We start from the raw sequence: 230,686 nt of genomic DNA, 5'->3' as shown, positions 1-230,686 counted from the left end.
CTCAAAAAGCCTCTAAAGTGTCACTTTTTTGTTACCTTAGTGTTACTTTTGTATCGGTCATTAGTTTCTCATTATAAATCGATTAAGCGAAAAAGGTATACAAAAAGTATACTTCTTTTGTGCGTTTTTTGCTGTGGTTACTTTTTCATTACTTAACCACGAAGGGCACTAAGTTTTTACACAGAGGACACAAAGAAGCAAACACGCTTGTCATGCCGAGTGAATACGAGGCATCTCGTCATATTACTGGTAAGAGACTTCTCACATCCGTTCGAAGTGACAAGAAAAAAGTAACAAAACCCTACTCATTCTTAGGCGTTTTTATCGAGTTACTTTTTCTTTTTAACCACAGAGTTTCACAGAGTTTTTCACGGAGTAATACAGAGGAAAAAGTAACATTTCTCTACTTACCCCCATCGCTTTGGTATGTTTTCTTGTAACTCGTAACTGTGCGAAGCACGAAGTAACTTGTAACTACTCCTTAAATAAACATAGATAAACTTATAACAAAATTCAACTGCTTATTTAAGGTTTTCGTAGTCGGGTATCTCGGGCAGATATTCGTAGGTTTGTTTGTCGTAGTCGATACGGCAGCAAAAATGCTGTAAACCATTGGAAACGATGAGGTATTTCACTCGCAGAACGATATTGTAGCGCGCTATCTGGTCGAATACCTCTTGCGTTATCTTCACGTCGGGAGATTTGTATTCGACAATGACGAGTGGATGCATCGCGCGGTCGTAGATAGCCGAATCGCATCTTTTTTTGCAGCTGTTGAGGGTTATCTGTATTTCGTTTGCTATCAGCGCTTCGGGATATCCTTTCCGGGTAATCAGGTAGTCGACGAAATGCTGGCGCACCCATTCTTCCGGCGTGAGGGCTACGAAGCGGCGACGCAAACGGTCGAAAATACACAGTTTCCCGTTTACCTTTTTGACATTCGCTTCGAATGGGGGCAGATTTAACTCCAACATTTACTATCTTTGTCTTGTTATACTAAAAAATCAGATAGTAAAATTAGCGTATATATGAAAACAAAACAAGAAATTGTTGATAATTGGCTTCCGCGATATACCAAACGCCCGTTAGACCAGTTTACAAAATATATCCTCCTGACGAATTTTTCGAAGTATGTCGAGCTATTCGCTAAGCATTTCAATGTACCCATTATGGGGCAGGATGCCAATATGCCCAATGCCTCGGCCGAAGGGATTACGATAATCAATTTCGGGATGGGTAGCGCTAATGCGGCTACTATCATGGACTTGCTTACGGCAATTAACCCCGAAGCCGTCCTTTTCCTCGGCAAATGTGGAGGAATTAAAAGGCATAATAATCTGGGCGATTATATACTGCCTATTGCCGCTATCCGTGGCGAAGGGACATCTAACGATTACATGCCTGCCGAAGTGCCTTCGTTGCCGGCATTTAACCTGTTGAGGTCGGTATCTTCCAATATCAGGAACTACAACCGCGACTACTGGACGGGTACGGTTTATACGACCAACAGGCGTGTATGGGAATACGATGATGTTTTTAAGGACTACCTCCGCAAAATCAGGGCTATGGCAGTCGATATGGAGACGGCAACCCTTTTCACATGCGGATTTGCCAATCATATACCTACGGGAGCATTGCTGCTCGTTTCGGATCAGCCGATGATTTCGGACGGTGTAAAGACTGAAAAGAGTGATAATATGGTGACGCAGAATTTTGTGGAAGAGCATGTTATGATCGGTATCAAGTCGCTCCGTACGCTAATCGAGAACGGGGAAACAGTAAAACACCTTCGCTTTGATTAACTATGACGTTTGAACAACTAAAATCGGATATTCTGGCGCGCAGATTCAAACCTGTCTACTTATTGATGGGGGAGGAGTCGTACTATATAGATGAACTGACGGACTTATTGATAAATACCATATTGCCGGAGGAAGAGCGCGATTTCAACCAGACGATCCTCTACGGGCGCGATACGGATGTGCGTACGCTGATAACTTCTGCCCGTGCTTTCCCGATGATGTCGGAATATCAGGTGATTGTAGTGAAGGAGGCGCAGGATATGAGCAAGTTGGACGATCTGTCTATTTATGTGCAAAATCCGCTGGCGAGTACGATTCTCGTGTTGAACTATAAAAATGGGACGTACGATAAACGTAAAAAACTCTCGGCAGAGATAAACAAGCACGGCGTTATCTTCGAATCGGCTAAAATACCGGACTATAAGATGGCGGGATTTATAGGCTCGTTCGTGCAGACGAAGGGGCTGACCATCGACGGCAAATCGGCACAGATGCTTGCCGATTATCTCGGAAACGACCTCAAAAAGATTGCAAACGAGCTGGATAAGTTGCTGTTGGCTATGCCGCAGGGTAGCAAACAGATTACAGCCGAACTGATAGAACAGAATATCGGAATCAGCAAGGATTATAACAATTTTGAATTGCTGAAATCGGTTGTCCAGAAAGACATCGTCAAGATGAATCAGATAGCCGATTACTTCGAAAAGAATCCGAAAAATAATCCTTATATACTCACCCTCACCGTCTTGTTCAACTTCTTCAGCAACCTGATGATTTGTTATTGGGCGAAAGATAAATCGGAACAGGGATTGGCAAACGAATTGGGGCTTCGCAGTTCCTTTCAGGCCAAAGATTATGTGATGGGCGTGAGAAACTACAACGCTTTCAAATGTATGGAGATTGTCAGCCTGTTGCGCAACTACGATGCCAAAGGCAAAGGGGTAGGGAATGTCTCGACACCCGACGGCGAACTATTGAAAGAATTGTTATATAAAATTACACACTAAAAACGAATAACATGGTTGTTTCCGGTTTACTGTTCTTTGCGCTTATCTTCGTTCTCGTAGTAGCTATAGCAGCTGTTGCTATATACTATTTTAACCGAAAAAACGATTGATTTAAAATATATAATTATATGAAAAAAGCACTGATTGTATTACTGTTTTTTGTTTCTGCTTGCTCTCTTTTTGCGCAATATACACCTGCACTAAAGGTAGAAACAGCGTTGTATGCCGTGAAAGGGCCGGATAGCTTGTATTTGGACAGGTATACATATCCCGCGTTCGATAAGCCGAAAGGCTGCATTATCTTTATGTTTGGCGGAGGATTTGTTTCGGGAGATCGAAATGCCGAAAGTTATCAGCATTATTTTTATTCTTTAGCGGGGTTGGGCTATACGGTTGTGTCTATCGACTATCGTTTGGGCTTCAAAGGTGCTTCTATGGATGGTTTTGCCAATCCGATGCAATTTGTACAGCATTTCCGCAAAACGATAGACATGGCAGTCGAAGACCTTTTCGATGCCACCAACTATATCCTTTTGCGCGAAGACTGGCATACAGATGCTTCCACGATTATCGCTTCCGGCTCCAGTGCCGGGGCTATCAGTGTTTTGCAGGCAGAATACTATATCGCAAACAAAACACATCACGGAGCAGCTAAGTTGCCACAGGATTTCAATTATGCCGGAGTGGTTTCTTTTGCCGGAGCAATCCTGAATCTGGGCGGGGATTTGGTGTGGACGAACGCTCCTTGCCCGATAATGCTTTTCCACGGCGATGCCGATGCCAATGTTCCGTTTGATAAGGTAGCCTTCTCGCAACTTGGATTTTATGGTTCGGAGTATATCGCCGGACAGCTGAAGGAGAACAACTATCCTTTCTATTTCTACAAAGTGAAAAACGCCGCACACGAAATATCGGGTACGCCGATGAATGAAAATATGCCCGAAATAGAGACTTTCATCGAAAAAATAGCCTTTGGCAAACAGCCGCTTATGATAGAGACAGAAGTAACACAGATAGGAAAGCCCGAAATGAAAAAAGATTTCACTATTATGGATTATGTGAAGTCTAATTTTGGCATGTAGTTTTTCTTTTTTTATGCTGATTATCTTTGTATAGTCAGAATATTTGTTTTTCTTTGCAGTAGGTTGTAATCATTGCAAATGCACACACACGTCAAAATAAAAGTATTTAGTATGTTTATTATCAATGTGATAATTGGTAATATTTTCACACACACACACACACACACACACGGGAATTTAAGGATTATTCCTTAGATTACCAAATTTTCAGTGTAGATTTTTTAAAAAATAGTTACTTCGCCCTTCGGGCAGTTACTTCGTGCTTCGCACAGTTACGAGTTACAAGAGATAACTTGCGAACTGGCGTGTGGTTTTTCCCCTACTCGTCACTCGTAACTTGTAACTCGTCTACTAAAAGATATGCTTGTGTTAATGTCAGGGGTATGTCCGGCTGCGATAGCCGTACCCACCTCCCCCCAGCCCCCTCCAACAGAGGGGGAGCGAGGGGCTGTCTTTCAGTTAACAGTGAGCAGTCAACAGTCAACAATAGGACTTTTGTAGGGGTGCACCTGCGTGTGCGCCCGCAAATCGATATATGCGGGGCAATATTTATTGCCCCCTACAAAGCTATAACGAGCTCCCTCGTATCCACTCGGGATGACAATGACCGACCCCCTTTATCCCCCAGAGGGGGAAATGGGTTTGTACCACCATTCAACAAAAAACGAGAATATATCCTTCCCTTAGCCTCCCCCACGGGGAGGTTTGGTGGGGCTCAAACAAACTTATTACTCACATCATCTTTTTCTGTTACCCCCTCTTGTGGAGAGGGCAGGGGGAGGTGGTTAATTTTTTTATAACATGAAAAGAACTTTAATGCAGGCTATTGCAATACTTATAGCCTTATTTGCGGCAAGCAATTTACAAGCACAAGTGACCATCGGAAGCGGAGAGAACCCGAATGCAGGCGCATTGCTCGACCTGAAAATGGATAATCAAGGGATGTCGACCAAAGGGTTAGTCCTCCCCAGAGTTACCCTTAATATGCTAAATCCCGGTACTCCGGCAGGACTGGCTGCCTCCATCGGAGGGAGCGGGGCGTGGGATATGGATGGACATATTGGGTTGGCGGTATACAATAGTGCGAGCAGAGAAACTGACCCGTCGATCGAGACATGCCCGGGTATTCATATCTGGGATGGTAGCGAATGGCAAGCTATAATCCCTTATCCACCTACGTCGGAAACGCGTGTATTGCAGTCCGTTACCCCCAAAGGTTTAACACATTTGAACCCTGCTAATGCCAGCGATCCTATGTGGGCGTTCTTGGGTAAGAGTCCGGGCAATTATCCATTGGGTTATATTGGTGCTTTTACAGATAGCCGCCCGGGAGATACTCCACAAACGTATCACTATACCCGTTTCTATGTAGGTTACACCAGTGTCGATAGTCTTTTCCAGATAACGCGCAACCGAAGCTGCGATCAGAATCCGGCAAAAGCTGTTGTTGCCACCGAAACCACTACAGGCGAATTCACCTTCGAAGATGGCGTATGGATGGGTGAGAACCTGCGGGCAACAAGAATGCCCGATGGAACGGCTCTGACCTTGACCAGCTATACGAGTGCTAATTCCCTCGACTTTTACTACTCGTACCCAGACAATCAGGCAGCTAACAAAAACCTCGGTGTATTTTACAACTACTATACCGCTTCTGGCGGGGGGATTACTGGCATAGAAGACTACAGCCGTTTTCAAGGAATTTGTCCGAATGGCTGGTTCTTGCCTACTGACCATCATTGGACCGATTTAGAAAATGGCATCATTATCAATACCAGTAAATTCAGTAGTACTCCTGACATCGGCATCGCCAATATAGTACCCTATGGCGCGAGCAGTAGCCCTGCCGGTATAGCAATGAAAGCTTCTTCCGTTATTAATGGAGTAGCATCGAATGGCACCAGCAAACCTGCTTTGCAGGGTGGTTTCAATGCTTATCTTTCGACAGGGACTGCAAATTCCTCAACGATACCTCCTCCTCCGAAATTTGGAGAAACCACCTATTTTTATTCGGCAGTGAATGGCAACCGTCTGGGCGCTAAGATGCGAGGGTTAAGCTATAATAGCACATCAATGAGTCATGTTAATTCGCGTTGGCAGGTACCAGTCCGCTGTATGAAAAACTAATACAGCAACATTGCTGAAATAATCGGAGAACCGGTAGATTTATGTCTATCGGTTTTTTGCATTAATAAAGAAATATTTTTTTTTTTCAACTAAAATATCTTTCTTTGTGGAAGACATAATGAGGGAATAATTTTTTTTGATAAGCAAATAGTAAATTAGAAAATCAATAATTGTATTAGTTAGATGATGGGGTGTGTCTCTTGACTGTCATTCTTGTCCTCACTTGCAAGCAAACTGAAAGGAGCTGTTTTAGTAATCAATAGTGAGGAAACTAATCGTAATAATAAATAATTAATATACATTTTATGAATCGTTTAATGCAGGCTGTGTCTGTAGTATCGTTGGCGTTATTATTGACGATCGATTTACATGGCCAAGTAACTATCGGTAGCGATAGTCCACCGATTATGGGTGCTATCCTCGAGTTGAAAATGGATGGAACAACTACTAAAGGTTTAGGCCTTCCCCGGGTAAAACTGGTAAAACAAGCAGATGCCGATATCTCCAATACCATAAATGGAGTGCCAGCCGGTAGCTACCCCGGCGATCATACGGGATTATTAGTCTATAATGTTAACCAATGCCTCGATGGTACATCGGGTGCTCAAGGTCTTTACGTGTGGGACGGAAGCAAATGGCTGCGGCTTGGTGAGAAATCTCTAAGTTCGGGCGTTTATAGAGTAAAAGATTATCGCGACGGCGAAGTATATCTGGTAGGTAATTTTGGAGCTGCAGGCGACTGGATGCTGGAGAATATGCGCTACATCGATGCCAGTTTTTCGCCGACTCTTTCGACTGATGAGGATATGTTTGCGGATGATCTTAAGAGGTTACGCCGTTATATCTATCCTCAGCCTACCGGAGGAACAGAGACAAATCCATCCCTCATCCCCACATGGAAGAAGCAATATGGAGTTCTTTATTCTTACGCTGCGGCAACAATGGGAGTGTATGATTATAACAGTACCGAAAGATATCAAAATTACGGTTCGGTTCCTACCGGTAACGAAGTGGAGTTGGATGCCGTGAATACGACCAAAATCGACAGCCGGGGATATTATGTGGTGCAAGGGCTATGTCCTGATGGTTGGCATGTGCCCAGCGATCGCGAATGGAATGATCTGGAAAGGGAAATATATAACAATCCTGGGAAATACAGTAGCTTCGCAAATGCTACCTTTTCTCCGGCATGGGATTCGGCATGGGAATATGGATTGACTTTATCCAGCCAGAATTGGCGAGGAACGAACTCCGGTAGCAGTGGGCACGGACCTGCCTCCATTTCGGCATGCAATACCTTGGTGCGGGGTTATAGTAAGCCCTCTTCCGGTGGCGGATTAGATGTTTATTATGTAGGAATTGGTCTTATGGGGACAACGGATAATTATGATATTAATGGCACCTTTTGGACAAGTAGTCCCAGCCTTACGGGGGTAGGGAGTGCTTGGATACGTCAATTTTCCGGAACTTCTACTAAGGTAATGCGAAACTATGTTGGAGGTTATTTTCTTCTTTCTGTTCGTTGCAAGAGAGATTAGGAAAAAGAACATGATATAGTCAAAATGAATATTTTAGCATAAAATTTTGGAAAACAAAGCAAAGTTTATTATCTTTGCATTCGAAATAAAGGGAGAGAGGAGGCTGGAGCTTCCTCTTTTTGCATCCAATAAGTATCGCATGATAGAGAAAAATCTTATACAGGACATAGTTGAAAAGGAGATTGAAGGCACTCCGATGTTTTTAGTCGATGTGCTTATCCGTCCGGGCAATGTCATTATTGTAGAGATAGACAGTGACGAAAGTATCGGTATCGACGACTGTATTGCGTTGAGTAAACAAATCGAATCGCACCTGAATCGCGACGAAGAAGATTTCGAGCTCGAAGTCGGTTCGGCAGGATTGACCTCCCCTTTCAAGATACCGCGCCAATACCAGAAATATCAGGGCGAAGAAGTGGAAGTCCTCACGCGTGACGGACGTAAACTGAAAGGCATACTGAAATCGAGCGACGACGCGGGATTCGTTCTGACCGTAACATCGAAAGTGAAACCCGAAGGCTCGAAAAAGAAAATCGAGGTGGAAGAGGATATCCCTTTCGAATACAACCAAGTGAAATATACTAAATATATAATAAGTTTTAAATAGCAACCATTATGGCTAAAAAAGAAACTATCAGCTTAATCGACACGTTCTCGGAGTTTAAAGAACTGAAAAATATAGACCGCATGACGATGATCAGCGTGTTGGAAGAATCATTCCGCAACGTCATCGCCAAAATGTTCGGCTCGAATGATAACTATGATGTCATCATCAACCCCGACAAGGGAGACCTCGAAATCTGGCGCAACCGCACAATCGTGGAAGATAAAGAGCTCGAAGATCCTAATACGCAAATCTCGCTTACAGAAGCGAAGAAAATAGACGAAGACTTCGAAGTGGGCGAAGATGTTACCGATGAAGTATTTTTCGAAGACTTCGGGCGCCGCGCTATCCTTACGCTTCGTCAGACATTGACATCCAAAATATTGGAACTTCAGAAAGAAGGTTTGTATCACCGCTACAATGAGAAAGTGGGCGAAATCGTTTCGGGTGAAGTGTATCAGATTTGGAAGAAAGAAATTCTGTTGCTCGACGACGAAAAAGAAGAATTGCTTTTGCCTAAGACAGAGCAGATTCCTACCGACTTCTTCCGCAAAGGCGAACACGTTCGCGCGGTGGTAGAGCGTGTAGAAAACAAGAATAACAATCCTAAGATTATCCTGTCACGTACATCCCCTGTCTTCCTCGAGAGACTGTTGGAACTGGAAGTGCCGGAAATAAACGACGGATTGATAACCATCAAGAAAATTGCCCGCATCCCGGGAGAAAGAGCAAAAGTTGCCGTAGAATCATACGACGACCGCATCGATCCGGTGGGAGCCTGTGTGGGTATGAAAGGTTCGCGTATTCACGGAATCGTTCGCGAATTGAGAAACGAAAACATCGATATCATCAACTATACACCCAATATCAACCTGTTTATACAGCGTGCGCTCAGCCCGGCCAAGATTACCTCGGTGAAAGTGAACGAAGAAGAAGGACGCGCCGAAGTATTGCTTCGTCCCGAAGAAGTTTCGCTCGCTATCGGTAAAGGCGGTTTGAACATCAAACTCGCAAGCATGCTTACCGGTTATGTAATTGATGTATACCGCGATATAGAGGACTTCGACGAGGAAGATATCTACTTAGACGAGTTCCGCGACGAAATAGACGGATGGGTAATCGACCAATTGAAAAAACTGGGCTGTGTTACAGCTAAAAACGTATTGGCAACGAGCCGCGACCGCCTGATAAACGAAGCCGACCTCGAAGAAGATACTGTAGACGAAGTATTAGCTATATTCAAAGCAGAATTTGAAGGTGAGGGAGAGAATTAGTCTATGATTTGGTAGTATTACTATTTCTTAATACTTTTGTGCTATTGTCGCACGGAAATTCATCTTTATTAGGATTCTGTTTGATTTTTTAGAATAACGAAAAGAAATATATGTCGATAAGATTAATAAAAATATCCAAAGATTTGAATGTAGGAATCAGCACTATTGTTGATTACCTGCATAGTAAAGGTATTCAAGTAGAATCGAATCCTAATACCAAAATTGAGAATGAACACTATGAGATGCTTGTTCGCGAATTTGGAAAAGATCAGGATGTGCAGGCTTTGCTGAAAAAGAAAGAAGCGAAAGAAGCAGAAAAGGCTGCTAAAGAAGAGGCTAAGGCAAAAGAAGCCGAGAGGAAAAAACAAGAAGAAGCCAAAGCAGCAGAAGTAATAAAAACCGAAATACCGGAAGATAAAAAACCGCATGTTCAGATTGTAGATAAGATAGACTTGGATGCACTGAACAAACCGAAAAAGAAAGCGGAAGAACCTACTCCTGCCAAAGAAGAGCCTGTTGTCGAAAAACAGCCGGTAGCCGAAAAAGAGGTTACTCCTGCTAAACCTGCTAAAGAGGAGGCACAGCCGGAAGTAATTCCGAGCGCTCCGGAAAAAGAGGAGACAGGCGAAGGAGAAGTATTCCGTCTCGATAGCCCTACAATCACCAATCAGATTGTCGTAAAAGGTACAATCGACCTGAGTGCGATAAACGATAAAACCCGTCCGGCTAAGAAATCAAAAGCCGAAAAGAAAAAGGAACGCATGGAGCGTGAAGCTCAGGACCAGAAAAAGGTCAAAGACGGGGCCGTTCGCTTGCTGAAAAAAGAAGCGGTAGATGAGCAAAAGAAAAAGGCCGACGAAGACGACGAGAATGCAAAAAAGAAACGTAACCGTATCAAGAAAGGAAAAGTCGATCTCGATAAGGGAATGGTACCTTCGGGCGCTACGTTGAATAAATCGGCGGACAGAAACAAAGCTCATGGTAACGGACGTAAGCCGATAATCAAGGCTGGCGTCAGCGAAGAAGAAGTACAAAAGCAAATTAAAGAAACCCTTGCCCGCCTGACAAGTAAAGGTGGTAAGAGCAAAGGTTCGAAATACCGTAAAGAGAAACGCGAAGCCGTATCGCAACGCTATCAGGAAGAACTGGCTCAACAAGAAGCAGAGAACAAAATCCTGAAAATTACGGAGTTTGTTACGGCGAATGACTTGGCCAACATGATGAACGTACCTGTCGTGAAAGTAATTTCGACATGTATGAGTATCGGTATCATGGTTTCGATCAACCAGCGCCTCGATGCGGAAACAATTAATATCGTAGCCGAAGAATTCGGCTTCAAAACCGAATATGTCAGTGCCGAAGTTGTCGAAGCCATCAGCGATGAGGAGGACAACGAGGAAGATTTGGAACCACGCGCGCCTATCGTTACGGTGATGGGACACGTCGACCACGGTAAGACTTCGTTACTCGACAATATCCGCCAGACCAATGTGATTGCCGGTGAAGCCGGAGGTATCACACAGCACATCGGTGCATACAACGTGAAATTGAAGTCGGGACGCCGTATCACATTCCTCGATACGCCCGGTCACGAAGCCTTTACGGCGATGCGTGCCCGTGGTGCTAAGGTGACGGATATTGCCATTATCATTGTAGCAGCCGACGACAATGTCATGCCGCAAACGATAGAAGCAATCAACCATGCTTCGGCAGCAGGTGTGCCGATTGTATTTGCAATCAATAAGATAGACAAGCAGGGAGCAAACCCTGATAAGATAAAAGAAACCCTTGCCGGAATGAATTATCTGGTAGAAGAGTGGGGTGGAAAATACCAATCGCAGGATATATCGGCCAAACAAGGCCTTGGAGTGGAAGAGCTGCTCGAAAAGGTATTGCTCGAAGCTGATATCCTCGAACTGAAAGCGAATCCTAAACGCCGTGCCTTAGGTTCGATTATCGAATCGTCTTTGGACAAAGGACGTGGATATGTATCTACGGTATTGGTACAGAATGGAACATTGAGAAAAGGCGATGTAGTGTTGGCGGGAACGCATTTCGGACGTGTGAAAGCAATGTTCAATGAGCGTAACATGCCAATCGAAGAAGCTACTCCGGCTGCTCCGGCGTTGATTCTCGGTTTGAGTGGAGCGCCACAGGCCGGTGACATCTTCAATGTGATTGAGACCGAACAGGAAGCCCGCGAGATTGCTAACAAGCGTGAGCAATTGCAACGCGAACAAGGCTTGCGTACGCAGAAATTGCTTACACTCGACGATATTGGCCGCCGTATTGCTATCGGTAACTTCCAGCAGTTGAATGTGATTGTGAAAGGTGACGTAGACGGTTCGGTGGAGGCTCTTGCCGACTCATTGATCCGCTTGTCTACCGAAGAAATACAGGTGAATGTTATTCACAAGGCAGTAGGTCAGATTTCGGAATCGGATGTGACGCTGGCTGCCGCTTCGGATGCCATTATTATCGGATTCCAGGTGCGCCCTTCGCAGGCTGCACGCCGTTCGGCAGAGAAAGAAGGAGTCGATATACGCTTGTATTCAATCATCTACGATGCGATAGACGAAGTGAAATCGGCTATGGAAGGTATGCTTTCGCCTGAAATCAAGGAAGTTTATGGTGGTACAGCCGAAGTACAAGAGGTGTTTAAAATCACCAAAGTGGGTACTATTGCCGGATGTATCGTTAAGGAAGGCAAAATCAAACGGTCGAATAAAGTACGTGTCATTCGCGATGGTATCGTAATCCACACGGGAGAACTCGGTTCGCTCAAACGTTTCAAAGACGATGTGAAAGAAGTTGTTGCCGGTCTCGAATGTGGTTTGGATATCCATAACTTCAACGACATCAAGGTTGGGGACATGATAGAATCCTTTGATGAAATAGAAGTGAAGAAAACTTTATAATATTGAAAAAGATTATATATCTTTGTATTGAAGAAAAACCTACCAATTGATAGTTGTTAACAAGGAAAAGCCTGATACTCTTGGTGGTATCTAACCCATACCACCAAAAACACAACTATCGGATTGGTGTTTTTCGGTTTAAAGAACAAGGTGTAGAAGCATATAAAAAACGTATTTATGACGAGAAAGATAATCTTTACACTCTTATTTTCCCTTTCATTCGTATTCTCTGGAATGCTTTCGGCTCAGACAGCCCAACAAATTGCATTTGTTAATTCCAACGAGATATTGAACGCCCTCCCGGAAAAAGTGAAGGCATCGGAGCAGCTTAATGAGTTGAATAACAACTATAAGTCTGAACTGAAAACGATGCAGGCCGATTATAATAAGAAATATTCCGATTTTATTTCTTATCAGACATCTATGGCCGATAATATCCGTCTTCGCCGTATGCAGGAGCTATACGAGTTGGAGAAGAATATCAACAACTTTATGAAAGTGGCGCAGGAGGATGTCGGAACACAGGAAAAAGAATTGTATATCCCTCTCCGTCAGAGAGTAAAAGATGCTATCTATCAGGTTGGGGTAGAACAAGGGTATATCTGTGTATACGATCTTGCCAACCCGACGATAATATTTGTGACACCTGATGCTGTGGATATTACGCCGCTGGTGAAGAAAAAGTTAGGTATAACGAAATAAAGCATACTGATATAGAGATAAATAATGCTTCTTTTATTAAGGAGCATTTTTTTGTATCTTTGATTTATCTTTATCTATGGAGTTGACAAGTAAACGAGTAAACAAGTAGACAAGTTTATTAGCAATGGGTTTACAAAAGAGAAAGAAAAGTAACTCGATAAAAACATCGAAAATGAATATACTTTTGTTACTTTTTTATTGTCATCCCGAGGGATCTCTTCTTGATTGCGTGACGAGATGCCTCGTATTCACTCGGCATGACAAACATGCTTGCTACTTAGTGAACTTTGTGTAGAATCTTGGTGTCCTCTGTGGTTAAGTAATAAAAAAGTAAACAAGTTGACAAGTAGACGAGTTTATTAGCAATGAGTTTACAAAAGAGAAAGAAAAGTAACTTGATAAAAACGTCGAAAATGAGTAGAGGAATGTTACTTTTCGCCTCTGTATTACTCCGTGAAAAACTCTGTGGTACTCTGTGGTTAAAAAGAAAAGTAACTCGATAAAAATATCAAAAATAAGTAGAGGAATGTTACTTTTTAATTAAAATCGTCTGATAATCAATTGAATAAGATATATGCTGAAGCCGGGAGCAATAGGAGTGTTTGACTCGGGATATGGAGGGTTGACCATCCTGTCTGAGATACAGAAAGTTATGCCTGAATATGATTATTACTATTTGGGTGATAATTCGCGGGCACCCTATGGTCCGCGTTCGTTCGAGGTAGTCTATGAATTTACCTTGCAAGCGGTAGAGGCTTTGTTCGGAATGGGTTGCAATCTGGTAATATTAGCTTGCAATACTGCTTCGGCAAAGGCTTTACGAACAATCCAGCAGAAGAATCTTCCACTCATCGATCCCGAAAAACGGGTGCTGGGGGTTATTCGCCCCACAGTCGAAATTGTTGGTAATATAACGAAAAGCCGCCATGTAGGGGTGGTAGGTACGGTAGGCACTATCCAATCCGAATCTTACCCGATAGAAATAAGTAAACTTTATCCTGATATTCAGGTTACAGGCGAAGCGTGCCCTATGTGGGTTCCGTTGGTCGAGAATGGAGAGTGCGACTCGAAAGGAGCACGCTATTTTGTCAAAGACAGTTTGTTTAAGCTTTTTATCAAAGATCCCCAGATAGATACCCTTATATTGGGTTGTACGCATTATCCTTTGCTTATGAATGCGATTAGGAGTTATATGCCCAACGGTACAAACCTTATTTCGCAGGGAGAATATGTCGCCCGAAGCCTGCGCGATTACCTTAACCGCCATACCGATATGGATGCAGCGTGTACCAAGGGAGGCGCAACCCGCTATTTTACGACTGAATCTCCCGAAAAGTTTGCCGAGGCAGCCAAAATCTTTATGAATAAAGAAATCGGCAAAGTAGAGAAAATAGAATTGGGTAATTGCTATTAACTAAGGGAATACATATTTCCCGGCAGGTTTTTTATCAGGTTTTTCATTTCCATTTCCAACAAGATAGAAAACATCTGATAGACTTGTATTTCCGCTTCACGGGCTAAGAGGTCGATATGAATACCTTCGGGATAGTTTTGGAGTGTATTGACGATCTTTTGTTCTTCCGACGATAAGTCCATAAATAGCTGCTGCTGCCGCGGAACTTTTTTCTTCTTCTGCGAAGCCTCGTCCCAGTTCATTTGTTCCAGAAAATATTGGGTAGACAATAATAAGTCGGCTTTGTGGTTGGCTATTAACTTGTTGCATCCACTCGAATGGGCATCCGTCATTTTGCCCGGAACGGCAAACACGTCGATGCAGTACGAATTGGCTATCTCAGCCGTGATGAGCGAACCGCCTTTATTCGCCGATTCCACAACTATAACCGCATCAGCCATCCCCGCAACGATTCGGTTGCGCCGTACGAAATTGAATCTATCGGGCTCTGTTCCACTTCGGAACTCGGTCAATAATCCCCCCGCGAGGAGCATCTCCTTGGCGGTTTGCCTGTGCGCATAGGGATATATTCTGTCCAAGCCATGCGCTAAGACACCGATAGTTGGCTGGTTGTATTTCAGAGCGGCACGATGTGCATTAATGTCGATTCCATAGGCTAAGCCGCTGACGATTAATACATCGGGGACAGCCGCTGATAGTTCGGAGATAAAGTTATCGCAAAATTGATTTCCGTACGGACTGGCATTGCGCGTGCCGACTATGCTGACGATTTTAGTTTTGTTCAGATCCGTATTTCCTTTGTAATAGAGTAGGATAGGGGCATCGGAACATTCGCGCAGGCGATGTGGATAGTCGCTGTCGTTGACAAAGAAGGTCTCTATCCCGTTGCGAAGGACAAAGTCGAGTTCCTTCTTGGCCCTTTCGAATACTTCGGGATTCTTTATTTCATCGACGGTCTTGTGCGCGATGCCGGGTATAGCTATCAATTCCTTTTGCGAAAGGCTGAATATGGCTTCGGGAGTACTAAAATGCAATAAGAGGTTGCGGGCGGTAATATCGCCTACACCATTTATCTGAGTCAGTGCTATCTGGTAAAGTAGTTGCTCTTCCGAAGTCATATCGGTTTATTTAGGCTTCTTCCGCAAAGGCGTTGAGTACGGGTGTATCGGTAATCAAGCCGTCTTTCATGTGGATGGTGCGGTCGGTTATTCCGGCCAGTTTTTCGTCGTGGGTGACGATGATAAATGTCTGCCCGAGCGTATCGCGCAGCTTGAAAAATAACTGGTGGAGTTCCATCTTATTCTCCGTATCGAGACTCCCGGATGGTTCATCGGCAAGCACAACTGCCGGATTGTTGATAAGCGCACGGGCTACGGCAACGCGCTGTTTCTCGCCTCCCGATAGCTCGTTCGGTTTATGATTGGCACGCGAAGACAGATTCAGCATCTCGAGCAGTTCTTTGGCTCTGGCTTTTGCCTGCGATTCGCTTGTTTTGCCTATCAGGGCAGGTATTATGATGTTTTCGATGGCTGTGAATTCCGGCAATAGCTGGTGGAACTGGAAAACGAATCCGATATTCTGGTTGCGGAAGTCCGACAGTTTGCTGTCCGACATTCTGCTCACGTCACGCCCGTTTATGGAGACGGTGCCTTTATTGGCGCGGTCGAGTGTCCCGATGATTTGAAGCAAAGTCGTTTTTCCGGCACCGCTGGCGCCTACGATGGATACGATTTCCCGTTCTCTGACGGATAAGTCTATACCTTTCAGAACTTCTAATGTTCCGTAATTTTTGGTTATGCCTCTTGCTTCAATCATACGAATATTGGATTTTAGAGCTACAAATATAGGAATAAAATCAGGTAATCGGCTATTTCTTCTTTACCGACCAGCCGAAATGCCCGATATTTTCGCCTAACTTATAGTATTCGCCATGAGAATAGGCGATCAGTTTGGTCTGTTCCAGATGAAATTTGCCGGTTTCGGTATCGATGTATGCCTCGTCGGCGCGTACATTTACCACATCGGCTATAAACATATCATGCGAACCGAGCGATAGTATCTCTTTCACCTTGCACTCTATATTTAAGGGCGATTCGGCTATGCAAGGAGCAGATACGACAGAAGACCGTTCGGGGGTAAGCTTCATTTCTTCGAATTTGTTGTATTCCCTTCCCGAGCGGACGCCGCACCAATCGGTAGCATGCGCCAGTTCTTCCGTAGTGAGGTTTATAACAAACTCCATTGTCCGCTTGATTATTTCATAGGAATGCCGTTCGGGGCGGATGGATACATAACACATCGGCGGATTGGTGCAAATAGTTCCTACCCAACTTGCAGTGAATATATTATAATCTTCTTCCGAACTTCCGCAGCTGATCATGGCTGCCGGAAGCGGATAAATCATGTTTCCCGGTTTCCAGTCTTGTTTCATTTCAGGTTGATATCGTCTTTGTCTATCTTCAGGTTGCAATAGTAGCACTTCAACGTTGTGTCCTGACTATCTATCACATCGAAGCGTGTAGGCATCGGCTCGTTGTTGGTAATACATTTCGGGTTGTTGCATTTCACAATATCCTTGATGATATTGGGCAATACTACCCGTTTCTTCTCTATCACTTCGTAATTGCGGATGACATTCAATACGATGTTTGGGGCGATAACTGCAATCTTGTTGATTTCCTCCTCCTCGAAAAAACGGTCGGTGATTTTGATAATCCCTTTTTTGCCCATCTTTTTACTTTCGAGATTGCAACCGATGGTGATGGGGTTGCTTATCTTATCCAATCCGAGGATGGAAACGACCTTGAATACTTCTTTTGTGGGAATATGGTCTATCACTGTGCCATTACACAGAGCGGCAACTTGTAATTCTTTTCTCTTTTCTGACATGGTGTGTTCTTTTTATTATTCGACCTTTATACCTAATGCGTCACAGATAACAGCTTCGCGGGTGAACATGCCGTTTTTGGCCTGCTCGAAGTAATACGCCTTCGGGCTGTCGTCTACATCCTGTTGTATCTCATTCACACGGGGAAGTGGATGGAGGATGCGCAGGTTGTCTTTTGTCCCTTCCAGCATATTTTTTTTCAGGATATAGACATTCTTTACCTTCTCATATTCCATCAGGTCGGTAAAGCGTTCGCGCTGTACACGTGTCATATACAATATATCGGAGCGCTTGATTACATCAGCCGAAAAATCGGTATACTCTTCGTATTTAATCTTATGGCTGTTACAAAAATCTTTGTAAGTATCAGGAAGCTTTAGCTCTTCCGGGGCTACGAAGATAAAGGTAGGATTGAAATGCGACATACCTATTAATAACGAGTGAACCGTTCGCCCGTATTTCAGGTCACCAACCATCGTGATAGTCAGGTTTTCGAGCGTTCCTTGTGTTTTGTAGATAGAGTATAAATCCAGCATAGTCTGTGTAGGATGCTGGTTGGCTCCGTCTCCGGCATTGATAATCGGCACATTCGATACTTCCGAGGCATAACGCGCAGCCCCTTCGAGGTGGTGGCGCATGATGATGATATCGGCATAATTGTTGACCATCTTGATGGTGTCTTTCAGGCTTTCCCCCTTCGACGAGCTGGTGGTGGCAGCATCCGAAAAGCCGATAATGCGTCCGCCGAGACGGTTGACAGCCGTTTCGAAGCTTAACCGTGTGCGTGTCGATGGTTCGAAAAAGAGTGTAGCACATACCTTCCCTTCCAGTAAGCGTCGGTTGGGGTTCGCATCGAATTTACTGGTCAGTTCGAGGATACGCAGGATATCATCCTTCGTGTAATCGGTAATTGAAACCAAGCTTTTGTTACTCATATCCGTTATGTCAAAAAAAATCCCCGAAAGAAATTAATTCCCGGGGATAAATATATTTATACTATCAAAAAAGTTCTCAAAAAAAGAAAAAGATAACCCAGACGGATAATGTTGCAATGGTGTATATACGTTGCGATTCGTCATGAATAATCTCTTTTAATTTTATCTGTGAACAAAGATACAAAGGTTTTTGAGTTTTTACTTAAAAATGGGGTGACTTTTTTTATTTGTTAAAATATTGGTATGTAGATTGTTGTTAGATTTGTTGATAAAAAAGCGCATTTTTTTGTTTTATGGATGCAGCGTATCGCCATTTTAACAGTCTTACTATTAAATCTAATTCATTTTTTATTTGCTAACAAAACTAAAATTATTAACATGAAAAAAGTATTATTATTTGCATTGAGCTTATCCTTAGCAGCAACAGTTTCATTTACATCATGTTCAGACGACGATCCTTCACTTCGAGAGCAATTTGATTACGCATCGGATAACTACACAGACCTTATGGGAAGCAATCTTAATGCTTATCCAATCTATGGAAAAGTAAAAAGCATTGAAACGAAGAAATATTATGCGACATGGAACTCAGCAACGAACAAACCGAGCGTTTTGGAAACTGATTTGTATGCAAAAGCCTTAACTGAATACAATAAAGATGGCTTCATTGTGAAAGAAACAACTTATGGATATCCTTCTGATGGTTGGAAAGTTGCTACTGTTGTTGATAGAACATTAGATTATAAAAACAGACCGGTATTGGATAAAACTACGACCTATACTTATGGGGCTACTCCAACTACGTATGTTTCGAGGGAAGAAAGAGTAACTTATGATGATGTAAATAAGAAAGCTACAGTAGTAAATGTTCCTTTTGACTCTGATGGAAATGAAGGAGTCGCGATTAAAAGAGTATATAATTTGCTTAAAAATGGCCGCGTTGATCCAAGCTCATATACAGAGTATACAAAAGCAGCCGGAGACGATATGAATAAACCATCATACTCAAAAGACTGGATAACAGATGGTCTTGATAGTCATAAAAACTGGACTATTTTATATCGTAAAGATGTATATCATACATCAAATCCTGTATATACATCTATATCTAACTATTCAACCAGAGATATCGTTTACTATTAATCAATAGTAATAGAATAAATACAGAGAGCAGGAGCGAAATTTTCGCTCCTGTTTTTTTTATGTGTCGGAAATCTATTTCGTCGTGGAATAATGGCTGTTTGTCGCGCAATTATCTACTGTTCGTCTATTAAAAAAATAATGCCTTTGGAATAAACCTACATTTGATGCGAATAAAGATTATTTATCAACTAAATTTTAAATTAAAAGTTTTAACATGAAGAAAGTATTATTATTTGCATTAGGCTTATCCTTAGCAGCAGTTTCGTTTACATCATGCAGCGACGACGATCCTTCACTTACTAAACAATTTGACCATGCATCAGAGAACTATACCGACCTTTTGGGTGGGGTAATCGACCCAAATCAAGGATGGTCTTACGATCCAATATATGGAAAAGTGAAAAGTGTTGAAGAAAAGGAATATAGCAGAACGACATGGAATTCTACAGCAAATAAGCCGGTTGCTTCTGAAGCGGATTTATCGAACAAAATTATAACAGAATATAATAAGTCCGGATTTGTCATTAAGACAACAGATTATGACCTTTATAATGACGGTTTGAAAATTGCATCTGTTGAAGAGTATACATTGGATAGTAAAAATAGACCAATTTTCAGCAAAAGAACGGTTTATACATATTCAGCTTCAACTACAGAATCGTATGTTGACCTTGAGTATACTATAACTTATAATGATAAGGAAAAGAAAGCTACGCGTACGGGAGTATATTATCTTACTGATGGTACGGTATATGGTACGTCTAAAACGGTATTTGATCTGTATAAAAACGGACGCATAAATTATTTATCGTATACGAATTATACAAGGGCTCTCGGCGATGATATGAATACTCCTAATTCATCTCATAACTTGATTAAGGAAGACCTTGATAACCACAAAAACTGGACTGTTGCTTATTACAGAGTTACAGATCACGTAAATAATACAGTAGCCGTTACTGATTATACTACACGAACTATTGTTTACTATTAATCGATAAAATTACTACAAACACGGGGAGCAGGAGCGAAATTTTCGCTCCTGCTTTTTTCGTAGATAAGCATCGAAATTTCGTTTTGAAATCAGACGAAAATAAAGTATCTTTGAGGGATTTTATTCGAATAATGACTATTCAATCAGAGAATTTGCATGTTTCCTGAAGATAAAGAAGAAGAATACAACAACCTGGAAGAGAATGAGACGCCCGAAACAGATGATGTGACGGAAGGTGAGGGGATTGACGCATCTCATTCGGAATATAAAATACCGTTGAAAGATACGGATACACAGACGCACTTGTCGGGCATGTTTCAGAACTGGTTTCTGGACTATGCTTCGTATGTGATTCTCGAACGTGCCGTACCCCATATACATGACGGTTTGAAGCCTGTTCAGCGACGCATCCTGCACTCTATGAAGCGCATGGATGACGGGCGTTACAACAAGGTAGCCAACATCATTGGGCACACGATGCAGTTTCACCCGCATGGCGATGCCTCCATTGGCGATGCTTTGGTGCAGCTCGGGCAAAAAGATTTGCTTGTCGACTGTCAGGGTAACTGGGGTAATGTGCTTACGGGCGACGGCGCTGCCGCTCCCCGTTATATCGAGGCGCGCCTTTCGAAGTTTGCTTTGGAAGTGCTTTTCAATCCTAAGACAACAGAATGGAAGCCGTCGTACGACGGGCGAAATAAGGAGCCGGTAGACCTTCCGGTGAAATTCCCGCTATTGCTGGCACAAGGTGCCGAAGGGATTGCCGTAGGACTTTCGTCCAAGATATTACCGCATAATTTCAATGAATTATGCGATGCCGCTATTGCCCATCTCAATGGGGAGGAGTTTTCGCTCTATCCTGATTTTCAGACAGGTGGTTATATAGACGTCAGCAAATACAATGATGGCGAACGTGGCGGCTCGGTAAAGGTGCGGGCTAAAATCTCGAAGCTCGATAACAAAACACTCGTCATTAACGATGTACCTTATGGGCGGACATCTTCGTCGGTGGTGGAATCTATCCTCAAAGCCAATGAAAAGGGTAAAATCAAAATCCGCAAAGTAGACGACATTACTGCCCAGAATATCGAAATACATATACATCTCGCTCCGGGCGTGTCTTCCGACAAGACGATAGATGCCCTGTATGCTTTCACGGATTGTGAGATAAGCATTTCGCCGAACTGCTGTGTAATCGAAGATAACAGGCCATACTTCCTCACAGTGAGCGATATTCTTCGCCATACGACAGAGAATACGCAGCGTTTGTTGCTGAAAGAACTCGAGATACAAAAGTCGGAGATAGAAGAATCGTTACATTTTGCCTCGTTAGAGAAAATCTTTATCGAAGAACGTATCTATAAAGACAAAGAGTTCGAAAACGCGGCTTCTATGGATATTGCCGTGGAGCATATCGACAAGCGTCTGGCTAAATATAAGAAGAACTTTATCCGTGAAGTTACCCGTGACGATATTCTCCGCCTGATGGAGATAAAGATGGGGCGTATCCTCAAATTCAATTCGGACAAGGCAGATGAGCTGATAGCCAAATACAAAGAAGAAATAGAAGAAATCAAGCATAACATCGAGCATATAGTAGACTATACTATTTCTTGGTTTGTGATGCTGAAAGACAAATACGGAAAGAACTTTCTGCGTAAGACGGAAATTCGCAGCTTCGATACAATCGAGGCGACAAAGGTGGTTGAAGCGAACGAAAAGCTCTATATCAACCGCGAAGAAGGCTTTATCGGTACAGCACTCAAAAAAGACGAGTTTGTAAGTAACTGTTCTGATATTGATGATGTTATCATCTTCTTCAAAGACGGTAAATACAAGGTTGTGAAGGTGAGCGATAAGCTCTTCGTCGGCAAAAACGTTTTGTATCTTGCCGTTTTCCGCCGGAACGACAACCGCACAATATACAATGTAGTGTATCGCAATGGCAAGGCCGGACCTTATTACATCAAGCGTTTTGCTGTGACAGGCGTTACGCGTGACAAGGATTATGATGTTACGCAAGGTGCGGATAATTCCAAAGTTGTTTATTTCAGTGCCAATCCGAATGGGGAGGCTGAAACAATACGTGTAATACTGAAACCGAAGCCGCGTCAGAAGATATTGGTCTTCGAAAAAGATTTCAGCGACATTGCTATCAAAGGCCGTCAGTCGATGGGTAACATCCTGACAAAAGGCGATGTGCATAAAATATCGCTCAAGCAAAAAGGCGGTTCGACCTTGGGAGGGCGAAAAGTCTGGTTCGACAAAGATGTACTCCGTCTCAATTATGATGAACGGGGAACTTATCTGGGCGAGTTTTTCAGCGACGACCAGATATTGGTTGTGACGGAGAACGGCGATTTCTATACGACCAATTTCGATGTCAGCAATCACTACGAGTCGGGTATCCTGCGTATTGAGAAATTCAGTGCCGATAAAGTATGGACGGCTGTCTTGTTCGATGCCGACCAGCATTATGTATATTTGAAACGCTTCACTTTCGAAGCATCCAATAAAAAGCAGAATTTTGTGGGCGAAAATCCCGAATCAAAACTTCATCTGCTTTCGGATGTGGTCTATCCGCGCGTCGAAGTCGTTTTCGGGGGAGGAGATAGCTTCCGTCAGCCGTTGGAGATAGATGCCGAAGAATTTATTGCGGCTAAAAGCTTCAAAGCGAGAGGAAAACGCATATCGACTTATAATGTTGCATCGGTCAAAGAATTGGAGCCGACACGTTTCCCTGAACCGGAAGCAGAGGAAGAGAATCAGTTCCAGGTGCAGATAGACGATGAAGATGATGTCGACAATCGCCCTGTAACAGATATAATAGATGAGATAACCGGCCAGAAATCCTTATTTAACGAAGATGAAGAAACAGAATAGATTTCTCTTTTTGCTGTTGACTTTGCTCTTTTTGCTTTGTGGTGTTGATGCAAGGGCGCAGGAAAATGATGTTCCGGTACTGCCCAATCCGGTCAATAGCGCCACTATGATAGCAATCGGAAATACTAATCTGTACGATACCTATCTTTCACCATTGAAGTATAAAGGTACCTCTATCCGTGTTATGAATGAACGGATGAATCGCCTTTCGTGGTTCGACGGAAAATTCGTTAAACAACAAGTCATAGATTTGGAATTGGCTATCGGAGATAATCCGGCCAAAACAGCATCGGAATACTGGCTGATGCTGAATTACAGGCTTGGCGGACATTACGATATATGGCAGGCAGGCGATTTCAAGTTGCGTGCCGGAGGCATCTGGGATGCTTCATTAGGAGTGCTTTATAACGAGCGCAACGGAAATAATCCGGCATCGGCGCGGGCATATACCAATCTCAATTTTTCAGTCATAGGCATTTATAGCTGGAAAGATTTTACCTTTCGTTGGCAAATGGATACGCCTTTTGCGGGAATTATGTTTTCGCCTCGTTTCGGGCAATCCTATTACGAAATATCGCTGGGCAATTCGGTTGGCAATGTCAACTTTGCATCGTTCCATAATCAGCGGGCGTTGCGGAATTATATTACAGTAGACTTTCCCGTGTGGAAATTCACTGTACGCGCCGGGTATTTAGGTTCGTTCTATCAGACAAAAGTGCATAGCATCAATACGCATACCTATTCCAACAGTTTTGTTATAGGGCTTGTGAAAGAATCTATCAATCTGAGCGGCGGAAAGGCGAAAGATAAGCGCTACATAAACAGTTGTTACTATTAATTTTGCACCGATGGAGGGTAATTTCAGGGAAGTCAGACGGCAAAACAGGATTCTCGATGACGATAAGCGCATCGAAGAATTGCTTGTGTCTGCTGAATATGGCTTTTTGAGCGTTGGCATCACCGAAAATGGTTATAGTTATGGTATCCCGTTCAGTTATGCTTACGATAAGGAATCGAATGTTCTCTATTTCCATTGCGCCCCCGAAGGGCAAAAGTTAGATATATTGCAACATAATAATAAAGTCTCGTTCTGCATTGTTGGTGTTACGAAGCCTGTAGCCAAGCAATTTACAACACTTTACGAGAGTGTAATTGTTTTTGGTAAAGCATCGGTCGGATTGAGCGATGAAGAGAAGCGCAAAGCGCTGCGTTTGCTGGTGAAGAAGTATTCGGCAGGGTATGAGGAACTGGGTGAAACATATATGGAGAAATCGTGGAACCGTACCGAAACATTTAAGATAGATATCGAGCATATTACGGCGAAAGCTAAATATCAATAATATAAATAAATAGGAGTTGTGACTGAGTCAAAAGTATATTTCGATAAAGTGATTCTGATGACCTTGTTGTCAGTGCTTATCTTTTTAGGCTTTAAAGCTATATTGCCGGACAAAATCTTTCCGGAAGTAGATACGACTAATAATAAGAACATTATTATAGACGATATGATGAAAGCGGCGATGGATGCCGAAAAAGAAGGTGGAGCTATAGCCGATACGACCGAAATAGAACCTGATCCGGTGGCCGTCAATCCTATACAGGGAACAGATTCAACAAAGACACAGACGCCAACGCCAACAGAAGTAAAAGAAGACTCATCCGTAAAAGATCCGACCCTGTCGTCGGGTGGATATCGTAACCTGAGCCGTTTCTATGCCAAGTTGCGCAAATTGGAAACAGCAAAATCGGGGACAGTCCGCATAGCTTACTTCGGCGACTCGATGACGGATGGCGATTTGATTGTACAGGATTTGCGTCGCGATTTGCAGGACGAATACGGAGGCGAAGGTGTGGGCTTTGTGGCTATCACATCCCTTTCGGCAAATGGTCGTTATTCTGTATCACACAAATATTTCAAGACATGGAAAACCCAGACGTTCCTCAATACCAAGAAAGAACCGCTATCGCCTTATGGTATATCGGGGCAGGTATTCTTCGGGAATGATTCTACCAAGAGTTATTGGGTGAAGTATAAAGCACAGGGAATCAAACATTCTACTTTGTTGAACAAGCCGACCTTGCTATATGGTAAAGCTAATAACGAAGCGGGCAGCATCGCAATCAAAACCGATGGGCAGGATGCTGTGACTAAAATGCTTACACCGAATAAGTTGCTGAATACGTTGAAGATATCGGATACTAATCCGAAGGATTTGCAGGTCGATTTCCATCATCTTGATTCAATACCTGTCTATGGATTCAATTTTGATAATGGCAAAGGAATCCATATCGATAACTACTCGTTGCGCGGAAACTCCGGCTTGCCGCTGTCAGTCCTCAATGTGCCGCTGATGAATGCTTTCGACAGGGCGTTGGGAGGTTACGACCTTGTTGTCTTACAATACGGAGCGAATGTCTTGAATGACGATGTAGAAGGATATGGCTGGTACACCCGTGGTATGCAGAAAGTGGTGGAGAATCTTCGCCAGTGCTTCCCGAATGCGGATATACTCATTATTTCGACAGCCGATAAATCGTCGAAGATAGAGGAGGAAATGAAGACTTCGCCTGCCGTAGCCCTTTTGCTTGCATCGCAGAAAAAGTGTGCCCTCAATACCGAATCGGGATTCATTAATTTGTATAGCCTGATGGGCGGAAACGGTTCGATGATTGACTGGGTTGCCGAAAACAATGCCGGTGCGGACTATACGCACTTCACGGCGTCGGGAGCTAAGAAAATTGCCAAACTGATACACAAGGATTTAATAAAAGGATATAATCTGTATAAGAAGAATGTGCCGGAAGAAACTGCCGATGAGGATAGCGGAGAGCCGGAAGCAATCGAACAAAAAGCAAATTCGACAACAACTACCAACTAACTGACTGATGAAGCTTGTTTACAAGATACTTATTCTATTGTCTCTTCTTTTGCCGGGTGCATCTCGCATCTGGGCTGTACCTATAAATGCAGATACAGTCGAAACTCCGGCGACAGATAAATATTTTACGAATGAAGAGCAGTTGAAAAGCTTCTTCCAAAAGCTTGCTAATCTCGAAGAACATCGGAGTGGCAAGATAAATATCGTACAGATAGGGGATTCGCATATTCAGGCGGGACATATCTCAGGTGCTATCCGTTCGTCATTGCAGGAGGTTTTTGGCAATGGAGGGCTGGGCTTTTCTTTTCCGTACGAACTGGTGCGGACGAATGGCCCGCGTCATGTGAAATATGTATCGAATGTCGCTTGGGAAAGCTGGCCGAATACACGTGCCATAGGCAATATAGAGATAGGGTTGGGCGGATTTGCCTTGTCGACGAATGTAAAGAATTTTGTCTTGCAGCTATCGACCGATACGGCTCAATTTACCCAAATAAAAATCTTATATCCTACCGAGAAACCGCAATATCGGCTTTCTGTTACGGCAGAACCGTTGAAAATAACTTCGATTGTATCCGCCGGAGGCAAAACGCATAAAATAAGAAGCGGCGAAAGTTTGTCGACCATTGCCCGCAAATACGGGGTGAGTGTGGCTAACCTGAAGAAAGCCAACGGGATGAAAAACAATACGATATATGCGGGGCGTACACTGAAAATACCGTCTAAGAATACGGTGCAGGTGGCCAATGTGAAAATGGACGAGAACATAACATATGTAGAAACCATAGACGAAAGATATTGCTCGGAATATAGCTGTGCAGAACCGGTAAACCGAATTACCGTCTTCCCTAAAGACGGGCACTCCAAATATACTATAAACGGGATTGTTCTTGAAAATGCTTCGCCGGGTATTGTTTATCATTCGATAGGTGTCAATGGCGCCCACATGAGCGACTACAGGAAATACCCGTTATTTTTCGAACAGATAGGGCTGCTCAATCCCGATTTGATAATCGTTTCGCTGGGGACGAACGAATCTTTTGCCCGTATGAATTGTAATGAGTTTATGCGGCAGATGGATGAATTTGTGTCCGAATTGAAGGCATACAGCCAACATGCTACGGTTCTGGTGACTACACCTCCGCCGTCGATGTTTCGCCGTAGCCGGGTTAATACGTATGTAAATGAATATGCAACGGCATTGACTTCGCAGAAAAACTATCCCGCATGGGATTTATATAACCACATGGATGGAGCAGACGGAATCAAGACCGGGCGTTTTGCCTCGATGATTGGGCGGGACAAAATCCATTATACGCAAAGCGGATACGAATTGCAGGGGTATATGCTTGCCACCGATTTTATAAATGCATACAACGAATATAGAGGACAATTGACGAAGTGAGTACATTATTAGACATAACGAACGTTTACCTGCCCGATTTGGTAAATAATTTTGGAGAAACACTTCACGAGTGGTTTACCTATAATCCGAAGAAGCCATTGCAGTTCAATAGTCCTTTGTTCCTGGGCTTGTTTATCGTGACATATATGATATATGTATGGGCACGTACGCCGAGAACGGGCATTCTGAGACAGGTACATCTCGTGCTGGCTGTCCTGCTGACGTTGCTGTCTGTTTATGTATCGGCTAATCTGATGACTGTCCTTTTCCAGACCGACCCTTGGAATGTTCATCTGCCCCGGGCTGTCTATGTTGCACTCTTCTTGGGGATTGCCTCCTGTATCTGCGTTTATATATTCTATCTTATTCGTAATAAGGTATATACGGCGTCTGATTTGTTCCGGTATATATACATCATCGTTTTTTCACTTTTCTTCTATTACAAAGGAGGGGGCAACTATTATGTGCTGCTGCTTATCTGTGCGGTGGTTACTCATTTCCTCTCCAAAAAGATGTACGAAGCCCAAGATACCAAAAAACGAAAGATGTGGCTGGCCTTTATTGTTATTGCCAATCTGGGTATGCTGTCTTACTATAAATACACCGGATTCCTGACGGAAAATATCAATGCTATCTTTAACGGAGATTTGTCATTCGGTACTATATTCCTGCCGATAGGAGTTTCTTTCTTTGTATTCGAGGCGGTCAGCTATGCTGTCGACCTCTATCGCAAGGAAATGGAACCTGCCCGTACGACGCTCGATTTCTGTTTCTACATCAGCTTTTTCCCGAAACTCGTGATGGGGCCTATTATCCGTGCCAAGGACTTCCTTCCGCAGATGTATCAGAAGTTGCAGCTGACGAAGCGCGAGGCCGGCTATGCTATTTTCCTTATCCTTATCGGGCTGATAAAGAAAGCCGTCATTTCGGACTATATATCCAGCAACTTCGTGAACAGGGTATTCGACCCCACTTATACCCTTTCGGCATTCGAAAACCTGATGGGCGTATATGGCTATGCCTTGCAAATATATTGCGACTTTTCGGGCTATTCTGATATAGCTATCGGTTTATCTCTGTTGATGGGATTCACCATACCTGCGAACTTCAATACACCGTATAAATCGCAGTCCATCACCGAATTCTGGCGCAGATGGCATATTTCGCTTTCTTCGTGGTTGCGGGATTATCTGTATATCTCGTTAGGCGGAAACCGAAAAGGTAATTTCCGTACCTACGTCAACCTTTTCCTTACCATGCTGCTGGGCGGGTTATGGCATGGAGCCTCGTGGACGTTTGTTGTCTGGGGAGGGCTGCATGGCATTATGCTTGCCGTCGAACGCTATATCAAAAAGTGGATTCCATTGTCGAGCGAGAAGCGTTTCCCGCGCCTTATACGGGTAGTGGTTACATTCCATTTGGTTGCTTTCTGTTGGATATTCTTCCGCGCCAAGGATTTCGAAACAGCCGGACAGGTTATCTCGAATATTGGTGATTTGACATTCAATCTGCAGGAATGGTGGGCGATTATTCAAATCTATCGCAATGTATTCCTGTTGATGCTTATCGGATTTATTATGGTATTCCTGCCGCAAAAGTTTGTGGACAATCTCCGCGAAGGCTTTATCAATTTGCCGCTTGTCGCTAAAGCAGCAATTATGGGCTTTGTTTTCTGGATTGTTTATGCTACGGCATTGGCTGCTCCTCAACCGTTTATATATACCCAATTTTAAATAAGTCTCTCTCTTATCATTTTGTAACAATAATTAAGTATTATTTTCTTGTGAAAATATTTTCCATTGGAAAATATATATTATCTTTGTAATAACAAATTAGAAAAGATAATGGAAATGATGATAAGATTGTTTAAACAGAACTGGCTCACCCTATTAGGTATTGTAATAGGTATAGTGAGCGGCTATCTCTACTGGTTTTATGTGGGCTGTGTGGATGGAACATGTCCTATTGATGCTTCGCCTATGCTGAATATATTGCGGGGCGGGCTTTTGGGTGGACTTCTATTTTCATTCATCAATGGCCTTGTAGTGAAAAGAAAGGAATAATAACAAAAATATGAACGAATGAAACACCTCTTTTTAGTGGCTCTCACAGGAGCTTTACTTCTTACCTCGTGCGGAGGAGGAGAAGCGAAAACAACAAATACAACGAATAACGAAATAACAAAAACAGCAAGTAATATGAAAACAATACATTTGACAAAAGCCGATTTTCTGGCAAAGGTTGCCAATTATGAAACAAACCCGAATGAATGGAAATATCTGGGTGATAAGCCTGCTTTAATTGATTTTTATGCTGATTGGTGCGGTCCGTGCAAGGCGATAGCGCCGGTATTGGACGAGCTGGCAAAAGAATATGGCGACGATATCTACATCTATAAGATAGATACCGAGCAAGAGCAAGAACTGGCTGCTGTATTCGGTATCCGCAGCATTCCGACATTGATATTCGTACCGATGGACGGGCAACCGCAGGTGGCACAAGGTGCATTGCCTAAGCCGGAATTGAAGAAGTTAATAGACAGCGTTTTGTTGAAGAAATAACGGGTCTGTTATGGAAATGCCTAATATCTGCATATTAAGGGATATTTATAAGCTTATCCGCGATTTCGAGGTGCAATTCCAGCAAAAGTACGGTTTGTGCCTGAACGAAGGGATGTTGCTGTGTACGTTGAAGGATAAGCAATATACTTCGGGCGAGATTGCCGAGTTGCTTGGCCTGACCTGCTCGAATACTTCGAAGATTATCAAGGCATGCGAAACAAAAGGGCTTATCCTCCGTGCTTTAGGCAAGGATGATAAACGGCAGATGTATTTTAAAATATCGGATGCCGGATTGACCAAATTGACCGAAATAAGATGCGAAAGTGATAGTATAAATGAGCTTCTTACAGAGATAAAAAAATGATGAAAGAGGGGAGAAGGAATTCTCCTCTTTTTATATATTGGTTGCCTCTATCAACCTTTGGTAAACACTATTCCACTGCATAATACTGTCGTTGCCGATGATAAATAGTTGCTCCCTTGCGCGGGTGAGCGCTACATTCAGTTTGCGGTCGACACGCCCCTCCCGATCCATGTTGCTGAAATATTGCAGTTGATAAGGCTTATTGAAGCAGCACGAAACGATGATAATATCCCGCTGACTTCCCTGATAACGCTCTACGGTATCAATCATAATATTATCAATGCTCGGGATATCAGACGCACGCAATTGCTGCTTTATAAGCGCTATCTGATTGCGGTATGGCGTGATGATGCCAATCGATTGCCTCATGTCTAACGTTTGTCCGTTTGCTTCATATACCTGCCGGATGGCTTCTACCAGTTGCTTTACGATATTGGCTTCGGCTATATTTACTTTGTCCGATAAACTTGTTGTGTCCGTTACATTGTTCGGGATGAAAGCGATACGCTTGGTAGCTGCGAGTTGCTGCCATGAATTATCGGCATCATATACGGTAAAAGGAAGCTTTTCCTTCTGCCTGTTGGTTGCTATTTGCAGCTGATTATCATAAAAATTGATATTCACAAAGGCGGCTATTTCCTCATGCATCCGTCCGTGGAAAGTGAGTGTATCATAAGCGTCTTCCCATCCATTTTTTTCGCAGATACGATACAAGCGTTCGAATAGCGACTCGCGGCAGTTGGTTAGCTCTATATCATTTAATAACGCGTTGTTTACAATTGATTTCTCTTTGTTTTGCAACGTGATGGTAGATAGCTGTTTGTGGTCGCCTATCATCACAAATTTGTCGAACTGTGGCAATAAGCCGATTATTTGGGGTTCGAGTATCTGCGATGCTTCGTCTATGAGGGCTATATCGAAATGCTTCATCTCGAATAATTCAGGGCGTCCGACAATAGAGGCCAATGTGCCGACAAAAATGCGGTTGTCGCCGATGCGTTTAGTCAGTTCCGCCCGGCTTTGTACATCCTGCGAAAGTATTTGTAGCAGCCGGTGGCGATAAGGTTCGGCACAAGAAAGTTCTGTCCCCACACGGATATATTTGTCGCAATCTTCGGCATTTTCGCCGAATACTGAGCAGATAGCGGCACACAACTCGTCAACAGCTCTGTTGGTATATGCTATGACCAATATCTGTGCGTCGGGATTTTTATACAATTCTTCGATTAACCGTCGGATATAAATAGACGTCTTTCCTGTTCCCGGAGGACCGACGAGCAGGAAATAATCCTTAGCAGCAAGGGCTTTATTAATAACGATTTGCTGTTTATCCTCTTTGACGGACTCATTCAGCGAAGAATCGGGTGTATAAGTTGTTTTTGGCTGCCGTTCACCTAACAATAGTTGTCTCTTATCCTTGGGCGAGGCAAGGAAAGCCGACAGGCTGCGATACATAGCATTGTAGCTGTGATCCAATTTGTCGTGCTCGACAACCCAATAGCGGTATTGGCTGAAAAAAGCTCTGTTCTTCTGCTTATAGCGGAAGCGGAGCAATACCGAATCTTCGGTTATCTCCATCACATTCCCTTTCAATATCTGGTTGCTAAGGATAGTATCGGCATTCTCCTGACGGGGGTAGAGGATGCAAATCTCACCTTCGCGGAAGTTGATGCAATCCTGTAATTCGGTGCGTCGGAAACGGATTTTCATATCCCTGCCGCTGTCGTCTATTTCTTCTATTTCGAGTCCCGAGATGAGTTCCAAAGCATCTTTTCGTTCGCTAAAGGCCGTGTTCCACAGCGTAGAAGTGCTCATCGACGAATCATAACCTTCGTCTCCCATTTTCTGGAGATACAGTTCGCGGGATATAAATGCGATGAAGCGGTAGAAATATTCCCGTTCCAATTCGCTGGTATTGTTGATAATATCGTGCAGGTCGGTTAGTTTTTGCACAAAGAAGTCGGGTACACGGTTGTAATTGGCTATATCGAATAACTCGTCGAACAGTTGGGCAGCCGTTTCGCTGTCGCCTGTATACAAATCGTGTTCGGTGGCAACAATCAGGTTGCGGGTGTTCACTATCTCTTTCTCCAACTGCTGATAAGTCGCCGCAAGACGGATATTTTCACCTTTATTTTCGGCGGAGGAATAGAGAATGGCGGCATATATGTCGCGCGCTTCCAAACCGAATACACTTTGAATCATCAGGCGGTAGACAACCGTCTGGGCTTCGTGATTCGGGGCAATCTTGGTCACATCTTCGCGGGGGTAGGGTGGCTTCCCCGATTTCAGTTCGAGAATGCGGGTTGTATCCGCACCGCCTGTATATTGCAATAGGTCTAACCTCCCCTGAAAACCATATTTCTCGGAGTAAAAACTTGGCTCTAACGTACAGGCCGAAATATCGAACCCGTTGGCGGGCATATCCTCCGTTACTACCCGTTTGATATTGTCGAACTGGATGCGTGCCCGAAGCATGAAATCTTTGAAGTCGCCTGTCGATTGAATATCCTTGCACGAAGCATATTCGAAAGGCATTTGCCTGAACGATTTGAGGAAAGTCTCTTCAAAAGTCAGTTCTTTGGCATTGTTGGCATATATCAGCTCGTCGAGAAAGAAGTTTGCCAGATTTCCCAGCAAAATATAATGGCTGTTGACGGGTTGTTCGAATTTCCGCCTGAAATAGTGCAGATACGAGCTTCCGTAGTTTTGGAAACATTCGGCAATAGCCGAAGCATCAATCAGGTAATCGGGTTCGAGGACAAAAGCTTTGGGGATATACTGTCCCTCCTCGTCCGTGCGAACGTCTATCAGGTTGAGTTGTGCGCCAATCCACAGACGGTCGATTGTGCTGTTGAATAACTCGTTGATAGGGGCGACGTTGTAGCGAACCCGCAATATATTATCCGAAAGATGTTCCGTCCGGCAGTGTAGTATTTCCTTTTCTCTGTCTATTTCCGTCACCTGTACCCGTATCCTGTCGAGTGGGATAGGGGCTGTCTGATGTGTGTTGCGGGATGCATCTTCCTGTATTGTCTCGCCTGATAAATGGCGGATGAGCTTGATAAAAGCCTGACGGGCAATCAGGTATTCGTCAGCGGAAATACTTGCTTCGCTGTCCTGCAATAGGTATGTAGCCCTTACGCGGAGGTTCTGCAATTGCCATTCGAGCGATTTGGGCAGATGGTACTTTTGAGCGATGAAGACAAGCCGCGAAAAAAGCGAAGGAAACTGCAACGATTCGTTCGCCGTAGTTTCCTTGCAATATCTTTCGAGTAAACGCTTTAGCTGTAAAAATCTTTCCTTAGCCGGCAATTCGGTTTTGTCGAGTTGCCCGATTTCAGTGTAGTAGCCGGATTGGAAATGATTGCAGGTCATCTATAGTCTACCACATAGAAATCGACATCGTTCAGGAAATCGAAATATAGCCTTTCGTTTCTTCCATACAAAGATGTTTCTCCGGATATAGTGACATTGATGTATCCTCTGTTATACATTTCTCTCATAGCATTTGCCATGAAGCTCTGGAAAGCAGAATTATTAATCTCGTATTCTTGCCCATCCATCGGAATGGATTCGCCATTCCTCCCGAATTCATAAGTTCCTACACCACTTATTGTTATACTAAAGTAATCTACACTTGCTCTTCCGTACGAATTTTGGCTGGCTATTATCAAGCTCGAATTCAAAACAGAATAATCATATACGTAACGGGGATCTATACTGTAACCACCGAGGTCTTTGTAACAATCATTGTATACTGTAAACTGTGCTCCAAAAGTTCCATCAGATGAATAGGTTGTTGGTGCTGTAGAAAAATCTGCAGCTCCTTCTATCCATCGTTTGTCATCCGAACTACAAGATGAAAAGGAAGCAAGTAATATTACGAATAGTCCTATAAAAGCGAATTTAATTGATTTCATGATAGTTAATTTGTGTTTGATCGTTGAAATAAATATCTTAATTTCTTATATATAAATCCAAATCATTGGTAAAGTAAACATCAAAAGGCTGACCTACTATAGGTCCATACCTGTCTACCATATCGACTACTATATATAGTCTGACACTACCATTATTATATAATCTGTTGAAGAATGCACGTACAAAATAATAATATTCCTCATCGCTATCGTCTATATACAGGTTATTTATACCCGGTCTGTCTATGATATAATTGATAGAAAGAGGCTCTCCGTTATCATTCTGTAACTGAATGATGATATCGTCACCAGTACGGAAATAAAGTCCTTCCTGTAACCACAATTCAAAAGAAGACTGGTAGATTTCGATGCCATATAGATCATCACCGGCATATAAATTACTGATATCATTCAGTGTAAAAGTTACATTGGCCTCCCAAGTTCCATCGGGTCTTGTTTCGGGAATTATGGGATAGCTTTCTGTTGAAAAATCAAGAGTTCCCCTTTTCACATAATCATGATTCGAATCTGAACAAGAAACGGATAAAAGAAGAGAAAGTGTTACGAATAATCCTATATAGGTAGATTTCAATAGTTTCATATTTTTTTTGATATTTAAGTTATAATTTATGTCTTCGATTAAATTAAAACAAAAGTAATATATTTATTGCAAATCTCCGTTGTTTCTACGCATATTCGGTTTGATTTATATTCTACATAATACAAAATGCACCCCGGCAATTTCAATTGCGCTTACATTTGCCATATTTGACTAAAATAATATAAAAAGGTTTAATCGCATTTCCTTCTTTTTTAATTTTTCTGTATCGGAATAAAATGTATCTTTGCTCCCGAAATCTTAGGGGTGCCTTAATAATACGGGCTGAGATCATACCCATCAAACCTGATCCGGATAATGCCGGCGTAGGGAAAGAGATATGCCAGTGCGCACGCATAACTTTTTACTTTTCGGGAACTTCTCTCAACAACAACCCCTTTTTTATGTTTAACAATATTGTACATGCCACAGCTGGCTGTCAATACAAAAAATGTTATCAATGAAAAAGGTACTATTTTCTATTGCTGCTTTTATGGCAGCAAATTTAGGGCTATATGCCGAACAACCGGAGCAACCGATCGATAGCCTCAAACAGGTAAAACTCAATGAGGTCGTTGTATCGTCGATACGCGTGGGGGCAAATGCGCCTGTGGCTTTCTCCAACCTCAACGAAAAACAAATCAAGCACGACAATGCTGCCAAAAACATTCCTTCGCTCCTGCAGACGCTTCCTTCTGTCGTGTCTTATACCGAAGGGGGTACGGGCATCGGAAACAGTTCGTTCCGTATTCGTGGGACGGATGCCAACCGAATCAATATTACACTGAATGGTATGCCCCTGAATAATCCTGAAAGTCAGGAGGTTTTCTGGGTAAATATCCCGGACTTGTCCAGCTCGCTGAAAAGTATGCAAATCCAGCGCGGGGTAGGGACGGCATCGAATGGTGCAGCCTCTTTCGGGGCAAGTATTTCGCTCGAAACGACAGGCTCGCGCTCGGAAGCATATGGCGAAGCTTCGACGGCTATCGGTTCATATAATGCTTTCACCTCCAGTATTGCTGCCGGAACGGGTATTATGAAAAGCGGCTTCTCGCTCGACGGGCGCTATTCCAAAACAACGGGTGACGGATATATCCGGAATGGTAAAGTCGACCACAAAACAGGTTACGTGAGCCTTGCACATTATACCGACGACCAGTTGATTCGCTTGGTCTATCTCAATGCCATTCAGCACACGGGCATCACATGGAACGGTGTCAGCCCCGATAAAATGAAGGAAGACCGACGCTACAATTCGGCAGGCGAATATTATGATGAGGCAAACAATGTACATTACTACGATAACGAAACGGATAACTATTATTCCAATATCGCACAACTCATCTATTCGCGTCATTTGGGCGATAACCTCACATTGAATGCGAATTTGAGTTATAACAATGGCTATGGATATTATGAGAATTACAAAGAAGATCAGAAATTCGGCAGTAAATTCGGCTTACCTGATCAGGTTGTCGGAGGCGTGACCTATACTAAATCGGATGTGATTCGTCGCAAGTTATTGTCTAATAACCTGCTTGCCGGGAATGCAAGCCTTACTTATAAAACGGGGAAGTTAAATGTCAGTGCCGGAGGGATGTATAGCTATTTCGATGGTTCGCATTATGGGCAGCTGCCTTGGGTGATGCATAACGAGAATATTTCGCCTGACTATAAATGGTATGTGGAAGAAGGTACAAAGCGTGATATGAACGGTTTCGTAAAGGCCGATTATGCTTTACTGGAAGGATTGGACGTATATGGCGAAATTCAGTATCGTTATGTCGATTACCGTTTGCGTGGCGACGATGATGAGATGATAGACATATCGCAGAATAATTATTATACTTTCTTCAATCCTAAAGCGGGAGCTTCGTATCGTTTTAAGGAGGGAAGCGAAGTATATGCTTCTTTTGGTATCTCCAATCGTGAGCCGTTGCGCGCCGACTTGAAAGATGCGCGTAAGAATGGCGCGGCAACTAAAGTCCGTTCCGAGCGGTTATATGATTACGAGTTGGGTTACCGCTATCGTCGGTCGGACTTATCCGTAGGGGTGAATCTCTATTATATGGATTACAAAGACCAATTGGTTCAAACCGGTAAATTGAGTGATTCGGGCTATAAGTTGCAACAAAACGTTCCCGACAGTTACCGTATGGGGATGGAAGTGGAGGCTGCATGGACACCCCTCAAATGGTTGCGGGTAGATGCTAATGCTACTATCAGCCGCAACAAAATAAAGAACTATACGGCTTATTATGATGTATACACGACTATTATCGATAAATACCCGTCGAGGCAAGAGGCTGTCACGATGAAATCGACTGATATATCTTATTCCCCCAAATTAGTAGGTGCTGGAATCCTGACTGTTATGCCGATGAAGGATTTGAGTTTCTCTTTGGTAAATAAGTATGTCGGTAAGATGTATTATGATAATACATCGAATAAAAATCAGCAATTGGACGATTATTTCCTTTCGGATTTTGTGGCGAGTTATACATTCGATACACATAAGATAGGGAAAATAGATCTTCAGATCTTTGTGTACAATGTCTGGGACAAAAAATATGTTGCTAATGCGATTACCTACGGAACGTATTTGTACGATGATGGGAATGCTCCTTATCATGACAACTATTTATTCCCGCAAGCACCTTGTAATATTATGGCACGTGTAGGAATACGGTTCTAAATATTTTTATATAAAAAAGTGTTCTTTTAAATTATACTGCCGCGCAACTGTTGTTGCTTGCCTTCAATACTTTTTGCTTGACCAAAAAGTATTCAAAAAGTCACGACTTAGCCGTCTAAGACGACCCACAGGCAACTTGTTCGCTGAGCAAAATAAAACTCGCTTCGCTCGGACAAGAATTTTGCTCTCACTGCTCACGGGCGTTGTGTGGGTACCCCGCTTATCCGGCAATGTCGGAGTCTTTGAAAAAAGACGTGCATCAGTTCCGTAGTTGGGGTACCCATCCGGTGCAGGCGGCGAGAGAATAAAATGCCAGAATGCGAAGCATTCCTTTATTTTATTCAGCCGGCAAACCGATTGATGGGTCAACGAGGAACGTAGCACTAGCCTTTTGGTTCGTTTTGGGCAATGCCAAAATGAACGAAGCAAGATGCCATAGGCATCGCGCAGATAAATGTATAAAATAAAGGAACTACAAAAATAGAGAGATGATTGATTATATAACCATGCATTGGATAAGTATAGTGGGCACAGTATTGGGCCTGCTATACTTGTATCTCGAATATAAGGCCAATATCTGGATGTGGCTGGTAGGTATCGGGATGGCGGCATTTTTTGTCGTTATCTATTACAATACACAGCTGTATGCGAGTATGGTCATATATGTTTATTTCTTATTAGGCTCTATTTATGGACTTATAAAATGGCAGAGAAGCCGTAAGAATGAAAATACCGATCAGGATATTATCCTCCGTGCTCCCCGAAAGGTTCTGATACCTACTATTACTGCAATCGTCGTCGTTGGAGGGATTATTTATATGCTTCTTATCACCTTGAGTAACAATCAGGGAGGAGTTACTATTGGAGATTCTGTCACAACCTCGCTCAATGTAGTCGCTTTGTGGCTGGCTTCGCGCCGATGGGCTGAACAATGGTTGCTTCTAATTCCCGCTAACGGTTTATCGGCTATATTGCTTTTCATTCAACAGGATGAGATTTCTGCTGCGATGTTTGCCGTTTATTTTGTGGTGTCTATATTCGGTTATTTCAATTGGAAAAGATTGGCTAAAGCATAGGTGATTGATATAAGTAGACAAGTAGACAAGTAAACGAGTAGACAAGTAAACAAGTAGACAAGTAAACGAGTAGACAAGTAAACGAGTAGACAAGTAAACGAGTAGACAAGTAAACGAGTAGACAAGTTTATTAGTTACGGGATATTTTATCTATACAAGGAAGCAATCCGCGAGGGATGTTTCGTTGTGTTCTTTATTTTGTGCCCTTACTGGTTAAGTAGTTATTGAGTATACAAGTTAACGAGAAAAAGGTGACACTGAGTTCCACGAAGAAGGCACTGGGGCACACTGAGAAAAAGTAACCCGATAAAAACATCGAAAATGAGTAGAGATATGTTACTTTTTTTGTCACTTCGAACGGATGTGAAAAGTCTCTTTCCGCGAAAGTGATGAGATACTTGACTCGCCTGCGCTCCTCGATTGTTGTTTGTGGTTAAGAAAAAATGACAAAACAAAAAACGCTGTATCGCGTCAAATATGTCAAGAGTGTCAAGTTTTAACTAAATTCCGATTGATAATCAGATTGTTAGTGTTTTGTAATATGTTCTTATTGACATTTCTAAGGAATTGGAGTACATTTGTACAACCAAATCACTGAAATATTAAGACTTATAATATGAAATACAAATCGATTATGGCATTGGCTCTTGGTGCAACAATGCTTGCATGTAATTCGCAGAAAGAATCGGTCGAAACCACTCCTGTCATCGGGAAATCGACTGTTAAGGTAGAAAACGGGATAATGACACCCGAAGTGCTGTATAGTTTCGGACGCCTTTCGGATGTTCAGGTGTCGCCGGACAAATCAAAGATACTGTATGGTGTCGGCTACGTGAGTGTAGAAGAGAATAAGACGAACAGGGAACTGTTTGTTATGAATGTTGACGGTTCTGACCGAAAACAGATAACCCTAACACCGAATAGCGAAAATAATGCCGTATGGATGGCAGGAGGCAGCAAGATTGCCTTTTTGAGTAGCGAGAGCGGTTCGCCCCAGATATGGACGATGAATCCGGATGGAACGGAACGTCAGCAAATCAGTGATATCGAAGGTGGTATCAGTGGCTTTACTTTCTCTCCTGACGAGAAGAAAGTACTTTATATTAAGAATGTAAAATTCGGAGAGCGGACGGTGGATATGTATCCGGATTTGCCAAAGGCTTCGGGACGTGTTATAGATGACTTGATGTATAAACATTGGTCTGAATGGGTAGAAGAAATTCCGCATAGCTTTGTGGCAGAGGTTACGGGTGATACCATCAAAACAGGAACAGACATTCTCGAGGGTGAACCGTATGAGTGCCCGATGTTGCCATTCGGAGGCACAGAGCAATTAGCATGGAACCCCGACGGAAAAACAATCGCCTATACCTGCCGCAAAAAAACAGGTTTGGAATATGCTGTTTCTACGAACTCGGATATATACCTATATGACATAGAAACAAAAGCAACTAAGAATATAACTGAGGGGATGATGGGGTATGATATCAATCCGCTATTTTCGCCCGATGGGAAATATATTGCCTGGCAAAGCATGGAGCATGACGGCTACGAGTCTGATAAGAACCGTTTGTTCGTAATGGATTTGAGTACAGGTGAAAAGAAATATATTACCGAAGACTTCGACTACAATGCCGATGCTATTATCTGGAACAGCGATAATCAGAGCCTTTATATGATTTCATGCGTCGAAGCCAGAACACATATTTATAAGGTATATATTCATACCAAAGAGATAAACGCCATTACAAGCGGCGATTACGATTACGAATCGTGTGCTTTGGCAGGGGAGGGGGCGCTGATTGCTGTGCGTCATTCCATGTCTCAGCCGAATGAGATTTATTCGGTCAATATAGCAGATGGAAAAGCGACAGAGCTAAGCTTTGAGAATAAAGATATATTAGAGCAACTGACAATGGGTAAGGTTGAAGCACGTTGGATTGAGACTACCGACAAAAAGAAAATGTTGGCGTGGGTCGTTTATCCGCCGAACTTTGACCCGAATAAGAAATATCCGGCTATATTATACTGTCAGGGAGGCCCGCAGAGTACAGTGAGCCAGTTCTGGTCGTATCGTTGGAATCTGCAGATGATGGCGGCTAACGGTTATATTATAGTCGCTCCCAACCGTCGCGGATTACCGGGATTTGGAACGGAATGGAATGAGCAAATCAGTGGGGACTACGGTGGCCAGAATATGAAAGATTATTTGTCGGCTATCGATGCCGTATCGAAAGAATCGTATGTGGATGAGACGAAATTGGGCTGTACAGGAGCCAGCTACGGAGGATTCTCTGTTTATTGGTTAGCCGGAAATCACAACAAGCGCTTCAAAGCATTCTTCTCTCATGCAGGCATCTTCAATCTGGAAGCTCAATACCTCGAGACGGAAGAGATGTGGTTTGCTAACTGGGACTTGGGTGGTTCGTATTGGGATAGGAATAACAATATCGCTCAACGGACTTATGCCAATTCGCCTCACCGCTTTGTCGACAAGTGGGATACACCTATTATGGTCAGCCACGGAGAGTTGGATTACCGCATTCTGGCATCTCAGGGAATGATGGCATTCAATGCTGCCAAATTGAGGGGTATACCGGCGCGTATGCTGATTTATCCGAATGAGAACCATTGGATTGCCCAGCCTCAGAATGGAATCCTATTCCAGAGGGAGTTTTTCCGTTGGTTTGATGAATATCTGAAATAATTATCTATATATAAACTCTTGATAAAAAGATAAGTATAAAATGCGGTGCAAAAAAAGAGCCATTTCGATAAAAAAATCTCTCAAAATATTTGGAGAATGAGGGAATGACGTCTATCTTTGCATCGCATTTCAAAGGAAATGATGTTCAAAAAAATGGTGTGGTAGTTCAGTTGGTTAGAATACCTGCCTGTCACGCAGGGGGTCGCGGGTTCGAGTCCCGTCCATACCGCGGAAAGCCTAAGTCAATAGGCGCCAAAAAAGAGACAAGTCCTTCATATTCAGTGAATATGAGGGACTTTTTTTATTTATGTTGTCTTAGGAAAAAGCCAAAATAAAGCCAAAAAAAGACATTTAGTGTGTCCCATTTCATACCCCAAACCAAAAAGGGACACAGGGGGTACGAGAAATCAAAGAAAAAGGGGTACGAATTGTCCAAAATTGGCAGTGTGTTGTCGGGAATTGGCAGTCTGCATAAAACTCATTAACAGATAGTTTACTTTAATTTTGTAACATTAAAAAATGAGTTTATGAAAAGTACATTTAAAGTTCTTTTCTTTTTGAAAAGAGACAAGCAAAAATCCGATGGCAGTGTTCCTATCATGTGCCGGATTACAATCGACGGACAAATAAGCCGTTTCAGTACCAAATTAAATGTGCATCCTAAATCATGGGATGTAAAGTCGTCAATGGCTCTGGGCAGAACAAAAGAAGCTGTCGAGATAAATACCTTTCTGGAAACAATTAAAACAGGCTTATACAACGTTTACCATGATTTACTCACCAAAGAGAACAATGTTAATCCTGATCGGGTTAAAAATATCTTTCTTGGTCTTGAAATTAAAAACCAAACCGTACTCGAATTATTCCAACGGCATGTTGATGATATCGCTAAATTGGTTGGTATAAGCAGGGCAAAAGGTACACTTCAAAAATATGACGTAGCCCGTAGGCACATGGCTAATTTTATTAAAGAGTATTATAATGTTGCTGATATTTCTTTGAAAGAGGTAAATCACTCCTTTTTGAGAAATTTTGAAGTGTACCTAATGACAAGCTGCAAATGTAAGGAAAATACTACTGCTAAATTCTTACAGCGATTCCGCACTATTATTCTTTTCGCCAAAAATAACGGTTGGATTCACATTGATCCTTTTGCCAACTATAAAATAAAGTTTAAGAAAGTCGATAGAGGCTATTTAATGCAAGAACAAATAGACGAAATCATGAAGAAACAATTCTCTTCTGAACGTTTGGAGCGAGTAAGAGATATCTTTATTTTTAGCTGTTATACCGGACTTTCCTATATAGACGTAAAAGGATTGGATGAAAGTAATATCCGCATTTCATTTGATAATAATTTGTGGATAATGGGGAAACGTGAAAAGACAGGTACAAGCTACAATATTCCATTACTCGACATTCCAAAGCAAATTATTGAGAAGTATAAAGGGACGATGCCCAATAAGAAAGTTCTCCCTGTTCCAAGCAATCAAAAAGTGAATGAATATCTCAAAGAAATCGGAGCTGTTTGCGGTATTGACAAAGATTTAACATTTCATCTTGCAAGACACACTTTCGCCACTCTTACGCTTACAAAAGGAGTTTCCATTGAAAGTGTATCAAAAATGTTAGGTCATACAAACATAAAAACTACCCAAATTTATGCAAGAATTACCGATGTTAAGGTAAGCAACGATATGGCTTCTTTTGCTGAAAAACTTGAAGAAAGGCGAATCAAATCTAAATCTAATTTAGATAAACTTTTTGAATGCCTTTCATTGCATGAAAAAATGGCTTTATTTAATCTTCCCGGCACTCTGTCTGATGATCCCGAAAGATTAAAGCGTATATCTGTCATGTGGCATAGCCTTTCAGAAGAAGAAAAATTATCTCTCTGGTCTAATACTTTTGAAAATGAAGGCAATCTCACTTTTAAATCGGAAAAAGCCAATACTCAATTAGCTGTTTAACCCACTAATTTTTAATAGTAATGAAAAAAAATGAATATTCAACAGTAATAGCTCTGTTCGACGAGTATAATAAGAATGTATATAAGGTTAAAGCCTTATCTACCTACCTGAAATATGAAGCGGTGAGAAACTATATCGCTGATTACATTAAACAACGATATGGGAAAGTTGATTACTTGCTGTCCGAAATCGACGTCAATTTCATAATAGGTTTTGAAAATTACCTGATGAAGTTTCGCAAATATAACGTAAACACAGCCGCCAAGAAAATAGAATTATTCCGTCGTATTGTAAATATAGCCTGTGAAAAACAGGCTATATCCAACAACCCTTTTAGCCATTACCGGATTAAAAGGCAAGAGGTAGTTCGTGCCTTCCTTTCGGAAAAGGAGTTACAGTCTATTTTGAGCAAAAAGTTTTCGACTAAAAGACTTGAACAAGTAAGGGATGTATTTATCTTTTCCTGTTTTACAGGTCTGAATTATTCAGACTTATCAATGCTAACAACCGAAAATTTTGAAACAGATAAAGACGGTAATCCTATTATCAAAATTATGCGGAGCATGACATATACACCTGTTATAATCCCTTTGCTTTCAGTTCCGCAGAAAATTTTGAATAAGTACAGTCAAAATTTACCGATAGCAAGTAATCAAAAGATGAATGATTATTTGAAAGAAATCGGTGATATTTGCGGTATTGGTAAAAATCTCACTTTCAGGGTTGCAAGAAACACATTTGCGACTACTATTACCTATATGAATGGGGTACCCATTGAAACAATATCCCGAATGTTAGGACATACCAATATAAATACAACCCAAACATTGGTACGAATGGATAACGGAAAGATTGGGCGGGATATGTTGAAATTATCAGAACACCTTACAGGTATGGATACTGCATTAAACCTCTAAAAATATTTATCATGGAATTACAAATTATTCAAAGCAAGATTTATGAAATCCGAGGTATGCGAGTTATGTTGGATTACGATTTGGCTGAATTATATCAGGTTGAAACCAAAAATCTGAAACGTTCTGTTCGTCGGAACATAGACCGTTTTCCTCCGGATTTTATGATTGAACTCTCAAAGGAAGAGTACGATTTTTTAAGGTGCAATTTTGGCACCTTAGAAAATCAAGGACAAGGGCAACACGTAAAATACTTACCTTTTGCATTTACTGAACAGGGTATAGCCCAACTGTCAAGCGTTCTTAACAGCACGTTGGCCATTCAGGTTAATATATCTATTATCAGAGCTTTTGTCGCTTTACGACAATATGCACTGGGTTATGCGGAATTAAATCGTAAATTGGAGGAATTTATGGTGGAAACAAATATGCAGTTTAGTGATATTTACCAAGCTCTTACCGAACTTGCATCACAAAAGGAACTGGAAAATAAACCCCGTAAGCGTATTGGTTATAATGTTCAACAGGATGAAGAATAATATATTATGGAACGAGGATATATAAATATTAAAGAAAATAGTGAAAATCAACTGATTGTTGAAGCAAAACTTGTAAATTGCACCCTGTGGGTAACGAAACATCAAATTGCCGACTTATTTAATGTATTTGTCAATACGATTGGTAACAATCTACGGAGTATATTCAAATCCGGCTTGCTCCGTGAAGAAGATGTTACCCGAATACATAAATTTGAGAGCAACGGGCACCCATGCGAAACGGTACTGTATAATCTGGAAGCACTGATATTTGTCAGCTACCGTGTAGCATCTTTTGAAGCAAAAGCATTTCGGGAATGGGTAATGAAAGCATTAACCGAATATACCCGGACTGATAATAAAAAATCAACAGAAGTTCTGATAGTATATAACCTACACTCAAAACTTCCGGCTATTTCGATGAATTAATAAACGTTTAATACATTTAGATATGAAACACGTATTTTATTTACTTATCGCTGTTTTTATGGTTTCCTGCGGTTCAAACTCATCAACGAGTAATTACGAAAAAACCATTACTGATAACCTGTTAAAAGGGAGCGACACAAAAGAAAATCTCAACTTCAAAATTATTGAGATTAGCGAAACCGGCAACGTTACGGTTGCCGACAGTATCGCCTATCTTACTGATGAATTTCAGAAAAATAATCAACCTAACATCAGTAAGATTGAGCTGGCTAAAAAAATGAGTGAAGATCTACTGGCAAGAGAAAAAAATCAAGCTAAAATTGATAAATACAATGCTGATATTGCACGGATGAGCAATACTATTGATTCTCTAAAAAATCTTACTCCGGATAATCTTAACGGATATGACAGTAAGAATCCGAATGATGTTCTTGCCGTAATTGTTAGATGCAAATACTCAATCGCTCCGGGTGGAACAGCCGTTGAAGAAACATTTGATTTCTACTTATCTCCTGACGGCAGCAAATGCTACGGAAAAACCAGAGCAAAATAAAAATACATATCACAATCCAAATGGAGCCTGTATCGTAAAAATCGGTACAGGCTTTTTTTGTATATAGCTTTCCTTTCTGTGAGGAAAGTTCTGCGTTTTATTATGATAAACGCAAAGCAGACAACCAAATTTCCTTTTTTCTGTACTTCCCTCGGTATAATTTCTTCCTCATTTAGTTATGACCATAAAAAAGGAGGGGTTCGGAGTGAACGAGTATCAGGCGCGAATTTATTTCATGTTTATTGGCTGCACAAGATCAGACGTGTTTTTAAAAAAATCTTCCTCGATTCAAAATCTCTTTTGTAATAGATTTTAAGAAATTATCCGGGCAATAATTATAGCCTCTTTTCTTAAAGAAATGTATCTGCACCCCAATCAGGTACAGGAAAGCGAGTGTATTTTTTTGAAAAATCTTGATGCTGCCAAAAAGCACTGCGTGAGTAAGGCACCTGAAACTCGATCACACCTCACCCTCTCCATACTGGCATAAAAAAAAAGTCAGAAATTATGAGAAGTACAGAAAAAAATAGGAAACAACGACCGACAGCCTACCATCCAATTAGCATAAAATTGGTTTTAAAAATCGTTTTGGCGGTTTTGGGCTTCTGTGTGTGGGGAACAGGGTTTATTTGGGCTTTAGTGGGCTTGTATCTCTTTCTTCCTGTTATACGGGGTATCCTCTCCTTTTTCGTGGGTATGGGTGCTATAATCCTCTTTATTCTCGCAATGCTGACCTTTTTATAATCCCTTAAAATTTAGAGTTATGAGCAAAGTATTTTTATTAGGAGCAAACAAGGAAATTGACAAGGCTATACAGGTTGTTCAAGTCAATCAGGTTATCCAAATGGAGGGTTATAGCTATGACAGATATGTAGTCTATGACATCGTTAAAAATAACTGGGGTATCACTTACAAGCTGATTAACCTACGGAAAAAAGTTTTTCAGACAGCAGACATAATCAGACCATTAAGCGAAAAATTCGGTATCGGTTATTATTACGACAGCGAAAATCCTGAATTTATGGATGGTTTTGAAGTGGCGTTACTTCTTCAGGAAGCGAAAGACATAGTTAAAGCGGAAACAGACGAAGCCGAAAAAGAGAAGATAAGAGTAGAAGAAGTTAAGGTAATAGGGCGTAAACGTTTTGCCGAGATATTTCCCGAAGATGCGCAAGCGGTAATCGTGGCACGTCTGAAACAAAACGAAAGCGATAGTCAAACCGACTATTACGGAAGTAGCACACAACGCACCGTCATTTTAGGCTTTTCCAAACATAAAAGGGATATTTTTTCCGAAATGCGTAAATACGCATCAAACTTCGAGGAAACCGCCTATTTAGCCGAGTTTAACGAGGATTACGAAAATAGGGAAAAATACTCTATGGGTGCAGGGTATTATTTAGGAGAATATAGGCATAGCGGTTGGATAATTAAAAAAGTGCCAGTATATAACCGTGAACGCACTATTGAAGATTTTGCATACACAGCAGGAAGCGAAGATAATATACATATCAGTAAGTCCAACACAACGCCACCAACCAACCAGACAGGGGAAAGTAAATGCGGTTGTACAATGGTTGAGTATTCAGCCAAAGCAGTAGCGGTATTCGGGGAAACCAAAGCAATTAAAGACGAACTAAGAGCAATGGGAGGACGCTTCAACAGTCGATTAACCTTTAATGGGAAAAAAATTAAAGGATGGATTTTCCCGAAATCACAAGAGCAAAGGTTAGCCTATTATTTCGGATTGGATTAAACAATGTAGAACACAGGGCAGAGCCTATCTGCCCTACTAAAAACAATCACCATGAGAGTAGATATAGATATGAAATTCATCCACAGGTATAATAAAAACCTATCCTGTATAATTCTCGCAGAAACTGCAAAAGGGTGGAAAGTCAGCCAAACGGAAACCTTTGCCAACCCAAGAAAGAAGCCAAAAGTAACCGTCCAATTCTATCATGCAATTTGGTTTGATGACCAAAAAGGAGAATGGGACGCAGTAAATAATTAACAATCAAAAAACAATATATCATGTATTACGGATTAAAGAACCCCAATAGAAAACAAGAGTTCATTAATAGAATGAACCAACAAATTAAAGTAAATGAGAACCTTATAAAAGGTTTGGAAACGTGTGAGCCGTTTATCAGAGCCTTTAATGGCAAGGTAGCCAATTCAAAGCTAATTAAAGCCATATACACCGCAGAGAACCCGAACAACCTTTCTTACAGCATCACCGAAAAAAGAGGATGTAAAGGCATTGCAATCGGTATATCTGACAATAATCACAGAATGTATGCAAGTGTGGAGGGCAAAACATGGAATTATCTGACATCATACAACTGCGTTTTTCTCCTGCCAACAACCAAGCCTGATGAAAATTCACAAGACAGGATAAATGCGGATGAAGCAATCAAGCAAATTGAAATAGAAAAAGAATACCTCACAATTCTAATACAAGAATGTAAAGCCGATTTACAGATGTATGATGAAGAAATAACCGCATGGGAAGAACTTGAAAGGCAGATTGAAGCCTATGAACAAAAGTTCTCACCCAATCTGCGAGGAACTATAACAATGAGTGCAAGATAAAAGAAGTCAAACACGGGGCAGTAACCCTGCCCCACAAAATAACAGTCATGAAATACAGAGAATTGTCAGCATACGAAAAATTGCAAAAGATACAGGACATCAATTTTTGCAGGGCAGAACGCCACAATGTAGCTATATATCTGAACGCATTAAGACGTAACGACAGGGCGATAATAGAGGAATACGAGAGTTTTGGAAATACCCCTCGCCAGTTATTAATGAATAAACGAGAGTACGAAAGACATTTAGTATTTGGCTTCATTAAAAAGGAATTTAACGAATACGGTTGGTTGGAAAGACCTGATTTTTTGGAACGTGAAGAAATACAATTCCCACATCGGGACGGTTGGGCGGTATCTAACCATATCACACTGGGTAAAGGCTTAAACGGAAAATGGACTTATGGAATGAGTTACTCTCACAGTACAGGCGGATCAGGCTATGGGCTTAATGTATGGGGTAAAATATTCGACAATAGAAAAGACTGCCTGAAAGCAGCATTAAATGAAATGCTTACAGGACTTGAAAAAGACAGCAGTAAGACCGACCGATATGCAATCAATGTATTAAAACAAGCGAAAGCCTTATTTGACGAGATTACAGGGCGTAAACCTGTACAATTAGAATTATCATTCTTTTAATAAATCCAATCAATATGAAACCGAATAAAATAGCAATTATGTATAAGGGAGTTGTACATTTCCTGAACAGGGTAACAGGCGAAAGCAAGCATTATCAAATAGCTTTTGAAACTGACCGTTGGAGCATCCGTTTTTATCTGTTACAGAACGGTCAAATCCGAATAATCATAAATAAGTCTATCAAAAAGAGCGAAACGGAATATCATACGCATTTCTGCTATGACTGTTATTGCACACTTGATAAGAATGGTTTATTTCTCGATGACGTTCACGATCCTGCCACTTGCCGAAAGATAACCAACCCTACTAAATGGTTTACCATTGAACCCATGTTAAGGGATATTCACAACCAGTTAAAAGAAGAACTGGAAGCCTTGCACCCTTTCGACCTGATACACGATATAAGAGATTTAGAACACTTCATATACAGGAAAATGGAAGAATACGGAAAGGTAGAATTTACCGTAAACAACTCCCTACGTTTCGGTATCGGTGAAAATGCCTATACCACAAGCGAAGAAGCATTGAAAGCCAAAGAAAAAGAACCTGTTGTTTTGCTAAATCTATTCAATGGCAATCATATAATATCTAAAGACACTATCATCTTTTTCCTGTACTGGCTTTTGGACAGGGATAAAGAATTAAGTGTATCAGACGGACAAAAATTGAAAACGGTTGTCAGATCATTTGAGGAAAGTCCCAAAAAGCCGAATGAATGGTCTTTGCAAACTCTTAATACGTGGTGGCAATGGCTTAGTTTTGATGAATTTGAAGATATTACAGGTATAGAGCAGGACAGAGACGGCAATAATGAAATAGATGCAAAATTCCTTGATGATGCCAACCAATTTTGGCAAAATAAAACCTTTCAAGAAAAAATCAAAATTTATCAATCCAATTCACACTTACATGAGATTGTAAAAGAAAGGATTGAAGCATATGAATAACCAAAGGGCGGAGTAATCCGCCCATAATCTCAAAAAGCATGAAATTGAAAGTAAATAAAACAAATAAGACCTGCACAATTAGCGGACTAACTTCAACCGAAGTTGATGTAATATTGGGAATCGTAGATACTGCTAACAGGCGATGTTTCCGAGAACAAGAAGATAGCGGAGAATGGTATAGCAACGATGATTTTGTACTATCACTTACCGATGAACAACGACAAGCGTTGTCAAAAATCGGAGAAGAAATACAGCAAATTTATAACAGTTAATTATCAATATCATGGCACAGGAAAAAATAGACGATTGGATGCAAGATGCCAAAGACCTTGCAAAAGCGGAACGGGAACTCAAAATAGAACATTGGGTATATATAACCTTTGAAGTAAGGGACGAGGACAGAAACCGTGAAATACTACATATAATCGACATCCCTCGTGCCATGTTAGACCGTTGGCGGTGGGTTATTGAGTGGCGCAGGGCAAAATTGGTATGTAAATACCCCCGTAAGAAAATTTGGGTATATCACTGTGCATACGACAAGCGGACGGGATTGCAAACAGGTTTTGACTTCCTTTTAGGCAAAGTAGCTTCGGCAAAAGCGCAGATAACTAAGGTAGAAAGGGCAATCGCCAAATATATCGACTATATGACACACAATGACCTGTTTTTCAATCTTGAAACGGATGAAAAGTTACTCAAAGCCAAAGCCAAATTGGAACAGAAAAAGAAAAATTATAATGAAGCGTATGCCATTTTACAGGCAGAAGTCATCAAGCATAAACAGAACAGCACCATGTATAAATTATTTATTGGATTCAAAAAGTTGGGCGAGTTCAGCTCTATAATGGAAGCCAAGAAATACGCAGATAATAGCGGACTATCAGGTACTTTTAACCTGATTGGAGACAAGTATCAAGATAATTGGTATGTTTCCTCAATGCAAGTACAAACCTCTAAATAACAAAGAATATGACAACAATAAAAGACATAGATGGAAACATAATTGAAGTAACAGATTTGAACGCCGCCATTGACGAATGTAAGCGTTGTAAAGACAGTCCGTATAAAATGGAAAGCGGACACACCGTAGGCGAAAATTATGCCTATATGTTGGAACAACTGCTCCCGCTTCAACAACAAAGCCGTCGTTCACGTTGGTTGGAAGGTACAGAAATGCGCTACAATCAGGGCAAGCGTTTTACAAAAATGGATATTGCCTATGAAATCGGTCGGCACGAACCGTATCACCCTGCCTCTCTCTATTGGGATAGCCTGCGTCGAGAGGAACTTGTAGCGTTCTTCAATGAAATGTTCGGTACAGATATTCGTTGAATTTTCCTCTTTATACACGAAAAAATCCCGACGGAACACCGTCGGGATAGCTATTATATCACTAAATATTTTTTAGATTATCCTAATACAGTGAGTATTAAAATCTTTTAGTTAAATTCACGCCGTAATAAAAGTTATACAATATGTCAGAATCAATTAAAACCAACAATATACCAGAACAATGGGTTGCTTATTTCAGCCACATCGAAGATCATCCCGCTAACGTCCTGATGAACCTCGCGCTGGTAGACTTAGCCCCAATAGATAACCTCAAAGAGTTGCTGCTATTTACTATTCAGATGCTCTCCGCAGATGAAAACGGATTATTCACGGCAGAAGAAGAATCCGAGGTACTACACAGCATCCAAGAAGAAATCATCGAGGCTACCGAAAAGAAAAATGTCATCGTCGCAGGAATCGTTAAGTCAAACGGTCTGATGAATATGTACCTTTATGTAAAACACGGAAAAGAATGCGAGGAACTCTTAAAGTCCGTCATGAATGTACATCCCGAATACTCGTACAACATTGAAGTGCAGAAAGACAAGGATTGGAATACCTACTTCGACTTGTTGTACCCATCCAAATACGAACTGCAAACCATAGAAAACCAGTCGGTCTTATTCCAACTGGATCAGGACGGCGACGACTTCAGCAAAGAAAGGGAAGTGGATCACTTTATCTATTTCCCGACCGAAGAAGGGCGAGAGCAGTTTATTCGGGAAGTCGAAACGCTCGGATATAAAGTGGCGCTAAAAGAAACCGTAGATCATGGCGATTCCTATCATTTCGCATTGCAAATCTCCCGGCTAAACAATGTCATGCCCTCAGAGATTAACGAATATACATGGGAGTTAGTAACATTGGGTAATGACTACGGTGCCAAATACGACGGTTGGGGATGCTGCCCACAAAACAGCAGATAAAATATAGCTGATATAAAATAAACAGACGCGCGGTTTCCGCCCGTTACTATTCTTATGAGATCTGCAAATTATTTGAGAGAAAATATACAAATAATTTGCAGATCAAATGACATTATTTAATTTTTAGCAAGTTTCAATATCCTAATTGCCCCTCTTATAACAATAAGGAATACAATACTACCGATAATAAGGTCGGGTATCTGATTATTCAACTGCCATACTAAGAATCCGGCAAGAATTACCCCTGCATTTATTATTACATCGTTGGATGAAAAGATGATACTTGCCTGAATATGGGCATCTTTGCTCTTCGTCCTTTGAAGTAAAAGCAAACATATAACATTAGCAATCAAAGCAAGTACGGATATACCTATCATTGTTTGAAAAACAGGCATTTCCTCTGTACCTGTAAACCGTCTGATTACCTCTATAAAACCAACGGCAGCCAAAAGTATCTGGAAATATCCGCAAATCATAGCAACACGCTTCTTACGGCTTACGGCTGCACCGACTGCAAACAAACTTAATCCATAAACAAAAGCATCAGCAAGCATATCAAGGCTATCAGCAACCAATCCCATAGATTTGGATATAATACCCGTTGACATTTCAATCAGGAAAAAGCCGAAGTTAATAGCCAGTACAATCCAAAGGACTTTACGCTGTTTGCTATTTTCCTCTGCCTGGACTTCTCCTGTTACTTCTTTACTTTCAATAAAGCGTGAACCGAGATTCAAGGTAGCAAGCTGCTTTTCGATTTCCTGATAGTCGCCTGTATGGTAAACAGTAAATATCCTGCCTTTCAGGTCAAATTCCTGCTTTGCAACACCCTCTATATTTTGGAGTTTCATCCGAATGAGGTTTTCCTCACTCGGACAATCCATTTGTTCAATTTTAAAAATTGATTTATTCATTTTACAATTTAATTATAATCCCGGTATTCAGGATGAAACCGTCCAACGGTGCATAAATGTCCCGAAATTCAGGATTAGTCATCGAACCCGTATGAATGGTATCAAACCTTGTCTGCCGTCTGTCGGTAAAGTTCTCAAAGTTAGCATATATTGAGAACTTTTCCCAAATTCGTTGCATCATTAATCCGAAGACAAGGTAATCCTTACCTGTTTTACCGTCATTCAAATTTTGTTTTCCGGTATAATAAGCTTCCAATCCGATTTTCCATTTATCTTCCACCTCATACATTAAAACAGAATTGATTTTATGTTTCGGGGTTAAGGTTTTTTGGTAGCTTCTGCCGTCTTCCTTTACATCAGCATCCGTATAGGTATATCCGAGAAATAAACCGAAATCCTTATACTTAATTTTCATATTGGTTTCAGCCCCTTTACTATCCACGTGACCGTTAATGTTATTAAACTGCCAACGATTATTTTCAGCAGCTTGCAGTTCAAGCGGATTTTTCAGGTAAGTATAAAAGAATAACTGGTTTATACTTAAAAATACTTGGTCGCCGAACAAACCCGTTTTATAAGTAAAATCCACATTTGCCCCATAACTCCTTTCCAGTTTGTTCCTGTTGTCATCTATCGGCAAGACATTCTGAAACTGGATGCGTTCGCTATCTTCCGAAAAAATGGTAGGTGCTTTATATCCGAACCCACCACCTACACGGGATGAAAATTTCTCCGTTATCTTGAAATGAGAAGATATACGGGGTAGAACTGCAAAACCGTAATCGTTAATATAATCGGTACGCAATCCGCTTTCAAGATTCATCCAGTCCGTTATTTTCGTATTGTTCTGTACAAATACGCCTACGGTAGTCATATTGTAATCACGTAAAGGAAAATCGGTCAGTTTTTCTTCGGTAAACTTATCCGTCCACACATTCGCACCCGCTACCCATTCCGTTTTTTCTTTTGTATGTATATAAGATACTTCTGAAAAAGACGATAACTGGTCGCCGTCAAATTTGAAATCGGGAATCTCAATCTTACGGCTGAAATAAGTAATGCTGTTCTTTACATTTAATCTGTTTTGTTTGTCGAAACGATGTTCAAATGTAAGTTGGCTTGAATGCCTTTGTGTCTTGTTTCTTTCAAAATAGGAATGTTCTTCGTTTCCCTTATCTTTTACATACTCCATATCACCACCCAGACGGTTTTCAATCATGGAGTTTATACCGAAATTAAAATCTGTGTTTTCAGACAGGTACAAGAATAGCTTAGGATTAAATACAAACCTGTCGAACTTTGGTATTGCCGTAAAGCCAACATCTGACGGATCATAAGCCCAGTTACGGTTATACGATGCAAAAACGGTAGTACCTACCTTGTTGAATTTCTGACCGAAAAAGCTGTTTACATCAAGCCCTTTACCTGTTGTCCCATTCAGGTGGATTGAGAAATCCCTTTCCTTTTCAGGCGTTTTCGATATAAGGTTTACCAGTCCCGCAATAGCACCGCCACCGTATAAAGTAGAAGAAGAACCTTTTATTATTTCAACCTGCTTTAAATCGAGCGGTGGTGTCTGTAATAAACCTAATCCGCTTGCTGCACCTGAAAATACGGGAAAACCGTCTTTTAGTATCTGTGTATATCTACCGTCCAAACCTTGAATGCGAATAGATGAATTACCCGATATGGCTGATGTTTGTTGTGTCATAATACCCGTGCTTTCATTCAGAAGCATACGTATATCTCCGGGTTTCATCACTCCTTTTTCGCCTAACTCTTCGGCATTTATAAATTCAATACGGGTAGGAATATCTTTAAAAGTACGTGTCCCCCTTGTTGAAGAAACAACTACTTCCTGCAATGTTTCTTCATCAGGCTCAACCCTGATAACGATAGGTTCATCCGAAGCCAACGGGAATGTAAATTCTTTTATGGTCTTTTCATATCCTACATAAGTAATTTCAAACCTCTGTTTACCGTCTGGAATATTGGAGAGTACCGCTAATCCTTCAGCATCAGAAGATGTTCCGTTCGTAGTATTTTGAAGTATAATATTAGCACCGATTAAAGGCTCTTTGTTATCACAGTCTATTAGTTTAACGTTAAGTGTATTTTGAGCGAAAATATTGGAAATGCTGAATACTAAGAATAGCATCAGTATAATTTTTGTTTTCATTTTATTTCTTGTTTTTAAATCTTCAACTATAAATGATATGAGGATTACGATATTACAAAGAATGTATTATCGTAAAAATTGCAGGGCATATTCACAACGACCTGTATAATAAAAATTAGTTTATGCTTTTGGCGGTTGCCAGATTGAAGATTTATAATCAGAGAGAGCGTTTTTTACTATATAATCTGATTTATAATCAGGTATAGAGCCTAAAATTATTATTATTGGATTATAAAAACGGGCTTCCGGAAATCCGGAACAGGTATTACAATGTAGAAAAGGGGAACAACAACTATCATCGGAACAGTCGTCACAACTATTGCCTATGTCATTGCTCGTTTCAACGGTATCTGTATATATAGCTAAACATTTATCCTCAAAACAACATGGCATTACTGATAACAGTAATACATATATGGATAATATGAGGGACAAATATTTCATGCTGCAAAGATAGCGATTATGTTTTGCAACTTAGTTGCAAGTTTCGTACTATTTTCACAGATTATCTACTGTTTAATTTACGATTCTATTTCGGCTATTGCTTTTTCAATTTCAGCAAAGGCTTCGCTCATTACTTCCTCTACCAGTCCGCCGATTTGTGCTGCCATAGCAACCGAATTCATGCGCGAAATACGGGTTATACCATCAGAAGTCTGATATATAGATATGCGACATGGAAGTAATGATGAATAAAGACGTTCCATATCATGCTCCAATATTCTGCCGGAATATTTGGGGTTGCACAATTCTATGACTTTTATCGGTAGCACTTCTTTCCCATTTTTGCGAAGCGTTTCCTGCATATCATGAATATGCTGTATTTTCCAGTTTCCGAGAGACTGGATTTTTTCGGATAGTTTATCGAAGGTTTCGTCATAACTGTAACGGCTTACGTTTTCTAAAAACATTGCGCTCTCAGGTTGTTCTGTTGATTTCATGATTCTTTTTTTATATTACTCTATGTTATTATTTAAACAATTTTCTTGCCAAAAAGGTTGCATAATACGTTTATTATCCGCTTTATTTTTACTATTTACATTGCATGAAGATACAAGCACCTTACATAATTTTATAAAGATTTTGATAGTCAATTTTTAACAGCTAAATATGCTAAAAGTCTGATTTTCTTTAAAAATGGATGTACATCATCATTAATTTAAAATAAAAAAGATTGATGAAAATCGAAGATTTTTAAAAGATCTGCAAATTATTCGTTTATTTTCTTCAGAATAATTTGCAGATCGTTCTAAATTACACTTTTTCCTTCCATTCAATAACGGCAAAGTTCCCGTCTGAAATCTCCTTCACTTTATTAATCCATTGCACTTCACTTAATGCTTTAGCTTTAAGGAATGGACTATTGGTTGAAGTCAGCAAAAGACTGGAATTAACCACCCACCATTTATTCTTAATTCTGGCACGTTGTAAGTCCTGTTGCAGTCTTTGTGCTTCAAACACAGGTGTTGTTTCCGGCAGGGTTACGATAACCACTTCCGTTTCCTTTTCGCTTCGCAAGCGAGGTAATAGGTTTTGAACCGCAGGGGTGATATTTCCCTGTGTCCGTTCTACTTCCTTATGATAACTTTGGGTTGAATCCAGCAGCAGCAACGTGTGTCCGGTTGGTGCAGTATCTATCACAACCACTTCATTATCCGCTTTGGCAACTATTTCGGCAAAGGAATTGAAAACGGCAATTTCCTGTGTGCATGGGGAACGCAGGTCTTCTTCGATATAACTTAAATCAGCATCACCCATTGTTTCCCTTGCTTTGTCAAGCACATTTTTCTGATAGGCAGCAAGCACCGCTTTTTCATCTATATGGCTTACTGTGATGCCGTCTATTTTCGTTTCGATATAAGCCAAATGGTTTGCAGGGTCAGTTGTAGTCAGATGCACTTTCACTCCTTTTTTAGCCAAACCACGAGCAATATTCCCGGCAATGGTAGTTTTGCCTACACCGCCTTTACCCATCGTGAAAATCACCCGTTTACCTGTTTTGTAGAGGTCTTCAATAACGCTGTCAATCGTATTGAAACTACGTTTCTCAATATCCGGACTTTCGTTCTTTATGGCTACATCCGCATTCAACATATTACGGATATTATCAATGCCTGTCATGTTATAAGAACGAAGCGGAACAATATAGGTGTTCAGTTTTAGCAAGGCTGCCGAACGGTTATTCAGCGCATTTTGCTGGTGTTCATAAATCTGTTTGGAAATACTATCGTCTGCATCGTAGTTTTCTAATACGCCATTTATGATTAAATGCTGTGTTTCGATACCTATATCCGACAACTCATTGGATGAACGTTCGACCTCTTTCAACGGGCTGTCTTCCGGTCGGCTGACAAGGAAGAGCGTTGTTTTAGACTTATCGGTTAGATTTTTTACCGCATGTTTATATACATCTTTGCGGTCTTCCAAACCTGATAATTGTCCTAAGCACGAAGCTCCGGTCGTATTTTCGTCAATAAAAGTATCCCACGCAGAAGGAAGTTGCAACATACGGAGTGTATGACCTGTTGGGGCTGTATCAAAAATGATATAATCATAGTTTTTGCTCTTATCTTCGTCAGTGATAAAATCAGAAAATTCATTGAACGCTGCGACCTCTACTGTGCATGAACCGGATAGTTGTTCTTCCATATTAGCAATTACACTTTCAGGTAATTTACCCCGATATGGAGCGATAACCGATTCCCTGTATTCGGCAGCCGCTTGTTCGGGGTCAAGGTTTACAACAGTCAAGCGGGGTACATCTTTAATGGGAGTACCTTTATTGTCTAACGGCATATCAAATACATCCTGTAAATTGGATGCCGGGTCGGTACTCAACAACAATACTTTTTTTCCACTATCTGCAAGACTTACAGCTGTAGCACAGGCGATAGATGTTTTGCCTACACCGCCTTTACCCGTGAAAAATATATACTGGGTAAGTTTTTCGTTTGAAGGATTATACTTTTTCATGTGGGTTATTTTTTTATTGTTAGTTCATCTTCTGAAATATCGAGCCATTCTGCAATCTGCTTATTTGATGGATACGCCTTTTTTATAGCAATTTCACCATCAACTGTGATTAGAGGAAATACGTCTGCTCCTTCTGCCATAAGGCAATCATTGACAACCTTCGTGGTTACATATACCTGAGGATGGTCTCGCAAGTTAAAACGTTCAACTATAATTCCTTTTTGTTTCAATGTTTCAACCACAACTGCTATACGCATCAACTCAGGGTCGATATTCACTCCGCACAATCCGGTAGGACAGCATAATGCAGGGTCATAAATTTTAATTGTTTTCATTTTTAATATTTTATTTGTTATTAATTCTATTTATTCAATGTTCGTAATGTAGCGAACTATTTGGTTAAAAAAATAGACGCTATCTGATTCAAAACAGCATCTATTCAATGCGTACAATTCTATCAATTACAGTAATCCATTGTTGCTGCATCACCAAAGTAACTGATTGCAGCAGTAGGGCAAAGAGGTTCGCAACCATGACAACCAGTTACACATCCATCAGGATATACAACTACTGGTTTCTCATTTTCTATCGCATAAACTCCTTTCTTGCATTTTTCAAAGCAAGCGGAACATCCTGTACATTTTTCCGAATCAATAATCGGATACCATGTGCTGCTCATAATGTGATGTTTTATAGATTCAGGGATTTCTTTATTTCTTCTTCACTCGGAACATACCCTTTCAACTTTACTTCTCCATCAACAACAACCGCAGGTAAAGACATAATGTTATACTTCATAATTTCAAGTATATTTTCTTCCTTCTTCAAATCGGCAGCAATGTTATTATCTGCCAACACTTTCCGGACAGATTCATAGGTTGTTTTACATTTGGCACAACCTGTACCTAATACAATAATCTCCATATTATTTATCTTATATTGTTATTTCTAATTAAATGCTTGTAATTATGTAGTAAATACCCACTATTATAAAAACGGCAGCGACAATCCATTTAAACCATTTCTGGAAGACACTCATCTTATTGTAGAATTTGCCTACGTTGCTAACACTGTATGCCAACAGCCATGCAATGATAATTACAGGCAACCCGGTAGCTATGGCAAATACAGGGGGAAGTAATAACCCTGACGGGCTGGCAATAGTCATCGGGATTAATCCACCAAAGTACAATACACCGCTATAAGGGCAAAAAGCCAATGCAAACAGCAAACCGAGCAGGAAAGCGTCGAGGTAGGTTTTCTTTCCTTTCTTGTTTTCTATTTTTGAGGTTAGCTTATTCATTCCCGGAACCTTTATTTTAATAATGTCCAACATGAATATCCCGATAATGACTAATGCTATCCCAAGCCACATTCCCCCAACATTCTGCAAAAGTTTAGCTACCTGAAACTGACTTGCTCCAAAATAGAAAATCAAACCAAGTGCCGTATAGGTAAACATTCTGCCGAGTGTATAGAATACGCCATTAAACATTACTCTTCGCTTATCGCCTATATCTTTACTAAGATAAGCGGTAGCTGTAATGTTGGTTGCCAATGGGCAAGGACTGATTGCAGTCATTAAGCCCAAAAGAAACGCCGTTAGTAATGGAAAGTTAGAGCCATCCACAAGATTCTGTAAAAACTCCATCATAATCTTTTATTGACTTCGGTTTTGATCAGGTCAGTGAGGTTTTCGGGAGTATTCAAAGCGTTGGCAAATGCCTTGTCGGTAATATCTATGGAATTATCCCCTTTGGCAATAATAAGGGCATTCCATGTTACTTCATATTTTTCTACGAGTGAAGCATTTTGTTTTTCATCGGTTTTTACTTCAATGAATTTCACGTGTGGATTGTCTGCATAAAGTTCTTTTATTGTCTTCTCTGTTACATCGCCTACCGCAATACAGGTTTTACAGCGTTGTTTACCGTGGAAATAGTAAACGTTCACCACAGAAGCATCCGCTACTTGCTCTTTAGCTTGCGTTTCAGTGGCTTGTCCGTTGTTTTTTTGTGCATTACCACCACAGGCTACCAGCAATATGGCAAAAAGCCCGATTAAAATACTTTTTTTCATACAATGTGTTTTTATTAGTTTGTACTATGTTTATTTATAATATTTCTTCCGAAGCCAAAAAGCCAAGTTCACTAACAGGATTAATACCGGGACTTCGACCAATGGCCCGACTACTCCGGCAAAGGCTTGTCCGCTATGTAATCCGAATACGCCGATTGCCACTGCGATAGCCAGTTCAAAGTTGTTTCCGGTTGCAGTGAAAGCAATAGAAGCATTTTTATCATAAGAAGCCCCCATAAACTTACCTGCGAAGAAACTAAGCAGGAACATCACGACAAAGTAGATAAGCAACGGTATGGCTATCCGAACCACATCCATTGGTATTTGTACAATCAATTCACCTTTCAGGCTGAACATAAGAACGATTGTAAATAACAGTGCAATTAAGGTTATCGGGGATATTTTCGGGATAAACTTTTCCTTATACCATTGTTCTCCTTTCAATTTCACTAATATAAGTCGGCTCAATATTCCCATTAAGAAAGGAATACCTAAATATATAGCAACCGTTTCGGCAATCGTACCGATGGAAATATCAACGATAGCCCCTTCAAACCCGAAAAGGGGAGGAAGTTTCGTAATAAACAACCAAGCATAGAAACTGTAAAAGAATACCTGAAAGATACTGTTCAGGGCTACTAAACCTGCACCGTATTCCGTATTTCCTTCCGCAAGGTCATTCCACACAAGCACCATTGCTATACATCTCGCTAATCCGATAAGGATTACACCTACCATGTATTCAGGGTAATCGTGTAAGAAGATGATGGCAAGTACAAACATTAATATCGGCCCGATAATCCAATTCAGGATTAACGAAACTGATAATATTTTTACGTCCTTAAAAACCTTCGGTAATTGTTTATAATCGACTTTTGCCAATGGCGGATACATCATTAAGATTAAACCGATGGCTAAAGGGATGTTTGTAGTTCCACTGGATAATGAATCTATTGTAGTGCTGAAAGATGGGAAAAAGTAACCCAGCCCAACCCCGATAGCCATTGCCAGGAATATCCAAAGAGTGAGATTCTTATCTAAAAAACTCATTTTCTTCTTACTCATTGCCTTTTATTTTTTCTATGTATAATTTATAAAATGCTTCTTTTATTTCATCCCGTACCCGGATATATTCCGAATGGATAAATTCTGGTGACCCTTTTGCTTCTGACGGATCTTCAAATCCTATGTGCAAACGGTTTTTCACTTTACCGAAAAAAGTAGGACAGTTTTCATTTGCCCCACCACAAACCGTAATGACATAATCCCATTCTTCATTCAGATACTTATCTACACTATCGGAAGTATGGCTGGATATATCTACTCCGGCTTCTTTCATTACTTCTATGGCTTTGGGATTAACCTTTCCGCTTGCATTTGTCCCTGCAGAGAATACTTTTAATGCAGGGTCGAAAGATTGCAGGAAGCCATGTGCCATTTGGCTACGGCAACTATTGCCTGTACAAAGAATTAAAACTTTTTGTGCATTCATATCAAAACATTATTAACAGCATCCGGAACTACAATCGCAAGCACTTTCAGGTTTTACACCTGTTACTGTAATAGAGAATATCTTTGAATTATTCTCCTTGTATTCATGGAATGATTTTTCATCAAGATGCTCTTTTAGGATATCATCAGGGACAACGATAGGTTTTTCCCTTTGTATTTTCACCTGTAAAAAACCTGCACTGAAAATCTTAACCATATATTGTTCTTTAGGAATTGCTCCTGCAATGCATCCGGCGTATAATTCTGCTACTTGTTTGATGGATTCAGGTAATTCACCTTCTAAAACCACATCCGAGATGCAGAAATGCCCACCGGGTTTTAAAACCCTGAAAATTTCATGGAAGATTTTATCTTTGGTTGGTAATAGGTTTAATACGCAGTTACTTATTACAACGTCAACGGAATTACCACCAATAGGCATATCTTCTATTTCACCTTTGCGGAAAGTGACATTTGTAAAACCTCTCTTTTGTGCGTTATTTCTTGCCTTTTCTATCATAGCATCTGTAAAATCAATACCGATGATTTTCCCTGTTTCTCCGACTTCAGCGCGGGCTACAAAACAATCATTTCCTGCCCCGGAACCTAAATCCACAACAAAATCGCCTTTTTTTAATCCGGCAAAAGCTGTAGGAAGTCCACATCCCAGACCTAAATCAGCATCTGCTTCATAGCCGTCAAGCTGACTGTAATCCTCATTCATAATGTTATACACATTATCAGAGGAACAGCATCCAGAGCCACAACAAGACGACTGGTTATCATTTTGTAAAGCAAGTGCGCTGTATTTTTGCTTTACCATTTCTTTAATTTCTTTATTTTCCATATATAATAATAAGTTTATCAAAAATTCAATTCGCTTTAAAGCGAATTGTCTGTAGGTTCGCAAACATACGAACTTTAAAGATAAAAAATTATGTATTACAACAATTGTCTGATATTTCTACTTCAGTCAATAAAGCTTCAAATAATCTTTTCGCTAAAGACCAGTTTTTCTGATTAATGCAATACTTAACAGATGGCAATGTAATTTCACCTTGTATCAAACCGGCATCTTTTAATTCATTCAAATGTTGCGATAAAGTGCTTTTCGCTACTGGTAACACTTCAGACATATCTCCATGATAACAACATTCTTGACTTGCTAACAATTGCAGAATAGCAATCCGTACAGGATGCGAAAGGGCTTTGGCGAAACGTGCCATTTGCACCTGCTCAACCGTATATCTTTTCTTCACTTTTTCCATCTTCTTCATTTTATAGTTCGCAAATATACGAATAGTTTTTTAATTCGCAAATATACGAACAGTTTTTTCAGACAACAAACTGATTAGTATAATTTGAGTTGTATAGTTCATTATTCTTTATTACGGCAAACATGCGGGCTACGAGTTTGGCTCTGATAGCATTTAGTACTGACATTTTATTTTTGCCCTCAGCAACTTTTCTATCGTAATATACCCTTAATCCACTATTCTTATTTTGAATAGCAGATAAGGCTGCTAAATGGAGTAAAGATTTTATACTTTTATTTGCTCTATGGGAAACCCGATTTTTAGAATGCTGACTACTTCCTGATGAATAACTGAATGGAGCAACACCCGCATGGCAACAGAATTTACGACTATCTGTAAATCGTGTAAAGCCTTGTGTTTCCAGTATCATTTTTAAAGAAGTTTTTTTACCTATTCCTTCAATGCTCAATAATAATTTCATCTGATGAGATAATAAAGCATCCTTTGCTACAATATCCTCAATCTCCGCTTCAATATTAGCTATTGCTTTATCTAATTCTTTAATAAGCAGAGATAATCTCTTTGACTTCAATTTATAGACTCTATCAGGCATATATTCTTTTTGATCTGATAATTGAGCTTGGTATTTAGCTCTATCAACACATAGCATATTTAATTCTGTTGTTAATAGCTTTATTGATTCAACACTTATAGTTGGGTGGTTATATATTTTAAGTTTATCTATATAACGATAGGCATATAAAGCAATACGCTTTGCATCTACGGGATCATTTTTTCCTCGTTGCAACCCTGAACTGTATTTTATTTGAGTAGGATCTTCTAACCAAAGTTTATAGTTTCCGGCTTGACAAGAGATTGTTAAAGGATAAATATATAATCCTGTAAATTCAGCACATACTACTATTTGTTCTGCATCTATATTTTGTTCTGCACAAATTACAGATAAGTAGTCCTCGATACTCTTTTGATGATTTGAAATAACATCTTGTTTCACCACCACACCATTACTCAGGAGGCAACAATCCAAGTTCTTTTTACTCACATCAATTCCAATAAAATAATAGTTTCCCATAATAAAGTGATTTAATGATTTATAATTTGGAAAGGCATTTGAATATATCCTAAAAACCTTAAATATCTTTCAGATAAAATTCTTATATAGGTCTAATCCAAGACAAATAACAAGTTCGTTATAGTAACATAAGTTATTCCTATTTTCCATGCTGATTTACTTGTTATTTTCCTTTCTTCTTAATTCATAACGTAAATCATTAAATATTCTTGAAATTAAATGAATAAAATGAGTCCCAAATAGTAACATAGACTTTACATTTCTCTTTTTCCATACGGTTCACTCATTATAGTTTATAAAATAATTACAATGCAAACCTAAGGTTTTCCATGAGTAAAAGTAATCTAACGGAAGAAAAAGTAACAAAAAGCCTTTTAAACCTATTTGTTTTCATACATTTGAACAAATAGGTATTTTTGTCTTGAAATCTCAATAATATGCCTGTAAAAATAGAAAAATGGGTAGTTGCCCAAAAAAAACATAAATTGTCAGATAAGCACGTCCAGATGGCTCGTGAGTTGGGACTAAATCCCGATAAATTAGGTAAAATAGATAACCATAAACAGGAAACATGGAAAGTTCCGTTACCCCAGTTTATCGAAGATATATATATCAAACGGTTTAAACGGGAAGAACCTGTTACTGTTCGCTCTCTGAATGACATTATCGCAGATGACAAAGCAAAAAAAGAAAAGAAGAAAAAAGAGAAAGCTAAAAAGCGTGCTTTACGAGAACAAACCGATAGTAGCGAAAATAAATACATAGAATAATCTACAAATTCCACTATGGAAAGTAAATTGTAGATTAACAGATATTTAAAAAGTTAAATGAAATCATCTATGATATATATAAATTCTCTACTTTTGCATAAAAAGCGATAAGCATGAAGGTTGAACATATAACATATAAAGGCTCTACACTTGTTAGAGATACTGATGATATTACAGAGGAAACAATAAATTTACTCAAACCCTTTGAGGACATTAATAAGGAAAAGAGCAAATTGAAATTTCCTTTAACTAATTTGGAAGTCGTTACTACCATAGCCAGCAACGTTGCTATTTTTAACTTTGAAAAAAATAATATCCCTTTGTATATGAACTTTTGCTGTTTTGAAGCAAAAGACGCATCTATGGTATTGGAACTGGTTGATAATTTTATAGAGAAAAGAGGATTTGAGAAATTGACTACTACCCCCAAAGAAAGCTCTTTTATATATACAGTTCCTTGCTATCCTTCCGCTTCGCTTACAAGCGGAGAAGAAGAAATGATAATGGGCGAAGTGGAACTATACATATATTATTCCTTATATCTCAACGATTACCGAAAAAAAACAAATAACACACATTCTGCTGACACTACATCAAAAGAAAAAATAAAATACGAGGTGGGTAAGAGATTCCCTGATGAAAGATATTTGAATCAAATAGAAACAACTGCTGCTATTATTAATACAGCATTTTTTGATGTTTTTTGCAGTTTCCATGAACCAACGACAGAAGAAATAAGACTATTCCGAAAGGGGAAATTAGATGTTTACTTATATGAAAACTCTAACATTCCATTTCTGATTTTTGACATGGGTTTTTCTTTTGAAGTGAGTATTGATGTAACTAAAATTCCAGAGGAAAAACAAGACGATTGGTTAAATTCAGAAGCAAATATAATAACAATGTTTCTTGTGGATGCCGGAACCGGAATCATGCAGGGAATAAGAACAATAAGTATTCCCCCCAATTTTGCAGAAAAAATTAGGGATATATCGGAAAAGCAGTTACAGGAGGACATAAATGTAGAACAAGCAATAGATCAGATAACGGAACAACTTTCAACAGAGCAAATGATGAAGAAATCAACTCTAAAATATACCGTGAAATAAAAAACAAAAGAAGCATTAAAGTTAAATTTAATGCTTCTTTTGTTTTATCGAGGTCTGTCAAAATCATTTTCCATTTCCCACCTGATCCAATCCTCCAGAGAATCAAATTCGTGAGGCATCTTGTCCAATGAATGCCTGTCAATCTTCAGTTCCTTTTGTTTCTCTCTGTAATGTCTGTCTAATTCCTGCACCTTCCTTTGGTATTCCTTTTCCATTTGCCGACTATCAATTATCCACCAAGTTGTAAAGCCTACCACGAACAGGATAAATACAGAAACGAAAAGTATCTCCCCTTTTGAAATGTAGCCCATAGCCCGCAAATCCTCAAACACAAATTTCTTATACTCAATATAGTCTTTTACTTTAGTATAGATTGTCTTTATTTCCATAAACGGGGTTTATTATGGGTAACTGAAAACATATTAAAATAGGTTCTCTCCGGCTTTTCCTTAGATAACAAATGAACAAAGCCCGTGCGGGTTACAATCTCCACATAAACCTCTGTTTCGTCCAGATGTACTATGTCTTCAAATCGAATACAATCCCGTGTACTGACTAATTCTTTTTTCCCTTTCATTGCTTCATAGACATACTCATAGTCAGGAAAAATAAATAGTGATTCTTTAATCGAAATTCTGTGTAATACCAGTATAGGACGGATTTTATCACAAACAGTAAACTTATTTACAGGTGATTGCCTTTTAAGGTAAAGTTTAGAAATGGCTTTTTGTGCAAAATTCATGATCTCTCTGTAATATTATGTTAGTACCAAAAAACAGGCGCAAGAATTACTAAATATCGGCTTTGAGGTACCGCCAAGCACCCACTCACTCAATAGATAATAACCTCACGCCCTTGCCGGTATATGCGAGTAACATATATACAGACTGACGGAAGCTAACATCCATTACCATGTGAGTGAGTTCTAAAATATTTGGCGGTTTTCAAAACCTCACTATAATGCTGCTATTTCCTATGTAAGAACCATCCGATGACTGGCATCGTTATAAATGATCCTGTGTGCAAAAATACACAAAAACAATGGAATATTACTGATTTTGAAAACATAAATCAATAGCACGCCACTGTAAACTATCCTATTTGCTTGTTGATTTCTCGCTTGAATGTAAACGGACGAGCGATAAAAGGATAGCTACTGATAGCACCGCCAGTCGTTACTGTAATAGTTCCAAAATTAAATATACGTCCCAACACGTTCTGGCTTACATGCAATCCTTCGCATTTAGCCAGGACAAGTTCGACCGTTCTGCGGCTTATTACACCCGTTTTCAAAATTACTCGTTTATTAGTAACGGCATAAATCGAACCAACCTTTATCAAAACACGCTGTACAAGGGAAACCAACCCCAAGAACAGCAATGTTACACCTAAATAGCGTGTCATCCGGGCATCATCAAGATAACACATATAGCCAATACCCAACAATATAGCGGGTTGGAGAAAAAGAAATATATGTATTTTTGCCCTGTATTTTATTTCTTCTCCGGGCTGTAAATATGTAGATAAAAAGTTCATATTTTTGTTTTTTAGATTTTCCGCCCTTTCCCTTTTCGGTCTGGCTTTTTATTGATTTGGATAGAGTTTTTTTGTTTTTCTGCGGTAGTTTGTTCCACAGATTTGACATTTAGGTTTTTGCTCTTTGCATCATACCTTAATTCTCCAATTTTCACAAAACCATTAGATGTTTGTATATCCTTAACTCTAATAGATTCTCCATTATATAGCTGCTTATGCTGATCGTATGATAAGGGCTTATTTATTATATTTTCCACTCTTTTGTGGAATGTATAAATGTTATCGCCCTTGCTAATCTCTTCTGGAATATTGATGTTATATCCCTCAATAGCTTTTTTAGTAAATAAAATCATATCAGCAGTCCTCATATTAGAAGGAACCCAACCTAATGAACTGGGATCACTCTTAACGGCTGTTTCAGCAACTTCGGGTGTCCAAGCCTTTTGCGGTATAACGTGAAAACTTCTACCGCTCTTTTGTAAAGCATCTTTTGCTATTTCCGGTGTGATTAAATCATGACTAACAATATGTAACAACAAATCCACTTTTTCGGGATTAGTATGAGCTTTAAATACTTCCAGCAACATTTGAGATGATGTAACAGAATTAACAACAGAGAAATCGTTTTTATCTTTCCCGAAAGTATTGTCCAAAGCAATCCGACACAATTCATCGGTTCGGTCTTCATAAGGAATACCTATTAAGTTTTTCGGATTATCTTTTACCATTTTTCGATATTGTTCTTCCCCTTTCATTTCATCCAAAATATACGGAATGGCATAAGGACTGCTTTTTATAGCTAACTCACATAATTCTTTTGTTTTTTGGCTTTCTGGAATATGTGCCAAGTATGATCCGTCACGTTTTACAGCAGCTTCGCATAATTGTTTATCCTTAAATTGGATGGGGATATTGTAAAACAACTCTGGTTGTTTCTCAAAAATTTTATATGCCAAATCCTGTTTTATATAATCAGGCTTCATATTCTCCAAAAATTCTTTCGTAGTGGAGTAATCTTTGCATTGTTCATTGAAAACCTTTAGATGAATATCCTCAAACGGTATAAATGACAATATACGGGGATGACTGGCTGTATTTACCGCTTCCAGACAAACTTCATGTGTTAGTTTATCCGCAGGGAAATACTGTATTGCAAAAGCGTCTTTCTTTAAAGCCTGATTACATAGTTCCGTAGTTTTCATTTCATCGGGAACATATCTCAGGCTATGAAAGGTCGAATTAATTGCAGCCTCGCATAATTCCATCGTTTTATCTTTGTCAGGAATATTATATAGCCGCATACCATCACCTTTAACAGCCTCCATTCTTAACTCATAAGAATGAAGATGTTCCGGAATAAAGCCTAATACTCCCGGTTCATCCTTAACACCATACATGGCCATCTCCGCAGTCATAATTTGCGGATTGATGAAGCCGTATATATCCATCATATTAACCATAGAATTTTCATATAGCTTTATCCCATGCATACAAACGTCTGGATAAGGGATGAAAGCTAACACTTCGATACCCTCTCCCGTAATATCATAAGCGGAATGAAGGGCTCTTCGGCACATTTGTTCTGTTTTCATTTCTTCAGGAACAAACTGTAATGCCCAGCCGCTATTCTCCACAGCAACATTACATAGATCGGATGTTTTCATATTATCAGGTATGTACTCCAATGTTAAACCATCACCTTGAAGTGCCTTTTTCATAAGTTTTTCATTCAGAATATTTTCAGGCACATACCTTATATTATCGGGATCAACTTCAATGGCAGCCAGAGAAACACTTTCAGTTCGTCTATCTCCGGGTAGTGTCATAAATCTGTCTTTATCCTTACTGACAAATTCAGCATCTTGTTTTTCTTGTGGATTCATTTTTATTTATTTTTCGTTGTTATAATTTCAAAAAGGCAATAACACCATTTTTGGGGATTCAGATAGCGCTTACCTTTTCTTACTTCGTAATGCAGATGGCTACCTGTCGATACTCCTGTATTGCCTACACAGGCAATCTGTTGGGTTATACTTACCGAATCCCCTGCATTTACCATCGTCTTACTCAAATGGGCATAAAATGAATGGAAACCGCCTGCGTGTTCAATCTCAATGTAGTTCCCATATCCCGAACAAAAACCCTTGCGAACTACTATCCCGTTACCAGTGGCATAGACTGGGGTACCTTTGATTTTAGGAATATCAATCCCGGTATGAAATTTTTGTATTTTATAAACAGGATGATAACGCCTACCAAAGCCCGATGAAATATATAGCGGTTTTTTTATTGGAAAAATCACAGGATAGTCGGATAACTCATCAATAGACATTTGCAAAGAATCCGCTATCTGTTGGAACTCATTTATAGAATAGGCAGATTTCGTACAGTCTTCTATTTCCGATTTTCTGTTTAGAGAATCAAACGGCTGCCCCCATAAAGGCAAATGCAGCAAAACGGTGACGAATATTAGTAGGTATTTCATAATCAATCTGTAAAAACAGTAAGTACCCGAAATAATCCGGGTACTTTACTTATTCAACTTCCTCACCCCACAGATCTACGTCTGTCGGTGCATTATTCAACGAATGGGCTATCCATAGCCAGCAGAGGACGTTTAACACGATATAGCTGCATATAATCATGGACTGATACTTTTAGTAAATCATCATCTTCTTCATCATCCCCCTTGTCATTCTGCCAACTAAATGTTTTTTGCACGACCTGACCGAATGAATCTTCGATATATACGTCGATAACCTGCTGATCCGTACTGTGTGATGTATAATAGAGCCGGAATGTCGTTTTATTCAACGGATATAGGTCATTCGGTAGAAATACCGTTCCGTCATCCATCCGCAGTTCTCCTTTTCCATCACTTTGAAAATACCTGATAAAGAACCGGGCGTTATCATAGTCACCTTCCTTTACCAGTTGGCATCGAATCTCCGCACTCTCGCCCTGAACGATTTTTTTCTGGACGGGCATAGTAACAAGATCAAATGAATAAGCCTGCTGAATATCCAAATCGTCACTACAGGCACAGACTATTGCCGATAGCAATAGCGTGTATAAAAAATATGCTAAAAACTTTTTCATGTTTTTTTATTTTATAAAATTATCTTTGGGAGATAACCTTTTGAATAAAAGGCTGTAAGCGGAATTTTTCAGCGGTAGAGGTAACGATTTGGCAACCGTGCTTATTTCTGCGTTTTGCGCTGTATTTCCTCAAATAACTCACTGCAAATCTACGAATTATTTCTCACAAACCAACACATATTTTTTCCCTTTTTTTATTTGATATACCTTTTCTTTCATTCAGGGAATAGATAAGGCAACACTTTTGCAGGAAATACTACCCGGAGCGTAGCGCAGGTGTGGAGATTTCCTGCAAAACCCGTAGGGCTTGGTGTTTCCGTTCTATTGCCTGTGTGTATTTTTGTATCTCAAATGAATAAAGGATTACTTTAACCCATTGAAAAAAGAAATAAGTTTTTCTACCGATACCGCATAATTAGAGCCGTCTATCGAATGAAAACCTAACTTCCGGGCAAAGGATGCGCTTTTCTCGTTGGTGGATTCTATTCCGATGTGCTTATAACCGTATTTTGAGGCTATTTCAGCCAAGAACCTGACGAAGTGGGAACCATGCCCTATCCGTTCTTTTTGAAAGCCTATTCGGGCTATAATTAGGCTATCGGGCGGAAACAAGCTTTCTACCTTTCGGATACGCAAATAGAGGTCTATCCGGCTGTTCCTTCGGGTGGTTAGGATATTGTCAGGAGTAAGATATACAAGTGAAAGACGATACTTAAACCGCTTCATCAGGTAGTTATCTATCGCTTTGCGTATTTCTTCGCACTCATTCATATTGCTAATTTTTAATCGTTTATCTTCTGATTCCCCGTTTGGGTTTTTGTTCTTTTTTAGGTGGGTTTACCGCCTGTTCCTTTTTTCTTTCATCGAGAAGCGTATTTTGCGGAGCGGGTTGTATTCGGGCGGCTTCTTGTTTAATTTCACACTCTTGCATTTCAAGCTGTTCGGAGATACTACCGTTCTTCATCGTGTTGTAGTACTCAAAGGATTCGGAAAGTTCCCGCTTGTAGCCGAATAGCTTGTCAAATCCCTGCTCCGCCTGTTGGAACAGGCTTTTTCTATCAAAACCACCCTTAACCGTTCCTTTCTTGGTGTTTTTGTGGTTGGTGAGCGGGGATAGCTTCTTTTTGTTGGACTGGTCTTTCCGGCTGACAATCAAATGGCAGTGCATATTTAGTTCGTTGTTTGACCTGTCCCGGCTGAAATGTATCTTACCGTAAAATTTTATATCTTCTGCCAATAGTCCTTTGTTGAAATTCTTGGCATATTCAGGAATGACGACTTCCCGGATATACTGTTTCATGGCTTCGGCTTGTTCCTGTTCAGTATTACCCATTGCCCGAAGCTCCTTTTCCGATGGACTGACATGGATAGCGTAAAATTTGGCATCCGTTTTTAATAACTGACCGATATTACTGTCTATATCCTTTATTACTTGTGATTTATAGATATTATCGTCCGTCAGGTTGAAAAATCCTTCGGTATAGATTCCCTGCTCCATGCGTTCCATATCTTCATGTTCACAATAATCCGCTAATCTCCGGCTACTGCCTGCATTATTGTATGTGCCTTTGGACGGTGGCGGGAAATCTATGTTCATGGGGTTTATATTTGCTTGTTACTGCTTTTCGTTTATCAGGTCGTTAATCTCGTTTTTTAGGTTCTCCTTCCGTTTGCCGTCCATTACTCCGCAAGTGGCAAGTTCAGAGTATAGGGAAATCAGTTTCAGGAGTTTATTGTTATTCCGCTCCTGCTTCTTTGATGATGCGTTCACGGCTTGGGAAAGGTCAGTTATCTGTTTGGCTTGATTATTTATTACGGTTGCGTGTTGGTTGAATGTTTCGCTTATCTTTTTTAGGACATTATCCTGTAATTCTCTTGTGGTGTTTATCTCCGAAGTTATCAACCCTGTCTGTTCTTTCACGGAAGCATCAAATTTGACGGCTATTGAATGGCTCGTCCGTATCATCGGGTTAAGTTCCTTTTCTTCATAGCTTCGGATAAAGCGGATAATATCGTCCTGCCGTTTGTTGATTTTGGCAAGTTCCGTTTTTACCGATTCGGGAGCATCGGCAGGGTTGATATGGGCTTTCTCCAGATACAGAAATGCCAGTTTCACAATTTCCCCTTTTTTCAGCGAATAGCGTTTGCAGATTCTCTCAACCAAAGCATTGGTTTCATTGTCTATCCCGATAGTGGTAAATATGGTTTTCCGGTGTTGATTACCCATGTGTTATAACTATTTTATGACTATTTTCAATACTAACCACCTGATAATAAGCGGTAAAAAAAGACCGCTTATAACAGGTATTATAACTGTGCTTTAGTATAAAGCACTAAAGCCGAAGGCTTTGCCCCGCAGGGCAAGAGGAAGAACAGGACGAAGTCCAGTTCCCTCTTGCTCAATTTAGCGAAACAAACAGAGCCGAGAGGCGAAGTTGTTTCTGCTAAATGCGGAGCTACTTTGAAGGCGTAAACTTAAAGCAAGCCTTCATCCGCTTGCGCTATTCTGCTTAGAACATAAAAAGCAGAATCATTCCTCATTTTCGTCATTATTTTCTTCTTTCGGGTGCTTCTTGTCAAACTCTTGGGATGCCCAGTAGTCCATATATTTATGGACGAATACCCGAACATCGTTTACACGGTAATAGGTCTTATGTCCTATCATAAAATAGGGTAGCTTTCCGTCCGACCGATAACGTTGCAGGGTGCGTTTAGACACTTTAAGTAGAAAGGCTAAATCTTGGTTGTCGAGTAGCTTCTCGTCCTTATCGAATACCTTATCGGTATTAATCAGGGATTTCAAATCCTGACCGATTTCACTTAGCTTTTTGGATAGCTTCTGCATCCATTTTTCAAAATCTTCATTGTTGATATACATTTCATTTCATTTTTGAGATTATTAATTCGTTATCTCAATGCATTGATGAAGCAAAGGACGGCAGAACGAAGCAAACAAAATAGGGGAATCCCTATGGACTCCCCTAAACATTTCTTTTAAGTTATTTATAATCAATGTATTGAAAAACGGTTATTTTTCATCTTGTTTACGGCTGGCTTTAATAATAAGGTTTTTCAGGTAATCCAACGCTTTGGTAAGGTTGAACGGCTTGCGCTTAAATACTCGTTCTTTTGATTTGTAGGCATCCCCGAAAGTAAAGTTAAAGGCTTGTTCCAGAGCATGGGCGATATGGATGTACGGTGCGGGATTGCCTTCGTCATTAAGGAACTGACCGGATAACTCAAAAGAAATGGCGAATTCTCCCATACTATCAATCCCCAATCCTTCTTTGGGCTTAGGGATAAAATAGACTTTGGAATTGTTGGGTTTTGTCTTGTCATAGATGCGGTTTGCTTGCAGGAATGTAAGTTTCAGTATATCAATTTCGGATTCAATGAGTAGAATTGCTCTTTGCAGATAGGCTAATTTAAGCGCATTTTTCCCCCTGCCCGTATCGATGATGCGTTCTTACAGATACTAATTCAATACGAGTAATGCTCAATATCCGGTAGATTTCAAAATAATCTGTTTCGGATTGGCTAACCGTTCTTAACTGTTCCATAAAGCACTCATAGGCCTTTTGCATTTCTTTGTTTGTAACTTGTGAAGTTTCAGATAATAGACTGAAAAACTTCGCTTTAACTAAATCATTCATAAGCATAATTTTAAAATTTGTAATATTGATTATATTCAAAGCAGGGCTTTGTATGCTGAATGATTCTAATTGTCACTACCTTTATATCTGCCCCAAAACTTATAATGAGTAAGTGATGTTAGAGATATTATTTTAGCAATAATTCGATTTTTTAATTCAAACTGTTGAATCCTATAAAATATCCACATATAACCAATCAGTATTATATTGAATAGGATAAATTTCACAATCCAGAATTGGGCAAACTCTGGTAATAAGCTATAAAATAAGCATGTACATACTATTGAGGTAAGATAAATGACAATTACCCATAAGCCGTGCGGTGTTTCTATGGCATCAACAGGGCAATTATTCATACATTTCATGCAACTTTCACATTTAAACGTCCAAAATGGTCGTTTATTGACTTCTCTAATTGCTTTGACTGGACATTGTTTTATACATAGATTGCAATTTGTGCATTTATATGAAGCATAGTACGATTTTGCTAAAAAGAATTTGCCTATCAGATAATAAGCAAATGATACAGGGGAAATTAAAACATCCTGTATAGTATCTTTTCGTGAAGCAAAATCATTTTTCCCTGCATAAATCTTTTCAAAATGCTTCTTTGCTCGGTGATAGTTTTTATCAAAAATGAATTGTGCTGATTTCTTTCTGATTACAGGATGTATAGAAATCCAGTTTGAAGGCATATCAAACGGAATTTGTCCGATAATTTTATATCCTTTTCTTTTCAATATAAGCGAAGACAAAAGGAATGCTACACCTGTTAGTCCGGGCGTAATCCGATTACCTATTTTCACAGAGCCTCTTGTATTCATCAATACTATACGGTTTTTCCCCTTAGGAAATGCACGGATAAAATTTAATGTAATCTTCGGAAAGTTAAATCCATGTATAGGGGAAATAATTACAATCAGACTGTCAGGGTTAATCTTTTGCAAAGAACTCCTATTTGCATTAGAAATATCAACTATTTCACATAATATGCCTCTTTCTTTCGCAAATTCATAAAACCATAAAGCAACTTTTTTCGAGTTCCCTGTCCCCGAAAAATAGAATATTGATATATTTTGAATAGTACTCATATTGCTACATCTCATGCATACTATGCAAAAATAAATCAAATTACACGCTAAGAACTTACATTTCTTGCTAACATGCACTTAGGAAATTTTTATGTATTTTTGCAGGCAATGAAAGTCAGGCAGGAAACAAGTGTAAATGATTACATATCAAGAATCAATTCGGTTATTATCTATATTGAAAAAAATATAGACAAACCTTTGAATCTTAATAAGATTGCCTGTCATGCAAGCTTCTCGCCTTTTCATTTCCATAGAGTATTTACTGCTTTAGAGGGTGAAACCCCTGCCGATTTTATTCTTAGATTGCGAGTTGAAAAGGTAGCAAGGCTACTTCAAGAGCAAAAACATACTTCAATAACAGAGATTGCATATAGCTGTGGTTTCAACAACTACACCTCTTTCAATCGTGCTTTTAGAAAACACTTTGGAATGACCGCGCAAGAGTTTCGGAAGTTTGAAAAGGCAGTCTTTGCAAAAGATAAGCACTTCTACAATGCCAAAGGAGAATTGCTTGAAAGAACTGATAAAGCCATTAGTTATGAGGAAACTAATGTTTCTACATTTGAAAATGATAACATTATTCAAAATGCAGATATTCAAGTTAGAAGAATGCCCGAATATCAGGTAGCTTATATTCGCTATGTTGGTAGCTTTTATCAAATTGGAGAAACCTACGATAAATTGTTAAACTGGGCTACTCAAAACAGTCTGTTAGACATTCCAGAAACCAAATTATTTACTGTTTATCACGATGACCCATCCGTAACGAAAATGGATAGGCATCGTCAAAGCGTATGCATAACGATTCCCAACAACTTTAGACCAAAAGGATGTGTTAGCAAAATGCTTATTGATAAAGGAAAATATTTGGTAGGTTATTTTGAACTATCAGATATAGAGTTTGAAAAAGCATGGAATACTATGTACTTAACTTTAATTGAGAAAGGATATAAATTCAGGAATGCAAATATTTATGAAATGTATGAAACTGTAAAGAATACGCCTTTTTCTCAATCGTACAAAGTTTATATGTGTATTCCAATAGAATAAAAAACAGGGAATTACCCCTGTTTTTCTGCTATATTCTCTCCGTAATTTGTTTTTCCAATCCTGCTAACTTATATGAAAGGGCTTCCATATCCTGCGAGATTTTCTCTTTCGTTATCTTGGCGTAAATTTGGGTGGTTTTGATATTGGTATGCCCCATCATCCGGCTAACCGTTTCTATCGGAACTCCCTGTGAGATAGTCAATAAAGTGCCGAATGTGTGCCGAGCAACATGGTAGGTGAGCCGTGTTTTAATCCCGCATTGCTTGCCTATCTTTTTCAGAATATTATTACAACTGCTATTACTTGGTACAGGGAAAATTCTGTTATCCCTTGTGTAACCTTTGTACTTCTCTATTATCCGTTTGGGAACTTCCAATAGGCGGATACTGGAATCGGTGTTTGTTTTCTGACGGCGGGTAATAATCCATAAATGACCGTCAAACGAGGTTTTAAGATTGTCTTTAGTTAGGTTCTTCACATCCGAGTAACTTAACCCACAAAAACAAGAAAACACAAATAAATCCCTTACCAGTTCATACTGGGCATTTTTCATCTTGGCATTGACAAGAGAATTAAGTTCCTCTTTGCTTAGGAATCCCCTGTCTTTGGGTTCGGGGCTTATCAGATAGCCTGCAAATGGATTAAAGGGTAATTGCCCTGAATTACGTGCAATGGCTACTATATGTTTAATGCCAATCATATAACACCATATTGTATTGGTAGAACACTTTCGCACTGTTCGCAAGTAATATTCAAAGCCATTGATAAAAGCCAGATTCAATTCTTTCAGGAATATATCTTCCCTGTTGTACTCAGAACGGATATAGTTCTCCATATGCTTATACAGAGTGCAATATTTTGAATATGTGCCTTCCGCACGGTTATATCCTACCTTTCGGGAAAACTCCTGATTGTGTTTTGCGAACAGGGTTAGAAATGTGTCTTGCTTTACTCCTAAGCCTAAATAGGCGTTCTTTACCTTGTCAGCCGTAACAAAACCGTCCGCCTGCATTACTTCCTGATAGTGGCGGTTAATATCCACACGGATTTTGTCTAATGCGAGGTTTGTTTTTACGGCTAAGGTGGTTTTACCTGTCAGCCTGCCTGCTTTGGTGTCCCAAAGGTGAGGCGGTACAGTCACCTTACAACTGAACTGGCTGATTGTTCCGTCAATCGTGATTCTTCCCATTACAGGAACTGTTCCGTCTGGTTTAGAAGCATGCCGCTTCAAATAGAATAAAATTTTAAAAGTGCTACGCATCTTACTCAAAGTTTTAATGGTTACAAAATTACTTTACTTTGAGTTACAAGGGGTTATGCGATGCAACGCAAGAGGCAGACAATTAGTGACTTATAGCCGATTTGCATTTTTGCCGTTGGTAATGATGTGGTAACCCAACTTTGTCTTACCTTTGTCTATCGGTGGCTTTTGCCGTCCAAAAGAAAAGCCAAACAAAGAACGTTTCCCGCACATTATCAGTCGGTTGTCCTCATTTGGCTGAAACTTGCTTTTTTATCAGACTTTTATTTTAAAATATTTATTGTTTTGTCATTTTATCAAAGACAGCATCAATACCTCTAACCTCTTCCTTGAAATCAGCAATAATATTATACTTGTCTATTTCCAGTTCTATTCTATCTTCTCCAATATTAAGGAGCATACGAGTTTTATCACTGTCATTAAAAACGTAGTTTACTTCCTTCGCTATTTTTTCAAAATCGTCTTTTGAAATAAACCATTTTAATGTGAAACCAACCCCCGCTGACAAAGCAGACATATTATACATATTCACAGGGACAGTATCATCCTGCGATAAATGTTCATTATTCCAGAATCTTAAAAATTCTAAGAGGTTATCTGATGTTGTTGCTATCATTTCTTCTCAAAGTTTAGTTTATTATAAATTTTAACCCTAATCCGTACTGGAAATGAAAATGCCCTGTTGATGTTCCCCACAATATCCGTTCACGGGCAGTCAGGAGCAATACAACACGGTCTGATAAATAGGTTTCCATTTCCAACGTAATAGCACCCCCATAAATGAACCGGTCTTTATTCCGGAGTGTGGAACCGTCAAAAAGTGTTTTTTCTCCCCAGTTGCTTGTTTCATATCCGGCAAGAGCAGATCCGCCCAAAGAAAAAAGGACTACTTTATTATGGTCGGAAAGAAATTTCAGGTAATAACCACCCTCTCCAGTGAACTGGCTGACAGGTATTCTGTCATCTTTATAAGGGTAATATTTATTCAGGAACTCGGCACCGAATACCCACTTATTTGCATGTTTGGTATAGGTGGCCATCGACAACCCGAAATAATAGCCCAGTTCATTCTTTTTGTCTGACAAATGGAATCCATCTACCATTCCACCAGTTACCTGTATGCCTTGCATACCGGGCAAACAACGCTGTGCGTGTGCTTGGTCTGCAAAGACCAGGCACAGCACAAACGTTAGTATAAGTAATAGCCGTTTCATGGTTATTTAACTTTCAATTCGTTGATAACTTTCGCCCTTATCAGGTCGGCATTTTCGACAACAAAACTTTGATGCCGTCCGCCCTCTTTTTCGTTCAGTTCGATGATAAGGTGCTTATCATCCGGTATCGTAAACTTCGGCAAAGTGAAAATCACACGTTCTGTCCGTTTTCCACCTATCAATGTCAGGTTATTATGCGCCCGGAGTGGTACAATTACCTGTTCCTGAATGGCTGTACGTTTCGCCAGTTTTTTATCTACAATCTTGAAAGTGATAAAATCTACATCAAACGGCACATTGGATGAGTTTTTGAGTTGCATGTGGAAATAAAGCAATCCGTTATGCGTGTAAATTCCTTTGAGTGTGTACTGAATACCGAAACGTTTGGAACCGATGTGCTTTATTTCCCTGTCATCATTTTTATAGATAGATTTCATTATCAGTTTAACCAGTAACGGCGATTCGCTACCCAATTCCCTCATGTAAATCTCCATAGCGTTATTTGGTCTGTTCACGGCTTCTCCATCATGGATAAAGTCGGTCATTTCGACACTCAATTTCACCGGTTCATCGGCATATTTAACATTAAAGGTATAGTATGCGCCATCGTCGGTAATGACCGCCAAATTGCTTTCACGAGAGAAGTCCCGGAGAGCAGCTTTTACACGCAATACGTTTTCCGCTCCAGCAGCTTTGGCTGCCAACAGGTCGGCAGAACCCAAATCGACATATCTTATAGCAGACGGGAAAATGATATGCACTGTCTTTGAGAATGTAACCTCCAGTGCGTACGGTGGTATCATCCGGTTAAAGGTTAGCGGTCTGGTCAGACCGTCAAAATAATCTCCGGTAGAGGGAGAAATATTTGCTGTTTGCTGTTTTTCTACGCTCTGTTTTTCAACATCCTGAGCGTTCGCTGTGAATACGCACCCGATAATAGCGAGTGCAAAAAGAATTTGTTTCATACGAAAAATTGTTTTAATTGTTAATTACTAAATACTATTGGATTTTTTTAGTGGTAGGCTTACGCCCTGTTTTATACCTTTGGAAGAAGTAATACCTGATGATTAGCTTTCAATGTTACTTCCACTTTACGCATTTTTTTACTGACGTATTGCGACAATCCCTGAATGGCGCTTCGCCCCAAATCGGCGGCAAGCTGTGAACCTGCGTCGTCTGTTATGGTAATGCTACTGCCCATCGACGTACCCATGTTGGCTGCAATTTCTTTAGCTGCGTTCATTTCATCCGAACCCGGAGCCGAAAATCCCCGCAATCCGTCTAAATCGTAAACATCCATTTCAACAGGTATCACATTATCTGCATACTGTATAGAAATGATTGTTACCTGAAGCCGCTCCCCGCTAATCTTCGCACTTCCTGTCAGAATAGTATTAGCAGGAATCAGAATATTTCCGGCTCTCATAGGCTCCAGTAAACGCAGTTGCATTTCTTTCCCATCGGAAAGTTTTATAGTCTGGCACACACAAGCCTTGATACCGTTTTTCTCCCTTACGCCTTCCTGTCCGGCAGCCGTGATAAATCCCATGTTACGGGGCTTGCTGTATTGCTCCAGAAACTCGTCATTATCCATTGGAGCTGCCAAAAGCGAAACAACACTGTGATGTACCTGTGACACAGGCTTCGGGGTTACTTTCTCACGCAGGTTGATTGTGTTATCCCCATTTTGTTGCTGCTGTCCGTCAGGCGTTACCTGTCCCTGTGCATTGGGCGTGTATTTGGCTGCAATCTGATAAGATTTTTCTATCAGTTCCAGTTGTTTATCCTCCGCACTTTTCGCAGCTTCGGCTTCTTCCAGTTTACGCTCCAATTCCTGCATACGCCGATCCAAAGCAAGCTGCTGTTCATCGGCTCCGCTTGCGGGTTGTTCATACCAACTGTTTAACTGGCGGTTTACATCCTGATAAGCATGGGCTGAAGATTGGATAGGAGAAGCCGCACTACGGGAGTTATCGGGAGAATCGGGAGTAACAGGAGCCGTGCGCACCTGTTTTTCGTAATCTTCCTGCGTTTTGCGGTCTTCATCTTCACCGAGCGAAAATGCAAAGTCTTGTAAACTACGCCTTTTATTTTCTTCTTTGTTACGCATGGCTTCCTGTTCGTAAGCTGTCCGCTTATCCCCTACAATACCTTCGTCTTTAGGGATGGGTAGTTCAGGGTTAAACCCGTCGGGTTGCTTTTCATCCTTTCCGCCGGAGGGCGCAAAGATGAGCCACATAGCCCCGATGAACAGCAAGACAAACAAGGGATAGACAAGCATCTTTTTCCGCTTCTGAATCTCCTGCGGCGTAAGCTCTTTTTTAGGCTTACTCTCTTTCTTTTTTTCAGTAACTTCCGGTTTCGGTTCGTTACCTTCGTTTTCCTTACTCATAATCAAATCTGTTTATTTGGTTGATACTATCTGCTTTCTGCTGATACTCCAGTTCCAGTTGCTTGATATGGTCTATCTGCATTTCCTGACCGCTTTTCTTTCCCATATTATATATGGAAGAAACCGTCATGTAGATGGAACCTGCGCCAAACACGAAAAGCATTACAAGGATTATAATAATCCGTCCGTCGGGCGTTATCTGCCCTAACAATGACCGCAGACCGTCTTCCATCCAGTCCCTTACGGCTGTAAGTTTTTTCTTTATCATGGCTTATCGGTCTATTGTTCTTAAATCCCTGTTTTCTATTATCTCAAAGCGTTCCATAGTGAACCCATGAGGATTATTGTCGCTTCTGACAGAGTTTATCAGGTCGCAGCGTGTAACAAGGCTTCGCTCCGTTACATTACTTGCCCTGATAATCATTTGCCGGGCGTAGGTCATTACCTTATAGGGATAAACATCGAGATTACATGCCACAGAATCAATCTGAATAATCTGATTGATATTACCCGACACAATGCGGTTGTAGTAACCTTTTTCCGACATATCCTGATAATAGCGGAAAGCACTTTTGTCCACCAGAAAGAGTGCCCTGTTGATGTTTGATTCAATGGCGCTTTTATCCGGTGATAAGGTAAAGAACAGTTCGTGAAATCGCTTGATATGCTCCCTTGCTTCAACAGGACGGTTTTGAGATAAGTCCTGTGAAAGAGCCAACATAAGCGATTTTCCTTCATCCAATACATAGATTTTCTGCCGTTGTGCTTCCGCAAAGCTGAATGAGTTCCAGACTGCATATCCGGTAATTCCTGCACACAGCACCACAAACACAATGGCGATAATCCTTATTTGCTTGAAACTTGTTTCAATATTTTTTAAACTTTTGAACTCCATGTTTTTAATTACATTTATTGGTTATTTACCAAGCAAACGACCGCCAACGTTTCCGGCTACTGATCCCGCAACGCCTCCGGCAATTCCACCTGCTTTACTTGCTGTTTTGTTTACTGCGCTTCCGTATGCACCCGCTCCACCTGATTGAATAATCCATCCGGCTACGGTCGGGATAGTGAAGTATCCGATAATTCCGATAATCAAGAATACGATATACACACCATTCGAGCCGTCGGGAATATAGTTCGGATCTTGCAACAAGGCTATATCCTGTTCAAGCATCAAAGTCTGTATGCGTGCCAGTACGGAAGAAAAAATGTCAGAAATAGGAAGCCACAGATATACGCTTATATAGCGTGTAAGCCACTGGGTGAGCGTTGCCTGAAACCCGTCATAAATGGAAAAGGCAAACGCAATAGGCCCCAGTATGGCTAACACGACAAGGAAAAATGTGCGTATCGTATCAATGACCAATGCGGAAGCATTGAACAGCAGTTCAAAGAAATCCCTGATTACCTGCCGGAACCATGCCTTGATATCATACCAAAGGCGTTCTCCCCACATACTGATAATTTCAGGCGTATCGGTAATACCGAGGTCTTTCATTTTTTGATCGTACACTTTATCATCGACAAGCCACGCTTTACCCTCACGGACACGGGCTTCGTACTCCAGATTATCTTTCTGTTGCTGATAGGCTTTCATATCCATTGTCTGCGATTCCAAAATGCTATGAGTACCTGTAACAATGGGACTCATAACCGCATTGATAGTTCCCAAAACCAGTGTAGGGAAAAACATTATACAAAGCCCTATCGCAAAAGGACGGAGAAGCGGAAACACATCAATAGGCTCCGCACGGCTTAACGCCTGCCATACCCTGTATGCTACATAAAAGAGTGCGCCCAATCCTGCCAACCCCTTTGCAACCCCAATCATGTTGCTGCAAAGAGGTATCATGTCTTGGTACAGATTCGCAAGAATCTGATGTAAGTTGTCAAAATTCATAACTGACTACATTTGTTTGATTACCAATATCTTTCGGCAGGACTACCGTAAAGAGATAATACCCTGTCCGTATCGCCTTTTTCTTTGGCACGGATATACGAAACCGATATACTCTTTTGGGTATAATACTTAGTCAGGTTACGATAGTCCAACATCTTAGTATAAATGTCATCTATCGCATCCATCCGTTCTTTATCGGACAGGGAAAGCCCGTTGCTTCCGGTAACTACGTTTTTCAAATCCGTTACCAACGCTCCCCCTTCCTCCAGTAGTTTGGCATAGCCTGTTGAGATTGCCGCCAGTTCATTCGGGGTAAAATTGGGATCACCCACCATTTTATTAAATCCGTTCACGTAGATGTCCGTAATTTCGCTGACCATTGAAATCGTCTTTTGTACCTTACGGGCATCTTTAATCAGATTGTGGACAGACTTCAAAGCGTCGTAGTATTCCTTTCCCTGATTGTAGATTTTGATACTTTCTTGCAGGTTTTTTATCATATTACCTGCCGTGGATGTACCTTGTATCGCACTTGTGATATTTTGCACAAGATTGGTCGGATCGGTTACAACCCACTGCGCTTTCGCCTGAAATGAGAACATAGAAAGTGCCACTATCAGGCACATAAATATTCGTTTCATACTTTTTATTTTTTAATGATTATTGATTTTGTGTACCTTAATCGTACACCCTTTTGTATTCGCCTTCGGTAGTAAGCAGAAGCATATCCCGCTCATCATCGTAGGCAATGCGAATCATACCGTAGAAATAGAAAAAGGTAATCCCCCAGCTCTGGCACAAAGGGACGGTAAACGCCGTGTTTTGTTTGTAAATAAACTTCAACCGGAACCGACTACCGTCATGGAATATTTTAAGTCCGGGGGAACCGCAAAGGCTTTCCCATGTCCCGCATATCTCTCTCATCGGGAAATGGGTATGAAGTTGCGGTGCCGCAAACGGCTTACTGTTTTTTCTTTTCATGGCATCTATCCTCCGTACTCCTGTCGCTTGCTTTCAGCAATCTGCTTAATCGCCAGTTCCATATTTCCATCCAGTTTTTCAGCCAGTTGCATCACTTCCATTTTCTCCGATTCTTCGGTTGTATAGGTGTAATATTCTTCCAGACTTACTTCTGTGGCATATACGGCACTTTGTACACCTCCTAACCCAAACCAGACTTCCTTGTATTTACGACTGGGTACATTGGACATATTGATAGAGAGTACCTGCGATTTTTCCTTTTCGGTCAATCCCAACAACGCCTGAATACTGTCAAATTTGTTCATGTATTTTCTTTGGTCGAGCAAAATTTTACAGTCGCTATTGTTGATAATACTCTCTTTCACAATAGGAGAAGCGATAATATCATCGACCTCCTGTGTAACGACAATCGCCTCTCCGAAGAATTTCCTCACAGTCTTAAAAAGATACTTAATGTACTCTGCCATACCCTCTTTAGCGATTGCCTTCCATGCTTCTTCAATCAATATCATCTTACGGATGCCCTGCAAACGGCGCATTTTGTTGATGAACACTTCCATGATTATGATCGTTACGACGGGAAATAGGATTTTATGGTCTTTTATCGCATCTATCTCAAAGACAATGAAGCGTTTAGATAATAAATCCAGTTGCTTATCCGAGTTCAACAGGAAGTCGTATTCACCCCCGCGATAGTACGGCTCCAGTACATTCAGGAAATTCGCTATATCGAAGTCCTTTTCACGTACTTTCTTTTCTTCCAGTACCTTTTTGTAGTCATCACGGACAAACTCATAGAATGTGTTGAAAGACGGTATCAGTTTTTTATCGGTTTTCAACTTTTCTATATACTGGCTGACTGCATTGGAGAGGGCAACTTCTTCCGCCCGTGAAGGCGGCTCATTATCCCTTTTCCACAGGGTAAGGATCAGCGTTTTTATACTCTCACGCTTTTCAATATCGAAAACATTATCATCCGTGTAAAAAGGATTGAAAGCAATCGGATTTTGTTCCGTGTAAGTAAAATATACTCCATCCTGACCACCTGTGCGCTTGTTGATTAGGTTGCATAATCCCTGATAAGAGTTTCCTGTGTCCACCAAAACGATATGCGTACCCTGTTCGTAGTATTGGCGCACCATGTGATTTGTAAAGAAAGATTTGCCACTTCCCGACGGCCCAAGAATGAATTTATTCCTATTTGTAATAATTCCTTTTTTCATGGGCAAGTCGGAAATATCCACATGGAGTGGCTTACCTGAAACCCTGTCCGCCATTTTGATACCGAACGGACTGGGTGAACTCCGGTAGTTTGTTTCTTCCGTGAAAAAGCACAAGGCAGGTTCGATAAATGTATAGAACGCTTCTTCCGCAGGAAAATCCCCACTATTACCCGGCATTCCTGCCCAGTACAAAGTAGCGGCATCCACAGTATTGTGTCTGGGCTTACATTCCATAAGAGCCAACTGGCTACCTACGTCATTGCGGATATGTTTTAGTTCTTCCACATCATCACTCCACGCTATCACGTTGAAATGCGCCCTGATGGAAGTCAGCCCGAAGCTATGCGCTTCGTTTAGATACTGGTCGATCCACTCCTTATTTATTTGATTTCCACGACTGTACTTTGAAAGCGACTGCATATTCCTTGCACTCTTTTCAAACTTCCGAAGATTCTCCGCACTATCCTCAATAAATAAATACTGGTTGTAGATATGGTCGCATGAGAGAAGTAATCCTACCGGAGAAGCGAACGACAAACGGCAATCACTTCTATCGGTCGATAGTTTTTCATACCGCATATCCGTTCCAATACGTCCGGGCAGATCTTCTGCATCCGAAAGCGTATGCAGGCAAATATGTTTACTACCTACCCGAAGTCCGTCGGCACCCAGTTCCATATCCTGCAAGCAGGTGGTATCATCGAGCGACAAGGCGAAATACTTTTCAATAAGCCCTGCCTTTTCATCCGTTCCTGTAATCTCATCCGAACTGATACGGGTAAGCGTAATAAATCCGCTATCATTCATTATCCGTTCAAATTGCCCGACAGCTTCCAGAAACTTCACACTCGTATCCTTATTGACTTCTTTAGGAATAATGTTCCCACGACAAAGCGATGAGAAGTTGCTTTGCATTCTCATTCGCTCTTTCGTTGTTTTAGTCAGGAACAGGAAACATGAGTGATTCAGGAAAGGACGTTCGTTGAAGTGCTTTTCAAAACTGCGGGATAAGAAACTCATATCATCCTTATCAGTCTGTGGTTTGTAGGTTTCACGCACAAACCAATCTTGTTTATGCACCACACTGTATTCAGGAAGGACTTTTACTGCTTTCGTCCAGGACGAGTGTATCGCTTCATATTCCGTATTGGTTACTGTAAACAATTCCGGCAGCTCCACATAATAAGCGACCGTAATATCCGCATCCTTTGAAATGATGCAGTCATGTTCGACAGCCAGTAACGGGAACTTGTTTTCAATGGTAGATGCCTTCATTATATTACGCATATCCTACCTCCTTTCTTTTCCGTTTGAACAGGCGGTGCGGAGTTTTCCTGTTTATCAAATAGCGGGGATGCTGTTTTACAGCCATGACTTTCATTAAGCCATGTTCCCCGTATTTTGTATTCAGGTTAAAGGTCATCCATACCAATACCGATGCAGCGATTACACCGAAGCCGATACACACCCACTGATCCACGCCTGCCATATACATAATGACAAAGACAATGAATACGGCAAGCAAGCCTGCGGCAAATATGAAAAGGTATTGTGATTTTAAACCTTTGAACTCCACGCTTTTGCCTATCCCTTTGTTAATATTAAACTCCATAACTCTTATCTGTATGAAGCTGATTAAAGGAAGAAGGAGCGCAGGATGGTAGCGGCAACTATAAGAAATATACAGGCACCGAACCACGACGCGGCCGTTTTCGATGTATCGGGATCGCCGGAACTGAATTTTCCGTACACCTTTACACCCCCAATCAAACCGACGACCGCACCTATGGCGTATATCAATTTTGTCCCCGGATCGAAATAGCTCGTTACCATGTTCGTGGCCTCGGTAATGCCGCCAATTCCGTTACCTTGTGCGAATGCACTTGAAACAGCAGCCAGAATAAAAGCTGCCGACATTAGAAATTTTTTCTTTGTCATAATGAGAAATTGTTTAAAAAATGGTATCGGGGTGGATAGTCCCGATACCGGGTTGATAAATCTTGTTACTATTGAATTTTTTAGTGGTTGATAGCGCGAAAGCTATCCGTAATCTCTTTCTTTCATCTTTCTTTGTTTTACATTATTATTAATACTTTTCGCACTATGCGAAATCTCTGATATTAAAATTGTCGGGAGCCTTTTTGCCGTTTCCGGCAGTTCCGGCTTCCTTGTCTTTCCGCTCATAAAAAGCCGAAAGGCTTTCAGCCATAAGGTCGGTAACGATTCGCTTTGCATCGGGCTTACCAGAAACCACCTGTTCAAACATATCAGTCTGCCGTATCTCCAGTAAAGTATCGCCCGCTTTTCGTTTTTGCTCCGGCGTTGCTTCATTCGTCCGGTTTACAGTGCGGACTGCATTACCCAGATCATCGAACTGAATACCTGAAGCGAGTACGGCTTGTGCCGTTCCTTCCACTTCTTCCGTTTCTTCTTCGTCTTCCGGCGCATCTTCGTTTTCGTCCGTCATTTCATATTCGAGCGGATAATCTATATCCATAGGCTCGTTTTCTTCATCCGGTGGAGTGTCGGAAAACGCTTCTTCCAATTCCTCCGGCGGCACTTCCGCTGATGGCTTTACCTCGTTAGGCGAAGCAAATATATCGGGATTTTCAGCCTGATTTTCAGATTTTAGCGAGGTGGCAGTGAGTGGCTCCGATTTGGCAGCGAGTGGCGTCGATGCGCTTAAATCAAATGTGCTTTTCCCGACAATATTTTCCTTCAAACGACCTGCTTCATGAATGGAGCTACCCTGACCGATAATGTTCTTTTTTCGTCTTTTTCCTGCTCTTGCCCACAAGAAATAAATTCCGACAAAAAGGGCATACAGGATAACTACGGTTATAAATATCTTTTCCATCCTTACTTTTTAGGGTTTAGGTAATCATCATTGTTATTCTTCTTATACTGTTCTGAAATCTCATCCTGAAAGGTTTCAAAATGATGCTTCAGGACATTGTCTATGTAACTGAATATGGTTACTTCATTTTTTCCTATAACCCCTACAATCTTTGAAATCCGGTTATGGTATTCCTTACGGATACTTACTAATTTTCCGTTTCTTGTCGGGATACCTGCATTGACAAGAAACTGTTTCTTATAGCCGGAAGATTCGGGTTTCGTTTTATCACCCGGAACGACTATCATTTCTATTTCAGGAGCCGTTTTTTCTTCGTATTCTTTCCGCATACGTTTCTTATAGCGAATAGCTTTCGGCAGAATAATTGCCGCCAGTATCACCAATCCCCAGAGGACAATTCCTATTATTGCCTTATCTCCGCTATCTATTAAAAATGGACTGACTATCATAATTTGATTGTTTTATTGTTAGAAAATTCCTTCGTTGTTTTTATTGTACAATTCCGTTATCTCATCCTGATAAGCAGCAAAATGTTGGGACAGTACATTATCTATATAGCTGAATAAAGACACCTGATTTTTACCGATGACCTGAACGATCTTCATAATCTTTTCATGGTGGTCTTTGCGTATGTAAACAGATTTTCCGGTACGTGCCGTAATGCCGACTTCCTGAATAAACAGGCTTTCGTAATCAGGAGATTTACTGCGTTTCCGTTTGGTTTCCTCACGGGGGGATTCTTCCTGAATAACTTCCGTTTTTTCAGGTTCCACGCTTTCCGCTTCCTGTTCCTGTTTCTTTTCGTGTTCAGGAACTAATGCTCTGGGTATGGAACTCGGATTATTCCGGCGTTCCTTATTCTTGAATGAGGATATGACAAAACTGGCATCAATCTCATTCAGGTTTACTTCTTCTTTCTTTTTCGCCATAATCGGTTATTTTAAAGTTTCCAACATTTCATCTATCAGGGCATCGAGGTTACTGCCTCTTACCAATGCTTTGTCCGCAGGGAACAGTGTAGAGCGGAACAGGGCTTTGTGGTTTACCGACTGCTCCCGGCGGAACCGCTTACTGTCGGGCAGGAATGTTTTGAAAAGCGGGAAACCCAGTTTATCAATCACATCTTCATACACTTCGTAGAGTTCGGTTTTCTCCCGACCATCAACGAGATTCCAAAGCAGGTACAGCCCTTTGATTTTTGCTTTGCCGGGCGTAATCAGGGCATCATTGACCGTAATCACATATTGCAGGGTGCTTTCCAGTACCAACCTGTCAGCACTGATCGGAGCAATAATGTAATCCATGAGTGAAAGCGTGTGTACAACTGCCGGATTGTTGATTGTTCCGGGCAGGTCGAAAAATACGAAGTCAGGCTGCAATACTTCAATAACTTCCTGTGCATCTTCCATAGCATTTTCTGGGCTGCTTTCGATAACTTCATAAGCCTTTTTACCCAATGCAGAAAACTGTTCGTAAGCCATGAGCTTGTAATGGTCATCATCCATCGACATTTTTATATCACGCTCACGCATTTCCGCAATCGAGTGTTGTGGAAAGTCGCAATCAATCACGGCTACGTTATAGCCTTTCACATAGTGCAAGTAAGAAGCAACCAACACCGTAAGAGTTGTTTTTCCGGCTCCCCCCTTTTGGGTACTGAAAGCCACGTTCAAAGTTTTCTTTTCCATTGTCTGAAATTTTTAATTATTATACATCGTTTGTATCTCTGTCCGGTTGAACAACCGTCTGTCTGTTCAGCCATACGTTTGATTAGTTATCCGTTCATCTGTCCGTCCGTTTGACCGTTTAGCCATTTGGCTGTTTGTCTGTCCGTCTGTTTAGCCGTTGGAACGTTTAGCCGTTTAGCCAGTCATTTGTTTGTTCAGCCATTTGTTTAGCTATTAATCCGGCTGTATCTCCATATAGCCGACTGTATGTTTTTATATCCGTACAGCTATTCATTTAGCTATCCGGCTGTCTGTTCATACAGTCATTTTCTCTGCAAATAAAAACCTATTTATTAGCAGAATCATCACTTTTTCACGAGGTGGCAGTGAGTGGCGTCGATTTGGCAGCGAGTGGCTTCGCTGCTTGGAATACAGCACGTTACTTTAGCCTATAACTTTGCTGCATGAAATGTCGGGAGATATCCGACCGCCATTTTCGCTCGTTTACTCGCATTCATATCTGTCCCTGTTCAGGACAGATTTTATTTGCGTCATGGCAAATAGCAAGCTGTGTTTTTTGCTGCACGAAACAAGTTCTGCTGCAAAAAACGCTTGCCCCTCCGGGGGGGCGCAACCTCCGAAGTCGGTTGCTTATAATGAATCATTCGGGCGATGATTGTTAAGGCGGCAAGGGTGCCTAACGACGGATTATACCACTAAAAAATCCGACGTATGAATGAAAAAGCAAAGAATCTCCCCAAAAGGGGAAAAGGGGGTAGAAACCCCAAGAATGATCCGGCGAATTACCGTTATTCGGTAAACTTCACCGCAGTAGAACATGCCCGGTTCCTCACCATGTTTGAGCAATCAGGGCTACAATCGAAGGCTCGTTTTATCGCTGCCCGTGTTTTCGGGGACGAGTTTCGAGTGGTAAAAATCGACCGTTCCGCTATGGAATACGTTACTAAACTCACATCTTTTTACGCACAATTCCGTTCCGTTGGGACGAATTACAATCAGGTTGTAAAGGAATTGCATACCAATTTTTCAGAAAAGAAAGCACTTGCTTTGCTCTATAAATTGGAAAAGGCAACGGTAGAACTGGCAGAAACGGGGAAAAAAATTCTGGAATTATCGGAAGAATTTAAGGAACAATGGTTGCAAAAATAAACATCGGTAGTAACCTGTACGGTGCATTGACGTACAATCAGGAAAAGGTTGATAAAGGTCTGGGAAAGATATTAGGTGCGAATCTTGTGTTTGAACCTGCCGATGGACACTTCAACGTTATTGATTGTATTGAGGACTTCATGCAGTTTATCCCGTCGCACTTCCGTACCGAACAACACGTTTTCCATGTATCCCTGAATCCACATGAGGATGATGTTTTGACAGATGACCAACTGGTAGATATCGGAAGGGAATACATGAAACGATTGGGGTATGGCGATCAACCTTATCTGATATTCAAGCATGAGGACATTGAGCGGGAGCATATGCACATTGTATCGCTTCGGGTAAAAAGCGACGGAAAAAAGGTTTATGATGGAAAAGAACATGAACGAAGTAAGGCTATAACAGAAGATTTGGAACGGGAATATAACTTGCATCCGGCAGAAGGACAAAAGCAGGGTGAACAATGGGAACTAACCCCTGTCGATTTTTCAAAGGGAAACCTTAAAAAGCAGATTGCATCCGTTATCAAACCGCTGGCTTCTATGTATCACTTTCAAAGCATGGGAGAATATAAAGCCGTCCTTTCCTTATATAATATAAATGTTGAGGAACTGAAAGGCGAGGCAAAAGGAAAGCCTTATCGGGGATTGCTTTATTCCGCTTTGGATAGTGAGGGCAACAAGGTCGGCAATCCGCTAAAGTCTTCCATATTCGGGAAGTCAGTCGGTTACGATGGACTGGAAAAGCGTATGGAGAAATCTGCCGAACGCATCAAAACTAAAAACCTGAAGACACATACATTAAAAGCGGTATCGGAAGCCAAGCAGGGCAGCCAAAGTGAGAGCGAGTTCCGAGCGAAGCTAAGGCAGCAGGGTATTGATGTTCTGTTTAGGCGGAATGATGAAGGACGGATATATGGCGCTACATTCATAGACCATACTACCCGCACCATACTGAACGGTTCCCGATTGGGTAAAGAGTATTCCGCTAATGTTTTCAATGACCTGTACGGTGGAAAACAGGAACAAGCACAAGAGCCAGTCAAAGACACACGCCTTTCTGATGTTTACAATAATATTCAGCCAGGCACGCACCATGATAACAGTTACACTTCGGATAGTGTAACCGGTGGGCTTTTCTCAATTCTTAATCCGGAGCCGGAGAACCATCCTAAAGAAGAAATGCCATTACCACGTCGTAAGAAAAAAAAGAAGCGCAGGTATGGCAGGCAGATGTAATAAAATATAGGTTTTGTTTGTCATTTCACCTATACGATAAAAGACGGAATCAGGTTATTGATTTCGTCTTTTATAATTAATAACTTGCCCATTAGGATGTTGAATCAACAAAGTTATTGTCTGTAATTAACTATATTTATTCTGGATCTGCCGTGTGTTGCTTTTTTTTATAGTCAATTAAATCTTTACCCGAACCTTTCATCAGATCAATAGCCCATTTTGTTATTACTACCGAGCTTATTATACCACTCAAACAATCTAACCAATATATCTGCCAAAACATTCCGATAGTTAGGGCAATAATAGCGGTTATACTTGTTAATCCGTCAGCCAATACATGTAGGTATGCCGAGTGGATATTATGGTCACGATGCTCATGATCGTGATGCAGGAATACTGCACTTAGAGCATTTACAATCAATCCAACAATGGCAACGATAATAGCTTCCTTGAAAAATATATCTACTGGATTCATTAACCTTTGTACGGATTCAACTGCCATCAATACAGCTACAATCAGCAATGCTACGGCACTCGTATAGCCGGATAAAGCCAATAGTTTCCCTTTATTGAATGAGTGATTTTCTGTTTGTGAATACTTACGGGCTGCATAGTAAGCAACCCATGTCAGACCTAAAGCAAGTACATGGGAAGCCATGTGCCAGCCGTCAGCTAATAATGCCATTGAGTTAGTCCAGTACCCGAAGCTAATTTCTACTACCATTGTTGCGGCTGTCAGCAAAACAACCCATTTGGTTTTCTGTTCGTTGGTATGTGTATGATTTTTAGTATGCGGATGATTATTCTCCGCATGATTATGTTTATCTCCCATGATGATTAATATTTTATTTGGATAATCGTCTTATTATTTAGCTAAGAAGTTATTTATAAAATATTATTCTTGGGTGGATGCCAGATTGAGTTAATAAGATTTTGAGGAATATAATATGTGTGATCCGGTATTTTAATATCGGATTTTATGGCAAATGGTTTTTCAGGATTGTCGAAAGAATGTTCCGCAAATATAAAAGGATTAATATGTACTGTATTAAGTGAGTTATGAAAAGGCAAAGATGCGTGATTGTGATTTGCCTTTTTTTTCGTTTTATGCTCATTTTCGGAATAATGCAGTTTAAAAAAATCTTTTAAGTCAATGGATGTTTCTTCAGTGTGTTCGCAATAATGTTGGATTAAAAAAGGCAAGCGATATATTTCCTGCAAAACAGTATTAGTGAATCCTATTTGCAGGGACAGTAAAGTAACGACTATGATGGTCAAAAATTTCACGCCTCAAATTTAGCAATATTCCTTAAAATAGTAAATCACTATTTTAAGGTATTTACTTATAAGGTACCTCTTATTCCATTTTAGCGCCACTCGCTGCCAAATCGAAGCCACAAGCGACCACATGACAGAAAATCAATCATTTACAAGAACAACCTCTCTAATTTCGCTTCTCAAACTTTTAATTTTTAAAGATTATGCAACAAGAAGATGATTTAAGAGGACTTGCCAAAGTGATGGAGTTCATGAGGGCAATCAGTATTATTTTTGTAGTGATAAACATTTATTGGTTTTGCTATTACGCTTTGCGTGAATGGGGAATCAATATTTCGGTAGTTGATAAGATACTACTGAACTTTGACCGGACTGCCGGACTATTCGGTAGTATTCTTTATACCAAATTATTTGCCGTTGTTTTCCTTGCCCTTTCGTGTCTGGGAACTAAGGGAGTTAAAGAGGAAAAAATCACTTGGCCGAAAATCTATGTTTTTCTGACAATAGGTTTTATCCTGTTCTTTATGAATTGGTGGATACTTGAATTGCCATTACCTGCATCGGCTACAACAGGTTTTTACATCCTGACAATGGCAGCAGGTTATCTGTTCCTTTTGGTCGGTGGATTATGGATGAGCCGTTTACTCAAAAACAATATGTTCGACGACGTATTCAACACGGAGAACGAGAGTTTTATGCAGGAAACACGGCTATTACAGAGTGAATATTCCGTGAACCTGCCTACGAAATTCTGGTATAAGAAAAAAGAATGGCGGGGTTGGATAAACGTTGTAAATCCTTTTCGTGCAAGTATTGTGTTAGGAACTCCGGGCAGTGGGAAGTCATACGCTGTTGTTAATCAATACATTAAGCAACAAATTGAGAAAGGATTTTCAATGTACGTGTATGATTTTAAGTTTCCTGACCTTTCTACAATCGCTTATAATCATTTACTGAACAATCAATTAGGCTACAAAAAAGTCCCCACGTTTTACGTGATAAACTTCGACGATCCGAGCCGTTCACACCGATGTAATCCAATCAACCCTTCTTTCATGGAAGATATTAGCGATGCTTACGAATCGAGTTATACAATTATGCTTAACCTTAATAAAACATGGGTGCAAAAACAAGGCGACTTCTTTGTGGAATCTCCGATAATTCTGTTTGCTGCTATTATATGGTATCTCCGAATTTATAAAGACGGAAAATATTGCACATTCCCTCATGCGATAGAGTTCCTGAATAAAAGGTATGAAGATATTTTCCCTATTTTGACAAGTTATCCCGAACTGGAAAACTACCTAAGTCCCTTTATGGACGCGTGGCTTGGGGGCGCAATGGAACAGTTGCAGGGACAGATAGCAAGTGCTAAAATACCGCTTTCAAGAATGATTAGCCCGCAATTATACTGGGTAATGAGCGGTGATGAGTTCACGCTTGATATAAACAACCCTGATGATCCGAAGGTATTAGTCGTAGGCAATAACCCCGATAGGCAAAATATATACGGCGCAGCTTTGGGACTTTACAATTCCAGAATAGTTAAATTGATAAACAAAAAAGGGCAATTAAAGAGTTCGGTCGTAATCGACGAATTACCGACAATTTATTTCAAAGGTCTTGACAATTTGATCGCAACAGCCCGTAGTAATAAGGTTGCTGTGCTTTTGGGCTTTCAGGATTTTTCGCAGCTAATAAGGGACTACGGGGATAAGGAAGCAAAAGTTGTGATGAACACCGTAGGAAATGTTTTTAGCGGTCAGGTTGTGGGAGAAACTGCAAAAACATTATCCGATAGATTTGGTAAAGTCTTACAGAAACGCCAGTCTATGACTATTAACCGCAATGATAAATCGACCTCTATAAGTACCCAGATGGATAGCTTGATACCACCGTCCAAAATCAGTAACTTGACACAAGGGATGTTTGTCGGAGCGATTGCCGACAACTTTGATGAACGTATCGAGCAGAAAATTTTCCATTGTGAAATAGTTGTAGATAATGCAAAGGTAGCTGCCGAAACTAAGGCTTATCAATCTATTCCTATTATTACCGACTTTAAAGACGAAAACGGAGTAGATAAGATGAAAGAGCAGATACAGCTCAACTATAACCGTATCAAAGAGGAAACCAAACAAATTGTTGCAGAAGAACTACAACGCATTAAGGATGATCCTTCATTGGCTCATTTATTACAGCAACAAGAATAAATATACATATATATATAATGTAGGAGAGCCGGATTTCCGGCTCTTTGTTTTTCCTATAACGCCACTCACTGCCAAATCGAAGCCACAAGCGACCACCTGCCGAAAAATCAACAGCTAACCTCTTGATTACCGCTACTTTTATTCTGCATTAATAGTGATGCAGAACAAAAACAGTTTTTATTATGGATGAAAAATTAAATCCGAAAGACAAAGTTCTCCTGATGCGAGATGAAGGAGAAGGCAACAAACTCAAAGTCGTGAAAGGCATCGACAAAAAAGGTAAAATTGATGCCATTGATCCCATGAAGGCGAAGCAAACCGATTTTATCAAAATTGACAAACACGCCGATCCCCTTGAAAACTTTTTCAAAAACTTCTTTAATCAAGCTAAAAACCCGTCGCATACAGGATTCTATGCGGTTACCGTCGATATGCTTGATAAAGTATTAAAACTAAGTGATGAAGATTTGGAGAAGTATCGTATCAATCCGAAAGATTATATGAATCAGCAGGAACAATCCACCAAAGAGAGTGAAAAGCAAGTTCAAACCGAAAAAAAAGAAGAAAAAATGGAAGCAACACCAGCAACCGAACAGAAGACCGAATTTAAGCAATTCGACACAAGCCGTATCCCTGAAAGTGAATATCAGAAATACGGTATCAAGCCCGAAAATCTGGAGGGCGAACTCAAAGCCATGAGTTACGGGTATAAATCTCCGCACCTTGTAGATATCAACCCCAAAATAGAGGGAGTAGAATATCCCATGAAAGCCCGTCTTTCACTGGAGGAACAGCCGGATGGCAGCCTGAAATTTACCCCGCATCCATACCAACAGCAGGTTGATTTGGAAAAACCGTTTCAGGGCATTATGCTCCCCAATGACGTAAAAGAAAACCTGTTAGCAACGGGTAACAGTGGTAGGGTGGTAGAACTGGAGCCAAGACCGGGCGAAAAAGTACCGTCGCTTATTTCTATCGACAAGCAGACTAACCGTTTGGAAGCCGTACCCCTTGATAAGCTCACAGTATCTCAAAACCTGAAAGGTGTTGAGTTATCTCCTGAACAACAACAGGCATTAAAAGAAGGGAAAAAGGTACTCGTAGAGGGTATGACCTCCAAAAAGACAATAGGTACCGATAATCCTAAAAAATTCGATGCTTATGTTCAGTTTAATGCAGCCAAAGGCGGTTACGATTTCAATTATGACGGATTAGACCGCAATAAGTATCAGCAGAACAATAGACAGGAACAAAGCCAGAACGGAGAACAGCAGAACCAAGTCCGTATTCCTAAAAAACTTTTAGGCGTTGATTTGGACGATAAACAACAAAGTTCTCTCCGGGAAGGAAAAGCCGTCTATGTTCAGGGTATGATGAAAGACGGAAAGGGCGAGCCTTTCAATGCCTATGTAAAGGTCAATCAGGAAAAAGGCAAACTGGATTTCTTTAAGTGGAACCCGGACAGAGCCAAAAAGCAAGGTGCGGATGTGAAAGTTGCCGAAGGCAATAAGACACAGGTAGCAGTCAATTCACAGGGTAAAACCAATGAAGCAACCAAACATTCAAATGAACCCCTGAAACAAGGTCAGCAAAACCCGACCGAAAAGCAGCAAGAGCAGAAGCAGATTAGGAAACCTGTGAAAAAGTCCACAGGACATAAAATGTAATACCAACCACTAAAAAATCCAATAGTAAATGAAAGTAATAATTGCAGAAAAGCCAAGCGTAGCCCGTGATATAGCGGCTATCGTTGGTGCGGATAACCGCAAGGACGGTTATTTAGAAGGGAACGGATATTGTGTAACGTGGGCATTTGGCCACCTCATAGGACTGGCAATGCCGCAGGACTATGGTATTACAGGATTTCAGGCTGAAAACCTACCGATACTTCCTGCCGAATTTAAGTTATTGCCTCGTCAGGTAAAGGACGGTAAAGAATACAAACCTGATCCGGGCACAATGAAACAACTTAAAGTTATCAAAGAGTTATTTAATAAATGTGAGCGTATAGTGGTTGCGACCGATGCAGGACGTGAAGGGGAGTTAATTTTCAGATATATATATAATTATCTGGAGTGTTCCCGCCCTTTCGACCGTCTTTGGATAAGCTCTCTCACGGATCAGGCTATCCGCAAAGGATTGGAGAACCTACGTCCGGGAAAAGAGTACGACAACCTGTATCGTTCGGCAAAAGCCCGGAGCCAAGCCGATTGGGTTGTCGGGATAAACGCTTCACAAGCCCTGTCAATATCAGCCGGGCACGGCGTATGGTCATTGGGACGGGTGCAAACACCTACACTCGCCATGATATGCAGCCGTTATCTGGAAAACAAAGATTTCAAACCGCAAACCTATTTTCAGGTAAAATTGCATACGGCAAAAGATGCAACCCAGTTCGCCGCTATTTCCACAGAACGGTACAACACAAAGCAGGAGGCAGACGACATCTTAAACCGTGTCCGATCCGCCGAATCCGTAAACGTGATAAGCGTAGAAAAGAAAGAAGCCAATCAGGAACCGCCATTGCTCTACGATTTGACTACTTTGCAGAAAGAAGCGAACAGCCGCCATAGTTTTTCAGCAGATAAAACCCTGTCGGTAGCCCAGTCGCTTTACGAAGCGAAACTTATTTCCTATCCAAGAACGGGCAGCCGTTATATTTCCGATGATGTTTTTGCCGAGATACCCGCCCTTATAGGTCAGTTATCCGGTTACGCTCCATTCGGCAACTATGCAAAAATAATGTCAGGGGCAAGCCTGAACAGGCGTTCTGTAAATGATAAGAAAGTAACAGACCACCATGCTCTGATTATCACCGAAAATATGCCGAAAGATATTTCAGCCGACCAACGTATCATATACGATATGATTGCTGCCCGAATGTTGGAAGCCTTTTCCGGCAAATGCACCAAAGAAAACACAAGCGTTTCTTTGGATGCTTCGGGCATTGCTTTTTCAGTCAAAGGTAGCATTATCCTTATTCCCGGTTGGCGTGCCGTATTGAACGCACCTGATGAAGAAAAAGGCGAAGACGATGCTCCGGCACTTCCATCCCTGTCCGATGGGGATGTACTTCCCATTAACGGAACGGACTTACTGGAGAAACAAACCAAGCCCCGCCCATTACATACGGAAAGTAGTTTATTATCTTCTATGGAAACCTGTGGTAAAGACCTTACCGACGAAACGGAACGGGAAGCGCTCAAAGAATCGGGTATCGGAACACCTGCCACCCGTGCCGCTATTATCGAAACGCTTTTCTCCCGTGAATATATTCAGCGTGAAAAAAAATCCCTTGTTCCTACCAATAAAGGATTGGTAGTCTATCTGGCTATCCGTGATAAAAAAATAGCGGACGTAGCTATGACCGGAGCATGGGAAAGCGCATTGAATAAAATAGCAACGGGAGAAATGGATGCCGATACCTTTCATAGAAGTATCGAAGTATATGCCGCACAGATTACCACCGAATTACTGGAGAAGAAAATCGAAGGCGGCAATACAAGAGAGAGCTGTCCATGTCCGAAATGTAAAAACGGTCAGGTAGTAATATTCCAAAAGGTTGCAAAATGTAACAATGAGGCTTGCGGACTGACAGTATTCCGGAATAAATCAGGAAAAGACCTGACGGACGGACAACTGAAAGACCTGCTTACCAAAGGCAAGACAGGTACTATCAAAGGCTTTAAGAGTAAAGAAAATAAGCCTTTTGATGCTGCCGTAGCTTTTGATGCAGAGTATAAAACGATATTCCAATTTGATAATTCCAAAAAGAGGAAAAAGTAATGAAAATAAGTTTGTTATTAAATTTAGGACAGGCATTGACGAGAAATGCAAATCTGGATAAGCCGACTAAAATGCTATATTCTTTTATTGATTATTGTAAAAGTCATGATTTTCCATATCCTACTATTCCAAGAATCGGAGAATTTATTTCATTGGAAGAGTTCTTTATAGAATGGGCGAAATCGCTTGATGACTGCGAATTAAATATGCTTGATAATATTAATTCGCTAACTACGTGTATCGGTAAGGAAATTAAGGTCATCAATGTTATTCACAATGTAAATCGCTCAGTCCTGTACTGTTCTGACTTGTATAAATTGGAATAAAACAGCTATCTTTGCCACTAAGAAGTTCATATGGCACAGGTTTTAATGAGAAATTATTAAATCTATCCTATTGAATTTTTTAGTGGTGGCACTGGGGAGGGATACCCCGGTGCCTTTTGCTTATCCGTATCAATAGTTTTCCACTAAAAAATTCATAGTTATGAAATACAATTCAAATTTAGAGCCTGCGGAAATGTCATACTTCCGGCTCAATCTACTTTCTTATTTACGTGATTCCCACCCCGACAAAGCAAATGACCTTTCATTTATTGCCGGACGTGGGGATATGGCAGCCGAAGCGTACAGCGAAGCCGTAAAAAGCGGTTTAGACCATATTCAAGCTGCCGAAATTGCAAACGAAGCCTTATTCAAAGGCTTACACTTTTCACCTTATAATATAGTAGTTGAAATACTTTGGAACGAGTTTTTCGACGAAGTTTCTCCGGGTGGTGCCCAGGCAAAGGCAAAAGAACTAATGCCCGAATGTCAGGCGGTATTTGCTAAATACAACCTTAGTGATGATTATGCCGAAACGACAGAGTACCAGTCGCTTTATACAGAGCTTGTCGGCACGATCCTGATACTGCTCGAAAATGAGTTACAATAAGCGAACTCATTTGCGTCAGAATATTGACGCAATAAAGTTAGCGTTAAGGCTCGACAAGGAACAAAAAAAGGCAACACCCGAAGAACGGGAAATACTCGCAAAATATTCAGGCTTTGGAGGGATTAAGGCAATCCTTAACCCTGCCGACAAACCCGAAGATATTGAGCGGTGGTCTAAATCCGAAGTCGAGCTTTTCCCGTTGGTGCAAGAACTCCACGAGGTACTCCGTGAAAGTTCTCCCACACCGGAAGTTTACAAACGCTATGTCAGTTCCCTGAAAAGTTCTATCCTTACGGCATTTTATACGCCGAAGCCTGTTATTGATGTGTTAGCGGATGCACTAAAGGATAGCGGTATAACTCCGACACGCTTTTTAGAACCCAGTGCCGGAACAGGTGCGTTTATTTCTTCTTTCAAAGATATTGCACCTGAAGCTAACGTAACCAGTTTTGAAAAAGACCTGCTAACAGGTAAAATTCTATCGCACCTTTATCCTGATGATAAGGTACGGATTGAAGGTTACGAAAAAATGGAAGGACGCTATTCACAGCATTTTGATGTGATTGCATCTAATATCCCTTTTGGAGATGTTTCGGTATTCGATCCGCTACTGTCCAACCATGAAATACCCGCCGTCAAACAATCGACACAGGCGATACACAACTACTTTTTTGTAAAAAGTGTCATGTCGGCCAGAGAAGGCGGGTTAATCGCCTTTATTACCAGTCAGGGCGTACTCAATTCGGAACAAAACAAACCGATACGGGAATACCTGATGAACTCTTGCGATGTTGTTTCAGCTATCCGTTTGCCGAACAACCTCTTTTCCGACCATGCCGGAACTGATGTCGGCAGCGACCTGATTGTATTACAACGGAATAATAAAAATATAGTTCCAAGCCAACGACAGCAGGATTTTATCGAATCCCGCAAATTATCTAACGGCATATCTATTAATAACCTGTTCCGTGATTTCAACAGAGTAGTACAAACCCGTTCCAAAATCGACACCGATCCATACGGCAAACCTGCTATTGTTTTTACCCATGAAGGCGGTATTGAGGGAATAGCCACAGATTTGCGGCAAATGCTGAAAGATGATTTTTCAAAACATTTGGATTTGCAGCGTTACCAAAACTATGCACAGGAAAACCCGGCACAGTCGGTAACACAACAATCTCAATCTGCAAAATTGGATAACAGCAATCAGATAACCGAACAGGATATTCAGGAATTAAGTGATTACGCTTCTGAAATGGACAGAAAACTGTATGCCGAACGTCCGCCACAACCCGAAGATTTTGGAATTAAAGAAAAAAAGCAGAATGAAACAGAAGAAAGACAACCGGCTGCTCCAAATACTTTTAGAGGTACTCTTTTCGATATGGATGATCCTGCCATTAAAAAAGCGCCGACTACGGAGGCGAAACCCCAGTCCGTAACGCAGGAACCATTAATAACGCTCTATGACCTTTTCGGCTTTACCCAAGAGGAACGCAGTCAGGTAAACAAACCCAAAAAGAGAGGTAGAAAATTCAAATTACAGGCAAGCAAGTCAAAGGAACTGCCGTTTATGGACTGGCGGGAAGAAATGGCGCATAATGCAGCGCAGCAACGGGAAAAGCTACAACAGGAAAGCGCCGAGGCCTATCCCGTATTCGATGCCCGTCGGGAGGAAGAACTGGAACGACTGAAAGAAGAAGCCGAACGGGAACAGCAGGAACGTATGAAGCCGATTCCCTACTATAATGCGGAAGATATGCCGTCCCATTACCGTGAAGGCTCTCTCATAACTGACGAAAATAATCGTATCGGTTATTTGCGCGATTTAGACGGATTTCAGCCGATGTTCCATCCGCTTCAGCTCACAGGGACACAGCAGGCGAAAGCATCCCTTTATATTGAAATACGGGATACTTACCACCACCTGTATAATAACGAAGCAACAAGGCTGGAAGCCAATCCCGCCTTGCGTGAAATGTTGAACAGGCTTTACGATGATTTTACCCGTCGTTTCGGAAATATAAACGATGCGAAAAATCTAAGCCTTATTAAAATGGATGCCGGAGGAACAGAAATTCTCTCCCTTGAACGCTATGTGAATGGCAAAGCGGTAAAAGCCGATATTTTCCAACAACCGGTTGCTTTCAATCCGAACGAGATTACCCATGCGGATAACGCACGGGAAGCCCTGACCGCTTCGCTTAATAAGTATGCCCAAGTAAACCTTGAATATATGGCAGGGCTTACAGGCAGTACTTCGGACGAAATACTGGAGGAGCTGAAAGGGCAGGTGTTTTTCAATCCGATGATAGGGGCTTATGAAATTAAAGACAAATTCATAAGCGGCAATGTTATTTCCAAAGCGGAACATGTTGAGCGGTATATAGAAAACCACCCAGACCACGAAACGACAAAAGAATCATTAAAGGCTCTCAAAGAAGCAATACCCCGCCCGATACCGTTCGAGGATTTGGATTTTAACTTTGGAGAGCGGTGGATTCCGTCTGGTATTTACAGCAAGTATGCTTCGCATTTGTTCGATACAAACGTATCGATACATTACGCACAAAGCCGTGATGAATATACTCTGAAAGCCGACAGCAAGAATATCAAGATATGGGATCAGTACGCTGTTAAATCAACAAACCGGACTTTCGACGGTATCGCCCTGATGAAACACGCCTTACATAATACCTCTCCCGATATTACGAAGAAAGTCAATAAGATGATTGACGGGGAAATCAAAGAGGTCAAAGTGCGTGATTCCGAATCAATCCAACTCGCCAACTCCAAGATTGACGAGATACGGAACGGTTTTGTAGAATGGCTGAATGAACAATCTGAGGAGTTCAAAGACCGACTGGCAGATAAATACAACCGCACGTTTAATTGTTTCGTCCGTCCGGAGTATGACGGAAGCCAGCAAGAGTTTCCGGGACTTGATTTGAAAGGCTTGGGTATTCCCGATTTGTACAAAAGTCAGAAGGATGCGATTTGGATGGATAAACTCAATGGCGGGGGTATAATCGACCATGAGGTGGGCGGCGGTAAAACCCTGATAATGTGTGTAAGCGCCTACGAGAAAAAACGTTTGGGATTGGTAAATAAACCGCTCATTATGGCTCTTAAAGCCAATGTGCATGAGATAGCCCAAACTTTCTGTACGGCTTACCCCAATGCCAAAGTGCTGTATCCGGGCAAAGAAGATTTTACCCCTGCAAAACGGGCAAAGATCTTCAACGAAATGAAGAACAACAACTGGGATGCTATCATTTTAACACACGAACAATTCGGTATGATACCCCAGTCGCCCGAAATACAGCAACGGATATTACAGGCGGAACTCGATTCGGTGGAAGAAAATCTGGAAGTATTACGGGCACAGGGCAAGGAGATTTCCCGTGCAATGGAGAAAGGCTTGGTCAAGCGACAACTGAATCTTGAAGCTAAGTTGAGTAATATCGCCTATCAGATTGAAAACCGGAAAGATGATACGGTCGATTTCCGTTTAATGGGTATCGACCATTTGTACGTTGATGAGAGCCACCGCTTCAAGAACCTGACCTTTACCACCCGGCACGACAGGGTTGCAGGTCTGGGAAATGCCGAAGGCTCGCAACGTGCCTTAAATATGCTTTTCGCCCTGCGTACCATTCAGGACAAGACGGGCAAGGATTTGGGGGCTACTTTCCTTTCGGGTACAACCATTTCCAACAGTTTGACAGAGTTATACTTGCTTTTTAAGTATCTTCGGCCAAACGAATTGGAACGACAAGGTATTAATACATTTGATGCGTGGGCGGCAATCTTCGCCAAGAAGTCGATAGACTATGAATTTTCAGTTACCAATGAAATTGTGCAAAAAGAACGCTTTCGGTATTTTATCAAAGTACCCGAATTGGCAGCTTTTTATGCCGAAATAACAGACTATCGTTCTGCGGAGGATATTGGTATCGACCGCCCTGTAAAGAATGAAATTCTGCATAATATTCCACCAACACCCGACCAACAGGAGTTTATACAAAAGTTGGTAGAGTTCGCCAAAACAGGTAAAGGTGAAATATTAGGACGTGCGCCATTATCGGAAAGCGAAGAAAAAGCAAAAATGCTTATCGCTACCGATTACGCGCGAAAGATGTCCCTCGATATGCGACTGATTGATCCAGTTAAATATGGCGACCATGTGGACAACAAGGCTTCCCATGTGGCTAAAATGGTATCAGACTACTACACAAAATTCAAAGACCACAAAGCAACCCAGTTCGTTTTCTCCGATTTAGGCACTTACAAACCCGGAGAATGGAACCCATGCTCCGAGATAAAGCGTAAACTGGTGGATGACTATGGAATCCCGGCTCACGAAATACGCTTTATTCAGGAAGCCAAAACGGATAAGGCTCGTAAAACCATGATTAAGGATATGAACGAGGGTAAAATCCGTGTATTGTTCGGCTCTACCGAAATGTTGGGAACCGGAGTAAACGCCCAGAAACGATGCGTTGCAATCCACCATTTAGATGCGCCTTGGCGACCGTCAGACTTGGAACAGCGGGACGGTCGGGGCATTCGCAAGGGCAATGAAATTGCGAAGCTATATGCGGATAATAAAGTAGATGTACTTATCTATGCTGTGGAAAAATCGTTAGATGCGTACAAGTTCGGTTTACTTCACAACAAGCAGCTTTTCATTCGCCAGTTGAAAAATAATTCACTGGGTAGCCGTACTATCGACGAGGGAAGTATGGACGAAAAAGGCGGTATGAACTTCTCTGAATATGTGGCAATTCTTTCCGGCAATACCGAATTACTGGAGAAAGCACGATTGGAAAAGAAAATCGCTTCTTTGGAATCCGAACGACAGGCATTCATGCGTGGCAAGTCATCATCACGTTACAAATTGGAGGATATTATATCCAATGTAGAGCAAAACAACGGGTTTATTAGCCGTATATCCAAAGATATTGAAGCGTTTAACACCCGTGTTCAGCATCAGCCGGACGGTATTACCCGCCTGAATCCTGTTCAGTTAGACGGATTACAGGGCAGTAACCCAAAAGAAGTCGGGCTGAAGCTAAATGAAATAGCCGACAAAGCCCGCACACATGGAGCGCATGAGAAAATTGGTACACTTTACGGTTTTGATTTAATGGTAAAATCTGAAACCACTAATAAAGATGGCTTCGATGTTATACAAAATCGTTTCTTTATTAAGGGAGAGGGCAATATTCTCTACAATTATAATCACGGGGTAATGGCTACTGATCCGAAGACCGCAGCACAAAATTTCCTGAATGCACTCGATACCATGCCTAAACTTTTGGAGAAGTATCAAGCGGATAATGAGAAGTTGCAAAAGGATATACCTGTACTGAAAGAAGTAGTCGAAGGTACTTGGCGTAAGGAACCGGAACTGAAAACCCTGAAAGACGAGTTAATAAAGTTGGATAGGGAAATTCAGCTCTCACTTACTCCAATCAGTGAAACTGAAGGACAAGCGGAAACTGTACCTGATAAGACTGTTTCTACTACCAATCAGAACCAGTCGCAAGGCAAGACCGAAACATCGACTGTTCGGGATGCACCATTGCCAAATACTTTGCAGGGAGTTAAAGAAATAATGGGCGATAGGCTTGTTATTGCATCGGTGGGTGGTAGTCCGCCGAAAGTGGATAAAAAGGATTCTTCTAAAAATTTCAAACTGTAAAAATAAAGCCCGTGCCTGTCATCACGACGGTACGGGCTTTTGAATATAAATTCATAAAAACTATAAATATGGAAATAGTAATGCCCTCACGGGTTTTTCTTATTGTTGCCCCTTTTCTTGTTAAAGTTTTCCCTGATGAAAATATGAACATCACTTTCTTTGTAGTATGTCTTATGATAAACTGTCTGAAAAGGCAGTTCTCCGGTACTACGATAGCGTTGCAGGGTGCGTTTACTTACATTAAGCAACATGCACAAATCCTGATTATCAAGCAAAATTTCTCCATCTAACATATTCCTACGTTTACTCATTTTATCAAGTATTTTATCTATTTTGTCGAAGCGATCCATGATACGCTCCATCCATGCTTCAAAATTTTCTCTATCTATATACATAGTATTTCGTTTTTAGATGATATGCCCTATCATAAAGTAGTTTTGATTGGACGGATCTTTTATAATTATATCTTTCTCTCGCATATATTTAATATAGCTTTTGGCGGTACGTTCCTTTACATCCATTATCTGCTGTATGCGGTCGCATAGGTCTATATAGGTCAGATGCCTTTGTGAATCGAATATCTCACGGGCAACTGTCGCCAGTTCTTTCTCTTTCCTTTTTTCTTTTTCCTCTCGTGGTTTTTCTCCGATATATATGTGCATACCTAATTCTTTATCCCACGAAAACTGCATTAAAGGAACGTCGAGAGGACTGCCGTCCCTTACTTTGAGCGCCTTCACCACTGATATTGACGGATCGCTGTCAAGTTCTATACTAAGGATTGCAGCAGCTTTGCGTTGTAATTCCGAACCAAGATGCCCACGCAATTTCAAGCCATTGGGTACATAATGAAGCACACATATAATACAGGTACGGTATATTCCTGCCAACCTGTATAGTTCATCCATAATCCTGATGCTTTCAACTTCGTCATTTGCCGATGACACTAAATCTGCTATCCCGTCAATGACAACTAAGCGAATGCCCTCATATTCGTAATGGTACTTATCCATACTCTGAACAATAGCTTGTAACCGTTCTTTTCGGGACATTCCCGTAAGAGAAAAAGCCCGTAGTTCTTCCGGTTTTTCTTCCAGTTTAGCACGCTTTAAAAGATTTGATACATTTTTGAAAAGCTGTACTTCCGATTGTTCCGTATCATAGAGCAAAACCGCTTTATGGTCGGAATTATCCCGTACATCAACGCCTAACGTATCAATGGGACGATTGTCGTTTCTTATCGAACCTGCAATCAGGGCAGCAACATAGTTGCTTTTTCCTGTGCCTTCACCGCCAGTAATACAAAGTATGTTACCCTGTGTGCCCAGTGGTACGTCGCCGGCAGATATAACTTCTTCTGCTTTTGCCGGAGGATTGTTAAAATCAATTTCGCATGATTTCAGCATGGTCATTGTTTCATTATATAGGTTATCAAGAAAATCGAGAAATAATTGTCGGAACTCTTTCCGGCTATTACCCTTACTGAAATAGTCGGTAATATCTTTGTCCTTTTTTTCTCCCGAAAGTGGGAGTACAAGACGTTTAACACCATATTCGGACAATGCCTTTTCATGCTTCACCGCACTATCTGTTCCTGTTTTATCTGCATCATAGAGCAGTACAATATGTTTAAACCGGAATGTCAGTTTGTAGATGATCCCTGTCGGGATTATAGAGGTTTCACTATTAAAGCAGATAGCGTGGAATCCATGAGCGGCAAGTGTCATCACGTCTTTTTCTCCGCCGGTGATAAACAGCGTATCTCCTTTGGCGGGTAATTGCTCCAGTCCGAAACAGTAATTCTCCCCGATATTACCACCATATAAAAAACGGACTTCCGAAAACGGACGGTAAATCTTCACATACCGTTTACTCATATATCCGAAAATAGGCTCATTTTCTGATGAAGTATAGTAGAATGGTTTATTGTCTTTATTTTCGCTTCTAAATTCTTTCAGGGAAACTGTTTTGTAGTATTTCAATATTTCGGGCGTAATACCTGATTGCTTCCAAAAATCCAGTTCTTTTTGAGTGAATTTTTGTTGAATGATATTATACGGTTTGTTTTTGGGTAGTTCAGGCGTAGGCTGTTGTTTGTTCGATGTGATTGGCTGCGGAGTATGAGAGTAATCGGAATCACCCAGTCCTAATGCCATATCCCTGTTTATTGTCTTTAATATTTCGACAAAATCAGCTCCATTGCTACAATCCAAACCGTTCAATCTTCCAACGAAGAAAAAGCAATCGCCACTGTAATCGTCATTGCCGAAATCCTTAATTTTATAAACGCCATTACGACGGTCAAAATATACATTGCACGATGCTTTACGGTCTTCATACAAAGGATTAAGGAAATTACGTCCTGTTTTCCATTGGACTGGGATATAGTGTTTGAATACGTCCAAACCGTTATTCGTCCGTCTTAATAATTCGTCTTTGTTGAGCATGGAGTTTATGATTATTTATAAGGTCATTCATACATTCATCGGTGCTGCGGATTCTTTTCTCAGTAAGCATCCGTTTTATTTCAGCAATGGTATAATATGATTTGCCGGAGATAATGGAATAAGAAATCATCCGGTTACTTCGCAAACGTTGAAGTGTTCGTTCGCTGATTTTGAGAAAGGTGCAAACTTCGTAACTGTCCACCCACATTTCGTCCGGGTTGGTAGTATCATCATCCTGATGATCTATCACGAATTTCGCTATGGCATTAATTTTGGAAACTAATTCTTTGTATGCCTGTGATTCTATTGTAATGACATCCATAATTGCTACTTATTGAATTGATGCAAAGTTCGGAAGTTGCAAAAACGTAGAATGACAAGTTGCTATAACTATTTTTGAAATTTCATTCTAAATATCTAATAATCAGAATGTTTTAGTTTTGTTTTTTTAGGAATGTAAAGTGAGAATCTTTACATTGGGTATTTTTGGAAGAAAAAGACGTAAAAAAGCCCTGAAAATGATAGTTTTTCAGGGCTAAAAGAGGGAAAATCCGTTAAGATAAACTTTATATCATCTTTATATTGATTTTCTCATAACTTATTGATAATGAATTGATTTTTATAATTACTTCTGCTGTTTTTTTATTGACCACCTGACATTTTACCTGTTATCGTCATCATCCATTTTTTTGTTAAGGCTATCTCGCAATGAATCAAGATATAAAGTCCGGCTTTCTTTCCGGTTTCTGATATTCAAATAGATGCGGTAAAACTCTCCGGCATCGGTATTGAAAACATTACAGAAATAATCTATCAACTCTTTAATATCAATGTTTCCATAATTTATGCTTCCTTTTGCATATATAGCATAAATCAGTTCGACAAGTTCTGTTTTAGTTCCTGTCCAAGTATGTTTTATACGGGGAAATTTAGAGTTATCCATTTCGTTTTCAGGATGTTTTTCCAGTTTATTTAATTCAGCATTGAGATAAATACGGAGCATCTCATTGGCTAATATTTTAGAAACTTTGTAATCAAAACTGGTAGAAAAATTATTATCCCTTTCAAAGTAGAAGCAATCTACATTAAGTTCAATATTCGGCTCTACCCGAAGAAAATAATAACGGTCAAGATGAGTCTTCTCTGTCCTGTAATACTGGTAGAAATCTAAGTTTTTATCAAAATAATCTTTTATCCTGTCTAATTCCCTTATTATATAATTTTTCTGTGCCGTATCACTTCCAGTCGGTCGATTAGTTTCTATCTTATAAATCTCCGAGTAATAGATTAATTTGCTGAAAAGTTGGGGTTTGTACTCTTTAAAAAAACATATTTCTTCATCATCACTTTTGAACTTATAATCGTTCAGTTTCATCTTTAGCTGTTGCATAATTCCTTTTAGCAACAAAACTGCTTTTTTAGCTTTTCTTAAAGAGGCTTCTTCTTCCAGTTCAATAGCTTCAAGCTGATCATTCACTTTTTCGATTATAGTATTGACGTGTTTATTCATAAGGCTATATTTTAGGTACAAACCCCAACAGGGCATAATTAAAATTTCATTTTCAAAATCCTAATAGCGTTCAATATCGCCAATAACGATACCCCAACATCAGCAAATACCGCTTCCCATAAGGTTGCAACACCTCCTGCACCCAAAATCAACACAATGAGCTTTACACCAAAAGCCAGACTTATATTCTGTATAACAATTCGGCGTGTAGCTTTGCCTATTGTTATAGCCGTTGCTATCCGGCTCGGTTGGTCTGTCTGAATAATAACGTCTGCCGTTTCTATGGCAACGTCGCTACCCAGTCCACCCATTGCAATGCCTACGTCGCTCATGGCAAGAACAGGCGCATCGTTTATCCCATCGCCTACAAAAGCAATGTTATTACCCGGATCGGACTTCAACTGCTCTACATACTCAACCTTTCCTTCGGGCAGCAGATCGCCATGCGCTTGCGTAACGTTCAACTCTGTGGCAAGCTGCGAAACGATGGCCTGTTTATCTCCTGACAGCATTACAATATTCTTAATTCCTAACTCACGCAAAGCGTTCACGGCTGTAGCTGCATCCTCTTTCGGAGCATCGGCTACCAGAATATATCCGGAATAGATGCCATTGATAGCGCAAACAACAATCGTTTCGGGTATAGTCGCTATTTCCGGCGGGAACTCTACATTGTTTTTTATCAATAATTTAGGATTACCCACAAGAACTATTTTACCATTGATAGAAGCCTGTAAGCCGTGCCCTGCGATTTCATTCACAATCTCCGGCTTAATTACTTCGATATTCTGCTCTTTTGCATATTCCACAATAGCTTTCGCTATGGGATGCGTACTTTGCGTTTCAACCGAAGCCACTAAATTCACAAGGTCTGTTTCGAGCAGAAAATCTGCCGGAACAATCTTTTGTACCTTGAAAACTCCCTGTGTCAGTGTTCCGGTTTTATCCATCACCACCGTATTTACTTTGGTAATGGCTTCCAAATAGTTGCTTCCTTTAAATAGTATTCCTTTACGGCTTGCCGCCCCGATACCACCAAAGTAGCCCAACGGTATGCTGATAACCAAAGCACACGGGCAGGAAATAACGAGGAATACCAATCCACGATAAACCCAGTCGTACAACACAAAATTGAATGCCGGATTAATAGCAGAGTATGCCAGTGGTAATAACACTATAAGCGCAGCCAGTGCCACCACTATCGGAGTATAGATGCGGGCAAATTTGCGTATGAACTGTTCTGCGGGTGCCTTTTTTTCTGTGGCGTTCTGAACAAGGTCAAGAATACGAGCCAAAGCACTCATACCAAATGGTTTCGTTACTTCAATTCTTGAAACATTGTCGGTAAGTATCATACCTGCAAATACGTCCTCATTTTTCCGTATCGTTCTGGGAACACTCTCTCCAGTTAATGCCGAAGTATTAAAAGATGCCGATTCATTCAGTAAAATTCCGTCAAGAGGCACTCTTTCGCCTACCTTGACTTCCACAATATCACCTACATTTACATTCTCCGGCGACATTATTTCAGTTTTATCCATCTTAATAACTGTCGCTGTTTCTGGTCGGACATCAAGTAATGCACTAATGCTCCTTTTTGCACGGTTTACCGCTGCATCCTGAAAGAGTTCGCCTACGGCATAGAACAGCATTACTGCAACGCCTTCGGGGTATTCTCCGATAAAGAACGCCCCGATGGTAGCTATACTCATCAATGTAAACTCGCTGAATACGTCTTTCTGGCGAATGGCTTCCCATGCTTCTTTTATCACCGGTAAGCCTACCGGAATATAAGCGATGATATACCATGCGAGTTGTACCCACTTATCGGCAAAGAACGAAAGCCCGACAGCGGAAAAGATGATGCCTGCAATCAGCATCACAAAGGAGATAGCCGCCCGGATGTAACCTCTTTTCTGTGAGGTATCCATTTCCTGTTTGGTCTTGTCTATAACACAAGCCCCATCATTGCAATTTCCCATAATTATTTTAATTTATCGTTTATACTTCTTTTTATACAATTCCTCATTCAAAAACACAAATGGTAATAGTGTAAACAAAGTCCCAAAGAATAAGACTTCCTTTAACGGCCATCTATGAAAGAAACAATGATGATGGGGACATCTGGTTACATAATACCATAACAAAAAACCTAATGTAATCCCAATGGTTATACTTAACGCTACAATCCATTTTTTTGCTCTTGAACTAATCATTTTTTTCTTTGCAATGACCTTACTCTTTTTTTTCTTTTGCTGTCTTTTCATGACATCATTTTTTAGAGTTCTACGGCTGCAAGTTCGGCAAATGCCAGTTGATAATCCCTTTCGGCTGCAAGCGTCTGGTTTACGTTGTCGTAGTACAATCCCATTTCAACCATGTAATCAAGCAAGGATATTTCACCCGCATCAAGTGCTTTTTTCAACAGGATGGTATTATTTACGTTTGCCAGCGATTTACGATATTTGTCGGCAGTAGTTTTCAGTCCCATTGCTTTGGAATACTGTATTTGCAGTTGGCTGAAAAACTGTTGCTTGGTATCGGCTTCGCGGCTTTGGGCAGCAGCAACAGATGCCTTTGCCTGTTTCACCTGATTTTTATTCGACCATAGCGGTATGGATATACCAAGCGACACACCCTGATACCGTTGTCCGACTACTTTTTCACTCATGTATCCGGCGGTAAACTTAGGCAGGTTCATCGCTTTGCTTAGTGATACCTGTTTCTGGCTTACTTCGATTTCGTTACGCACGTATGCCAACACCGGGTTTTTATCTTCGGCTTGTACATACCAGTCGTTAAAGTTCAACGGAAGCTCACGGCTGCCGTAGTCTGCATCATTAAAGACTACGTCGATACCGCCGTTCAGCCTTTTCAACTGGGCAAGGAGTGCATCACGTTCTACTTCCATGCGCGATATTTCTCCTTGTATGGTAGAAAGGTTCAGGTTTACTTTGTTGTACTCCAAGATACTTACGTCGCCCCTGTCCATACGGTCTTTATAACCTTTGGCAATGGTTTCTGCATGTTCCAGACGCAAATAAAGTTCTTTAAGCAGGGAATTGTAATATATCAGTTCAATGCAGTATTGTTTTGCTTCGAGCAATATATTCATACGGTCGGCTTTGTACTGCCATTCCACAAGGTTGTTTCTACCGTTTGCTAACCGACTTTTCATTCCCGTAATGGTGGGAATGTCGAATGTCTGCGATACGCTAAAATCGGTACGATTACCTATATTTGAAGGGTTACCCCAGAGATAATTGAAGCCCACTTCCGGATCATCAAGGAAGATGCCCGTTTTGTTTTGCAGCTTATCCGCTTCAACTTGTTCGCGGAGGGCTTTCAGGGTTGTATTGTTCTCTTCTATCGAAGACAATACAGGGTTGATATTATTCTGCGCATTGAGCGTTATGCCTGCGAAGAGTACCAACATGGTTATTATGATTGTTCTCATTCTAATTCTAATTTAGTGTTGTTTACTTCAGGTTCCTCGTTGTCCAGAATTTCGGTTTCAACTACTTTCCTGTTTGTAATTAAGTACATGATAGGAATAATAAAGCCGTTGAGCAAAGTCGATGTGAGCAATCCGCCCAGGATAACCTTTGCCATCGGACTTTGTATTTCGTTACCCGGCAAATCACCACCCAATGCAAGCGGTATCAGTGCAAGACCGGAGGTTAATGCGGTCATCAAGATGGGGTTTAGACGGTCTAACGAGCCGGTCATTACCGCATCAAGTTTGCTATACCCCTCTGCCACAAGGTCGTTGTATCGTGAGATAAGCAACATACCGTTACGTGTAGCGATACCGAACAGGGAGATAAACCCGATAATAGCCGGTATGCTCAGAACGCCGTTAGTAAAGAAAATGGCAAACACTCCGCCGATAAGGGCAAGCGGCAGGTTAAGCAGGATAACAACGGACTGGTTTATGCTCTTAAACTGCGCAAACAGAAGCATGAAAATAGCAAGAATGGAGAAGATTGAGGTAATAAGCAGGGTGCGTGATGCTGCCTGTTCGCTCTCAAACTGTCCGCCGTACTCAATATGATAACCTTCGGGCAGTTCTATCTTTTCGTTTACGATGTCCTGAATGTCATTTACTACTCCGCGCAGGTCACGTCCGGCAACGTTAGCCGATATTACAATCTTACGGGCAACGTTTTCCCTATTGATGGTGTTGGGGCCTGTGGACGATGTTATTTCGGCTATATTACTCAATGGAATTTTACGTCCGTTGGCATCAACAATAAGGTTCTTTATCCTTTCGGCTGTTTCACGGCTATCGTCGTTTACTTTTAGGGTAAGGTCGAACGAGCGGTTTTCTTCGTACACCTGTGAAACGACTTCACCTGCGAGCATGACGTTTACAATCTTCGCAAAGTCGGGTAAGGTTATGCCGTATTTCGCCATTACTTCCCTTTTGGGTTCTATCTTCAACTGCGGACGTTCCACTTGTTGTTCTACGTTCAGATCGGCAATACCTTCAATGTCCTGAATGTTTGCTTTTATTTGGTTACCGATGGAGAACATTTTATTGAGGTCTGTTCCGAACAACTTGATAGCGATGTTGGCACGTGTACCGGATAACATAGCGTCGATACGGTGCGAAATGGGTGCGCCTATTTCTATATTCACTCCCGGCAACACTTTTATCTTTTCGCGTATTTCGGCAAGCACTTCATCTTTGGAACGTTTATCGAGGATGAACGGTGCTTCGATTTCCGATACGTTTACACCGAGTGCGTGTTCATCGAGTTCGGCACGTCCTGTTTTCCGTCCTACGGTTTGAACTTCGGGTATGGAAAGCAAGATATCTTCTGCTATACGCCCCATCTTGTCGGATTCTTCAAGCGATATACCGGGCATACTACTGATGCTTACGGTAAATGAACCCTCATTGAATGGCGGCAGGAAGCTACGACCTAATGAGAAGAAAATGATAACGGCAATCACTAAAACAACACCTGTTCCGCCAAGTACCCATTTCTTGTATTTGAGTGTCCATTTAAGGGCTACCTCGTAAACGATTTTCAGTTTCCTTACTATATACGGTTCACGTTCCGGTTTATCATCTTTTCGTGGTTTACCCAACAGGTAGCTACACAATACTGGAGTAAGGGTTAAGGCTACTACGGTAGAAGCTATCAATGCCATAATAAAGGCTACTCCTAACGGTGCAAGCATACGACCTTCCATTCCAGAAAGGAAGAACAAGGGAACGAAGCTGGCGATGATGATAAATGTGGAGTATAGAATTGGCATACGCACTTCTTTGGAAGCATCGAACACGACGTTGAGTACGGTTTTTTGCAGTTCCTTTGGTTTCTGCCTGTTCTCCCGCAATCGCTTGAACACATTTTCTACATCGACAATGGCATCATCCACAAGCGAGCCAATAGCAATAGCCATACCTCCGAGGCTCATGGTATTAATAGTAAGCCCCATGAATTTTAAGGAGAGTATTGCAAAGACTAATGACAACGGTATCGTTACAAGTGATATAATGGTTGTACGTGCGTTCATCAGGAAGATAACGAAAACGATAACCACGAAGATACCCCCTTCGTACAATGATTTCTGTACGTTATTGATGGAGTTGTCTATAAAACGTGCCTGACGAAAGATGTCGGTTGTTATCTTCACATCTGCCGGAAGCTGTTTCTGTAAATCGGCAAGCGAAGCGTCAAGTTTGTCTGTCAATTCGAGCGTACTTGTAGCCGGTTGCTTGGTAACAGTTATCAATACGGCAGCTTTGCCGTCGTTGGATGCCATACCCAGTTTAGGTGCTTTATCTCCTATTTTTACTTCAGCAATGTTTTCTATCAGGATAGGAACATTGTTTACTGTTTTGATAACAGCTTTTCCCAATGATGGTATTTTATTTGTTGAAAGCACGCCACGGATGATAAATTCGTTTCCGTATTCATACAATACACCACCTGCGGCGTTCTGGTTCATTTCGGTAACGACGTCGATTACTTCATTGAGTCCGATGTTGTAATGTTTCATCTTTCCGGGATCGAGCAATATCTGGTATTCCTTGATTTCACCACCGAGAACGGTTACCTGTGCCACTCCACCTGTTGATAATAAACGGGGGCGGATAGTCCAGTCAGATAATGTCCGCAAATCCTGTAATGAGGTTGAATCGGCGGTTACTCCGATAATCATAAGCTCACCCAGTATGGACGATTGCGGCCCCAACGTCGGATTACCAACGTTAGACGGCAACTGGTCATTGACAACGGCTAACTTTTCGGATACAATCTGACGGGCACGGTAGATGTCCGTTCCCCAGTTAAATTCTACCCATACGATAGAAAAGCCTGTGGTAGAGGATGAACGCACACGGCGTACATCAGTAGCACCGTTCAGGGCGGTTTCGACAGGGAAAGTAACGAGCCGTTCGACTTCTTCGGGAGCCATACCTCGTGCCTCTGTCATCACCACAACGGTGGGTGCATTGAGGTCGGGAAATACATCGACTTCCATATTGACGGCTGTATAGGTTCCTGCCAGCATAAGCAGCAGGGATGCCACTAAAACAACGACACGGTTGTTCAGCGAGAATTTTATTATCTTGTTCAACATACTGATTCGTGTTTTAATGGTTAGTGACTATGTCCTTCGGGCATTACTGAAGAAGTTGCTGCCAGTTTCACCTGATATACTCCTTTGGTAACTACTTTGGCTCCGCGTTGAAGACCTGAAAGGATCTGCACTCTTTCGCCGTTATTCTGTCCGAGGGTTACTTCCTGTTTCTTATATTCTTCGTCGCCTATTTGCAGATACACGAAGTTAAGTCCCTGTTCTTCGGTAATAGCAGAAACGGGAACGGATATTACATTATCCTGTAAGGTCGAAAGCAGATATACTTCGGTATATGCTCCGGGAATAATATCGCCCACGTTATCAAACTCGAATGTAACAGGAATATAGAAAGATTGGTCAGTGGATGCTTTACCGAAAGATAAAAGCCGGCCGTTAAGTTCCGAAAGTTTATATACCTGATTGTCATAGGCAGGCTTAAAGTTAGCACTACTGATGCTTTTAAGTATCTTGAAATTGTTCTCTGATACTTCGGCTCGTAGCTGCAAACGCCTATTCTGCGATACAGTTGCAATGGGCTGACCTACTGAAACGTATTCCCCCTGTGCAACAAGCCTGTTCTTAATATATCCGGCAATGGGAGCTGTAACGCTTACCCCGGTGGCTGTCATATTGCCTGCCTGTGCCTGATATACTGTTTTCGCTGTTTCATAACGCAAACGAGCCTGTTCAAAGTCCTTAGCGGAAATAATCTGGTCTTTTACCAATGATTCGGCACGTTGGAACTCTTTCTGTGCAGTTTCGTATTCAATCCGCGCTTTTACGGACGGATCGCCTTCCAACAGTTTCTTTGCTGAAATAGTTACAATGGATTGTCCGGCTTGTACGGCTGTACCGTCTGTTATGGACGGATTGGTGAAAGATACAATACCGTTGGAAGTAGCTGCAATAACAGCTTCATCACCCTGCGAGGCTTGTATCTGTCCACTGGTTTTAATGGAATTGTAGAAACTACCAAGAGCAACGGTTTCTGTCTTCAATCCAACAAGTTGCGCTTGCTGTTTGGTGAAAAGTATTTCATCCGAATGGCTGTCTTCCATTGCTTCTGCTCCGTGGTCATGTCCGTCGCCCTCGGAGTGCTTATGATCTTTCTCGTTAGCGTGGTCATGCCCATCGCCGTCAGTATGTTTATGTTCTTTATCGTTTGAATGGTCATGTCCATCACCTTCGGAGTGTTCATGCTCTTTCTCATTAGAATGGTCATGTCCATCACCATCAACATGCTCATGTTTATCACTTGATTTTTGATTGTTTTTTCCCTGACCGGAATTGCATCCGGTTAATAATATTGCGATAACAACGAATAATCCTATTATGTACGTTTTCATTTTATTTTTTAATTATTGGGGGAAGTAAAGCATATCCTGATATTTGCTTTGCTTCTCGTGAGAAATATTGATTTTTATGGGTTGATATGTATATACCAATACCCTATGCCTTGAACATATCCAAATGCACAAAGCAGCATGACTTACAGCCTGTAAGTCAAAACATCAGGAAATTATGGAAGGAGGGGCGCGTAAACCGTGAAATTGGTTTGCTTCTGCGGATTTATAGAATGAAATAAATTCTCCGTACTCAAAGTCGGAGGTTGATTCTCCCGAATCGTAGATTAAGAAATCCGCAGCTAAAAAGAATATCGGGAATAAATGTGTAAGATCATGGTTTTGACAAGAAGAAACCTTGCACTTAGTTTCATTTGTCGTTTTGGGTGAAGTATATTTAGATTCAGCAATACAAGATTGTTCATGGTCACTGTCATTAGGTAACTCACGATGGTCTGTATGTTCATCGTTTACCTGATTATCCTGTTCGCATATCTCCATAACAATACACACCAATCCCTCATGATGATGATGTGGTACTATTGCAAGTATCAGTAATACTAAACTTGACAATGCAACAAACGATATGGAAATAATTCGTTTCACTAAATCTTTTTTTACCTGTGCAAAGATAAAATAAAAAGTCATGCAACTAAGTTGCAATCTTATCACATTTTCCGCAATAGCCTTTAATTACGAAATTAACGCTCTCCAATTCCATATTTCCCGGTAGTTCTATTTGAGGAACAGGCACGTTTTCCAAACAAAATGCCTTTTTACAGTAGTTACAGTAAAAGTGTAAATGATAATCACCTTCACTACAACCGCAATCCTCCTGACAAACCGAATATTTAACCGAACCTGATCCGTCGTCAAATTTATGAATCAGCCCATTATCATTAAAGAGGTGAATTATACGAGAAATAGTCGATTTATCAATGCTCAATAATTTTTTCTCTAAGTCCCCTAAACTGAATGCTTCGGTGAACTTTAGCATTGTATCCCATACTAAAATCCGTGTAGATGTGGGCTTTATGCCTTTTCCTTCTAATAATTTTATGATAAAATCGTCCACGTATTTCAAAGATTATTTATGTTATTTATTCTATAACAAAAAGGATGTGTCAAATGATGCTGATTTTAAAATCACTGCACATCCTTTTTGCATATAATATCTTAATTATGATGGTTGCCCTTATTATGAGAGCCATCGGCACTTCCATTGTGATTGTGGCTCTTATCAGTACAGGTATTCACATCATGATTTTGTTCCCCATTGTGATTATGACTTGCATCAGTGCAAGTGTTCACATCATGGTTTTGTTCTCCATTGTGATTATGGCTTGTATCTGTACAAGTATTCACATCATGGTTTTGTCCGTTATTGTGATTATGGTTTGCATCAGTACAAGTATTCACATCGTGGTTTTGTGTGTTGTTATGATTGTGGCTTACATCCATGCAGGTATTGGAATCATGGTTATTTCCTCCATGTCCTGTGCCTGTGCCATTGTGATGGGTACCGTCATGTTTAATTCCTGAATGTTGGGAATTTGTACAAACCTGATGTGTTCCGTCTGCAAGTATATCGCAGTTTTCGTGATTTCCGGCAGCACACTGATTCAGCACGCTGCTTTTGTAGATATCGCCATTTGAAAAACCGAGTGTAGATGCACGAAGCTCCAAACTTTGATCTATATCTCCAAAGTTGCTATCATCATCCTGGCTACAAGAAACGAATGTGATAACCGATGCGAGAACCGCTAATGAATAAAATACTCTTTTCATATTCCTTTATTGTTAAAATGTTATATGTTAATATACCGCATAAGAGTAATTATACCCTACCAAAAAATAAAATAATTTTTAACTTGAACGGAGAAAGACACTTCTCATAATTTTACCACAAGATTATCTCCTATTTTTGTAGAGGGCTTTTTCTCAATATACTCCCGTAATGAAAAATCTTTTCTCAATGCTCTATCAGAAATAAAAAGTATTGAACCGCCATAAATATCGGACATAATATCATCCTTTTCAGCTATGATAACACTCTCTCCTAAATATACTTTCATATTCTCTGGACGGCGGATTCCATAAACAATGTATTGTTTTGAATTTTCTGATAACTCAATCCCACTCTTACACATATTTTCATAACCGACATAGCTGTTCAGAAAAGGCATTTCAAAGGATACAATAAATATCACGGTTAAAATCCCTATTGATATGCTGTTAATCGAACGAATTATATTCTTTCGGAAAATCAGAAAATATAAAGAAAGGAATCCAAATAGAGCAAGTGAAATTAATCCCCATATTATGGAAGTGTGAATTTCATTCAACCAAGAAAATGTAATATCATTTTTACTCAATAAAAACAACGGCAAAGCCATTATTGCTATGAGAGATAACGCTATCATAAAATATACAATCCATTTCTTATTCTTTAATCTCATCAATATAATAACTGACAGATAAGCCACAAAAGGAAATACAGGCAACATATAAATTTCAATCTTTGCACTTACAATAGATAAGACAAGAAATGACGTTAAAACAACAGTCAAAAACAATTTATCTATATCTGTTTTTATCAGCTTATTTTTAATCCCTAACAGGATAAGGGCAAAGAATAAAATTGACCAAGGAGCGAAGGAATACCAAAATACCTGAAAATAATAATAGAACGGCTCCTTATGATGGAATGAGCTAACAGCACGGTTGAATGTCTGATTAAAGAGTAAATCGTTCAAATAACTATTTCCCGCTTCAACCCACACTAAGCTGAACCAAACAGAACAAAGCAATAAGAGTATTCCCCAAGTTCTAAACCCTAAATATTTTCCACTATCCTTAATTTTCCCTTTTATAGTTAGAAATGTCAGTATAGAGACTACCGGAATAATTATTCCGATTGGCCCTTTACTGAATATTGCGAGGAAAATACAAAGAGGAAGCAAATACTTATCATATTTTCTCTCTCTGCCTGAATACATTCTATAAAAAACATATAATGCCAATGTTATAAACATAGACATTAACATATCCATTCTTAGAATAATGGCTCCACCCATAAATAGAGCGCTTGTGAACAATAATAGTTTTGCACTGGATTGATATTCGTTTGGAAGTTCAGCTCGTGTCCACCTGTCCATCGTAAACTGAATGACAAAAGCGGGTAGTAATGAGAATAGCGACAAGAACCATATTTGATGACTTCCGAATATCTTTTTTCCGAGCATTATAATCCAGAAATATAAAGGCGGTTTATCGGCATATATTTCACCATGATTATAAAATGAGAAAAAATTCCCTGTTTTTAAGGCATCATCAACTATATTCAAATATCTAAGTTCGTTTGCAGGCGTATAATCCCGGAGTAGGATTAATGGGAACATTAATGCAAAAACAAGAATATAGTAGATGTGGTCAATCGTAAATAATCGTTTTAATGTCATAGTTAATAATTAAGGATTAACACCTATTGATTTTCCATTGAGTTAAACCACTCAATAAATGATTTTATTCCTTCCGGTAATACTGTTTTGGGCTTATAATGAATGTATCTGGTCAATTTGCTTATATCAGCATAGGTTTCCTTTACATCACCGGATTGAAAAGGGTACATTTCCAAATGAGCGTCTTTTTGCATTTCATATTCAATCGCTTCTATAAACTGGAGTAAATTAACTGGCTTTGAATTGCCGATATTAAAAATCTGATAGAAAGCGGAATCTGAATTTTTATCCGGAGTTTTATCCAAGAGTAAGACGATGCTTTTTATAACATCATCTATATAGGTGAAATCTCTAAGCATATCCCCATTATTAAAAACCTTGATTGTTCTGCCCTCCCGAATAGATCTTGCGAAAATCATCGGAGCCATATCAGGTCTTCCCCATGCTCCATATACAGTAAAAAGTCTTATTCCTGTGGAGGGCAAATTGAACAAATGACTATAAGAATGAGCCATCAGTTCATTACTTTTTTTTGTTGCAGCATAAAAACTGGCAGGATTATCAACTGTGGCAGATTCCTTAAAAGGAATTTTATTGTTCAATCCATAAACCGAAGAACTGGAAGCATATATAAGATGCTTGATATTATTATGCCTGCAACACTCTAAGATATTTACAAAGCCAAGAATGTTAGAGTTGATATAAGCATGGGGATTTTCTAAAGAATACCGAACCCCCGCTTGTGCTGCCAGATTGATAACATAATCAAATTGATACTTCTTAAAAAGAACACCTAATTGTATAAAGTCCGTAAGATCAATCTTTCCAAAATCATAATTGCAATAAAATGAACTATGGACTACTTCATTTTCTGTTATATCCTCTTTTCCTATTCCACATTCAGACAACCTGCCATATTTTAGGTTTACATCGTAATAGTCATTTATATTATCTATTCCCACAACGAAATTCTCTTTATTTTCAACCAATGCTTTTACCAAGTGAAATCCGATAAATCCTGCACTGCCTGTAACTAATATTTTCATTTAATCTCTTTTTTAGATTCATCCTCATTACAGTTTTTTATAATCAACCACACATTTCTGGAATATGTGATAAAACCAAAACTTTGACCAATAAGCAATACCGGATCTTCTCTGAATATTGCGTATGCAATAGTTATCAGAGAACCTATTATACTCAACAGCCAAAAGTTTAAGGGAAGGACAGATTCACCTCTCAATCTTGAATGCCACCATTGATAAACAAAGCGGAAAGTGAAAATTATCTGACCTGCGGAACCAAATAGAAGTAACCATAACGATATATTTGAAAATAACCTGTCAATGCTTACTTCATTGTTATATAGCACATAGCAAAGTGCGGCAGCAGGTATTAAGAGAATTACTGTTCTTATAGCTAAATGGATTTTTTTCCAGTTGTTTTTACTATTCAAATTCCATATATAGATATAATAGGAGAATAGTTGTCCGAGAATTATTACAAAATCTCCCCTTAGCCACCCATATATAGAAAATAATATAGAAGCTAATAAACTTAACTGCCAATAGATAGTCGGAGATACAACTTTTTTAGCCTTTTCCGATAAAATCCACTGAATAAGCATTCTGGCAGAAAATAACCCCTGTGCTAAAAAACCTAAAACAAAATACCAAATGTCGTTATTCACTTTTTGCTATGGCTTAATTAATACCTTCTTTTTCAATAGTATAGTTTATGTACCGTTTCTTCATCCATCGGAAAGCAAAGCAATCCATAAAAGGACTAACCAACCTGTTCCATAAATGAAATTTTGATTGACCTGCGGTACGTTCAAAATGCCTAACAGGAACCTGCTTTACCCTGCCATGTTGTAACTGAAGGAGAGCAGGTAGGAAACGGTGCATCCCCGTAAACATCGGAATGCGTTTAGCGTATTCGGTATGAATAATTTTTAGTGGACACCCCGTATCTTCTATGCCGTCATTAGTCATCATGCGGCGAAAACTATTGGCTATTTTCGACGATAGTTTTTTTCCTAAACTATCTTTGCGTCCTGTACGGATACCCATTACCATTTCATATTCATTTCTATATGGCAATAAAAGTTCAAAATCTTTAGGCGCTGTTTGTAAATCAGCATCTATATATCCGACAAATGACGACTGGGCTATATCTATCCCTGCTTTTATAGCTGCGCTTAATCCGCAATTTCGAGCAAAACTTATATAAAAAAGATGACGGTTTCGCTGACACACTTCCTGTATCAATGTTTTGCTTTGGTCTTTCGATCCATCATCAACGAATAGTATGCAGGTTTTTACTGATGAAGAACATACATATTCAGATAGTTCCTTTTCAAGTTTGTTTATATTTTCTTCTTCATTATAAACAGGAACTATTATGGTTAAATCATAATCTTTTGTAGAGTTCATATCATTTATATTTTAAAATTGCATTGAAAGCGATAAACCACCCTGCTGACCTGTGTAATAGGGGTAAAAAGCAAGATTTCGTTTGTTCTTTTTCTCCTGACCACCTTTAAATATTTTCTTTTCAACAGTAGGATAGAGCCAATAGGCAAGTTTTGTACTTAATATGCCAAGCCCGGCACCGAATGCGACGTCGCCTACCCAGTGCTTATTATTGTATATGCGGAATGCTCCGGTTCCCGCAGCGATAGTATATCCCGCTATTCCATACCAGATTGAAACATCTTTATATTCTTGCCAAAGAAATTCAGCACCCATAAAAGCGATTGCCGTATGCCCTGACGGAAAAGAATTTTTTGCGGATTTATCTGGTCTTTCAACTCGTGCCGTATATTTTAAACCATTCACTGAAGCCGCCGTGAACAGGCTTGCCATTCCTAAAATAATCGTCCTGTCTTTGAAATTGTGTTTGCCTTTTATCCCGACTAAGTTTAAAGCATATACACTCGCCGCAGGTACATATTGCGTTATATCATCAATCTGAAACTTTTCAGGTTTGTGTGTTATTACTTCATGCCCTATGGCATAGTTTAATAGGCGATTTTTGGGCGCTAATGTTGCTTCTATTGTTCCGTACAACATCAGGGATGCAGGTATTATTAATTGTTTATATGAGAATTTATAGTCATTTACCTGAATACTATCGCTTTCAGAAAGCGTGTTATTATTTGTTTGGGTATAAGCATTTGGGAGTGAAACCGAAAGTAATAACACAATGGTACACAATGCTTTTGTCAATTTTAAAAACATCTTATTTATATTATTTTTTTGGGATTGTTCGGAAAATTAGATATAGCGGTGGCTTAGTATCTACCGGAAGATAGATTACAAGCACAAAGGATAAAGACTATAATTTAGTCTTTCTGTTATGAAAAGGTGAAAGGAGGTGCCCGCAAACCATGAAATTGATTTGCTGCTGCGGATTTATAGCTTAGTATATACTCACCGTAATCAGATTCGATAAATGAACTATCTAAACTATAATTAAATAAATTTCCAACAAGGAAAAAGATAGGAAATAAAACAGTATCATTTTGATTATCTGATACTTTTAGTTTTGTTTCATCAACAGATGTAGGAATGATGAATTTTGATTTAGCAATACAGGTTTCATCGTGATTTTGCTCACTATCCGTATCGCTGTGATGTGTATGTTCATCGTTTATTGCATTATCCAACTCACACAACTCGATAACAATGCAGGCTTTCCCACCATGATGATGATGTGGAATAACTGCAAAAACCAAAAATAGTATGGTTGAGAGTACAATAGCGGATATGGAACATTTATTTTTCAAACTTAATATCTTAACTGTGGTTAGATAATTTTATTATAGGCAATGTGTTTTAAAAAAGGGATTCAATAAAGAAATTGTTTCCCCTTTATTGAATCCCATCGTACATAAAGGTTATTAATGGTGTTTACCATCATGCGAACCGTGTGAATGACCATCTTTGTCATGTGTTCCATGATCGGTTCCATTGTGATGGGTGCCGTCATGGTTTTTCCCTGAATGGTCGGAATATGCGCAGGCTTCGTGAGTGCCATCGTTATAAATATCACAATTTTCATGATTTCCCGCTGAACATTGCTCTGCTACACTTGCTTGGTAAGCTGCAACATCATCAAATCCTAAAGCCGCAGCTCTGGCTTCAATATCTTGTTTTGCTGATGTCCCAAAATCTTCATGGTCGTCATTACTGCAAGCAACGAATGTTACTGCAAATAAAACTACTGCCAACGAATAAAATAACTTTTTCATTTGATCTACTAATTTACGAATTTGTACTTTGTTTTTTTCTGAAGCGCTTTCGTAATAGTAACCGCATAAAGCAGGGTTTACCCTACCATAAATCAAAAAATAATTTCAAGAAATACCGTTGGAGTAAATGGAGTTGCTTTTGTGAAGATATTTGTTGCAGTATTTTGACCGGAAATCTGATAGTTGTATTTTATATTCTTAGTACCAAACACATTCAATAGCGATACGCCTGCTTGCAGCCTTACTTTCTTTATTTGTGCCCTGTATGTAGCACCTATATCAAAGCGGCTGTATGGCTCATCGGAATAATCCGTATGTTCGTGTTCGGAGCCATGCTGTCCTTCCTCATTGCCTTGTCCATGTCCGTGCCCTCCAGTGGAAATATAAGAAAAGCCTGTACCATAAACATAACTCAACGAAAAATAGAAAGGATCGAATGCCCCGATACCTCCGACTTTTATTTCATGCGAAAGTTCGTTTTGCGGTTTACTAAGGCGGTTGATGGAATACGAGCCATATAAAGTATGATTTCTGATTAGCTTTTTGGCAAACAAGTCTGCTCCTAAAATCGTATTATCTATTTTATAGACTGTATTATCCAAAAAATACTGACTGTTTTTTGTAGTCTTATAATATCCTTCCATACTGACCAAGAAGCCGTTTTTACTGTATGCAATACCTGCGGTAGTGTGCATTGCCTTTGTAAAGGTACTGTCTGCCATAGTCCATACGGTTTGAAATCCCGATTCATCATATTGGTATGCGGTACGGGTAAGAAACTGATTGTATAGTCCCCACGAAGCAGTTGCAGTTAGTTCTTCCGATATTTTATATGTGCCGGATAAACGGGGCTGTACATAGACTTTTTTATTCAATGGCATATCCACCCGTACACCTGCACTTAAAGTCAAATTATCCAATAATATATTATCTGTAATATAGACTGTCGGCTTATCCAGTTCTCCGCATAGCTCGTTCAGACTTACCCTGTATTGTTGCCACTCCCCGCCAACTTGTACTTTGTTACGGCTTCCGATATTAAAGTCATGGTTAAGTCTTACCGAAAACTCCTGTACCTCATTATCCAGATGACTAACATCGTCTGTTGTCGGCTTTTTATCTCCCAGTATTGTGAGATTATCCAACAAAGAGGTAAGCCGTGAGAATGTAGCCACAACTTTTGTAGTTGAGCCGTTTTCCCATACCCGTTTATAAGAAGCCGCCCCACCATATTGCCTGTTCTTTTCAGAAGCATTGACATCATACTCGTTTGGTTGATTTACCGAGTATTTAAAGCGGTCATTAGCTCCATACAGGCTGATGTAATAGGAATCATCCTTAAATGCTTTTCCTGATAGCTTTAAATTGGCATCATTGAAATGGTAATCAGGCTTTATATATATGCTTGAATAAATCGTTTGTGGATTATTTTCACTATTGGATAAATCCACATTCTCATTGTTATACAGGTTATAGAAAGTCTGCCTGTAAGCAGCAGAGATATTCAATTTCTTTGTCAAGGGTACCGAAGCAAAAAGGTTCATTGTATAATTGCTGACAGTTGCTTTTACAGACGGAGCATTAAAATTACCGTCTATACCTGTTATCTCCGTAATGGCACCGATACGTCCGCCCTGATTGGAGCCGTACCCGCCTTTCAAGATGCGTATGTCTTTTACCATATAGGGATTGACCGAACCTATATGGTCGTTATAGTTCTTTATACCGAATAGCGTATATCCGTCGTATGTTATCTTGCTTTCACCCATATTACTGCCCCACACAATCAGGTCTTCCGATGGCTCGCCCGATGCTCTTACTCCGGGCATCATCCGCATAAGGTTAAATACGGAATTATCATTGCTTCCGGGAATATATTTTGAAATTTGATGATTGATGCGGATTTCGCCGGGACTATTGCCGGATTGGATAAGCATTGTGGCGGGAGCAGGACTGACGATTACTTCATCCATAGTAAAAACAGCAGATTGTAGCCGGATTTCGTTTAGTCCGGGAGAAAGAATAGTATCTTGTGCCTGATAGCCCAAATACTGCACTTGTACACGCTGATTTCCTTTTTTCTCGGTTTTGAAAGAAAAATAACCTGCTTCATCAGTTGAAACGGTCTTTTCGGGAGTAGTGATATAAGCGTAAGGTAAACCTTCTTCGCTATCTGCATCCCTTATTGTCCCTGAAAACGTATAGTACCGCTTAACTTCAACAACAGGCGGTTGCTCTATCTTTTCAGTATAGGAAGCGATAACATAAACTCCGTTTATATTTTCGTGGCGAAACGGTTTATCTTTCAGCAAAAAATCAAGTGCGCTTTGAGGATTATTAAATTTTCGATTGACCGTTACCTTATATTGGGAAAGGGCATTATCATCAAAAGAAATTTCTACGGGTAATCCCCGCAGAACATCGTTAAGGGGCTTGTCATTAACGACCAAATGCAGCTCTTGTGAAAAAGCTGCAATTGTGCCTGTAAGGGTTATTATAAGTATAACTATAAATTTCTTCAATTACTTTATCTTAAATTCTATTCCGAACGGTTTACCTACTATTTTAAGCACATCATTCGGATCTTTAGCTTTCGTAAAATTACCTGAATATGAATAATTCAGATTTGAATTAGGCAATACTTCAATATCATACTGTCTTTCAATCTCCTGAATTACATCTTGCAAAGGTACGCTAACAAAAACAAATTTACCATGTTTCCAATTAATAGATTCTTTCGCATCTTCGACATCATTAGTGGTAAGTTTGCCATTACTTAATAATGCCTGCATATTCGGGGTAAGTATTACTGATTCCGATTTATCCGAAACATTCACCTTTCCGGTAAGACAGGTTACCTTAAAATTTTCGGCACGGGAAAACACATTAAAACTTGTTCCCAGTACACTTACAGTGTATTGCCCGGAACGTACATCAAATGTGCTTCCTTTTTCAACTTCAAAATATGCTTCGCCTTTCAGTTCTACATCACGGGAAATAAACCACCAGAGAGGTTTATAGCCGATTTTACTTTCGGCATTCAAATCTACTTTAGAGCCGTCGGGTAAAACCACCGCCAGATGTGTACCTCTTTCAGCAACTTCATTTTTTGTATAGAAAAATGCTATGGAGGGTAGAATTATAGCTATTGCAGCAATAGATGCAGCCGCATAAAACCACAATGATCTTTTTCGGGGAGCCATTTCAATAACTTTGGGAGTTTCTTCCAATCCTTCAAAGACACTATCCCAAATATCTTCTTTGCTTTTACTCCATTTAGGGGTTATTTTAATATCATCCGTTTTCATATCTTCTTTAATTATAATAGTTCTGTCCTAAGAAATTGCAAAGCAGCGCTCATCCGTTTTTCGACAGCTTTTACGCTTATATCCAAACATTGGGCTATTTCACTATACTTTAGTTCATCATTCCGGCTCATCAGGAAAACAACCCTTTGTAATTCCGGCATCTTTTCTAATGCTTTAGCATAAGTAGATGCCAATTCTTCAAAGTTTAATTCATCTTCGGGCGACAAGGGACTATCAATCTGAATACTCATACTCACCTCATAATCTAAACGGGTAGAACTTTTTCGATAATTGCTTATAACCATATCGTTTGCTATCTTATAAAGCAATGGTTTTAAATTAAGGTTATCCAGTTGTTCCCGTTTCTCCCAAATCTTCATAAAGACATCCTGTGCCATATCCGATGCTGCATCCCTATCGCCACAGCGATAGAAGATAAAACTTCGAATCGTATCAAAATACTTATCGAATAATTGTTTGAACTCTGCTTTGCTTATCATCCAGTTGGACATTTTACTATTATACCGCATGAAGATATAAATACCCTACATGAAATTATAAAGATTTTTGGTAATCAACTTTCAACACACCCGAATCATATACTTTTGTCTTTATTATTTCCCACTTAGATTCCTTGTTTTGTTCAGGAAATAAAGATATGCCTTTGCCCAAAATTATGGGGAAGTAGCAAATTTGCATTTCGTCAATCAAATCTGCGGCGAGCAACATTGAAATTAATTCTCCGCCTCCAACTAACCAAATATCTTTACCTTCCTGATTGCGAAGTTCAGAAATCGTTTCAATAATATTCTCCGTGATAAAACGTACATTCTCCTTTGTATCCCATTCATGGTGGGATACAACATAAGCCATCTGTTCCGAATATGGCCAAATTACATCCATGTTCATAATTTCACGGTAAGTACGACCGCCCATAATAACCGTATCAACCGAAGCTGATAGATTTTTGCAACCGTAATCTGTCTTTTCACGATTTGGGCATCCGGTAAGCCATTCCAATCCGCCGCCTGGCTCTGCAATCCGTTGGTCAAGTGATGCAGCGATGTAAAGGATAATTTTTTTCATGCTACTGAATTTAATTGTTTATACCATTGCTCGCTGTATCTCAAAAAAGAAGTGTGGAACTCACACTGCTCCGATACGAGGTACTGGTATACCTTTGAAAGAAACAGGCAAGCCCACGCCATACTCTCGTATAGCATGAACATTGCGCTATCTGTCCCTTTCAGTTGAAAATTACCAGTTTTCGTATCGAGACGTTCAGCGAACGTTATGTTATATATAAACGGAATTAATCCGCTAAAATTCTATTTATCTGGTGCAAAGATACCAAATTAGTTTAAGGTATTAAAGTCTTTCCAGTTGAGATTGTTGGTGCAAGGTGCAAGTATCTATATATAGATAAACTTGCACCTTGCACTACGTCTAAAAGATTATTTTTCAAAACCTTTGGTGATTTCAAAAATTGTAGTAACTTTGAACCCAAGTTTTATGCAGACAAATTGGCGTCAATAGCAGCCAGAACTGCCAAGAAAATAAGGCAGAAAAGGATATTGCTCCAATTCGTACCACATAAACAAAAAAAGATTTTTAATCACTGAATATATGCGTTTTGCGGTCGCGGGTTCGAGTCCCGTCCGTTCCGCTAAAAAAGGAATAAGGTTGGTAAGGTCGTTAAAAGACTGACGTACAACGAGTTTAAGAGTTTTGGCTCTAACTCGTACCCCTAAAGATAAAAAGAGGGGTTAAGTAGCTGGAAAACAGCGAAAAGACACAGTTTGGTGGCGTACCCGTCCATACCGCCAATAGATTTAGAAAATCAAAGAAAAGTCCTGATATTCAATAGAATACAGGACTTTTTCTTTTTACCCACCCCAGCAAAAAATCCCATTAAAATGCATTTAAAAAAGGCTAATTCGTGGGACTTTATAATCCTCGCAAAAAGTCCCACTTTTTGGATTCTTATTCCTTGTATTTCAGGTTTTTACATGGCTCACAAATGAACTCTTAATAGTAATTTTGTAACCACGAAAGGAGTTTATCATGGGATTAAAGAAAAGTACCTTTAATGTGAACTTTCTACTTAGAAAGCACAAGATGTTAAAAAACGGAGAAGCACCCATTTGTATGCGTATTACAGTTAATTGTAGGACTGTCGATATTTCCATTAAAAGGAGTGTAGCCGTTGAGTATTGGAATCAGACAAGAGAATGCTGTACTTCTACTGGCAAGGTTGGCAAAGAATTGAATCGCTATATAGATACGATGAAAGCAAAAGTTCTCCAAATCCATAGGGAGTTGGAAATAGACGGAGTTCGTATTACTGCGGATGCTATCAGAGATAAATTGTACGGTCGGGATGAATCACAAAAAACACTTATAGAAGTTTATGCTGAACATAACAAGCGATGCCGGGCTTTAATCGGGAAAGATTTTTCTGCTTCTACAGTCGAAAAATTTGATACTTCCTTGAATACGCTGAAAACATTTATCAAGCATAGTACAAAGAAAGACGATATTCTGCTGAAAGAGATTTCCCGTGTGTTTATTCAAGATTTTGAATTCTACCTGAAAGCCGAACGGAATATGCAACATAATTCAGCATTGAAGCATCTGAAAAACTTAAAGAAAATCGTTCGTATAGCCCTTGCCAACGAATGGATGAAGAAAGACCCATTTATGGGAATCCAATTCAAACATGACAAAGTGGATGTTGAGTTTCTAAGTCAGGAAGAATTAGACCGGATAATGAATAAGGAGTTTGCCATTAAAAGGCTTGAAGTTGTACGGGATATATTTTGTTTCTGCTCGCTGACTGGTCTTGCCTTTATAGATGTTAAGCAATTAAGTCCTTCTCATCTGGTGGCGGATAGTAATGGAACATTGTGGATTCGGAAACCTCGTCAGAAAACAGGTAACATGTGTAATATTCCTGTAATTCATGCTGCAAAGGTCATTCTTGATAAATATAACGATCATCCTGAATGCATAAAGAATAATGTTTTGCTGCCAGTTTTGAGCAATCAAAAGATGAACTCTTATTTGAAAGAAACTACAGCCGTTTGAGAGAGGGAAAGCAAAGTGATGTAACGAAAACGTAATCAGCGGATTACAGATATGGTTCTTTTTGAAATATTGGGGATGAAAGCATAAAAAAGCAAAGTTGGCAGTCTTTTCAGTTACCAACTCGTTACCTGAGAGGGTTTTCGAATGATTTTGTAATGTGTTTTTATTCAGTCGTTTGCGCGGATTTGCATAGTGTCGGATAACTCTAAGTAAAGTAAATTTGTAACCATTAAAATTAGAGTTATGCAACGAAGTACGTTTAAGATTTTGTTCTATCTCAAAAAGAACAGTTTGAAACCGGACGGAACTGCCCCAATCATGGGAAGGATAACCGTAAACGGGAGTATTGCTCAATTTAGCTGTAAGCTAACTATCAAACCATCGCTTTGGGATACAGGTGCAAATCGTGCCGGAGGTAAAAGTATTCAAGCGCAGAAAATAAATCAGAAGCTTGACAACATCAAAGCACAAATTGGCAAGCAATACCAAAGTATTTGTGATAGAGATAATTTTGTTTCAGCCGAGAAAGTCAAAAATGCTTATTTGGGATTCAGTGATGACTATCGAACTTTCTTCTCTATCGCTGATGAATTCTATGAAGAATATCGAAAGCGGATTGGCAAGGATAGAACAGAAAAATCATATGAGCAGCTTCTCATTAATCGCAGACGGGTTGAATTGTTCCTTCAGGACAAATATCGCCTCTCTGATATTCCCATTAAAGAGATAGAGTCTCAATTTATTCATGATTATTATCTCTATCTGCTCGAAGAAAGGAAACTGGCAGGAAGTACCTTACTGACCTCTATTACTAAACTCAAACAGATTATGCTTATTGCTCAACGTAAAGGTTATATCCATATCAATCCCTTTGCCGGATTCCGTTTCAAAGCACAAACTCGTGATAGAGGCTACTTGACGGAAGATGAGTTGAACCGATTCATGACCGTTGAGCTCCGCCGGTATAAGCAACGGCAGATACGGGATATTTTTATCTTTCAAGCTTTTACAGGCTTAGCCTATGCAGATGTTCGTAAATTGACCTTCGCTGATATACAAACATCCTTTGATGGGGAACTCTGGCTGATTGCAAAACGCAAGAAAACAGGGACGACGTTTTATGTAAAACTTCTACCTGTTGCCAAGCAACTTATCGAACAGTATCGGATTGTAGCAAAGAATCAGTTTGTATTTCCTGTGCCAAGTAACGTAGAGAACATGAACCGTACTCTAAGACGTATTGGAAAGCAAGCCGGAATCACAAAGTGGATCTCGTCACACATGGGACGCCACTCGTTTGCTACGACCGTATGCCTATCGCAAGGTGTTCCTATTGAGACTGTTAGTCAAATGTTAGGGCATTCAAATATTCATACGACACAAATATATGCTAAAATCACGAATGAGAAGATTAGTCGGGATATGGCAGCCTTAACAGATAAGATTGGCGACAAGTATCAGGTTGAAACCAATCGTCCCCAATCCGATTTCAGAAATATAGGTAAAGTTGGTAAGAGAAAAACATCTATGCTATGAACAAGGAAGAAATAACGGTTGAGGGTTTGATAAAAGTTATTGAATCCGGTGAAAGAAAAGAAATCCGCCTAAAGAACTGGCAGATAGCTCGATTGTTTGGAGTTTATGAGCAGGCAGTTCGGGCTAATATCAAGTCGATTATTCAAACCGGGGCTGTAAAACCCTCCATTTGCTGTGAAGTTAGACAAGTAGGAAAGATTCTATTACCCGAAGTTTTTGATTTGGAAATGATTATAGCCTTATCATTCCGGCTTAACTCCCCTGATGCAGCTAAGTTTAGAAAATGGCTAATAGAAAGGGTTACTCATAGAACGAATAACAAACTAATGATATTGGGGATAATAAATAGTCCCCAAATACTCAATTAACGTCGGGTCGGTCATTTTCGTTACTGGGAGAAAGTTGCTTCTCTGGTCGGAACAATCAAGTCTAAAGCCCTTCGGGTTGGATACAAAAATCTCCAACCGCTATGCGGATAGTATTTTTGCATCCAAGACTTGCCTGTTCCACCCTCTACGGAAGCATTGAGACCTCCCAGCAACGAAAATGACCGACCCGACGATGACGCATATATCAAAAAACAAGCATCCCCTATTTTATTTAGGAATGCTTGTTTTCATTTTGTAGGTAAGCAACTTCAACTCCCTCGCCTCGGAATCTGCATAGACATATCTTTAGAATGGTAATTCCGGCGATCGGAAGTTTTGATGCAGTACCTGTTCCAATTCATTTTCAGGGTAAAGTATCTTACCGCCAATTGTAGTATAGCAGATTGTCCGGTTATCACGCAGGTTTTGAAGCGTACGTGGCGAGATATGAAGATACTCCATTACTTCCTCCCCACTAAGATAACGTTTATCTGCCAAGGATGGGCGATACTTGTCACGCACACTTTGCGTATCATTTAGGGCTTGTTCTATCTGCCTTTCAAGTTCCTTGAACTCTTCGGACTCAAAACCTATATACTTATCCATAATTACTTTTTCAAGCCCTCCTGAAGCTGTGTCTCAATATCCGACTGGTGAAAATAAACTTTACCACCTAACATGGAGAAAGGAATCTTACCATTATTCCGCCATGTTTGTAATGTCCGCTTTGAAATACCTAATATCCGGCAGACATCCGCTGAATCTACTCAGCCATCTCGGGGATTGGGATAATATAACTCTTTCAATGCGCTCACTTCAAAAGTTAATCTGCTTATTTGGCTTTTTAGCCTTTCCCAAGCATGTAAATCAATACAAACAATTTCCATAATTTTTACTCTTTTATATCTTTATCACTAAATGTACTGGCAAGCGAACGTTTCAATCCTTCGTTTGCAGCACGGGTTATCAATTCACGGTTTACCAATAAATGGTCGGCAAGAATATTGGAAAGAAGGATGGTCGGTGTAATATCCGGTACGATATGTTGTAATGATGAAACCAATGTTTGTAGCTTCTCTTTCATTCGTACATCAATATATACCGGGGTGTAATCCTTCACTTTCCGAACCAATAGAAAACGTCGGGTATATTCATCCTCATCTTTCTTCCGAGCCTGTTTTGCCCGGGAGCTTGGCATTCATGTACTGTTTTCTATAACTTCTGATACATCCTTCTCTTCTGTTTCTGATTTAGCATTTTCAAGTTCGTCACTCATATTTTTATGTTTTAATTGTTGATACTATGCCGGGGAATACCGGCAATTATTTCTCCTGATTATATTATGGGACAGTCATACATCCCTTATCCGGTTGGTTTTATCCATACCCTTAAATCTTTCGGAGGGATAAGCCGTGGCAACCTTGCACACCGACTGTTTCCGAAATCGGGTGCAATATATCGACTCTCTGATGCCTACGCTGTTTGGGTAACAGCTTTACCTAACAGGTTGGAGTTGTATGTATTTGAAAATCAGTACAGTTTTGCAAGGTGGATAGTGTTTAGATTGGCAAAAATGAGTATATAGGAAGAAATGTATTGATAAGTCAACTTGATGAAATACAGCAGATAACACGGCTTTAGTCAGTAGCAAAATAATTTTAAGAAAGATATAAAATATTTCCAAGCCGGGATTATTGGGTTATTTATCCCGGTTTTCCTCCATCACGTCAACCATTTCTTCAATTTCAACAAGCCCAATAATCGCTTCCCGCTTATTCCGGTTACGGCAATTTAGGAGTTGTTGCATAGTAATATAATGAGGTTCGTTTCCGTAGCGTTGTTTATTTCCTTCAGTACGAAAAGAAAGGAAGTCCCGGTTGCCATCAGCAACCGACATCCATGTATCTTTGATATACTTGTATTCGCTTAGTTGATCTAAGAGATAGACTAATGATTTTTGGTTGGTAACTTCCAGTGGTTCGGTTAGCTTTCCTTTCAATAGTCTTTTTAGTTCACCAGTTTTTATCTTCCGGCGAAAGAGTCTTATGTCTTCCACACATTCTGCAAGTAGTGTATATTGTTTACTATTCAGGTTCGGATCATAGGAGCGTTTCTTCGGTTGGCGTTCAGGTTGAGTTGCATCTGTTTGTCTGCCGGCTTTCAGTTCTTGAGAGGTATCAACAATATTATCTTTGCCGGTTCCCGCATCGGAAGCGATATCTGCTTCTTCCTCTATATCGGCTTCGGTCTTTTTCGAAAGCTGATTGAATTCGTAGAGTATACAAAGTTTTTCAAGCGACACGAGGTCTACAAGCTCCCCAAAGTAAGGCAATTCAATCTTTGCCAGTTCTTGTGTATAGTTAGCCGGGGTTATCTCTATCGCCGGAGCTGTAAACGTTCGGTAACACCGATAAACTTCTTTGGTAATATTATCATAGAAATCACTATACCAAAGATAGTCCTCCCGTCCGTCCCGGAAATAACGAGGAATACTTTCAAGCGGAGGATTATGGCGAATTATATCCAAGACTTTTCCCTTATAGAGTGTTATATCTTCCGGTGTGGGCTTCATCCTGTACAATAGACTAAGTGCAGTTTCATAGTTTACTTTTACAAAGCGGTCAAGGCATTGTTGTACTTCCCGGAAGCCATCTTCCGAGAAATCCATATATTCTATGTCATCACCATAATCAAACATGCTCTAAAGATACATATTTTCCTTAGTTATATGGGTAATATTGGTAACTGGAGTAATAATAGTTGCCTTATCAGCCTATATAGATGGCAAATAAATGCATTCCAATGCATAAATATCGGTAGAGGTTTGGCTATCAGATTTATAGCATATATTTGTCCGAAGCATCACACCAGATGCTTTCTAAAATTGAGAAAAATGAGAGAATTTATCCAATCAAAGCTATTAAACGGCTCTCTTAACACTTGAAGAGCTATCGGCAATGCAGTCCCTGTATTGCAAAAGCCGGGCGTCTCATATTTAAGCCCGTCTGGTTCGAACGTTGACAATCGATCAAAAAAGGCAGAAGCTTCCGCTTCTTTCTTTTTTTTCGATTGTCAAAGGAGCAAGGTAATCGCACGGGTAACCCGAAATTCGCTAATCGCTCTTTCAAGTTCCCTTCGTGCATACCTTGCCCTGCGGGGCTGTGCCCTCACAAAAGATAAATCCGGCTACACCTGAATTTACCTTTTGCTCTTCCTACTGCGCCCGTTGGTTGCATCCGGTCGGGGCACTTCACAGCCCTTTTGTTTCGCTCCCGATGGTCGCAAAACCGGCAGACTGTGTTGCAATCCTCAACTTCATCTCCCGGTGGTCGCTTACGTTTCGTCTTGCCTGTGTGCTGATATGCACACAGTGGTTTTCCATAACTCTAAAGGTCAGTGTTATGGAAAATAAGAAAGAGAATAAAACCAAAAGAGGTAGACCTGCCAAAGAAAAAGCCAAGCTTTCCACTTCGATCAACCTGAAATTGACCGAAGCAGATTTTAATTCCGTAAAAGAAAAAGCAGAAAAGTTGGGTATAAAGCCAACTGTGTACGCACGAGAAATGACATTGAAAGGTGGTATCAAATCCCGATTCACAGTTGAGGAACTTGACCTGATGCGAAAGCTGGCGGGTATAGCAAATAATCTCAATCAAATTGCAAGGAAGGCAAATCAAGAAGGCTTTGAAAATGCGTCAAAAGCAGCCTATCTTCTAATGCTTGAATTAAAGAATTTACTCTATGATCGCTAAAAATATAAAAGGAAAGTCATTCAAAGGTTGTGTATCCTATGTGATGCATGAAGGAGCAACTTTACTAGAAGCCGAAGGTGTTTGGACAGAAACAAAGCAGGATATTATCCGAAGTTTTGCCATGCAGCGTTCCGGCAGGAAAGAGATTAAACAACCTGTCGGGCATATTCCAATCGCATTTTCTCCTGATGATAAAGATAGGATGACGGATGATTTTATGACAAAATTAGCAAAAGAGTATATGGAAGAGATGGGTATTCGTAATACACAATATATCATTATCCGGCATCACAATACGGAGAATCCACACTTGCATATTGTGTATAACCGGATTAATAATGACCTGAAACTTATCTCTGTAAACCATGATTATAAACGAAACATCAAGGTCTGCAAGAAGCTAAAGGACAAATACAACCTCACTTATGGCAAGGGAAAAGAGAAAGTCAAACGGGATAAATTGAAGAACCCCGATAAGGCAAAGTACTACATCCACGATACGCTTAAGTCGGTTTTACCTGTTTGTAAGAATCCGGCAGATCTGAGGCTCAACCTCGAAAAATTTGGAATCGAGATTGAATATAAGTGGAAACGGACGGTCAAAGAGATTGAGGGAGTATCATTCCGATATGATGGTATTGCTTTCAAAGGTTCTGAGGTCGACCGGAAATTCAGCTTCGGAAATTTGAAAAAAGAGTTTCTGAAAAATATCTTGGATGAGGATAGACGGATGGAAGAAAAATATCAAAAAGAACGGAAAGATGCAGAACAAAAACAGCAACCAACCGAGCAAAAGGCAAAACAGGAAGCCTCAACAGCAAATCATAGCCTTGTAATTTTAGGAGTAGAATTGTCAGCGGAACAGGAAAAAGTATTAAGAAACGGTGGTGTCATTTTCCTTGAAAATATGAACCGGAATAATGGAAATGGTAAGTTTTCCTCCCATATTTTTCTAAACGATGAAAAGAATAAAGTCTTTTTTAGTCGTGAAAATCCAGATAGTTTCGTCAAATACGGTCAGTATGAGATGCGTATCCGGGATAAGGTACTCATTGAAAACGGCTATGTCACGAAAGCTAAAGTTAAATGGTGGGGAGGTGGAAGTTATGCGTATCCATACCTCTGGAAAGAAAACAAAACGGATTCTGAATATCAAGAATCATTCTATGATCCAAGGGTGCCGAAAGTAGAGAAAGAAGAACAAAAAACCAAAACTCCTACGATTCAAAAGAAAACTAGAGGACGGAAAATGTAGTTTTTCTATAAGCAAGCCACCTAACCTATTTAGAATTACAGTTTTTCCTTCAGGATATTACTGTAATCGAATACCCTCGCTTTATTTGCTTTATGTTTTACAATTGTGGGTTAGCTTAAATATTCTTTTACCTAAAAACTTCCTTTTTGTGTAGCAAACCTATCATAATTAAATAATATTCTGGTAATTACATCGAATATTATACTACTTTTGCGATAATAAGAATACTAAATTTTAAGACTATGAAAGAGAATGTAATTTCACCCAACCAACTATTTTTGGAAAATGAGAGTAAATTTTCCTACGAGGAAACAGTAACATTGCTTTCAGAGCATATATTAAACATAGGTTGGAAAATTTCCGCTGTTCATGATTTGCAGGCTACTTTAAAGAAAAACGGAAAAAATATTCTGCCTGTTAAGATTTTAGAACTGTGTAATCCTGTTTATTCCGGTCAATTGCTTGATACTGATGCTTTACGCATTTATTCTCCTATGATGCCTTGTCGTTTATCGGTTTATGAAAAGAATGACGGGAAAGTATATATAGCGCGGATGGATTCTGCTGCTATGGCCGCTATGGTAGGAGGAAAAGTCGAAGAAGTCATGGCAAAAGCTTTTGCTGATATTGAGAAGGTATTGGAGTGTTTTATTGCAGGCTGATTTTTACTATCCGTTAATTTATTTTCGTATGCCGGTAGGGTATCTTCCCATTCATACGGTATACATATAAATTGCAATTCAATCAGATTTTGAAAAAATCGGAATTTAAAGACATATTCGACAATTATTTCGACTCAATCCGTAATTATATCTATTACAGATGCGCCGATGAGAGTATTGCATCCGATATTGCTCAGGACGTATTTATGCGTGTGTGGGAAAAGATAGATTCTATTGATACAAAAAATATAAAGGCTCTTCTTTATAAGATAGCGAACGACATGGTAATAAGTGAATACAGGAAAAGTACAACCCGGCTTGATTATGCTAAAGACATGGTTGCTACCGGAATTGAGAACTTATCACCTCAGGAAATCCTGCAATTTGAAGAGTTGAAAGCCAGGTTTTCCTCCGCGTTAGACGAGATGGGTGAAGTACAGCGCGAAGCATTCCTGATGAGCCGGAATGAGGAGTTGAAATATCACGAAATCTCAGATAGGTTAGGTATCAGTGTGAAAGCAGTTGAAAAACGAATTACAGGTGCATTGCAGTTTTTAAAAACAAAACTTTTGTAACAATGAAAACGGAAAATATCAAAATAAAGCCCAAATGGACTAAATCAAAAGATGAGATTTGGGCGGAAAATTTTGCGGGACTGGAAGATGATGGGAAAAAGAAAATTCCTTTATATAAACGTCCGGTATTTTTATACGCCGGTGTTGCGGCAATCCTATTGGTTATCTTAATTCCTTCTATTGCTTTCTTGTATACCAAAGATATTACCGTACCACGCGGACAACATTATACGCTGAATTTGCCGGATGGTTCCCGGGCAATAATAAATGCCGAAAGCAAATTAACCTACAAGCCATTTTGGTGGAGAGTATCAAGAGAGGTAACACTTGAAGGAGAGGCTTATTTTGATGTCGAAAAGGGAAGCCGATTTGAGGTGAAATCAGGTACAGCAACTGTTACGGTCCTGGGAACGAGCTTTAATGTACTTTCGCGCCCCGGACAATATAATGTGGCTTGTTTATCAGGAAAAGTAAAGGTTGAAGCTGGCAACCAGTCGGTAATACTGGCCAAAGGAATGCAAACTATTTTTGAGAATAGCACATTACAATCATCAAATAGTAATGACATAGAGCAAAAAATAGCATGGACAAATAATAAGTTTGTATTTAATGAGGAGCCATTGATACATGTTATCAGGGAAATCGAAAGGCAATACAATATAGAAATTGTAGCTCCTGAAAATATTAACTATATTTATAGCGGAAACTTTACAAAACTGGATAATCCGGAAGATGTTTTGCAAATTGTACAAGAACCCTTTGGTATAAAACTTAAAATAAAGAAATGATTTGAGCAGATTTCTTATTGTATTTATATTACTGTTTTGTATGTCTCCTGTGATTTACGCGCAGGAAATAAAAATCAATACGGCCAATGAATCCTTAGATAAAGTCCTTCAAAGCTTGGGTATAGAGGTATCTTTTGATAGTAAGGCCGTTTCTAAATATATAATTACAGAAAAGAAAGTTTTCAAATCTGTTGATGATGCTATGACCTATCTTTTGAAAGATAAACCACTGGCATACAAGAAAACAGGAAATGTGTATGTTATTTATCCCAAAAAAGAAATCGAAGAAGTCCCTCGCCTTAAAAAGCAATATACAATATCGGGTATTGTGAAAGATTGCACAAACGATGAAAAATTACCTTATACCTACATTACCACTGATCAGGGAACAATAATTACGGACGAAAACGGATATTTTTTCCTCAAGGGAGATAAGAGTTCAACTCGTATTCAAACCAGTTATTTGGGATACAATAGCATAGATACGATTCTTTCGCACGGGCATCACACATTAAATATAAGCCCCGGTCTGATAATGATGCCGGAAGTGATAGTATCACCTTCTTCAAGTGCCATGATGATGCAGTCGGGGAAAACATCGGGAGAAATAAGGCTCAATCATACTGTAGCCAGGCAGATGCCAGGAAGCGGTGATAACTCCGTTTTCAACCTGCTACGCATGATGCCGGGGGTAAGGGCGTCGGGAGAACCATCCGAGGATCTGATTGTGTGGGGAGGCAATAACGGCGAAAGCAAAATTACATTTGACGGCTTTACCCTTTTCGGATTAAAAAGTTTTAGCGAGCATATCAGTTTTATTAACCCGTACATGGTAAAAGATATCAGGCTATTAAAAGGCGGTTATGATGCCTCATTCGGGAACAGGGCCGGAGCGATAGCCGAAATTACAGGGATCGACGGAAACCGGGATAAACCTGTCCTCAAAGCCACAGTAAGCAACCTGACGGCAAATGTATTTGGTTCTATCCCCGTGTCTAAAAGTTCAGTTTTGATGGCATCTTACAGGCAGACATTTTATAACCTGTATGATGTGGAAGAATTGAATCCGTATGGCAAAAACAGTACCAACGAAAGCAGTGGGAAAGGTAAAGGGAACGGTAATAATAAACCCCAACAAAATATAAGTGAAATTTACTTGTCTCCCGACTATAAATTCAATGACATCAACCTGAAATATATTGGAAATACTACCGGTAACGATAATTACCATATATCACTTTATACCTCAAACGATGATTTCGATTATTCGGTATCAAAAGAAGATAAATATGACCTGAGTGCTTCGCAAAACAACCACCAATATGCCGGAAGCGCTATGTATAACAAAGTATGGGGCAATTCGTCATCATCCCGGCTGAAGGTAAAATATTCTCAATTAAACACGCAAAACGACCGTATTAGAAGGCTTCAGGGAAACCAGTCCGAACCTGAAATAAGCATTTCGACAAAGAACAAAATAGAAGAAGCCGGAATAGATTTGAACCACACCTTTAATTGGGGTAAACATCAGCAAATTGAGGCAGGTGGGGAAATTCTTTTTTATAAAGACAAGGTAAATGAAGTAAAAAATAATTTTACCGTACCCTCTATATATCTTTTGGACAAATTTTCCTGGGGTAAATTCTCTCTGGACGGAAGTATACGGACTGACTTTGCAAGCAATAAGGTATATGTCCAACCTCGTTTTTCAGGGAGGTATACTCTTTCCGAAGCAGTAACTGCAACGGCCTCATGGGGGCTGTATCGCCAGTACATTTCCCGTACTCCAATACAAACCGATGAGTATACCGATTTTGTATGGAAAATACAGCAGGATAGTATAATGTCCGCGATGCATACCCTTGCCGGTTTGGCATTCAGTAAAAACGGATTTTTAATCAGCCTGGAAGGATATCACAAAAAAAACAAGAATATTATCCGTTTATCGAAAGATCTGTACAAGACTGATGTGGATATTACGGGCGTAGATATGTTTCTGAAAAAAGAGTTCAACAATATTTCTGTCTTTGGTTCCTATTCCCTTTGTAATATATCGGAGCGAAAAGATGAAACCGGGCATGAGGTTAAGTTGGGAAGTATTTTCTCTGTCAGGAGATTTACCCTATCGGCAAATTATGTTTTCGGGACTGGATTTTCTCCCGCATTTAAAGGCGGACAAGGTACAGGGCAGGGAAACAGTACAGTTCAGGAATCCGATAAGGATTATCACAGACTGGATGTCGGAGCTACCTATAATCACAGCTTTAAATCCTGCCGGTTGCAAGCAGGTGTGTCCGTATTGAATGTGTTGAATAATGAAAACACAAAATACAGCTATATATTTTCTGACAAAAAAGACGTTACAAACGTTTATACAAAAGCGACTCCATTCACTCCCATGATTTTTCTTGAAATTTTATTTTAAAAACAGGTAGGGTAAATTTAAGTTCGTGCGGTTAATAAATAAGACATACCATATTTCGAAATATGATACTTAATTTATTAATCAAAAAGAAAAAAAATGAAAACAAAACTATTCATGACAGCCTTAGCCATTGTTTTGTCAATGGGAGTTGCATCTGCACAAAACGGAAACGGGAACGGAAAAGGTAAAAATCAAACTCAAAAGCCGAACAAGGAAAGGCCATGTGTTCTGCTTCCGGGTACTAACAAAACATGTGTCAATTTTATTGATGTAAACAAAAATGGAGTTTGCGACAATTTTGAAAACGGGACTTGTACCGGTAATTGTAAAGGAACGGGAACACCGGTAGGTACGAAACCCCAAGATGGAACGGGACAAAAGAAAGGTCAGAAAAAATAAGATATACGGTACTATCAACAGGGATGCCACTTTAATTCAAAGTGGCATTCTTATTTAATCAGGCAAGTAGGGTATATTCTATTTTATGCGGTTAATAAATAGAAGTATCAACTTATTAATTCTTTAAAAACTAAAAACATGAATACTAACAACAAATTATTTGCATTTTTATGTCTGACATTTTCATTTATGCTATTTTCATGCAGTAGCGAGAATGATTTCGATGATAATACGGGAACAGGCAATTCAGAACTGGTAAGCCTTCTAAAGGTTTCTGATGAAGGGATTTCTTCTTTTATGGTAGACAATCTTTGCCCGGTATTGGATGCAACATCTCCTTTGGCAGCTGATGAAATAGAATTTTTATATGCTTTGAGAGAAGATGAAAAAATGTCTCGCGACCTGAACCTTGCATTTTCATCTCTCTATCCTACAGCCATACAATTTTCCAGAATCGGTACTGCCGAAGCAACACATATAGCTACCATTGAGAGACTTCTGGATTATTATGAGATAGAATATCCTGCACTAAGTCCCGATGGAGTATTTGCTGATAAATACAGGCAAAGCCAGTATAATGAATTGCTTATTACGAGCAATACCCTGGAAAATGCCCATACGGCAATTGCCCGGTTGGAAGAGGAAAATATTGTTGATTATGACAATGTTCTGGAAAATATATCAAACCCGAACATCAAAATTATCATTTCTAATTTGCTGAAAAGCTCCACAAATCATCTCAGGGCTGTAGTACGTCAAATTACATTATTAGGAAGTAGCTATACACCTTCATTATTAGATGGAACCACTTATCAGGTAATTATCTCCTCAAATCCCGGACAAGGTAATAAATACCAGCAGAAAGGGAAACAAGGACAAAATACAAATAGTGAAAAAGGTAATCAGCAGAAAGGCAACAAAGGTGCTGTAAATAATTCGGGTATGTGTAGAGGATGCACAAACGGAACCTCTCCCGGCAGCAATTCCAATAAAGGTCAAACAGGTAAAGGATATAGGGGAGGACGGTAAATAACTTTGAAACTGAATATATAAAGAGATATGGAAATCTATATCTCTTTCTTTTTTATTATCTTTTTCGATGATATACAGTAAAATAAATAGATAAAACAAATACTATGTCTACAATGTTAATAATCATGCATATTATCAACTAATATATCATGCATTACGAAAAACATTTTACGAACCGCACGAACTGGTTAAGAGCAGCAGTCTTAGGAGCAAACGACGGTATTTTATCTACAACCAGTATTGTAATTGGCGTAGCAGCAGCCAATACTTCCAGAAATTCTATTGTTTTGGCTGCATTAGCAGGGTTGGTTGCAGGAGCCTGTTCGATGGCAGCGGGTGAATATGTTTCGGTAAGCTCACAAACTGATGTTGAAACAGCTGACCTGAAAAGGGAAAAAATGGAGCTGGAAACAATGCCTGAACAGGAAGTGGAGGAATTAGCCGGTATTTATGTAAGGAAGAGGGTTAGACAGAGAGCTGGCTCACAATGTAGCCGTACAATTAATGAAAAACAATGCTTTGGAAGCCCATGCGCGAGACGAGTTGGGTATTAACGATATAACTCGTCCAAACCCTCTACAGGCAGCGATGGCCTCTGCCGCTTCATTTATTTCAGGGGGGATATTGCCTTTTCTCGTATCTGTTCTTGCTCCGATAAATGGAATGGTTTTCTTCCAATATGGGTTTGCTATCCTGTTTCTGGGCGTATCAGGGGCAGTCGCCGCAAAAATGGGTGGTTCGAATATATATAAGTCCATTTGCAGAATATGTCTTTGGGGAACCGTAGCAATGTTTATATCTGCTTTGGTAGGATATATATTCGGAGTGCGGACTTCGTGAGTTGGCATATATCAATAAATAATAAATTCACACCCCCAATAAGATAACTCGCCCCCCAATCCAGCCAGTTCACATACTTTGCAGTTTGGTTAAGCCCCTTCTGATAATACCTTTGCATACAAATTAGTAACAACAATTTGTATGTTTGATAAAATAATCCGGTTTTCGGTAAAGAGGAAACTCTTTGTCGGATTTATGACATTGATACTCCTTGTCGCAGGTATTTACGCCATGCTCACCCTTCCCGTAGACGCTGTTCCCGATATCACTAACAATCAGGTGCAAATCGTAACCGTTTCACCTACGCTCGCACCACAGGAAGTAGAACAATTAATAACTTTCCCCATCGAAGTGGCTATGAGCAATATTATGAACGTAGTAGAAATACGTTCCGTATCCCGCTTCGGCCTTTCGCTGGTAACCGTTGTTTTCAAGGAAAATGTACCCACCCTTGATGCCCGGCAGCTAATAAACGAACAGATACAAACCGTAGCAGGAGAAATCCCTTCGGAACTGGGCGTTCCCGAATTGATGCCTATCACCACCGGGCTGGGAGAGATATACCAGTATGTGCTTGAAGTTGCACCGGGCTATGAAGACAGGTACGATGCCATGGAGCTGCGAACTATCCAAGACTGGATTGTGAAACGCCAACTTTCCGGCATACCCGGTATTGTAGAAATCAACAGCTTTGGAGGATACATGAAGCAATACGAAGTAGCAGTAGACCCCGACGCCCTCTATTCCCTGAATATCACAATCAGTGAGGTTTTCGAAGCCCTGCACAAAAACAACCAGAATACAGGCGGAAGCTATATCGAAAAAGATAGCAAAGCCTATTACATCCGTTCCGAGGGAATGATAAAAAGCCTTACGGATATAGAACAGGTAGTCATTACCAACCGTGGAGGCATTCCTATCCATATTGACGATATCGGCAGAGTGGGTTACGGCTCTCCAAAACGTTTTGGGGCAATGACCAAAGACGGGCAGGGCGAATGTGTGGGTGGCATTGCCATGATGCTGAAAGGTGCAAACGCCAATGTCGTGACCACCGAACTGGAAAAAAGAGTGGAACTCGTACAGAAAATGCTACCCGAGGGTGTCAGCATAGAACCTTACCTTAACCGCTCCGAACTCGTAAACCGCAATATATCCACTGTTATCCGCAACCTTATAGAAGGGGCTTTGATCGTTTTTCTGGTACTGATAATATTCCTCGGAAATGTGAGAGCCGGACTAATCGTTGCCTCTGTTATTCCTTTATCCATGCTCTTCGGATTTATCATGATGCGGTTGTTCGGTGTATCGGCAAACCTGATGAGCCTCGGGGCAATAGACTTCGGTATCGTGGTCGATGGTTCCATTGTAATAGTTGAAGGGATACTTGCTCATCTTTACACCAAACAATTTTATGGGCGAAAACTATCACCTAAGGATATGGATAATGAGATAGCCAACGGCACCAAAGGTGTTGTACATTCCGCCACCTTTGCAGTACTTATTATCCTTATAGTATTCTTCCCCATATTAATGCTGCAAGGTATAGAAGGCAAATACTTTACCCCAATGGCTCAAACACTCGTGTTCTGTATTATCGGTGCATTGATTTTGTCATTGACGTATGTGCCCATGATGGCATCCCTGTTCCTGAAAAAGACCATCAGACAGCCCCGTACCTTTGCCGACCGCTTTTTCGACTGGTTGAACAAGCTATACAAAAGATTGCTGCAAAAATGCCTGCGGTTCAGCCTGACTACCGTTGCTATAGCATTCCTTGCACTGGGAGGCAGTATCATACTGTTTACCAAATTAGGAGCGGAATTTATTCCCACTCTCGACGAAGGCGATTTTGCCATGCAAATGACCCTGCCTGCCGGAAGCTCACTAACCCGTAGTATTGAAGCATCAGATGAGGCGGAAAAGATACTCATGAATAACTTTCCCGAAATAAAGCACGTAGTAGCAAAAATAGGTACTGCTGAAGTACCTACCGACCCCATGGCGGTAGAAGATGCCGACATCATGATCGTAATGAAACCTTTCAAAGAATGGACAAGTGCATCCTCCCGTGCCGAAATGGTAGAGAAAATGAAGAACGCACTTGATACCATACCCGATGTGGAATTTAATTTCAGCCAACCGATCCAATTACGCTTTAATGAACTTATGACCGGAGCCAAAGCCGATATCGCCATCAAGCTATACGGCGAAGATATGGAAGAACTTTATTCCAAAGCCCGCGAAGCCTCCAAGTATATCGAACAGGTGCCCGGTGCCGACGATGTACTGGTAGAGCAGGCAATGGGACTGCCTCAATTGGTTGTAAACTACGACCGCAGCAAACTGGCCCGTTATGGTGTAGATGTGGAAGAATTGAACAACATTATCCGTACCGCCTACGCTGGTGAGGTGGCGGGAACAGTATTTGAAAATGAGCGGCGGTTCGATTTGGTTGTACGCCTCGACCAACAAAAAGTAGAGGATTTCAACCTCAATAAGTTTTTTATCCGTACATCCGAAGGCATACAGATACCCGTTACCGAACTTGCACAAGTAGAGCTGATCAGCGGCCCCCTGCAAATCAACCGTGATGCTACTAAGCGACGTATTGTAATAGGTGTCAATGTGCGTGATGCCGATATACAGCAGGTAGTAGGTAGAATCCAAACTGTGCTGGATGAAAACATAAAACTTGAACCCGGTTATTACTTTGAATACGGCGGACAATTCGAGAACCTGCAAAATGCGATCAACACCCTGCTGGTAGTAATCCCTATCGCTTTACTGCTGATTTTGTTGCTCCTGTTCTTTGCCTTCCGCAGCCTCACCTATACGCTCGTGGTATTCAGCACAGTACCCCTATCCATGATAGGCGGTGTGCTTGCCCTGTGGATAAGAGGGTTGCCTTTCAGCATATCGGCAGGTGTGGGATTTATTGCTTTGTTCGGTGTATCTGTGTTGAACGGTATCCTTATGTTGAACCATTTCAAATCCCTATCAAAATGTACAAGCTGTAAAATGGCAACAGATATAATAATTAAGAAAGGAACCCCGCATCTGCTCCGTCCTGTATTCCTTACAGGATTAGTTGCCTCACTCGGTTTCGTTCCGATGGCTATTGCCACCTCGGCAGGAGCCGAAGTACAACGTCCGCTGGCAACAGTTGTTATCGGAGGATTATTGGTTTCAACATTCCTCACACTGATAATCATTCCCGTATTCTATCACCTGATAGGCGTATTCTCTGTATGCAGGCGAAAATGGGGGGGGAACAAACGAACCTCTCTTGTAGGACTTATAGCATTATTGCTAATTATACCCGGCCAGATGCAGGCACAACAGACCGTTACACTGGACGAAGTGATAAAGATGGCAAAAGAAAACAATCCCCGTTTAAAATCCGCTACAGCTTCCATCGACCGGAGCAAAGCCGCACGGGGCGAATCGTGGGATTTGGGAGCTACCTCTTTCGATTATTCATGGGGACAGCTTAACGGAACCAACCGGAATGACCGTCAATTTAATGTCTCCCAATCGGTAGGCTCAATTGTTACACCTTTTTACAAAAACTCGCTGGTGAGGCATCAGGTAAACACCGGCACATATTACCGCGACATGGTAGAAAAGGAAGTAACAGCCGAAGCCAAACGCGCATGGGCTTATTACCAGTATACCTACCATAAAAAAAAGATGCTGGGTGAACAAAGCAAACTGGCAGAAATGCTTCTCCGAACCGGCGACCTGCGTTATAAACAGGGAGAAATCACCCTGCTGGAAAAGAATATGTCTTCGGCACAAGCTGCCTCCATGAAGAATAAAGTATTTCAGGCCGAAGAAGAATTTAAGGTTGCCGCCACCCGTCTGCAATGGATATGTTATGCCGAAAATTCGGTAATTCCTGCTGATACCCTTTTAAGCAAATATGATACAGGCATGATGACGACGGACTTATCCTCTGTCCACCTTTCTTATTTCAATAGTAAGGTATCCGAATCCGAAGCACAGGTAAAAGTAGAGAAAAGCCACTTCTTCCCCGAGTTTTCCGTGGGCTATCAACGGCAGAATATCCTACCCGACAAGGGTTTGAACTCGTGGACTGTCGGTGTATCCATCCCCCTTGTGTTCAATGCGCAATCCAGCCGGGTAAAACAGGCAAAATACGATGCTTACATGGCAAAGTACGAAGCCGAGGATAATATCCGCCAGCTAAACAACAAAGTCTACGAACTAAAAGCTGATTTGCGGAAATATGACGAAAGCATCCGATTTTTTGAAACATCGGCCTTGCCCGAAGCCGATGCCATGATTCGCTCTGCCGAATTGCAGTTGAAGCATAGCGAAACGGATATCAGCGATTTTATACAAAGCATGAACAGCGCATTGGACATCAAACAATCTTACATCGAAATGATATACCAATACAATGTATCGGCTCTAGAATATGAATTATATAACAACAAATAACGTAAATGATGAAAGCTATTTATATAACAGTTGCCACCCTACTATTAATGATGGGATGCAGCAACCCGAAAAATGAGCAGTCCGAAAAAATAATCGATACAAAACCAAATACAGAACAGGTTGAACCGGAAACAAGAGATATGGTAAAGATTGATGCTGTTACCTCTGCCACATCGCTGGCTAAGGATGCTGCATTTAACGGCACTTTTGTTCTTTCCCCACAGCGGCAGGCATCCGTCACCCTGTCTATCGACGGTATTGTGAAAAACACGTCATTGCTGCCGGGTAAATATGTTCAAAAAGGCGAACTGCTGGCTACCCTTGAAAATCCTGAATTTATAAACTTGCAACAAAACTATCTGGAAGCATCCGCCCAATGCGAATACCTAGAAACAGAATACAAACGTCAGGAAATACTCGCAAAAGAAGAAGCCGCCTCGCAAAAGAAATTTCAGCAAAGCAAAGCCGATTACCTTTCTATGAAAAGTAGGAAGGATGCCGCCGCCGCACAGCTCACCATGTTGGGCGTATCGCCGCAGGCACTCCATACAAAAGGTATAGTTTCCCTGCTCGAAGTACGGGCGCCTATAAGCGGCTATATATCCAACCTTCAAATGAATATAGGTAAACACATTACGGCAGGCGAAGCGCTGTGCGAAATCATTGATAAAAGCAATACACTTATCAAACTGACAGCTTATGAAAAAGACCTCAATAAAATAAAAGTAGGCAACCGCATCGAGTTCAGAGTTAATGGTATGGGTGACGAAAAGTTCGGCGGTGAGATTATTTCAGTAGGACAGTCGGTGGATAACGTCAACCGCTCCCTTGAAGTATATGCCAAAGTAGTGGAGAAAAACGAATTATTTCGTCCCGGAATGTACATTAATGCAAGGATTGTGCAAAAATAACTACTTTTGTTTTTATGAACGATGATGGAAAGAAATACGGAAACAGATACAAACTGTCGCTGGTTATTATATCAGTGGCAGTCAGCTTCCTTATCCATATACCCGAAATTATAGATTTGCTGGGCAATCTGGAAAATCACAACGTTTTTCCCGGTATTCAGACATTGGAAGTAGTCAATGAGATTTTCTTTTCCTTTCTGGCTCTTCTTTTCCTTTTCTGGTTGAATACGGTTGTTTTCCGCTTCAATAAAACAACCTCAAAAATAGGCTGGCAAAAGTTTATACTTTCTTTTCTTTTATGCTGGCTGGTAAGTACCCTGATAAGTAATGCGTTTTATCATTTACACAAAACGTTCGATATACTGGCCGTACAATCTACGGCACATCACTATTTACACCCTATCCGCGACTTCATTATCTCGGGAGTAGTAACAGGTAGCTGTTACATTATTTACATTACCCGCAGGCAGCAAAAAATACTTCTGGAGAACCAGCAGCTAAAGCTCGAAAATATCCTCAGCCAATACGAATCACTCAAAAGCCAGCTTAATCCGCACATGCTTTTCAACTCCCTGAATACCCTACGGTCGCTGATACGCGAAGAACCCGCAAAAGCACAGAATTATACACAGGAACTCTCCAATGTCCTTCGTTATATGCTCCAGGAAAACGACTCGCAGAAAACCACGCTTTCCGAAGAGCTCGAATTTATCGAAGGGTATACTTTCCTGCTCGAAATGCGCTATGAGGACAATCTTACCTTCGAATTTGAAGTGGATAAAAGATTCAATAACTACCTGCTCCCTCCCATGTCGTTGCAGGTTTTAATCGAAAATGCCGTTAAGCATAACGAAATCAGCAACCGCCATCCGCTAAAAGTAAATATAAGGACAACCGAAGACGGTATATTGCATGTATGCAACCGGATTCAGCCCAAGCTAACAAGCAGTACAGGCACAGGAATAGGGTTGGATAATCTGGTGAAACGCTACCGTTTGCTTTTTGGTAAAGAAATAACGATTGATAACACAGACAATCTGTTTTGTGTCAGCATCCCTTTAATAAACCCCAACCGCCATGAGAACCCTGATAATTGAAGACGAAAAGGCTGCTGTAAACAACCTGAAAGTTTTACTGGCCGATGTCGCTTCCCAATGTAAAATAATAGGCATAACCGATTCCATCATCGAGAGTGTCAAATGGCTACGGGATAACCCTATGCCCGACCTTATTTTTATGGATATTCATCTGGCTGACGGTTCTGCCTTCGAGATATTCGAACACACTAAGATAACTTGTCCCGTTATTTTCACCACTGCTTATGACGAATATGCGCTAAAAGCCTTCAAAGTAAACAGTATCGATTATCTGTTAAAACCCATCGGCGAGAAAGACATAAAAAGAGCCATGGACAAACTGGCTTTATTGACTGATAAAAAGCAGGATGAAAACCACTCGTTGTCACAACTGATAAAGTCTATGAACGAGCAGAAACAATATAAAAACTACTTCCTCATTCCCAATAAGGGCACCAAACTTTTACCATTGCCTACTGAATCCATTGCCTGTTTTTATATTGACAGTGGTGTAGTAAAGGCTATTTCTAAAAACAACGAATCTTATATTATCCCGCATACACTCGAAGAACTGATTGAATGTATAAATCCCAACGTTTTCTTCCGTGCCAACAGGCAGTACATTATTGCTAAGGATGCGGTTATGGATATTGATTTCTGGTTCAACGGGAGGCTATCGGTTAATCTTATTGTACCCACAAAAGATAAAATACTGGTAACAAAAGCACGGGTGAGTGAGTTTAAAGAGTGGTTCGGATAGATTTCGGAATTATAACGAAGATGGATAATTTTACAAAAAAAGAGCGCGAAAGGGGCATTTATAAGGTAACCGTTGTCGGTAGTATTATAAACCTGCTGCTGGTACTTGGTAAATTCACTGCCGGTATCCTGGGGCGGAGTGCGGCAATGATAGCCGACGCGGTACATTCACTCTCGGATTTCGTGACTGATATCATCGTAATCGTTTTCGTTAAGATATCCAGCAAACCCAAAGACGAGGAGCACAAATACGGGCACGGTAAATTCGAGACGCTGGCAACGCTTATGATCGGGTTCATCCTGCTTCTTGTTGGCGCGATGATAGCCTACAACGGTACAAAAGACATCATTGCGGTAATCAAGGGTGCGACTCTTGAAAGTCCTGGAATGATCGCTTTCTGGGCGGCTATAGTTTCGATAATCTTGAAAGAGGTATTATGCCGCTATACTGTCTTTCAGGGACGGAAACTGAAATCGGATGTTGTCGTCGCCAACGCATGGCATCACCGCAGCGACGCACTATCTTCTATTGGTACGGCCGTTGGTATTGGCGGGGCGGTATTCCTTGGTCAGAAATGGACGGTATTAGATCCGGTCGCCGCCATTGTGGTAAGTGTTTTCATTATCAGGACGTCCGTCCAGTTAATGAAACCGGCCATTGACGAGTTGATGGAAAAGTCTCTACCGACAGCAACCGAGAGTGAAATCCGCGAAATTGTCGGCTCTTTCAATGGAGTGAGTGGCTTACATAATCTATATACCCGAAAAATAGGGAACGGTTGCGCCATAGAATTCCACATCCGTATGGATGGCGGCACAACCCTCGAAGAGACCCACAGGAAAATAACAGAAATAGAGAAGAAACTCCAGGAACAATACGGTCCGGATACCCATGTAATGATTCACATGGAGCCAGTAAAACAAGAATGTAAGGATAAAGGGTAAGCTCGGTCGATTATTTTCTATACATTATGAGGAGAATAAATCTAAAAAATATATCTTTGTACAAGAGTTATTAGGTAAAGATGCAAAATGAAGTAAAGACCAGTTAAAAGAACCGTTACCAATTCGTTACCTCGTCAAAATTCACTCTTTGTAACTATCTGACAAAGAGCCTCAAAATCCAAATCGACTGTTATTTGAAAGAAATCGCTGATCTGTGTGGGATTACGAAGAAATTAAGCACGCATGTGGCACGCCATACGGCGGCTACGGTTGTATTTTTGGCGAACAATGTGTCTTTAGAAAATGTATCCAAAATTCTCGGTCATTCCAGTACAAAAATGACACAACATTACGCTAAAGTATTGGATAGTTCTATTCTTCGGGATATGCAGAACGTAGATGCTAAATTTGGATAAGTAGCTATAATTCAACGGAAACGATAAAAGCGAGCCTTAAAACTCGCTTTTATTGTTAACACTATTCTTCTCGCCACGATTTCTCGAAATTATCTTCTAACAATTTCAATATATCAGACTGTCGATAAAGAATCTTCCCTTTAATTTGTATATAGCTGATAGTTCCATTGTCTCGCCAATCTTGGAGAGTGCGTGTGCTCAATTTTAGCAATTTGCTAACTTCATTATTCGTTAGATACTTCTCTCCGTTCAGATGCGGAGTTCTCCGCTTTAGGGCACTGCTGATAACATCTTGAACTTCATCTAACACACGGAGCAAGGTGTTAATCTTCTCTGATTTTTTATCCAGTATTTCCATAAGGTCAGATTTTAGTTCCGTATATAGTCACCTAATGCGGAAACGGTTAATATATCCAGTTTCTTGTCATAGCTGATAGATGCTCGTTTCAGATTATAGTTGATAAAGAAACCGTCTTCATCTTCTTGAATCTCATAAGTAGCAGGGCTTGCCTGTCGGCTCGTTTCATTCATATGAATGACACTTAATAAATACTGCTCTCCGTCTTGGTAGATGATAATAGTAGGATTTAGATTTATACTCTCCCAATTCCCCGACAGAACTTTCAAATCAAATATTTTAGTCCTCATTGCTTGTTCTGTTTAGAGATTAGAGAATCTTTGAGTAGTTTTTCTACATCTTCCACTTTATAATAGCATTTGCTATTTATCTGTGAGAATGAGAGTTTACCAGCATTTCGATAATACTGTAATGTCCGGTAGGATATATTTAGAAGAGTACATACGTCTTGGTTATCAAGCCATTTATTATTCTCTTGTTCCACTCCGCACCATTGTTTGATTTGCTTAGCAAAATTTTCAAACCTATCTGTTATCAGGTCGAAAGTTTTGCTCTCGATAGCTATTACTTCCATATTTGTTTTCTTTTTAATGTTATTACTTAAATCGGTATCATTGCAATGATTTACCGACAAAGAAAACTGAAATATAAATTGGTTTTCAGAAAGTTGATAAAGTGGCAGAGAGAGGAAGTTTGTGACTAGAATCAATACAAGTTGAATTAACCTTTCGCCTAAAATGAATATTTGGCATATTTTAAAAGACGAAACTCGCCCCATTAAGACATTTTGACATGTATGACTGCGAAATAAAGTTGCTTTGTTTTCTATTAACAGTTGGCACCCTCTTTGTTATTGTCTGTTATATAATCTTTTAAATGTAAAAAATATGGCAAGATGTACAGCACCAGTAAATGGTCATCGAACAGCAAGTGCAGCAGCAAACTGTCCTGCATGTGGTAGTCGTTATAATCGTAGTTACAATTCGTATTCCTCGTATTCCTCCTACTCCTCATCTTATTCTTCTTATAATTCTGGAAGTCGTAACAGTAGTGGTGGACAAACTAAAACTAAAGCGCGTTGGTCTTCAGCAGGTTCTACTATTTTATATACCCCTGCAGAAATTCGAACTCTTACACCTGTCCGTGAAAATGTAGAAAAGCGTTCGGATTTGCCAGATCTACGAGATGTTTTTCTTTGCCACGCTTGGGATGATCGAAAAGGTGCAGCTAAAGAACTACATGATTTACTAGAATCGAAGGGTGTCTCCGTTTGGTTTAGCGAAAAAGATGTTTTGTTAGGCTCATCGTTACTCCGTGAAATCGATAAAGGATTGGCAAAGTCTCGTGTTGGTATCGTATTAGTTACTCCTTCTTTTCTTAAACGCGTTAAAGGAGAGGGAATTGCTGACAAGGAACTTTCTGCTCTTCTAGCTCGTGATTTGCTTGTTCCTATTGTACATAACACAACTTTTGAAGATTTACGTGAGGTAAGCCCTTTACTTGGCTCACGAAGTGGCTTGAGTACTATCGAGGAGTCAATGGTAGACGTTGCTGCTAAGTTAGCGGAACTTGTAACTCCATAAATTTCAACAAACTAACTTAGTATATTTTTTCTTTTTTTAATTGATATACATCGCACTCATGTAGAGAATAGATAAGACAACACTTTTTAGAAATTTACTCTTTTCAGCATGAAAAGGAAGAAATTTCTAAAAACCGCTTACGGCTTGGTGTTGATGTTCTATTACCGAAATGTATCTTTGTAAATCAAATGAAAATAAACACTCATTTACTTTTTGTTTTTAAAATTGAGAATTTATACATCTAATAACTATACGCAAACGTTTGTTCATAATATGAAGTCATAGAAATTCCAAAGTTTTTCATAATACAAAATAATAGAAAAATGAGTATCTTTGTGAAAAACATGTAGTTAGTAATTATTCGATTTAAGAAAATGGCAAATATCAGGCTAAATATACTTCCAATATATAATCAGAATTTTTCTTTTAAGGTTTACAGAAAAATTAAAGAACAGGATGATAGTAAAGAGGATGATACTTTTTTATATAGTCTGCCTCAAACAGAACATTCTAAAGATTATGCGAAATATTGGGTGTCTTTTGTGCAAAAGAATGAGTTTGAAGAATTCCTTGCTGATTCGACATATTCCATAGGATTATCCAAACGATATCTTTTTAATCAGCTAATAAATGTCTTAAAAAACAAAGGATGTCCTTTTGAGTATGAGGTAAAAAGAAAATTCACGGATGATTATATAGATTTCATGATAGAATCTTACCCGCAAGGGGATAGGATTATATATTTATCACCTTATTATTTGGAAGAACAAAAGACATATGGATTTATAATCGATTTTAAGTTTCGTAAAAGTGATGATACACTGTTTGACCGGCAAGTCCAAATATTGAGTTTAAGTTTAGATATGCATGGCAGAAGTAATAAGAATTATTATTCTGATAAATTTAGGCTTATTCAAAACTTTATATCTGCTATTTACGATATAATTGAAAACATAGGAACAGAAGAGCAAACAATAAAAATCGAACGAGACTTAATAAAAACTACAGTCTTTCATTTAAATAAAAAAGAATATATATTTAATAATGATAATAGTGCTAACTCACAATTTCAAGGCATACGGAATTTTGGACCATATAAAAATATTGGACAAGAAGTTATGTTTGCTTTTATTTTTGAAGATCGCTTCAAATCGTTCGCAAATGAATTGTACTTAAGCCTAACAGGAAAACTGAATCCTGGTACGTTTCCCGGTTTAGAACAAATGTTTGGGATAGATATAAATGTAAAAAATGTCAAGCAAATTAAGATAGAGGATTATTCTAATAATAGTTTATTGAAAGTCGTAGATACTGTAAAGAATTTACAGGAAATCAATAATGATAAAAAAGTTATTGGGATATATATAGAGGATTGTGCTATTGATATTGAAGATATTCCAGCTTCTAATCATTATTATTATTTAAAATATAACTTTATAAAAAATGACTTGCCATTACAAGTTATTAATTATCGAAAATTAGGAGAAAGAAATTCTTTAAAATGGTCAACATCGAACATTGCCTTAGCAATGTTCGCAAAAATAGGTGGAATACCATGGGTTGTAAAACCAAGTAATAAGAATTGTTTAATACTGGGAATTGGAAGTTCACATAAAAAGAATCGTGACACTGGAGAAATTTCCAAATATTTCGCATATACAGTATGTTTAGATTCTAGTGGTTTATATAAAACACTAGAAGTCTTAGCAGATGAAACATCAGAGTCATCTTATCTACAAAAACTAACAAGTAATTTAGTTAATATTTTAAAAGACAGTCAACAGGCAAATTATGAAACATGTGTTTTACATTTGCCTTTTAAAATAAAGAAAAAAGAAATAAATGCCATTTCTGATGCGGTTAAACAAGTGACTGATATTGAGCTTGTTGTAATTAAAGTAAATATTGATAATAAATATTTTGGATACAGTTTTCACAACACTTTAGTTCCATATGAAAGCAGTTTTGTAAAACTATCCAAAGATGAATATATAGTGTGGTTTGAAGGATTGCTATATGGAAAAGAAGTTGTTGACAAAAGATTATCTAACCCTGTTCATATAAAATTCTTAAGTACAAATAATAAGAAAAATTTAGATGAGCAGACCTTTCTTCAAGATATATTGAATTTATCAGGAGCTAATTGGCGAGGGTTTAATGCAAAATCGATTCCAATATCTATATATTATTCTCAAATTATTGCAAAATATACAGAAGCCTTTGAGCATATAAGTGGCTATGAAGAAGGTTCAATATCCAATGATAAACCATGGTTTTTATAAAAGTATAATAAATGGAAATAAAAGGAGATGACTTGTTGTTTTTATTTGGCGCAGGGGCTAGTGTAGACGCTGGCATCCCAATGTCAAATGCTATGGTTCAAGAAATTGAAAAGCTTATAATAGAGAATATAGAATGGAAACCATACCGAGATTTATACTACTATTTGAAAAGTAGTATAAATTATTCAGATGGTATATTAGGAAAATTTGATGAACCATTTAATGTAGAAAGATTACTTGTTGTTATTACCGAAATTGAAAAAAGAGAAAGTAATATAATGTATCCTTTTATTGGAACATGGAATATTAGACTACTCGACTTAGCCGGCAATAATTTCGACAATATTAAACGTTTTCATAAACTAATAAGAAGACAACTAAACAAATGGGTTGGTTTAAGAAATTATGATGGCGCAAATTATTGGCAATCATTCATTTCTCTATCTACGGATGTTGGGCAGTTGATGAAAATATTCACTTTGAATTATGACTTGTGTTTTGAAAATGTTGTTGGCAGAGAAAAAGTTATTGAATTAGGTTTTACACAAGAAACTCATGAATGGCATTCGTCTAATTTTGAAAATACATTAGGGAAACATTATAATTTATACAAACTGCACGGATCAATTAATTGGTATATAAATAATGACAAACTTTATCAAAGTGAAAAAATAGAAGATGAACCTGAATTAATCTTCGGAATCCAACATAAAATGACTTCAGTCGATCCTTATTTTTATTATTCGTCAATTCTTAGGATAGCTTGTCTTGAAGAGGCTAAGATAATAGTGATTATTGGCTACTCCTATGCAGACGAATATGTGAATATCATTATATCTCAAGCCCTCAACATGAGAAGTGAGTTGAGAGTTATCAATGTTGCACCTTTCAGTTGTCCCGAAGAAACCGAAAAAAGTCGGATATCTGACAGATTAAAGTTGAAAAATGAAAATCAATTACTTTTAGTAAATCAAACAGCAAAAGATTTCATGACACAAATAATGAATAAGGATTTTTTCACTAAGCACATTGGAGAACCTGAAGGATCACCTTTTGATTAATAGTTTACTGCTTAAAACCTCTATTTTTCTTGGGTGGTTTTATTGATCGTTCCTCATTACTGTTATCTTGCTTATATGCAACCTTGTTTTCAGTCAATTCTTCCTGCATATCTGTTTTTTTTCTTTCATCGGCAATCTGTCGTTCCTGCATATTGAGTTGGTCGGAAATACTGCCGTTCTTCATAGTATTGTAGTATTCAAAAGATTCGATTAGTTCCCGTTTGTAGTCAAATAGCCTATCAAATCCCTGCTCTGCCTGTTGGAACAAGTTCTTCCTATCAAAACCGCCCTTAACCATTCCTTTCGTGGTGTTCTTGTGGTTGGTTAGTGGGGATAGTTTCTTTTTATTAGATTGGTCTTTACGGCTGACAATCAAATGGCAGTGCATATTCTGCTTGTTGTTTGACCTGTCTCGACTGAAATGTATCTTACCGTAAAACTTTATATCCTCTGCCGATAGCCCTTTATTGAAGTTTTTGGCATATTCGGGAATAACTACTTCACGTATATACCGTTTCATGGATTCGGCTTGTTCCTGTTCGGTAGTTCCCACTGCCCGAAGTTCTTTTTCCGATGGGCTTACATGGATAGCATAAAACTTGGCATCCGTTTTTAATAGCTGACCGATATTACTATCTATATCTTTTACGACCTGTGATTTATAGATATTATCATCTGTCAGGTTGAAAAAGCCCTCTGTATAGATTCCTTGCTCCATGCGTTCCATGTCCTCATGTTCCAGATAATTACATAGCTTTCGGCTACTGCCTGCATTGTTATATGTGCCTTTGGACGGTGGCGGGAAATCTATATTCATGGCTTACTTTTCATTTATTAGGTCGTTTATTTCGGCTCTTAGGTTCTCTTTCCGCTTACCGTCCATAACTCCACAAATAGCCAGTTCCGAATAAAGGGAAATCAGTTTCAAAAGTTTATTATTATTCCGTTCCTGCCTCTTTGATGATGCGTTTATGGATTGGACAAGCTCGTTTATCTGTTTAGCTTGGTTGTTAATCACTCCGGCATGTTGGTTGAATGTTTCGCTTATCTTTTTCAGAACATTGTCCTGTAATTCCCGGCTTTGCTCTATTTCAGAAGTTATTAATCCTTTCTGTTCTTTCACGGCAGTATCAAAACGGGTAGCGATTGAATGGCTTGTTCGTATCATCGGGTTTAGCTTATCTTCCTCATAGCTGCGAATGAAACGGATAATATCATCCTGCCGTTTGTTGATTTTGGCAAGTTCCGTCTTTACCGATTCAGGCGCATCCGCAGGGTTGATATGGGCTTTATCCAGATATAGGAAAGCCAGTTTTGTAATTTCTCCTTTTTTCAGCGAATAGCGTTTACAAAGTTTTTCTATCAACTTGTCCGTTTCCGCTTCTATCGCTATTGTCGTAAATATGATATTTCTATTCTGTTTAGCCATAGTTATAACTATTTTATAGCTATTCATATATATAACTTGCTCAAATAGAATTGTACATCAATTCGAGTTATAGCAAGTGTTATAACTGTGCTTTATCCTAAAGCACTAAAGCCGAAGGCTTTGCCCCGCAGGGCAAGAGGAAGAACAGGACGAAGTCCAGTTCCCTCTTGCTTAATTTAGCGAAACAAACAGAGCCGGTAGGCGAGGTTGTTTCTGCTAAATGCGGAGCTATTTACAGGAGGCGTAAACCAAAACAAGCCTCCTTCATTTGCTCTATTCTGCTTAAAGCGTAAAAAGGCAGAATCATTCCTCTTTTTCGTCTTTTTCATCCTTGTCTTTGGGCTTTGGATGCTTCTTCTCAAAGTCTTGATAGGTTTGAAAATCCATGTGACTACGGACAAATTCCCGAACGTCCGAAGTGCGGTAATAGGTTTTGTGGGCTATCATAAAGAAAGGTAGTTTTTTACTGGAACGATACCGCTGTAAAGTTCGATACGATACCTTTAAGAGAAAGGCTAAATCCTGATTGTCAAGCAGGGTTTCGTCTTCGCTAAATACTTCTTTGGTATTTATCAGTGATTTCAAGTCCTGACCAATTTCACTCAATTTCTTGGATAGCTTCTGCATCCACTTTTCAAAATCTTCATTATTGATATACATGATTTGCTTCGTTTTACAGATTAATACTTCTTATATCCAATGCATTGACGAAGCAAAATTCAGAAGAACAAAGCAAATAAAATAGGGGAATCCCTATGGACTCCCCTATATATTTTCTGTAACTATCTTGTTTTTAGGTTATTGCAAAATAGTTATTTTACATCTTGTTTACGGCTGGCTTTAGTAATAAGGTTTTTCAGGTAATCCAACGCTTTGGTAAGGTTGAACGGCTTGCGCTTAAATACTCGTTCTTTTGATTTGTAGGCATCCCCGAAAGTAAAGTTAAAGGCTTGTTCCAGAGCATGGGCGATATGGATGTACGGTGCGGGATTGCCTTCGTCATTAAGGAACTGCCCGGAGAACTCAAAAGAAATGGCGAATTCTCCCATACTATCAATCCCCAATCCTTCTTTGGGCTTGGGGATAAAATAGACTTTGGAATTGTTAGATTTGATATTAACAGATGACTGATTCGCCTGTGGAAAAGCAAGTTTTAGCAAATCAATTTCAGACTCAAGAAATAAGGTTGCTTTCCGTAGATAGGCAAATTTCAGGGCATTTTTCCCCCTCCTCGTACCGATAAAGTAATTGTAGAAATGTCAACTCAATACGAGTATCATTCAGCATTCGATAGACTTCTGAATAGTCTGTTTCAGGCTGGCTGACCGCTTTCATATGTTTCGTAAAGCACCCATAGGCATTTTCCATTTCTTCGTTTGTAACTAATGAAGTATCAGACAATAAGCTGAATAACTTCAAATTCCAGTTTTTATCCATAATTTTCTGACTTTAAATGATTTAATGAAAGATTCTTTGTCATAACGGGATGTTTAACTTGATTCACTGGAATTTTTAGTGGCTTTTTTAGACGATTTTCATGAACTGTCCATAAATGTAATTTTTAAAGGGTTAATATTAAAACTCTGATTTTTTTGTGGTTTACATATCTATGACTATGAGGTTTGGAATGAATACCAACACCTTAGACATATCATTAAAAGCATAATCCTAATTTGATTGATATAGTATGATGGCTAAGTTTTTCTTCAAATTCTTTATGAAAATAACTGTCGGTCTGTTTCTTTAACCGTTCTAGCTCCTGCAACTCATAGCCAACCGCCAGTTGCAACTTCATTTTATTTTTCAGCGGGTATTGAATCCCGATAGAAGGGTTCATGAAAAATCCGCCGTTGGTATTACCGGACGGGGCAAAAGAATATCCGGTAGCATATTCGGCATAAGGCGTAAACTTTCTTTCCCTGCCGATTTGAAACCTTATACTTCCATACACAGGGATAAGCGCTTTCTCATAAAATGATAAGCCCGTTCCTATTCCGACAGACCATCTATCGGTCAGCTTGTAATACCCCAAGACCTGCCATGTGAAAGGAGTGGAGGACGGTGTACTCATGGATAATCCCGTTCCGATAGTCGTTGCGAAAGATATTTTACTTTCGCCATTGATTTGCGCTTTCACGCTACTAACTGCAATACACAGAAGTATAATAAAGATAAATCGTTTCATATCATTGAATATTAATGGTTATTTCTTTTGCGATGTTTAATGCGGATGTCAAAGAAGATGTGTCGGGATAAATATTCCCATTGCTTCCGTCAGGACTGCTATGCCCAATGATTGTTGCCGAATATTGCTTCTTGTTGGAATCGAGGTCTATTTCTGCCGAATAAACTACGGCGGGTTGTCCGCTACCTTCTTTACCACCTGAGTAATTCGCGTCCCCTTCTTTCGCATTTTTAGGGTAATTATCGTTCCAGTCCGTGGAATGGTTCAATTCTATTTTCACAACGAATTGTTTCAAATCGCCGACCGGACGCATTTTTACGTCAAAACTTCCGTGTGGTGTTGCACCGGATATACCGTCAACCAAAGGTTGAGCCTTTGTTGGCAGATACAATCCGTCCGGATGCTGAACCCCACGAGCGTAACACCATACCGGCAATGATTCTTTTCGTCTGTTACCCCCATTGGATTGCCACGACTCGGTTGCTATCTTATGGCTTGCATAAATGGTTGTGAGGTAATTACTTGCCAAATCCTCCACCCATATAGCAATTTGGGGTGGATTTTTCTTGTTAATGCCCAAAAATGCAGGGAAGTCATGTAACCATTCATCGCCTTTTGTTACCAAGACTTTAATATCGTCCTCCTTGTAGGTAACTAAATCCTTGTCGCACGAAGTCAGCACTCCCAGCGCTGTAATTCCTGCTACTACTAAATTTCTTGCTTTCATTTTTACTTTATTTATTTGTTAATAATGTGTCCGAGTGGGTACATTGTGGGTAAAAAAAATCACACGTACCTATCCATATTTTCCGACTGTTTTATACAGTAGTTATCCTGTTCGTCCAGATAAATGATATAATACTCCATTGCTCCGTTTGTTCGTAGCAATTCGTCCAGTTTGTCTGTTTCTATTGCCATAATTGCGGTAGCATATGCATCGGCGGTGGTACAATCGGACGCAATAACTGTTGCACTTAAAATACGGTTATTCGCCGGATAACCTGTCTGCGGATTAATCGTGTGTCCATATCGTTTGCCGTTTTGGGAGCGGTAGTTATTATAGTTCCCCGAAGTCGCAACCGCTGTTTTTCCCGCCAGACGAAGGATTATTTCAAATTCGGACGATTTATCAATTCCCAAATACTTGGGCGGTTTAATTATTCCGATAGACCAATCCGAGCCTGCACCATTTTTACCCTTTGTTACAATCTCGCCGCCAATATCAACCATGTAGTCATTTACACATTTGCTGTCGAGGTAGCGGGCAATAATATCACATGAAAGTCCGTCCCCGATAGCGGAAAAGTTTAGTTGAATACGGGAATCTTTCTTTTCAATGAAACCATTTCTTAGAGTAACTTTGTTGTAGCCGACATACTCCATTATTTCATTTATCAAACTATCAGATGGTTCTTCCATATTCTTAAATCCAAATCCCCAAAGATTGATTAACGGAGAACAGGTAGGGTCGAATACTCCTCTTGTCTTTTCCGCAAGTTCCATTGAGCAGTTAAAGGCTTCTATGAAAATGGCATCCAAAGCAACTTCCTTGTTATTATTTACTTTCGATAAGGTTGATTGCTGGTCGAATGGATTTAGGGATTCGTAAAAAGCATCATAAATGAACAGGATATCTTCGCCCAAATCATAAGGATAGTTGTAAGTTATCCTGTAATAAGTATGCCTTTCTCCCGTCAATACATGATATTTGCTCTTATCATCGCATCCGGTAGAACCATATAATATAAATGGGAACATAGCTAATGTAAATTGCTTATTGATTAACATATACAGCAACTCTTTTTACAATATCCAGAGCCGTAGTCAGTTTAGAGGTGTCGGAATAAATGTTGCCATCGGAACCGTCGGGGCTGCTATGTCCGATAAGCTCTGCCTTAAATTCCCGTTGCTCATTAGTTAAATCAACCACAACCTGAAAAACGATTGCAGGTTGTCCGCTTCCCATTTTTCCACCGGAATAATTAGCATCTCCCTCTTTCGCGTCTTTAGGATAATGCTCATTGAAATCCGTTGAGTGATTAAATTCGCACTTAACAACGAACTGCTTAATATCTCCGCTCATTTGAAGGTTAGTAGCAAAACTGCCTTTGGGTGTCGCCCCGGTTACGGCATCCGGTAGCGGTTCGTTTTTAGTCGGAAGATAAAGCCCGTCGGCATACTGCTTACCTTGTGAATAACTCCAACAGGGGAGCGACTCTTTACGCCTGTTTCCTCCGGCAGCAGTCCATGACTGCTTTGCCAACTTCTCGCTAACATAGATTGTGGAAAGGAAATTTCCTTCCAAATCCTCTGTCCATATAGCTATCTGTGGGGCATTCTTCTTTTTGATAAACCAGAAGATAGGAAAGTCATGTAACCACTCGTTCCCTTGTTCTATGGCGACTTTAATATTACCGTTGCCAAATTCCGAATGAATAGTATTCTGTCCGCTGCAACCCAATGTCGTTATTGCTAAAGCCATACTCAAAATTGCTTTTTTCATTGTTGGTTATTTTATCATTATATCTATCAATACATCAATTCCTTTAGCTATCTGATCCCAACCTTTATCGCTTTGAATATCAATGCCGTTATACATCTTACAGTTTTCAGCGAACATGGCTAAATAGACAATTCCTGCATCCATAAGAGCAGATATAGCTTGTAATTGCTCCTTATCTACCTTTGCGAATCCGGACATCATTTCCATAAATTGAACTCCGTTTTTTTCTCTTTGGGCGCGGATTTCTACTACGAAATCTTTATCGGAAGAAAGTTCCCACCTTTTTAATCTTTTAAGCGCAATATTATCCCTGTATTCAGCTATTTCCCTGCGATAAAATGTTTTCAGATAGGCTTTAATATCCGAAACATCCGGTCGCTCCAATGGTGTATTAAGCCAAAAATCATGCTTCTTCATGTAAGCATAGATTAAACCATCAAGAGATTCAAAATAGCGGTAAATGAGAGTTTTGTTTACTCCCGCTTGCTCTGCCACTTTCCTTACTCCAAGCGATTCAAAACCTTCCCCTACAATAAGTTCTCCAACCGCATTAATCAGTTTTTCTTCGGTCATATCCCGGTCTCGTTCTATTTTCGTCATTTTGATTCAATTTTGTACCCAGTTGGATACAAAATTAAGTAACCATTCGGACACAACCAAATTTTTCAGTGATTATTTTTAGATTGAATGTGTATTTTGCTGAAAATAAAAGAAATATAGCAATGGAAAGTAAAGTGTATATGTTATTGAAAAATAAATCGTATATTTACAGTAGAGTTATTTGAAACAGTGGAAAAACAATGCAAACTAAAGAATTTCGCTCGTTTCTAAATCATTACCTATTCTACTTTTGCGGTTTATTAAATGCTTTTTATATAGCAAAATAGAAAATAAACGCATCTTCCTTTTAAAGATTTTTATCCCTTTCTTCTCGTATACTATTGGCTATTCCTACAATGAAACGATATATGGATGGAGGCATACAGTTTAGTGTGAGATTTGCTTTATTATTAATTGTTGACAAGTCTGAAATTAAAAGACAACTGATCATTATAGCTAATCTAACCCATGGATCAGTGAATTTTGTAGTTAATAATTGACCTCTAATTCGTTCAAATTCCATTATTGCATAAAAATTTGAATGTGTATGTATTGAAGTATATTTATATGCATTTATATAAGCGCTTGTTGGTAATACGACAGCTACAAGGTTGCTGATGCTAAGAGGTTTAGTGATATTCCCATCAAAAAGAAAACGCCAATTATATTTCTTTTTATCAGCTTTGTATAATTTATATAAATTTTGTTCTGATAAAGATTTGTAGAAATTACAATTTTCAATGGCATTGATTAAATCAGATAACGTATTTTTGTCTTCTTCTAAAATATGCTTTACTTCTTCGCGAACACTTTCTTCTATTTTAAATTTTGATTTTTCTGTTAATCCATCAATTTTCCATAATAAATACCTGAATATCTTTTCATCTTCTGATTTTGGATAAATAAATATATGATTAAATGTTGTATAAGTTTCCATTATTGCACGAAATACAACATTTACTGAAAATAAATCATATCCATTCATTCGAGTTTGCTCTCCCGAATTGCGGTGCTCTATAATACCACAGGATAAATGATAAAATGAAGCAGAATGAATTGCATATTTATCAATTAATAAACATGTATATTTGTCAATCTCTTCTTTACTATCATCTTTATATGCAGTATACATTGGAGTTAATACACCTTTTAAAATAAGTTCGTATAAGAATAAAGGATTTTCCTTGAACATAGATTCCAGTTGAAAGTCGGTAAACAAATCTTTCATATGCTTGATAATTTATATGTGACAAAGATATGGGATTATAATGCAATCTATTTGCGTAACATTTGAATATTAAAAAAAATATCAGTTATTTCGAGAATCATGTTTTTTTTGTTCACTCTTGAAATTTAATTCCATAATTTGTAAAATATCTCATAATTTTCATATCTTTGTATCTGTAGTTCATACAGTTATGTAAAAAAGAGAAATATAGAGATATTGCCTCTTGGGATATAACATGGGACTGAGTATTTGATTAAAATAAGATATTGGCTATGTGATAGTTAGATGATTCGTTCATCTTCCGTCCATACCGCAGAAAGCCTGTTAGTCGATTGATTAACAGGCTTTCGTTTTATGAATTCTTCTGTCCGTTCTGCTAAAAGGTTTAGCTATTATCGATTGTTTTCACTACGCGGCAGGGATTACCCACTGCGACCGAATCGGACGGAATATCTTTCGTTACCACACTTCCGGCACCTATCACCGCATTATCGCCGATTGTCACACCCGGGAGGATGACTACATGTCCGCCTATCCATACATTGTTCCCGATAGTTATCAGGTAGGCATATTCTAATCCTGCAGTGCGTTGCTTTACATCGAGTGGATGCCCCGCTGTATAAATCCCCACATTAGGAGCAATGAAAACATTATCGCCGATTGTGACCTTAGCCCCGTCGAGGATGACAAGATTCATGTTAGCAAAGAAGTTTTCGCCGATTTCGATATTATACCCGTAATCGCAGTGGAATGGCTGCTCGAATATAAAGTTGTCGCCAATCTTGCCTAAAAAAGACTTTAATAGCTCTTTACGCTCTTCTGTCCGGGTAGGAGGGAGGAGATTGTATTTGTATAGCAAATCCTTTGCCCGAAGCCTGTCTTCGACGATCTCTTTATCGAAATTGGCATCATACAATAATCCCCGGGCAGCTTTTTCTTTCTCGGTCATTATTTCTCTGCGGCTAAAAGTTCTTCGACACAGACTGCTAAACTGTCTTTCCATTCAGGAATAGTCAGCCCGAATGTGGTTTTTATCTTTGTTTTGTCCAATACGCTGTATTGTGGGCGTTTGGCTTTGGTCGGATATTGATCTGTCGTAATGGGACTGACTTGGCAACCGGTGATTCCGGCATCCTTGTGTATCTCTACCGTGAAGTCGTACCATGTTGTAATACCTTCGTTACTATAATGGTAGATGCCCGGAACAAAATCCTTCTCTTCGCTGTAATCGAGTATATGCCCGATTGCTGCTGCCAAATCGGCTGCATTGGTCGGTGTACCCGTTTGGTCGGCTACGACATTCAGTTCGCTTCGCTCGCGACCTAAGCGTATCATTGTTTTCACGAAGTTATTGCCATAAATGGAATACAACCACGAGGTGCGGATAATGATAGACTCGGGGCATTTAGCAAGGAGAGAGCTTTCGCCTTCTTCTTTCGATTTGCCATATACCGATTGAGGGTTTACCGGATCGCTTTCTACATAAGGGCGATTATTGGTGCCGTCAAATACATAATCCGTTGATATCTGGATAACCCTTGCTTTATGCTTGGCTGCTACGATGGCGATATTAAGAACAGCATCGTGGTTTATTTTGTAGCACAGGGCGACGTCGTCTTCGGCTTTGTCGACAGCGGTATAAGCAGCGCAATTGATAATATATTTGATGCTATTCTCTGCAACAAAGGCGTCGATAGCTTCAATATCGGTTATATCTAATGTATCCGCATCAGTAAAGAAAAAACGGAAATTGTTATTGGGGTTGATGTTGGTCAATCGTTTTATTTCACTCCCAAGCTGCCCGTATGCTCCCGTGACGAGAACGTTTTTTTGTAATAACTCGAATGAAAATACAATATTTTTAGCTGCTTCGTCTTGGTCGTCAGCCTGTTTACTTCCTGTTAAGAATGCCATATCTGTATATATTAAAAAATTACGGAGAATAAGATTCGGTCTTATTCTCCGTAAAGATAGTATAATTAGTAATAATATTTTACTGTCTTCCGCAAACTGTTACGTCGCTTGCAATCTTTTTAACTAATCCTTGCAATACGTTACCTGGCCCGAGTTCTACAAACTCCTTAGCTCCGTCTGCAACCATGTGCTGAACGGACTGAGTCCATTTAACAGGAGCTGTAAGTTGAGCGATAAGATTTGCTTTGATTACTTCAGGATCTGTTTCGCCCACAGTGCTTACGTTTTGGTATACAGGACAGATAGGCTTAGAGAATGTAGTAGAGTTGATTGCTTCCGAAAGTTCTACTTTTGCAGGTTCCATCAGCGGAGAGTGGAACGCTCCTCCTACTTTTAGCTTCAATGCGCGTTTAGCGCCGGCAGCCAACAGCAATTCGCATGCTTTTTCGATTCCTTTTTCGCTTCCCGAGATAACGATTTGTCCCGGGCAGTTGTAGTTAGCCGGTACCACCACTTCGTCGGTGATAGAAGCACATATTTCTTCCACTTTTTCGTCAGGCAAAGCTAATACGGCAGCCATAGTCGAAGGGTTCATTTCGCAAGCTTTCTGCATCGCCAAAGCTCTTTTATATACAAGCTTCAACCCGTCTTCGAAACTGAGGGCATTGGCAGCTACTAATGCCGAGAATTCACCCAAAGAGTGTCCTGCCACCATATCAGGCTTAAACTCGTCGCCGATGGTTTTGGCTAAGATAACCGAATGCAGGAAGATAGCCGGTTGAGTAACTTTGGTTTGGCGAAGATCTTCGTCAGTACCTGCAAACATAAGATCGGTGATTCTGAAGCCAAGAATCTCGTTTGCTTTTTCGAACATTTCTTTGGCAACAGCCGAATTATCATACAGGTCTTTTCCCATTCCTACGAACTGGGCGCCCTGTCCCGGAAATACAAATGCTTTCATCTTTTTCTAAATAGAGTGTATTTGTTATTATGTTATTTTAATATAGATACTATTTCAGCCGACAAAATTAGTGAAAAAAATCGGAAGAGAGTCAGGTTTTATAATTTCATCTCGAATATAGGAAGTAATAAGGAGGAATTTGTTGGGGCTGAAAAGATATTTAGTTGAAAACCAGACCCCTTAAAAGTAGAAAAGCCCGCAATATCACATCGCTGACTTTCCAACCTTAACACAAACAGTACAAAGGTAAAAAATATTATTATAATACACCAAATAATTCAGATATTATTTCGGAAGTTTTAGATTTTTTTTGAATTTCATGATTTGCTATTTTGTTTATATTTCTTATTATTAGGTGTTTAGGTATTTTCTTCATATATCGAAATAGGATTCGTATAACATTTGTCTATATTTCGAACTTGTGTAATGTTGACGCATTTTTCTGCTATTCTATCAGATCAATTCTCTTTGTCATTTTGGATTTGTCTTTGATATAGGCTATCTTCGTTGAAAAATAAACCGTTTTGAAGCGACCGATAAAAATAAACTTCATATTGCCTTTCAAACCCCGCCGTCCTGCCGGAGGTTTCAAAGTAATGTATGAATATGCCAACCGATTGAAGCGGAAAGGCTACGATGTTCATCTGACTTTCCCTATCAAAACTCCTTTTATGCAATATCGCCTGCCTTTCTTTATCCGATGGGGGTTGTCTATTGTAGAAGGTTTCAGGACATGCCGCTGGTTCGATTTCGACGAAGGTATAACGATGTCTTACGCCTTTTCTGTCAAAGATAAGTATGTAACAGACGCCGATATCGTGATTGCCACGTGGTGGGCTACTGTGTTGGATATGGGTAAGTTATCGCCACGGAAGGGGAAGAAGATAAACCTGATTCAAGGCTTTGAGAACTGGGACGGGCACGAAGATTTGCTTTTCGAATCGTACGATATGAAAGATACGGTAAATGTTGTTGTTGCTTCTTATTTAGAAGAACTTGTGTCGAAATATACTGATAATGAGATTGTACTGATCGAAAACGGGATTGATGACAGTGTATTCCATGTGAAGCGGGAAATAGCCGGTCGCCAGCCATATACGGTTGCTATGAATTATTCGTTGCAGGAAATCAAAGGCTCTAAATATGGTTTGGATGCGCTCTATATGGTGAAAGAGCGTGTTCCCGAACTTCAAGTCGAATTGTTTAGCATTTTCCCTGAGCCGGATGGACTTCCCGATTGGATTAAGTTTCATCGTGCACCGGATGATTTACCCGATTTATACAATCGCAATGCGATATTTATCTCCAACAGTTTCACTGAAGGTTTCGGCTTGGTTTCGGTTGAGGCTATGTTTTGCGGGTGCGCCCTCATATGTACGGATATACAAGGGCATAAAGAATATGCCTTCGATGGCGATACAGCCCTCTTGGTAGAGCCCGGAAATGCTATGCAGATGGCAGAAAAGATTTGCTGTTTGATAGAGAATGATGCGGAGCGAATAGCCATTGCCAAGCACGGAAACGAATACGTTCAACGCTTCAAGTGGGATAATGCCGTAGACAAAATGGATCGGGTTGTCAAGAGCCTGCTATAAATTATGTATGCTTTTCGAGGACTAAACGATTATCGATGATATTGGGTATCTCTGACTCATAGTGCGTTACGTATATCAGCGATTTATCTTTCCCACAAAATTCTTCAATCAACTGCTTTATCCGTTGCTTGTTTGTTACGTCCAATCCGTGTAATGGTTCGTCCAGAATAAGCAGGTCGGGATTTTTGACCAATACACGAGCTAATAAAACCAGTCGTTGCTCCCCCGAAGATATATGGAGGAAGGAAACATCTTTCAGATACTCTATTCCCAATAGCTGCATCCAGCTCAACGCAATGGCTTCCTGTTCGTCGTTGCACTTGCGATAAAGCCCTATCGTATCGAAGAAGCCCGAACCGACAATTTCTATGCAAGGAACATTTTTAAGATAATACAAATGCATTTCGGGAGAGATGTAGCCGATATGCTTTTTGATGTCCCAGATGCTTTCGCCTGTTCCGCGTTTGCGATCGAAGAGGGTTATGTCATTGGCATAGGCCTGTGGATTATCGCCGCATATAAGGCTGAGTAAAGTAGACTTACCCGAACCGTTTGGCCCGAGCAAAACCCATTTTTCGCCCCGTTTGATGTTCCAGCCCAGTTCTTTAAGTATTGTCCGCGAACCGTAGCGGATATGGATATTGCGAAGGATGGCCGCATAGTCGTAAGCTATTGGGCTATCGTTGCCGGTGTTGGGGATGAGCGATGTTTGCAAGGTATTCTTTCTGAATAGCTTATCCTGTAATGTCACATCTTGTAGGAAATCGTTACGGGTAACGGATGGGTAAATATGCTTGTCTTTGATGGGGAGTACGTCTGTTATGATTTCGGGGATGTCGCCGGGATTGGAGAGTAAAAGGACTATCTGCAATCCTTCCATTTCGGACAAACGGACAAACAGCTTATCCAAGACTTCCCGCGAGGCGGTATCTAATCCGATATAGGGATTGTCGAGAATGAGAATTTTGGGCTGCGACAACAGCGAACGGACAATAAGGATTTTTCGCAACTCGCCACTGGACAGGAGGTTTACTTCCTTTTCCATTAAATCGGCTATCCCGAACCACTCGGTTAATGTGTTCAGCCAGTCTTTATCGGCTTTCCGCATTAAGTCCTTTATTACCGGCACTTCCTGCTCGTCACCTTTGTTCCAGCGTTGTTGGTAATAGCTGTTTTGGGCGTCGATGATACCATATATATCTTTGAATGCCACGCTTTTTACGACTGCCGAAACGGGTAGGGGATTGCCGGCATCGTCATTGCAAGTGACTTCTCCCTGATGGAGACCGTATTTCCCCAGCAGAATGTCAATGAGTAGCGTTTTGCCTGCACCGTTGGGGCCTGTTATTGCCCAGTGCCTATCCTTTTCTATGCTCCAACTGATGGGTTGTGCGAATTGAAGTGCTGCAATGCGGGGTATTGCGTTTTCGATGCTGATAATAGTCCGGTTCATGCGGTGGCTTATTTTGGATACAAAGGTAAAAAAGAAAGGGATTGCTTTCACAATCCCTTCCCTTATATTGTATGATGTCTGGTCCTGAAATAGCGTTACAAAAAAAAGTAATGTTATGGAAGAAATTAAGAATGAGTACGTAAGGCGTACGCAAAGGGATTATAGTGTATCCTTTAAGTTGTCAGTAGTTTCCGAGATTGAGCGAGGCGAGATCTCAGTGACAGGAGCTCAACGTAAATATGGGATTCAAGGAAATGCAACAGTTATCAATTGGCTCAGAAAATATGGTACCTTTGACTGGGAAAATCAAACGCCAAGTAATATGCCAAAGAGTAAAGAACAAAAGATTCTGGAGCTTGAGCAGAAAATCAAGCTATTGGAAAAGCAGAAGGCTTTTCTGGAGAAGCAAGCCGAGAACTCGGATAAGAAAGCTCTTTTCTTTGATATGATGATCGATATGGCAGAAAAAGAGTTTAATATCCCTATCCGAAAAAACTCCTTACCCGAACAATCGACCGATTCACCAGAGAACATAAAGTGAGTAAAAGCTCCACCTGTGGATTGCTCGGGGTAAGTAGACAGGTTTATTACCGTTCCTTGCGGTCAAAGAAGAGAAAGCAAGCTAAAGCCCAACAAGTTGTAGCTATGGTAGAATCTGTACGCAGAGATATGCCGCGCATTGGCTTTCGTAAGTTATATTATCTTCTTTATGAACCATTAAAAGAATTAAAGATAGGACGCGATAAGTTTTTATCCATCCTAAAAGCTAATCATATGTTGATCAAACCTAAAAGAAACTATCGGATAACCACCGATTCCCATCATCGTTTCAGGAAGCATAAAAATCTTATAGTTGATATGCCGTTAAAACAACCGGAGCAGGTCTGGGTATCGGATATAACTTATATTGGCGGCAGAGACAGGAACTGTTATTTGGCGTTGGTTACGGATGCATATTCCAAGAAGATAATGGGGTATGATATCTCTAACAGCTTGACCACTGAGGGTTCTTTAAGGGCATTGAATATGGCCATAAAGCAACGATGCTATAAAAATAAGCTGATTCATCATTCTGACCGGGGATTACAGTATTGTAGCAATGATTATCAAAGATTGTTGAAAACAAAAAAGATAATGCCAAGCATGACTGAAAGCTATGATCCTTATGCTAATGCGATAGCAGAAAGGGTGAATGGTATACTAAAACAGGAATTTTTATTGGAAGATTATCTGGTTGACATCAAGACAATGAAACTTTTGGTAAAAGATGCTGTCCGTATTTACAACACCAAAAGGCCTCATTGGTCATGCTATATGAAAACCCCTGATGAAATGCACAAACAGAAACGGATAGAGATCAGAACCTATAAAAACAAAGATAGTTATCGGGCTAGCCCGACAACTATCTCATAAATTATTAATATTTTTGTCTAATAAAACCTGTAACGGTTTTTTAGGACTAGTCAATATACTTTATATCTTGCTTATAATCTCATCCAATGCACTTTGCAGTCCGTCAATGTTTTTACCGCCTGCCGTTGCAAAGTGAGGCTGTCCGCCTCCGCCGCCTTGGATATGTTTGGCTGCATCACGTACAATCTGCGAGGCATTCATACCATTCTTGACCAGATCATCACTGAACATCAATGTGAGCATCGGCTTGCCATGAGCACTTGTCGTCCCGATAAATACTGATTTGGCAGGGAACTGTCCTTTAATCTGGAAAGCTATATCCTTGGCAATTTCAGCAGGGAAAGAGCCGGTCATCACAAATACGTCGATGCCATGTATCGATTGCTTACTTTTGATAATCAGTTCTTTTACCTGTACTGTTTTTTCCTTAATATATTCTTCCGCTTGTTTTTTCAGTTCGGCATTTTCCTCGAAGAATTTTTGTATGGTTTGTTTCAGGTTTGGAGCATTATTGAAGAATGCCCGTACATCGCTCAGTATATCTTGTTGCGCGTAGATGTATTCTTCACATACTTCGCCCGAGATAGCTTCGATACGGCGTATTCCGGCAGCAATCGAACTCTCGTTGATAATGCGGAAAGTCCCGATACGCCCCGTAGACGAAATATGCGTACCTCCACAAAGCTCGATAGAGTTGCCGAAACGTATGACACGAACTTCTTCTCCATACTTTTCGCCGAACAGAGCCATAGCACCCATTGCCTGAGCTTCGGCAATAGGAACCTGACGGCATTCGTCGAGCGTAATATTCTGGCGGATTTGTCCTGTCACAAATTTTTCTACTTTCCGGATTTCCTCGTCGGTAAGTTTTTGGTAATGAGAAAAATCGAATCTAAGAACTGCTGGCGATACATACGAGCCTTTTTGCTCTACATGCGTTCCCAGTACTTCGCGCAACGCTTCGTGCAATAAGTGTGTTGCCGTATGGTTGCATTCTGTTGCCGTACGGTTTTTCTCGTTGATGCGGGCGGTGAATGTTGCTGTGAGATCAGACGGCAGTTTGTTTGCCAGATGAACGCCAAGGTTATTCTCGCGCTTCGTATCGATTATCTCTGTTTTTTCATCACCATTGATCAGCCATCCGCTATCGCCGACCTGTCCACCCATTTCGGCGTAGAATGGTGTTTGCGATAGAACTATCTGATAGTATTCGTTATTCTTTTGTTTTACCTTGCGGTAGCGCAGGATTTCAGCCTCACATTCCGTCATATCGTAGCCTACAAAAAGCTGTTCGCCTTCTTTCAACATAACCCAGTCGCCCGTTTCGATAGCCGCAGCATTGCGTGCGCGGTCTTTCTGCTTCTGCATTTCAGCGTCGAACTCTTTGGTATCTACCGTCATGCTGTTTTCGCGCAGAATCAACTCTGTCAGGTCGAGCGGGAAACCGTAGGTATCGTAGAGCGTAAACGCAACCGTGCCCGAAAGGACCGTCGTATTGTTAGCTTTAGCTTCTTCTATTTGTTTATCGAGCAACTTGATACCCGTTTCGAGGGTGCGAAGGAAAGATTCTTCTTCTTCCTTAATCACTTTCTCGATAAGTGTTTGCTGTTGTATCAGTTCAGGGTAAGCATCGCCCATCGTATCGATAAGGGCAGGGATAAGCTTGTACATAAACGCGTGGTGCTGACCGAGGAATGTATATCCGTAGCGTACGGCACGGCGCAATATGCGGCGAATCACATATCCGGCTTTGGCATTCGACGGCAATTGCCCGTCGGTAATGCTGAAAGCAATTGTGCGGATGTGGTCGGCGATAACGCGCATAGCAATATCCTTCTTGCTGTCCTTGCCATATTGGCTGTTTGTGATGTCTCCAATGGCTTTAATAATCGTTTGGAATACATCCGTGTCATAATTCGATGTCTTGCCTTGTACGGCCATGCAAAGGCGCTCGAAGCCCATGCCGGTATCGATTACTTTGGCAGGTAGTTCTTCCAGCGATTTGTCGGCTTTGCGGTTGAATTGCATAAAGACAAGGTTCCATATTTCTATCACCTGCGGATGATCGTGATTGACAAGCGAACGGCCACTTACGTTGGCTCTCTCCTCGTCGGAACGCAGATCGATATGTATTTCCGAGCAAGGCCCGCAAGGCCCTGTGTCGCCCATTTCCCAGAAGTTATCTTTTTTATTTCCGTTGATGATGCGGTCTTCCAACAAGTATTTCATCCAGATGGAAGCTGCTTCGTCGTCACGATCTAAGCCTTCTTCTTTGCTCCCTTCGAAAACGGTTACGTAGAGGCGGTTTTTGTCTAACTTCAATACTTCGGTCAGGTATTCCCATGCCCAGTCGATGGCTTCTTTCTTGAAGTAATCGCCGAAAGACCAGTTGCCGAGCATCTCGAACATCGTATGGTGGTATGTATCATACCCGACTTCCTCGAGGTCGTTGTGCTTACCGCTTACACGAAGACATTTTTGAGAGTCCGCGACGCGTGGATATTTGATAGGCGCGTTGCCTAAAATAATATCCTTAAACTGGTTCATACCTGCATTGGTAAACATCAGCGTAGGGTCTCCCTTGATTACCATCGGTGCAGACGGAACTATTTTATGGCCCTTCGATTCGAAGAAAGCCTTAAACGAGTTGCGAATTTCTTTAGAAGTCATCATGTATTATATTACGAATTATGAATAATTAGTACCTTGATTTGCTAATTCAGTTTGCAAAAATAACTCAAAATCTTTACTTTTGTGATTCCTGCAGATATAAAATGTCACTGAATCCGTAAATAATGAAGAAAATCTATTATCGGTATAATCCGCAAACCTTATCATACGAACGGGTATATCCCAGCGCTAAAGACCGTTTTCTGACGGTATTGCGCCATCTTGCTACAGGAATATTCATCGGGTTCGGGGTTTTCTGGCTATTGGCATATGTTATCGGCTCGCCTCGTAAGGTAGCACAGGAAAAGGAGCAGGAGTTGATGCAGTCTCAATATCAATTATTGTCGAAACGCCTGGATAATGCGCTGAATGTTCTGGGGGATATACAACGACGCGACGATAATATGTACCGTGCCGTTTTTCATGCCGATCCTATTTCGGTTTCTATCCGTAAGTCGGGTGTTGGTGGAGTAGGGCGCTATCAGGAGTTGATGGAGCTTTCGAATCCCGGTATGATAGTGGAGACAGCACAAAAAATGGATTATCTCGAAAAGCAGTTGTATGTACAATCCAATTCTTTCGATGAAATATTAGACTTAGCGAAGAATCAGAAAGAGCGTATACGGCATGTGCCAAGTATTCAGCCCGTTTCGGATAAAGACCTTTCGCGCGTAGCTTCGGGGTATGGTATGCGTATCGATCCTGTTTACGGAACAAGGCGATTCCATGCAGGGATGGACTTTACTTCGCCTACGGGTACGCCGATATATGTAACGGGTGACGGAACAGTCGTCCATGCCGATTGGAAACCAGGCTACGGAAAGTGTATTATTGTCGACCACGGCTATGACTATCAGACGTTATATGCCCATATGAGCGATTATAATGTAACTAAGGGACAAAAGGTTACCCGAGGTGATATTATCGGAAAAGTCGGTTCCACCGGCAAATCGACCGGGCCGCACTTGCATTACGAAGTGCGAGTGAAAGGCAAACCGGATAATCCTGCGAAATATTACTTTATGGATCTGACGCCTGAAGAGTATGACCAGATGTTGCGTATATCTGCCAATCACGGACAGGTAATGGATTAGACCTGAAGAAAGATGAAATTAGACTTGAACAATACAGAACGTATGTTTTTCAGCATCAAAGAGGTTGCCGAGCATTTCGACGTGAATGCCTCGTTGTTGCGTTATTGGGAGACGCAGTTCGATATACTCAAACCTCGCAAAACAGAAACGGGTATACGTCAGTACACCCGTGAAGATATTGAAAATATAACGTTAGTATATAACCTCGTAAAGGAACGCGGACTTACCCTCGAAGGCGCTCAACAGATATTGAAGCAAAACTTAGACGGCGAAAGCCGCAAAGTGCAGGTAATACAACACCTCGAACGCATCAGAAATGAACTGAAAGCGCTCGAGGATGAGTTGGATTTATAATGTGTTATTCCTTTTCCTTTTCAACTAAAGCAAAGTCCAATTGCTTACGTTCCAGATTGGCACGGGCTACTTTTATCCGCACTTCCTGTCCTAAACGGTATTCTTTCTTCTGACGGCGACCGACTAAACGGTAATTCTTTTCGTCAAATTCGTAGAAGTCATCGTCCAAATCGCGGATAGGAATCATGCCTTCGCACTTGTTCTCGTTTATTTCGGCATAAATACCCCATTCGGTAATGCCTGAAATGACGGCGTCGAAGTCCATGCCCAGCTTGTCGGACATATATTCCACCTGTTTGTATTTGATAGAGGCACGCTCGGCGCTGGCAGCTAATTGCTCCATATCTGAACTGTGTTTGCATTTTTCTTCATACAAAGGTTTGCTTACGCTGCGCCCACCATCGAGATAGCGCGTGAGCAGGCGGTGTACCATCATATCTGGATAGCGGCGGATAGGGGAGGTGAAGTGTGTATAGTAATCGAATGCCAGACCGTAGTGTCCGATATTGTCGGTCGAGTAAACAGCTTTGGCCATGGCGCGTACGGCAATGGTCGAAATCAGGTTCTCTTCCGGCTTACCCGAAACTTCGTCCAACAAATGATTCAATGATTGCGAAACGGCAGTCTTGCTGCCATCGGCTTTTATCTTATAACCAAAGCGGCGAATAAACTCGGCAAGGTTCTCCATTTTCTCCTGATTCGGTAAATCGTGGATACGGTAGACAAATGTCTTGGCTTTCTGATCTTTCTTCGCTTTACCGATAAACTCGGCAACTGTGCGGTTAGCCAACAGCATAAATTCTTCTATCAGCTTGTTCGAGTCTTTGGCATATTTGAAGTAAACACCTAACGGCTTGCCGTTTTCGTCGATTTCGAAACGAACTTCGTGACGGTCGAACGATATTGCTCCTTTCTTGAACCTTGCTTCGCGTAACTTTTTCGCTAAGCCGTTCAGTACAAGGATTTCCTCTTTGTGATCGCCGTCAGCACCTTCTATCATATCTTGCGCTTCCTCATAGGTGAAGCGCCTGTCGGAGTGGATAACGGTGCGCCCGATGCGGTATTTTTTCACATTGGCATCGTTGTCTATTTCGAATATGGCAGAGTAGCATAATTTGTCTTCATTGGGGCGAAGCGAACAGAGTCCGTTACTCAATTTCTCGGGTAGCATTGGTATCGTTCTGTCTACAAGATAGATAGATGTCGCACGGTTATACCCTTCTTTGTCGATAATGTCCCCTTCCTGCACATAGTGCGTAACGTCGGCGATGTGTACTCCTACTTCCCAGTTACCGTTTTTTAGTTTCTTGATAGAAAGGGCATCGTCGAAGTCTTTAGCATCGCGTGGGTCTATGGTGAATGTGAGCGTATTGCGGAAGTCCTCGCGCTTTTTGATTTCGGCAGCAGTTATCTCTTCCGGAATTTTATTGGCAGCATCCTCTACTTTCTGAGGATATTTATATGGCAGCCCATATTCGGCCAGAATAGCATTCATTTCGCTGTTGTTCTCGCCCGCAACGCCGAGTATATCGATGATTTTCCCGATGGGGTTTTTGGCACGCTCGGGCCATTCGATTATCTCCACAATGGCTTTATCGCCGTTCTTCCCGCCTTTTAGTTTATCTTTCGGGATAAATATGTCATTGGCAAGGACTTTGCTGTCCATGACGAGGAATGCAAATTGCTTTTGCACTTCGAGCGTACCGACAAAACGTGTTTGTTTACGCTCTAATATCTCAATTATTTCACCCTCGGGATCGCGTCCTTTGCGTTGAGCTAACAGCTGTATTTTTACACGGTCGCCATCCATGGCATGCGCAGAGTTGCGCTCGGCAACAAATACTTTTTCGTCCTCGCTGCCGTCGGGCACGAAGAAATTCTTTCCGTTGCTTCTCCGCTCGAATCTCCCATCTAACGTCATACCTGTGGCATTAGCCTGATATTTCCCGCGCGAAACCTGTTTGATGAAGTCGGCATCGGACAGCTCCTCGAGTATAACAGGAAGCATACTTTTTTCTTCCGGTGTTTTAAGCCTTATTTCGGCGGCAATCTGTTTATGGTTGTAAGCCCTTGTTGTATTGCGGTTGAAAAAATTAACTACTTGTTTGATTATATCTTTTTTAGATCTTCTTTTGTCTCCTTTTGGCAGAGACTTTTTTCTTTTTCCCATATATAATGTTTAAGTTTTTAGTTTAGTATTTCCATGTATAACACATTTGTGCTATTTATGGTTTGTATTTAGCCCCTTTTAATATTGTTTCGGTATCTTTTGCCAGTATTTCTTTCGCCGTAATCCCCGTATTACGTGCATATTGTTCCACAATCCGCCATCCTGTGAGCGCTCCTACCTGTTTGGGAGAATCAGCCATGCCTCCTCGTTCGTCCATGTATTTGCCGATTACCTGTCGCTGTGTGGAAAAGAGTGTATTGCCTTTCGAAGCAGCCTTCCATACTCTTGCTTCGTTTTTTTCGAACCATTCTATTTCAGGTTGGGTGAAACCCGCAATGTCAGACGGGCTGCTGTCGGGTAAGAGCTTGGATAACAAAAAGAGAAGTTTTCCTTGTTCCACCATAGCGGATATGAGGGTTTGTTTATCTTCCGTTTTAATGATATCTTCGCCTAATATCCAAGCTTTCAGATAGTCGCGGGTGATAAATTCGGGAGCCATCTGGAAACGCTCGTCAGCCGGGAAAAAGGATTGATATAATCCGTAATCGCTGCCCATATACTTCTCAGCCGATAGCGAGATAATGCCATCTATGATAATGATATTCTCTTTGAAACCCGAAACGTGCATCGCTACGCGCGGGAATTGCCGGTCGGGTAGTAGAGAGGCCGCTATAGCCTTGGCTTCGGATAGTTCTTTTTCGTATGTGGCAATGTCTTTGAATTTCTTTTGCTCGTCTATATAGACTTTTTTCAGCTCAGGATGAGAAAAGTAATCTGTTAATGTTTTGTAGAAAGCTGTTGTGTCGTTATCTATCATTTTCCCGACGGTTATCTGCCCGAACGCAGGGAAAAGACTGGGATATTTTTTTACTAACTTATCTCCTTCTGATTTTGTCGGTTTTGAAAGAAAAGTCTGAAAATCCTTATCCAGACGCATAATAGATACATCCGCGCTGTTCTGCGCTTTTGCCTGAAATATATTTCCCAGATACACAACGACAAAGAGAAACAGGATTGCGATATTTTTAGTTTTATGCATTATTTGAGAACTTCTTTTGCTGAAATAATTTAAAAGTTATATTTTTGTTTTGATATTACAAACATACATTTATTAATTAAAAAAAACACATAACTTATGGCTTATTTTATTGGAGAAGATTTAGTATCGAGCGAAAGATTCGTATACGTTTATTCAGGGCTACATCCTGCTGATTTGGAACAAACAGTAGATGCAACAATGAAATCGTTGGGGTATAAACATCTGGGAATGGGTGTTTATCAGTACGGAAGTTTCGGATTGCGCCTTTTGTTAGGCGGATTCTACAAGTATTTTAAGTTCAAGGTGACATTGGATGCCGAAGATATGAATAATATCCGTGTAGGGCTTAAAAAAGAGTCGAGCGGTATGTCGGGAGGTCTTCTTGGCGTAAAGCGGATGAACGATGAAATGAAACGCCTCAAAAACGTGTTTCAGCAAATATAGGAGAATTGAATGATAACAATTTTAGGAATAGAGTCATCCTGTGATGATACCGCTGCGGCTGTCATACAGGATGGCGTTCTTTTATCGAACGTCGTATCCAGCCAGAAAGTGCACGAAGCTTATGGCGGCGTAGTACCCGAATTAGCATCGCGGGCACATCAGCAGAATATTATCCCCGTAGTCGATCAGGCGCTTAAACAGGCCGGAGTAAGTCGCGAGGAGATAACGGCCATTGCCTTTACGCGTGGCCCGGGGCTGATGGGTTCTTTGCTGGTAGGGACTTCCTTTGCCAAAGGATTTGCTACGGCTCTCGATATTCCTATGGTTGATGTCAATCACCTGCAAGCCCATGTGCTGGCGCATTTTATCAAAGAGAAAGGCGAAGAACATCTTTCGCCCCGTTATCCTTTTCTGTGTCTGTTGGTTTCGGGTGGTAACTCGCAGATTATCTTAGTGAAGTCTTATAAGGATATGGAAATCATCGGGCAGACAATAGACGATGCTGCCGGTGAGGCTTTCGACAAATGTGCCAAAGTGATGGGGTTGGGTTACCCGGGAGGGCCTATCGTAGACCGGCTGGCTAAAGAAGGGAATCCCGACCGTTTCAAATTCAATAAACCGCATATCAAAGGCTATGATTATAGCTTTAGCGGGCTGAAAACATCTTTTCTCTATCTGCTTCGCGACGAATTGAAAAAGGATGCCGGTTTTATCGAAAAGAATAAAGCCGACCTTTGTGCTTCGCTGCAAAAAACGGTAGTAGAGGTGTTGATGGAGCAATTGCGCCGTGCTGCAAAAGATTTGGGCATCAAAGAAGTTGCTGTCGCCGGAGGGGTATCTGCCAATTCGGGGTTACGGGCAGCCTTCGAAGACCATGCCAAGCGCTACGGATGGAAGATACATATCCCTAAATTCGGTTATACGACCGATAATGCGGCGATGGTAGCCATAGCAGGGTATTATAAATACCTCGATGGACAATATTGCCCGATGGATGCTGCCCCTTTTTCGAGGGTGGTAGTCTAATCTATTTTAATAACACATAAACACCTTTGCCTATGAAACGCTTGCTTTTTTTCGCGTTGTTCTTATTCTCGTGCTATTTGTTACAGGCGCAGGAATTTAAAACTATCCATGTTTTAGTTGCTCTGTGCGATAATGATAATCAGGGTATTGTGAAGGTTCCGAAAGGGATAGGCAATGGACAAGACCCACATACCAACCTTTACTGGGGATGCGGTTATGGCGTGCGTACCTATTTCAAAAAGAGCGCCGATTGGAAAGAGTTGAAGCGCTACAAGGTAGACAGCGTACGGTTGGAACGGATTGTATTCCAGCATAAAACAAAGAATTTCTATTTAGTTGCCGATGCATACGATGGCCGCAATATAAGCGATTGCACGGTGGATATGCTGGCTGCCCTTGCCGGAGCAAAGAAAGAAGAAATAACCGTTGCCGACAAAAAGATAGGCATCTTCGGGAATGCCGAAGTGGTAGCCTATATCGGTCATAATGGTTTGATGGATTTCTCGTTGCAGGGAAATTCCAAAAATAAGGATGGAAAAAAACGACAGGCGATTATCCTTGCCTGTGCGAGTAAACAATATTTTAAATACTATGTAGAGGCTACAGGGGCTAATCCTTTGCTTTGGAGTACTCACCTGATGGCTCCCGAAGCGTATACGCTGCACGATGCACTTGCCACATACATCAACGGGGGAACAGACGATGCTGTGCGAAACAGTGCGGCCGCTGCCTATTCCAAATACCAGAAATGCAGCTTGAAAGCAGCTAAGAATCTTTTAGTAACAGGTTTTTAGCCATGAGGAAGCTATTGATATCTATTTTTCTTCTGATTACTTGCACAAACCTTTTTGCATGGCAGCCCGACTCTGTTTATGTGACTTCGCGTGGATTTTATCTTCTCCATTATATTGATAAAGCTGTTCAAGTTCACGAGGTTTCGTTTGATGAGCGAAACAGAATGGTAATAGAACACCGTATAGTTAGCGGTAGGGACTCTTCCCTTTTGGCAAAGCCTCTTTTCGGATATGATCAATTCCGGCTAAATGTGGATTGCGAACAGGAATTGTTAGGAAAGAAAATACCCCTCTCCTATGAATATGGTTATCACGATTATACCTTTTTCGCACCGGATAGATATGCAACTGTTCGTCATGAAGAAGGTCGATCAGATCATTTTACGGTTTCCAATGCATGGAAACAGGAATCGGTCGGTGAATTGAATTTTGGAATATTGTATGATTTGCATCTATATTTTCAAGGACAGAAGTATCGCACAAGTGAAACGTGCCCCTTTGATCCTGATGAATATGAATATGAGGTAGATGGTGTGATTCTGCCGATGAAGGACGGGCGTTATTTATTAGTGGCTGATTACATGAAAGATACCATATGTATTCCGCAGAAGCATACATATGACCCTGTTGAGATGCTTTATTCGCGGCAGTTACACAAAGATACCGATACGTTGCGCGTCAATGGGAAATATGGTTTATACACGATAACAGGCAAAGAAGTAATACCTGCCATCTATGATTCGTTGAAATTAGAGGAGGTTCTTGCCAGAGGTTTTCGTAATGGGCGGGTAGATTTGATTAACTATATGGGCGAAAAGGTGCGGGAAAATCTACAGGCAGCATATCCCGTTGTGTATCGTTATCAGATTCTTGAAGATAATGGGCGGATGTATTTTATGGATAACAAAGGGAATGAGACTGATGACTATTCCTATAGTTTTATGAGTACAGATGACCAGATTTTACCTTTAGGCTTAGATGTGATCCTTCTTCCTCCTAAAACAATAAAAGGTTATCCGAAAAAGCGGAAGTATAAACAATATACGTGGGTCAGCTTCTATTATCCGGGGGATTACCGGAAGTTTGAAGCATTGAAACGTCTGCAGTATATTTTTCCAAGCGCGACTGAAGAAGATTTAAAACTTCTGAAAATCCCCTATGCCCCTGGTTCGTGGGAGGTTTATCAATATTCAATAGATTTTGAAGAAAATGTTGTCAAACGCTACGGATTGGATCGTTATGAGTGGTATGGATCTACCTATGGCGGGGGATGGGATCAACGACATGAAATGTATGGGTATGAGATAGAAGCTTATGATTTGCCGGAAGAATATAAAGATCCGAAATTGATTAGTGGAACAAATGAGTGTTATTATGGCAGAACTCTGCCGGTCAGCTGGATTATAGCCAAGAAAAATGGAAAGTATGGTGTTTTTGATGTTCGCGAAAACAACAAAGAGATTCTCCCGTTTGTTTATGACAAGATAGATGCCGGTTATCAATACTTGGTCTTGTATAGGAAAGGACTAAAGACTTATTACCCGGTAAGTAATACGCCGAAATATAAAGTTCTTGAACCTTTTAACTGGAATCTGGCTCGTTTTCAACTGGCTGACGGGCGATGGGGATGGCTGGCAAAGGATGGTAAGGAATTTATAGATAAATAAAAAAATCAGACAGCTATTATGAAAGCAGCGATTGTAACTATTGGTGACGAGATATTGATAGGGCAGATTGTCGATACCAATTCGGCCTGGATGGCATCGAAGATGACCGACGCAGGGTTCGAAATAGAAGAGAAACAGGCTATCGGAGACGATGCAGACCAGATAAAGAATACAATAACAGATGTATTCGGTAGGGTAGACGTTATCCTTATGACGGGAGGTTTAGGCCCTACCAAGGACGATATAACCAAAAAGACATTGTGCGAATACTTTGGTACGGAATTGGTTTTCAGCGACGACGTATTACAAAATATAGAGCAGCTCTTCAACGGTTTCACCACCGTAAACGAACTTACCCGTAATCAGGCATACGTACCGAAAGATTGTACGGTGATACAAAACAAGGTAGGTACAGCCCCTATTACCTGGTTCGATTATAAAGGGAAGGTATTGGTTTCGATGCCCGGTGTTCCGTACGAAATGAAATATGTAATGGAGCATGAAATTATCCCCCGCTTACAACATCAATACGATACGGAGGCTTATCTGAAAAAGGTATTTATAGTCGGCGGATATAGCGAATCGGGTTTAGCAACCTATATAGCCGATTTTGAAGATAATCTGCCGAAAGGTTTCGGTTTGGCCTATCTGCCTTCTCCGGGGGTGGTTAAACTGCGCCTATTTGTAAAAGGAGAGCATCGCCGCGCCGAACTGAATGAGCAGGTGAAGAAACTCGAAGGCCTATTGGGAGATGCTATTCTGGCAGAAAGGGATATGCCTATCGAACAGCTATTAGGAGCACGCCTGTTTGAAAAAGGGCTAACCTTAGGTACGGCCGAAAGTTGCACGGGAGGAAATATTGCCCGCCTGATAACATCTATTCCCGGGTCGTCGCACTACTTCAAAGGGAGCATCGTTTCTTATGCGAATGAGGCGAAGGTGAATTTGCTGCACGTTTCACAGCAGGCTTTGGATATGTACGGAGCCGTAAGCGAGGCCGTTGTGCTGGAAATGGCTCATGGTGTGGCTAAAGCGCTGAATGTGGATTGTGCTATTGCCGTTTCGGGTATTGCCGGCCCTGATGGCGGGACAGAAGATAAACCGGTGGGGACGGTTTGGATATGCACTCGGTATAAAGGTAAATCGGTAGCCAAAAAATATCAGATGGGACAGTATAGGGATGCCAATATAATGCGCGCCTCTAATGTGGCTATGATGCAGATGCTTGCTATGATTGAGGAATAGCCGCTACTTTTCGGCGAAATTTGAGGTAGTCTGTTATCACATAATACAGGATAGCCGGAACGACGATGTACACCAGCGGATTCGTTTCGAAAGCCGCTACCGGCCGCAGGTGAATAAGTTCGATAGTTGCTGTGGTAAGGCCGCATCCCGGGCAATGGAAGCCGAATATCTTCGTCCACAGGCAAGGAATGGTTATATCGACAATAGATAAGCTTTTCAGGATAATAGCTATGACGGCATAGACGACGACTAATGTGGTGAAGTTATTGTCTATCGCGTATTTCCAAAGATATTTCAGTTCTTTCTTTATCATAGTAGCAGATAAACAAAGAGGGCAAAAAATGCCCTCCCGTTTGATTTATCCATAAAGATGTTATTCCAACGGAGTTCCGTCAGCCATAGTCATCTTACCTGTTATGATTTTAATAAAGTCAAGTAGTATCCAAATGAAGCAACCGCCTAATGTGATCGGCATCAACCACCAGTTAGAATATCCCATCATATAACGGTGTACACCAAAAAAACCAAGGAACCAGCAAACAAAAATCATTGTTATTTTCGATTGAGGTTTCACGTTTTTAGGGGCAAGCTTTTCCGATACTTCGTTCACTTTATCTTCGGCAGAATGTTTTGTTTCAGTAGCTTCTTGTTCTACTTTTTCCACTACTTCCGATACGTTTTCTGCCACCTCTTGTACTTCTTTTTCAACTTTCTTTTCTTTTTCGCTCATAGCTTTATAAATTAAATTAATTAGTGAATCTCTATTTATAATATGTAATTTTGTAAACAAATATATCAAAATATATTGGAACGCTCCTTATATTTTTTTATTTATTTTTCAGAATAGGGCGGAGGAATCATAAAAAATTTTTATCTTTGACCTCTGATTTTGTCATTTAAATAAGAACGGATGATAAAATGTTGATTTTGTATAACTTAATGGAACTTATAAAACAATACACCAATACAAAAAAATTACACATTACTGAGAGCTTTAGTTGTGTTCACTGTAAATTTGCATGTGGCATATTATACTAAAGGGAGATTCGGAAAAGCAGTTTTAATAAGGAAATATATTTATGAATAATAAAATTTCGAAAAAAGGTATATTTAGATTCAGGGCAATTTATACACTTCTATCACTTGTTGCTGTTGTGACAATTATTTCAATATCTTGTTCATCTAAAAAAACAATCGAAACAGAATCTTTATTCCGCCAATCAAAGCGGCCGAATATTGGTTTGCCGAGCGAAGGGGTAAGAAGAGATTCGATAACCGGAGCTATAATCGTAGCTGAAGATGTAACTTACGACCACGCCGAAACTTCTTTGGGAGATTCAGACACTACTCAGCAGGTAAAAGTAGGAGATAATGTCGACCTGACATCTCAAGTCTTCCAGCTGAAAGCCGTTGAGGTAAAGGGTAAATCGCAATATACACCCGAAAGAGACGGTCAGATTAACATCGACTTTGTTGTGACTGTACCTAAAGAAATCCTTTCGGAAAAATGGCGGGTTATTGTTAAGCCGGAGCTTATACACAACGACTCGGTTGTGTATTTGAAGGAATTTATAGTGAAAGGTTCGGAGTTTGCAGCGATGCAGAAAGAAGACTACGGCGAGTATCGCGAATTTTTGGAAGCGCTTGTACCTAAAGGAAACTACGATAAAGAATTTCTTTTGTCAAAAGATATAAAACGCGATATGAGACTTCGTCAGAATCGTTATTGGGACCGCTATTATAACGAATGGCGCAATCAATTGGGATATGAGAAATGGCGTTTCGAGAGAGAAGACCAGGATGCATTTTATGTAGCAAAAAGATACGGAGCTAAATACAAAAAATATAGCAACTATAATTTCCTTTCTTACACCGAGTCTCAGGGAAAGATAAAAGAAGGTACTTTGACTGAAAAATATCAGAAGAAATACGACAAAGCAACAAGGAAATATCCTAAAGGATGGGATAATGATTATCTGACAGAAAAGAATTTCCCTAAAAAATATAGAGAAAACTATCGCAAAGGCCGCGAATTTTCGTTCGACGATGTAACGAATGAAGTATTTACAGAGCAGGACTCGATAGAAATCGCGCGGGATCGCTACGACTTCAGAGCTATTTCGCTGAATGAAGCGCTTATCGAACGTAAAGACGAAATATTCGATATCAATGTGATATATCCATACCACGCGCCGGATACTTTGCGCTTCGATTCGATTGTAGAAACGGATAAAGATTTTGTATATTACTATCATCAGCCATATGCTGTGGTTGAAGGCTTGAAAAGCATCAGAGTGACGATGAACAGCCGTGTGGAAGCAATGGACCGCAGTACATTTACTCCGCAGACAGCCGATACACTTTCGTATGTTATTTCATCGCTCGTTCAGCTTGCCGATACATCGTTGATGGTAAGGGAAACGAAAGTATATCGCAACCTTTCGGACTTTACTACCGTATTCCCTAAATATCCGCCTAACCAGTCATTCTTTGATGTGACATTCGAAGATAATGAGAATCAGATGGATAAGATTATGTCTAAATACCACGATGCTGTGGCAAAAGGTATTGTTGTAGACAACATTGCGCTGACAGCCTATTCTTCATTGGATGGAAAAATTGAGACAAACGAAAAACTGGCAAGTCAACGTGTAAAAGGGATAAAAGACTATCTTGTATATAAACTACCTCAAAGCAGTAATGCAGAGCAGGTTGTAACGACAAGCAGCAAAGGCGAGGACATCGATGGTATGATTTCTATGGTACGGAGAAGAAAAGACCTGAAAAATAAAGACCAGATATTGGATTTATTGGCCGATAGAAAGAAAATCGATGACAACGAATTGGCTATCAGATGGTCATATAAGAATGACTATCGGATAATCAGAGACTCGATATATCCATTGCTGCGCCGCGTCGAAGTTAAATTCACCATGCACCGTCCGAATATGGATCAGGATATGATTGTCGAGCAGCAATTCCTTGCCGGCTACGACGAAGGTATCCGCTTACTTCAGGATCGCGAATACACAAAAGCACTCGAGATACTGAACGATTACTTGGACTACAATACTGCATTATGTTTGATTTGTCTTGGATATAATGCCCGTGCATACAATATCCTGATGGAACAGGAATCGAATGCCAATGTCGAGTATCTCCTTGCTATTGTGAATTACCGCCTGTTGAAAGAGCCGGAAGCTGTTAAGCATTTGCTGAAAGCTTGTGAGCTTGATCCGACAAAAGCATACAGAGCGCCTATCGATAGCGAAACAAGAGATTTGATAAACAAATATAATCTGAGACCTCAGATAAATGCGATAATCGACAAGGACATTACAGACAGTCTTCAAGGCCCGGCTTTCGTAGACGGAGAGAAAGATGAAAATGCCGAAGATACGGAAAGCGAATCGACAGAAACAACAGACGATTCGACTGATAGCACGGAAGCAGAAGATGATGTTGTCTTAGAATAAGCAAGAATCAACCATAAATAGTTTTGCCTCAGGAAGAAATATCCTGGGGCAAATTGTTTATTAGGGGTTTTTGTATATCTTTGCTCTTAACCAAATAGAACCTAACCAAGCGAACCTAATAACCTAAAATTAATTGGAACCGTGAAAAAATTATCATTACTCCTTTTGGGGGCGATAATATCTTTGTCCGTATGGGCACAAGGTAATGCCTCTCCGACTCCGACAAAATTGAAATGTGATTACTTAGTAAACCCTTTGGGCATTGACAATCCCAATCCTCGCCTGACATGGATGCTGTCGGGAACGAACGGCAAGCAATCTGCCTATCGCCTCCTCGTTGGTACGGACTCTATTGGCGTACTCAATGGACGTGCGAACTGCTGGGATACCCGCATGGTGGATTCCGATGCTATGCTTGTCACGTATAACGGAAAAGAGCTTTTGCCCTTTACCCGTTACTATTGGAAAGTCCTGATAACAGGCGAAAACGGCGGACAAACGACTTCGGAGATTGCATCCTTCGAGACGGGTATGATGGAGATGAAAAACTGGCAAGGCGCTTGGATTGGCGACCGCCACGACCGGGATTTCAAGCCTGCTCCATATTTCCGCAAGACTTTTGAGGCGAAGAAAACAATCAAATCGGCACGTGCCTATATTGTGGCAGCTGGTTTGTACGAATTGTATATCAATGGAGAGAAAATTGGGAATCACCGTTTAGATCCGATGTATACCAGATTTGACCGTCGAAACCTATACGTCACTTATGATGTGACAACTCAGCTCGAGAATGGCAAAAATGCGATAGGCGTCTTATTGGGCAACGGATGGTACAACCATCAATCGGGTGCCGTTTGGGACTTTGATAAAGCACCTTGGCGCAACCGCCCGTCGTTCTGTTTCGATTTGCGTATTACCTATACCGATGGAACAGTTGAAGTTATCCCTTCTGAACTGGATTGGAAAACCTCGACTTCCGGGCCGCTTATATTCAATAGTATCTATACCGCCGAACATTACGACTTCCGTTTAGAAGACAAGAACTGGGCGACTGCCGGTTTCGACGATTCCCAGTGGCATGGCGTATCGTACAAGCCTGCGCCTTCGCAGCATGTTACGGCTCAACATATCGAACCGATACGGAACGTAGAAGAATATAAACCTGTGTCATTCAAGAAACTCAATGACGATACATATATCTATGATCTGGGGCAGAACTTCTCGGGCGTTACAAAAGTGAAGGTTTCAGGAGAAAAAGGAACTGTTGTAAAAGTGAGACATGGCGAACGCCTATCCCCGAACGGGCATTTGGATATGTCGAATATAGATGTCTACCATCGCCCTGTGGACGATACCGATCCATTTCAGACGGATATTCTTATCCTTAGCGGTAATGGGGAAGATGAGTTTATGGCGAAGTTCAATTACAAAGGATTCCGCTATGTGGAAGTCACCAGCGACAAGCCTGTCAACTGGACAGAGAATAGCATCACAGGTTACTTCATGCACAACGATGTAGCGCAGAAAGGACACATTAAAACCTCTAACAAGCTGATAGAAAAGATATGGCATGCTACCAATTATGCCTACCTCTCTAATATGATGGGCATCCTGACGGACTGTCCGCAACGCGAGAAAAATGGCTGGACGGGTGACGGGCATTTTGCCATCGAAACAGGGCTGTATAACTTTGACGGCATTACGGTGTATGAGAAGTGGCTTGCCGACCATCGGGACGAACAGCAACCCAATGGTGTGTTGCCGGATATTATCCCGACCGGCGGATGGGGCTATGGTACGCACAACGGGGTAGACTGGACAAGCACCATTGCTATTATTCCGTGGGAAATATATATGTTCTATGGCGATTCTAAGTTGCTGGCCGATTGCTACGAAAATATCAAACGCTATGTGGACTATATCGACCGCACCTCTCCAAGCGGGCTTACCTCGTGGGGACGTGGCGACTGGGTGCCGGTGAAGTCGCAATCGTCGCTCGAACTGACGTCCTCTATCTACTTCTATGTAGATACCGATATTCTGGCCAAAGCTGCCAAGCTATTCGGCAAAGAGGATGACTATAAGCATTATAACGCATTGGCCGCGAAGATAAAAAACGCTATCAATGATAAGTACCTCGACAAAGAGACAGGCATATACGCCAGCGGTACGCAAACCGAGTTGAGCACACCGCTTCAATGGGGTATTGTGCCCGATGAATACAAGGCGAAGGTAGCCGCTAATCTGGCCGATAAGGTAAAAGCGGCAGGCTTCCATTTAGATGTGGGCGTCTTGGGTACGCGTGCCATCTTGAATGCGTTGAGCGAAAACGGCTATCCCGAAGTGGCATATAAGTTGACCACACAAGATACTTACCCTTCGTGGGGATGGTGGATTAAGAACGGGGCTACTACCTTACTCGAGAACTGGGATTTGCAGGCGGAGCGCGATATTTCTGACAACCATATCATGTTCGGTGGAGTAGGAGGATGGTTCTTTAAAGGATTGGCGGGCATCAACTATGATCCTGCACAGCCCGGGTTCAAACATATTATCCTGCGTCCTAAATTCATCGATGGTTTGAATGATTACGAAGCATCTTACGAATCGCCTTATGGATCAATCGTTTCGAAATGGACCCGGAAGAAGAAAGATATTACCTATACGGTGAATGTTCCGGCCAACAGTACGGCAACACTCTATCTGTCTGACGATATCAAAGGCGAGCAGGTTATAGAACTCAAAGCCGGAAATCATGTGCTGAAATTGAAGAAGAAATAACATACTTTATCACTCAGGGCTGCTTCTTAAATCAGGGGCAGCCCTTGTTATCTTCGGCTAAAATACTTAGCTTTGTATCAATATAAAAGGAAAAGATTTATGAAAGTTAAATTGCTCTCTTTGCTTTTGTTTGCAGCATCTGCCGGATTATCGGCACAAAGCATCAATGACAAAGAATTACAGGAAATACGAAAAGGATTTGACAAGGAGAACCCGCAAACCATAGCTATTCAGAATGCCCTGACAGGCAATAAAAATATCCGTACGCTTGCGCTGAATAATGAATTGCAAGGCAAAATCGATCATTATTTCAAATACCGCGTCAATGTAAAAGGCATCACCGACCAGAAAAGTTCGGGACGCTGCTGGATGTTTACGTCTATGAACGTATTGCGTCCGGGTATAATGGAGAAGTACAATCTTACACAATTCGATTTTTCGCATAACTATCTATATTTCTGGGATATATTTGAGAAGTCTAATCTCTTTCTGGAAAATATCATCGCTACTGCTTCCAAAGATATGGATGACCGGGCAGTAGTAGAATATTTCAAATCACCGGTAAGCGATGGTGGCGTTTGGAACCTATACTACAATGTAGCCGAGAAATATGGCGTTGTACCGCAGGAGGTTATGCTCGAAACAGCCCATTCGGACAATACAAGCCAATTGGTAAGCCTCATCAATGAGCGTCTCCGTGCAGGAGGCTATTCGTTGAGAGAATTGTCGGCCGCCAAAAAGAAAACAACAGATATTCAGGCTGCCAAGACAGTTATACTGAAAGACGTGTATCGTATTCTGGTGCTTTGCCTGGGCGAACCACCTGTAGAATTTACCTGGCGCTATAAGGATAAGAATGGCGATATCAAGGAATTGAAGAACTATACGCCCAAACAATTTTATAAGGAGATAACACCTGCCGACTATTCGCCGGATAATTATATCATGATAATGAATGATCCTACGCGGGAGTATTATAAGGTGTACGAAATTGCTAATTACCGTAATACGATAGAGGGCATTAACTGGACATACCTGAATCTGCCGAATGAGGCGATAAAGAAAGCCGCTTTGCAGTCTATCAAAGGCAACGAGGCGATGTATGCTTCGTGCGATGTGGGTAAGCAATTCAACCGCGAATCGGGTATTCTTGACCCACAGATGTATGACTACAACTCGTTGTTGGGCGTAGAGCTCGATATGGATAAGAAAGCGCGTATATTAACCCGCCAGAGTGGCTCATCGCATGCCATGACATTGATAGGCTGCGATACGGACGAGAATGATATACCCCTGAAATGGGAGTTCGAAAATAGTTGGGGCGCTGCTTCGGGTAACAAAGGGTATTTAACATTTACTGACGATTGGTTCGACGAATATATGTTCCGATTGGTGATTCATCGCAAATATCTTGACAATAAATCGTTAGGCTCGTTGAAGCAAAAACCAGTCCAGTTGCCGATTTGGGACTATATGTTCTAATCGTTGGAAGAGGCTAACACTGTTAAATAGAAGATGTTGTATAGTTTATTTTTTTTTAATAATTATTGAAATAAAATATGAAAAAATATGTTTTACAATATAAAAAATAGTTTGGTCTTGGAAGATAAAAGAACTTACTTTGTATCAGATAACCAATTAATCTTTATTTATACCTTAAGCCTAATACCTAAGAATTAAATTAATTCACACACATAAAAGGAGGTTTTGAAAAAAGCCTCCTTTTATGTATTTTTACACTTCATATTTATCCTATTGAATGAATGAAAGTTTGCTATTTAATTCTGGCTCATAATAATTTCGGACACCTCAATCGTCTTATACATTCCCTCGACGACGAATATGCCGATTCGTTCTATATACACATGGACGAGAAGGTGACCGAAGAGTATGTTATCATAAACAATAAAGCAACAGTCATTCCATCCCATTACAACATCAATTGGGGCGGTTTCCGTATGGTAGAGGCAACTATTGCCCTGATGCGCTATGCTATGGAAAATTCGCCTAATGCCGATTATTATATCCTTATCAGCGGTGTCGATTATCCTATCCGCCCGAAAGCATATCTGCAAGAGTTATTATCGACGGGAAAAGAGTATATCGATATGGCGCCACTGCCTGTCCCCGATAAGCCCATCGAGCGGTACGAATACTATTATTTCGAATACAACAGGCGCAACATCAAGTTCTGGAATCCTCTCTTCCTGATGGAAGTATTGATGAAGAAGCTCAAAATAAAGCGGAAAATGCCTTTTCAGATATATGCCGGAACACAATGGTTCGCCCTGTCGAAGAAGTGTGTGGAATATATTCTGCATACAATCAATACGGATAGCCGTTATGTCGATTTCTTCCGTCACTCCTTAGTTCCCGACGAGGCCTTTTTCCAGACGATAATAGGCAATTCCCCTTTTGCCGGAAAGGTTGAGACGAGTATTGTATACACCGATTGGTCTGTTCCTGTTCCGCCGGCTGTTATAGATGAGCGGCATGTGGAATTCTTGAAAGTAAATGATGGTTTTCGGACTGAATTCGGGTATTGCCGTCCTTATTTCGCCCGTAAGTTTGATAATAATAGCCTCCCTGTAATAGAGCAGATAGAAAAAGAGCTTAGAATTTAAACATTTCCGGATGCGGAAGGGTAGGGAGCAAATCGTGAATATAGCTCCGGTGCATATCCTCCGGCTTTAATATTTTGTTATTCCAGACAATCAAATCGATGTCTATCCTAACCAGACCGAGCAGCTTATCTTCGGGCGTACGTCCTATCCTTTTCTCTAACGATTTGAGGGTATCTATTACCTCCTCGTATGGACGGTCGGTTCGTATAACGGCAAGTTGGTTAAGGAAATCGTGTTGGTATCGCTCGCCATAGGGTTTTGTTACGGATGTAGCAGAGTATAGGATATCGGGGTATATATCATCGAGCAATCGGTTACATAATGCGATATTATGTTCCCTGTTATTGTTGCTCCCTAATGATATTAATGCGACATTCATAATGGCGTCAAAGATACATCGGTTTTTCAAAATATGTGAAGTCATTTATGCTTTTCTTTGTCTCAAAACTTCGTTTTGTTGTTGATAAATGGGATAATGTATCGTTTTCTATTATATCTTTGTCGGGTATTTTGTAGATAAAAATCAAGAATAATATGAAATTATACTTAGGCATAGTTTTTTGTCTTTTACTCTCATCTTGTATCAATAACAATAATAAACTCATAGGTAAATGGGAGTTTGTGAATGAAAAAGCATATATGACAATTTACAATAAAGATGGAGTCAAAATAAAAGCAGAAACAGATTTCGATGACGAAACGTTTAAATCAATAAAAAGTTTTGATTTCGACAAAGAAAGAGTGAGTATTGATGGCGGATCAGACAACGGAAGCATGAGCATATATTCTATTTACACGTTTCTGAATGATTCTACAATCAATGTTCGGCTTACTAACAGAAGTGCCGATCTCAAATTTGAAATTTACGGCGACACACTTATGCTTACACTCAGTCACAATTATGGCTCTGACGATCCTGCTGTTAAACAATCTGGAGATAGTACTATCACAGGATATAATATCAGTAAAATAGGATATTATAAGAAAGTGAAATGATAGTTGGATGCTGTTTGCCAAACTCATATTTCCGCTTTTATCTCATTCGCCCATCACTGTAAATACTTCATTGATGAGGCGCAGAATCGCAATGAAACCACGAGAGGGGGAAATCTGTTATAATCCTTTTACTTTGTGGTGAAATTTTTGTCATGCACTTAGGTTTGGCGATTCCTAAACTAACATATTGCTTACTGTTTTAACAAATTTAAATTAGTATAGATGACTTCATGCAGTATCTTTATGGCTTAATAAAACAGATTCCGATAAATTATGAATTACATAGCTATTATTCCCGCACGCTACGCGTCTTCCCGCTTTCCGGGTAAGCCATTAGCCGATATGGCAGGCAAACCGATGATACAACGCGTTTATGAGCAAGTAAAAAAGGCGGTGGAAGAAGTGTGGGTGGCAACCGACGACGAACGGATATATGCTGCCGTAAATGCTTTTGGCGGAAAGGTTGTTATGACTTCTGCCGAGCATCGTAGCGGGACAGACCGCATAGAAGAAGCTTATGGCAAAATAGGGAAGCAATTCGACGTAATCATCAATGTGCAAGGGGACGAACCGTTTATTCAGCCCGCACAAATAGAGGCCTTGAAAGCCTGCTTCGACAGTAAAGCGGTCGAATTGGCAACTCTCGTAAAGCCTTTCCGCAAAGAAGACGGTTTTGACGTTTTATCGAATCCCAATTCGCCGAAGGTAGTCGTGAATAACAAGCACGAAGCTATCTATTTCAGCCGTTCGGTTATTCCTTTCGTAAGAGACGCCAAACCGGCGGAGTGGCTGGAGAAGCAAACATTCTACAAGCATATAGGCATGTATGCTTATCGTGCGGATGTTCTGTCACAGATAACAAAGCTTCCTCCATCGGCACTCGAGAAGGCCGAATCGCTGGAGCAATTGCGATGGATAGAGAACGGCTACCGCATCCGGGTAGGATATACCGGTTTGGAGACAATCGGGATAGATACGCCCGAGGATATGGCACGTGCATTGGAAGCATTATCTTTAAGAAAGGATTTATAGTTTCCCGGGGAGGAAAAATTCATATAAATGCCGTATATTTGATTATAAATATAAACGAAAGACGTTGCTATGTTACTAAAAGCATTGAAATATACCCGTTTCCAAGGCGAACCCCGCGAATGGAAAATCATCGGGAAGGGAAAACCCGGAGAGGATGCTTATGCTGAATTTGGCAATCTCAACCTGCTGGTAGGGAAAAATGCCTCGGGAAAAAGCCGGACATTGAATGTCGTCCGTACGATAAGTGATTTGTTTACAGGAAACCGTACTGTCGAAAATACATTCTATCCTACCGAAAGGTACGAACTGATTCTGGGCGACGACGAAACCGACTTTAGGTACTGTATCGGCTATAAAAACAGGGAGATAACAGAAGAAGTGCTGGTTGTGAATGGAAAGAAGATTTTTGACCGCACCGAAGCTTCTATCTCTGTAGACCCTGTTATTCCGGCTATTACAGTAATCCAGAACGAATACTCATACCCTATCGTGAAGTGGGGGGCGAGCCTGAAAAGCTTTATGTTCTCGAACCAATATGAGAAAAATCATTTGGTAGAGGATTATACCGTGAGAGAGGCGCGCGAATCGAACCCGAACGAGACGGAAAACCTGATATATACATTTTACAGAGGATTGGACGAATTTGGAGACGAGTTTGTCCGCGATATCGTACAATGCATGCAGCATATCGGCTATCCTGTGTCGGAGGTTAAGATAAAACGCAACGGCAAGGGCTACGGGCTTGCGGTAGAGGAAGACGGGAAATATACGATTAATCAGCACGAAATGTCGCATGGCATGTTTCGCGCGCTGGCTATGTTTATTCATCTGACCTATGCGCTGATGAAGAATCTGGAAGTGTGTGTATTGCTGGATGACATAGGCGAAGGCATCGATTTCGACCGTTCGCGGGAGATGATGGGTGTTATCTCGCGAAAAATCAATAATTCCAATCTGCAGATGTTCATAACGACCAACGACCGCTATATTATGAATAATATATCGCTTCGGTACTGGACGGTAATAGACCGCAAAAAAGAAGAATCGGTCTTTTATAATTATATGAACTCGAAAGAAACATTCGAAGATTTTAGATATACAGGGCTAAATAACTTTGATTTCCTCGCCACCGACTTCTATAAGAAAGGATTTGGAACAGAAGAGGAAGACGATACACCGGATACCGAAGACTGATACTTTTATGAAACGAATCGCCTTTTTTGTCGAGGGCCAAACGGAGCAAATCTTCCTGAATCGCCTTGTAAAAGAGATTCTGGGTGCGCAGCATACCAGTATCTTATTGAAGCAATTCAGGGGTGGGACGAATATCCCCAAACAGGATATAACCATCATCCGTAATATTGCGATAAATCCCCGGTACGAGATATTGATTTCGGATTGTGGTTCGGATAACCGTGTGAAGTCGGAGATACTGGATAATATTGCCAGCCTCAGGAAGAATAACTATTCGATGATTGTCGGGGTGAGAGACCTTTATCCGATTCCGATAGACGAATTGCCTAAGTTAGAAAAAGGATTGCGCTTCCTCCCTAATTCGATGAAGGACGAAGCAGGGTATTTCGACATTATTATTGCCGTTCACGAGGTCGAAACATGGTTTCTGGCAGATACAACCCATCTGCGCAAAGTGGATAGACGACTGACAGGGAGCTTTATAAAAAAACATCTGGGCTTCGATCCCTATGCTATAAACCCTGAAACGAGAAAACATCCTGCAAAGGATTTGAATGATATATACAAATTAGTCGGGAAATCATATACTAAGCGTCACTGGCAGGTGCGCAAACTGGTGAATAGGTTGGATATGAATTATTTGCGCAATCATGTCCGCTACGATTTAGCGTCGCTGAATCATCTGATTACCGTTCTGGAGAAATTTAAATCACGAAAATAAAACCTCTACGATCATGAAAAAGAGCCTACTTATTATTACCATCCTATTGTTCACTATCGGTGTATGGGGACAGGAGAAAAAAGAAATCCGCTACAAATTACTCACGGATGTCTCTTATATCGATGCTAACGAGACGGATAGCTACAAAAAAGAGCGTTGCAAACTCGATATTTATTATCCCGAGAATGAGAAAGACTTCCCTACCATTATCTGGTTTCACGGAGGAGGATTGGAAGTAGGAGGAAAACATATCCCCGATGAGTTTAAGGATAAAGGCTTTGCAGTCGTGGCTGTGAACTATCGCCTCAGTCCGATGGCTCAACACCCTGCCTATATTCAGGATGCCGCACAATCGGTAGCATGGACAATCAAAAATATAGCTGCTTATGGTGGCAATCCTGATAAGGTCTTTGTCTCGGGGCACTCTGCCGGAGGATATTTGAGCCTTATCGTGGGGCTGGATAAATCATATATGGCTGCTTATGGCGTAGATGCCGATAAAATAGCCGGATTAGCACCGATAAGCGGGCAGACGAATACGCACTATACCATCCGCAAAGAGCGTGGTATGCCGCATCCCGATAAGATACCATACATCGACGAATATGCACCTATCAATAAGGTACGCGAGAATCTGATGCCTATATTGCTGGTTACCGGCGGGCGTCATCTCGAAATGACTTCCCGTTGGGAAGAAAATGCGCACCTGCTATCTGTGATAGAGGCGTTGGGTAACAAGAATGCTGTCCTTTACGAAGTAGAAGGATTTAATCATGGAACCGTTTATACGCCGGGTTGTATCCTGACGGTAGAGTGGATTCGGAAACAATTAAATGCAAAATAATGGCATATATCTTACATATCGAAACAGCAACATCCGTGTGCTCTGTTGCTGTCTCATCAGACGATACTATTGTTTTTGAACGGGAAGAACTGCAAGGTCCTTCCCATGCTTCTGTATTAGGGGTGTTTGTGAAAGAAGCCATCGATTTCGTTCGCGCGCAGGGCGTCTCGCTCGATGCTGTAGCTGTCAGCTGTGGCCCCGGTTCTTATACCGGATTGCGGATAGGTGTTTCCGAAGCAAAAGGTCTGGCGTATGGTTTGAATATTCCTGTAATAGCATTAGAAACGCTGACCATCATGGCTGCCGGAGTATTGAAGCGGCAACAAATAGGAGAGGGGGCAGTCCTTTGCCCGATGATAGATGCCCGCCGTATGGAGGTGTACGATGTCTTGTTGAATACCCGATTGGAAAAGATACGCCCTATTTCGGCAGATATTATCGACGAAACTTCCTTTGCTTCCGAACTGGAGGAGCATCCGATTTACTTCTTCGGAGACGGTGCAGCCAAATGCCAAGAGGTTATCCGGCACGATAATGCAATCTTTGTCGATGCTGTCTACCCAAAGGCGTCGGATATGGCCGGTTTAGCTCTGAAAGCCTATGAACAGAAGGATTTTGTAGATGTCGCCTACTTCGAACCGTTCTATCTGAAAGAATTTGTTGCAACCACTCCCAAAAACAAGGTTTTAGGAACAAATCTGTAAAATTAAGGAAGAAAAATTTGTTTTTTATCAGAATGCTCGTATATTTACGAAAAAATCGTAGATATACTAATATTATGGAAAAACTCACCCATCAGGAAGAATCAATTATGCTCCATATCTGGGAGCTGAAAGAATGTGTCGTCAAAGACATACAAAACCAATTACCCGAGCCTAAGCCACCCTATACGACACTGGCGTCTATCGTTCGCAATCTCGAGCAGAAAGGTTACCTGAATGCCCGAAAATACGGCAATGTATATGTATATACCCCTCGCATAGCGGAGGAGGATTATAAAAAAGCTTTTATGTCGGGTGTCGTAAAGAGCTACTTTGCCAATTCGTACAAAGAGCTTGTATCTTTCTTCGTAAAAGAAGATAAGATTTCATCCGAAGAACTGGAAGAAATTATCCGGATGATTGAGGACGGACACAAACAATAACGCATTAATACAACTATGGCTATGGATACAATTATTATCTACCTACTGAAATCGTCGCTATCGCTGGCATTTTTCTATATCCTATATATGCTATGCTTTCGGAAAGATACCTTTTTCGGATTGAGAAGGTTTTACTTTCTTGCTTCCATTCTCTTTTCATTGCTCTTTCCTCTTTTCTCTTTTCAGGTTTCGCGCGCGAGATTATCTTTGCTTCCTGAATATTTTTCGGATACAATCACGGTTGTCTCGGGAAACGCAATTGACAATCCGGGACAATCGGCTTTCGATTTTGGATGGATGGAATTTTCTTTTTTGATAATTTCTTTTGTCTCTTTCATTCTCCTATTAAGATTTATCAGACAGATTTATTCCCTCTATAAATTGCGCAAAAATAACACTGCCGAACCTTACGGAGCATACACACTCATCCGGATTAATGACCCGAAAGCATCGTCTTTTACCTTCTTTAAGTGGATATTCCTGCATGTGGGGGAGAAATCGCATGAAGACATCAGTGAGATTCTTACTCATGAGAAAGTGTATGTAAATCAATTGCATACGATAGATGTTGTTGTCTGCGAATTGTTTTGTGTTGTTTTCTGGTGGAATCCGTTCGCTTGGTTGCTGCGAAAAGAGCTGAAAACCAACCTCGAATACCTGGCAGACAGGGGTGTGTTGAAGAAAGGGTACGATTCGCGCGGGTATCAATATACGCTTTTGCATATAACGGCTCAACAATCGGGCATCCCGATAATTAACCATTTCAATATATCGGAACTGAAAAAACGAATATGGATGATGAACAAAAAGAAAAGTTCGGCAATTGTATCGGTTAAGTATTTATTGGCGATACCGCTTGTCGGAATTCTGCTTTTGACAAACTGTACGACGGAGTTAAATACCCAGATAGAACAACTTTCCAGAAGTAATGGTGCGAATATCCTCTTCAAACCATTCACAACTGTCGAACAGATGCCTCAATTCGTAGGGGGAGAGGAAGCAATGAACCAATACATCCGAAAGAATCTCCAATATCCTTTAGATGCTCAAGAGAACGGTGTGGAAGGGCGTGTTACGATCCGTTTTATAGTAACACACGAGGGAAAAATAAGAGACGCCAAGCTACTGAAAGGTATATTGCCGAGCTGCGACGAGGAGGCTTTACGTGTTATCCGCGAAATGCCTGACTGGCAGCCGGGCAAACAAAACGGCCAGCCTGTCGACGTCTATTTCACTATTCCTATTGTATTTAAACTGAAATAATAAGAAAAAATATGAGAACAGCCATACTAATTTTGTTTTTACTCTTTGTGTTGTTTATCCCTGAAGTAAATGCGCAGCAGGAAAACAGCGACAACGAGGCGCGGATAGAGCAGATGATGCGTAACCGCCAGTACAGGGATGCGGTTATCTATATCGACAGCCTGGAAACGACACCTCAGTTGCAATTCCTGAAGGCGATGTGTTACAAGTCTTTGGAGAGTTATGGGGATGCGCTTACCATCCTCACGAAACTGACCAACGAAGATGCTGCCAATATCCGCTACAATTCGGAGATTGCCGATTGCTATATGTCGCTCTATAATTGGCGGAAAAGTGCCGATACATACGAGTTTTTGACGCGGCTGGATAGCACGAATGTCTATTTCGAGACACAGTACGGGAATATGCTGCTCAAACTGGGCGATTATCCCGAGGCTTTGAAAGTATATAACAGTATATATGATAAATACGCGTTGGAATCGGTCTTCAAATACAAGGGCGAATGCTTCGAGAACATGAATATGAACGACAGTTCGATGTTTTATTATAGAGAAGCTTGGGAAGTCAACGATTATGATACTTATTCCCTGGCTAATTATATCAATCTGAAAATCAAAGCGGGAGCGCTTCCGGAAGCTATGGGGATGACGGATGCTTTTATAGAGCAGGATTCGACCAACAGGATTATAAACCGTTTGAATGCCATTGCTTATTATTCGACGGATATGTTGTACGATGATGCAGCAAGCCGCTTTGAACGTTGTCTTCGTTTAGGAGATAATTCGGTGGCTGTCAGCAAAGGGTTGGGGATGTGTTATTACTTCTTGAGAATCTCCGATAAAGCTTATCCTCATCTGACGCGGGCGTATATGGCGGATTCGACGAATCTGAATAATATCTATCCGCTTGCGGAGGTTTGCAATGAACTGGAGAAGAATGAAGAGGCAATAAAGTATTATAATATGGTGTTGGAAAAGCTCTTACCGAAGCCGGCAGCGTTGTATATGAATTATAAAGGACTGGCAGAAGCGTATGAGCGGAATGAGCAATATGACGAGGCGATGACGAATTATCTGCAGGCTGTAAGATACTGTCATGATGAAGGGAAGATGAATCTGTATTATACTATCGGGACTATGTGTGCCGATAAAGCCCATAATTATAAGGATGCTATCTATTATTACGAGAAATATAAAGACCAGCTTACATATCTTTTGCGGACAAGTGAACGTACATATAAGAATCCGCAACCAACGGTTTTTCTTAATGCTGCGGGCGAGGATGATGTGACGGATGTGGAGACAATAAAGGCAGAAGCTAAGGAAAGGATAGACGAAGTAACGGCTAAGCTTGCGAGCCTCGATACCCGCATTGCTGAATTAAGAGTTCTCTGGAATAAAAAGCTGGATGAAGAGCTCGATTCCGGTTCTATTTATGCTCCGCGGGTATCTGATTCGAAGAAGAACGAAGTTGCCAATATAACGCCTGATTCGGTAAACAATATTCCCAATAAGGATGAAAAAGCAGAGAGGGATTCTATGGTTGCAAAATTGCAGGAGAAAGGGATTTTTATCGAAGGGTTTTAATTTTATCTATATTTATTTAAGGAGTAAACAAGTTGACAAGTTTATCAGTTACAAGTTACTTCGCCCTGCGGGCAGTTACAAGTTACGAGAAAAGTAACTTAATGGCAAATGTGCTAAATTAAGTATACTTGTGTTACTTTTTCTGTCAAGCTTTCTCAATAATGTGTCGAGATACCTCGTATTCACTCGGTATGACAAGCGTGTTTGTTACTTTGTGGCCTTAGTGTAGAGTCTTAGTGCCCTTTGAGTCGCCTACGCTCCTCGAACGTTGTTTGTGGTTAAGTAATTATTAAGTTGACAAGTTCCGAGAAAAAGTAACTCGGTAAAAACATCGAAAATGAATATACCTTTGTTACTTTTTGCATACAAACAAAAAATACCGGCCAAAATTTTGACCGGTATCTATTGAATATGAGAGGGTTAAATTATTCTGCCTCTTGTTTGGCGTATTGAGAGAACTCGCAGCCATACTCTTCATTCAGGAAGTTGTCCAGCTCATCGGCTTTCATGGCCATGTTGACGATGTTGGTTTTTATCTCGTCGCCGTACTTCTTATCCACGAAGATGTCGCCGATAAAGACGCGGTACGAAATATAAATCTGATTTTCGTCCAAAGCCAATTGGTATGGCTTCACGGCATCGCTCAACAGGTAATTCAATACCGGTTCCAAATCTTTCTTCGGAAGGATGTTGATAGGAGAAGTGCAGAAAAAATAGTTGTTCGAGTAAACGAACATTCTTATCTCTGAGCTTCCCTTGTGGAATTTCCAGTATTCGTGTCCTTGCCGCGCTAAGATAGGATTGATACCCATCTGGCTGATAGCATCTTCGCAGAATGCAGCTAAGTCGGTCAACGTTCTGGTATCGAATGCTTTTTCCGACAGCTTTTCACCACACGATGGGCAATAGTCCTCTTTGGTAGAGATGAAAGCGTCGCAACTATTACACTGAACATGGAAGCTTGTCTTATCCAGTTCGGCTATTTTCTCGAGGACTTCTTTCAGTGTCGTAATCGGAATACCGAATCCCATGTTGTCGGCATCCTTGATTTTGCTCACAGTGATGGCGATTAGTTCCTGTTGTTCGTTGAACATAGGCCCTCCGCTATTACCCGGGTTCACGGCCGCATCGGTCTGAATCAGGTAGTTGTTACCCATCAGCTGCTTAGGAGCCGATATAGTACCTTCTGTTACCGAGAAAGGCATGCCGTAAGGATATCCTGCCACTTTAATCTTTTCGCCGATAGTCGTTTCCGGAAGGTCGGATAGCTTGATTTCGGGCAAAGCCGAAAAATCGCCGTCGGCGTGTAACAGGGCAATATCTTTGGATGGGTTGACCAAGATGACCTTAGCCAGAGATGAATTTTTATCATTGTCCTGGATGCCGACTTCGCGGAATCCTTCGACAACATGATAGTTGGTTACGAAAACGTTATATTGTTTCAGATAAAAGCAAGTTCCCGAGCCACCTGCGTGGTTCACCTTGAAAACTGCATCGAATATATTATTGTGTGCCATAATGCTAATTTAAATTGATACGTTTAATTCTTATTTACCTCCGAATAATCCACCCAGGAACTTCTTGAATCCGCCTCCTGAACCAGCAGAAAGGTTACCGTTCATAATCTTGTCCATAGCTTTGTAGAGGATTGGAGCCGCTTCGTGCCAAGGTTTGGCAGAACTCTCGGTCATTGCATTCACCACGAGGTTGTTTACATCGTCCTGTACGTTATTGTAGAAGTACATATTGTAGAAAGAATAGGTTACCATCACCGCTACGGCCATGTAATCTTCCTGTTCGATGTAGTTAGTGACTTTCTTATAGGTGTTCTCAAAGTTATCCTGTATATTCTTCAGTGAAGAACGGCGCTTCGGAGAAACAAACATCTCGACAAAATACAAGTCTTCGGCAAGTTGTTCTTTGGTCATGCCTTGCAGGCGTTCTACTTCTCTTTTGCCGATGTTTACGACTTCCGAAAGAGGAATATCTTCGCGGTCGAGTTCGTAAACGGTCTTATTCAGGTCGTTCAATAGCTGTCCCTGCGGATGAGCATAATAAAGAATCTTCAATATCGTGCAGGCTACTACGTTCCAAGCGTAACCATATTTACGTTCGTTCTCGTAGTATTTCAACCCTTCCATACACTCTTTGCAGCTGCTTTGTATTGTATTATATACGGTGTCTACCGTAGCAGCATTATAAGGTGTAATCTTAGGCTCGTATATACGTTCTGCGCCGAATTTGGTGGCAAACTCATCGTCGTATTTGTCGCCCGTATAGCAGATTTCTCTGAATACATAATACATCTTATATGGATCGGCTAATGCCATCGGACACGAATATTCGAATTGCAACTGTCCGTCTTTCAACTCAATCTGTGCCAGGTCGATATTCCTGAAATTGAGCGAAGCTGTTTGGCGCAACAATGGTACGCGGTTTGTTTCCGGTATTTTAAGGAAAGGCGCAGAGATCTTTAACGTATCGGTATCTACCTTGATGTTCACAATTACCGAACCGTGAGGAATGCTGTATTCCGAATCATTCGCATTTCCATATTTCACCCGGATGTCGGGATTGATATAATCGAGCAGAGCATGAAATGATTTCAAATACTCTTTCTTGTCGTATGCATCGGAAGCTATGTCCCATGCATCGACATTCAACTTACTGGCTGTCGAACCAATAATGGAAGGATTAAACGTCAATGTTTGTTTCATAAGAAATTTCTTTGTATTCTTTAAAAAATTATGATTAATAGATTTGTATGTTCTTCACTACACAAGTGCCTCCTCACGATAACGATATTAGATTGTGTAGTTTGTTTGTTTAGACAAATATATAATAATTATTTATAAATGGGAGGGGAGATCGGCAGAAATTTATCTATAAAAAGAACGGGTTCCGATTTATTATCGAAACCCGTTGCTATGATACGGTTCAGAATGATGTCTTACTTTTTGTTTTTATCCATGCGTTTAGCATAACGGTTCATAAACTTATCAACACGTCCCGCAGTATCCACAAGGGTTTGTTTTCCTGTGTAGAATGGGTGAGACGAACTGGTGATTTCAAGTTTTACCAATGGATAAGTAACACCGTCGATTTCTATAGTTTCTTTCGTGTTGATTGTAGAACGAGAGATAAATACTTCTTCGTTAGACATATCTTTGAAAGCTACAGGACGATAGTTGTCTGGATGTATACCTTTTTTCATTTTATCGTATATTTTATGTTTTTTTCTTCTATTTTCGGACGACAAAGATAAATCTAAATACCGATAAAACAAAATTTATAAGCGTATTTTTTATAGAAATTTATTTTGTTGAAGATATGATTGAAATACTGATATTTTGACAGGAAAAATAGTTATTTTTATGCATCGAAATTAAAAACGGAAGAACGCACCATGATGAAACACCTGATTTATATTGTCATTTTGTTATTGGCCTGTTCTGCATGCCACAATTCGCGTAAGCAGGATATTACGGATATTTCCATGGAAAAATTTGAGGAAGCCAATAGTTTGTATTTGCTTGTCGGCACTTATACAACGGGCGAAAGCAATGGCATATATGTCTATAAATTTGATACGTTGTCGGGTTTTTCCCAATATATCAGCACGGTAGAAGTAGAAAATCCTTCGTATTTGGTTGCCGCTCCTGATGAGAAACACATTTATTCTGTTACCGAGAATGATACGGAGGCGGCCTATGCCAATGCTTTTGCATTTGATAAGAAGGATGGGAAACTGACTTTCCTCAATAAACAGCAAACGGGAGGTTTAGCCCCTTGTTATATCACCATCGACAAGGAGCAGAAATTTGTTGTCACAGCCGATTATCTGGGTACATTAACGGTTTTTCCGACAGATGCTACCGGTCGGTTGGAAAAGGCTTCGCAGGTATTTAAATTCGAGGGGAAGGGAATCGACCGGGAGCGTCAAAACCAGCCGCATATCCATACTGCCGAATTTTCTCCTGACGGGGATTATCTCTTTGCGACCGATTTAGGAACGGATAAAATATACAAATTTGATGTAAATGCTACCGAATCTTCTTTGAAGAAAGGTACTCCCGAATCATTTGCAGTCAAGGGTGGGGTAGGGCCTCGTCATTTGGCTTTCCATCCGAATGGGAAATATGCCTATCTGATAACCGAAATGGGGGGCACTGTTATCGGTTTCAATTATAAAGATGGAATGTTGGAGGAATTTCAAACGATAGTAGCCGATACACTCCATGCTAAAGGTAGTGCAGATATTCATATTTCGCCGGATGGCCGCTTTTTATATGCTTCTAACCGCTTGCAAGGTGATGGAATCGCGATTTTCTCAATCGACCAATCCAATGGTCAACTGACAAAGGTTGCTTATCAGCCGACAGGTATTCATCCTCGAAATTTTGTAATCACTCCGAATGGTAAATACCTGCTTGTCGCATGTCGCGATAGTGATTTAATCCAGATATATTCTATAAATAAAGCAACCGGTTTGCTCGAAGATACATCGAAAACGATAGAGTTGGATATGCCTGTCTGTCTTAAATTTGTATCAACAGAATAGTTTTATCAGCTATTTTCTTATTTTTGTATGGCTTAAAAAGAAAAACACGTTATAATCACAGAATACTATAATTAATAACTTAAAATAAGATTTATGTTTAAGAATCATCCGAAAGGACTCGTTGTATTGTCCTTAGCTAACATGGGAGAGCGATTCGGCTACTATACAATGTTGGCGATTTTCGTTTTGTTTATCCAGGCTAAATTCGGCTATAATAGTGCTGAAACCAGTAGTATTTTTGCTGTATTTTTAGCTTTTGTTTACTTCTTGCCTTTGTTAGGTGGTATTGTTGCCGACCGTTTCCTCGGTTATGGGAAGACAATCATTTTAGGCGTAGTTATTATGTTTGGCGGTTATCTGCTCTTAGCAGTACCGACAGGTGTGAATACGACAGGTAAAATTATGATGTTTGGAGCGCTATCTTTGATTGCCATAGGGACAGGTTTCTTTAAAGGAAACTTACAGGCTCTATTAGGAAACATGTATGATGATCCTAAATATAGCTCAAAACGTGACCTTGCTTATAGTATATTTTACATGTGTATAAATATCGGAGCTTTCTTTGCTCCGAGTGCAGCAGAAGCCATTACAAACTATTTCCTTGGTAAATCTGGACTAACGTATAATGCTGCCATACCTTCATTGGCACATCAATATGCGGATGGAACAATCACAGGAGAAGGATTAGCAAACTTCACGAAATATGCTGAACAGCAAATTGCCGGTTCAAGTGCTAATCTGACAGAATTTGGGAATATGTATATTGATAAACTATCAGAATCATATAATTACGGATTTGCTGTAGCATGTTTTTCTTTAGTTATCTCATTGTTGATATTCATCATATTTAGGAAGACATATAAGAAAGCCGATGTCACAGCCCGCCAGCAAAAGGCTGCCGATGAAGCAGCTGGTACTAAAACTTTGGAAACATTATCACCAGCAGAAACAAAAGAAAGAATAATTGCTTTATGTTTAGTCTTTGCTGTTGTTATCTTCTTCTGGATGGCTTTCCACCAGAATGGGCTTACCCTTACATTCTTTGCACGGGATTATACGGTAGATAAGGTCAGTGGCTTTGACCGTTTTAGTTTTGGCTTGCCGACCATGTTGATGGTAATTGTGGGATTCTATGGATTAATATCTATGTTTACTTCATCAGAGAAAAAGAATAAACTAATCGGAGGTCTTGTCTTCATCTTAGCCGCAGTAGGAGGGTATTTCTTCTACAATGGAATGCCTGAAATATTGAGCATAACACCTCAACGTTTCCAACAATTTAATCCATTCTTTATCATTATTCTTACACCACTTTCTGTTGGTTTGTTCTCTCTTTTGAGTAAAAAAGGGAAAGAGCCTTCTGCTCCTCGCAAGATAGGATATGGTATGTTGATTGCTGCATTAGGCTTTGTTGTAATGTCTGTTGGCTCTGTAGGTTTACCAACGCCCAATGAAGTGGAGGCTGCGGGAGCATATAACGCAGTTACGCCAAACTTATTGATTGGTACATATTTTACCCTAACCATTGCCGAACTATTCCTCAGTCCTATGGGGCTGTCATTTGTATCCAAAGTTGCACCGCCACAATATAAAGGGATGATGCAAGGAGGATGGCTTGCTGCTACTGCAGTAGGGAATTATGCTGTAGCAATAATAGGTTATCTTTGGGGAGGTATGCAATTATGGTTATTATGGGGAATCTTAGTTGTATTATGTATAATAGCAGCAGGATTCATTTTCTCTATAATGAAACGATTGGAAAAGGTTGCAAAATGACCTTATTCCTACATTATACAACAAAAGCCCTTCATTGACGAAGGGCTTTTTGCTTTTGATATATAAGCGAAAAGCTATTCTATTTCATCGGCAGAGATATAACCCCGGCTGATACAATAAAATATCAGACCCGAAACCGTTTTTATACCCAACTTTGCCGTTATATTCTTCCGGTGCGACAATACCGTATTCAGGCTGATGTTCAGCTTGTCGGCAATCTCCTTGTTGATATACCCTTGTGCGACCAGTCGCAATACATCCAATTCCCGTTGAGAGATATCCTGGCTGGGAGCCTCTTTTTCTTCGTTATATTGCTTTATGATTTCTTCCCAATTCTCAACACCCGATTCTTTCAGGTCGTTTATCATCGGCAGCAGGATTTTTTCGCGGATACGGTTATATTTCGTTAAATCCTTTTCCAAACTGTCGATCGTAAAGATTACTGCATAACACATATTCTCATTGAAATTGCCCGATATGTGCTTGATAAAGATATGTTTCAGATCATGCAATAACTCCACCGGCGTGTCTATCCCTGCTAGATATTTGCCAGCCACGTTTGCCATCTCTTCTTTGAAATGCAGGAATAAGCGTCTGATCAACTCCAATTGCTTGTTGTTGGGGTCGCTCATGGCAATAAAAGCATTCAGGTGCTTTTCGAGGTTATAGAGTTGGGCTTGCTGGATGTACGAGTCTGTATGTTTCAGATAGTCGATAACCGGTTCTATCCCGAATTTCTGCAATTTTCGTTCAGGGAAGTAGTCTTCGTTGAGGAAGGTATTCAGTATTGCCAGAAAGAATTCTGCATTAATATTATTCGAAATGCAGATTTCCCCGATTGTCTTATCCCCGATGCCTAACTTGATACCAAAGCGGTTGATAACGGGTATCAACTGGTGGTTCTCTTCTATGATGTGGGATAGAATCGAAGATGTATCGAGAAATGTCATGTAGTCAGTCGTTTTTTTATTAGCTCCTAAAGATAGTTAAAATGTTGAGTTTCTTGCAGTATATCATTAAACAATCTTTTCTTAATAATTGTTATCTATGATAGTTAGGGAGAATCAATATTGTTTGTAATGAAATAATTAGGCTGAGAAAAAAGCCTTTCCTACTTTTGTAATGGTAAGCTATTACTGACCCTAAATATTGTGTATATGAAGAAAGTTAAATTTTGGGCTCTTTCCCTTTTGTTAATGACATCGGTGGGATTGATGAATGCGAATAATGAAAATGTAAAATCAGATAGTATAAACACTAAAAAACAGAAAGTTATGAAATTTGAATTAGTGAAACTTCCGTACGAAGCCAATGCTTTGGAACCTGTGATTGGAAAAAGAACGATAGAACTGCATCATGGCAAGCACTTGCAAGCCTATGTAGATAATTTGAATAAATTTATCATCGGTACTAAATTTGAAAATGCCGACCTCGAAACAATTGTGAAAGAGAGCGATGGCGCTATTTTCAACAATGCCGGACAGGTATTGAACCACAACCTCTATTTCTTGTCATTCTCTCCGAAAGGTGGGGGAGAGCCTACCGGCAAATTGGCTGACGCTATCAACAAGCAATGGGGTTCGTTCGAAGCCTTTAAGAAAGAGTTTATTGCTGCTGCTATGGCTGTTTTCGGTTCGGGATGGGCATGGTTGGCAAAAGATGCTAACGGCAAGCTCTCCATCGAGAAAGAGGCCAATGGTAGCAATCCTGTCGTAAAAGGTTTGACGCCTATCCTCGGTGTCGATGTCTGGGAACATGCTTATTATCTCGACTATGAGAACCGTCGTGCCGAGCATCTGGATGCGATATGGAAAATTATAGACTGGAAAGTGGTTGGCGAGCGTTATTGATACGCCTCTCCCGATTAGTTAGAATAAATAAAAGCAGCTCCAAACGAGCTGCTTTTGTTGTTGTCAGTACTCTGTACTGTATTTTTAGAATGGAGAAGCAATATTTACTCCAAGCAAATGTAAATCTTCTGCACCTGAAACCTCTGTCGATGTTTCGCCAATCCATCCGCATTGCTGGTTCAGTCCGGAATACACTTTCACGAAATGGATTCCCGGTAGGCTAACTGGATTCCCATCACTATCCACAGCCCAATTGATATCGATAGCCGAGCGGTTATCGTTATTCGGGATGTTGTCTGCATATCCATATTGAAAGGCTGTCAACACCCATTGTTGAACGTATTCTCCTGTATCGGGATCCGTTGCACCCTTATCTTCGGCATTATTGGGTAATTTCGTTCCTGTGAATGTCATTTCATCCTGATTGATCCAATTCGGGTAATAGTTCTGCGGATGCGGTCTTAGTTTGTACAGATATCCGCTATTCGATTGATTATCCTCCCATTGGATATATTCCACATCCGTGGCAGTAGGTTCGATATTTTCGTCTACGACAGGTGTTTTGCTCGGATTGGGGCGATGGTAGGTAATCTCATAATTTTTTACAGTAGCAGGTTTGTTATGCTCACTTCCTGCTATTTCGTACCACTCGTTAGCATCGGGCTTACCGTTTCCATTAGCGTCGTATGCAACCATAATAACACCCGGTTCGCTGCTTCCGCCTGTTGAGCTTCCTGCTCCCCAGAATGCGTTTCCGGAGACGCGGAAGTCGCATTTGCCGTTTTCATTCTTCACCATATGGTCGAATCCGAAAACAACATATCCGCCGAATCCACCGAGCGTAACCATTTCCTTTTTGTTGTTGGCGATGGATTTTTCGGCTTTTAGGCGTATTGATTCTTCCGTGTCGCCCATTTCGAACATCGGAAGTTCATTAACGAATTGTCCCGGAGCAGGACGATATTCGAATACCTTCGAAATGTAAGGAGACGCTGACGGTGCTTTATCATCATCGGAATCGCAAGCGGTAAAAACAGCAGTGGCTGTTACTCCTGCAGATAATAATATCAAGAGGATTTTTGTTTTCATTATTTTGTTTTCTATTATTGTTTAATTACTCGAGTTTATATCCGAATTGTTTGAGCAGGTTATCGCGGCTCCGCCAGTCTTTCTCTACTTTGACGTACATCTCTAAAAAGACCTTTTTATCGAAGAAGCGTTCGATATCTTTACGAGCCATCATGCCCACTTTCTTCAAGGCCTTTCCCTGATGCCCAATAATAATACCTTTCTGGGTAGTACGTTCAGCTATTATTAACGCACGGATTCTGATAATCTTATCTTCCTCCTTGAATTCTTCGACAACCACTTCCACCGAATAGGGAATCTCCTTCTGATAATACAACAATATCTTTTCGCGGATGATTTCGGTAACGAAGAATCGCGCAGGACGGTCGGTCATCGCGTCTTTTTCGAAATAAGGTGGCGATTCGGGCAGAAGTTCCAATATCCGTTTCTGAATAGTGGCTATATTGAATTTACTCAATGCCGATATAGGGTATATCTCAGCCTTAGGGAGCAGTTCTTTCCATTCTTCCACCAGTTTTTCCAGTTCCTGTTGATTGCTTTGGTCTATCTTGTTTATCAGCAATAGTACAGGAGCTTCGGTGCGCTGTACTTTCGCCAGAAAGTCGGAGTTCTTGTCGATTCTTTCGACCACATCGGTCATATAGAGCAACACGTCGGCATCACCTAAAGCCGATTCCGAAAAATTAAGCATCGACTCCTGCAATTTGTAATTCGGACGGAGAACACCCGGAGTGTCGGAATAAACTATTTGGTAATCGGGTGTGTTTACTATACCGAGGATACGATGTCGCGTAGTCTGGGCTTTGGAGGTTATAATAGATATCTTTTCACCGACCAAAAGGTTGGTAAGTGTCGATTTCCCTACATTGGGGTTACCTACTATATTGACGAATCCCGATTTATGCATTGGCGTGTATCTAAATTTTGATGATGCAAAAATACGCTAATATGTTCAAACTACAAACAAAAGATGCACTATGAAAGATGTTTTAATAGAATCAATTTTATTTATTGACAAAAGATTTATATTTTTACGGCTTGTAAGGATAATCATAGGCTACTTTTATAGTAAGATATATATTTCATTTATATAAACACACCAAAGCGAGTACATATATAGAACGGACAATTAAAGTTATGGGTAAAATTCATTCTTCCTGCACTGCATTTTTCTTAATTGTTATTTTTGCCTTTTCATCGTGCAATAATAAGACAACAGAAACCATTGTCCATTTCGATGGATTCGAGGATAAACCCCTCCCAACGCATTTCCAGAATTTATATCCCGGATTCGACAAACATCATTTAGATAGCCTTTTCAGAGCACATATTCAGTCTGATTCCACGTTGTTTCCTTTCTATGCGCAGGATTCCTGCAGATTAGTCTGGTTCGACGAAGCGTTGAAAGCTAATAAACTAAACCGCATATTAGGTTTGATAGAACATGTCGACCGTCATGGCTTAACGCCCGAATACTTCGATATAGACGATATTGTAGAGCTTTCGACAGCTATCGATTCGGGGAGAATACACGAAGACAGCATCTATGTCAATCTGATCCGTTTCGATTGCCTGATGAGTAAATTGCTGATAACCTATATCACGGGCATGAACTATGGATTTTTGAGGCCTGACAGTCTATTTGCTGCTGACGATTATTCAATCGAAATATATAGTCCCGATTCCCTTTTCAAGGCAAAAATGTATAAGGATATCAAAGCGGATGCCGTAGGAGCTATGTATAATGCGTTGCCGACGGACAGCGTGTATCTGGCTATGCAGGACGCTTATACTTTCTGGAAAGAAAAGCGGGGTGATAAACTGAAGGAGATAAAGCCTAAAGGACCGAAATTGGCTTATGCTTTGAATGAAAAAAGCCCTGAAATAGAAAAGGTTGCCGAGCGCCTGATGTGGACAGGTGATTATACACCAAACCGCGAACTGGAACCTGATACATTGAACCGGACTTTCACCAAGCAGATGCTGGCGGCATTGAATAAATTCAGATATACCAATTCCTATCCCGACGATAAAAAGGATATAGATCCTATAACAATCAATGCTTTGAACAGGGATGCCGATTATTATCTCCGCAAGATAGCTGCCAATATGGAGCGCTACCGATGGAAACGGGGAGGAGTAAGGTATGGCAAACATATCGAAGTGAATATTGCCGCATTCAAGCTATATGCTACGCAACCCAATGAAGATCCGTTGATAATGAAGGTTTGCGTAGGGAAAACAAAGCATAAAACACCAACTCTCCTGAGTGCGTTGGCATACCTGAACCTGAATCCGGTGTGGAATGTACCGAAGAGTATTGCCAAGAATGAAGTCTTTCCTTTGCAAAGACGCGATACAAGCTACCTGCGCAAGCATAATATGCGCCTGTATAAAGGTGGTGAAGAAGTAGACTATACAACAATCGACTGGAAAAATGAGCGTATCTCCGAACGGGTATATTATGTCCGTCAGGATCCCGGCCCAAGCAATTCGCTCGGACGCATCAAGTTCATGTTTGCCAACTCGTTTTCGGTCTATTTGCACGATACTCCGGCTCAACGTGCGTTTACTTATTTCGATCGTGCCGTAAGTCATGGCTGTGTCAGGGTGCAGCAACCTGTGGATCTGGCATTTTTCTGTCTGTCGCCTGAGGATGATATGTACAAAGACCGCTTGCTGTACAGTATAGACAAAACTCCTAAAACAAAAGAGGCTAAGCTACTGGCCGAGAACGAGGAACTCGAAAAGTTAGAGGATATTATCCGTCTGCACAGGAAGCCTAAAATATCACTTGCTATCGATTATTATACTATATACATGCACCCGAATAGCAATAAACTCTTTTATGCAGACGATGTGTATGGATATGACGACATTATTTTATCGGCGCTTGCCGGTTCCAAACCTAATATAGAAAAGAGCCAGAACAAAGATGAATTATATTGAAGTAACTTTTACCTGTGAGCCTAATAACGAGATTATTAGCAGTATCCTATCAGCATCGTTAGCCGATATAGGCTTCGAGAGCTTTGTTGAAACGGATAACGGACTTACCGCATATATTCAGGAAACGCAATTTGATGAGAGTAATATCAATCAGGTTATCAGCGATTTCCCGATGGAAGCGGCTATAACGTTCGAATATACGACCATCGAATCGAAAGATTGGAACGAAGAATGGGAAAAGAATTACTTTCAACCGCTGATAATTGACAATACGTGTTCGGTACAAAGTACCTTTCACGATTTCGAATCAGACTGCCAATACAAGATAGTAGTAGATCCCAAAATGGCTTTCGGAACAGGGCATCACCAGACAACAGAGTTGATGATACGCCAGATATTGCAAACCGGTTGCGAGGGCAAGGCAGTATTGGATATGGGTTGCGGAACGGCGATTCTTGCTATCTTGGCATCGATGAAAGGGGCGAATCCTATTACGGCAATCGATATCGACCAATGGGCATACGATAATGCAATCGAAAATCTAAACCTGAATCATATAACCAATATCGGTGTACAGATAGGCGGAGCCGAATTGCTCGGGAAAGAGAGATACGATATCATTTTGGCCAACATCAACCGCAATATATTACTGAATGACATACATGCATACGTATCCGTTTTGAACGATGGAGGCTTGCTGTTTATGAGCGGTTTCTACACCGAAGACATTCCTGCTATTCAGGCGGAATGCGAAAAGTATAACCTTCACTACGAAGGGAATATATCGAAAGATAACTGGGCTTCGGTCAAGTTCAGTAAGTAGATTGGATTCATATACTTATTTTTCGAAATAGGTATATCCGATATCACTTACAGCTTTTTCTATTTCGGGCTTATCAGCTATCTTATGTATGATGATAACATATTCAGCTCCCTGTGTCCGGATAAATCCTCCTTGTAATCCATGCATATTGAGTGCATTGTTGTGCTCCTTATATATCTTAAATTCTTTGTCAAAAGCAGCAAGCTTTTTATCATACTCAGGGAAGTCTATATCTATATCGTAAATAACTTTGATTGAGTTCCTCAACTCCCATTCCAATGTATCGACATCGACTTTATAGTCGAAAGCAATGATAAAGGCGATATCTTCTTCGTCTATATACTCCAACACATAGTTTAGTGTGGTCAGATATTCTTTCTTGTCAGAAGAGAAGTCTTTCAGTGTACTTAGGAAATTTAATAGCTTTCCTCTGTTTTCCTTATTGACACACAGTTTAGCTAATTGCATATATCCATTTCTCTCTTTCTCGTTTACGAGTGGCAGGGATGCTATATACGTTTGACGATGTTTTTCGTATGTCTCATTTACTATCTTCTCATCTATCGTTTTTGGCTTGAACCATTTTTGCCCGGTGAATGTGTCTTTGCACCAGATATACCAAACAATAACGCCGGCAGCCGATATCCTGTATATACCTAAGCTTTTCCCTTCAAAACCAATGAAGTAATCAATGATGAATGCAGTAATAATAAGGAGTAGCAGGATGATGAAGTATAACTTGTTTTTCATTGTGTGTTTGTTTTGTATTCTTTAGTTATAATGGATAAGTCTCATTTTGCTAATGATGCGGTATGAGACATATCTCTGATGATAACACCCCCATCGAATACTTCATATGCGAAGACCCAATCTTTCTCGAAGACAGCGCATCTATAACCCATTTTTCGCCATTCTTTAAAACGGCAAAGTGGATAATCTACCGCGTTGCCAAACGTACGTACATACTCTCTCATTCGCTTACTTCGGCGTAAAGCAGCTTCTTCCGATAGTTTCAATTCGTCAATCAGATACGATTCCAATTCAGCTATTTTACCCCTAACCAAGCCGGATATTTGTACCTCACGCATGCTTGAAACGCTTTTTTATTCTATCATCCAATTCATCAAAGAGTGTATCTACCGATACAGCATCGCACTCTTTAGCTGCCTCGTGAAAGCCCTTCTTTTCTTTCCCGTCATCAACGACCGTAACATAAGGTAATGTCTTGATGTACTCAAGGAGTTTCTTGGCTTGCGGACTGTTTTCCTCTATAATAATTGTTGTCATATCGTGTTCATATTATCATTACGAAGATAGCGAAATATATTCACTAAATTGTCTGTTTAGAACAAATTAACCAATCAATCTTGCTATCTTTGCCATAGATATGATGCTGCAAAAAGTCAGGAAATATATTGAGCAACATGCGTTAATAGCTCCCCGGGCAAAGGTTGTAATTGGTCTTAGCGGGGGAGCCGATTCCATCGCTATGCTCGATATATTGATGCGATTGGACTATGACTGTATCGCAGCGCATTGCAATTTCCATCTGCGGGGAGACGAATCCGACAGAGATGCCCTCTTTGTGAAGGGGATATGCGAGGCAAACAATATCCCTTTGCATATGGTAGATTTTGAGACGGAGCAATATGCTGCCGGGAAATCTATCTCTATCGAAATGGCTGCCCGCGAACTGCGTTATCAGTGGTTCGAGAAACTACGAAACGAAGTGAAAGCCGATTATATAGCCGTAGCCCACCATCGCGATGATTCCATCGAAACCGTTTTGCTGAACCTTATACGGGGTACAGGTATTCGGGGATTGACGGGAATACCCGTCCGCAATGGGGCGATTATCCGCCCGTTGCTTTGCCTTTCGCGAGAGGAGATACTCGCTTATATTGCTGAGCGCTCCTTATCCTATGTAGATGACCATACGAACAGCGAAGATATTTATACCCGCAACCGCATTCGCCTGAAGGTGTTACCCCTATTGGAGACTATCAATCCTTCTGTCCGTGATTCTATTGCCCAGACAGCCCAATATCTTTCGCAAGCCGAGCATATCTACACCGATTATGTGGAGTCGGCCAAACAGGCTGTATTCGATGGCGGAAAGATAGATATTGCCTTACTGCAACAGCAATCCGAGCCGGAAGCTGTCTTGTTCGAAATCCTTTACGATTACGGCTTCCACAGCGATGTGACGCGACAGGTTTATTTTTCTCTGGATAGCCTGTCGGGTAAGGTCTTTTTGTCCGATACCCATAAATTAGTCAAAGACCGGGACTTCTTGTTATTATCAGCCTTGAATAAGGAATCCGAACAGGCTGTTTATGAGGTGTCAGCTACCGGTATTGATGCTCCTGTCCGTTTGATTATGGCTAAACATCCGACATCGGGCGTACAGATAGAAAAGCATCCGAATATCTTATACCTCGACTATAACAAACTCCAATTCCCGCTGAAACTGCGGCGATGGGAGAGGGGAGATTGGTTTATCCCTTTTGGTATGACGGGCAAGAAGAAAGTCAGCGACTACTTCTCCGACAATAAATTCAGCCTGATAGACAAGGAAAACACTTGGCTGTTATGCAATGGCGAGGATATCATCTGGGTTGTTGGTCACCGCTCGGATAATCGGTACCGTATAGGGGCCGACACCAAAACCGTGCTGCAAATATCCCTCGAAGGATAGCCTTTATTAGTTACAATTGGCTTCGGTAGGGCATATTTCCCGCCCTTCCATCTGGATGGTAACATGTTGTAATCCAAACTCTTTCAATATCAATACTTTTGCTTCTTCAAGTATTTTGTCCCTGTCGGTTTGAGGATCGACCTGAAGGTGAACCGTCATCGAAGTAAAGTCGGGAGTTATCATCCATATATGCAAATCGTGAACATCTTTCACACCCTTTACGGATTTAAGCACTTCTATTACTTGCTCACTGTCTATCTCACTCGGTTTGCTTTCCATCAGTATGTTCACCGATTCTTTCAATACATTCCAACCACTATATAAGACTAATAACGAGACCAATATACTCGCAATGGGGTCGGCAATATACCACCCGAAACACATGATAAGCACAGCAGCGATGATAGCCCCTACCGAGCCGAGCAAATCGCCTATCACATGCAGAAAAGCACTCCGCACATTCAGGTTTTCCTTTGCCGAAGCCTGCGAATGTAATATCCACGCCACGATAATATTGATAATCAACCCGATTGTTGAGATAATCATCATCCCCTTGCCCATTACCTGCGGAGGCGTCGAGATACGCTCGATAGCTTCTATACAGATAAACACGGATAAGGCTATCAGTATAAGCCCGTTAAGCAATGCTGCAAGTATCTCCATCCGCTTGAACCCGTAGCTTCTGGAAGGTGTTGCAGCCTTCGCACCGAATATCAAAGCGCTGAGGCTAAGCCCTAAAGCAACGGCATCGCTGAGCATATGCCCGGCATCCGATATCAGTGCCAGACTGTTTGTCAGAAACCCTCCGACAAATTCGATAAACATAAAACTGGCAATAAGAATGAAGCTTACTAATAAAGCCTTCTTATTGGCCTGATAATGATGACCATGGCCGTGTCCACCATGCGAATGGTTATGATTGTGGCCTTTGTGATGGTCTCTTTTTTCTGTGTCCATATTCAGAGTCATTTATACCACATAAAAGTAAAGAATTTAAGCGATAGATGAAACGTTTATTCCGATATTTTGATGCTACTCCCCGAAAATACACAAGGGTGTTACCTTTTTGTCACCTTACTGTTACTTTTGTACCGTTCGTTAGTTTCTTATAATAAGTTAATTAAGCGAAAAAGGTATACAAAAAGTATACTTCTTTTGAGCATTTTTTGCTGTGGTTACTTTTTATTTTTCACCCCCTCCAACCTCCCCCGTGGGGGAGGCTTATATAAATACAGATAAAAATACGCTGATATCTTTACTGGTAATTAAAAAAAAAGTCCCTCTCCGTTGGGAGAGGGATATAGGGTGAGGTGGGCTATTCGTTTTTTTTGCAACGGACGGAGTACAGGTAGTTGCGATAGGAAAACATCCGGAATACTAGCGAATTGTTGTGAGAGACATACCGACTCATCATGCGGGTGTTGGTGAAGCTACTAGCCGACAAAAAGTAACCATTGTCGCCGTAGTCGTGCATCAAACCATCGCTGGCGTAGCCCGTAAGCAGGGCGTCAAAGCCACCCTGTTCCGCTGGTAAGCTCTTTCCAGAGGGATTACTTTGGCCAGGTAGGCCACACCCCGATTTCATGGCTATGCCGTGACCTTCTGGACTGGAGCCGCGATTGCCACCTGTTGTTTCCCAGCTGCTACTCCATGCGCCACCAGACCAGCCAGATAAGTAACCGGGTGCGTATTGGCTGTATTTATCGGCATGTTCGTAGATCTCTTTCTCTAACTCGTTCCATTCCCGGTCGCTCGGTAGATGCCAACCGGAAGGGCAAATACCCTGTAAATATTTGTGTGGGGCTGCGCCTGAAGGCCCACTATTTTCTACCTCATCTGTGCCGGGTACGCTACCGGATATCTGACTCTGGTTTACAATTACCGCATCTTGTTCTCCCAATGTTGCGGCAGCATAGGTGTAAAGAAGGCCCTGAGTTTTTTTCCAAGTTATTGGTGCTGTGCTTGGTGTACCTGGGTTGCCGTTAGGGTAAATATAAAATCTGTCTGTACTACTGTTATTACCTGCCCCCGGATTTATTGAAGCATCTTTGTACCGCATGCTTTCCAGCATCCAATCGCCAGCAGCATCGAAGCTGCGAGCCAGGTATGTTTCGTTGTCGCGTGCATCGATTACAACGTAAATGCCGGTAGCTGTTCCTCTTTGTCCCAGATATTGCCACTCTGTACCATCGAATACATATAAGCCTTCATAGATAGGGTCGACGGCACAATAGTCAGCTTTAGTGTTGTACACAGCAAGTGCCGTGTGGTCGGTCAATGTCCAATTTCCGCTTCCACCGATAGATGCCGATAGTTCCGTTCCATTGGCGGGTTTCAGCTTGGTTAACGCCACCCGTGGCATACTCAATCCGCGGGTAGTGGTTGCCCCTTCGGTCAGGTCGAGTAGCACGCCGGTGCGGGGAGGTGTACTACTGCCGATAGTTACCTGCGCCTGCAAGCCGATTGTTGTAAATAAGGCTATTATGATGATAGCCTGTGTCAAAGTTTTTCTCATAAAAATATCAATTTGAAGATTAGTAAATTAGCATATTTGGAAATTTTGTAACACTGAGATACACAAAGGAAACACTGAGACACACTGAGCTTATTCTCAGTGAAACTCAGCGCAGTCTCAGTGGTTCTCTGTGTAATTATATTGTTTTTGGTTTTTGGTTGCAAAATGGGGTATCGACGGCTATCACAGCCCGGGACACCCCTGACATTAACACAAGCAAATATCTTAGTGGACGAGTTACAAGTTACGAGTAACGAGTGGAGGCAAAGCCATATAACAATTTGCAAGTTATTCCTTGTAACTCGTAACTGTGCGAAGCACGCAGTAACTGCCCGAAGGGCGAAGTAACTTTTTTCTATAAAAATTTGGATTAAACCGAAATATTTATTATATTTCGTGTGTGTGTGTGTGTGTGTGTGTGAATTTTATATCGACTAAAATGTTGATACAAAAATCTATAGGTGAAAATATTTTCTTGTTTTGATACATTGTTTGACCGTTTATATTAAGTCTGTTACCCCACAAAGATAAAGGAAATATTCGGATATAATTATCTTTTCCTGAATTTTAACATAGAAAAAGATTTCTTCCCCATAAACTTGCAAACTTGTACACTTATTTCCTTTGCGAAGCTAAGAGAACGGATTTATTATATTACTTTTGTGCTTAAAACAATGGCTATGGCGGGAAACGGTATGAAAGGTTTGGCAAAAGATACTGCAATCTATGGGATAAGCAGTATTCTTGCGCGTTCGCTCAATTGGTGTCTCTGGCCTTTTTATATGTATGTCTTTTCCGATCCTGCCGATATGGGTAAGGTCAGCTTTTTGTATGGGTACGTAGCCCTTTTCCTTATATTGCTCACTTATGGCATGGAGACGGGATTCTTCCGCTTTATGGGTAAGGAAGAAGAAAATCCGAATAAAGTATATGCTACTTCCCTTATTTCGTTGGCAACAACCTCTATTCTTTTCGTCGTGCTGTGCTTCCTGTTTATCGACCCTATAGCATCGGCATTGAAGTACGAAAACCACAACGACCATATCCTGATGATGGCCGTCTTTGTCGCGATAGATGCCTTTATGACGATACCATATGCCTATCTGCGCTATCAGAAGCGCCCGGTGCGTTTTATGACGATAAGGGTAGCTTTTATAGTGGCTAATATCCTGTTCAACCTGTTTTTCTATTTGGCTTGTCCGTGGATATATAAAAATATGCCCGAGCTGATAGAATGGTTCTATAATCCTGATTATGGCATCGGCTATATCTTTGTGGCGAATCTGCTGTCGACAGCTATTGTGTTGATTATCTTATTGCTTAATACGCTGAAAGGAGTGCGCTTCTCGTTCGATAGCCCGCTGTTGAAAAGGATGCTGAAATACTCCTTCCCGCTGCTTATACTGGGAGTTGCCGGAGTTGTCAGCCAGGTGGTCGCTCAATTGACCTATCCTTATATCTTCGACGATTTGAATGAGGCGCACCGCCAGTTGGGTATCTACCAGTCCTGTCTCAAATTTGCCATGATTATTACCATGTTTATTCAGGCATTCCGCTACGCTTACGAACCCTTTGTTTTCGGGCGGAACAAGGGCAAAGATAACCGCCAATCCTACGCCGATGCGATGAAATACTTTGTGATATTCGCTTTGCTGCTGTTTGTCGGCATCATGTACTATATCGATATTATCCAGCAATTTATCCTGTGGATTGGGGCGAAAAACTATGTTGTAGGGTTAAATATCCTTCCTCCGGCTATGCTGGGCGAAGTCTGCTTCGGTATCTATTTCAACCTCTCCATCTGGTACAAACTGACCGACAATACCCGCTTCGGTGCATGGTTTTCTATCATCGGTTGCGTGTTGCAGGTAGTGATGAATATATTCCTTGTTCCAATGTTCGGATACATTGCCAGTGCTTGGGCTACATTGGCTGCTAACGCGCTGATAATGACAATCTCCTATATCTTCGGGCAGAAATATTATCCGATAAAATATGATGTCAAAACGATTCTTTTCTACTTCGTCATTGCTATTGTCTTCTATGTTGCCGGCATGTATGTTCCGATTGAGAATGAGGTGTTAAGGCTATCATTCCGGACTGTATTGTTGATTATCTTTATGCTTATTATTATCAAAAAAGATTTACCTTTAAAGGAAATTCCGATAATAAACAAATTCTTGAAGAAGAAATAATTTATTCTATATAACCATTTTAAAAACGAGAGATGAAAAAGTTATTACTGTCATTAGCTATCTTGTTGGTTGCATGCAACATGCAGGCCGACGAGGGGATGTGGCTGCTGAAAGAACTGAACCGCCAAAGTGTGGCTAAGATGAAGCAGCTTGGATTCAAATTCCCGGAGAATAAAGTTTATAGTGAAGAAAACCCATCGTTGAAAGATGCAGTTGTTATCTTCGGCCGGGGATGTACAGGTGTAGCCGTATCTGACCAAGGGTTGATTTTCACGAATCACCACTGTGGTTTCGATGCTATACAAAAACTGAGTTCGGTAGAACACGATTACCTGAAAGACGGATTTGCCAGCCAGAGCTTCGGAGAAGAACTTCCGGCGGAAGGGCTTACTATCCAATTCCTTCAGAAAAGCGAAGACCTTACCGATTATGTTTTGGCCGATGTTACCGACGAAGACGATGAGCAAACACGCGGGCAGAAAGTCAACGCAAAAATCAAAGAATACCTGAAACAATACGAAGGCAACGAGTTTATCTCAGCCCGTATCGTTCCTTTCTATACACAGAACAAATACTATCTGGTTGTATACGAAACATTCAAGGATATCCGCCTCGTTTGTACGCCTCCGCAATCAATCGGTAAATACGGTGATGAGACCGACAACTGGATGTGGCCGCGCCACACAGGCGACTTCTCTATCTTCCGTGTATATGCCAACAAGGACAACAAGGCTGCAAACTACGATGTTGCCAATGTCCCTTACAAGCCTAAATACTCGGTTCCTGTATCGTTGAACGGTTACAAAGAGAACGACTATGCCATGACTATCGGTTATCCGGGAAGTACAGAGCGTTATATGTCTTCGTGGGGAATCAAGCAAATGGTAGAGTCGGAGCACAAACCGCGTATCGCTGTTCGTGGAGCAAAACAGGAAATCTGGCGCGAAGCGATGAACGCCGACGATGCTGTCCGTATCAAATATGCGGCTAAATATGCGCAAAGCTCTAACTATTGGAAGAATGCCATCGGTATGAACGAAGCGATTGCTAAATTGGGTATCATCCCGCAAAAAGAGCAAATTGAATCTCGTTTCAATTCATGGGTGAACGATAAGCCTGCTAATCAGGCGAAGTATGGCGAAGTCCTTTCTTTACTGAAAGACGGTTATACCAATACAATGGATATTGCGGCTGTACAAACCTATTTCTACGAAACATTCTTCGGAGGTATCGAAATCCTTCGTTTCGCTTCTACATACGACTATCTGGCTAAACAGGAAGGTATGGATGTGAAAGACGAGCTTAGTCAACGCCTTACTCCTGCATTCAAAGATTATGAGCCGGGATTGGACCGCAATGTGATGCCTGTTTTGATGAAATTGTATGCCGAAAGCGTTCCTGCTGAATATCTGCCGGCTATCTACGATACTATACAAACCCGCTTCGGTGGCGATTATGACAAATATGCGGCATGGTTGTACGACAATACGGCATTCACTTCGCTCGATGCTATCAATGCTTATTACGACAACGCTTCTGCTGGCGATGCGAAAATTGATCCGGCTATCGAATTTTCTTCGTCGCTGAACGAATGTATTATGAAAATATATGGTACACTCCGTCAGTATAACCCGATGATAAGCAAAGGCAGCCGCCTGTTTATGGCAGGATTGATGGAAATGGAACCGAACAAAGCGTTCTATCCGGATGCTAACTTTACGCAACGTTTGAGCTATGGTTCGGTAGGTGGCTATAAACCTTCGGATGCGGTAGATTATAACTATTTCACTACACCGAAAGGTATCTTTGAGAAATACGTTCCGAACGATCCTGAGTTCCATGTACAAGAATACATTCTCGACGCGCTGACTAAAGCCGATTGGGGACGTTATGCCGACAAAGATGGCTCTATGCATGTGAACTTCCTGTCGAACAACGATATTACGGGAGGAAACTCGGGTAGCCCTGTCTTCGACAAAAATGCGAACCTGATAGGTTTGGCGTTCGATGGCAACTGGGAATCGCTAAGTGGTGACATTACGTTCAACCCGGAATTGCAACGCTGTATCAACGTAGATATACGCTATGTGCTGTATGTGGTAGACAAGGTAATGAATTGCCCGCGCATTGTGAATGAACTGAAAATAGCCAAGTAAATAGGGCTGAGCATATAAAAGAAATACGGGATATCGATTCGATATCCCGTATTTTATTTTTGATAAGTACGAAAATCTTATTTAAGAAGAACTTCGCCTTTAACGGTCAGGTAATAAACTTCGTTAGGAACGTTGGTGAATACAGTTAGTTTTTTGTCAAAAGCACCGTTATATCCGGCAGGATTGAACGTAACTGTTATCGAACCTTCTTTACCCGGCAGGATTGGTTCTTTTGTGTAATCAGATGCTGTACATCCGCACGAAGGCTGTACACGTTGAACGATCAACGGAGCGTCTCCTGTATTTTTGAATTTGAATACATATTTTACTATTCCTGCACTCTCATTTATCTTACCGAAATCGTGTGTTCCGGCAACAAATTCTGCTTTAGGGGCTTTCTTCTTATCTTGCGCTGCAAGAAAACTTGTCGAAAGGATTAAGGCAAGTAATAAAAATCCTATTTTTTTCATTTTGGTCTCGGTTTATATTAATTATAATATCTTTTTTTAAACAATAAATAGTATGTTTAAGTTCATAACACAGGACAAAGATAATGATTATAGTTAAAAAAGAACGTAATATAAAGATAAAATATCTTTACGGTTATTAATAGTACGACCAGATAAGCATCTTTATGTCGCTCATCTTCATTAAATTATCTAACCTGTAGAGCATATAATCCGACACAATAAAACATCCCTGACTATAGCCCAGCGGGATATGTTCGGGGTAAATCTCCTTATCGGGAACGGCACTATAGGAATGCAGCGTCACAAAGCGGCTGAAGGCATTGTCGTTTGTCTTATCCAGTCCGTGAATGCGGTATTGGAAAAGGGTTCCATAGTTACATTTGTCGCGATAGGCCGTTTTGAACTTGCCCAGCGAGGAGCATAAACTACCCGGGACATTGCTGAATACAATCTTTTTGGCTGTGCTGCGGTTTTGTTGATTGCCATATCCGTGACAGCAGGGGTTGGCATCCACAATGGTGTCTTGTTCAAAATTCCAGACGAAAAGCCTGTTTTTGCCCGAATGAACTTTGAAATCGACCAAAATGCAGTAATCCGTTCTCAGGTTGTTCTTCTCACAAAACAGTTTGGCCGAGTCGGCTTTGGCTTTTGCCCTGTCGAATGTGATTTGCCATTCGCGGTCTTCCTTTTCTTTTATGGCTTCTTCTTCCAGCCTGATTTCTTCTGCCAACCGGGCCATCTTTTCATCGTTGATGTGCTGGATATAAAAAAATATACCCAGCAACGCAACGATTATACCTCCTCCTATCAGGATTATCTTTTTCATCTTATTTCACTGTCACGGTTATGCCCTTCGTATGCGATGTGAATTCAGGTGCATACAAGGATTGAATAGTGGTGATGCCGTTCGAGTAAGTTCCTGTGCGGTTGACATATACACTATATTCGAATACATACGTCCCTTTGCGCAGGCGGTCGAAGAATAAATTGGTCGAAGCATCGCGCGTCTCCTGATAATAGATTGTACCTTCATTCCATTTGCTGCTCGACACCGATTCTACCGGTTCGAAGCATGGCGCGCGCATATCTTTCAGGTGAACGAAATCTATATCATTATCAACACGCACAGTCAGGCGGATAGTTACTTTGTCGCCGACTTGCAACGGGTTGCTTTCGGTGATAGATACCAAGCCCGAGTTGGTTGCTTTATACAATTGCTTCTCTACATTCAGATTGGTTTTGTTAGCTTCTATTTTGTTCAGATCCTCGTAATATTGCCAGTACAAAGCACCATAGGCAGGCTGTTCGCCTTCTTTTGTCACCTTGACTGTAGCCATATCCGGCGAGATTTCAGCCTTATCCCAGCTTGTTTTGACGTAGCCCGTTCCCAAAGCTGAATTTTTGGTATCGATTACTTGCTTTCCTATCTGAATGGCAGAAGGTTTACTTTCACCATCCAGCCAATTGGTACCTGTGGCAAGTAAGGCATAGATAGCATTTATTGTTCCGTGGGTTGTGTTCCACACCTGCACTTGCTTTTGCTTCACGAGCCATTGTTTCATCAAATCCATTTCCTTGTCGGTAGCCCCCGTTTCGCGGAGTGCCTCCATATAGAATGTGTGATTGACTACGGCTATGCCCGAAGCAAACTGCTTATCTTTGTTATTCGGCCAGTACATGCCTTTGCTCTTGTCTGTTACAGCATATTCGCGGATAGATTTGGCTATCTGCTGTGCCAGTTTCTTGTCTCCGTTTTTGAGCAGGACAGGGACGAGGATAGAACGTTCGTACATATTCAGCTTCTTCCAGTTTTTCATGACCACCGAAGTATAGAAACGCTCGGCTTTGCGTGCCTCCTGTGTAATCGGTATATCGCGGTAATACGAACGGGCGTACAGGTATTCCAACTGATTGGTGGAAATAGTAGAAGTCTTTTCCCAATCCTTCGCCTTTGTCAACTTATCATAATCGTCTGTTATTTCCTTATCGAGGAAATTCAAGGCGCTGATTTGCATACGTTTAATGTCTTCGCCGTATTGCATCATGCCTACATGCTGCAAATGCGCATATCCTACGAGGATATACTGCGTAATGCTCCGGCTCGGGCGGAATCCTTTGTACCAGCTCCAACCGCCTGTGGCATCCTGCAAATCTTTTAGCTTGTAGGTTGCAGCG

At 40.7% G+C, this 230,686-nt stretch carries 217 protein-coding genes, 1 tRNA gene, 5 pseudogenes and 1 riboswitch (1 of these 224 running past the window's edge); of the genes and pseudogenes, 104 read left to right on the top strand and 119 right to left on the bottom strand.

What is annotated here, in order from left to right; genetic code table 11:
- Positions 1–521: 521 nt before the first annotated feature.
- Positions 522–974 carry a type I restriction enzyme HsdR N-terminal domain-containing protein gene (locus D0T66_RS02840; protein ID WP_163355391.1) on the bottom strand — a complete coding sequence of 151 codons (453 nt, stop codon included), beginning with the start codon at positions 972–974 and terminating at the stop codon, positions 522–524.
- A gap of 54 nt (positions 975–1,028) precedes the next feature.
- On the opposite strand from D0T66_RS02840, the gene D0T66_RS02835 reads away from it, so the two are divergent.
- The 10 genes from D0T66_RS02835 to murI all read left to right on the top strand — a co-directional run bounded on the left by D0T66_RS02835 (position 1,029) and on the right by murI (position 14,468).
- On the top strand, positions 1,029–1,802 hold the full coding sequence (locus tag D0T66_RS02835) for an AMP nucleosidase (RefSeq protein ID WP_163355390.1): 774 nt from the start codon (positions 1,029–1,031) through the stop codon (positions 1,800–1,802).
- 2 nt (positions 1,803–1,804) lie between these two features.
- Positions 1,805–2,809, top strand: a complete 1,005-nt coding sequence (holA, locus tag D0T66_RS02830) for a DNA polymerase III subunit delta (protein ID WP_163355389.1) — start codon at positions 1,805–1,807, stop codon at positions 2,807–2,809.
- Positions 2,810–2,937: 128 nt separating this feature from the next.
- On the top strand, positions 2,938–3,891 hold the full coding sequence (locus D0T66_RS02825; RefSeq protein ID WP_163355388.1) for a S9 family peptidase: 954 nt from the start codon (positions 2,938–2,940) through the stop codon (positions 3,889–3,891).
- A gap of 801 nt (positions 3,892–4,692) precedes the next feature.
- On the top strand, positions 4,693–6,018 hold the full coding sequence (locus D0T66_RS02820) for an FISUMP domain-containing protein (RefSeq protein ID WP_163355387.1): 1,326 nt from the start codon (positions 4,693–4,695) through the stop codon (positions 6,016–6,018).
- Positions 6,019–6,323: 305 nt separating this feature from the next.
- On the top strand, positions 6,324–7,556 hold the full coding sequence (locus D0T66_RS02815) for an FISUMP domain-containing protein (protein WP_163355386.1): 1,233 nt from the start codon (positions 6,324–6,326) through the stop codon (positions 7,554–7,556).
- Positions 7,557–7,695: 139 nt separating this feature from the next.
- A complete protein-coding gene (rimP, locus tag D0T66_RS02810) occupies positions 7,696–8,163 on the top strand; it encodes a ribosome assembly cofactor RimP (RefSeq protein WP_185154811.1) in 468 nt (155 codons plus the stop codon).
- A gap of 8 nt (positions 8,164–8,171) precedes the next feature.
- Positions 8,172–9,434 (top strand): transcription termination factor NusA, encoded by a 1,263-nt coding sequence (gene nusA / locus D0T66_RS02805; RefSeq protein WP_163355384.1) that lies wholly within the window; start codon positions 8,172–8,174, stop codon positions 9,432–9,434.
- A gap of 110 nt (positions 9,435–9,544) precedes the next feature.
- Positions 9,545–12,352, top strand: a complete 2,808-nt coding sequence (gene infB, locus D0T66_RS02800) for a translation initiation factor IF-2 (protein ID WP_163355383.1) — start codon at positions 9,545–9,547, stop codon at positions 12,350–12,352.
- Between the two features lie 177 nt (positions 12,353–12,529).
- A complete protein-coding gene (locus D0T66_RS02795) occupies positions 12,530–13,054 on the top strand; it encodes an OmpH family outer membrane protein (protein ID WP_163355382.1) in 525 nt (174 codons plus the stop codon).
- A 574-nt stretch (positions 13,055–13,628) separates the two neighbouring features.
- Positions 13,629–14,468, top strand: coding sequence for a glutamate racemase (gene murI, locus D0T66_RS02790; RefSeq protein WP_163355381.1), 840 nt, complete (start codon positions 13,629–13,631; stop codon positions 14,466–14,468).
- Here murI and dprA read toward each other — a convergent pair.
- The 5 genes from dprA to pyrB are packed head-to-tail and all read right to left on the bottom strand — an operon-like array spanning position 14,465 to position 18,290.
- Entirely contained in the window at positions 14,465–15,586 is a 1,122-nt protein-coding gene (gene dprA / locus D0T66_RS02785) for a DNA-processing protein DprA (RefSeq protein ID WP_163355380.1), read from the bottom strand. The two genes, murI and dprA, sit on opposite strands and share 4 nt — an antisense overlap.
- A 10-nt stretch (positions 15,587–15,596) precedes the next feature.
- Positions 15,597–16,283 (bottom strand): ABC transporter ATP-binding protein, encoded by a 687-nt coding sequence (locus tag D0T66_RS02780; protein WP_163355379.1) that lies wholly within the window; start codon positions 16,281–16,283, stop codon positions 15,597–15,599.
- Between the two features lie 52 nt (positions 16,284–16,335).
- Entirely contained in the window at positions 16,336–16,899 is a 564-nt protein-coding gene (locus D0T66_RS02775; RefSeq protein WP_163355378.1) for a flavin reductase family protein, read from the bottom strand.
- Positions 16,896–17,357 carry an aspartate carbamoyltransferase regulatory subunit gene (pyrI, locus tag D0T66_RS02770; RefSeq protein ID WP_163355377.1) on the bottom strand — a complete coding sequence of 154 codons (462 nt, stop codon included), beginning with the start codon at positions 17,355–17,357 and terminating at the stop codon, positions 16,896–16,898. Before pyrI ends, D0T66_RS02775 begins: the two co-directional genes overlap by 4 nt.
- 15 nt (positions 17,358–17,372) lie before the next feature.
- Positions 17,373–18,290 carry an aspartate carbamoyltransferase gene (pyrB, locus tag D0T66_RS02765; RefSeq protein ID WP_163355376.1) on the bottom strand — a complete coding sequence of 306 codons (918 nt, stop codon included), beginning with the start codon at positions 18,288–18,290 and terminating at the stop codon, positions 17,373–17,375.
- A 378-nt stretch (positions 18,291–18,668) separates the two neighbouring features.
- Between pyrB and D0T66_RS02760 the strand changes: the two genes are divergently transcribed.
- The 11 genes from D0T66_RS02760 (at position 18,669) to D0T66_RS02710 (ending at position 30,519) form a co-directional block, all read left to right on the top strand.
- Positions 18,669–19,433, top strand: a complete 765-nt coding sequence (locus D0T66_RS02760; protein ID WP_163355375.1) for a hypothetical protein — start codon at positions 18,669–18,671, stop codon at positions 19,431–19,433.
- A gap of 214 nt (positions 19,434–19,647) precedes the next feature.
- Positions 19,648–20,427, top strand: a complete 780-nt coding sequence (locus D0T66_RS02755) for a hypothetical protein (protein WP_163355374.1) — start codon at positions 19,648–19,650, stop codon at positions 20,425–20,427.
- 156 nt (positions 20,428–20,583) lie between these two features.
- Positions 20,584–23,310, top strand: a complete 2,727-nt coding sequence (locus D0T66_RS02750) for a DNA gyrase/topoisomerase IV subunit A (RefSeq protein ID WP_163355373.1) — start codon at positions 20,584–20,586, stop codon at positions 23,308–23,310.
- Positions 23,294–24,148 carry a DUF3316 domain-containing protein gene (locus tag D0T66_RS02745; protein ID WP_163355372.1) on the top strand — a complete coding sequence of 285 codons (855 nt, stop codon included), beginning with the start codon at positions 23,294–23,296 and terminating at the stop codon, positions 24,146–24,148. The genes D0T66_RS02750 and D0T66_RS02745 overlap by 17 nt, the downstream gene beginning before the upstream one ends.
- Before the next feature lie 10 nt (positions 24,149–24,158).
- Positions 24,159–24,650, top strand: a complete 492-nt coding sequence (locus D0T66_RS02740) for a pyridoxamine 5'-phosphate oxidase family protein (RefSeq protein ID WP_163355371.1) — start codon at positions 24,159–24,161, stop codon at positions 24,648–24,650.
- Positions 24,651–24,668: 18 nt separating this feature from the next.
- Positions 24,669–26,189: a hypothetical protein gene (locus D0T66_RS02735; RefSeq protein ID WP_185154805.1), complete on the top strand. Its 1,521-nt coding sequence runs from the start codon at positions 24,669–24,671 to the stop codon at positions 26,187–26,189.
- A gap of 7 nt (positions 26,190–26,196) precedes the next feature.
- Entirely contained in the window at positions 26,197–27,594 is a 1,398-nt protein-coding gene (locus D0T66_RS02730) for a LysM peptidoglycan-binding domain-containing protein (protein ID WP_163355370.1), read from the top strand.
- Positions 27,591–29,327 carry an MBOAT family protein gene (locus D0T66_RS02725; protein ID WP_370520755.1) on the top strand — a complete coding sequence of 579 codons (1,737 nt, stop codon included), beginning with the start codon at positions 27,591–27,593 and terminating at the stop codon, positions 29,325–29,327. The genes D0T66_RS02730 and D0T66_RS02725 overlap by 4 nt, the downstream gene beginning before the upstream one ends.
- A gap of 117 nt (positions 29,328–29,444) precedes the next feature.
- Entirely contained in the window at positions 29,445–29,657 is a 213-nt protein-coding gene (locus D0T66_RS02720) for a hypothetical protein (RefSeq protein WP_370520754.1), read from the top strand.
- Positions 29,658–29,675: 18 nt separating this feature from the next.
- Positions 29,676–30,155, top strand: coding sequence for a thioredoxin (gene trxA, locus D0T66_RS02715; RefSeq protein WP_163355369.1), 480 nt, complete (start codon positions 29,676–29,678; stop codon positions 30,153–30,155).
- A 16-nt stretch (positions 30,156–30,171) separates the two neighbouring features.
- Positions 30,172–30,519, top strand: a complete 348-nt coding sequence (locus D0T66_RS02710) for a MarR family winged helix-turn-helix transcriptional regulator (protein ID WP_163355543.1) — start codon at positions 30,172–30,174, stop codon at positions 30,517–30,519.
- A 30-nt stretch (positions 30,520–30,549) separates the two neighbouring features.
- Here the strand turns inward: D0T66_RS02710 and D0T66_RS02705 are convergent, their stop codons facing one another.
- Genes D0T66_RS02705 through D0T66_RS02695 form a run of 3 tightly spaced genes read right to left on the bottom strand, consistent with a single transcriptional unit; the run spans position 30,550 to position 35,043 of the window.
- Complete coding sequence (locus D0T66_RS02705) at positions 30,550–33,897, bottom strand: AAA domain-containing protein (protein WP_163355368.1); 3,348 nt, start codon at positions 33,895–33,897, stop codon at positions 30,550–30,552.
- A complete protein-coding gene (locus D0T66_RS02700; RefSeq protein WP_163355367.1) occupies positions 33,894–34,442 on the bottom strand; it encodes a hypothetical protein in 549 nt (182 codons plus the stop codon). The genes D0T66_RS02705 and D0T66_RS02700 overlap by 4 nt, the downstream gene beginning before the upstream one ends.
- A gap of 37 nt (positions 34,443–34,479) precedes the next feature.
- Entirely contained in the window at positions 34,480–35,043 is a 564-nt protein-coding gene (locus D0T66_RS02695) for a hypothetical protein (protein ID WP_163355366.1), read from the bottom strand.
- A 250-nt stretch (positions 35,044–35,293) separates the two neighbouring features.
- A riboswitch (TPP riboswitch) is annotated at positions 35,294–35,390 on the top strand.
- Positions 35,391–35,500: 110 nt separating this feature from the next.
- Between D0T66_RS02695 and D0T66_RS02690 the strand changes: the two genes are divergently transcribed.
- The 19 genes and pseudogenes from D0T66_RS02690 (at position 35,501) to D0T66_RS02600 (ending at position 52,364) form a co-directional block, all read left to right on the top strand.
- The gene (locus D0T66_RS02690; RefSeq protein ID WP_163355365.1) at positions 35,501–37,735 is read left to right on the top strand and encodes a TonB-dependent receptor; all 2,235 of its coding nucleotides are present in this window, start codon (positions 35,501–35,503) and stop codon (positions 37,733–37,735) included.
- 488 nt (positions 37,736–38,223) lie between these two features.
- The gene (gene pnuC, locus D0T66_RS02685) at positions 38,224–38,811 is read left to right on the top strand and encodes a nicotinamide riboside transporter PnuC (RefSeq protein WP_163355364.1); all 588 of its coding nucleotides are present in this window, start codon (positions 38,224–38,226) and stop codon (positions 38,809–38,811) included.
- A gap of 616 nt (positions 38,812–39,427) precedes the next feature.
- Complete coding sequence (locus D0T66_RS02680; protein WP_163355363.1) at positions 39,428–41,518, top strand: S9 family peptidase; 2,091 nt, start codon at positions 39,428–39,430, stop codon at positions 41,516–41,518.
- Positions 41,519–41,673: 155 nt separating this feature from the next.
- A tRNA-Asp gene (locus D0T66_RS02675) sits at positions 41,674–41,747 on the top strand.
- A gap of 298 nt (positions 41,748–42,045) precedes the next feature.
- Positions 42,046–43,236: pseudogene (locus D0T66_RS02670) on the top strand (site-specific integrase); the annotation flags it as partial.
- A gap of 272 nt (positions 43,237–43,508) precedes the next feature.
- Positions 43,509–44,405, top strand: coding sequence for a site-specific integrase (locus D0T66_RS02665; RefSeq protein WP_129733282.1), 897 nt, complete (start codon positions 43,509–43,511; stop codon positions 44,403–44,405).
- An 11-nt stretch (positions 44,406–44,416) separates the two neighbouring features.
- Positions 44,417–44,941: an ORF6N domain-containing protein gene (locus D0T66_RS02660; RefSeq protein WP_129733283.1), complete on the top strand. Its 525-nt coding sequence runs from the start codon at positions 44,417–44,419 to the stop codon at positions 44,939–44,941.
- A 6-nt stretch (positions 44,942–44,947) separates the two neighbouring features.
- Positions 44,948–45,367, top strand: a complete 420-nt coding sequence (locus tag D0T66_RS02655; RefSeq protein ID WP_129733284.1) for a virulence RhuM family protein — start codon at positions 44,948–44,950, stop codon at positions 45,365–45,367.
- Positions 45,368–45,389: 22 nt separating this feature from the next.
- Positions 45,390–45,920, top strand: a complete 531-nt coding sequence (locus D0T66_RS02650) for a hypothetical protein (RefSeq protein ID WP_129733285.1) — start codon at positions 45,390–45,392, stop codon at positions 45,918–45,920.
- 507 nt (positions 45,921–46,427) lie between these two features.
- Positions 46,428–46,664 carry a hypothetical protein gene (locus tag D0T66_RS02645; protein ID WP_203558333.1) on the top strand — a complete coding sequence of 79 codons (237 nt, stop codon included), beginning with the start codon at positions 46,428–46,430 and terminating at the stop codon, positions 46,662–46,664.
- Between the two features lie 19 nt (positions 46,665–46,683).
- Positions 46,684–47,676 (top strand): fusion protein, encoded by a 993-nt coding sequence (locus tag D0T66_RS02640; RefSeq protein ID WP_129733287.1) that lies wholly within the window; start codon positions 46,684–46,686, stop codon positions 47,674–47,676.
- A 51-nt stretch (positions 47,677–47,727) separates the two neighbouring features.
- A complete protein-coding gene (locus D0T66_RS02635; protein WP_129733288.1) occupies positions 47,728–47,934 on the top strand; it encodes a hypothetical protein in 207 nt (68 codons plus the stop codon).
- A 20-nt stretch (positions 47,935–47,954) separates the two neighbouring features.
- Complete coding sequence (locus tag D0T66_RS02630; RefSeq protein WP_129733289.1) at positions 47,955–48,515, top strand: hypothetical protein; 561 nt, start codon at positions 47,955–47,957, stop codon at positions 48,513–48,515.
- Positions 48,516–48,562: 47 nt separating this feature from the next.
- Positions 48,563–49,156 carry a hypothetical protein gene (locus tag D0T66_RS02625; RefSeq protein WP_129733290.1) on the top strand — a complete coding sequence of 198 codons (594 nt, stop codon included), beginning with the start codon at positions 48,563–48,565 and terminating at the stop codon, positions 49,154–49,156.
- 14 nt (positions 49,157–49,170) lie between these two features.
- Positions 49,171–50,103 (top strand): hypothetical protein, encoded by a 933-nt coding sequence (locus tag D0T66_RS02620; RefSeq protein ID WP_129733291.1) that lies wholly within the window; start codon positions 49,171–49,173, stop codon positions 50,101–50,103.
- Positions 50,104–50,141: 38 nt separating this feature from the next.
- Positions 50,142–50,375, top strand: coding sequence for a hypothetical protein (locus D0T66_RS02615; protein ID WP_129733292.1), 234 nt, complete (start codon positions 50,142–50,144; stop codon positions 50,373–50,375).
- Positions 50,376–50,386: 11 nt separating this feature from the next.
- Positions 50,387–51,067, top strand: coding sequence for a hypothetical protein (locus D0T66_RS02610; protein WP_129733293.1), 681 nt, complete (start codon positions 50,387–50,389; stop codon positions 51,065–51,067).
- Positions 51,068–51,075: 8 nt separating this feature from the next.
- Positions 51,076–51,438 carry a hypothetical protein gene (locus tag D0T66_RS16330; RefSeq protein ID WP_229058435.1) on the top strand — a complete coding sequence of 121 codons (363 nt, stop codon included), beginning with the start codon at positions 51,076–51,078 and terminating at the stop codon, positions 51,436–51,438.
- Between the two features lie 143 nt (positions 51,439–51,581).
- The gene (locus tag D0T66_RS02600) at positions 51,582–52,364 is read left to right on the top strand and encodes a DUF695 domain-containing protein (RefSeq protein WP_129733294.1); all 783 of its coding nucleotides are present in this window, start codon (positions 51,582–51,584) and stop codon (positions 52,362–52,364) included.
- 116 nt (positions 52,365–52,480) lie between these two features.
- Here D0T66_RS02600 and D0T66_RS02595 read toward each other — a convergent pair whose 3' ends face one another.
- From D0T66_RS02595 to D0T66_RS02530, 14 genes are all read right to left on the bottom strand, one after another.
- Positions 52,481–53,215: a cation transporter gene (locus D0T66_RS02595; RefSeq protein WP_255489688.1), complete on the bottom strand. Its 735-nt coding sequence runs from the start codon at positions 53,213–53,215 to the stop codon at positions 52,481–52,483.
- 64 nt (positions 53,216–53,279) lie between these two features.
- Positions 53,280–55,457 carry a TonB-dependent receptor gene (locus tag D0T66_RS02590; protein WP_129733296.1) on the bottom strand — a complete coding sequence of 726 codons (2,178 nt, stop codon included), beginning with the start codon at positions 55,455–55,457 and terminating at the stop codon, positions 53,280–53,282.
- A gap of 521 nt (positions 55,458–55,978) precedes the next feature.
- Positions 55,979–56,398 (bottom strand): DUF302 domain-containing protein, encoded by a 420-nt coding sequence (locus tag D0T66_RS02585; RefSeq protein WP_229058434.1) that lies wholly within the window; start codon positions 56,396–56,398, stop codon positions 55,979–55,981.
- A gap of 313 nt (positions 56,399–56,711) precedes the next feature.
- Positions 56,712–58,430 (bottom strand): arsenical pump-driving ATPase, encoded by a 1,719-nt coding sequence (gene arsA / locus D0T66_RS02580; protein ID WP_129733297.1) that lies wholly within the window; start codon positions 58,428–58,430, stop codon positions 56,712–56,714.
- Between the two features lie 5 nt (positions 58,431–58,435).
- Positions 58,436–58,765, bottom strand: coding sequence for an arsenite efflux transporter metallochaperone ArsD (arsD, locus tag D0T66_RS02575; RefSeq protein ID WP_129733298.1), 330 nt, complete (start codon positions 58,763–58,765; stop codon positions 58,436–58,438).
- Between the two features lie 122 nt (positions 58,766–58,887).
- On the bottom strand, positions 58,888–59,109 hold the full coding sequence (locus D0T66_RS02570) for an ATP-binding protein (RefSeq protein ID WP_129733299.1): 222 nt from the start codon (positions 59,107–59,109) through the stop codon (positions 58,888–58,890).
- A gap of 11 nt (positions 59,110–59,120) precedes the next feature.
- Entirely contained in the window at positions 59,121–59,354 is a 234-nt protein-coding gene (locus D0T66_RS02565; protein ID WP_129733300.1) for a thioredoxin family protein, read from the bottom strand.
- 28 nt (positions 59,355–59,382) lie between these two features.
- On the bottom strand, positions 59,383–60,081 hold the full coding sequence (locus tag D0T66_RS02560) for an aromatic aminobenezylarsenical efflux permease ArsG family transporter (RefSeq protein ID WP_129733956.1): 699 nt from the start codon (positions 60,079–60,081) through the stop codon (positions 59,383–59,385).
- Positions 60,081–60,509, bottom strand: a complete 429-nt coding sequence (locus D0T66_RS02555) for a nitrophenyl compound nitroreductase subunit ArsF family protein (RefSeq protein WP_129733301.1) — start codon at positions 60,507–60,509, stop codon at positions 60,081–60,083. Before D0T66_RS02555 ends, D0T66_RS02560 begins: the two co-directional genes overlap by 1 nt.
- Before the next feature lie 30 nt (positions 60,510–60,539).
- Entirely contained in the window at positions 60,540–61,574 is a 1,035-nt protein-coding gene (gene arsB / locus D0T66_RS02550; RefSeq protein ID WP_129733302.1) for an ACR3 family arsenite efflux transporter, read from the bottom strand.
- The gene (locus D0T66_RS02545; RefSeq protein WP_129733303.1) at positions 61,567–62,001 is read right to left on the bottom strand and encodes an arsenate reductase ArsC; all 435 of its coding nucleotides are present in this window, start codon (positions 61,999–62,001) and stop codon (positions 61,567–61,569) included. Before D0T66_RS02545 ends, arsB begins: the two co-directional genes overlap by 8 nt.
- A gap of 12 nt (positions 62,002–62,013) precedes the next feature.
- Positions 62,014–62,847 (bottom strand): arsenite methyltransferase, encoded by an 834-nt coding sequence (gene arsM / locus D0T66_RS02540; RefSeq protein ID WP_129733304.1) that lies wholly within the window; start codon positions 62,845–62,847, stop codon positions 62,014–62,016.
- Positions 62,848–62,935: 88 nt separating this feature from the next.
- Positions 62,936–63,268, bottom strand: a complete 333-nt coding sequence (locus D0T66_RS02535) for a helix-turn-helix transcriptional regulator (RefSeq protein ID WP_129733305.1) — start codon at positions 63,266–63,268, stop codon at positions 62,936–62,938.
- Between the two features lie 67 nt (positions 63,269–63,335).
- Positions 63,336–64,349, bottom strand: a complete 1,014-nt coding sequence (locus D0T66_RS02530; protein ID WP_129733306.1) for an IS110 family transposase — start codon at positions 64,347–64,349, stop codon at positions 63,336–63,338.
- Positions 64,350–64,786: 437 nt separating this feature from the next.
- Between D0T66_RS02530 and D0T66_RS02525 the strand changes: the two genes are divergently transcribed.
- Both D0T66_RS02525 and D0T66_RS02520 read left to right on the top strand, forming a co-directional pair.
- Complete coding sequence (locus D0T66_RS02525) at positions 64,787–65,119, top strand: hypothetical protein (RefSeq protein ID WP_129733307.1); 333 nt, start codon at positions 64,787–64,789, stop codon at positions 65,117–65,119.
- Between the two features lie 113 nt (positions 65,120–65,232).
- Positions 65,233–66,228: a hypothetical protein gene (locus D0T66_RS02520; protein WP_129733308.1), complete on the top strand. Its 996-nt coding sequence runs from the start codon at positions 65,233–65,235 to the stop codon at positions 66,226–66,228.
- Between the two features lie 44 nt (positions 66,229–66,272).
- On the opposite strand, the gene D0T66_RS02515 is transcribed toward D0T66_RS02520, so the two are convergent.
- The 13 genes and pseudogenes from D0T66_RS02515 to D0T66_RS02455 all read right to left on the bottom strand — a co-directional run bounded on the left by D0T66_RS02515 (position 66,273) and on the right by D0T66_RS02455 (position 75,607).
- Positions 66,273–66,617: a hypothetical protein gene (locus D0T66_RS02515; RefSeq protein ID WP_129733309.1), complete on the bottom strand. Its 345-nt coding sequence runs from the start codon at positions 66,615–66,617 to the stop codon at positions 66,273–66,275.
- Positions 66,608–66,970: a hypothetical protein gene (locus tag D0T66_RS02510; protein WP_129733310.1), complete on the bottom strand. Its 363-nt coding sequence runs from the start codon at positions 66,968–66,970 to the stop codon at positions 66,608–66,610. Before D0T66_RS02510 ends, D0T66_RS02515 begins: the two co-directional genes overlap by 10 nt.
- A gap of 350 nt (positions 66,971–67,320) precedes the next feature.
- On the bottom strand, positions 67,321–67,764 hold the full coding sequence (locus D0T66_RS02505) for a PH domain-containing protein (RefSeq protein ID WP_129733311.1): 444 nt from the start codon (positions 67,762–67,764) through the stop codon (positions 67,321–67,323).
- 11 nt (positions 67,765–67,775) lie between these two features.
- Positions 67,776–69,647: a DUF4116 domain-containing protein gene (locus D0T66_RS02500; protein WP_129733312.1), complete on the bottom strand. Its 1,872-nt coding sequence runs from the start codon at positions 69,645–69,647 to the stop codon at positions 67,776–67,778.
- A 2-nt stretch (positions 69,648–69,649) separates the two neighbouring features.
- A complete protein-coding gene (locus D0T66_RS02495) occupies positions 69,650–70,249 on the bottom strand; it encodes a M23 family metallopeptidase (protein ID WP_165359883.1) in 600 nt (199 codons plus the stop codon).
- Positions 70,250–70,434: 185 nt separating this feature from the next.
- Positions 70,435–70,863, bottom strand: a pseudogene (locus D0T66_RS02490) (DUF3872 domain-containing protein); the annotation flags it as partial.
- A 363-nt stretch (positions 70,864–71,226) separates the two neighbouring features.
- The gene (locus tag D0T66_RS02485; protein WP_163267097.1) at positions 71,227–71,634 is read right to left on the bottom strand and encodes a GNAT family N-acetyltransferase; all 408 of its coding nucleotides are present in this window, start codon (positions 71,632–71,634) and stop codon (positions 71,227–71,229) included.
- A 19-nt stretch (positions 71,635–71,653) separates the two neighbouring features.
- Positions 71,654–72,460 carry a DUF5712 family protein gene (locus D0T66_RS02480; protein WP_163267095.1) on the bottom strand — a complete coding sequence of 269 codons (807 nt, stop codon included), beginning with the start codon at positions 72,458–72,460 and terminating at the stop codon, positions 71,654–71,656.
- Between the two features lie 18 nt (positions 72,461–72,478).
- Positions 72,479–73,090 carry a BfmA/BtgA family mobilization protein gene (locus tag D0T66_RS02475; RefSeq protein WP_163267093.1) on the bottom strand — a complete coding sequence of 204 codons (612 nt, stop codon included), beginning with the start codon at positions 73,088–73,090 and terminating at the stop codon, positions 72,479–72,481.
- 303 nt (positions 73,091–73,393) lie between these two features.
- Positions 73,394–73,741, bottom strand: a complete 348-nt coding sequence (locus tag D0T66_RS02470) for a helix-turn-helix domain-containing protein (RefSeq protein ID WP_163267091.1) — start codon at positions 73,739–73,741, stop codon at positions 73,394–73,396.
- Between the two features lie 150 nt (positions 73,742–73,891).
- On the bottom strand, positions 73,892–74,128 hold the full coding sequence (locus tag D0T66_RS02465; protein ID WP_163267089.1) for a hypothetical protein: 237 nt from the start codon (positions 74,126–74,128) through the stop codon (positions 73,892–73,894).
- A gap of 160 nt (positions 74,129–74,288) precedes the next feature.
- Positions 74,289–74,516, bottom strand: coding sequence for a hypothetical protein (locus D0T66_RS02460; protein WP_370457810.1), 228 nt, complete (start codon positions 74,514–74,516; stop codon positions 74,289–74,291).
- Between the two features lie 65 nt (positions 74,517–74,581).
- Positions 74,582–75,607, bottom strand: coding sequence for an EFR1 family ferrodoxin (locus D0T66_RS02455; protein WP_163267085.1), 1,026 nt, complete (start codon positions 75,605–75,607; stop codon positions 74,582–74,584).
- A 72-nt stretch (positions 75,608–75,679) separates the two neighbouring features.
- Between D0T66_RS02455 and D0T66_RS02450 the strand changes: the two genes are divergently transcribed.
- Positions 75,680–76,657, top strand: a complete 978-nt coding sequence (locus tag D0T66_RS02450; RefSeq protein ID WP_163267083.1) for a GyrI-like domain-containing protein — start codon at positions 75,680–75,682, stop codon at positions 76,655–76,657.
- 28 nt (positions 76,658–76,685) lie between these two features.
- Here the strand turns inward: D0T66_RS02450 and D0T66_RS02445 are convergent, their stop codons facing one another.
- The 17 genes from D0T66_RS02445 to D0T66_RS02365 form a co-directional block, all read right to left on the bottom strand.
- Positions 76,686–77,918, bottom strand: a complete 1,233-nt coding sequence (locus D0T66_RS02445; protein WP_163267081.1) for a site-specific integrase — start codon at positions 77,916–77,918, stop codon at positions 76,686–76,688.
- Positions 77,919–78,195: 277 nt separating this feature from the next.
- Positions 78,196–78,534, bottom strand: a complete 339-nt coding sequence (locus D0T66_RS02440) for a hypothetical protein (RefSeq protein WP_129733314.1) — start codon at positions 78,532–78,534, stop codon at positions 78,196–78,198.
- 13 nt (positions 78,535–78,547) lie between these two features.
- Positions 78,548–79,132: a conjugal transfer protein TraO gene (locus D0T66_RS02435; RefSeq protein ID WP_129733315.1), complete on the bottom strand. Its 585-nt coding sequence runs from the start codon at positions 79,130–79,132 to the stop codon at positions 78,548–78,550.
- Positions 79,133–79,134: 2 nt separating this feature from the next.
- The gene (gene traN, locus D0T66_RS02430) at positions 79,135–80,097 is read right to left on the bottom strand and encodes a conjugative transposon protein TraN (RefSeq protein ID WP_129733316.1); all 963 of its coding nucleotides are present in this window, start codon (positions 80,095–80,097) and stop codon (positions 79,135–79,137) included.
- A 71-nt stretch (positions 80,098–80,168) separates the two neighbouring features.
- On the bottom strand, positions 80,169–81,524 hold the full coding sequence (traM, locus tag D0T66_RS02425; RefSeq protein WP_129733317.1) for a conjugative transposon protein TraM: 1,356 nt from the start codon (positions 81,522–81,524) through the stop codon (positions 80,169–80,171).
- Positions 81,517–81,792 carry a TraL conjugative transposon family protein gene (locus tag D0T66_RS02420; protein ID WP_129733318.1) on the bottom strand — a complete coding sequence of 92 codons (276 nt, stop codon included), beginning with the start codon at positions 81,790–81,792 and terminating at the stop codon, positions 81,517–81,519. The genes traM and D0T66_RS02420 overlap by 8 nt, the downstream gene beginning before the upstream one ends.
- A gap of 3 nt (positions 81,793–81,795) precedes the next feature.
- Positions 81,796–82,419, bottom strand: coding sequence for a conjugative transposon protein TraK (traK, locus tag D0T66_RS02415; protein ID WP_129733319.1), 624 nt, complete (start codon positions 82,417–82,419; stop codon positions 81,796–81,798).
- A 21-nt stretch (positions 82,420–82,440) separates the two neighbouring features.
- A complete protein-coding gene (gene traJ / locus D0T66_RS02410) occupies positions 82,441–83,427 on the bottom strand; it encodes a conjugative transposon protein TraJ (RefSeq protein ID WP_129733320.1) in 987 nt (328 codons plus the stop codon).
- A gap of 20 nt (positions 83,428–83,447) precedes the next feature.
- Positions 83,448–84,068, bottom strand: coding sequence for a DUF4141 domain-containing protein (locus tag D0T66_RS02405; protein WP_129733321.1), 621 nt, complete (start codon positions 84,066–84,068; stop codon positions 83,448–83,450).
- A 37-nt stretch (positions 84,069–84,105) separates the two neighbouring features.
- Positions 84,106–84,408: a DUF3876 domain-containing protein gene (locus tag D0T66_RS02400; protein ID WP_129733322.1), complete on the bottom strand. Its 303-nt coding sequence runs from the start codon at positions 84,406–84,408 to the stop codon at positions 84,106–84,108.
- A 5-nt stretch (positions 84,409–84,413) separates the two neighbouring features.
- Positions 84,414–86,918: a TraG family conjugative transposon ATPase gene (locus tag D0T66_RS02395; RefSeq protein ID WP_163218418.1), complete on the bottom strand. Its 2,505-nt coding sequence runs from the start codon at positions 86,916–86,918 to the stop codon at positions 84,414–84,416.
- Positions 86,911–87,243 (bottom strand): DUF4133 domain-containing protein, encoded by a 333-nt coding sequence (locus D0T66_RS02390; RefSeq protein ID WP_129733324.1) that lies wholly within the window; start codon positions 87,241–87,243, stop codon positions 86,911–86,913. Before D0T66_RS02390 ends, D0T66_RS02395 begins: the two co-directional genes overlap by 8 nt.
- A 23-nt stretch (positions 87,244–87,266) precedes the next feature.
- On the bottom strand, positions 87,267–87,569 hold the full coding sequence (locus D0T66_RS02385) for a DUF4134 domain-containing protein (RefSeq protein WP_018075063.1): 303 nt from the start codon (positions 87,567–87,569) through the stop codon (positions 87,267–87,269).
- A 163-nt stretch (positions 87,570–87,732) separates the two neighbouring features.
- The gene (locus D0T66_RS02380; RefSeq protein ID WP_129733325.1) at positions 87,733–88,488 is read right to left on the bottom strand and encodes a hypothetical protein; all 756 of its coding nucleotides are present in this window, start codon (positions 88,486–88,488) and stop codon (positions 87,733–87,735) included.
- A 2-nt stretch (positions 88,489–88,490) separates the two neighbouring features.
- Complete coding sequence (locus tag D0T66_RS02375) at positions 88,491–88,937, bottom strand: DUF3408 domain-containing protein (protein ID WP_129733326.1); 447 nt, start codon at positions 88,935–88,937, stop codon at positions 88,491–88,493.
- An 18-nt stretch (positions 88,938–88,955) separates the two neighbouring features.
- Positions 88,956–89,417, bottom strand: coding sequence for a DUF3408 domain-containing protein (locus D0T66_RS02370; protein ID WP_129733327.1), 462 nt, complete (start codon positions 89,415–89,417; stop codon positions 88,956–88,958).
- 6 nt (positions 89,418–89,423) lie between these two features.
- Positions 89,424–90,176, bottom strand: coding sequence for a ParA family protein (locus D0T66_RS02365; protein ID WP_129733328.1), 753 nt, complete (start codon positions 90,174–90,176; stop codon positions 89,424–89,426).
- Between the two features lie 711 nt (positions 90,177–90,887).
- Between D0T66_RS02365 and mobA the strand changes: the two genes are divergently transcribed.
- Both mobA and mobB read left to right on the top strand, forming a co-directional pair.
- Positions 90,888–91,325, top strand: a complete 438-nt coding sequence (gene mobA / locus D0T66_RS02360; protein WP_129733329.1) for a conjugal transfer protein MobA — start codon at positions 90,888–90,890, stop codon at positions 91,323–91,325.
- Positions 91,310–92,569, top strand: coding sequence for a conjugal transfer protein MobB (mobB, locus tag D0T66_RS02355; RefSeq protein WP_129733330.1), 1,260 nt, complete (start codon positions 91,310–91,312; stop codon positions 92,567–92,569). The genes mobA and mobB overlap by 16 nt, the downstream gene beginning before the upstream one ends.
- Before the next feature lie 136 nt (positions 92,570–92,705).
- On the opposite strand, the gene D0T66_RS02350 is transcribed toward mobB, so the two are convergent.
- Positions 92,706–93,401, bottom strand: coding sequence for a cation diffusion facilitator family transporter (locus tag D0T66_RS02350; protein WP_129733331.1), 696 nt, complete (start codon positions 93,399–93,401; stop codon positions 92,706–92,708).
- Between the two features lie 649 nt (positions 93,402–94,050).
- Between D0T66_RS02350 and mobC (D0T66_RS02345) the strand changes: the two genes are divergently transcribed.
- The 6 genes from mobC (D0T66_RS02345) (at position 94,051) to D0T66_RS02320 (ending at position 106,486) form a co-directional block, all read left to right on the top strand.
- Positions 94,051–96,060 (top strand): conjugal transfer protein MobC, encoded by a 2,010-nt coding sequence (gene mobC, locus D0T66_RS02345; protein ID WP_185154804.1) that lies wholly within the window; start codon positions 94,051–94,053, stop codon positions 96,058–96,060.
- Positions 96,061–96,242: 182 nt separating this feature from the next.
- Positions 96,243–97,727, top strand: a complete 1,485-nt coding sequence (locus D0T66_RS02340) for a DUF3945 domain-containing protein (RefSeq protein ID WP_129733333.1) — start codon at positions 96,243–96,245, stop codon at positions 97,725–97,727.
- 28 nt (positions 97,728–97,755) lie between these two features.
- On the top strand, positions 97,756–99,846 hold the full coding sequence (locus D0T66_RS02335; protein WP_129733334.1) for a type IA DNA topoisomerase: 2,091 nt from the start codon (positions 97,756–97,758) through the stop codon (positions 99,844–99,846).
- Positions 99,846–100,172 carry a hypothetical protein gene (locus D0T66_RS02330; protein WP_129733335.1) on the top strand — a complete coding sequence of 109 codons (327 nt, stop codon included), beginning with the start codon at positions 99,846–99,848 and terminating at the stop codon, positions 100,170–100,172. The genes D0T66_RS02335 and D0T66_RS02330 overlap by 1 nt, the downstream gene beginning before the upstream one ends.
- Before the next feature lie 160 nt (positions 100,173–100,332).
- A complete protein-coding gene (locus D0T66_RS02325; protein ID WP_129733336.1) occupies positions 100,333–100,779 on the top strand; it encodes a DUF1896 family protein in 447 nt (148 codons plus the stop codon).
- Positions 100,766–106,486: an N-6 DNA methylase gene (locus tag D0T66_RS02320; RefSeq protein ID WP_163355362.1), complete on the top strand. Its 5,721-nt coding sequence runs from the start codon at positions 100,766–100,768 to the stop codon at positions 106,484–106,486. The genes D0T66_RS02325 and D0T66_RS02320 overlap by 14 nt, the downstream gene beginning before the upstream one ends.
- Before the next feature lie 86 nt (positions 106,487–106,572).
- Here D0T66_RS02320 and D0T66_RS02315 read toward each other — a convergent pair whose 3' ends face one another.
- From D0T66_RS02315 to D0T66_RS02205, 22 genes are all read right to left on the bottom strand, one after another.
- The gene (locus D0T66_RS02315; protein WP_129733338.1) at positions 106,573–106,881 is read right to left on the bottom strand and encodes a helix-turn-helix domain-containing protein; all 309 of its coding nucleotides are present in this window, start codon (positions 106,879–106,881) and stop codon (positions 106,573–106,575) included.
- Positions 106,882–106,893: 12 nt separating this feature from the next.
- Complete coding sequence (locus D0T66_RS02310) at positions 106,894–108,933, bottom strand: AAA family ATPase (protein WP_163176179.1); 2,040 nt, start codon at positions 108,931–108,933, stop codon at positions 106,894–106,896.
- The gene (locus D0T66_RS02305; protein ID WP_129733340.1) at positions 108,896–109,255 is read right to left on the bottom strand and encodes a helix-turn-helix domain-containing protein; all 360 of its coding nucleotides are present in this window, start codon (positions 109,253–109,255) and stop codon (positions 108,896–108,898) included. Before D0T66_RS02305 ends, D0T66_RS02310 begins: the two co-directional genes overlap by 38 nt.
- 339 nt (positions 109,256–109,594) lie before the next feature.
- Complete coding sequence (locus D0T66_RS02300; RefSeq protein WP_163176180.1) at positions 109,595–110,443, bottom strand: RteC domain-containing protein; 849 nt, start codon at positions 110,441–110,443, stop codon at positions 109,595–109,597.
- A gap of 38 nt (positions 110,444–110,481) precedes the next feature.
- Positions 110,482–112,425: a heavy metal translocating P-type ATPase gene (locus D0T66_RS02295; protein WP_129733342.1), complete on the bottom strand. Its 1,944-nt coding sequence runs from the start codon at positions 112,423–112,425 to the stop codon at positions 110,482–110,484.
- A gap of 296 nt (positions 112,426–112,721) precedes the next feature.
- On the bottom strand, positions 112,722–113,900 hold the full coding sequence (locus D0T66_RS02285; RefSeq protein ID WP_129733344.1) for a TolC family protein: 1,179 nt from the start codon (positions 113,898–113,900) through the stop codon (positions 112,722–112,724).
- Positions 113,897–117,040, bottom strand: coding sequence for an efflux RND transporter permease subunit (locus tag D0T66_RS02280; protein WP_129733345.1), 3,144 nt, complete (start codon positions 117,038–117,040; stop codon positions 113,897–113,899). Before D0T66_RS02280 ends, D0T66_RS02285 begins: the two co-directional genes overlap by 4 nt.
- A gap of 20 nt (positions 117,041–117,060) precedes the next feature.
- Positions 117,061–118,386 carry an efflux RND transporter periplasmic adaptor subunit gene (locus tag D0T66_RS02275; protein WP_129733346.1) on the bottom strand — a complete coding sequence of 442 codons (1,326 nt, stop codon included), beginning with the start codon at positions 118,384–118,386 and terminating at the stop codon, positions 117,061–117,063.
- 165 nt (positions 118,387–118,551) lie between these two features.
- Positions 118,552–118,989: a DUF6769 family protein gene (locus tag D0T66_RS02270; protein ID WP_129733347.1), complete on the bottom strand. Its 438-nt coding sequence runs from the start codon at positions 118,987–118,989 to the stop codon at positions 118,552–118,554.
- 46 nt (positions 118,990–119,035) lie between these two features.
- The gene (locus D0T66_RS02265) at positions 119,036–119,458 is read right to left on the bottom strand and encodes a Fur family transcriptional regulator (protein WP_129733348.1); all 423 of its coding nucleotides are present in this window, start codon (positions 119,456–119,458) and stop codon (positions 119,036–119,038) included.
- A 101-nt stretch (positions 119,459–119,559) separates the two neighbouring features.
- Positions 119,560–120,171 carry a hypothetical protein gene (locus D0T66_RS02260; protein WP_129733349.1) on the bottom strand — a complete coding sequence of 204 codons (612 nt, stop codon included), beginning with the start codon at positions 120,169–120,171 and terminating at the stop codon, positions 119,560–119,562.
- 104 nt (positions 120,172–120,275) lie between these two features.
- A complete protein-coding gene (locus D0T66_RS02255; protein WP_129733350.1) occupies positions 120,276–121,844 on the bottom strand; it encodes a glycosyltransferase family 39 protein in 1,569 nt (522 codons plus the stop codon).
- A gap of 23 nt (positions 121,845–121,867) precedes the next feature.
- Complete coding sequence (locus D0T66_RS02250; protein ID WP_129733351.1) at positions 121,868–122,890, bottom strand: NAD-dependent epimerase/dehydratase family protein; 1,023 nt, start codon at positions 122,888–122,890, stop codon at positions 121,868–121,870.
- The gene (locus D0T66_RS02245) at positions 122,887–123,471 is read right to left on the bottom strand and encodes a lipid-A-disaccharide synthase N-terminal domain-containing protein (RefSeq protein ID WP_203558323.1); all 585 of its coding nucleotides are present in this window, start codon (positions 123,469–123,471) and stop codon (positions 122,887–122,889) included. The genes D0T66_RS02250 and D0T66_RS02245 overlap by 4 nt, the downstream gene beginning before the upstream one ends.
- Positions 123,472–123,547: 76 nt before the next feature.
- Positions 123,548–124,279: a glycosyltransferase family 2 protein gene (locus tag D0T66_RS02240; protein WP_129733353.1), complete on the bottom strand. Its 732-nt coding sequence runs from the start codon at positions 124,277–124,279 to the stop codon at positions 123,548–123,550.
- Between the two features lie 12 nt (positions 124,280–124,291).
- Positions 124,292–125,086, bottom strand: a complete 795-nt coding sequence (locus D0T66_RS02235; RefSeq protein ID WP_129733354.1) for a phosphatase PAP2 family protein — start codon at positions 125,084–125,086, stop codon at positions 124,292–124,294.
- A gap of 116 nt (positions 125,087–125,202) precedes the next feature.
- Positions 125,203–125,634, bottom strand: coding sequence for a DUF6769 family protein (locus D0T66_RS02230; protein ID WP_129733355.1), 432 nt, complete (start codon positions 125,632–125,634; stop codon positions 125,203–125,205).
- Between the two features lie 114 nt (positions 125,635–125,748).
- Positions 125,749–126,099, bottom strand: a complete 351-nt coding sequence (locus D0T66_RS02225; RefSeq protein ID WP_129733356.1) for a hypothetical protein — start codon at positions 126,097–126,099, stop codon at positions 125,749–125,751.
- Between the two features lie 92 nt (positions 126,100–126,191).
- Entirely contained in the window at positions 126,192–128,621 is a 2,430-nt protein-coding gene (locus D0T66_RS02220; RefSeq protein WP_129733357.1) for a carboxypeptidase-like regulatory domain-containing protein, read from the bottom strand.
- Complete coding sequence (locus tag D0T66_RS02215) at positions 128,622–129,407, bottom strand: FecR family protein (protein WP_129733358.1); 786 nt, start codon at positions 129,405–129,407, stop codon at positions 128,622–128,624.
- A gap of 11 nt (positions 129,408–129,418) precedes the next feature.
- A complete protein-coding gene (locus D0T66_RS02210) occupies positions 129,419–129,907 on the bottom strand; it encodes an RNA polymerase sigma factor (RefSeq protein WP_129733359.1) in 489 nt (162 codons plus the stop codon).
- 55 nt (positions 129,908–129,962) lie between these two features.
- Positions 129,963–130,493, bottom strand: coding sequence for a dihydrofolate reductase family protein (locus D0T66_RS02205; protein ID WP_129733360.1), 531 nt, complete (start codon positions 130,491–130,493; stop codon positions 129,963–129,965).
- Positions 130,494–131,471: 978 nt separating this feature from the next.
- On the opposite strand from D0T66_RS02205, the pseudogene D0T66_RS02200 reads away from it, so the two are divergent.
- The 3 genes and pseudogenes from D0T66_RS02200 to D0T66_RS02190 form a co-directional block, all read left to right on the top strand.
- Positions 131,472–132,479, top strand: a pseudogene (locus D0T66_RS02200) (phage integrase SAM-like domain-containing protein); the annotation flags it as partial.
- Between the two features lie 258 nt (positions 132,480–132,737).
- Positions 132,738–134,030 carry a site-specific integrase gene (locus tag D0T66_RS02195; protein WP_163355361.1) on the top strand — a complete coding sequence of 431 codons (1,293 nt, stop codon included), beginning with the start codon at positions 132,738–132,740 and terminating at the stop codon, positions 134,028–134,030.
- Positions 134,027–134,398, top strand: a complete 372-nt coding sequence (locus D0T66_RS02190) for a hypothetical protein (protein ID WP_163355360.1) — start codon at positions 134,027–134,029, stop codon at positions 134,396–134,398. Before D0T66_RS02195 ends, D0T66_RS02190 begins: the two co-directional genes overlap by 4 nt.
- A 306-nt stretch (positions 134,399–134,704) precedes the next feature.
- Here D0T66_RS02190 and D0T66_RS02185 read toward each other — a convergent pair whose 3' ends face one another.
- The 5 genes and pseudogenes from D0T66_RS02185 to D0T66_RS16325 all read right to left on the bottom strand — a co-directional run bounded on the left by D0T66_RS02185 (position 134,705) and on the right by D0T66_RS16325 (position 137,780).
- On the bottom strand, positions 134,705–135,004 hold the full coding sequence (locus D0T66_RS02185; RefSeq protein ID WP_163355359.1) for a helix-turn-helix domain-containing protein: 300 nt from the start codon (positions 135,002–135,004) through the stop codon (positions 134,705–134,707).
- A gap of 2 nt (positions 135,005–135,006) precedes the next feature.
- Positions 135,007–135,147, bottom strand: a pseudogene (locus tag D0T66_RS02180) (helix-turn-helix domain-containing protein); the annotation flags it as partial.
- A 143-nt stretch (positions 135,148–135,290) separates the two neighbouring features.
- Positions 135,291–135,596 (bottom strand): DUF3408 domain-containing protein, encoded by a 306-nt coding sequence (locus tag D0T66_RS02175; RefSeq protein WP_163355358.1) that lies wholly within the window; start codon positions 135,594–135,596, stop codon positions 135,291–135,293.
- Between the two features lie 501 nt (positions 135,597–136,097).
- Entirely contained in the window at positions 136,098–137,096 is a 999-nt protein-coding gene (locus D0T66_RS02170; protein ID WP_163355357.1) for a hypothetical protein, read from the bottom strand.
- A 552-nt stretch (positions 137,097–137,648) separates the two neighbouring features.
- The gene (locus D0T66_RS16325) at positions 137,649–137,780 is read right to left on the bottom strand and encodes a hypothetical protein (protein ID WP_255489687.1); all 132 of its coding nucleotides are present in this window, start codon (positions 137,778–137,780) and stop codon (positions 137,649–137,651) included.
- Between the two features lie 19 nt (positions 137,781–137,799).
- Between D0T66_RS16325 and mobC (D0T66_RS02165) the strand changes: the two genes are divergently transcribed.
- The 16 genes and pseudogenes from mobC (D0T66_RS02165) to D0T66_RS02095 all read left to right on the top strand — a co-directional run.
- On the top strand, positions 137,800–138,150 hold the full coding sequence (gene mobC, locus D0T66_RS02165) for a plasmid mobilization relaxosome protein MobC (RefSeq protein WP_163355356.1): 351 nt from the start codon (positions 137,800–137,802) through the stop codon (positions 138,148–138,150).
- Positions 138,140–139,405, top strand: coding sequence for a relaxase/mobilization nuclease domain-containing protein (locus D0T66_RS02160; protein ID WP_163355355.1), 1,266 nt, complete (start codon positions 138,140–138,142; stop codon positions 139,403–139,405). The genes mobC (D0T66_RS02165) and D0T66_RS02160 overlap by 11 nt, the downstream gene beginning before the upstream one ends.
- A gap of 242 nt (positions 139,406–139,647) precedes the next feature.
- Positions 139,648–140,067, top strand: a complete 420-nt coding sequence (locus D0T66_RS02155; protein WP_163355354.1) for a DUF302 domain-containing protein — start codon at positions 139,648–139,650, stop codon at positions 140,065–140,067.
- Positions 140,068–140,156: 89 nt separating this feature from the next.
- Complete coding sequence (locus D0T66_RS02150; RefSeq protein ID WP_255489686.1) at positions 140,157–140,642, top strand: RNA polymerase sigma factor; 486 nt, start codon at positions 140,157–140,159, stop codon at positions 140,640–140,642.
- 2 nt (positions 140,643–140,644) lie between these two features.
- Complete coding sequence (locus tag D0T66_RS02145; RefSeq protein ID WP_163355353.1) at positions 140,645–141,430, top strand: FecR family protein; 786 nt, start codon at positions 140,645–140,647, stop codon at positions 141,428–141,430.
- A 40-nt stretch (positions 141,431–141,470) separates the two neighbouring features.
- The gene (locus tag D0T66_RS02140; protein WP_163355352.1) at positions 141,471–143,855 is read left to right on the top strand and encodes a TonB-dependent receptor; all 2,385 of its coding nucleotides are present in this window, start codon (positions 141,471–141,473) and stop codon (positions 143,853–143,855) included.
- A 96-nt stretch (positions 143,856–143,951) separates the two neighbouring features.
- The gene (locus D0T66_RS02135; protein ID WP_163274168.1) at positions 143,952–144,254 is read left to right on the top strand and encodes a hypothetical protein; all 303 of its coding nucleotides are present in this window, start codon (positions 143,952–143,954) and stop codon (positions 144,252–144,254) included.
- 138 nt (positions 144,255–144,392) lie between these two features.
- Entirely contained in the window at positions 144,393–145,283 is an 891-nt protein-coding gene (locus D0T66_RS02130) for a DUF2202 domain-containing protein (protein ID WP_163355351.1), read from the top strand.
- 152 nt (positions 145,284–145,435) lie between these two features.
- The gene (locus D0T66_RS16320; protein ID WP_255489684.1) at positions 145,436–145,840 is read left to right on the top strand and encodes a VIT1/CCC1 transporter family protein; all 405 of its coding nucleotides are present in this window, start codon (positions 145,436–145,438) and stop codon (positions 145,838–145,840) included.
- On the top strand, positions 145,791–146,126 hold the full coding sequence (locus D0T66_RS16315) for a VIT1/CCC1 transporter family protein (RefSeq protein ID WP_255489683.1): 336 nt from the start codon (positions 145,791–145,793) through the stop codon (positions 146,124–146,126). The genes D0T66_RS16320 and D0T66_RS16315 overlap by 50 nt, the downstream gene beginning before the upstream one ends.
- 141 nt (positions 146,127–146,267) lie before the next feature.
- Complete coding sequence (locus D0T66_RS02120; protein WP_163355350.1) at positions 146,268–150,593, top strand: CusA/CzcA family heavy metal efflux RND transporter; 4,326 nt, start codon at positions 146,268–146,270, stop codon at positions 150,591–150,593.
- Positions 150,594–150,601: 8 nt separating this feature from the next.
- On the top strand, positions 150,602–151,504 hold the full coding sequence (locus D0T66_RS02115) for an efflux RND transporter periplasmic adaptor subunit (RefSeq protein ID WP_163355537.1): 903 nt from the start codon (positions 150,602–150,604) through the stop codon (positions 151,502–151,504).
- Between the two features lie 14 nt (positions 151,505–151,518).
- Positions 151,519–152,601, top strand: coding sequence for a sensor histidine kinase (locus D0T66_RS02110; RefSeq protein WP_163355349.1), 1,083 nt, complete (start codon positions 151,519–151,521; stop codon positions 152,599–152,601).
- Positions 152,582–153,340 carry a LytTR family DNA-binding domain-containing protein gene (locus D0T66_RS02105; protein ID WP_163355348.1) on the top strand — a complete coding sequence of 253 codons (759 nt, stop codon included), beginning with the start codon at positions 152,582–152,584 and terminating at the stop codon, positions 153,338–153,340. Before D0T66_RS02110 ends, D0T66_RS02105 begins: the two co-directional genes overlap by 20 nt.
- A 20-nt stretch (positions 153,341–153,360) precedes the next feature.
- A complete protein-coding gene (locus D0T66_RS02100; RefSeq protein WP_163355347.1) occupies positions 153,361–154,284 on the top strand; it encodes a cation diffusion facilitator family transporter in 924 nt (307 codons plus the stop codon).
- 179 nt (positions 154,285–154,463) lie between these two features.
- Positions 154,464–154,700: pseudogene (locus D0T66_RS02095) on the top strand (tyrosine-type recombinase/integrase); the annotation flags it as partial.
- 61 nt (positions 154,701–154,761) lie between these two features.
- Here the strand turns inward: D0T66_RS02095 and D0T66_RS02090 are convergent.
- From D0T66_RS02090 to D0T66_RS02080, 3 genes are read right to left on the bottom strand one after another with little or no spacing between them, the layout of a single operon-like run.
- A complete protein-coding gene (locus tag D0T66_RS02090; RefSeq protein WP_163355346.1) occupies positions 154,762–155,058 on the bottom strand; it encodes a helix-turn-helix domain-containing protein in 297 nt (98 codons plus the stop codon).
- Between the two features lie 11 nt (positions 155,059–155,069).
- Positions 155,070–155,348, bottom strand: a complete 279-nt coding sequence (locus tag D0T66_RS02085) for a DUF3876 domain-containing protein (protein ID WP_163355345.1) — start codon at positions 155,346–155,348, stop codon at positions 155,070–155,072.
- Positions 155,345–155,632, bottom strand: coding sequence for a helix-turn-helix domain-containing protein (locus D0T66_RS02080; protein WP_163355344.1), 288 nt, complete (start codon positions 155,630–155,632; stop codon positions 155,345–155,347). Before D0T66_RS02080 ends, D0T66_RS02085 begins: the two co-directional genes overlap by 4 nt.
- Before the next feature lie 313 nt (positions 155,633–155,945).
- On the opposite strand from D0T66_RS02080, the gene D0T66_RS02075 reads away from it, so the two are divergent.
- From D0T66_RS02075 to D0T66_RS02065, 3 genes are all read left to right on the top strand, one after another.
- On the top strand, positions 155,946–156,641 hold the full coding sequence (locus D0T66_RS02075) for a toll/interleukin-1 receptor domain-containing protein (RefSeq protein ID WP_163355343.1): 696 nt from the start codon (positions 155,946–155,948) through the stop codon (positions 156,639–156,641).
- Positions 156,642–157,015: 374 nt separating this feature from the next.
- Complete coding sequence (locus D0T66_RS02070; protein ID WP_163355342.1) at positions 157,016–158,923, top strand: Piwi domain-containing protein; 1,908 nt, start codon at positions 157,016–157,018, stop codon at positions 158,921–158,923.
- Positions 158,924–158,934: 11 nt separating this feature from the next.
- On the top strand, positions 158,935–159,984 hold the full coding sequence (locus D0T66_RS02065) for an SIR2 family protein (RefSeq protein ID WP_163355341.1): 1,050 nt from the start codon (positions 158,935–158,937) through the stop codon (positions 159,982–159,984).
- 4 nt (positions 159,985–159,988) lie between these two features.
- On the opposite strand, the gene D0T66_RS02060 is transcribed toward D0T66_RS02065, so the two are convergent.
- The 14 genes from D0T66_RS02060 to fabD form a co-directional block, all read right to left on the bottom strand.
- Positions 159,989–160,801: a DUF5712 family protein gene (locus D0T66_RS02060; protein ID WP_163355340.1), complete on the bottom strand. Its 813-nt coding sequence runs from the start codon at positions 160,799–160,801 to the stop codon at positions 159,989–159,991.
- 3 nt (positions 160,802–160,804) lie between these two features.
- Positions 160,805–161,413 carry a BfmA/BtgA family mobilization protein gene (locus tag D0T66_RS02055; protein ID WP_163355339.1) on the bottom strand — a complete coding sequence of 203 codons (609 nt, stop codon included), beginning with the start codon at positions 161,411–161,413 and terminating at the stop codon, positions 160,805–160,807.
- A 303-nt stretch (positions 161,414–161,716) separates the two neighbouring features.
- A complete protein-coding gene (locus D0T66_RS02050) occupies positions 161,717–162,073 on the bottom strand; it encodes a helix-turn-helix domain-containing protein (RefSeq protein WP_163355338.1) in 357 nt (118 codons plus the stop codon).
- A 152-nt stretch (positions 162,074–162,225) separates the two neighbouring features.
- The gene (locus D0T66_RS02045) at positions 162,226–162,573 is read right to left on the bottom strand and encodes a hypothetical protein (RefSeq protein ID WP_163355337.1); all 348 of its coding nucleotides are present in this window, start codon (positions 162,571–162,573) and stop codon (positions 162,226–162,228) included.
- Between the two features lie 13 nt (positions 162,574–162,586).
- Positions 162,587–162,850 (bottom strand): hypothetical protein, encoded by a 264-nt coding sequence (locus D0T66_RS02040; protein WP_163355336.1) that lies wholly within the window; start codon positions 162,848–162,850, stop codon positions 162,587–162,589.
- A gap of 217 nt (positions 162,851–163,067) precedes the next feature.
- Positions 163,068–163,598, bottom strand: a complete 531-nt coding sequence (locus tag D0T66_RS02035; protein WP_163355335.1) for a hypothetical protein — start codon at positions 163,596–163,598, stop codon at positions 163,068–163,070.
- Position 163,599: 1 nt separating this feature from the next.
- Complete coding sequence (locus tag D0T66_RS02030) at positions 163,600–164,325, bottom strand: hypothetical protein (RefSeq protein WP_163355334.1); 726 nt, start codon at positions 164,323–164,325, stop codon at positions 163,600–163,602.
- Positions 164,326–164,384: 59 nt separating this feature from the next.
- On the bottom strand, positions 164,385–165,386 hold the full coding sequence (locus D0T66_RS02025) for an FAD:protein FMN transferase (RefSeq protein WP_163355333.1): 1,002 nt from the start codon (positions 165,384–165,386) through the stop codon (positions 164,385–164,387).
- Positions 165,373–166,101 carry a hypothetical protein gene (locus D0T66_RS02020; protein ID WP_370520753.1) on the bottom strand — a complete coding sequence of 243 codons (729 nt, stop codon included), beginning with the start codon at positions 166,099–166,101 and terminating at the stop codon, positions 165,373–165,375. The genes D0T66_RS02025 and D0T66_RS02020 overlap by 14 nt, the downstream gene beginning before the upstream one ends.
- 6 nt (positions 166,102–166,107) lie before the next feature.
- Positions 166,108–166,701: a TetR/AcrR family transcriptional regulator gene (locus D0T66_RS02015; RefSeq protein WP_163355332.1), complete on the bottom strand. Its 594-nt coding sequence runs from the start codon at positions 166,699–166,701 to the stop codon at positions 166,108–166,110.
- Positions 166,702–167,008: 307 nt separating this feature from the next.
- Positions 167,009–167,929, bottom strand: coding sequence for a DUF5677 domain-containing protein (locus D0T66_RS02010; RefSeq protein WP_163355331.1), 921 nt, complete (start codon positions 167,927–167,929; stop codon positions 167,009–167,011).
- Positions 167,930–168,314: 385 nt separating this feature from the next.
- Positions 168,315–168,878, bottom strand: coding sequence for a sugar O-acetyltransferase (locus D0T66_RS02005; RefSeq protein WP_163355330.1), 564 nt, complete (start codon positions 168,876–168,878; stop codon positions 168,315–168,317).
- Positions 168,878–169,843, bottom strand: a complete 966-nt coding sequence (rfbD, locus tag D0T66_RS02000) for a dTDP-4-dehydrorhamnose reductase (RefSeq protein ID WP_163355329.1) — start codon at positions 169,841–169,843, stop codon at positions 168,878–168,880. Before rfbD ends, D0T66_RS02005 begins: the two co-directional genes overlap by 1 nt.
- A gap of 79 nt (positions 169,844–169,922) precedes the next feature.
- On the bottom strand, positions 169,923–170,804 hold the full coding sequence (fabD, locus tag D0T66_RS01995) for an ACP S-malonyltransferase (protein ID WP_163355328.1): 882 nt from the start codon (positions 170,802–170,804) through the stop codon (positions 169,923–169,925).
- 524 nt (positions 170,805–171,328) lie between these two features.
- On the opposite strand from fabD, the gene D0T66_RS01990 reads away from it, so the two are divergent.
- On the top strand, positions 171,329–172,399 hold the full coding sequence (locus tag D0T66_RS01990) for a glycosyltransferase family 4 protein (RefSeq protein ID WP_163355327.1): 1,071 nt from the start codon (positions 171,329–171,331) through the stop codon (positions 172,397–172,399).
- A gap of 1 nt (position 172,400) precedes the next feature.
- On the opposite strand, the gene D0T66_RS01985 is transcribed toward D0T66_RS01990, so the two are convergent.
- Positions 172,401–173,852 (bottom strand): ATP-binding cassette domain-containing protein, encoded by a 1,452-nt coding sequence (locus tag D0T66_RS01985; RefSeq protein ID WP_163355326.1) that lies wholly within the window; start codon positions 173,850–173,852, stop codon positions 172,401–172,403.
- Positions 173,853–173,967: 115 nt separating this feature from the next.
- On the opposite strand from D0T66_RS01985, the gene D0T66_RS16310 reads away from it, so the two are divergent.
- Entirely contained in the window at positions 173,968–174,393 is a 426-nt protein-coding gene (locus tag D0T66_RS16310; protein WP_255489681.1) for a hypothetical protein, read from the top strand.
- On the top strand, positions 174,390–175,265 hold the full coding sequence (locus D0T66_RS01980; protein WP_370520752.1) for an IS3 family transposase: 876 nt from the start codon (positions 174,390–174,392) through the stop codon (positions 175,263–175,265). Before D0T66_RS16310 ends, D0T66_RS01980 begins: the two co-directional genes overlap by 4 nt.
- Before the next feature lie 60 nt (positions 175,266–175,325).
- Here the strand turns inward: D0T66_RS01980 and alaS are convergent, their stop codons facing one another.
- The gene (gene alaS, locus D0T66_RS01975; protein ID WP_163355325.1) at positions 175,326–177,938 is read right to left on the bottom strand and encodes an alanine--tRNA ligase; all 2,613 of its coding nucleotides are present in this window, start codon (positions 177,936–177,938) and stop codon (positions 175,326–175,328) included.
- 122 nt (positions 177,939–178,060) lie between these two features.
- Between alaS and D0T66_RS01970 the strand changes: the two genes are divergently transcribed.
- Complete coding sequence (locus D0T66_RS01970; protein ID WP_163355324.1) at positions 178,061–179,029, top strand: M23 family metallopeptidase; 969 nt, start codon at positions 178,061–178,063, stop codon at positions 179,027–179,029.
- Positions 179,030–179,041: 12 nt separating this feature from the next.
- A complete protein-coding gene (locus tag D0T66_RS01965; protein WP_163355323.1) occupies positions 179,042–179,383 on the top strand; it encodes a MerR family transcriptional regulator in 342 nt (113 codons plus the stop codon).
- Positions 179,384–179,387: 4 nt separating this feature from the next.
- On the opposite strand, the gene rnr is transcribed toward D0T66_RS01965, so the two are convergent.
- Both rnr and D0T66_RS01955 read right to left on the bottom strand, forming a co-directional pair.
- Positions 179,388–181,553 carry a ribonuclease R gene (gene rnr, locus D0T66_RS01960; protein WP_163355322.1) on the bottom strand — a complete coding sequence of 722 codons (2,166 nt, stop codon included), beginning with the start codon at positions 181,551–181,553 and terminating at the stop codon, positions 179,388–179,390.
- 55 nt (positions 181,554–181,608) lie between these two features.
- Entirely contained in the window at positions 181,609–182,592 is a 984-nt protein-coding gene (locus D0T66_RS01955) for a hypothetical protein (RefSeq protein WP_163355321.1), read from the bottom strand.
- Between the two features lie 96 nt (positions 182,593–182,688).
- Here D0T66_RS01955 and D0T66_RS01950 point away from each other — a divergent pair, with 96 nt between their 5' ends.
- The 5 genes from D0T66_RS01950 to D0T66_RS01930 are packed head-to-tail and all read left to right on the top strand — an operon-like array spanning position 182,689 to position 187,768.
- Positions 182,689–183,036: a hypothetical protein gene (locus D0T66_RS01950; RefSeq protein ID WP_163355320.1), complete on the top strand. Its 348-nt coding sequence runs from the start codon at positions 182,689–182,691 to the stop codon at positions 183,034–183,036.
- 9 nt (positions 183,037–183,045) lie between these two features.
- Positions 183,046–184,062: a tRNA (adenosine(37)-N6)-threonylcarbamoyltransferase complex transferase subunit TsaD gene (gene tsaD, locus D0T66_RS01945; RefSeq protein WP_163355319.1), complete on the top strand. Its 1,017-nt coding sequence runs from the start codon at positions 183,046–183,048 to the stop codon at positions 184,060–184,062.
- Between the two features lie 32 nt (positions 184,063–184,094).
- On the top strand, positions 184,095–184,856 hold the full coding sequence (locus tag D0T66_RS01940; protein ID WP_163355318.1) for a hypothetical protein: 762 nt from the start codon (positions 184,095–184,097) through the stop codon (positions 184,854–184,856).
- Between the two features lie 2 nt (positions 184,857–184,858).
- Positions 184,859–186,523 (top strand): WG repeat-containing protein, encoded by a 1,665-nt coding sequence (locus D0T66_RS01935; RefSeq protein ID WP_163355317.1) that lies wholly within the window; start codon positions 184,859–184,861, stop codon positions 186,521–186,523.
- Between the two features lie 18 nt (positions 186,524–186,541).
- Positions 186,542–187,768, top strand: a complete 1,227-nt coding sequence (locus tag D0T66_RS01930) for a CinA family nicotinamide mononucleotide deamidase-related protein (protein ID WP_163355316.1) — start codon at positions 186,542–186,544, stop codon at positions 187,766–187,768.
- Here D0T66_RS01930 and D0T66_RS01925 read toward each other — a convergent pair.
- The gene (locus tag D0T66_RS01925) at positions 187,752–188,081 is read right to left on the bottom strand and encodes a DUF2752 domain-containing protein (protein ID WP_163355315.1); all 330 of its coding nucleotides are present in this window, start codon (positions 188,079–188,081) and stop codon (positions 187,752–187,754) included. The genes D0T66_RS01930 and D0T66_RS01925 overlap by 17 nt on opposite strands.
- A gap of 60 nt (positions 188,082–188,141) precedes the next feature.
- Positions 188,142–188,498: a TM2 domain-containing protein gene (locus D0T66_RS01920; RefSeq protein ID WP_163355314.1), complete on the bottom strand. Its 357-nt coding sequence runs from the start codon at positions 188,496–188,498 to the stop codon at positions 188,142–188,144.
- A 349-nt stretch (positions 188,499–188,847) separates the two neighbouring features.
- Between D0T66_RS01920 and D0T66_RS01915 the strand changes: the two genes are divergently transcribed.
- From D0T66_RS01915 to D0T66_RS01900, 4 genes are all read left to right on the top strand, one after another.
- Positions 188,848–191,244, top strand: a complete 2,397-nt coding sequence (locus D0T66_RS01915) for a hypothetical protein (RefSeq protein ID WP_163355313.1) — start codon at positions 188,848–188,850, stop codon at positions 191,242–191,244.
- 141 nt (positions 191,245–191,385) lie between these two features.
- A complete protein-coding gene (locus D0T66_RS01910; RefSeq protein ID WP_185154803.1) occupies positions 191,386–194,025 on the top strand; it encodes a glycoside hydrolase family 78 protein in 2,640 nt (879 codons plus the stop codon).
- Positions 194,026–194,124: 99 nt separating this feature from the next.
- Positions 194,125–195,507 carry an aminopeptidase C gene (locus tag D0T66_RS01905; RefSeq protein WP_163355312.1) on the top strand — a complete coding sequence of 461 codons (1,383 nt, stop codon included), beginning with the start codon at positions 194,125–194,127 and terminating at the stop codon, positions 195,505–195,507.
- Between the two features lie 281 nt (positions 195,508–195,788).
- Entirely contained in the window at positions 195,789–196,649 is an 861-nt protein-coding gene (locus tag D0T66_RS01900) for a beta-1,6-N-acetylglucosaminyltransferase (RefSeq protein WP_163355311.1), read from the top strand.
- Here the strand turns inward: D0T66_RS01900 and D0T66_RS01895 are convergent.
- Complete coding sequence (locus tag D0T66_RS01895) at positions 196,639–197,073, bottom strand: 2-amino-4-hydroxy-6-hydroxymethyldihydropteridine diphosphokinase (protein ID WP_255489680.1); 435 nt, start codon at positions 197,071–197,073, stop codon at positions 196,639–196,641. The genes D0T66_RS01900 and D0T66_RS01895 overlap by 11 nt on opposite strands.
- Before the next feature lie 110 nt (positions 197,074–197,183).
- On the opposite strand from D0T66_RS01895, the gene D0T66_RS01890 reads away from it, so the two are divergent.
- The 9 genes from D0T66_RS01890 (at position 197,184) to D0T66_RS01850 (ending at position 205,429) form a co-directional block, all read left to right on the top strand.
- Positions 197,184–197,645 carry a hypothetical protein gene (locus tag D0T66_RS01890; RefSeq protein WP_163355310.1) on the top strand — a complete coding sequence of 154 codons (462 nt, stop codon included), beginning with the start codon at positions 197,184–197,186 and terminating at the stop codon, positions 197,643–197,645.
- Positions 197,646–197,918: 273 nt separating this feature from the next.
- Positions 197,919–198,677: a 3-deoxy-manno-octulosonate cytidylyltransferase gene (kdsB, locus tag D0T66_RS01885; protein WP_163355309.1), complete on the top strand. Its 759-nt coding sequence runs from the start codon at positions 197,919–197,921 to the stop codon at positions 198,675–198,677.
- 69 nt (positions 198,678–198,746) lie between these two features.
- Positions 198,747–199,871: an ATP/GTP-binding protein gene (locus D0T66_RS01880; protein WP_163355308.1), complete on the top strand. Its 1,125-nt coding sequence runs from the start codon at positions 198,747–198,749 to the stop codon at positions 199,869–199,871.
- A 7-nt stretch (positions 199,872–199,878) separates the two neighbouring features.
- Positions 199,879–200,592: a DUF4276 family protein gene (locus D0T66_RS01875; protein WP_163355307.1), complete on the top strand. Its 714-nt coding sequence runs from the start codon at positions 199,879–199,881 to the stop codon at positions 200,590–200,592.
- Positions 200,593–200,605: 13 nt separating this feature from the next.
- Positions 200,606–201,436, top strand: coding sequence for an alpha/beta hydrolase (locus tag D0T66_RS01870; RefSeq protein ID WP_163355306.1), 831 nt, complete (start codon positions 200,606–200,608; stop codon positions 201,434–201,436).
- Complete coding sequence (gene tsaB, locus D0T66_RS01865; protein WP_163355305.1) at positions 201,436–202,140, top strand: tRNA (adenosine(37)-N6)-threonylcarbamoyltransferase complex dimerization subunit type 1 TsaB; 705 nt, start codon at positions 201,436–201,438, stop codon at positions 202,138–202,140. The genes D0T66_RS01870 and tsaB overlap by 1 nt, the downstream gene beginning before the upstream one ends.
- Before the next feature lie 74 nt (positions 202,141–202,214).
- Positions 202,215–202,580, top strand: a complete 366-nt coding sequence (locus D0T66_RS01860; RefSeq protein WP_163355304.1) for a BlaI/MecI/CopY family transcriptional regulator — start codon at positions 202,215–202,217, stop codon at positions 202,578–202,580.
- A gap of 21 nt (positions 202,581–202,601) precedes the next feature.
- Positions 202,602–203,843: a M56 family metallopeptidase gene (locus tag D0T66_RS01855; protein WP_163355303.1), complete on the top strand. Its 1,242-nt coding sequence runs from the start codon at positions 202,602–202,604 to the stop codon at positions 203,841–203,843.
- An 11-nt stretch (positions 203,844–203,854) separates the two neighbouring features.
- Positions 203,855–205,429, top strand: a complete 1,575-nt coding sequence (locus tag D0T66_RS01850; protein WP_163355302.1) for a tetratricopeptide repeat protein — start codon at positions 203,855–203,857, stop codon at positions 205,427–205,429.
- Positions 205,430–205,854: 425 nt separating this feature from the next.
- On the opposite strand, the gene D0T66_RS01845 is transcribed toward D0T66_RS01850, so the two are convergent.
- From D0T66_RS01845 to D0T66_RS01835, 3 genes are all read right to left on the bottom strand, one after another.
- Positions 205,855–206,946: a trypsin-like peptidase domain-containing protein gene (locus tag D0T66_RS01845; protein ID WP_163355301.1), complete on the bottom strand. Its 1,092-nt coding sequence runs from the start codon at positions 206,944–206,946 to the stop codon at positions 205,855–205,857.
- A 30-nt stretch (positions 206,947–206,976) separates the two neighbouring features.
- Positions 206,977–208,146 (bottom strand): YbjN domain-containing protein, encoded by a 1,170-nt coding sequence (locus tag D0T66_RS01840; protein ID WP_163355300.1) that lies wholly within the window; start codon positions 208,144–208,146, stop codon positions 206,977–206,979.
- Positions 208,147–208,379: 233 nt separating this feature from the next.
- Positions 208,380–208,643, bottom strand: a complete 264-nt coding sequence (locus tag D0T66_RS01835; protein ID WP_163355299.1) for a type B 50S ribosomal protein L31 — start codon at positions 208,641–208,643, stop codon at positions 208,380–208,382.
- 192 nt (positions 208,644–208,835) lie between these two features.
- On the opposite strand from D0T66_RS01835, the gene D0T66_RS01830 reads away from it, so the two are divergent.
- Together D0T66_RS01830 and D0T66_RS01825 are read left to right on the top strand one after the other, a co-directional pair.
- Positions 208,836–209,990 (top strand): lactonase family protein, encoded by a 1,155-nt coding sequence (locus tag D0T66_RS01830; protein WP_163355298.1) that lies wholly within the window; start codon positions 208,836–208,838, stop codon positions 209,988–209,990.
- Between the two features lie 93 nt (positions 209,991–210,083).
- A complete protein-coding gene (locus D0T66_RS01825) occupies positions 210,084–211,766 on the top strand; it encodes a peptide MFS transporter (protein WP_163355297.1) in 1,683 nt (560 codons plus the stop codon).
- A 74-nt stretch (positions 211,767–211,840) separates the two neighbouring features.
- Here D0T66_RS01825 and D0T66_RS01820 read toward each other — a convergent pair whose 3' ends face one another.
- Positions 211,841–212,716, bottom strand: coding sequence for a helix-turn-helix transcriptional regulator (locus D0T66_RS01820; protein WP_163355296.1), 876 nt, complete (start codon positions 212,714–212,716; stop codon positions 211,841–211,843).
- Positions 212,717–213,040: 324 nt separating this feature from the next.
- Between D0T66_RS01820 and D0T66_RS01815 the strand changes: the two genes are divergently transcribed.
- Entirely contained in the window at positions 213,041–213,616 is a 576-nt protein-coding gene (locus D0T66_RS01815; protein WP_163355295.1) for a superoxide dismutase, read from the top strand.
- A gap of 84 nt (positions 213,617–213,700) precedes the next feature.
- Here the strand turns inward: D0T66_RS01815 and D0T66_RS01810 are convergent, their stop codons facing one another.
- On the bottom strand, positions 213,701–214,705 hold the full coding sequence (locus D0T66_RS01810) for a PKD domain-containing protein (RefSeq protein ID WP_163355294.1): 1,005 nt from the start codon (positions 214,703–214,705) through the stop codon (positions 213,701–213,703).
- 25 nt (positions 214,706–214,730) lie between these two features.
- A complete protein-coding gene (era, locus tag D0T66_RS01805) occupies positions 214,731–215,612 on the bottom strand; it encodes a GTPase Era (protein WP_163355293.1) in 882 nt (293 codons plus the stop codon).
- A gap of 230 nt (positions 215,613–215,842) precedes the next feature.
- On the opposite strand from era, the gene D0T66_RS01800 reads away from it, so the two are divergent.
- Both D0T66_RS01800 and prmA read left to right on the top strand, forming a co-directional pair.
- Complete coding sequence (locus D0T66_RS01800) at positions 215,843–217,654, top strand: L,D-transpeptidase family protein (protein ID WP_163355292.1); 1,812 nt, start codon at positions 215,843–215,845, stop codon at positions 217,652–217,654.
- On the top strand, positions 217,641–218,477 hold the full coding sequence (gene prmA / locus D0T66_RS01795; protein ID WP_163355291.1) for a 50S ribosomal protein L11 methyltransferase: 837 nt from the start codon (positions 217,641–217,643) through the stop codon (positions 218,475–218,477). The genes D0T66_RS01800 and prmA overlap by 14 nt, the downstream gene beginning before the upstream one ends.
- Before the next feature lie 15 nt (positions 218,478–218,492).
- Here prmA and D0T66_RS01790 read toward each other — a convergent pair whose 3' ends face one another.
- From D0T66_RS01790 to D0T66_RS01780, 3 genes are read right to left on the bottom strand one after another with little or no spacing between them, the layout of a single operon-like run.
- A complete protein-coding gene (locus D0T66_RS01790; protein ID WP_163355290.1) occupies positions 218,493–219,227 on the bottom strand; it encodes a hypothetical protein in 735 nt (244 codons plus the stop codon).
- Between the two features lie 41 nt (positions 219,228–219,268).
- On the bottom strand, positions 219,269–219,565 hold the full coding sequence (locus D0T66_RS01785) for a hypothetical protein (protein ID WP_163355289.1): 297 nt from the start codon (positions 219,563–219,565) through the stop codon (positions 219,269–219,271).
- Complete coding sequence (locus tag D0T66_RS01780) at positions 219,558–219,764, bottom strand: hypothetical protein (protein ID WP_163355288.1); 207 nt, start codon at positions 219,762–219,764, stop codon at positions 219,558–219,560. Before D0T66_RS01780 ends, D0T66_RS01785 begins: the two co-directional genes overlap by 8 nt.
- A 103-nt stretch (positions 219,765–219,867) precedes the next feature.
- Here D0T66_RS01780 and tilS point away from each other — a divergent pair, with 103 nt between their 5' ends.
- Positions 219,868–221,175, top strand: coding sequence for a tRNA lysidine(34) synthetase TilS (tilS, locus tag D0T66_RS01775; protein ID WP_163355524.1), 1,308 nt, complete (start codon positions 219,868–219,870; stop codon positions 221,173–221,175).
- 6 nt (positions 221,176–221,181) lie between these two features.
- On the opposite strand, the gene D0T66_RS01770 is transcribed toward tilS, so the two are convergent.
- Positions 221,182–222,132, bottom strand: a complete 951-nt coding sequence (locus tag D0T66_RS01770; protein WP_163355287.1) for a cation diffusion facilitator family transporter — start codon at positions 222,130–222,132, stop codon at positions 221,182–221,184.
- A 358-nt stretch (positions 222,133–222,490) separates the two neighbouring features.
- On the bottom strand, positions 222,491–223,690 hold the full coding sequence (locus D0T66_RS01765) for an FISUMP domain-containing protein (RefSeq protein ID WP_163355286.1): 1,200 nt from the start codon (positions 223,688–223,690) through the stop codon (positions 222,491–222,493).
- A 680-nt stretch (positions 223,691–224,370) separates the two neighbouring features.
- Between D0T66_RS01765 and D0T66_RS01760 the strand changes: the two genes are divergently transcribed.
- Together D0T66_RS01760 and D0T66_RS01755 are read left to right on the top strand one after the other, a co-directional pair.
- Complete coding sequence (locus D0T66_RS01760; protein ID WP_163355285.1) at positions 224,371–225,885, top strand: lipopolysaccharide biosynthesis protein; 1,515 nt, start codon at positions 224,371–224,373, stop codon at positions 225,883–225,885.
- Between the two features lie 32 nt (positions 225,886–225,917).
- Positions 225,918–228,041 (top strand): S46 family peptidase, encoded by a 2,124-nt coding sequence (locus D0T66_RS01755; RefSeq protein ID WP_163355284.1) that lies wholly within the window; start codon positions 225,918–225,920, stop codon positions 228,039–228,041.
- A gap of 77 nt (positions 228,042–228,118) precedes the next feature.
- Here D0T66_RS01755 and D0T66_RS01750 read toward each other — a convergent pair whose 3' ends face one another.
- The 3 genes from D0T66_RS01750 to D0T66_RS01740 all read right to left on the bottom strand — a co-directional run.
- The gene (locus D0T66_RS01750) at positions 228,119–228,511 is read right to left on the bottom strand and encodes a DUF1573 domain-containing protein (RefSeq protein ID WP_163355283.1); all 393 of its coding nucleotides are present in this window, start codon (positions 228,509–228,511) and stop codon (positions 228,119–228,121) included.
- Positions 228,512–228,647: 136 nt separating this feature from the next.
- On the bottom strand, positions 228,648–229,337 hold the full coding sequence (locus tag D0T66_RS01745; protein WP_163355282.1) for a murein L,D-transpeptidase catalytic domain-containing protein: 690 nt from the start codon (positions 229,335–229,337) through the stop codon (positions 228,648–228,650).
- A gap of 1 nt (position 229,338) precedes the next feature.
- Positions 229,339–230,686, bottom strand: partial view of an alpha-2-macroglobulin gene (locus tag D0T66_RS01740; protein WP_255489677.1) — the end only. It continues 4,553 nt past the right edge of the window; only the last 1,348 of its 5,901 coding nucleotides appear in the window; its start codon lies off the right edge, out of view — the gene reads right to left on this strand; its stop codon occupies positions 229,339–229,341.

This window comes from Dysgonomonas sp. 25 (assembly GCF_010501075.1).
Classification (GTDB): domain Bacteria; phylum Bacteroidota; class Bacteroidia; order Bacteroidales; family Dysgonomonadaceae; genus Dysgonomonas.
Note: the sequence above shows the minus strand (reverse complement) of the source record. Positions and strands in the feature narration are given on the sequence as shown.

Coding starts and splice junctions, on each gene's coding strand:
- D0T66_RS01750 (WP_163355283.1), bottom strand. CDS start 228,511: ATGAAAAAAATAGGATTTTTATTACTTGCCTTAATCCTTTCGACAAGT.
- D0T66_RS01845 (WP_163355301.1), bottom strand. CDS start 206,946: ATGGCACACAATAATATATTCGATGCAGTTTTCAAGGTGAACCACGCA.
- D0T66_RS02500 (WP_129733312.1), bottom strand. CDS start 69,647: ATGAATCCACAAGAAAAACAAGATGCTGAATTTGTCAGTAAGGATAAA.
- D0T66_RS02465 (WP_163267089.1), bottom strand. CDS start 74,128: ATGGGAGAATTCGCCATTTCTTTTGAGTTATCCGGTCAGTTCCTTAAT.
- D0T66_RS02275 (WP_129733346.1), bottom strand. CDS start 118,386: ATGAAAACGTACATAATAGGATTATTCGTTGTTATCGCAATATTATTA.
- D0T66_RS02590 (WP_129733296.1), bottom strand. CDS start 55,457: ATGAAAACAAAAATTATACTGATGCTATTCTTAGTATTCAGCATTTCC.
- D0T66_RS02455 (WP_163267085.1), bottom strand. CDS start 75,607: ATGAGTACTATTCAAAATATATCAATATTCTATTTTTCGGGGACAGGG.
- D0T66_RS02100 (WP_163355347.1), top strand. CDS start 153,361: ATGGATAATTTTACAAAAAAAGAGCGCGAAAGGGGCATTTATAAGGTA.
- D0T66_RS02640 (WP_129733287.1), top strand. CDS start 46,684: ATGAGCAAAGTATTTTTATTAGGAGCAAACAAGGAAATTGACAAGGCT.
- pyrI (WP_163355377.1), bottom strand. CDS start 17,357: ATGTCAGAAAAGAGAAAAGAATTACAAGTTGCCGCTCTGTGTAATGGC.
- D0T66_RS02720 (WP_370520754.1), top strand. CDS start 29,445: ATGATGATAAGATTGTTTAAACAGAACTGGCTCACCCTATTAGGTATT.
- D0T66_RS01950 (WP_163355320.1), top strand. CDS start 182,689: ATGGCTTATTTTATTGGAGAAGATTTAGTATCGAGCGAAAGATTCGTA.
- D0T66_RS01760 (WP_163355285.1), top strand. CDS start 224,371: ATGGCGGGAAACGGTATGAAAGGTTTGGCAAAAGATACTGCAATCTAT.
- D0T66_RS02280 (WP_129733345.1), bottom strand. CDS start 117,040: ATGTTGAACAAGATAATAAAATTCTCGCTGAACAACCGTGTCGTTGTT.
- D0T66_RS02750 (WP_163355373.1), top strand. CDS start 20,584: ATGTTTCCTGAAGATAAAGAAGAAGAATACAACAACCTGGAAGAGAAT.
- D0T66_RS02680 (WP_163355363.1), top strand. CDS start 39,428: ATGAAATACAAATCGATTATGGCATTGGCTCTTGGTGCAACAATGCTT.
- D0T66_RS02835 (WP_163355390.1), top strand. CDS start 1,029: ATGAAAACAAAACAAGAAATTGTTGATAATTGGCTTCCGCGATATACC.
- D0T66_RS02520 (WP_129733308.1), top strand. CDS start 65,233: ATGAAGGTTGAACATATAACATATAAAGGCTCTACACTTGTTAGAGAT.
- tsaB (WP_163355305.1), top strand. CDS start 201,436: ATGGCATATATCTTACATATCGAAACAGCAACATCCGTGTGCTCTGTT.
- D0T66_RS02435 (WP_129733315.1), bottom strand. CDS start 79,132: ATGAAACGGCTATTACTTATACTAACGTTTGTGCTGTGCCTGGTCTTT.
- traN (WP_129733316.1), bottom strand. CDS start 80,097: ATGAAACAAATTCTTTTTGCACTCGCTATTATCGGGTGCGTATTCACA.
- D0T66_RS02475 (WP_163267093.1), bottom strand. CDS start 73,090: ATGGGTAATCAACACCGGAAAACCATATTTACCACTATCGGGATAGAC.
- D0T66_RS01840 (WP_163355300.1), bottom strand. CDS start 208,146: ATGAAACAAACATTGACGTTTAATCCTTCCATTATTGGTTCGACAGCC.
- D0T66_RS01785 (WP_163355289.1), bottom strand. CDS start 219,565: ATGCGTGAGGTACAAATATCCGGCTTGGTTAGGGGTAAAATAGCTGAA.
- D0T66_RS02130 (WP_163355351.1), top strand. CDS start 144,393: ATGAATACTAACAACAAATTATTTGCATTTTTATGTCTGACATTTTCA.
- D0T66_RS02395 (WP_163218418.1), bottom strand. CDS start 86,918: ATGCGTAATATAATGAAGGCATCTACCATTGAAAACAAGTTCCCGTTA.
- D0T66_RS02400 (WP_129733322.1), bottom strand. CDS start 84,408: ATGAAAAGAAAAAACAGTAAGCCGTTTGCGGCACCGCAACTTCATACC.
- D0T66_RS02815 (WP_163355386.1), top strand. CDS start 6,324: ATGAATCGTTTAATGCAGGCTGTGTCTGTAGTATCGTTGGCGTTATTA.
- rimP (WP_185154811.1), top strand. CDS start 7,696: ATGATAGAGAAAAATCTTATACAGGACATAGTTGAAAAGGAGATTGAA.
- D0T66_RS02115 (WP_163355537.1), top strand. CDS start 150,602: ATGAAAGCTATTTATATAACAGTTGCCACCCTACTATTAATGATGGGA.
- rfbD (WP_163355329.1), bottom strand. CDS start 169,843: ATGGCATTCTTAACAGGAAGTAAACAGGCTGACGACCAAGACGAAGCA.
- D0T66_RS02840 (WP_163355391.1), bottom strand. CDS start 974: ATGTTGGAGTTAAATCTGCCCCCATTCGAAGCGAATGTCAAAAAGGTA.
- D0T66_RS02050 (WP_163355338.1), bottom strand. CDS start 162,073: ATGTATATCAATAATGAAGATTTTGAAAAGTGGATGCAGAAGCTATCC.
- trxA (WP_163355369.1), top strand. CDS start 29,676: ATGAAACACCTCTTTTTAGTGGCTCTCACAGGAGCTTTACTTCTTACC.
- rnr (WP_163355322.1), bottom strand. CDS start 181,553: ATGGGAAAAAGAAAAAAGTCTCTGCCAAAAGGAGACAAAAGAAGATCT.
- mobC (WP_163355356.1), top strand. CDS start 137,800: ATGGAAAATAAGAAAGAGAATAAAACCAAAAGAGGTAGACCTGCCAAA.
- D0T66_RS02320 (WP_163355362.1), top strand. CDS start 100,766: ATGAGTTACAATAAGCGAACTCATTTGCGTCAGAATATTGACGCAATA.
- mobC (WP_185154804.1), top strand. CDS start 94,051: ATGCAACAAGAAGATGATTTAAGAGGACTTGCCAAAGTGATGGAGTTC.
- D0T66_RS02555 (WP_129733301.1), bottom strand. CDS start 60,509: ATGAAAAAAAGTATTTTAATCGGGCTTTTTGCCATATTGCTGGTAGCC.
- alaS (WP_163355325.1), bottom strand. CDS start 177,938: ATGATGACTTCTAAAGAAATTCGCAACTCGTTTAAGGCTTTCTTCGAA.
- D0T66_RS01815 (WP_163355295.1), top strand. CDS start 213,041: ATGAAATTTGAATTAGTGAAACTTCCGTACGAAGCCAATGCTTTGGAA.
- D0T66_RS02635 (WP_129733288.1), top strand. CDS start 47,728: ATGAGAGTAGATATAGATATGAAATTCATCCACAGGTATAATAAAAAC.
- D0T66_RS02450 (WP_163267083.1), top strand. CDS start 75,680: ATGCACTTAGGAAATTTTTATGTATTTTTGCAGGCAATGAAAGTCAGG.
- D0T66_RS02260 (WP_129733349.1), bottom strand. CDS start 120,171: ATGAAAAGAGTATTTTATTCATTAGCGGTTCTCGCATCGGTTATCACA.
- D0T66_RS02170 (WP_163355357.1), bottom strand. CDS start 137,096: ATGTTTGATTATGGTGATGACATAGAATATATGGATTTCTCGGAAGAT.
- D0T66_RS02175 (WP_163355358.1), bottom strand. CDS start 135,596: ATGCCAAGCTCCCGGGCAAAACAGGCTCGGAAGAAAGATGAGGATGAA.
- D0T66_RS02385 (WP_018075063.1), bottom strand. CDS start 87,569: ATGACAAAGAAAAAATTTCTAATGTCGGCAGCTTTTATTCTGGCTGCT.
- D0T66_RS02645 (WP_203558333.1), top strand. CDS start 46,428: ATGAGAAGTACAGAAAAAAATAGGAAACAACGACCGACAGCCTACCAT.
- D0T66_RS02495 (WP_165359883.1), bottom strand. CDS start 70,249: ATGAAATACCTACTAATATTCGTCACCGTTTTGCTGCATTTGCCTTTA.
- D0T66_RS02335 (WP_129733334.1), top strand. CDS start 97,756: ATGAAAGTAATAATTGCAGAAAAGCCAAGCGTAGCCCGTGATATAGCG.
- D0T66_RS01940 (WP_163355318.1), top strand. CDS start 184,095: ATGAAACGCTTGCTTTTTTTCGCGTTGTTCTTATTCTCGTGCTATTTG.
- D0T66_RS02255 (WP_129733350.1), bottom strand. CDS start 121,844: ATGACATTAAAACGATTATTTACGATTGACCACATCTACTATATTCTT.
- D0T66_RS02510 (WP_129733310.1), bottom strand. CDS start 66,970: ATGAATTTTGCACAAAAAGCCATTTCTAAACTTTACCTTAAAAGGCAA.
- D0T66_RS01900 (WP_163355311.1), top strand. CDS start 195,789: ATGAAAGTTTGCTATTTAATTCTGGCTCATAATAATTTCGGACACCTC.
- D0T66_RS02190 (WP_163355360.1), top strand. CDS start 134,027: ATGAACAAGGAAGAAATAACGGTTGAGGGTTTGATAAAAGTTATTGAA.
- D0T66_RS01870 (WP_163355306.1), top strand. CDS start 200,606: ATGAAAAAGAGCCTACTTATTATTACCATCCTATTGTTCACTATCGGT.
- D0T66_RS02745 (WP_163355372.1), top strand. CDS start 23,294: ATGAAGAAACAGAATAGATTTCTCTTTTTGCTGTTGACTTTGCTCTTT.
- arsD (WP_129733298.1), bottom strand. CDS start 58,765: ATGAAAACAATTAAAATTTATGACCCTGCATTATGCTGTCCTACCGGA.
- D0T66_RS02300 (WP_163176180.1), bottom strand. CDS start 110,443: ATGAATAAACACGTCAATACTATAATCGAAAAAGTGAATGATCAGCTT.
- D0T66_RS01955 (WP_163355321.1), bottom strand. CDS start 182,592: ATGCATAAAACTAAAAATATCGCAATCCTGTTTCTCTTTGTCGTTGTG.
- D0T66_RS02090 (WP_163355346.1), bottom strand. CDS start 155,058: ATGGAAATACTGGATAAAAAATCAGAGAAGATTAACACCTTGCTCCGT.
- D0T66_RS01850 (WP_163355302.1), top strand. CDS start 203,855: ATGAGAACAGCCATACTAATTTTGTTTTTACTCTTTGTGTTGTTTATC.
- D0T66_RS01880 (WP_163355308.1), top strand. CDS start 198,747: ATGTTACTAAAAGCATTGAAATATACCCGTTTCCAAGGCGAACCCCGC.
- D0T66_RS01820 (WP_163355296.1), bottom strand. CDS start 212,716: ATGACATTTCTCGATACATCTTCGATTCTATCCCACATCATAGAAGAG.
- dprA (WP_163355380.1), bottom strand. CDS start 15,586: ATGACTTCGGAAGAGCAACTACTTTACCAGATAGCACTGACTCAGATA.
- D0T66_RS01825 (WP_163355297.1), top strand. CDS start 210,084: ATGTTTAAGAATCATCCGAAAGGACTCGTTGTATTGTCCTTAGCTAAC.
- D0T66_RS01780 (WP_163355288.1), bottom strand. CDS start 219,764: ATGACAACAATTATTATAGAGGAAAACAGTCCGCAAGCCAAGAAACTC.
- D0T66_RS02380 (WP_129733325.1), bottom strand. CDS start 88,488: ATGGAAAAGATATTTATAACCGTAGTTATCCTGTATGCCCTTTTTGTC.
- D0T66_RS02145 (WP_163355353.1), top strand. CDS start 140,645: ATGAAAACGGAAAATATCAAAATAAAGCCCAAATGGACTAAATCAAAA.
- D0T66_RS02665 (WP_129733282.1), top strand. CDS start 43,509: ATGAAAAAAAATGAATATTCAACAGTAATAGCTCTGTTCGACGAGTAT.
- D0T66_RS02030 (WP_163355334.1), bottom strand. CDS start 164,325: ATGAAAGCAAGAAATTTAGTAGTAGCAGGAATTACAGCGCTGGGAGTG.
- D0T66_RS02225 (WP_129733356.1), bottom strand. CDS start 126,099: ATGAAAAAGTTATTTTATTCGTTGGCAGTAGTTTTATTTGCAGTAACA.
- fabD (WP_163355328.1), bottom strand. CDS start 170,804: ATGAAAGCATTTGTATTTCCGGGACAGGGCGCCCAGTTCGTAGGAATG.
- D0T66_RS01770 (WP_163355287.1), bottom strand. CDS start 222,132: ATGGACACAGAAAAAAGAGACCATCACAAAGGCCACAATCATAACCAT.
- D0T66_RS02545 (WP_129733303.1), bottom strand. CDS start 62,001: ATGAATGCACAAAAAGTTTTAATTCTTTGTACAGGCAATAGTTGCCGT.
- D0T66_RS02040 (WP_163355336.1), bottom strand. CDS start 162,850: ATGGATAAAAACTGGAATTTGAAGTTATTCAGCTTATTGTCTGATACT.
- D0T66_RS02005 (WP_163355330.1), bottom strand. CDS start 168,878: ATGACCGAGAAAGAAAAAGCTGCCCGGGGATTATTGTATGATGCCAAT.
- D0T66_RS02070 (WP_163355342.1), top strand. CDS start 157,016: ATGGCAAATATCAGGCTAAATATACTTCCAATATATAATCAGAATTTT.
- D0T66_RS02825 (WP_163355388.1), top strand. CDS start 2,938: ATGAAAAAAGCACTGATTGTATTACTGTTTTTTGTTTCTGCTTGCTCT.
- D0T66_RS02730 (WP_163355370.1), top strand. CDS start 26,197: ATGAAGCTTGTTTACAAGATACTTATTCTATTGTCTCTTCTTTTGCCG.
- D0T66_RS01970 (WP_163355324.1), top strand. CDS start 178,061: ATGAAGAAAATCTATTATCGGTATAATCCGCAAACCTTATCATACGAA.
- tsaD (WP_163355319.1), top strand. CDS start 183,046: ATGATAACAATTTTAGGAATAGAGTCATCCTGTGATGATACCGCTGCG.
- D0T66_RS01860 (WP_163355304.1), top strand. CDS start 202,215: ATGGAAAAACTCACCCATCAGGAAGAATCAATTATGCTCCATATCTGG.
- D0T66_RS02205 (WP_129733360.1), bottom strand. CDS start 130,493: ATGAAAAAAATTATCCTTTACATCGCTGCATCACTTGACCAACGGATT.
- D0T66_RS01800 (WP_163355292.1), top strand. CDS start 215,843: ATGGGTAAAATTCATTCTTCCTGCACTGCATTTTTCTTAATTGTTATT.
- D0T66_RS02185 (WP_163355359.1), bottom strand. CDS start 135,004: ATGGATAAGTATATAGGTTTTGAGTCCGAAGAGTTCAAGGAACTTGAA.
- D0T66_RS02630 (WP_129733289.1), top strand. CDS start 47,955: ATGTATTACGGATTAAAGAACCCCAATAGAAAACAAGAGTTCATTAAT.
- D0T66_RS02080 (WP_163355344.1), bottom strand. CDS start 155,632: ATGGAAGTAATAGCTATCGAGAGCAAAACTTTCGACCTGATAACAGAT.
- D0T66_RS02505 (WP_129733311.1), bottom strand. CDS start 67,764: ATGAACTTTTTATCTACATATTTACAGCCCGGAGAAGAAATAAAATAC.
- D0T66_RS01895 (WP_255489680.1), bottom strand. CDS start 197,073: ATGACTTCACATATTTTGAAAAACCGATGTATCTTTGACGCCATTATG.
- D0T66_RS01855 (WP_163355303.1), top strand. CDS start 202,602: ATGGATACAATTATTATCTACCTACTGAAATCGTCGCTATCGCTGGCA.
- D0T66_RS02195 (WP_163355361.1), top strand. CDS start 132,738: ATGCAACGAAGTACGTTTAAGATTTTGTTCTATCTCAAAAAGAACAGT.
- D0T66_RS02365 (WP_129733328.1), bottom strand. CDS start 90,176: ATGGAAAAGAAAACTTTGAACGTGGCTTTCAGTACCCAAAAGGGGGGA.
- D0T66_RS01755 (WP_163355284.1), top strand. CDS start 225,918: ATGAAAAAGTTATTACTGTCATTAGCTATCTTGTTGGTTGCATGCAAC.
- D0T66_RS01985 (WP_163355326.1), bottom strand. CDS start 173,852: ATGAACCGGACTATTATCAGCATCGAAAACGCAATACCCCGCATTGCA.
- arsM (WP_129733304.1), bottom strand. CDS start 62,847: ATGGAAAATAAAGAAATTAAAGAAATGGTAAAGCAAAAATACAGCGCA.
- D0T66_RS16330 (WP_229058435.1), top strand. CDS start 51,076: ATGACAACAATAAAAGACATAGATGGAAACATAATTGAAGTAACAGAT.
- D0T66_RS02055 (WP_163355339.1), bottom strand. CDS start 161,413: ATGGCTAAACAGAATAGAAATATCATATTTACGACAATAGCGATAGAA.
- D0T66_RS02660 (WP_129733283.1), top strand. CDS start 44,417: ATGGAATTACAAATTATTCAAAGCAAGATTTATGAAATCCGAGGTATG.
- mobA (WP_129733329.1), top strand. CDS start 90,888: ATGAATGAAAAAGCAAAGAATCTCCCCAAAAGGGGAAAAGGGGGTAGA.
- D0T66_RS02690 (WP_163355365.1), top strand. CDS start 35,501: ATGAAAAAGGTACTATTTTCTATTGCTGCTTTTATGGCAGCAAATTTA.
- infB (WP_163355383.1), top strand. CDS start 9,545: ATGTCGATAAGATTAATAAAAATATCCAAAGATTTGAATGTAGGAATC.
- mobB (WP_129733330.1), top strand. CDS start 91,310: ATGGTTGCAAAAATAAACATCGGTAGTAACCTGTACGGTGCATTGACG.
- D0T66_RS02595 (WP_255489688.1), bottom strand. CDS start 53,215: ATGAAACTCCAAAATATAGAGGGTGTTGCAAAGCAGGAATTTGACCTG.
- D0T66_RS01935 (WP_163355317.1), top strand. CDS start 184,859: ATGAGGAAGCTATTGATATCTATTTTTCTTCTGATTACTTGCACAAAC.
- D0T66_RS02060 (WP_163355340.1), bottom strand. CDS start 160,801: ATGAATATAGATTTCCCGCCACCGTCCAAAGGCACATATAACAATGCA.
- tilS (WP_163355524.1), top strand. CDS start 219,868: ATGCTGCAAAAAGTCAGGAAATATATTGAGCAACATGCGTTAATAGCT.
- D0T66_RS02440 (WP_129733314.1), bottom strand. CDS start 78,534: ATGATAGCAACAACATCAGATAACCTCTTAGAATTTTTAAGATTCTGG.
- D0T66_RS02405 (WP_129733321.1), bottom strand. CDS start 84,068: ATGAAACGAATATTTATGTGCCTGATAGTGGCACTTTCTATGTTCTCA.
- D0T66_RS02120 (WP_163355350.1), top strand. CDS start 146,268: ATGTTTGATAAAATAATCCGGTTTTCGGTAAAGAGGAAACTCTTTGTC.
- D0T66_RS02250 (WP_129733351.1), bottom strand. CDS start 122,890: ATGAAAATATTAGTTACAGGCAGTGCAGGATTTATCGGATTTCACTTG.
- D0T66_RS02775 (WP_163355378.1), bottom strand. CDS start 16,899: ATGAAACAAGACTGGAAACCGGGAAACATGATTTATCCGCTTCCGGCA.
- D0T66_RS02760 (WP_163355375.1), top strand. CDS start 18,669: ATGAAAAAAGTATTATTATTTGCATTGAGCTTATCCTTAGCAGCAACA.
- D0T66_RS16310 (WP_255489681.1), top strand. CDS start 173,968: ATGGAAGAAATTAAGAATGAGTACGTAAGGCGTACGCAAAGGGATTAT.
- D0T66_RS16320 (WP_255489684.1), top strand. CDS start 145,436: ATGCATTACGAAAAACATTTTACGAACCGCACGAACTGGTTAAGAGCA.
- holA (WP_163355389.1), top strand. CDS start 1,805: ATGACGTTTGAACAACTAAAATCGGATATTCTGGCGCGCAGATTCAAA.
- D0T66_RS02295 (WP_129733342.1), bottom strand. CDS start 112,425: ATGGGAAATTGCAATGATGGGGCTTGTGTTATAGACAAGACCAAACAG.
- D0T66_RS02370 (WP_129733327.1), bottom strand. CDS start 89,417: ATGGCGAAAAAGAAAGAAGAAGTAAACCTGAATGAGATTGATGCCAGT.
- D0T66_RS01875 (WP_163355307.1), top strand. CDS start 199,879: ATGAAACGAATCGCCTTTTTTGTCGAGGGCCAAACGGAGCAAATCTTC.
- D0T66_RS02515 (WP_129733309.1), bottom strand. CDS start 66,617: ATGGAAATAAAGACAATCTATACTAAAGTAAAAGACTATATTGAGTAT.
- D0T66_RS02305 (WP_129733340.1), bottom strand. CDS start 109,255: ATGGATGTCATTACAATAGAATCACAGGCATACAAAGAATTAGTTTCC.
- D0T66_RS02135 (WP_163274168.1), top strand. CDS start 143,952: ATGAAAACAAAACTATTCATGACAGCCTTAGCCATTGTTTTGTCAATG.
- D0T66_RS02210 (WP_129733359.1), bottom strand. CDS start 129,907: ATGATAAGCAAAGCAGAGTTCAAACAATTATTCGATAAGTATTTTGAT.
- D0T66_RS02035 (WP_163355335.1), bottom strand. CDS start 163,598: ATGAAACGATTTATCTTTATTATACTTCTGTGTATTGCAGTTAGTAGC.
- pyrB (WP_163355376.1), bottom strand. CDS start 18,290: ATGAGTAACAAAAGCTTGGTTTCAATTACCGATTACACGAAGGATGAT.
- D0T66_RS02245 (WP_203558323.1), bottom strand. CDS start 123,471: ATGCTTATTCAGTGGATTTTATCGGAAAAGGCTAAAAAAGTTGTATCT.
- D0T66_RS01965 (WP_163355323.1), top strand. CDS start 179,042: ATGAAATTAGACTTGAACAATACAGAACGTATGTTTTTCAGCATCAAA.
- D0T66_RS02525 (WP_129733307.1), top strand. CDS start 64,787: ATGCCTGTAAAAATAGAAAAATGGGTAGTTGCCCAAAAAAAACATAAA.
- D0T66_RS01835 (WP_163355299.1), bottom strand. CDS start 208,643: ATGAAAAAAGGTATACATCCAGACAACTATCGTCCTGTAGCTTTCAAA.
- D0T66_RS02585 (WP_229058434.1), bottom strand. CDS start 56,398: ATGAAATCAACAGAACAACCTGAGAGCGCAATGTTTTTAGAAAACGTA.
- D0T66_RS16325 (WP_255489687.1), bottom strand. CDS start 137,780: ATGGAAAACCACTGTGTGCATATCAGCACACAGGCAAGACGAAACGTA.
- murI (WP_163355381.1), top strand. CDS start 13,629: ATGCTGAAGCCGGGAGCAATAGGAGTGTTTGACTCGGGATATGGAGGG.
- D0T66_RS02140 (WP_163355352.1), top strand. CDS start 141,471: ATGTCTCCTGTGATTTACGCGCAGGAAATAAAAATCAATACGGCCAAT.
- D0T66_RS02610 (WP_129733293.1), top strand. CDS start 50,387: ATGGCACAGGAAAAAATAGACGATTGGATGCAAGATGCCAAAGACCTT.
- D0T66_RS02350 (WP_129733331.1), bottom strand. CDS start 93,401: ATGGGAGATAAACATAATCATGCGGAGAATAATCATCCGCATACTAAA.
- D0T66_RS02530 (WP_129733306.1), bottom strand. CDS start 64,349: ATGGGAAACTATTATTTTATTGGAATTGATGTGAGTAAAAAGAACTTG.
- D0T66_RS02390 (WP_129733324.1), bottom strand. CDS start 87,243: ATGGAGTTTAATATTAACAAAGGGATAGGCAAAAGCGTGGAGTTCAAA.
- D0T66_RS02600 (WP_129733294.1), top strand. CDS start 51,582: ATGTCAGAATCAATTAAAACCAACAATATACCAGAACAATGGGTTGCT.
- nusA (WP_163355384.1), top strand. CDS start 8,172: ATGGCTAAAAAAGAAACTATCAGCTTAATCGACACGTTCTCGGAGTTT.
- D0T66_RS02620 (WP_129733291.1), top strand. CDS start 49,171: ATGAAACCGAATAAAATAGCAATTATGTATAAGGGAGTTGTACATTTC.
- D0T66_RS02110 (WP_163355349.1), top strand. CDS start 151,519: ATGAACGATGATGGAAAGAAATACGGAAACAGATACAAACTGTCGCTG.
- D0T66_RS02650 (WP_129733285.1), top strand. CDS start 45,390: ATGAAACACGTATTTTATTTACTTATCGCTGTTTTTATGGTTTCCTGC.
- D0T66_RS02105 (WP_163355348.1), top strand. CDS start 152,582: ATGAGAACCCTGATAATTGAAGACGAAAAGGCTGCTGTAAACAACCTG.
- D0T66_RS02480 (WP_163267095.1), bottom strand. CDS start 72,460: ATGAACATAGATTTCCCGCCACCGTCCAAAGGCACATACAATAATGCA.
- D0T66_RS02330 (WP_129733335.1), top strand. CDS start 99,846: ATGAAAATAAGTTTGTTATTAAATTTAGGACAGGCATTGACGAGAAAT.
- D0T66_RS02235 (WP_129733354.1), bottom strand. CDS start 125,086: ATGTTTTTAAAATTGACAAAAGCATTGTGTACCATTGTGTTATTACTT.
- D0T66_RS01925 (WP_163355315.1), bottom strand. CDS start 188,081: ATGATAAAGAAAGAACTGAAATATCTTTGGAAATACGCGATAGACAAT.
- D0T66_RS02015 (WP_163355332.1), bottom strand. CDS start 166,701: ATGACGAAAATAGAACGAGACCGGGATATGACCGAAGAAAAACTGATT.
- D0T66_RS02615 (WP_129733292.1), top strand. CDS start 50,142: ATGAAATTGAAAGTAAATAAAACAAATAAGACCTGCACAATTAGCGGA.
- D0T66_RS02010 (WP_163355331.1), bottom strand. CDS start 167,929: ATGAAAGATTTGTTTACCGACTTTCAACTGGAATCTATGTTCAAGGAA.
- D0T66_RS02655 (WP_129733284.1), top strand. CDS start 44,948: ATGGAACGAGGATATATAAATATTAAAGAAAATAGTGAAAATCAACTG.
- D0T66_RS01930 (WP_163355316.1), top strand. CDS start 186,542: ATGAAAGCAGCGATTGTAACTATTGGTGACGAGATATTGATAGGGCAG.
- D0T66_RS02570 (WP_129733299.1), bottom strand. CDS start 59,109: ATGAGCAGCACATGGTATCCGATTATTGATTCGGAAAAATGTACAGGA.
- D0T66_RS02705 (WP_163355368.1), bottom strand. CDS start 33,897: ATGACCTGCAATCATTTCCAATCCGGCTACTACACTGAAATCGGGCAA.
- pnuC (WP_163355364.1), top strand. CDS start 38,224: ATGATTGATTATATAACCATGCATTGGATAAGTATAGTGGGCACAGTA.
- D0T66_RS01905 (WP_163355312.1), top strand. CDS start 194,125: ATGAAAGTTAAATTGCTCTCTTTGCTTTTGTTTGCAGCATCTGCCGGA.
- D0T66_RS02755 (WP_163355374.1), top strand. CDS start 19,648: ATGAAGAAAGTATTATTATTTGCATTAGGCTTATCCTTAGCAGCAGTT.
- D0T66_RS01890 (WP_163355310.1), top strand. CDS start 197,184: ATGAAATTATACTTAGGCATAGTTTTTTGTCTTTTACTCTCATCTTGT.
- D0T66_RS02215 (WP_129733358.1), bottom strand. CDS start 129,407: ATGAAAACGGATGATATTAAAATAACCCCTAAATGGAGTAAAAGCAAA.
- D0T66_RS02625 (WP_129733290.1), top strand. CDS start 48,563: ATGAAATACAGAGAATTGTCAGCATACGAAAAATTGCAAAAGATACAG.
- D0T66_RS02160 (WP_163355355.1), top strand. CDS start 138,140: ATGATCGCTAAAAATATAAAAGGAAAGTCATTCAAAGGTTGTGTATCC.
- D0T66_RS02795 (WP_163355382.1), top strand. CDS start 12,530: ATGACGAGAAAGATAATCTTTACACTCTTATTTTCCCTTTCATTCGTA.
- D0T66_RS02560 (WP_129733956.1), bottom strand. CDS start 60,081: ATGGAGTTTTTACAGAATCTTGTGGATGGCTCTAACTTTCCATTACTA.
- D0T66_RS02565 (WP_129733300.1), bottom strand. CDS start 59,354: ATGGAGATTATTGTATTAGGTACAGGTTGTGCCAAATGTAAAACAACC.
- D0T66_RS02470 (WP_163267091.1), bottom strand. CDS start 73,741: ATGTATATCAACAATGAAGATTTTGAAAAATGGATGCAGAAGCTATCC.
- D0T66_RS01810 (WP_163355294.1), bottom strand. CDS start 214,705: ATGAAAACAAAAATCCTCTTGATATTATTATCTGCAGGAGTAACAGCC.
- traM (WP_129733317.1), bottom strand. CDS start 81,524: ATGAGTAAGGAAAACGAAGGTAACGAACCGAAACCGGAAGTTACTGAA.
- D0T66_RS02315 (WP_129733338.1), bottom strand. CDS start 106,881: ATGTATATAGATAGAGAAAATTTTGAAGCATGGATGGAGCGTATCATG.
- D0T66_RS02025 (WP_163355333.1), bottom strand. CDS start 165,386: ATGTTAATCAATAAGCAATTTACATTAGCTATGTTCCCATTTATATTA.
- D0T66_RS01915 (WP_163355313.1), top strand. CDS start 188,848: ATGAATAATAAAATTTCGAAAAAAGGTATATTTAGATTCAGGGCAATT.
- D0T66_RS02485 (WP_163267097.1), bottom strand. CDS start 71,634: ATGAATGAGTGCGAAGAAATACGCAAAGCGATAGATAACTACCTGATG.
- D0T66_RS02075 (WP_163355343.1), top strand. CDS start 155,946: ATGGCAAGATGTACAGCACCAGTAAATGGTCATCGAACAGCAAGTGCA.
- arsA (WP_129733297.1), bottom strand. CDS start 58,430: ATGAAAAAGTATAATCCTTCAAACGAAAAACTTACCCAGTATATATTT.
- D0T66_RS02780 (WP_163355379.1), bottom strand. CDS start 16,283: ATGATTGAAGCAAGAGGCATAACCAAAAATTACGGAACATTAGAAGTT.
- D0T66_RS02535 (WP_129733305.1), bottom strand. CDS start 63,268: ATGGAAAAAGTGAAGAAAAGATATACGGTTGAGCAGGTGCAAATGGCA.
- D0T66_RS02700 (WP_163355367.1), bottom strand. CDS start 34,442: ATGAAATCAATTAAATTCGCTTTTATAGGACTATTCGTAATATTACTT.
- D0T66_RS02710 (WP_163355543.1), top strand. CDS start 30,172: ATGCCTAATATCTGCATATTAAGGGATATTTATAAGCTTATCCGCGAT.
- D0T66_RS02155 (WP_163355354.1), top strand. CDS start 139,648: ATGAAAGAGAATGTAATTTCACCCAACCAACTATTTTTGGAAAATGAG.
- kdsB (WP_163355309.1), top strand. CDS start 197,919: ATGAATTACATAGCTATTATTCCCGCACGCTACGCGTCTTCCCGCTTT.
- D0T66_RS01745 (WP_163355282.1), bottom strand. CDS start 229,337: ATGAAAAAGATAATCCTGATAGGAGGAGGTATAATCGTTGCGTTGCTG.
- D0T66_RS02240 (WP_129733353.1), bottom strand. CDS start 124,279: ATGAACTCTACAAAAGATTATGATTTAACCATAATAGTTCCTGTTTAT.
- D0T66_RS02695 (WP_163355366.1), bottom strand. CDS start 35,043: ATGAAACTATTGAAATCTACCTATATAGGATTATTCGTAACACTTTCT.
- D0T66_RS01830 (WP_163355298.1), top strand. CDS start 208,836: ATGATGAAACACCTGATTTATATTGTCATTTTGTTATTGGCCTGTTCT.
- D0T66_RS02445 (WP_163267081.1), bottom strand. CDS start 77,918: ATGCGTAGCACTTTTAAAATTTTATTCTATTTGAAGCGGCATGCTTCT.
- arsB (WP_129733302.1), bottom strand. CDS start 61,574: ATGAGTAAGAAGAAAATGAGTTTTTTAGATAAGAATCTCACTCTTTGG.
- D0T66_RS01765 (WP_163355286.1), bottom strand. CDS start 223,690: ATGAGAAAAACTTTGACACAGGCTATCATCATAATAGCCTTATTTACA.
- D0T66_RS02375 (WP_129733326.1), bottom strand. CDS start 88,937: ATGATAGTCAGTCCATTTTTAATAGATAGCGGAGATAAGGCAATAATA.
- D0T66_RS02420 (WP_129733318.1), bottom strand. CDS start 81,792: ATGATAAAGAAAAAACTTACAGCCGTAAGGGACTGGATGGAAGACGGT.
- prmA (WP_163355291.1), top strand. CDS start 217,641: ATGAATTATATTGAAGTAACTTTTACCTGTGAGCCTAATAACGAGATT.
- D0T66_RS02085 (WP_163355345.1), bottom strand. CDS start 155,348: ATGAGGACTAAAATATTTGATTTGAAAGTTCTGTCGGGGAATTGGGAG.
- D0T66_RS02065 (WP_163355341.1), top strand. CDS start 158,935: ATGGAAATAAAAGGAGATGACTTGTTGTTTTTATTTGGCGCAGGGGCT.
- D0T66_RS02020 (WP_370520753.1), bottom strand. CDS start 166,101: ATGAAAAAAGCAATTTTGAGTATGGCTTTAGCAATAACGACATTGGGT.
- D0T66_RS02285 (WP_129733344.1), bottom strand. CDS start 113,900: ATGAGAACAATCATAATAACCATGTTGGTACTCTTCGCAGGCATAACG.
- D0T66_RS01790 (WP_163355290.1), bottom strand. CDS start 219,227: ATGAAAAACAAGTTATACTTCATCATCCTGCTACTCCTTATTATTACT.
- D0T66_RS16315 (WP_255489683.1), top strand. CDS start 145,791: ATGAAAAACAATGCTTTGGAAGCCCATGCGCGAGACGAGTTGGGTATT.
- traJ (WP_129733320.1), bottom strand. CDS start 83,427: ATGAATTTTGACAACTTACATCAGATTCTTGCGAATCTGTACCAAGAC.
- D0T66_RS02310 (WP_163176179.1), bottom strand. CDS start 108,933: ATGCTCAACAAAGACGAATTATTAAGACGGACGAATAACGGTTTGGAC.
- D0T66_RS02325 (WP_129733336.1), top strand. CDS start 100,333: ATGAAATACAATTCAAATTTAGAGCCTGCGGAAATGTCATACTTCCGG.
- D0T66_RS01920 (WP_163355314.1), bottom strand. CDS start 188,498: ATGAGCGAAAAAGAAAAGAAAGTTGAAAAAGAAGTACAAGAGGTGGCA.
- D0T66_RS02820 (WP_163355387.1), top strand. CDS start 4,693: ATGAAAAGAACTTTAATGCAGGCTATTGCAATACTTATAGCCTTATTT.
- D0T66_RS02460 (WP_370457810.1), bottom strand. CDS start 74,516: ATGAATGATTTAGTTAAAGCGAAGTTTTTCAGTCTATTATCTGAAACT.
- D0T66_RS02340 (WP_129733333.1), top strand. CDS start 96,243: ATGGATGAAAAATTAAATCCGAAAGACAAAGTTCTCCTGATGCGAGAT.
- traK (WP_129733319.1), bottom strand. CDS start 82,419: ATGGAGTTCAAAAGTTTAAAAAATATTGAAACAAGTTTCAAGCAAATA.
- era (WP_163355293.1), bottom strand. CDS start 215,612: ATGCATAAATCGGGATTCGTCAATATAGTAGGTAACCCCAATGTAGGG.
- D0T66_RS02740 (WP_163355371.1), top strand. CDS start 24,159: ATGGAGGGTAATTTCAGGGAAGTCAGACGGCAAAACAGGATTCTCGAT.